The organism is Sulfurovum sp. TSL6 (genome assembly GCF_019972115.1).
GTDB lineage: Bacteria > Campylobacterota > Campylobacteria > Campylobacterales > Sulfurovaceae > Sulfurovum.
In genome coordinates, this window is sequence record NZ_BPFJ01000001.1 from 1 (window position 1) to 230,686 (window position 230,686).

At 38.6% G+C, this 230,686-nt stretch carries 217 protein-coding genes, 4 tRNA genes, 1 other RNA gene and 2 riboswitches (1 of these 224 cut by a window edge); of the genes, 136 read left to right on the forward strand and 86 right to left on the reverse strand.

The genetic code is table 11. The annotated features are described in order from the left end of the window. Window positions 1-491 precede the first annotated feature (491 nt). A complete protein-coding gene (gene argH, locus LDM93_RS00005; protein WP_223889800.1) occupies window positions 492-1,880 on the forward strand; it encodes an argininosuccinate lyase in 1,389 nt (462 codons plus the stop codon). A 15-nt stretch (window positions 1,881-1,895) separates the two neighbouring features. Here the strand turns inward: argH and LDM93_RS00010 are convergent, their stop codons facing one another. Next, a complete protein-coding gene (locus LDM93_RS00010; protein ID WP_223889801.1) occupies window positions 1,896-3,335 on the reverse strand; it encodes a YdiU family protein in 1,440 nt (479 codons plus the stop codon). Window positions 3,336-3,477: 142 nt separating this feature from the next. Between LDM93_RS00010 and LDM93_RS00015 the strand changes: the two genes are divergently transcribed. Then, on the forward strand, window positions 3,478-4,230 hold the full coding sequence (locus LDM93_RS00015; RefSeq protein ID WP_223889802.1) for a DUF481 domain-containing protein: 753 nt from the start codon (window positions 3,478-3,480) through the stop codon (window positions 4,228-4,230). A 163-nt stretch (window positions 4,231-4,393) separates the two neighbouring features. Beyond that, window positions 4,394-4,855, forward strand: coding sequence for an OsmC family protein (locus LDM93_RS00020; RefSeq protein WP_223889803.1), 462 nt, complete (start codon window positions 4,394-4,396; stop codon window positions 4,853-4,855). A gap of 3 nt (window positions 4,856-4,858) precedes the next feature. Here the strand turns inward: LDM93_RS00020 and LDM93_RS00025 are convergent, their stop codons facing one another. Beyond that, window positions 4,859-5,065: a DUF1450 domain-containing protein gene (locus tag LDM93_RS00025; protein ID WP_223889804.1), complete on the reverse strand. Its 207-nt coding sequence runs from the start codon at window positions 5,063-5,065 to the stop codon at window positions 4,859-4,861. A 60-nt stretch (window positions 5,066-5,125) separates the two neighbouring features. Between LDM93_RS00025 and LDM93_RS00030 the strand changes: the two genes are divergently transcribed. Beyond that, window positions 5,126-5,359, forward strand: coding sequence for a hypothetical protein (locus tag LDM93_RS00030; RefSeq protein WP_223889805.1), 234 nt, complete (start codon window positions 5,126-5,128; stop codon window positions 5,357-5,359). A gap of 63 nt (window positions 5,360-5,422) precedes the next feature. Here LDM93_RS00030 and LDM93_RS00035 read toward each other — a convergent pair whose 3' ends face one another. Beyond that, window positions 5,423-5,629, reverse strand: a complete 207-nt coding sequence (locus LDM93_RS00035) for a hypothetical protein (RefSeq protein ID WP_223889806.1) — start codon at window positions 5,627-5,629, stop codon at window positions 5,423-5,425. Window positions 5,630-5,756: 127 nt separating this feature from the next. On the opposite strand from LDM93_RS00035, the gene LDM93_RS00040 reads away from it, so the two are divergent. Beyond that, a complete protein-coding gene (locus tag LDM93_RS00040) occupies window positions 5,757-7,592 on the forward strand; it encodes an ABC-F family ATP-binding cassette domain-containing protein (RefSeq protein ID WP_223889807.1) in 1,836 nt (611 codons plus the stop codon). A 403-nt stretch (window positions 7,593-7,995) separates the two neighbouring features. Here the strand turns inward: LDM93_RS00040 and LDM93_RS00045 are convergent, their stop codons facing one another. Then, a complete protein-coding gene (locus LDM93_RS00045; protein WP_223889808.1) occupies window positions 7,996-8,349 on the reverse strand; it encodes a histidine triad nucleotide-binding protein in 354 nt (117 codons plus the stop codon). Window positions 8,350-8,552: 203 nt separating this feature from the next. Here LDM93_RS00045 and pheS point away from each other — a divergent pair, with 203 nt between their 5' ends. The 11 genes from pheS to efp all read left to right on the forward strand — a co-directional run bounded on the left by pheS (window position 8,553) and on the right by efp (window position 23,992). Continuing rightward, on the forward strand, window positions 8,553-9,545 hold the full coding sequence (pheS, locus tag LDM93_RS00050) for a phenylalanine--tRNA ligase subunit alpha (RefSeq protein ID WP_223889810.1): 993 nt from the start codon (window positions 8,553-8,555) through the stop codon (window positions 9,543-9,545). Next, a complete protein-coding gene (gene pheT, locus LDM93_RS00055; RefSeq protein WP_223889811.1) occupies window positions 9,542-11,875 on the forward strand; it encodes a phenylalanine--tRNA ligase subunit beta in 2,334 nt (777 codons plus the stop codon). Before pheS ends, pheT begins: the two co-directional genes overlap by 4 nt. Before the next feature lie 2 nt (window positions 11,876-11,877). Then, entirely contained in the window at window positions 11,878-12,729 is an 852-nt protein-coding gene (locus LDM93_RS00060) for a 4-hydroxy-3-methylbut-2-enyl diphosphate reductase (protein WP_223889812.1), read from the forward strand. Continuing rightward, window positions 12,726-14,006: a 3-phosphoshikimate 1-carboxyvinyltransferase gene (gene aroA / locus LDM93_RS00065; RefSeq protein ID WP_223889813.1), complete on the forward strand. Its 1,281-nt coding sequence runs from the start codon at window positions 12,726-12,728 to the stop codon at window positions 14,004-14,006. Before LDM93_RS00060 ends, aroA begins: the two co-directional genes overlap by 4 nt. Window positions 14,007-14,173: 167 nt before the next feature. Continuing rightward, window positions 14,174-15,826, forward strand: coding sequence for a 30S ribosomal protein S1 (locus LDM93_RS00070; RefSeq protein ID WP_223889814.1), 1,653 nt, complete (start codon window positions 14,174-14,176; stop codon window positions 15,824-15,826). Between the two features lie 167 nt (window positions 15,827-15,993). Further along, the gene (gene serA, locus LDM93_RS00075) at window positions 15,994-17,583 is read left to right on the forward strand and encodes a phosphoglycerate dehydrogenase (RefSeq protein ID WP_223889815.1); all 1,590 of its coding nucleotides are present in this window, start codon (window positions 15,994-15,996) and stop codon (window positions 17,581-17,583) included. Window positions 17,584-17,813: 230 nt separating this feature from the next. Then, a complete protein-coding gene (locus LDM93_RS00080) occupies window positions 17,814-19,175 on the forward strand; it encodes a TolC family protein (RefSeq protein WP_223889816.1) in 1,362 nt (453 codons plus the stop codon). Then, window positions 19,172-19,972, forward strand: a complete 801-nt coding sequence (locus LDM93_RS00085; RefSeq protein WP_223889817.1) for an efflux RND transporter periplasmic adaptor subunit — start codon at window positions 19,172-19,174, stop codon at window positions 19,970-19,972. Before LDM93_RS00080 ends, LDM93_RS00085 begins: the two co-directional genes overlap by 4 nt. Before the next feature lie 6 nt (window positions 19,973-19,978). Then, window positions 19,979-21,616: an efflux RND transporter permease subunit gene (locus LDM93_RS11300; RefSeq protein ID WP_255586198.1), complete on the forward strand. Its 1,638-nt coding sequence runs from the start codon at window positions 19,979-19,981 to the stop codon at window positions 21,614-21,616. Then, on the forward strand, window positions 21,616-23,340 hold the full coding sequence (locus LDM93_RS11305; RefSeq protein WP_255586199.1) for an efflux RND transporter permease subunit: 1,725 nt from the start codon (window positions 21,616-21,618) through the stop codon (window positions 23,338-23,340). Before LDM93_RS11300 ends, LDM93_RS11305 begins: the two co-directional genes overlap by 1 nt. Before the next feature lie 85 nt (window positions 23,341-23,425). Next, window positions 23,426-23,992, forward strand: a complete 567-nt coding sequence (efp, locus tag LDM93_RS00095) for an elongation factor P (protein ID WP_223889819.1) — start codon at window positions 23,426-23,428, stop codon at window positions 23,990-23,992. Between the two features lie 91 nt (window positions 23,993-24,083). Here efp and LDM93_RS00100 read toward each other — a convergent pair whose 3' ends face one another. From LDM93_RS00100 to LDM93_RS00125, 6 genes are all read right to left on the reverse strand, one after another. Then, window positions 24,084-27,227, reverse strand: coding sequence for a hypothetical protein (locus LDM93_RS00100; RefSeq protein WP_223889820.1), 3,144 nt, complete (start codon window positions 27,225-27,227; stop codon window positions 24,084-24,086). Window positions 27,228-27,399: 172 nt separating this feature from the next. Further along, entirely contained in the window at window positions 27,400-28,173 is a 774-nt protein-coding gene (locus tag LDM93_RS00105) for a hypothetical protein (RefSeq protein ID WP_223889821.1), read from the reverse strand. Window positions 28,174-28,390: 217 nt separating this feature from the next. Continuing rightward, window positions 28,391-29,236 carry a hypothetical protein gene (locus LDM93_RS00110; protein ID WP_223889822.1) on the reverse strand — a complete coding sequence of 282 codons (846 nt, stop codon included), beginning with the start codon at window positions 29,234-29,236 and terminating at the stop codon, window positions 28,391-28,393. A gap of 176 nt (window positions 29,237-29,412) precedes the next feature. Further along, window positions 29,413-30,186, reverse strand: a complete 774-nt coding sequence (locus LDM93_RS00115; protein ID WP_223889823.1) for a hypothetical protein — start codon at window positions 30,184-30,186, stop codon at window positions 29,413-29,415. Window positions 30,187-30,560: 374 nt separating this feature from the next. Continuing rightward, on the reverse strand, window positions 30,561-30,755 hold the full coding sequence (locus LDM93_RS00120; protein WP_223889824.1) for a hypothetical protein: 195 nt from the start codon (window positions 30,753-30,755) through the stop codon (window positions 30,561-30,563). A 215-nt stretch (window positions 30,756-30,970) separates the two neighbouring features. Further along, the gene (locus LDM93_RS00125) at window positions 30,971-31,741 is read right to left on the reverse strand and encodes a hypothetical protein (RefSeq protein ID WP_223889825.1); all 771 of its coding nucleotides are present in this window, start codon (window positions 31,739-31,741) and stop codon (window positions 30,971-30,973) included. A gap of 326 nt (window positions 31,742-32,067) precedes the next feature. On the opposite strand from LDM93_RS00125, the gene LDM93_RS00130 reads away from it, so the two are divergent. From LDM93_RS00130 to LDM93_RS00140, 3 genes are read left to right on the forward strand one after another with little or no spacing between them, the layout of a single operon-like run. After that, window positions 32,068-32,478 carry a cytochrome C gene (locus tag LDM93_RS00130; RefSeq protein ID WP_223889826.1) on the forward strand — a complete coding sequence of 137 codons (411 nt, stop codon included), beginning with the start codon at window positions 32,068-32,070 and terminating at the stop codon, window positions 32,476-32,478. A 3-nt stretch (window positions 32,479-32,481) separates the two neighbouring features. Further along, a complete protein-coding gene (locus tag LDM93_RS00135; protein WP_223889827.1) occupies window positions 32,482-33,291 on the forward strand; it encodes an efflux RND transporter periplasmic adaptor subunit in 810 nt (269 codons plus the stop codon). A 28-nt stretch (window positions 33,292-33,319) separates the two neighbouring features. Then, entirely contained in the window at window positions 33,320-33,880 is a 561-nt protein-coding gene (locus tag LDM93_RS00140) for a DJ-1 family glyoxalase III (RefSeq protein WP_223889828.1), read from the forward strand. 71 nt (window positions 33,881-33,951) lie between these two features. Here the strand turns inward: LDM93_RS00140 and LDM93_RS00145 are convergent, their stop codons facing one another. Next, window positions 33,952-35,097 carry a hypothetical protein gene (locus LDM93_RS00145; RefSeq protein ID WP_223889829.1) on the reverse strand — a complete coding sequence of 382 codons (1,146 nt, stop codon included), beginning with the start codon at window positions 35,095-35,097 and terminating at the stop codon, window positions 33,952-33,954. A gap of 9 nt (window positions 35,098-35,106) precedes the next feature. Beyond that, window positions 35,107-36,252, reverse strand: a complete 1,146-nt coding sequence (locus LDM93_RS00150) for a hypothetical protein (RefSeq protein ID WP_223889830.1) — start codon at window positions 36,250-36,252, stop codon at window positions 35,107-35,109. A 232-nt stretch (window positions 36,253-36,484) separates the two neighbouring features. Here LDM93_RS00150 and dnaE point away from each other — a divergent pair, with 232 nt between their 5' ends. The 13 genes from dnaE to rnpB all read left to right on the forward strand — a co-directional run bounded on the left by dnaE (window position 36,485) and on the right by rnpB (window position 51,880). Then, the gene (dnaE, locus tag LDM93_RS00155) at window positions 36,485-40,054 is read left to right on the forward strand and encodes a DNA polymerase III subunit alpha (protein WP_223889831.1); all 3,570 of its coding nucleotides are present in this window, start codon (window positions 36,485-36,487) and stop codon (window positions 40,052-40,054) included. Between the two features lie 42 nt (window positions 40,055-40,096). Beyond that, window positions 40,097-40,807 carry a rhodanese-like domain-containing protein gene (locus LDM93_RS00160; protein WP_223889834.1) on the forward strand — a complete coding sequence of 237 codons (711 nt, stop codon included), beginning with the start codon at window positions 40,097-40,099 and terminating at the stop codon, window positions 40,805-40,807. 119 nt (window positions 40,808-40,926) lie between these two features. Next, complete coding sequence (locus tag LDM93_RS00165; RefSeq protein ID WP_223889836.1) at window positions 40,927-41,535, forward strand: DUF302 domain-containing protein; 609 nt, start codon at window positions 40,927-40,929, stop codon at window positions 41,533-41,535. Window positions 41,536-41,669: 134 nt separating this feature from the next. Next, window positions 41,670-42,116 carry a hypothetical protein gene (locus LDM93_RS00170; RefSeq protein ID WP_223889838.1) on the forward strand — a complete coding sequence of 149 codons (447 nt, stop codon included), beginning with the start codon at window positions 41,670-41,672 and terminating at the stop codon, window positions 42,114-42,116. Window positions 42,117-42,284: 168 nt separating this feature from the next. Continuing rightward, a complete protein-coding gene (locus tag LDM93_RS00175) occupies window positions 42,285-44,465 on the forward strand; it encodes an NADP-dependent isocitrate dehydrogenase (RefSeq protein WP_223889839.1) in 2,181 nt (726 codons plus the stop codon). A 267-nt stretch (window positions 44,466-44,732) separates the two neighbouring features. Further along, window positions 44,733-45,686 (forward strand): malate dehydrogenase, encoded by a 954-nt coding sequence (gene mdh / locus LDM93_RS00180; protein ID WP_223889840.1) that lies wholly within the window; start codon window positions 44,733-44,735, stop codon window positions 45,684-45,686. A 9-nt stretch (window positions 45,687-45,695) separates the two neighbouring features. Beyond that, window positions 45,696-46,547 carry a fumarate hydratase gene (locus LDM93_RS00185; protein ID WP_223889841.1) on the forward strand — a complete coding sequence of 284 codons (852 nt, stop codon included), beginning with the start codon at window positions 45,696-45,698 and terminating at the stop codon, window positions 46,545-46,547. 9 nt (window positions 46,548-46,556) lie between these two features. Then, complete coding sequence (locus LDM93_RS00190; protein ID WP_223889842.1) at window positions 46,557-47,114, forward strand: Fe-S-containing hydro-lyase; 558 nt, start codon at window positions 46,557-46,559, stop codon at window positions 47,112-47,114. A 253-nt stretch (window positions 47,115-47,367) separates the two neighbouring features. Then, the gene (fumC, locus tag LDM93_RS00195) at window positions 47,368-48,765 is read left to right on the forward strand and encodes a class II fumarate hydratase (RefSeq protein WP_223889843.1); all 1,398 of its coding nucleotides are present in this window, start codon (window positions 47,368-47,370) and stop codon (window positions 48,763-48,765) included. A 187-nt stretch (window positions 48,766-48,952) separates the two neighbouring features. After that, window positions 48,953-50,125, forward strand: coding sequence for an ADP-forming succinate--CoA ligase subunit beta (gene sucC, locus LDM93_RS00200; RefSeq protein WP_223889844.1), 1,173 nt, complete (start codon window positions 48,953-48,955; stop codon window positions 50,123-50,125). Between the two features lie 3 nt (window positions 50,126-50,128). Further along, a complete protein-coding gene (gene sucD, locus LDM93_RS00205; protein WP_223889845.1) occupies window positions 50,129-50,998 on the forward strand; it encodes a succinate--CoA ligase subunit alpha in 870 nt (289 codons plus the stop codon). A 152-nt stretch (window positions 50,999-51,150) separates the two neighbouring features. Beyond that, entirely contained in the window at window positions 51,151-51,429 is a 279-nt protein-coding gene (locus tag LDM93_RS00210) for a heavy-metal-associated domain-containing protein (protein ID WP_223889846.1), read from the forward strand. 106 nt (window positions 51,430-51,535) lie between these two features. Further along, an RNA gene (gene rnpB / locus LDM93_RS00215) (RNase P RNA component class A) lies at window positions 51,536-51,880 on the forward strand. 86 nt (window positions 51,881-51,966) lie between these two features. Here rnpB and LDM93_RS00220 read toward each other — a convergent pair. Then, window positions 51,967-53,487: a DUF4403 family protein gene (locus LDM93_RS00220; protein ID WP_223889847.1), complete on the reverse strand. Its 1,521-nt coding sequence runs from the start codon at window positions 53,485-53,487 to the stop codon at window positions 51,967-51,969. Between the two features lie 147 nt (window positions 53,488-53,634). Here LDM93_RS00220 and LDM93_RS00225 point away from each other — a divergent pair, with 147 nt between their 5' ends. The 5 genes from LDM93_RS00225 (at window position 53,635) to LDM93_RS00245 (ending at window position 59,555) form a co-directional block, all read left to right on the forward strand. After that, on the forward strand, window positions 53,635-54,345 hold the full coding sequence (locus LDM93_RS00225; protein WP_223889848.1) for an HlyD family efflux transporter periplasmic adaptor subunit: 711 nt from the start codon (window positions 53,635-53,637) through the stop codon (window positions 54,343-54,345). Window positions 54,346-54,365: 20 nt separating this feature from the next. Beyond that, the gene (locus tag LDM93_RS00230; RefSeq protein WP_223889849.1) at window positions 54,366-56,108 is read left to right on the forward strand and encodes a molybdopterin-dependent oxidoreductase; all 1,743 of its coding nucleotides are present in this window, start codon (window positions 54,366-54,368) and stop codon (window positions 56,106-56,108) included. Window positions 56,109-56,220: 112 nt separating this feature from the next. Next, a complete protein-coding gene (locus LDM93_RS00235; RefSeq protein ID WP_223889850.1) occupies window positions 56,221-57,405 on the forward strand; it encodes an aspartate aminotransferase family protein in 1,185 nt (394 codons plus the stop codon). Next, window positions 57,380-58,579: a TolC family protein gene (locus LDM93_RS00240; protein ID WP_223889851.1), complete on the forward strand. Its 1,200-nt coding sequence runs from the start codon at window positions 57,380-57,382 to the stop codon at window positions 58,577-58,579. Before LDM93_RS00235 ends, LDM93_RS00240 begins: the two co-directional genes overlap by 26 nt. Then, window positions 58,569-59,555 (forward strand): SAM-dependent methyltransferase, encoded by a 987-nt coding sequence (locus tag LDM93_RS00245; protein ID WP_223889852.1) that lies wholly within the window; start codon window positions 58,569-58,571, stop codon window positions 59,553-59,555. The genes LDM93_RS00240 and LDM93_RS00245 overlap by 11 nt, the downstream gene beginning before the upstream one ends. A 7-nt stretch (window positions 59,556-59,562) precedes the next feature. Here LDM93_RS00245 and LDM93_RS00250 read toward each other — a convergent pair whose 3' ends face one another. From LDM93_RS00250 to radA, 3 genes are all read right to left on the reverse strand, one after another. Beyond that, entirely contained in the window at window positions 59,563-59,937 is a 375-nt protein-coding gene (locus tag LDM93_RS00250) for a hypothetical protein (protein ID WP_223889854.1), read from the reverse strand. A 96-nt stretch (window positions 59,938-60,033) separates the two neighbouring features. After that, complete coding sequence (acpS, locus tag LDM93_RS00255; RefSeq protein ID WP_223889855.1) at window positions 60,034-60,384, reverse strand: holo-ACP synthase; 351 nt, start codon at window positions 60,382-60,384, stop codon at window positions 60,034-60,036. Window positions 60,385-60,399: 15 nt separating this feature from the next. After that, window positions 60,400-61,752, reverse strand: coding sequence for a DNA repair protein RadA (gene radA, locus LDM93_RS00260; protein ID WP_223889856.1), 1,353 nt, complete (start codon window positions 61,750-61,752; stop codon window positions 60,400-60,402). 193 nt (window positions 61,753-61,945) lie between these two features. Between radA and LDM93_RS00265 the strand changes: the two genes are divergently transcribed. Continuing rightward, window positions 61,946-62,644 carry a lysophospholipid acyltransferase family protein gene (locus LDM93_RS00265; RefSeq protein WP_223889857.1) on the forward strand — a complete coding sequence of 233 codons (699 nt, stop codon included), beginning with the start codon at window positions 61,946-61,948 and terminating at the stop codon, window positions 62,642-62,644. Here LDM93_RS00265 and ftsY read toward each other — a convergent pair. Both ftsY and LDM93_RS00275 read right to left on the reverse strand, forming a co-directional pair. Then, a complete protein-coding gene (gene ftsY, locus LDM93_RS00270; protein WP_223889858.1) occupies window positions 62,641-63,507 on the reverse strand; it encodes a signal recognition particle-docking protein FtsY in 867 nt (288 codons plus the stop codon). The two genes, LDM93_RS00265 and ftsY, sit on opposite strands and share 4 nt — an antisense overlap. 6 nt (window positions 63,508-63,513) lie before the next feature. Beyond that, the gene (locus tag LDM93_RS00275) at window positions 63,514-64,227 is read right to left on the reverse strand and encodes a TlpA disulfide reductase family protein (RefSeq protein ID WP_223889859.1); all 714 of its coding nucleotides are present in this window, start codon (window positions 64,225-64,227) and stop codon (window positions 63,514-63,516) included. A 59-nt stretch (window positions 64,228-64,286) separates the two neighbouring features. On the opposite strand from LDM93_RS00275, the gene LDM93_RS00280 reads away from it, so the two are divergent. The 7 genes from LDM93_RS00280 (at window position 64,287) to LDM93_RS00310 (ending at window position 69,605) form a co-directional block, all read left to right on the forward strand. Next, on the forward strand, window positions 64,287-64,850 hold the full coding sequence (locus tag LDM93_RS00280) for a 5-formyltetrahydrofolate cyclo-ligase (RefSeq protein ID WP_223889860.1): 564 nt from the start codon (window positions 64,287-64,289) through the stop codon (window positions 64,848-64,850). 92 nt (window positions 64,851-64,942) lie between these two features. Next, window positions 64,943-66,469 carry a ribonuclease Y gene (gene rny, locus LDM93_RS00285; protein WP_223889862.1) on the forward strand — a complete coding sequence of 509 codons (1,527 nt, stop codon included), beginning with the start codon at window positions 64,943-64,945 and terminating at the stop codon, window positions 66,467-66,469. A gap of 48 nt (window positions 66,470-66,517) precedes the next feature. Further along, the gene (locus LDM93_RS00290) at window positions 66,518-67,048 is read left to right on the forward strand and encodes a peptidylprolyl isomerase (protein WP_223889864.1); all 531 of its coding nucleotides are present in this window, start codon (window positions 66,518-66,520) and stop codon (window positions 67,046-67,048) included. Further along, a complete protein-coding gene (cmoB, locus tag LDM93_RS00295) occupies window positions 67,049-67,954 on the forward strand; it encodes a tRNA 5-methoxyuridine(34)/uridine 5-oxyacetic acid(34) synthase CmoB (RefSeq protein WP_223889866.1) in 906 nt (301 codons plus the stop codon). A 134-nt stretch (window positions 67,955-68,088) separates the two neighbouring features. Continuing rightward, window positions 68,089-68,748 (forward strand): winged helix-turn-helix domain-containing protein, encoded by a 660-nt coding sequence (locus LDM93_RS00300; protein ID WP_223889868.1) that lies wholly within the window; start codon window positions 68,089-68,091, stop codon window positions 68,746-68,748. Between the two features lie 166 nt (window positions 68,749-68,914). After that, on the forward strand, window positions 68,915-69,298 hold the full coding sequence (locus LDM93_RS00305; RefSeq protein ID WP_223889870.1) for a hotdog domain-containing protein: 384 nt from the start codon (window positions 68,915-68,917) through the stop codon (window positions 69,296-69,298). 52 nt (window positions 69,299-69,350) lie between these two features. Further along, window positions 69,351-69,605, forward strand: coding sequence for a hypothetical protein (locus LDM93_RS00310; protein WP_223889872.1), 255 nt, complete (start codon window positions 69,351-69,353; stop codon window positions 69,603-69,605). A 14-nt stretch (window positions 69,606-69,619) separates the two neighbouring features. On the opposite strand, the gene LDM93_RS00315 is transcribed toward LDM93_RS00310, so the two are convergent. Continuing rightward, window positions 69,620-70,225 (reverse strand): MBL fold metallo-hydrolase, encoded by a 606-nt coding sequence (locus LDM93_RS00315; RefSeq protein ID WP_223889874.1) that lies wholly within the window; start codon window positions 70,223-70,225, stop codon window positions 69,620-69,622. Window positions 70,226-70,239: 14 nt separating this feature from the next. On the opposite strand from LDM93_RS00315, the gene LDM93_RS00320 reads away from it, so the two are divergent. The 6 genes from LDM93_RS00320 (at window position 70,240) to LDM93_RS00345 (ending at window position 77,026) form a co-directional block, all read left to right on the forward strand. Continuing rightward, the gene (locus LDM93_RS00320) at window positions 70,240-71,067 is read left to right on the forward strand and encodes a ferritin-like domain-containing protein (protein WP_223889876.1); all 828 of its coding nucleotides are present in this window, start codon (window positions 70,240-70,242) and stop codon (window positions 71,065-71,067) included. Continuing rightward, window positions 71,064-71,975 carry a tetraacyldisaccharide 4'-kinase gene (locus tag LDM93_RS00325; protein WP_223889877.1) on the forward strand — a complete coding sequence of 304 codons (912 nt, stop codon included), beginning with the start codon at window positions 71,064-71,066 and terminating at the stop codon, window positions 71,973-71,975. The genes LDM93_RS00320 and LDM93_RS00325 overlap by 4 nt, the downstream gene beginning before the upstream one ends. Then, window positions 71,972-72,823: an acetylglutamate kinase gene (gene argB / locus LDM93_RS00330; RefSeq protein WP_223889878.1), complete on the forward strand. Its 852-nt coding sequence runs from the start codon at window positions 71,972-71,974 to the stop codon at window positions 72,821-72,823. Before LDM93_RS00325 ends, argB begins: the two co-directional genes overlap by 4 nt. Window positions 72,824-72,833: 10 nt before the next feature. Next, complete coding sequence (locus tag LDM93_RS00335; protein WP_223889879.1) at window positions 72,834-74,030, forward strand: hypothetical protein; 1,197 nt, start codon at window positions 72,834-72,836, stop codon at window positions 74,028-74,030. Between the two features lie 86 nt (window positions 74,031-74,116). Continuing rightward, window positions 74,117-74,191, forward strand: a riboswitch (cyclic di-GMP riboswitch). A 250-nt stretch (window positions 74,192-74,441) separates the two neighbouring features. Then, window positions 74,442-75,908, forward strand: coding sequence for a threonine synthase (thrC, locus tag LDM93_RS00340; RefSeq protein ID WP_223889880.1), 1,467 nt, complete (start codon window positions 74,442-74,444; stop codon window positions 75,906-75,908). Between the two features lie 14 nt (window positions 75,909-75,922). Next, a complete protein-coding gene (locus LDM93_RS00345) occupies window positions 75,923-77,026 on the forward strand; it encodes a LysM peptidoglycan-binding domain-containing protein (RefSeq protein ID WP_223889881.1) in 1,104 nt (367 codons plus the stop codon). Here LDM93_RS00345 and abc-f read toward each other — a convergent pair. Then, complete coding sequence (gene abc-f, locus LDM93_RS00350; protein WP_223889882.1) at window positions 77,023-78,957, reverse strand: ribosomal protection-like ABC-F family protein; 1,935 nt, start codon at window positions 78,955-78,957, stop codon at window positions 77,023-77,025. The genes LDM93_RS00345 and abc-f overlap by 4 nt on opposite strands. Before the next feature lie 96 nt (window positions 78,958-79,053). On the opposite strand from abc-f, the gene LDM93_RS00355 reads away from it, so the two are divergent. The 6 genes from LDM93_RS00355 (at window position 79,054) to LDM93_RS00380 (ending at window position 83,496) form a co-directional block, all read left to right on the forward strand. Beyond that, window positions 79,054-80,325 carry a M48 family metallopeptidase gene (locus LDM93_RS00355; protein ID WP_223889883.1) on the forward strand — a complete coding sequence of 424 codons (1,272 nt, stop codon included), beginning with the start codon at window positions 79,054-79,056 and terminating at the stop codon, window positions 80,323-80,325. Further along, window positions 80,315-81,145, forward strand: a complete 831-nt coding sequence (prmC, locus tag LDM93_RS00360; RefSeq protein WP_223889884.1) for a peptide chain release factor N(5)-glutamine methyltransferase — start codon at window positions 80,315-80,317, stop codon at window positions 81,143-81,145. The genes LDM93_RS00355 and prmC overlap by 11 nt, the downstream gene beginning before the upstream one ends. Window positions 81,146-81,174: 29 nt before the next feature. Next, window positions 81,175-81,627: a DUF4149 domain-containing protein gene (locus LDM93_RS00365; protein WP_223889886.1), complete on the forward strand. Its 453-nt coding sequence runs from the start codon at window positions 81,175-81,177 to the stop codon at window positions 81,625-81,627. Window positions 81,628-81,632: 5 nt separating this feature from the next. Continuing rightward, complete coding sequence (locus LDM93_RS00370) at window positions 81,633-82,121, forward strand: DNA-deoxyinosine glycosylase (RefSeq protein WP_223889888.1); 489 nt, start codon at window positions 81,633-81,635, stop codon at window positions 82,119-82,121. After that, the gene (locus tag LDM93_RS00375) at window positions 82,121-82,993 is read left to right on the forward strand and encodes a symmetrical bis(5'-nucleosyl)-tetraphosphatase (RefSeq protein ID WP_223889890.1); all 873 of its coding nucleotides are present in this window, start codon (window positions 82,121-82,123) and stop codon (window positions 82,991-82,993) included. The genes LDM93_RS00370 and LDM93_RS00375 overlap by 1 nt, the downstream gene beginning before the upstream one ends. Window positions 82,994-83,214: 221 nt before the next feature. After that, window positions 83,215-83,496 carry a hypothetical protein gene (locus LDM93_RS00380; RefSeq protein ID WP_223889892.1) on the forward strand — a complete coding sequence of 94 codons (282 nt, stop codon included), beginning with the start codon at window positions 83,215-83,217 and terminating at the stop codon, window positions 83,494-83,496. A gap of 56 nt (window positions 83,497-83,552) precedes the next feature. Here the strand turns inward: LDM93_RS00380 and trxA are convergent, their stop codons facing one another. The 8 genes from trxA to LDM93_RS00420 all read right to left on the reverse strand — a co-directional run bounded on the left by trxA (window position 83,553) and on the right by LDM93_RS00420 (window position 92,251). After that, the gene (gene trxA / locus LDM93_RS00385) at window positions 83,553-83,918 is read right to left on the reverse strand and encodes a thioredoxin (RefSeq protein WP_223889893.1); all 366 of its coding nucleotides are present in this window, start codon (window positions 83,916-83,918) and stop codon (window positions 83,553-83,555) included. Between the two features lie 284 nt (window positions 83,919-84,202). Next, the gene (locus tag LDM93_RS00390) at window positions 84,203-85,384 is read right to left on the reverse strand and encodes a glutathionylspermidine synthase family protein (RefSeq protein WP_223889894.1); all 1,182 of its coding nucleotides are present in this window, start codon (window positions 85,382-85,384) and stop codon (window positions 84,203-84,205) included. A 3-nt stretch (window positions 85,385-85,387) separates the two neighbouring features. Continuing rightward, window positions 85,388-85,978 (reverse strand): UPF0323 family lipoprotein, encoded by a 591-nt coding sequence (locus LDM93_RS00395; RefSeq protein WP_223889895.1) that lies wholly within the window; start codon window positions 85,976-85,978, stop codon window positions 85,388-85,390. Between the two features lie 133 nt (window positions 85,979-86,111). Further along, the gene (gene ftsZ, locus LDM93_RS00400) at window positions 86,112-87,257 is read right to left on the reverse strand and encodes a cell division protein FtsZ (RefSeq protein ID WP_223889896.1); all 1,146 of its coding nucleotides are present in this window, start codon (window positions 87,255-87,257) and stop codon (window positions 86,112-86,114) included. A 36-nt stretch (window positions 87,258-87,293) separates the two neighbouring features. Beyond that, complete coding sequence (gene ftsA / locus LDM93_RS00405) at window positions 87,294-88,694, reverse strand: cell division protein FtsA (protein WP_223889897.1); 1,401 nt, start codon at window positions 88,692-88,694, stop codon at window positions 87,294-87,296. Continuing rightward, on the reverse strand, window positions 88,691-90,154 hold the full coding sequence (locus LDM93_RS00410; protein ID WP_238480469.1) for a peptidylprolyl isomerase: 1,464 nt from the start codon (window positions 90,152-90,154) through the stop codon (window positions 88,691-88,693). The genes ftsA and LDM93_RS00410 overlap by 4 nt, the downstream gene beginning before the upstream one ends. A 133-nt stretch (window positions 90,155-90,287) precedes the next feature. Further along, window positions 90,288-91,523 (reverse strand): tetratricopeptide repeat protein, encoded by a 1,236-nt coding sequence (locus LDM93_RS00415; protein WP_223889899.1) that lies wholly within the window; start codon window positions 91,521-91,523, stop codon window positions 90,288-90,290. Between the two features lie 152 nt (window positions 91,524-91,675). Continuing rightward, window positions 91,676-92,251, reverse strand: a complete 576-nt coding sequence (locus LDM93_RS00420; protein WP_223889900.1) for a class II aldolase and adducin N-terminal domain-containing protein — start codon at window positions 92,249-92,251, stop codon at window positions 91,676-91,678. Window positions 92,252-92,330: 79 nt separating this feature from the next. Here LDM93_RS00420 and rsmH point away from each other — a divergent pair, with 79 nt between their 5' ends. The 10 genes from rsmH (at window position 92,331) to LDM93_RS00470 (ending at window position 106,131) form a co-directional block, all read left to right on the forward strand. Continuing rightward, on the forward strand, window positions 92,331-93,266 hold the full coding sequence (gene rsmH / locus LDM93_RS00425; protein WP_223889902.1) for a 16S rRNA (cytosine(1402)-N(4))-methyltransferase RsmH: 936 nt from the start codon (window positions 92,331-92,333) through the stop codon (window positions 93,264-93,266). Continuing rightward, complete coding sequence (locus LDM93_RS00430; protein ID WP_223889904.1) at window positions 93,256-93,525, forward strand: hypothetical protein; 270 nt, start codon at window positions 93,256-93,258, stop codon at window positions 93,523-93,525. Before rsmH ends, LDM93_RS00430 begins: the two co-directional genes overlap by 11 nt. Window positions 93,526-93,543: 18 nt before the next feature. Beyond that, window positions 93,544-96,663, forward strand: coding sequence for an efflux RND transporter permease subunit (locus LDM93_RS00435; RefSeq protein ID WP_223889906.1), 3,120 nt, complete (start codon window positions 93,544-93,546; stop codon window positions 96,661-96,663). Window positions 96,664-96,770: 107 nt separating this feature from the next. After that, window positions 96,771-97,667, forward strand: coding sequence for a polyprenyl synthetase family protein (locus tag LDM93_RS00440; protein ID WP_223889908.1), 897 nt, complete (start codon window positions 96,771-96,773; stop codon window positions 97,665-97,667). Next, window positions 97,667-98,974: a glutamyl-tRNA reductase gene (gene hemA / locus LDM93_RS00445; protein WP_223889909.1), complete on the forward strand. Its 1,308-nt coding sequence runs from the start codon at window positions 97,667-97,669 to the stop codon at window positions 98,972-98,974. The genes LDM93_RS00440 and hemA overlap by 1 nt, the downstream gene beginning before the upstream one ends. After that, on the forward strand, window positions 98,971-100,491 hold the full coding sequence (gene proS / locus LDM93_RS00450; protein WP_223889911.1) for a proline--tRNA ligase: 1,521 nt from the start codon (window positions 98,971-98,973) through the stop codon (window positions 100,489-100,491). Before hemA ends, proS begins: the two co-directional genes overlap by 4 nt. Next, on the forward strand, window positions 100,492-100,914 hold the full coding sequence (locus LDM93_RS00455; protein ID WP_223889912.1) for an FxsA family protein: 423 nt from the start codon (window positions 100,492-100,494) through the stop codon (window positions 100,912-100,914). Beyond that, a complete protein-coding gene (locus LDM93_RS00460; protein ID WP_223889913.1) occupies window positions 100,859-101,692 on the forward strand; it encodes a thioredoxin domain-containing protein in 834 nt (277 codons plus the stop codon). The genes LDM93_RS00455 and LDM93_RS00460 overlap by 56 nt, the downstream gene beginning before the upstream one ends. Before the next feature lie 55 nt (window positions 101,693-101,747). Beyond that, a complete protein-coding gene (hemC, locus tag LDM93_RS00465; protein ID WP_223889914.1) occupies window positions 101,748-102,701 on the forward strand; it encodes a hydroxymethylbilane synthase in 954 nt (317 codons plus the stop codon). A 298-nt stretch (window positions 102,702-102,999) separates the two neighbouring features. Further along, a complete protein-coding gene (locus tag LDM93_RS00470) occupies window positions 103,000-106,131 on the forward strand; it encodes a hypothetical protein (RefSeq protein WP_223889915.1) in 3,132 nt (1,043 codons plus the stop codon). A gap of 206 nt (window positions 106,132-106,337) precedes the next feature. On the opposite strand, the gene LDM93_RS00475 is transcribed toward LDM93_RS00470, so the two are convergent. Beyond that, window positions 106,338-109,007 (reverse strand): hypothetical protein, encoded by a 2,670-nt coding sequence (locus LDM93_RS00475; RefSeq protein ID WP_223889916.1) that lies wholly within the window; start codon window positions 109,005-109,007, stop codon window positions 106,338-106,340. 98 nt (window positions 109,008-109,105) lie between these two features. Here LDM93_RS00475 and LDM93_RS00480 point away from each other — a divergent pair, with 98 nt between their 5' ends. The 3 genes from LDM93_RS00480 (at window position 109,106) to LDM93_RS00490 (ending at window position 112,106) form a co-directional block, all read left to right on the forward strand. Further along, the gene (locus LDM93_RS00480; protein ID WP_223889917.1) at window positions 109,106-110,929 is read left to right on the forward strand and encodes a menaquinone biosynthesis decarboxylase; all 1,824 of its coding nucleotides are present in this window, start codon (window positions 109,106-109,108) and stop codon (window positions 110,927-110,929) included. A 75-nt stretch (window positions 110,930-111,004) separates the two neighbouring features. Further along, entirely contained in the window at window positions 111,005-111,601 is a 597-nt protein-coding gene (locus LDM93_RS00485; RefSeq protein WP_223889919.1) for a peroxiredoxin, read from the forward strand. Window positions 111,602-111,686: 85 nt separating this feature from the next. Continuing rightward, window positions 111,687-112,106: a Fur family transcriptional regulator gene (locus LDM93_RS00490; protein WP_223889920.1), complete on the forward strand. Its 420-nt coding sequence runs from the start codon at window positions 111,687-111,689 to the stop codon at window positions 112,104-112,106. A gap of 36 nt (window positions 112,107-112,142) precedes the next feature. Here the strand turns inward: LDM93_RS00490 and LDM93_RS00495 are convergent, their stop codons facing one another. Then, a complete protein-coding gene (locus LDM93_RS00495) occupies window positions 112,143-112,826 on the reverse strand; it encodes a YggS family pyridoxal phosphate-dependent enzyme (protein WP_223889921.1) in 684 nt (227 codons plus the stop codon). An 84-nt stretch (window positions 112,827-112,910) separates the two neighbouring features. Beyond that, window positions 112,911-113,963 (reverse strand): RIP metalloprotease RseP, encoded by a 1,053-nt coding sequence (rseP, locus tag LDM93_RS00500; RefSeq protein WP_223889922.1) that lies wholly within the window; start codon window positions 113,961-113,963, stop codon window positions 112,911-112,913. 111 nt (window positions 113,964-114,074) lie between these two features. Between rseP and LDM93_RS00505 the strand changes: the two genes are divergently transcribed. Then, complete coding sequence (locus LDM93_RS00505) at window positions 114,075-115,235, forward strand: hypothetical protein (protein ID WP_223889923.1); 1,161 nt, start codon at window positions 114,075-114,077, stop codon at window positions 115,233-115,235. Window positions 115,236-115,319: 84 nt separating this feature from the next. Here LDM93_RS00505 and LDM93_RS00510 read toward each other — a convergent pair whose 3' ends face one another. From LDM93_RS00510 to cysS, 9 genes are all read right to left on the reverse strand, one after another. Continuing rightward, entirely contained in the window at window positions 115,320-116,468 is a 1,149-nt protein-coding gene (locus tag LDM93_RS00510) for an OprD family porin (protein WP_223889924.1), read from the reverse strand. An 89-nt stretch (window positions 116,469-116,557) separates the two neighbouring features. Beyond that, on the reverse strand, window positions 116,558-117,118 hold the full coding sequence (pgsA, locus tag LDM93_RS00515; protein ID WP_223889925.1) for a CDP-diacylglycerol--glycerol-3-phosphate 3-phosphatidyltransferase: 561 nt from the start codon (window positions 117,116-117,118) through the stop codon (window positions 116,558-116,560). Window positions 117,119-117,309: 191 nt separating this feature from the next. After that, a complete protein-coding gene (locus LDM93_RS00520) occupies window positions 117,310-118,089 on the reverse strand; it encodes an enoyl-ACP reductase (protein ID WP_223889927.1) in 780 nt (259 codons plus the stop codon). A 1-nt stretch (window position 118,090) separates the two neighbouring features. Next, window positions 118,091-118,984, reverse strand: a complete 894-nt coding sequence (dapA, locus tag LDM93_RS00525) for a 4-hydroxy-tetrahydrodipicolinate synthase (RefSeq protein ID WP_223889929.1) — start codon at window positions 118,982-118,984, stop codon at window positions 118,091-118,093. Window positions 118,985-118,994: 10 nt separating this feature from the next. Continuing rightward, window positions 118,995-120,251: a pitrilysin family protein gene (locus tag LDM93_RS00530; RefSeq protein WP_223889930.1), complete on the reverse strand. Its 1,257-nt coding sequence runs from the start codon at window positions 120,249-120,251 to the stop codon at window positions 118,995-118,997. A gap of 68 nt (window positions 120,252-120,319) precedes the next feature. Further along, complete coding sequence (locus LDM93_RS00535) at window positions 120,320-121,384, reverse strand: quinone-dependent dihydroorotate dehydrogenase (protein ID WP_223889931.1); 1,065 nt, start codon at window positions 121,382-121,384, stop codon at window positions 120,320-120,322. A 42-nt stretch (window positions 121,385-121,426) separates the two neighbouring features. After that, entirely contained in the window at window positions 121,427-121,930 is a 504-nt protein-coding gene (locus tag LDM93_RS00540) for a hypothetical protein (RefSeq protein WP_223889932.1), read from the reverse strand. Between the two features lies 1 nt (window position 121,931). After that, the gene (locus LDM93_RS00545; RefSeq protein ID WP_223889933.1) at window positions 121,932-123,635 is read right to left on the reverse strand and encodes an ABC transporter ATP-binding protein; all 1,704 of its coding nucleotides are present in this window, start codon (window positions 123,633-123,635) and stop codon (window positions 121,932-121,934) included. Next, complete coding sequence (cysS, locus tag LDM93_RS00550; protein ID WP_223889934.1) at window positions 123,635-125,044, reverse strand: cysteine--tRNA ligase; 1,410 nt, start codon at window positions 125,042-125,044, stop codon at window positions 123,635-123,637. The genes LDM93_RS00545 and cysS overlap by 1 nt, the downstream gene beginning before the upstream one ends. A 183-nt stretch (window positions 125,045-125,227) precedes the next feature. Here cysS and LDM93_RS00555 point away from each other — a divergent pair, with 183 nt between their 5' ends. Both LDM93_RS00555 and LDM93_RS00560 read left to right on the forward strand, forming a co-directional pair. Further along, the gene (locus LDM93_RS00555; RefSeq protein WP_223889935.1) at window positions 125,228-127,360 is read left to right on the forward strand and encodes a TonB-dependent receptor; all 2,133 of its coding nucleotides are present in this window, start codon (window positions 125,228-125,230) and stop codon (window positions 127,358-127,360) included. A 10-nt stretch (window positions 127,361-127,370) separates the two neighbouring features. After that, window positions 127,371-128,861, forward strand: a complete 1,491-nt coding sequence (locus tag LDM93_RS00560) for a 4Fe-4S binding protein (RefSeq protein ID WP_223889937.1) — start codon at window positions 127,371-127,373, stop codon at window positions 128,859-128,861. Between the two features lie 66 nt (window positions 128,862-128,927). Here LDM93_RS00560 and murJ read toward each other — a convergent pair whose 3' ends face one another. Beyond that, a complete protein-coding gene (gene murJ, locus LDM93_RS00565) occupies window positions 128,928-130,334 on the reverse strand; it encodes a murein biosynthesis integral membrane protein MurJ (RefSeq protein WP_223889939.1) in 1,407 nt (468 codons plus the stop codon). A 136-nt stretch (window positions 130,335-130,470) separates the two neighbouring features. On the opposite strand from murJ, the gene ruvA reads away from it, so the two are divergent. Continuing rightward, window positions 130,471-131,028: a Holliday junction branch migration protein RuvA gene (gene ruvA, locus LDM93_RS00570; RefSeq protein WP_223889940.1), complete on the forward strand. Its 558-nt coding sequence runs from the start codon at window positions 130,471-130,473 to the stop codon at window positions 131,026-131,028. A gap of 10 nt (window positions 131,029-131,038) precedes the next feature. Here the strand turns inward: ruvA and LDM93_RS00575 are convergent, their stop codons facing one another. The 5 genes from LDM93_RS00575 to LDM93_RS00595 all read right to left on the reverse strand — a co-directional run bounded on the left by LDM93_RS00575 (window position 131,039) and on the right by LDM93_RS00595 (window position 133,076). Next, complete coding sequence (locus LDM93_RS00575) at window positions 131,039-131,866, reverse strand: DUF89 domain-containing protein (RefSeq protein WP_223889941.1); 828 nt, start codon at window positions 131,864-131,866, stop codon at window positions 131,039-131,041. Window positions 131,867-131,899: 33 nt separating this feature from the next. After that, complete coding sequence (locus tag LDM93_RS00580) at window positions 131,900-132,070, reverse strand: hypothetical protein (protein WP_223889942.1); 171 nt, start codon at window positions 132,068-132,070, stop codon at window positions 131,900-131,902. 221 nt (window positions 132,071-132,291) lie between these two features. Then, window positions 132,292-132,504, reverse strand: coding sequence for a C40 family peptidase (locus LDM93_RS00585; RefSeq protein WP_223891013.1), 213 nt, complete (start codon window positions 132,502-132,504; stop codon window positions 132,292-132,294). Beyond that, entirely contained in the window at window positions 132,411-132,677 is a 267-nt protein-coding gene (locus LDM93_RS00590; protein ID WP_223891028.1) for a hypothetical protein, read from the reverse strand. The genes LDM93_RS00585 and LDM93_RS00590 overlap by 94 nt, the downstream gene beginning before the upstream one ends. 45 nt (window positions 132,678-132,722) lie before the next feature. Further along, a complete protein-coding gene (locus LDM93_RS00595; protein ID WP_223889943.1) occupies window positions 132,723-133,076 on the reverse strand; it encodes a hypothetical protein in 354 nt (117 codons plus the stop codon). Between the two features lie 94 nt (window positions 133,077-133,170). Between LDM93_RS00595 and LDM93_RS00600 the strand changes: the two genes are divergently transcribed. The 8 genes from LDM93_RS00600 (at window position 133,171) to LDM93_RS00630 (ending at window position 140,681) form a co-directional block, all read left to right on the forward strand. Continuing rightward, the gene (locus LDM93_RS00600) at window positions 133,171-134,316 is read left to right on the forward strand and encodes an aminoacetone oxidase family FAD-binding enzyme (protein ID WP_223889944.1); all 1,146 of its coding nucleotides are present in this window, start codon (window positions 133,171-133,173) and stop codon (window positions 134,314-134,316) included. A gap of 81 nt (window positions 134,317-134,397) precedes the next feature. Then, the gene (locus LDM93_RS00605; protein WP_223889945.1) at window positions 134,398-135,657 is read left to right on the forward strand and encodes a L,D-transpeptidase family protein; all 1,260 of its coding nucleotides are present in this window, start codon (window positions 134,398-134,400) and stop codon (window positions 135,655-135,657) included. A 9-nt stretch (window positions 135,658-135,666) separates the two neighbouring features. After that, window positions 135,667-135,798, forward strand: coding sequence for a hypothetical protein (locus LDM93_RS11310; protein WP_255586200.1), 132 nt, complete (start codon window positions 135,667-135,669; stop codon window positions 135,796-135,798). Between the two features lie 305 nt (window positions 135,799-136,103). Further along, entirely contained in the window at window positions 136,104-136,553 is a 450-nt protein-coding gene (locus LDM93_RS00610; RefSeq protein ID WP_223889946.1) for a hypothetical protein, read from the forward strand. Window positions 136,554-136,907: 354 nt separating this feature from the next. Beyond that, window positions 136,908-137,297 carry a PA2779 family protein gene (locus LDM93_RS00615; RefSeq protein WP_223889948.1) on the forward strand — a complete coding sequence of 130 codons (390 nt, stop codon included), beginning with the start codon at window positions 136,908-136,910 and terminating at the stop codon, window positions 137,295-137,297. Between the two features lie 7 nt (window positions 137,298-137,304). Beyond that, complete coding sequence (locus tag LDM93_RS00620; protein ID WP_223889950.1) at window positions 137,305-138,264, forward strand: PA2778 family cysteine peptidase; 960 nt, start codon at window positions 137,305-137,307, stop codon at window positions 138,262-138,264. Between the two features lie 234 nt (window positions 138,265-138,498). Then, window positions 138,499-139,230, forward strand: coding sequence for an alpha/beta fold hydrolase (locus LDM93_RS00625; protein ID WP_223889952.1), 732 nt, complete (start codon window positions 138,499-138,501; stop codon window positions 139,228-139,230). Then, window positions 139,227-140,681: a UDP-N-acetylmuramoyl-tripeptide--D-alanyl-D-alanine ligase gene (locus LDM93_RS00630; RefSeq protein WP_223889953.1), complete on the forward strand. Its 1,455-nt coding sequence runs from the start codon at window positions 139,227-139,229 to the stop codon at window positions 140,679-140,681. The genes LDM93_RS00625 and LDM93_RS00630 overlap by 4 nt, the downstream gene beginning before the upstream one ends. Before the next feature lie 4 nt (window positions 140,682-140,685). Here LDM93_RS00630 and LDM93_RS00635 read toward each other — a convergent pair whose 3' ends face one another. Further along, complete coding sequence (locus LDM93_RS00635) at window positions 140,686-141,117, reverse strand: META domain-containing protein (RefSeq protein WP_223889954.1); 432 nt, start codon at window positions 141,115-141,117, stop codon at window positions 140,686-140,688. Between the two features lie 64 nt (window positions 141,118-141,181). On the opposite strand from LDM93_RS00635, the gene LDM93_RS00640 reads away from it, so the two are divergent. Then, window positions 141,182-141,988, forward strand: a complete 807-nt coding sequence (locus tag LDM93_RS00640; protein WP_223889955.1) for a hypothetical protein — start codon at window positions 141,182-141,184, stop codon at window positions 141,986-141,988. Window position 141,989: 1 nt separating this feature from the next. Here LDM93_RS00640 and LDM93_RS00645 read toward each other — a convergent pair whose 3' ends face one another. Further along, the gene (locus LDM93_RS00645; RefSeq protein ID WP_223889956.1) at window positions 141,990-143,396 is read right to left on the reverse strand and encodes a CHAD domain-containing protein; all 1,407 of its coding nucleotides are present in this window, start codon (window positions 143,394-143,396) and stop codon (window positions 141,990-141,992) included. A gap of 27 nt (window positions 143,397-143,423) precedes the next feature. Beyond that, a complete protein-coding gene (locus LDM93_RS00650; protein WP_223889957.1) occupies window positions 143,424-143,687 on the reverse strand; it encodes a hypothetical protein in 264 nt (87 codons plus the stop codon). 146 nt (window positions 143,688-143,833) lie between these two features. Between LDM93_RS00650 and LDM93_RS00660 the strand changes: the two genes are divergently transcribed. Together LDM93_RS00660 and LDM93_RS00665 are read left to right on the forward strand one after the other, a co-directional pair. Continuing rightward, window positions 143,834-145,711, forward strand: coding sequence for a TRAP transporter large permease subunit (locus LDM93_RS00660; protein WP_308440687.1), 1,878 nt, complete (start codon window positions 143,834-143,836; stop codon window positions 145,709-145,711). A 68-nt stretch (window positions 145,712-145,779) separates the two neighbouring features. Next, the gene (locus tag LDM93_RS00665; RefSeq protein ID WP_223889958.1) at window positions 145,780-146,748 is read left to right on the forward strand and encodes a MoxR family ATPase; all 969 of its coding nucleotides are present in this window, start codon (window positions 145,780-145,782) and stop codon (window positions 146,746-146,748) included. Here the strand turns inward: LDM93_RS00665 and LDM93_RS00670 are convergent. Then, window positions 146,745-146,930: a hypothetical protein gene (locus LDM93_RS00670; protein ID WP_223889959.1), complete on the reverse strand. Its 186-nt coding sequence runs from the start codon at window positions 146,928-146,930 to the stop codon at window positions 146,745-146,747. The two genes, LDM93_RS00665 and LDM93_RS00670, sit on opposite strands and share 4 nt — an antisense overlap. Window positions 146,931-147,164: 234 nt before the next feature. Continuing rightward, window positions 147,165-147,734, reverse strand: a complete 570-nt coding sequence (locus tag LDM93_RS00675) for a hypothetical protein (protein ID WP_223889960.1) — start codon at window positions 147,732-147,734, stop codon at window positions 147,165-147,167. Between the two features lie 163 nt (window positions 147,735-147,897). On the opposite strand from LDM93_RS00675, the gene LDM93_RS00680 reads away from it, so the two are divergent. Then, window positions 147,898-148,422, forward strand: a complete 525-nt coding sequence (locus tag LDM93_RS00680; protein ID WP_223889962.1) for a hypothetical protein — start codon at window positions 147,898-147,900, stop codon at window positions 148,420-148,422. A gap of 155 nt (window positions 148,423-148,577) precedes the next feature. Here the strand turns inward: LDM93_RS00680 and LDM93_RS00685 are convergent, their stop codons facing one another. Beyond that, complete coding sequence (locus LDM93_RS00685; RefSeq protein WP_223889964.1) at window positions 148,578-148,724, reverse strand: hypothetical protein; 147 nt, start codon at window positions 148,722-148,724, stop codon at window positions 148,578-148,580. A gap of 303 nt (window positions 148,725-149,027) precedes the next feature. On the opposite strand from LDM93_RS00685, the gene LDM93_RS00690 reads away from it, so the two are divergent. Together LDM93_RS00690 and LDM93_RS00695 are read left to right on the forward strand one after the other, a co-directional pair. Then, entirely contained in the window at window positions 149,028-149,582 is a 555-nt protein-coding gene (locus LDM93_RS00690) for a hypothetical protein (RefSeq protein WP_223889966.1), read from the forward strand. Between the two features lie 2 nt (window positions 149,583-149,584). After that, entirely contained in the window at window positions 149,585-150,109 is a 525-nt protein-coding gene (locus tag LDM93_RS00695) for a hypothetical protein (protein WP_223889968.1), read from the forward strand. A 151-nt stretch (window positions 150,110-150,260) separates the two neighbouring features. Here the strand turns inward: LDM93_RS00695 and LDM93_RS00700 are convergent, their stop codons facing one another. Both LDM93_RS00700 and LDM93_RS00705 read right to left on the reverse strand, forming a co-directional pair. Beyond that, window positions 150,261-150,422, reverse strand: a complete 162-nt coding sequence (locus LDM93_RS00700; protein ID WP_223889970.1) for a co-chaperone YbbN — start codon at window positions 150,420-150,422, stop codon at window positions 150,261-150,263. Window positions 150,423-150,464: 42 nt separating this feature from the next. Further along, the gene (locus LDM93_RS00705) at window positions 150,465-150,854 is read right to left on the reverse strand and encodes a cytidine deaminase (RefSeq protein WP_223889971.1); all 390 of its coding nucleotides are present in this window, start codon (window positions 150,852-150,854) and stop codon (window positions 150,465-150,467) included. 101 nt (window positions 150,855-150,955) lie between these two features. On the opposite strand from LDM93_RS00705, the gene LDM93_RS00710 reads away from it, so the two are divergent. The 7 genes from LDM93_RS00710 to LDM93_RS00740 all read left to right on the forward strand — a co-directional run bounded on the left by LDM93_RS00710 (window position 150,956) and on the right by LDM93_RS00740 (window position 155,592). Further along, entirely contained in the window at window positions 150,956-151,174 is a 219-nt protein-coding gene (locus tag LDM93_RS00710; protein ID WP_223889972.1) for a hypothetical protein, read from the forward strand. Next, window positions 151,175-152,020, forward strand: a complete 846-nt coding sequence (locus tag LDM93_RS00715; protein WP_223889973.1) for a fructosamine kinase family protein — start codon at window positions 151,175-151,177, stop codon at window positions 152,018-152,020. After that, window positions 152,017-152,514: a redoxin family protein gene (locus LDM93_RS00720; RefSeq protein ID WP_223889974.1), complete on the forward strand. Its 498-nt coding sequence runs from the start codon at window positions 152,017-152,019 to the stop codon at window positions 152,512-152,514. Before LDM93_RS00715 ends, LDM93_RS00720 begins: the two co-directional genes overlap by 4 nt. A 148-nt stretch (window positions 152,515-152,662) precedes the next feature. Beyond that, the gene (locus LDM93_RS00725; protein ID WP_223889975.1) at window positions 152,663-153,442 is read left to right on the forward strand and encodes a TOBE domain-containing protein; all 780 of its coding nucleotides are present in this window, start codon (window positions 152,663-152,665) and stop codon (window positions 153,440-153,442) included. Window positions 153,443-153,460: 18 nt separating this feature from the next. Next, window positions 153,461-154,207: a molybdate ABC transporter substrate-binding protein gene (modA, locus tag LDM93_RS00730; protein ID WP_223891016.1), complete on the forward strand. Its 747-nt coding sequence runs from the start codon at window positions 153,461-153,463 to the stop codon at window positions 154,205-154,207. Next, window positions 154,208-154,906 (forward strand): molybdate ABC transporter permease subunit, encoded by a 699-nt coding sequence (modB, locus tag LDM93_RS00735; protein WP_223889976.1) that lies wholly within the window; start codon window positions 154,208-154,210, stop codon window positions 154,904-154,906. Further along, a complete protein-coding gene (locus LDM93_RS00740; protein ID WP_223889977.1) occupies window positions 154,906-155,592 on the forward strand; it encodes an ABC transporter ATP-binding protein in 687 nt (228 codons plus the stop codon). Before modB ends, LDM93_RS00740 begins: the two co-directional genes overlap by 1 nt. A 29-nt stretch (window positions 155,593-155,621) precedes the next feature. On the opposite strand, the gene LDM93_RS00745 is transcribed toward LDM93_RS00740, so the two are convergent. Next, complete coding sequence (locus tag LDM93_RS00745) at window positions 155,622-158,276, reverse strand: ATP-binding protein (RefSeq protein ID WP_223889979.1); 2,655 nt, start codon at window positions 158,274-158,276, stop codon at window positions 155,622-155,624. Window positions 158,277-158,465: 189 nt separating this feature from the next. Further along, window positions 158,466-158,545: riboswitch (cyclic di-GMP riboswitch) on the reverse strand. A 247-nt stretch (window positions 158,546-158,792) separates the two neighbouring features. Between LDM93_RS00745 and LDM93_RS00750 the strand changes: the two genes are divergently transcribed. Next, window positions 158,793-159,332, forward strand: coding sequence for an alkylphosphonate utilization protein (locus tag LDM93_RS00750; protein WP_223889981.1), 540 nt, complete (start codon window positions 158,793-158,795; stop codon window positions 159,330-159,332). Window positions 159,333-159,402: 70 nt separating this feature from the next. Next, window positions 159,403-162,498, forward strand: coding sequence for an efflux RND transporter permease subunit (locus tag LDM93_RS00755; protein ID WP_223889982.1), 3,096 nt, complete (start codon window positions 159,403-159,405; stop codon window positions 162,496-162,498). Here the strand turns inward: LDM93_RS00755 and LDM93_RS00760 are convergent. Next, window positions 162,495-164,354 (reverse strand): mechanosensitive ion channel family protein, encoded by a 1,860-nt coding sequence (locus LDM93_RS00760; RefSeq protein ID WP_223889983.1) that lies wholly within the window; start codon window positions 164,352-164,354, stop codon window positions 162,495-162,497. The genes LDM93_RS00755 and LDM93_RS00760 overlap by 4 nt on opposite strands. 114 nt (window positions 164,355-164,468) lie before the next feature. On the opposite strand from LDM93_RS00760, the gene LDM93_RS00765 reads away from it, so the two are divergent. Beyond that, window positions 164,469-165,788, forward strand: coding sequence for an NAD(P)/FAD-dependent oxidoreductase (locus LDM93_RS00765; RefSeq protein ID WP_223889984.1), 1,320 nt, complete (start codon window positions 164,469-164,471; stop codon window positions 165,786-165,788). Between the two features lie 13 nt (window positions 165,789-165,801). Here LDM93_RS00765 and recO read toward each other — a convergent pair whose 3' ends face one another. Beyond that, entirely contained in the window at window positions 165,802-166,431 is a 630-nt protein-coding gene (recO, locus tag LDM93_RS00770; protein WP_223889985.1) for a recombination protein RecO, read from the reverse strand. A 171-nt stretch (window positions 166,432-166,602) separates the two neighbouring features. Here recO and gltB point away from each other — a divergent pair, with 171 nt between their 5' ends. The 7 genes from gltB to LDM93_RS00805 all read left to right on the forward strand — a co-directional run bounded on the left by gltB (window position 166,603) and on the right by LDM93_RS00805 (window position 175,098). After that, window positions 166,603-171,018 carry a glutamate synthase large subunit gene (gltB, locus tag LDM93_RS00775; RefSeq protein ID WP_223889986.1) on the forward strand — a complete coding sequence of 1,472 codons (4,416 nt, stop codon included), beginning with the start codon at window positions 166,603-166,605 and terminating at the stop codon, window positions 171,016-171,018. Between the two features lie 9 nt (window positions 171,019-171,027). After that, window positions 171,028-171,753, forward strand: coding sequence for an inositol monophosphatase family protein (locus tag LDM93_RS00780; RefSeq protein WP_223889987.1), 726 nt, complete (start codon window positions 171,028-171,030; stop codon window positions 171,751-171,753). Window positions 171,754-171,769: 16 nt separating this feature from the next. Next, window positions 171,770-172,612: an acetyl-CoA carboxylase, carboxyltransferase subunit beta gene (gene accD / locus LDM93_RS00785; RefSeq protein ID WP_223889988.1), complete on the forward strand. Its 843-nt coding sequence runs from the start codon at window positions 171,770-171,772 to the stop codon at window positions 172,610-172,612. 9 nt (window positions 172,613-172,621) lie between these two features. Beyond that, on the forward strand, window positions 172,622-173,191 hold the full coding sequence (locus LDM93_RS00790) for a thiamine phosphate synthase (protein ID WP_223889989.1): 570 nt from the start codon (window positions 172,622-172,624) through the stop codon (window positions 173,189-173,191). Window positions 173,192-173,303: 112 nt separating this feature from the next. Beyond that, window positions 173,304-174,098, forward strand: coding sequence for a hypothetical protein (locus tag LDM93_RS00795; RefSeq protein WP_223889990.1), 795 nt, complete (start codon window positions 173,304-173,306; stop codon window positions 174,096-174,098). A gap of 83 nt (window positions 174,099-174,181) precedes the next feature. Next, on the forward strand, window positions 174,182-174,838 hold the full coding sequence (locus tag LDM93_RS00800; RefSeq protein WP_223889991.1) for a hypothetical protein: 657 nt from the start codon (window positions 174,182-174,184) through the stop codon (window positions 174,836-174,838). A 50-nt stretch (window positions 174,839-174,888) separates the two neighbouring features. After that, window positions 174,889-175,098, forward strand: a complete 210-nt coding sequence (locus tag LDM93_RS00805) for a hypothetical protein (protein WP_223889992.1) — start codon at window positions 174,889-174,891, stop codon at window positions 175,096-175,098. Between the two features lie 27 nt (window positions 175,099-175,125). Here the strand turns inward: LDM93_RS00805 and LDM93_RS00810 are convergent, their stop codons facing one another. After that, entirely contained in the window at window positions 175,126-175,428 is a 303-nt protein-coding gene (locus LDM93_RS00810) for a hypothetical protein (RefSeq protein ID WP_223889993.1), read from the reverse strand. 157 nt (window positions 175,429-175,585) lie between these two features. Then, a complete protein-coding gene (locus tag LDM93_RS00815) occupies window positions 175,586-176,305 on the reverse strand; it encodes an isoprenylcysteine carboxylmethyltransferase family protein (protein WP_223889994.1) in 720 nt (239 codons plus the stop codon). 282 nt (window positions 176,306-176,587) lie between these two features. Between LDM93_RS00815 and LDM93_RS00820 the strand changes: the two genes are divergently transcribed. From LDM93_RS00820 to LDM93_RS00845, 6 genes are all read left to right on the forward strand, one after another. After that, entirely contained in the window at window positions 176,588-177,583 is a 996-nt protein-coding gene (locus LDM93_RS00820) for an SPFH domain-containing protein (RefSeq protein ID WP_223889995.1), read from the forward strand. Continuing rightward, a complete protein-coding gene (locus LDM93_RS00825) occupies window positions 177,584-178,210 on the forward strand; it encodes a zf-TFIIB domain-containing protein (RefSeq protein ID WP_223889996.1) in 627 nt (208 codons plus the stop codon). A 193-nt stretch (window positions 178,211-178,403) separates the two neighbouring features. Next, the gene (locus LDM93_RS00830) at window positions 178,404-178,754 is read left to right on the forward strand and encodes an MmcQ/YjbR family DNA-binding protein (RefSeq protein ID WP_223889998.1); all 351 of its coding nucleotides are present in this window, start codon (window positions 178,404-178,406) and stop codon (window positions 178,752-178,754) included. Between the two features lie 2 nt (window positions 178,755-178,756). Continuing rightward, the gene (locus tag LDM93_RS00835; RefSeq protein ID WP_223890000.1) at window positions 178,757-179,272 is read left to right on the forward strand and encodes a methylated-DNA--[protein]-cysteine S-methyltransferase; all 516 of its coding nucleotides are present in this window, start codon (window positions 178,757-178,759) and stop codon (window positions 179,270-179,272) included. Window positions 179,273-179,299: 27 nt separating this feature from the next. Then, entirely contained in the window at window positions 179,300-179,905 is a 606-nt protein-coding gene (locus tag LDM93_RS00840; protein WP_223890001.1) for a bifunctional 2-polyprenyl-6-hydroxyphenol methylase/3-demethylubiquinol 3-O-methyltransferase UbiG, read from the forward strand. Between the two features lie 8 nt (window positions 179,906-179,913). Next, window positions 179,914-180,843 (forward strand): alpha/beta fold hydrolase, encoded by a 930-nt coding sequence (locus LDM93_RS00845; RefSeq protein WP_223890003.1) that lies wholly within the window; start codon window positions 179,914-179,916, stop codon window positions 180,841-180,843. 75 nt (window positions 180,844-180,918) lie between these two features. On the opposite strand, the gene hrpB is transcribed toward LDM93_RS00845, so the two are convergent. Continuing rightward, window positions 180,919-183,408 (reverse strand): ATP-dependent helicase HrpB, encoded by a 2,490-nt coding sequence (gene hrpB, locus LDM93_RS00850; protein WP_223890005.1) that lies wholly within the window; start codon window positions 183,406-183,408, stop codon window positions 180,919-180,921. A gap of 70 nt (window positions 183,409-183,478) precedes the next feature. Here hrpB and LDM93_RS00855 point away from each other — a divergent pair, with 70 nt between their 5' ends. From LDM93_RS00855 to LDM93_RS00865, 3 genes are read left to right on the forward strand one after another with little or no spacing between them, the layout of a single operon-like run. Then, the gene (locus LDM93_RS00855; RefSeq protein WP_223890006.1) at window positions 183,479-183,820 is read left to right on the forward strand and encodes an arsenate reductase family protein; all 342 of its coding nucleotides are present in this window, start codon (window positions 183,479-183,481) and stop codon (window positions 183,818-183,820) included. Between the two features lie 6 nt (window positions 183,821-183,826). Further along, window positions 183,827-185,545 (forward strand): AAA family ATPase, encoded by a 1,719-nt coding sequence (locus LDM93_RS00860; RefSeq protein ID WP_223890007.1) that lies wholly within the window; start codon window positions 183,827-183,829, stop codon window positions 185,543-185,545. A gap of 3 nt (window positions 185,546-185,548) precedes the next feature. Beyond that, window positions 185,549-186,232 (forward strand): uracil-DNA glycosylase family protein, encoded by a 684-nt coding sequence (locus LDM93_RS00865; protein ID WP_223890008.1) that lies wholly within the window; start codon window positions 185,549-185,551, stop codon window positions 186,230-186,232. A 17-nt stretch (window positions 186,233-186,249) separates the two neighbouring features. On the opposite strand, the gene LDM93_RS00870 is transcribed toward LDM93_RS00865, so the two are convergent. Further along, on the reverse strand, window positions 186,250-186,681 hold the full coding sequence (locus LDM93_RS00870; protein WP_223890009.1) for a co-chaperone YbbN: 432 nt from the start codon (window positions 186,679-186,681) through the stop codon (window positions 186,250-186,252). A gap of 304 nt (window positions 186,682-186,985) precedes the next feature. Here LDM93_RS00870 and LDM93_RS00875 point away from each other — a divergent pair, with 304 nt between their 5' ends. Further along, the gene (locus tag LDM93_RS00875) at window positions 186,986-187,321 is read left to right on the forward strand and encodes a hypothetical protein (protein ID WP_223890010.1); all 336 of its coding nucleotides are present in this window, start codon (window positions 186,986-186,988) and stop codon (window positions 187,319-187,321) included. An 87-nt stretch (window positions 187,322-187,408) separates the two neighbouring features. After that, on the forward strand, window positions 187,409-187,771 hold the full coding sequence (locus tag LDM93_RS00880; RefSeq protein WP_223890011.1) for a hypothetical protein: 363 nt from the start codon (window positions 187,409-187,411) through the stop codon (window positions 187,769-187,771). A gap of 35 nt (window positions 187,772-187,806) precedes the next feature. Here the strand turns inward: LDM93_RS00880 and LDM93_RS00885 are convergent, their stop codons facing one another. The 3 genes from LDM93_RS00885 to LDM93_RS00895 form a co-directional block, all read right to left on the reverse strand. Next, the gene (locus tag LDM93_RS00885) at window positions 187,807-188,820 is read right to left on the reverse strand and encodes an endonuclease/exonuclease/phosphatase family protein (RefSeq protein ID WP_223890013.1); all 1,014 of its coding nucleotides are present in this window, start codon (window positions 188,818-188,820) and stop codon (window positions 187,807-187,809) included. 71 nt (window positions 188,821-188,891) lie between these two features. Continuing rightward, window positions 188,892-189,365 (reverse strand): shikimate kinase, encoded by a 474-nt coding sequence (locus tag LDM93_RS00890; RefSeq protein ID WP_223890015.1) that lies wholly within the window; start codon window positions 189,363-189,365, stop codon window positions 188,892-188,894. A 195-nt stretch (window positions 189,366-189,560) separates the two neighbouring features. Further along, window positions 189,561-190,427: a DMT family transporter gene (locus LDM93_RS00895; protein WP_223890017.1), complete on the reverse strand. Its 867-nt coding sequence runs from the start codon at window positions 190,425-190,427 to the stop codon at window positions 189,561-189,563. 243 nt (window positions 190,428-190,670) lie between these two features. On the opposite strand from LDM93_RS00895, the gene LDM93_RS00900 reads away from it, so the two are divergent. After that, entirely contained in the window at window positions 190,671-191,042 is a 372-nt protein-coding gene (locus tag LDM93_RS00900; protein WP_223890019.1) for a DUF2237 family protein, read from the forward strand. A 467-nt stretch (window positions 191,043-191,509) separates the two neighbouring features. On the opposite strand, the gene LDM93_RS00905 is transcribed toward LDM93_RS00900, so the two are convergent. The 8 genes from LDM93_RS00905 to LDM93_RS00940 are packed head-to-tail and all read right to left on the reverse strand — an operon-like array spanning window position 191,510 to window position 201,067. Next, a complete protein-coding gene (locus LDM93_RS00905) occupies window positions 191,510-192,721 on the reverse strand; it encodes a DCC1-like thiol-disulfide oxidoreductase family protein (RefSeq protein WP_223890021.1) in 1,212 nt (403 codons plus the stop codon). Next, window positions 192,711-193,184: a hypothetical protein gene (locus LDM93_RS00910; RefSeq protein WP_223890023.1), complete on the reverse strand. Its 474-nt coding sequence runs from the start codon at window positions 193,182-193,184 to the stop codon at window positions 192,711-192,713. Before LDM93_RS00910 ends, LDM93_RS00905 begins: the two co-directional genes overlap by 11 nt. Before the next feature lie 25 nt (window positions 193,185-193,209). Then, the gene (locus tag LDM93_RS00915) at window positions 193,210-193,926 is read right to left on the reverse strand and encodes a sterol desaturase family protein (RefSeq protein WP_223890025.1); all 717 of its coding nucleotides are present in this window, start codon (window positions 193,924-193,926) and stop codon (window positions 193,210-193,212) included. An 11-nt stretch (window positions 193,927-193,937) separates the two neighbouring features. Next, window positions 193,938-197,393 (reverse strand): acyl-[ACP]--phospholipid O-acyltransferase, encoded by a 3,456-nt coding sequence (locus LDM93_RS00920; RefSeq protein WP_223890027.1) that lies wholly within the window; start codon window positions 197,391-197,393, stop codon window positions 193,938-193,940. A 45-nt stretch (window positions 197,394-197,438) separates the two neighbouring features. Beyond that, the gene (locus tag LDM93_RS00925; RefSeq protein WP_223890029.1) at window positions 197,439-198,143 is read right to left on the reverse strand and encodes a TIGR02453 family protein; all 705 of its coding nucleotides are present in this window, start codon (window positions 198,141-198,143) and stop codon (window positions 197,439-197,441) included. Continuing rightward, complete coding sequence (elyC, locus tag LDM93_RS00930) at window positions 198,143-198,898, reverse strand: envelope biogenesis factor ElyC (protein WP_223890031.1); 756 nt, start codon at window positions 198,896-198,898, stop codon at window positions 198,143-198,145. The genes LDM93_RS00925 and elyC overlap by 1 nt, the downstream gene beginning before the upstream one ends. Window positions 198,899-198,901: 3 nt before the next feature. Then, complete coding sequence (locus tag LDM93_RS00935; RefSeq protein ID WP_223890033.1) at window positions 198,902-200,119, reverse strand: saccharopine dehydrogenase family protein; 1,218 nt, start codon at window positions 200,117-200,119, stop codon at window positions 198,902-198,904. 33 nt (window positions 200,120-200,152) lie between these two features. Further along, complete coding sequence (locus LDM93_RS00940) at window positions 200,153-201,067, reverse strand: AEC family transporter (protein WP_223890035.1); 915 nt, start codon at window positions 201,065-201,067, stop codon at window positions 200,153-200,155. Between the two features lie 58 nt (window positions 201,068-201,125). On the opposite strand from LDM93_RS00940, the gene LDM93_RS00945 reads away from it, so the two are divergent. Then, window positions 201,126-201,683 (forward strand): DedA family protein, encoded by a 558-nt coding sequence (locus LDM93_RS00945; protein WP_223890041.1) that lies wholly within the window; start codon window positions 201,126-201,128, stop codon window positions 201,681-201,683. A gap of 54 nt (window positions 201,684-201,737) precedes the next feature. Here the strand turns inward: LDM93_RS00945 and LDM93_RS00950 are convergent, their stop codons facing one another. From LDM93_RS00950 to speA, 3 genes are all read right to left on the reverse strand, one after another. Continuing rightward, on the reverse strand, window positions 201,738-202,904 hold the full coding sequence (locus tag LDM93_RS00950; protein WP_223890043.1) for a pyridoxal phosphate-dependent aminotransferase: 1,167 nt from the start codon (window positions 202,902-202,904) through the stop codon (window positions 201,738-201,740). Between the two features lie 68 nt (window positions 202,905-202,972). Continuing rightward, on the reverse strand, window positions 202,973-203,674 hold the full coding sequence (gene cysE, locus LDM93_RS00955) for a serine O-acetyltransferase (RefSeq protein WP_223890044.1): 702 nt from the start codon (window positions 203,672-203,674) through the stop codon (window positions 202,973-202,975). A 2-nt stretch (window positions 203,675-203,676) separates the two neighbouring features. Further along, window positions 203,677-205,542 (reverse strand): biosynthetic arginine decarboxylase, encoded by a 1,866-nt coding sequence (gene speA / locus LDM93_RS00960; protein WP_223890045.1) that lies wholly within the window; start codon window positions 205,540-205,542, stop codon window positions 203,677-203,679. Between the two features lie 70 nt (window positions 205,543-205,612). Between speA and LDM93_RS00965 the strand changes: the two genes are divergently transcribed. The 5 genes from LDM93_RS00965 to LDM93_RS00985 all read left to right on the forward strand — a co-directional run bounded on the left by LDM93_RS00965 (window position 205,613) and on the right by LDM93_RS00985 (window position 209,763). Continuing rightward, complete coding sequence (locus LDM93_RS00965; RefSeq protein WP_223890046.1) at window positions 205,613-206,716, forward strand: ABC transporter permease; 1,104 nt, start codon at window positions 205,613-205,615, stop codon at window positions 206,714-206,716. Then, complete coding sequence (locus LDM93_RS00970) at window positions 206,713-207,486, forward strand: ABC transporter ATP-binding protein (RefSeq protein ID WP_223890047.1); 774 nt, start codon at window positions 206,713-206,715, stop codon at window positions 207,484-207,486. Before LDM93_RS00965 ends, LDM93_RS00970 begins: the two co-directional genes overlap by 4 nt. Beyond that, entirely contained in the window at window positions 207,479-208,390 is a 912-nt protein-coding gene (locus LDM93_RS00975; protein ID WP_223890048.1) for an MlaD family protein, read from the forward strand. Before LDM93_RS00970 ends, LDM93_RS00975 begins: the two co-directional genes overlap by 8 nt. Then, the gene (locus LDM93_RS00980; protein ID WP_223890049.1) at window positions 208,387-208,974 is read left to right on the forward strand and encodes an ABC-type transport auxiliary lipoprotein family protein; all 588 of its coding nucleotides are present in this window, start codon (window positions 208,387-208,389) and stop codon (window positions 208,972-208,974) included. The genes LDM93_RS00975 and LDM93_RS00980 overlap by 4 nt, the downstream gene beginning before the upstream one ends. A gap of 171 nt (window positions 208,975-209,145) precedes the next feature. After that, window positions 209,146-209,763 (forward strand): porin family protein, encoded by a 618-nt coding sequence (locus LDM93_RS00985; RefSeq protein ID WP_223890051.1) that lies wholly within the window; start codon window positions 209,146-209,148, stop codon window positions 209,761-209,763. Between the two features lie 44 nt (window positions 209,764-209,807). Here the strand turns inward: LDM93_RS00985 and hisS are convergent, their stop codons facing one another. The 7 genes from hisS to LDM93_RS01020 form a co-directional block, all read right to left on the reverse strand. After that, on the reverse strand, window positions 209,808-211,019 hold the full coding sequence (hisS, locus tag LDM93_RS00990) for a histidine--tRNA ligase (RefSeq protein WP_223890053.1): 1,212 nt from the start codon (window positions 211,017-211,019) through the stop codon (window positions 209,808-209,810). Then, window positions 211,016-211,597 (reverse strand): dTMP kinase, encoded by a 582-nt coding sequence (gene tmk, locus LDM93_RS00995; protein WP_223890055.1) that lies wholly within the window; start codon window positions 211,595-211,597, stop codon window positions 211,016-211,018. The genes hisS and tmk overlap by 4 nt, the downstream gene beginning before the upstream one ends. After that, entirely contained in the window at window positions 211,597-212,079 is a 483-nt protein-coding gene (gene coaD / locus LDM93_RS01000) for a pantetheine-phosphate adenylyltransferase (RefSeq protein WP_223890057.1), read from the reverse strand. Before coaD ends, tmk begins: the two co-directional genes overlap by 1 nt. After that, window positions 212,072-212,602 carry a UbiX family flavin prenyltransferase gene (locus tag LDM93_RS01005; protein WP_223890060.1) on the reverse strand — a complete coding sequence of 177 codons (531 nt, stop codon included), beginning with the start codon at window positions 212,600-212,602 and terminating at the stop codon, window positions 212,072-212,074. Before LDM93_RS01005 ends, coaD begins: the two co-directional genes overlap by 8 nt. Before the next feature lie 79 nt (window positions 212,603-212,681). Then, window positions 212,682-212,756: transfer RNA gene (locus tag LDM93_RS01010), tRNA-Gly, on the reverse strand. 34 nt (window positions 212,757-212,790) lie between these two features. Then, a tRNA-Gly gene (locus LDM93_RS01015) sits at window positions 212,791-212,866 on the reverse strand. 22 nt (window positions 212,867-212,888) lie between these two features. Continuing rightward, window positions 212,889-212,973, reverse strand: a tRNA-Leu gene (locus LDM93_RS01020). Window positions 212,974-213,138: 165 nt separating this feature from the next. Here LDM93_RS01020 and LDM93_RS01025 point away from each other — a divergent pair. The 4 genes from LDM93_RS01025 (at window position 213,139) to LDM93_RS01040 (ending at window position 220,077) form a co-directional block, all read left to right on the forward strand. Next, on the forward strand, window positions 213,139-214,356 hold the full coding sequence (locus LDM93_RS01025) for an NAD(P)/FAD-dependent oxidoreductase (RefSeq protein ID WP_223890061.1): 1,218 nt from the start codon (window positions 213,139-213,141) through the stop codon (window positions 214,354-214,356). Between the two features lie 141 nt (window positions 214,357-214,497). Beyond that, window positions 214,498-216,723, forward strand: a complete 2,226-nt coding sequence (locus tag LDM93_RS01030; RefSeq protein WP_223890063.1) for a DNA translocase FtsK — start codon at window positions 214,498-214,500, stop codon at window positions 216,721-216,723. 155 nt (window positions 216,724-216,878) lie between these two features. Further along, complete coding sequence (gene acnB / locus LDM93_RS01035; protein WP_223890064.1) at window positions 216,879-219,446, forward strand: bifunctional aconitate hydratase 2/2-methylisocitrate dehydratase; 2,568 nt, start codon at window positions 216,879-216,881, stop codon at window positions 219,444-219,446. A 205-nt stretch (window positions 219,447-219,651) separates the two neighbouring features. Next, entirely contained in the window at window positions 219,652-220,077 is a 426-nt protein-coding gene (locus LDM93_RS01040) for a hypothetical protein (RefSeq protein ID WP_223890065.1), read from the forward strand. Here the strand turns inward: LDM93_RS01040 and LDM93_RS01045 are convergent. Next, a complete protein-coding gene (locus tag LDM93_RS01045; RefSeq protein WP_223890066.1) occupies window positions 220,074-220,445 on the reverse strand; it encodes a YbgC/FadM family acyl-CoA thioesterase in 372 nt (123 codons plus the stop codon). The two genes, LDM93_RS01040 and LDM93_RS01045, sit on opposite strands and share 4 nt — an antisense overlap. A gap of 141 nt (window positions 220,446-220,586) precedes the next feature. Between LDM93_RS01045 and LDM93_RS01050 the strand changes: the two genes are divergently transcribed. After that, entirely contained in the window at window positions 220,587-221,876 is a 1,290-nt protein-coding gene (locus LDM93_RS01050) for a hypothetical protein (protein WP_223890067.1), read from the forward strand. 250 nt (window positions 221,877-222,126) lie between these two features. Here LDM93_RS01050 and LDM93_RS01055 read toward each other — a convergent pair whose 3' ends face one another. Further along, window positions 222,127-222,582 (reverse strand): hypothetical protein, encoded by a 456-nt coding sequence (locus LDM93_RS01055; RefSeq protein WP_223890068.1) that lies wholly within the window; start codon window positions 222,580-222,582, stop codon window positions 222,127-222,129. 101 nt (window positions 222,583-222,683) lie between these two features. Next, entirely contained in the window at window positions 222,684-223,487 is an 804-nt protein-coding gene (gene pgeF, locus LDM93_RS01060; RefSeq protein ID WP_223890069.1) for a peptidoglycan editing factor PgeF, read from the reverse strand. Between the two features lie 51 nt (window positions 223,488-223,538). Between pgeF and LDM93_RS01065 the strand changes: the two genes are divergently transcribed. After that, on the forward strand, window positions 223,539-224,675 hold the full coding sequence (locus LDM93_RS01065; RefSeq protein WP_223890070.1) for an FtsW/RodA/SpoVE family cell cycle protein: 1,137 nt from the start codon (window positions 223,539-223,541) through the stop codon (window positions 224,673-224,675). Window positions 224,676-224,683: 8 nt separating this feature from the next. Next, window positions 224,684-224,760 (forward strand) — tRNA-Met (locus LDM93_RS01070). 247 nt (window positions 224,761-225,007) lie between these two features. Here the strand turns inward: LDM93_RS01070 and LDM93_RS01075 are convergent. Next, complete coding sequence (locus LDM93_RS01075; protein WP_223890072.1) at window positions 225,008-225,679, reverse strand: hypothetical protein; 672 nt, start codon at window positions 225,677-225,679, stop codon at window positions 225,008-225,010. Window positions 225,680-226,182: 503 nt separating this feature from the next. Here LDM93_RS01075 and LDM93_RS01080 point away from each other — a divergent pair. From LDM93_RS01080 to LDM93_RS01105, 6 genes are all read left to right on the forward strand, one after another. After that, window positions 226,183-226,533: a stress protein, tellurium resistance protein TerZ gene (locus tag LDM93_RS01080; protein WP_223890073.1), complete on the forward strand. Its 351-nt coding sequence runs from the start codon at window positions 226,183-226,185 to the stop codon at window positions 226,531-226,533. Between the two features lie 33 nt (window positions 226,534-226,566). Next, entirely contained in the window at window positions 226,567-226,776 is a 210-nt protein-coding gene (locus LDM93_RS01085) for a hypothetical protein (protein ID WP_223890074.1), read from the forward strand. 98 nt (window positions 226,777-226,874) lie between these two features. Continuing rightward, the gene (locus LDM93_RS01090) at window positions 226,875-227,705 is read left to right on the forward strand and encodes a hypothetical protein (protein WP_223890075.1); all 831 of its coding nucleotides are present in this window, start codon (window positions 226,875-226,877) and stop codon (window positions 227,703-227,705) included. 1 nt (window position 227,706) lies between these two features. Then, window positions 227,707-229,227, forward strand: coding sequence for an Hsp70 family protein (locus LDM93_RS01095; RefSeq protein ID WP_223890076.1), 1,521 nt, complete (start codon window positions 227,707-227,709; stop codon window positions 229,225-229,227). 12 nt (window positions 229,228-229,239) lie between these two features. Continuing rightward, on the forward strand, window positions 229,240-230,409 hold the full coding sequence (locus LDM93_RS01100) for a tellurite resistance TerB family protein (protein WP_223890077.1): 1,170 nt from the start codon (window positions 229,240-229,242) through the stop codon (window positions 230,407-230,409). Window positions 230,410-230,411: 2 nt separating this feature from the next. Further along, window positions 230,412-230,686 carry the beginning of a M48 family metallopeptidase gene (locus tag LDM93_RS01105; RefSeq protein ID WP_223890078.1) on the forward strand. 835 nt of this gene lie beyond the right edge of the window, so only the first 275 of its 1,110 coding nucleotides appear in the window; its start codon is at window positions 230,412-230,414; its stop codon lies beyond the right edge, outside the window.

The following is a 230,686-nucleotide window of genomic DNA, read 5'->3' on the forward strand; positions in this document are numbered from 1 at the left end:
CTGGAAGTCAAGCCTCCCATCGCCGATAATACTGCAGGCTACGTCTGTGGAAATGTAGGTCGCTGCCACTTTGAGTTTATAACACACACTTCATTCTTAAACAATCAATCAACTCTTATCAATATAAGCAATATCCCAAAAATTATTTATTACTTTTTTTACTTTATCTATCTATATTACTTTTACAAACTTTTGAAATTTTATTTTATGCGTATTATTATTCATTCTGTATTGGAAGTTTGACATTTAAATCTTTGATTAACACTTTATTTACTCCTCATTAACTCCTATCGTTTATAATGTTATTAGAAAAGGTGACCATCTCCCTTTCCAAGAGATTAGTTTTACTCCTTGTCCAAAATTTGTAACAACTTCCTTGTTTCTCTTGGTACCGGTCATCTTTTTACTGAAGAGCCTATCCCTCCCAAACCTTCTTAAACGTACTTTACGATAAAATACTCTTAATTAACTATACATTTCAGGAAACAATCATGTCTAAAAAAATTGCATCTGCAAGAATCTCTGAAAAGAGTTCACAATTACTTCAAGATCTCAATAACTCACTTCCATTTGATAAAGTACTCTACGCTGAAGATATAGAGGGTTCACGTGCACATGCTTATATGCTTTGTGAACAGGGTATCATCTCTAAAGAGGATTATGAGAAGATAGAAGGCGGATTGTATGAGATACTGGGTGAAATAGAATCCGGTGTCTTTAAACTTGATGGTGATGATGAAGATATCCACATGGCAATAGAAGGAAGACTGACTGAAAAGGTTGGCGATGCAGGTAAACGTATGCATACTGCACGTAGCCGTAATGACCAGATAGCACTTGACTTCAGACTCTATGTACAGAACAACACAAAAGCCATTGCAGAGCTGCTTTTAAAGAACATTACTACACTTGTAAATGTAGCAGAAGAAAATGCAGAAGTGATGCTCCCTGGTATGACACACTTGCAGCATGCTCAGCCTATAAACTTTGGTTACCATATGATGGCTTATGCAAGTATGTTTAAACGTGACTATGAGCGTTTTATGAGCTCTTATGAGCGTAACAACTACTCTCCTATTGGTTGTGCTGCATTGGCCGGTACACCACACCCTATTAACAGACAGACTACTTCAGATAAATTGGGCTTCAATGCTCCGACTTTAAACTGTCTTGACACGGTTAGTGATCGTGACTTTGCCTTAGAGATCCTTTTTAATATTTCTACTATGATGATGCATATGAGCCGTTTGAGTGAAGAGCTGATCTTGTGGTCTGCAAGTGAATTTAGATGGGTAACACTTTCGGACCGTCATGCAACAGGTTCTTCCATCATGCCACAAAAGAAAAATCCTGACATCCCTGAACTTCTCAGAGGAAAAACAGGACGTGTAAACGGTAACCTGGTTGCACTTCTTACAGTCATGAAAGGTTTACCACTTGCGTACAACAAAGATATGCAAGAGGACAAAGAGGGTGTATTTGACTCTGTGAGAACAGCCACACTTTCACTACAAGTACTCGAGGAGATGATAGCAGACATGACAGTCAATGCAGAGCAGATGGAAGCCGCATGTATGATAGGCCATCTCTCTGCAACAGACCTTGCCGATTACCTCGTAAAAGAAGCAGGACTTCCTTTCCGTGATGCCTACCACATCACAGGTAATGCAGTAAACTTGGCAGAAGAGAAAGGGCTTGATATCTCTGAACTTTCTTTGGAAGATCTGCAAAGCATAGACGAACGTATAGGTGAAGGTGTAGTAGCTCTCCTTGACAACCGTGCTTCTATGAATGCCCGCCAGTCAGAAGGCGGAACTGCTACTGTGAGAACTTTAGAGCAGGTTGAGAGTTTGAAGGATTGGTTAGATAAACAAAAGTAGTTCTCCTTATCGTCATCATGACGAGCAGGAGAGACAGATGTTTTTGTGTTCTTCTGGTGTCTCCCCAGCAAAATGTTCAAACTCTGGCAGTTCGTCAAATGGATGAGCTGCGATATACAGCAGTGTCTCTACCATAGAAAAATCCCCTTTTTGCGCAAGGTCTATCGCTTCTTGGAGCATATAGTTTTTCAGGACATATTTCGGGTTGGTTTTTAACATCGCTTTTTGGCGTTCATCTTGTGTGCGGGTTTCCTTTGACAAACGTTTATCATACAGGTTAAGCCAGCCGTCGACAGGTACAGGATTCATGGCGATATCAAAGAGGGGCATTCTGTCACCGTCATAGCGGCTGAGAGTTCGGAAGAAAAGAGTATGGTCCACGTAGGAGTCTTGCAGTGTGCCTACGAGATCTTTGATGAGTTCAACATCTTCATCCAGTTTTACAGCCAGTCCCAGTTTTTCGCGCATGACATCGATATAGGCATCAGGGTAGAGGAAGTTACCAAAATCATCGAGTTTCTTTTGCATTCTCTCTTTATCAATGATCGGAGTAAGTGCTTTGGAGAGCATGGTGAGGTTCCAGTAAGAGACATTGGGTTGGTCACCGTAGCTGTAGCGGCCTGCCTTATCGGTTTTGTTACAGACAAATCCGTAGTCAAAATCATCCAGCATGGCATAAGGCCCATAGTCGATGGTGAGACCTGCGATGGACATATTGTCTGTATTCATGACACCATGGTTAAAGCCTATGCCTTGCCACTGTGCTATCAGCTTTGCCGTTCGCTCAACGACTTCACAAAAAAACTTATAATAGCGATCTTCGTCATCCTGCAAGTTCGGGTAGGATTCGGTGATGACATAGTCTGTGAGAGATCTGAGTTTATCGTACTCTTTAAAGTAGTAAAAGTATTCAAACGTACCAAAACGTACCCAACTTGGTGACATTCGCATCACAATGGCGCCGCGTTCTATTTGATTTCGTAGGATCTTCGTTTGCGATCCGATGATACCAAGAGCCCTTGTTGTAGGGATGCCAAGATGGTGCATCGCTTCGCTCATCAGGTATTCTCGTATGGAAGAGGGCAGGGCCGCGCGGCCGTCTGATGTGCGTGAGTAGAGTGTCTCTCCACTTCCTTTGGTTTGGAGGTGCCAGCCATTGATGCTTCCCAGGTTGATAGCCCTTCCATCTCCCAGACGTGGTGCGTAATTGCCAAACTGATGCCCAGCATAGCACATGGAAAAGGGACGTGCCCCTTGGGGAATGAAGGTACCGTTGAGCAGTGCTACAAAACGGGGATCATCCTTGCTGTTGTTATCAAGATCGATCAGTTCTGCCGCCATAGGATTGAAGCTGATCAGATACGGATCATCAAGTGGTGTGGGATCGGTCATATCGTAAAATTCGCTATCTAGCGAAAGATATGCAGTTTGAAATTTAAGCTCATTAAGTGTCATAAGAACGTTTTACATTTGTTATGCTTAAGTTCAGGTAAGCTTTTACTTTTTGCATGGTATTTTCTTTCTTTTATCCTACCTATTTACTTTTATAGCTAATATAGTATGATTCCACACTCAATTTATACGCTAAGGTATCTTCATGTTTAAAAAAATTGTCTCTTTTTGTATTATACTCACTACATTTTCTTATAGTTTCATCAATATAGAACCTCCTGTTATCGGAGAGAAAGAGGGTTTGTCCGGTGAGGTTTCATTGGGGGCTAAATATAGTTCAGGTAATACAGATTCACGTTCAGCCGGATTAGCGGCTAAAGGGGAGTACAGTGAAAAAGAGTGGCTTATTTATCTTATCGCTTCTTATACCTATGGAGAATCAAACGATCTAAAAGATACAAATGATGGTCAGTTTCATCTTCGTTATGTACATTCCATCATAGATACCACCTATGATTATGAATTTTTTCTTCAAACTGAATTTAATGAGTTTCAAGAGATAAAAGAAAGAAATTTGGCAGGGGCCAATATTCGAAAAAAGTTAGACCTTCCTTTTGATAAGTTTTATGTAGCATTGGGTCTTTTTTATTCTTATACGGAACCAGATACAATTAGTGCCCTCGACCCGATATACAGACGAACACGTATGAACAGTTATGTCTCTTTTTTAAAAAATATAAATAAAAACTTTTCCATAACCTATCTTGGGTTTTATCAACCCAATGTTGAAGCGTTTTCAGACTTCAGAATATCGCAAACCCTACAACTCAATACTATTATAACGGAAGATCTCACATTTACATTTGATATCAATCACAATTATAATGCAACACCCTATCATGAGATTGAAAAAAGTGATATCCGTTCTACTATTAATTTGAGATATAAGTTCAAATAGCAATCTCTTACTTTTCTCTCGCTGCCACGTTGTCGTGGTAAGGCCTATTTCACTTGAATGACTCATAGATATTGGTCGTTTGATCTTATTTTTATTACAATATTTACCAACATTATGCTATTGTTCCTCCAAATAAAAATATCAACGATCCAAAGGAATAAAGATGCAGGTATCAGTAGAGTATCTAGGTGAGAAAAAATTTAAAGCAAATACAATCAAGTCTTCATATATTTTAGACTGTAAAGAGATCACTCCGGTGGAGTATTTCGCGACGGGTGTCATAGGATGTACGGGGATAGACCTTGTAATGATGGCTGAAAAGGATGGCTTTGAAGTGACGAATTATTCTGTAAAGGCAGAGATAGAGAGAACAGAGACTGTCCCTATGAAGTTTGCATCTATGCACATCATCTATGCGTTTGACGGGGCATTTGATGCGACTAAAGCAAAACGTTATATAGGGGCATCTTTAGAGAGTTACTGTACAACGGTGAACTCTATCCGTGATTCAGTGAAGGTGAGTTATACGATCATACAAAATGGTGAGAAGATCGCTGACAAAGAAGAACTTGTCTCCATGAGCGTACCGCTTGAAGACGGTTTCGGAGGAGCTTGCTGCTCGTAGCTTTTAAAGCTCGTCAATTTTATTGATGAGCGATGGGATACGTTTGGCTTTGAGTTTGTTCCCGTCTACTTTTGCTACAGGCTGTTTCTTACACAGTTTGCACATACTGATACATGACTTCACTATGACCATGTCATCTGGAAATGCCTTTATCAGTTTCTTCTGAAGCTTATTGACCTTCGAGAATTTTTTACATATCTGTATCTTCATATTTTACTATAGCATATTTTTTCTGCTTCAGATACTTTTTACTCTTAGAGGAGTATCATAATGTTAGCTCATAAACTAAAAGGACATAGTATGAATCCTGTAGAACAAGATATTGCAAGAAGAAAAAATGAGATCATAGCAGAGGTGAATGCACTTTTTAATGCAAATATAAAGTTTACTGATTGGGATGTACCTGAAGCAGATAATGAACTTGCAGGAAAACTTATTTTAGAGATTATGCAAGAAGCACTTGATGGATTGAAAGCAAAATTGGATGCGGGTGAGTTGAAATAGCATACCTATAAAAAATGTAGCGGATCTTTTCATTCTCTCCTGCTAACCCATGAGAGAAGATTTTTAGATAAGTCCAAGTTCTGCAAGCAGTGCTTTGATCGTAGGTGAAATGTTACTTAACTCTTTCATAAATGTTCCCCAGGCCATATCTTCCCTGTACCACTCTTCGATGCGTTTCATTGAGTCGCTTTTTTCTTCTTCTGTAAGCGCGTCTGATTTGTCAATAGTGTCTTTGATCTTTTCTAAGTGTTTTAAGTTGCTGCCACTCATTGTGTATCCTTTTGGTAGATATCATATGATTATTATAGGATGATAATACTTTCAAACATATATGATACGACCTAATACACATTTCGCTATAATGCCAACCCAAATTAGCCCCATACATGGATATATAATGATACAACTTACAAACCTCTCTAAAAGCTTTGGGGGACAAACCCTTTTTAAAGATGTCAACCTCAAGCTTTCACCTGGACAGAAAATTGGACTTGTCGGACGTAACGGGTCTGGTAAATCGACGCTTTTTAAGATCATCCTTGGTGAAGAGAGTTATGATTCCGGAGATGTAAGTATTCCCAAGAACTACATGATAGGTACACTTAAACAACATCTTGTGTTTACAGAACCTACAGTACGTGAAGAGTGTGCATTGGTACTTCCTGAAGATGAACAATGGAACTTTTATAAGATAGAAAAACTGCTTTTTGGACTGGGGTTTTCAGCAGAAGATCTGGAGAAAGATCCTATGAGTTTTTCCGGAGGATACCAGATACGTATCAATCTTGTGAAACTTTTGGCAACAGAGCCCAATATGTTATTGCTAGATGAACCTACCAACTACCTTGACCTACCTTCTTTACGATGGTTGAAAGGGTTCATTAGGGAGTTTGAGGGTGAAGTGATACTCATCACACACGACCGTGACTTTATGGACGCTGTGACGACCCATACGATGGGTATACAGCGTAAAGGACTTCGTTTGGTGCAGGGTGACAGTTATAAGTACTACTCGACACTTGAGATGGAAGATGAAACGTATGAAAAAACCAAGGCAAATCAAGATAAAAAGCGTAAAGAACTTGAAGACTTTGTCGCACGTAATAAAGCCAGAGCATCTACAGCTGCACTTGCACAGTCCAAGCAAAAAGAACTGGACAAGATGGATGACATGGAAGATTTGCAGAATGATGCTACTTTGTCATTCAGTTTCAAATATAAGGAGACACCTGCAAAAGTCATTTTCCGTGCAGAAGATCTGGGCTTTGGGTACAACCCTGAAGAACCATTGTTTCAAGGCATTACTTTTGCTATGGAGAAGGGTAAACGTCTGGCTATTATCGGTAAGAATGGTAAGGGTAAGTCAACGCTGCTCAATTACATTGCAGGAGAATTACCACTCCAACAGGGGAAGCTTGACTTTCATCCTTCTACCACATTCGCGCACTTTGGACAGACGAACATCGAAAGACTGAATGTCAAATCAACGATCATTGATGAGATCGCTTCAGTCAATAAAGATATAGGTATACCAGAGTCACGCAGTATTGCTGGGCGTATGATGTTCTCAGGAGACCTTGCGGATAAAAAGATAGAAGTACTTTCCGGAGGAGAGCGCAGCCGTGTCATGCTAGGAAAGATCATCGCAACACCCGCAAATCTTCTCTTCCTTGATGAACCCACCAACCACCTTGATATGCAGTCCATTGATGCTCTGGCAGATGCCATAGAAGACTTTGAAGGTTCTCTCATTATGGTCACGCACTCAGAGATGCTGTTAAGAAGATTGGCTGACGCGCTTATTATCTTTCATAAGGGTGGTGCAGAGTATTTTGAGGGTACCTATGATGAATTTCTGGAAAAGATAGGTTGGGAAGAGGAAGAAGGGGCAGCACCTAAAAAGAAGAAACCTAAGATCAACCATAAAGAACGCAAGAAACTGCGTAAAGCTGTGATACAGGAACGTAATGAACTGCGTAAGCCTTATACGAAAGAGATAAAGCTCTGTGAAGAAAAAATTGAAGGGCTTGAAGCAGAACTTGAGGCTAAAAATGCAGAGCTTGAAAAAGCATCAAACTCTGGTGACAACGCTGTCATTATGGAACTTTCACGTGAAGTAGGTCTTGTACAGCAGGAAGTGGATGCACTGTTCGAACGTTTGGAAATAGCTACGGAAAAAGATGATGAGATCGTGGCTGAGTATGAACTCAAGCTTGAAGAGATAGACGCATAATTGATTTGTTATGCATTTAATTTTTATAATTTAGGAAATTCCCGTAAAGGTCTACTTATGGTGTTGTTTCTCCCTTCATTTTTTTAGAAAAAACGAAGCAAAAAAGCGTCGTGGCTCTCGAATCGCTTCGCTTTCAAGGGCGTTCGCCACGACAATGTTTTATTATTATCTGGACTATCGTCACGTATTCACTTTCTAAAGTATAAAAACTTTAATTAATAAATTCTATCTATTCAATGACACGCAGTGTGCTCTGTTACTGTGAACACCCTTGAAAGCGAAGCGATTTGAGAACAGTAACGACTTTTGTTACTTTTCTAGAAAAGTAAAGGGAAAAGAAAGCCTCAAGTTCAATTTTGAGGGAGTTTTTTAGATGAAGGAAATTAATTCCCCAAAAGAGTTTTTATAAACTCTTATGCGGATCTTCGTGGCTGTGATCCCAGGTAAGTTTTCCTCCGCCTAACAGGTGGAAATGGAGGTGAAATACTTCTTGTCCTCCATCTGGACCATTGTTGGTGATGAGTCTGTAACCTGATTCATCGATACCCACTTTTGTCGCGACTTCCTGTGCAAAACTGGTGAGTCCTGCTATGGTCTCCGGTGTGGCATCCTGAAAACAATCTACATGTGTTTTCGGGATGATAAGAATATGGATTGGTGCCTTAGGGTAGAGATCATGAAATGCTAAAAAATGTTCACTCTCATGGACGGTGTTATTGGGGATTTCTTTGTTTACTATTTTACAGAATATGCACATGCCGTGCTCCTTTAATCGGTTGATTTATTTTCTTTTTTTCTTATCATATCAACTTGTGTATACCCCTGTCAAGCAAGGATATTTTTAGTGTGATTCTAAGTTTCATAGAGGTAAAGTATAACACAGATAAGTAGTAATAAATCCCATTGTTAGTAATTTTTAGATAAAATCACAACAATACACAGAAGTCATATAGAGGTTAAATGGAAAATTTAGAAGAGAAAATTGTTCAGGCTGATTCGCTTGAAACATTAGAAAAAGTACGTGTTGAGCTTTTTGGGAAGAAGGGTGTTTTAGCAGCAGAGTTTGCTAAGATGAAAGATGTACCCGGACCAGAGAAAAAAGCATTTGCAGAGGGACTGAACAAAAGTAAAGCCGCATTGCAAGCAAGTTTTGATGCACGTTACGAAGTGCTTAAGTCTGAAGAGATAGAGAAAGTACTTAAAAGTGAAGCGATAGATGTTTCACTGTATGGCACACTGGCACAAAAAGGTGCACTGCATCCGGTGATGGAGACGATGGACAAGATCATTGACTATTTTGTAGCGTTGAACTTTGCTGTGGAGAGCGGTCCTATGGTGGAAGATGACTTCCATAACTTTGAAGCCCTTAACCTGCCTAAATACCACCCTGCACGTGATATGCAGGATACATTCTATTTTAAGGATGGCGGACTTTTACGTACACATACTTCTCCGGTACAGATACGTACGATGATGGAGACCAAACCTCCTATTCGTATGATCGCTCCGGGGACAGTGTTCAGACGTGATTATGACTTGACGCATACACCTATGTTCCATCAGGTTGAAGGTCTTGTGGTCGATGAGAAAGGTAAAGTGAGCTTTGCAAACCTCAAAGCTATTTTGACAGATTTCCTACAGTATATGTTTGGGGATGTTGAAGTACGTTTCAGACCGAGTTTCTTTCCGTTTACCGAACCGTCTGCTGAAGTAGATATCTCTTGTATCTTTTGTGCAGGTGAAGGATGCAGGGTCTGTTCACATACAGGTTGGCTGGAAGTGCTTGGATGCGGGATCGTTGATCCGAATGTCTTCAAGGCAGTAGGATACGAAGATGTGAGCGGATATGCCTTTGGTTTGGGTGTGGAGCGTTTTGCAATGCTTATGCATAAAATACCTGATCTGAGATCTTTATTTGAAGGTGATATTCGTTTGTTGGAGCAGTTTAGATGATAGTAACAAGAAGTTGGTTAAATGAATTTATAGACCTTAGTGATGTGTCTAACGAGAAGCTTTATGAAACGTTTAACTCCATAGGACTGGAAGTTGACAGTCTGACTCAAATAGAGATAGCGGAAAAAGTAGTGGTAGGGAAGATCCTTTCTTGTGAAAAACATCCTGATGCAGATAAACTCAATGTATGTAAGATAGATGTGGGAAGCGGAACAAGACAGATCGTCTGTGGTGCAGCTAATGTAGTGGATGCAGAATATGTGGCAGTAGCAACGATAGGTGCTGTACTCCCTGGTGACTTTAAGATCAAACATGCGAAACTCCGTGGTGTCGAGAGTGAAGGTATGGTATGTGCTTCTTCTGAACTTGGCTTACCCGATACGGGCAAAGGGATCATGATACTGGATGAAAGTATCGGTAAACTTGAAGCGGGTAAAGAGTTATGTTCTTATGAAAAGGTAGCAGACACACTCATCGAGCTTGAACTGACTGCCAACAGAGGGGATTGTCTAAGCATTTATGGTGTGGCAAGAGACTTGAGTACCGCACTTGATATTGAGTTGAAAACGTTTGAATATAAACAAGAAGAGAAGATCAAACTGGGTATCGCCAGAGAAGCAGAGCTTCACCATACAGGTGAAATGGATGCCGATCTCCATTATAAACTGGCAACGATAGAAAATATTTCCAGTAATTTCCTTGTACAGTTACGTTTAGCCATGGTAGGTGTAGAAGCCGAAGGAAAACTTGCAAGTATGCTGGCATATGCAACGCATACCACAGGCGTAGTGTTACGTGCCTATAACAGTAAAATATTCCGTAATGAGGAAAATAAGATCTCTGTACAGACGGTAGCAAAAGCAAAAGGTATTATCGAGATCATCGGAAATGAGAAAGTACTTTCTGTCGTAGGTGTGCTGCAAGAAGAAGAGTGCATAGCAAATGATAAGACGAAAGAGCTCTTGATAGAAGCCAGCTATATCAATCCTGATACGTTAGTGGAGGCTGTTGCGAACACTTCTTTGACAACGGATGAACTTTATTACAAGACATCAAGAGGTTCCAATCCTGATCTCTATTTCGGGTTATCGTTCTTGGCTTCTATGATGGACAATTATACAGATATCTCTTGTTATGAAGGTTCACTGATCGTGAGTGCTGAAAAAGAGCATGAAACTGTTATCGTAGATGCAAAAGAGATCTCTGCTATCATTGGTATGGATATTGAAATAGGAAAGATCGTAACCATTCTTCATAAACTTGGATTTGAGATCAATTCTATGGGGCATGATCTTATTGCTGCAGTGGTACCGCACTTTAGACATGACATTAAGCATTTACAGGATATCGCAGAAGAGATCGTACGTATCGTTGGGATCAATAACATAGAAGCCAAACCTTTTGTTTTTGCTGAAAAACCGCGTCTTAATGCTACAACCGATAGATATAAAGCAAAAAAAGCGTTTAAGAACCGTGCAGTAGGTGTATCATTCAATGAGAATGTATCGTATGTATTTTCTGAAAGATCTCTTTTGGAAAAATGTGGTTTTTCTACGTTAGAGGAAACACTTGAGCTCGCTAATCCTATCGCAGAAGAGCTCAATACATTGAGATCAACGATCTTGGTTAACTTGCTTAATGCAGTAAAGCGTAATGTGAGTTATAGTAAAAAATCGATTCCTCTGTTTGAGATAGGTGCAGTATTTGGAAGTAAGAGAGAAGAGCGTGAAGTGATCGCTTTTGTTTTTTCCGGACAAGTTGAGAGTGAAAATGTAAGAAATGCCGGGAAACCGAAGATGATCGACTTTGCCTCTTTTACCCAAAAAGTAGGTGCAGTTATCGGTGCATTTGAACTGGTACCTTGTACTTATGAAAATGGTCTTATCCATCCATATCAATCTGCAAATATCATTGTAGATGGAAAAGTGTGCGGATTCATTTCAAAGTTACATCTAACAGTGCAGGAAAGTTTTGGTATTCCTGAGACATTCATCGCGGAGATTGATTTTGATGCCTTATTGCCTAAGCATATCAATGCAACACCTATCTCTAAGTTCCAAGGTGTTTATAAAGACCTCTCTGTAGTGATCGATAAATCTTTGAACTACTATGAAGTAGCTAAAGTACTCAATGCACTTGAACTTCCGATGCTTAGAGATAGCTATCCCGTAGATATCTACGAGGATGAAAAGTTGGGTGATAAGAAAAGTCTTACGGTACGTTTCTTTATTCAAGCTATGGAAAAAACACTGGAAGAGAGTGATATAGAAGCAGTGATGGGACATATCATGACTGCACTTGAGACAGAATGTAAAGCAGAATTGAGATAAAGATGAAAATACAATTAGCCTCTAGTTATGGATTTTGTTTTGGCGTGGAAAGAGCGATTGAAATAGCTGAAGAACACAGAGGATCTGTCACGTATGGTCCACTGATCCATAATAAGGATGAGATTAATAGACTGAAAGAAGGGTTCAACATCGGCCTTGCTGAACGTCTTGAAGATATCAAGACGGATGCTGCTGTGGTGATCCGTACACATGGTATCCCTAAAAATGAATTGGCTGTGTTAAAAAGTCAAGATCATAAAGTGATAGATGCAACCTGTCCTTATGTCACGACCCCACAAAATATTGTACAAAAGATGAGTGTAGAGGGTTACAGTATCGTGATATTCGGTGACAAGGAACATCCAGAGATCAAAGGCGTAGTGAGTTATGCGGAAGATCTTGAGGATGCGTTTATCGTGCTTGAACCTGAAGAGTTGGAAGCACTTCCTCTTAAAGGGAAGGTTGCTGTTGTTTCCCAAACCACAAAAAAACCTGAAGATTTTGCAAAGATCGTGACAGCATTGATGGCAACACGTAAAGAGATCAGGGTATTTAATACCATTTGTAATGCAACATTTGAAAACCAGGATGCTGCAGCAGAACTGGCTAAAGAGGCTGATGTTATGATAGTCATTGGTGGGAAACACTCTTCTAACACCAAACAACTGCATAGTATCTGTGAACGCGATTGTAAAGACAGTTACCTCATAGAGAATGAAAACGAACTTGAAGCCGGTTGGTTTGAAGGTAAAGCACTTTGTGGTATCTCTGCAGGTGCTTCTACCCCTGACTGGATCGTACAAAACGTGATCAACAAGATACAAGAAATGAAGAAAGTAGATGAGGTTATATGAACACATTAACGCTCAAACCCATTTCTAAAATAGCTGGAGAGATCAATCTCCCGGGATCCAAAAGTCTTTCAAATAGAGCATTACTGCTTGCTGCATTGGCTGAAGGGACTACACATATTACCAATCTTTTAGAGAGTGATGATACCAGACATATGCTCAATGCCCTGAAACAGCTTGGTATCACCTATACCCTCTCTGAAGACAAAACAGAATGTACCGTCATCGGTAATGCAGGAGCGATACACAGTGCAAACCTGCAGGAACTCTTTTTGGGAAATGCAGGTACAGCGATGCGACCACTCTGTGCGGCATTGTGTCTGGGTACAGGTTCTTATCTGCTTACGGGGGAGCCCCGTATGAAAGAGAGACCTATAGGACACTTGGTAGATGCTTTGAGAGAAGCAGGTGCAAAGATCAGCTATCAAGAGAATGAAGGATATCCGCCTCTTTTGATAGAAGCTGATGGGCTCTCTGGTGGTGATGTGAAGATCGACGGTGCGATTTCAAGTCAGTTTTTAACGGCACTCCTGCTCGCTGCCCCTCTGGCAAAAGAGGATATGACTATCTCTATTATCGGGGAACTTGTCTCTAAACCTTATATCGATATTACCCTGCATATTATGAAAGAATTCGGTGTAGAGGTAGAGCATGACAATTATCAAACCTTTAAAGTAAAAGGTAGACAAACCTATAAAGCAGTAGAGAGGTTTATGGTAGAGGGTGATGCTTCTTCTGCGTCTTATTTTCTAGCTGCTGCTGCGATCAAAGGCGGTACGGTCAAAGTGACAGGTATCGGCAAAAAGAGTATCCAGGGTGATGTACAGTTTGTTGATGTCCTTGAAAAAATGGGTGCAATCGTAGAGTGGGGTGATGATTATGTAGCTGTAAGCAGGGGTGAACTGCATCCCATAGATATGGATTTCAACCACATTCCTGATGCTGCAATGACCATAGCGACCACAGCACTTTTTGCAGAAGGTACGACAACGCTTAGAAATATCTATAATTGGCGGGTAAAAGAGACAGATAGACTGTTTGCCATGGCAACTGAACTTCGCAAGGTTGGAGCAGAGGTCGAAGAGGGTGAAGACTACTTAAAAATCACACCACCAAAGAAACTTAAACATGCAGCGATAGACACCTATGATGATCATAGAATGGCCATGTGTTTTTCACTTTTAGCACTCGACCCAGTTTCTGTAACGATCAACGAACCTGAATGTACAGCCAAAACTTTCCCTACATATTTTGAAGTACTTGAGAGTATTTCTTCTTAAAAAAACCAAATAAAAATAGTATTACAAACATACCAAGGTATCACGTTATTTGGGCAAAGAGGCGAAATTGGCCTTGTGTCAGTATAGCTTATGATACTTTTTCTATAAGCCATATTTATGGTTAAAAAGGTATAATAACGCAAAATTAGGCACACATAAGGATAGGTATGAAGTTCGAAGATATCGAAATAGAAGATGTAGATTTTGAGGCGATGCTCGAGGAATCGTTTAAAAAGTCAGAGTCAAAAAGTGATTTAGTTACAGGTACAGTTGTTAAAATAGATGAAAAAGATAATATAGCAGTGATCGACATCGGTGGTGGTAGAGATGCAACTCTTACACTTGATGAACTAAAAGATGAAGAGGGTAACCTTGCGTTTAACGTAGGTGATACTATAGATGTTGTTACTATGGGAAGAGGTCGTATTTCTCACAAAGCTGCATTAAGCAGAGTAGCACTCAATGAGTTTATCGCTGAGTATGATGAAGACCAAGAGTATATCATCGAAGGTGTTGTAACGAAAACAAACAAAGGTGGGTATGTTGTTGACTGTGATGGTCTAGAATTCTTCATGCCACGCACACTTTCTTACCTTTCTTCAAAAGTTGACCCTACAGGTAAAAAAGTAAAAGCGGTTATCGTAAAAGTAGATAAAGAGAAAGGTTCAGTTGTTGTTTCTAGAAAAGAACTTATTGAGCGTGATAAAGCAAAAACAGATGAGATAGTTGCTGAACTTCTTGAGAAAAAAGAACCAGTAGTTGGTACAATCAAGAAAATCACTTCTTATGGTATGTTTGTAGATGTTGGCGGTATTGACGGTCTTGTTCACTACTCACAGATCTCTCATAAAGGTCCAGTGAACCCATCTAAATACTTTTCTGAAGGTGATGTAGTAAATGTTGTAGCACTAGACTATGACAAAAAGAAAAGACACCTTTCACTTTCTATTAAAGATGCAAATCCTGATCCTTGGGCTGACATTGATTCAATTATCGGTGTTGGTGATACTGTTACTGCTACAGTTTCTAACATTGAACCTTATGGTGTATTTGTTGATCTTGGTGAAGATCTTGAAGCATTCCTTCATGTATCTGAAATCTCTTGGGATAAAAATGTTAAACACCCGAAAGACTACCTCGAACTTAATTCAGACATTAATGTTGAAGTGATCGAGATCGATAAAGAGGGTAGAAGATTAAGAGTGAGCCTTAAAAATCTTCTGCCAAAACCTATGGATGCATTTACATCTGAAAACAAAGTAGGTGATGTAGTCACTGGTACAGTAACATCAATCACTGATTTTGGTGCCTTTGTAAAAGTTGGTGCAGTTGAAGGTCTTCTTCACAATCAAGAAATTTCTTGGGATAAATCAAAAAATGCAAAATCTGAACTTAAAGTCGGTGATGAAGTTGAAGTGAAGATCATCAAAATTGACAGAGATGCAGGTAAGATCTCATTGAGTAAAAAAGCGCTTGAAGATTCGCCGGTAAAAGCATTTGCTCAAACGCATAAAAATGGTTCTATCGTAACAGGAACAGTAAAAGATAAAAAAGATTTCGGTGTGTTTATTTCACTTGAAGACAACATCGACGCGCTTATCAGAACAGAAGATCTTCATCCACTCAAGTTTGACGAGATTGAAAAAGGTCAGGAAATTACAGGTGTGATCAGCTTTATCGATGCTGACTCTGATAGAATCAGAGTTTCTGTAAAAAGACTTGAGCGTCAAGAAGAGAGAGAAGCTATGGATCAGCTTAATAAAGAACAAGATGACAGCATGACTCTCGGTGATGCATTTGGCGATAAATTTAAAAGATAATTATTAGAGTAAAGCTTCAAACTATCAAAATGAGGAGATGTGTACTTAAACATATCTCCTTATTTGATTCTTAATATTGAGTTGCCTTCAGTAGGTGGTTCATACGATTAGTCGTATCCTCCCGTACTTTATGGTACTTAAATTTTCACAGAAATAAAGGTTATAAGATGTCAAAAAAGACGATTGTTGTTTGTGACCATATCCACCAAGATGGATTGGATATTCTTGCTAATGATAGTGAAATAGAATTTATAAATGCAGCAGATGAGCCTAAAGATAAGCTTCTTGCTGAGTTTATCCCTTTGGCAGATGTTGCTATCACACGTTCTTCTACAGATGTAGATGATGCATTTTTAGCACAAGCTAAAAAAGTAACAGCAGTAGTACGTGCCGGTGTTGGTGTCGATAACGTAGATATCCCTGGATCTAGTAAACAGGGTATTGTTGTTATGAACGTGCCTACGGCGAACACTATCGCAGCAGTTGAGCTTACATTGACTCATATGCTATCATGTGTAAGAACATTTCCTTATGCACATAATAATCTTAAGCTTGACCGTGTATGGAGAAGACAGGATTGGTATGGTACGGAACTTAAAGACAAAAAACTTGGTATCATCGGTTTTGGTAATATCGGATCACGTGTAGGAAAAAGAGCTAAAGCATTTGAAATGGATATTGTCGCATATGATCCATACATTGATTCAAGTAAAGCTACAGACCTGGATATCGGATACACTAAGAATTTTGAAGATATTCTAGCATGTGATATCATTACGATTCATACACCTAAAAATTCTGAAACGATCGGTATGATTGGTAAAGAAGAGATAGCGAAGATGAAAGATGGTGTGATCCTTATTAACTGTGCGAGAGGTGGTCTTTATGATGAAGATGCACTTTTAGAGGGGCTTACTTCAGGTAAGATCGCAATGGCAGGTATCGATGTATTTAACAAAGAACCAGCGACAGACCACCCACTTCTTGATCTTGAGAATGTGACTGTGACACCTCACCTTGGGGCAAATACTAAAGAATCTCAAAAAAATATTGCGATTCAGGCAGCTGAAAATGCGATCGCAGCCGCAAAAGGTATTTCATACCCGAATGCACTGAATTTACCTATTAAAGAACATGAACTGCCTGATTTTGTAAGACCATACCTGGAACTTATTCAAAAGATTGGTCATATGTCTGCACAGGTCACAAAAAGTGCTGTGAAGTCTATTAAGGTAAGTGGAGCTGGTCCTGTGGCTGAATATTTAGAATCTATGGGTACATTTGCAACGGTAGGTGTACTTACAGAGTCTCTGGGTGATCAAGTAAACTATGTCAATGCTGAATTCGTTGCAGAAGAACGCGACATAGAGATCACAAAAGAAGTAAAACCAAATAACAGTGGATTTACCAATAAAGTCGGTATCAAACTGACAACAGCTGCAGGAACAATTTCTATTGCTGGTACGGTATTTGATGACACTGAACAACGCATTATTGAGATCGATGATTATATCTTGGATGTTGAGCCAAAAGGCACAATGGTCTTCTTTAGAAATACAGACACTCCGGGCGTGATCGGTGATGTAGGTCGGATCATGGCAGAAAATGGTCTGAATATATCTGACTTTAGACTGGGACGTGACAGCAAGAAACAAGCACTGGCTGTTGTACGTGTAGATGGCCAAGTTAAAAAAGAACTTCTCGAACAACTCGCATCATTAGAAGCATGTATTAGCGTTTCTCACGCGACACTTTAAAAACTAAGTGGGTCTTCCACTTAGTTTCATCCTCTCCCACTTTTTATTCCTATTTTATTTCTTATAATTTGTAGTTAGTCCTCTATGGATCAGTACTATAAATAAATAGATTAACTATTGTATCAGGTTATAATAGATATAATTGTTTCTTATTATTATAGCCTCTATCGTATAGAGTGTGTTACTTTGGTTATAATATAATATAATTTTGGATAAATGGAGTGTCTCTTATGAAAAAGTATCTCATTTTTCTTTTCTCATGGCCGCTATTGGCTGGGTTAAATAACCTGGAACTCAATCAGGCTATTTCTATGCTAAAAAACAACAATCTTGAATTAAGAATTTCCCATTTTAATGAACAAATGAAAGCCTATGAAACCGCTGCTGCCAAAGGGAATCACTATGGTAAGTTGGATGTTTCTGCTTCAGGTATGCGATCAAACGATGCAGGGAATGTGTTTGGCTTTAAATTGCAGAGTCGTGAAGCAAACTTTGGTGATTTTGGTGCAGAAGAATTTGTGACATCTCTGAGTAGTCCATCAGGACCAGATTACATAACCCCACCTAGTGCTTTAAATTACCCAGAAACGAGAAACCACTATCAGACAAAAATTTCTTATATGCTGCCTCTGTATACCGGTGGTAAGTTATCAGAATATGGACGAATTACGGATGCTTTACATCGTATGAGCCAATGGGATACACAAAAATTGATGAATGAAAAGATATTTCAGACAAAGAAAGCATTTTATGACATTTCATTGGTAGACAACTATATTTTAAATCTTTCCAAGATCATTCAAAATATCAGTCATTTGGAATCTATTGTCAAAAGTATGGGTGAAGAAGGGTATGCACAGGAGATCGATCTCCTTGAAGTGCAAGCTCGCAGGTCCGAGGCTGAAAGTATGTATAACCAAGCCAAGCTCAACAGGGATCTTGCGTATCAATTTCTTTCATTTTTATTAAATGAAGAAGTGAGTTCTATTAAAAAGGTCAATGAAATGGCACCTATGCCTAAGATTGTTTCCGAAGAACTTGAAAGTAATAATATAGATATACAAAAAGCACTGTTAGGGTTAAAGATCACTCAAATGGCCATGAAGGTTGAAAAAGCGAATTATCTCCCTACGATCGGTGCCTTTGGGGAATATGGAAGTGCAGATGATGAAATGTGGAATGAATTTAGAGACAAAGACTCCTATACTGTAGGGATCCAGTTGAAATGGAATATATTCAATGGCGGTATCGATGCTGCAAATCTTGAAAAAGCAAAAGTGAATCATCTGAAAGTACAAAATGAAGTTTCACTGGCTAAATCGGGTATTGGATTGAAGGTCAAAAAACTTGAAACAGAAATTTTAAGTAAGAATGCAGATGTAAAGAATTATCAAAAACAATTACGTTTTGCAAGAAAAGTCTATGAAAATTACCGTTCACGCTATAAAGAGGGTATTGTTTCTATTTCAGATGTTTTAATGAAGCAATCCAAGGAGCTGGAAGTATTACTTAAGTTACTTACTTTAAAGAATGAACGTAATACCAAGATCTTTGAACTCAATAGTATTTTAAATACAGGGGGAAATGTATGAATAAATTGATTAGTATCATTGTATTGGCACTGATGGTCACCTCTGCACATGCAATAGAAATCGAATTAAGCGGTTCTGTGATCTCTGATAATCAAAAGATGATCACCAGCCGTTATATGGGTTATGTAAAACATATGGCTGTGTCTGAGGGTGACATAGTGAAGAAGGGACAACTTCTTTATGAGATAGATTCAAAAGAGATAGAGTCTGCAGAGAGACAAGTGGATCTGGCTATTTCTCAAGCCAGGCTTTCTCTGCAGATGAATAAAAATCAATATAATAATGTGCTTACCAACCTTGCAAGACATGAAAGACTTTATAAGAAGAAAATGGTTTCCAAATATGAGTTTGAAATGTTGCAACTTTCTGCTAAAAATCTTAAAGATATGGTTACCATTGCCGAACAACAGGTGAAACAAGCATTGGCTAAAAAAGATGAAGTCTTAAATCAGTACAATTATTTGAAGATCCATGCACCAAATGATGGGGTTATTGTCGATAAACGCCTGAATGAAGGAGAAATGGCAATTCCCGGTATGCCGGCAGTTACGTTAACTGATTTGAGTAGATTGACCATCGTAGCAGAAGTGAGTGAAACACAATTAAAATACATACATCTAGGTAAAAAAGCTGATATCTCGATACCTTCTATCGGTTTTAGCACGGTGGGTGAAATCACTTCTATTATCCCAAGTTCAAACCCCATGACACACAAGTTTAAGATCAAAATAAAATTTGATAGGAAGAAGAGTTCTTCTGTTTATCCTGGTATGTATACCAAAATTATGATCAAGTAGGCAATGATGGAAAATAAACAAGCCTATGAAATAGTCAATATAGCAGGAAGACTTGCAAAAAGTTTTTTACGTAATCCATTAACAATAGTTCTGGGTGCAATGTTACTATTGATTGGATATATAGCACTCACTACAATGCCCAGAGAAGAGGATCCACAAATTGCTATATCTGGCGGTGCTGTGATCGTTGCAATGCCAGGGGCAACACCCAAAGAAGTTGAAAATATCATTATAAATCCATTAGAACGTAAATTGCGTGAAATACGCGGGATAGAACATATCTATGGTATGGCTATGGACAATGTAGGTATCGTGAATGTCATGTACTACATTGGTGAAGATAGAGAAGATTCAAATTTAAAGCTCTATGACAAAGTGATGCAAAATATGGATCTTATGCCTAAGGGTGTCATGCAACCTAGTGTCAAACCCTTTGATATTGATATCGATATCCCGATCGTTACGGTGGCATTTTATCCAAAAACAAAAAGCACTATAGATGAAGTTAAACTTTTTGAAATGGTCAGAAAAGTCCAGCAAAAAATAAATGCCGTTGACAATGTGGCTAAAACAACACTGAAAGGCGAGAGAAAAGCACAGTACAATATTGAGGTTGATATGGGGAAACTTTCAGCCTATCACCTCTCTTTGGGACAGATCATGCAGGCAGTACAATCTTTGGCTGTTTCGGTACCTGATGTAAAGGGTAGAACAACAAAGAATCATTTAGTGATATTTGGTGTCAAAAATGCCATTGAAAGTATAGATGATGTAGGGAATGTGATCGTAGCACAGTATATGGGGTCACCGATCTACCTCAAAGATGTTGCGAAGGTAACCGAGGGCGTGGATACACAAAATTTTCAAACGGCAAAGATTTTATTGAAAGCAGACATGCATCATGAAAAGAGTGTAGATCATCAATCGGTACAGGTCAAATCACGTTTGAGTGAAGAGAAAAATCAAATTACACTGACCGTTGCAAAACTTGCTGGAACCAATGCAGTATTTGTTGCTGAGGATGTACTTGAGGTCCTTCAAAGCTATGAACATGAATTTGAAAAGTTAGGTATTGGATATCTTATTACGAGAAACTATGGTGTCCGGGCAAATGAAGCTGTAAATGAATTGATGCATCACTTGATCATTACGATCGTGATCATTGCTTTAATGTTGGTTTTCGCTTTAGGTTGGAGAGAATCTATCATTGTTACATTTACTGTACCAGCCATTTTGGCAGTCACACTGTTTACTGCATGGATGACGGGTCAGACGATGAACAGGATCACACTCTTTGCACTCTTGTTATCCTTGGGATTGCTGGTAGATGCTGCTATTATCGTGATTGAAAATATTCACAGACATTTACATAGCCATGGCGTTGAAGCCAAAGAGATGGATGAACTTTTAGTTGAAGCAACGGATGAGATAGGTGCACCGACGAATATAGCAACATTGGCTATTATCTTAACGATGGTTCCCATGGCATTTGTTGGAGGGATGATGGGATCCTTCATGAAACCTATCCCCTATAATGTACCAGTCGCATTGATCGCTTCATTATTTGTAGCCTATATCTTTACGCCTTATTTGAGTTTAAAGCTATTGAAAAAGCCAGATCATCATGATGAAGGATCAAAATAATGAAAAATCTTGAAAGTTTTATTTATGATATTCTTGATGACAAGTCAAAGAAAAAACTGGTGATCATTTTAACAGCTGCAGCATTTTTCTTAGCACTTTTAATGTTCCCGACCAAATTGGTCCTGGCAAAAATGTTGCCGGGAAAAAGTGATAATACATTTTCTGTTTATATTGATACACCTACGGGTTCATCGATAGAGCAGACAAAAGCTGTGAGTGACTGTGTGATCGATTTTCTAAAACAAGAAGATGAAGTGATGAATATAGAGCTTTTCTTGGGACAAGGTATTCCACTGGATTATGCAGGTCTAGTCAAAGGCGCGAGTATGAAACGTACTGAAAATGTTTCAGAAATAGCTGTGAACCTTACAGATAAGCATCATCGTGAAGAACCCTCATTTCTTATGGTGAAACGTTTAAGACCTAAGATTCAGGCTGAATGTACCTCTTTAACAAGAGGTACGAACATTAAATTTGTAGAGCAGCCATCCGGACCTCCCACATTGGCATCTGTTGTTGTTGAAGTACATGGTGATGATATGGAAAAAATAAGAGATCTCGCTGTAGATGTAGCAGATGTTCTCTCCCAAACAGAAGGGTTGGTTGATATTGATCTTATGGCAGATGAAAAATATGAAAGATATGAACTTATACCTGACAAAGAAAAAGTTGTTAGAAGCGGTCTAGGTGTCGGTCAAGTAAACAATATCATCTATCTTGCTTTTGAAGGTAAGGTCATAGCGCATAAGAATTCTCAAAATTCACCGGACCAGATACCTATATTTTTGGTATTGGATAATAGCAGTAAGAAGTTATCTGTATCCAATGAAGATGCATTGCAAAGCAAACTTTCTTCATTGAATTTAATGAATAAGAAGGGGATGATGGTCCCATTAAGTGAAGTGGTTACGATTCGCAAAGTGAAGTCAAACCCTATGATCATGCATAAAGATCTTTCTCGTATGGTGAATGTGATCGCTGAAACCGATATGGTTTCACAGGTCTATCCTCTTTTGGAGGCACGCAGTATGATGCTTGAAAAATTTGAAAAAGATTATAGGATTACAAAAGCAGGATTATCAACCTATATGTTTGATTTTACTTTAGAAGACAAACAAACCCATGAAAAATTTCTCATACGTTGGGATGGTGAAATGAAAGTGACACTTGATACTTTTAGAGACCTGGGTGCTGCATTTATCGCTGCATTGATACTGATCTTCTTGTTATTGGTCATTTATTATAAGAGTTTTGCAATCAGCGGTATTGTACTACTAGGTTCATTCCTTTCCCTTATAGGGGTTATTATAGGACACTGGGTAGCAAACTGGTTTACTTCTGAGACTTTCTTCCTGACTGCTACTTCTCTTATTGGTTTTATCGCATTGATAGGGATAAGTTCACGAAATTCATTGCTTCTTATAGATTTTGCGAAGTCTTTAATGGAGATTGAAGGTATCAAAAAACGTAGAGCTATTGCCATTGCAGCAGCAACCAGAGCAAAACCTATTGCTTTGACTGCCGTTGCCATTATTTTAGGTTCTGCATTGCTTGCAGGGGATCCGGTGTTTGGTGGGCTTGGTGTTGCGCTTATTTCGGGTACCGTTGCGGCAGTATTTGTTTCACTTCTTTTTATTCCGGTACTGATGGATAATGCAAAAGCGATGGATTTTGAACCCATTGATCATTCAAAAGCACATCGCAACATTGCTATCACTAAGTAACCTTCTTTGGGCACCTCTTCAGGGTGCCACTGCAACCTTTTACCAAGCATTTGCTATAATCACCCATAATTTTTAAGGAGCTACAATGGCTACAATTGGAATGGGTGATATCAAAAAAGGTACAAGACTCGAAATTACAGGAAACCCGTATAAAGTTACAGATTTTCAGCATGTTAAACCAGGTAAAGGTGCAGCATTTGTACGTATGAAGATCAAAAATCTTGCTACAGGTAAAACGATCGAAAAGACAGTACATGCAGGTGATAAATTTGATGTACCGGAACTTGAACAAAAAACGATGCAATATCTTTATGATGATGGTGAAATGCTTCAATTCATGGATACAACAACATTTGAACAGATCGGGCTTACGCATGAGCAGGTAGGTAAAGATACGTTTGATTTTATGATAGATGGTATGGAGGCTGAAGTTCTGTTTCACGGAGGTAAAGCTATTTCCGTTGAAATACCACAAACTGTGGTACTTAAAATCGTAGATACACCACCTAACTTCAAAGGTGACTCACAAGGTGGAAAAAAACCGGCTACACTTGAAAGTGGTGCTGTGGTACAAGTACCTTTCCATGTTCTTGAAGGTGAAATGATCAAAGTGGATACTGTTGAGGGTAAATATTTGGAGAAAGCCAAATAAAATATTTTCAAGTTGATCCTGAAAAAACTACGCTGAGACTGAACGTACTTAAGAGTTACTCTTTAGTGCGTTCAGTTAGCGATCACTTCTTTTACTTTTTAAATACTTTCTCACAATCTTTTATCATGGCATCCGGTATGGTCGCAATGGTCATAAATTCAGACATTTGTAACATCGGATACATATAGGCGATATAATATTTGGGATCAAGTATCTTTGCTTTTCCATTCTCAATGAGAACAGGGTAAGGGAGCATTGCTGCATTGTTCCTACCAATTCTTCTTGTAAAGGTCCCGGTTCTTCTAGAGAGTTGAATACCGATCAGTGTTGAACCATTTTCCAGATCTTGTTTAAAAAGTACTTTATCGTTATTTTTAATTCTTTCTAGCAGATCATTACCAGAAGCTACCTCGATCATATCTTCATAATGAGGCATACCATTCATAAATTGATATTTTGGCAATAGTTGGAATTTGAGTGCATCTTTCGAATTTTTTAATTTAGGGAACTGTGTCATAAGTTTCACTAAAATCTTTTTGGCTGCTTTTTCATCAAAATCACTTTGTAAAAATCCTTTTGTCATATAAAGAGGATTGGTAATACTGGTCGTTTTATCTTTTGTATCCACAAGTACACGTAAGGATGCTATAAAGCCTCTATTTTCCTTACTTGCCATACTGACCAGTGATTTATCTGTAAAGACTACCGAAATGAGTGTTTTCTTTTTATCGACCGGAACAGAGGTCAAGACTTCAAACCCTGCTGCTCGAAGTTTTTCTTCTACGGTTTTTACATCTATAAATGGACCTCGAAGATATGCTGCTATCCTTCCCTGCGTTACTTCTCCGATCCTTGTATGGGTACTTTGTTTCAGTTTCTTTTTCTTATCAAACCTATGAGGTATATAGTTTGGTGGTATACGTTTTGAGAATTTAATGCTCCTATCTAATGTCTTTTTATTTTCTTCAGCATTAATACATACAGGTACTTCTGGTACCTCGGGTATAGGAATTTCTACCATACCATCTGCAGTTTTGATCTTTTGTACTTTTGCTATTTTGGATTTAGGTTCTAATATTGTTTTAAATGGTTGTTCTTTAGGTACAGCTATTTTGCTTACGTTTGTATCCTCTTTTATTTCAGCTTTGCATAAATCGGCTTGCAGTAGGGTATTCGTATTGGACGTTGCCTTCATTCCGAATGCAGTGAGGACCTCAGGTATTTCTTTGTCCAGTTTATTGATAAGTCCTACTCTCTTTTCATCAATGATATTTAAAGTCGTTGACCAGTTTTCAAGTCTTAACATACCTACTACAAGTTTGTTTGAGCCTTTCTTACTATACACATACATGGTACAAGGCGCAAAAAGACCTGCCTCCGGGCGAGCCCCTTCATTATCAAACATGCTATAGGAGAACCCTAAGTGACAAAGAGAATAGGTCCAGAAAGCATCATACCCTTCTAAGATCTCTTCAGCATCGTCCCTGCCTTCCATAAAATTATGGTATCCGGCAATAAGATATCCTTTATTGATAAAGGCGAGTTCAAAACTATTTTGGAACTCTTCGAGAAATTCATCTAAGTCTTCAGGTGCTTCAAATGCATATGCAAAGTTATGCATACGATTTTCCGGAAGTGTTTTATAGGTGAGGTATGATTTTGTATATTTGAGCCCTTTAGCTCTGAATTCTGCTTCTACTTTTGCATTAAGTGGTTTTATTGAGTCTACAAATGTCTCTCTGACTTTTTTGTCTTCTATCCCTATCATATCCAAGAAGGCTTTCGGCATGATATGACCGACATGTGTCCTATTTTCATCCAATTTTTTGTAGATCAGCATATTGAATGGAGCAGTCGATGCTATACGGGGGTCGATATTAAGCAGCGGTAATATCACTTTGTCATTGACAACAGATAAAAAGCTCAGTGTATCCAATACGGTTGAACCATACTTCTCTTCATACTGATCATTGACTCTATGATGTGGATCTGTGACTTCATAATTGATTGTTTTTAGCTCCTCTAAAATGATCGTCTTGTACGGGTTTTCCACATTACCTTCTAGTGTGTACATGACGGCTAGGGCATTGTCAGGCACAGGTATCTCTTGTACAATCGTTTGTTTGACCTTTAGAGGCTCTTTGTTAGGAACTGTTTTGGTTGCTACTACAGTTTTTTTAGCCTTTGATACTGGAACTGAAAGTACTTTGGGTCTTTCTTTAAGTGGATTGACATTGGAAACAGCTGTCATGCCATAGGTCGTAAGAATTTCAGGTATTTCTCTATCAAGTTGTTCTACAAGAGCAACTCTTTCTTTATCTGTAATATTCAGGGTATCAGACCAGTTATGCAGTCTATACATTCCAACGACAAGTTTATTGGTTCCTTTTTTGATATACATATACATCGTACAAGGCGCAAACATACCTGCCTCCGGACGAGCTCCTTCATTGTCAAACATATGGTATGAGAACTTTAGGTGACAAAGAGAATAGGTCCAAAAAGCATCATAACCTGAGAGTATCTCCTCCGCATCATCCGTAGATTCCATGAAGTTATGGTATCCGGCGATGAGATATCCTTTGTCAATAAAGGCAAGTTCAAAACTATTTTGTAATTCACTGATAAAATCATCCATATCTTCAGGTACTTCAAATGCATATTCGAAATTGATCATTCTTTGTTCAGGAAGTCTTTTATACGGCATGTACGATTTTTGACCGCCTAATTCTTCTGCGATTAATCTATCCAGAGATGTAAATGTAGCCGTAAACGTCTCTCTGACCTCTTTGTCTTCTATGCCTAATATATCTAACATTATTTTAGGCATGAGGTGTCCCACGTGTGTTTTATTTTCATCAAGTTTTTTATGTATGAGCATATTGAATGGTGCAAAACCTGCAATACGCGGGTCAATGTTCAGCAGTGGCAAAATAACTTCATCATTGACTACAGGCATAAAACTGAGTACATTAAGCACCGTTGAACCATACTTGGTTTCATACTGGTCATTGACCCTTTTGTGTGGATCTGTGAGTTGAAAACCTATATTTTTTAACTTTTTCTCCATAAGGGCATTATATTTTTCCTCTATATTGCAATCAATCGTATAGAAGACTGCGAGTGCATCATCATTTGCAGCTGTTGTAGAAGTGCTTTCCTGTGTGGCAGTAGCAAAAAGAAGAGCAGGAAGAAATAGAGCACAATAGAGCATGAGATTTTTAATGTTATTCACAGGGATCCTTTGAACAAGTATATTATATAGAATAGCACAGAATTTATAAATATAATAAATCAAAGTTATATATTTTTTTTATAAGAGTGAAACGCTACCAAAAGTGACCGACATTTCAAAGAGATAAAATAAGAAGGGACAACCTTCTTATTTATGCAGAATCAAGCATTCACTAATCGTTGATTGTTTTAACAGAATCATTTAGATTTTCAGAAACAGACTTGACTGATTCTCTATTGTCATTGGAAGCAGTTTTCACTGCATCAGCTGTATTTTCATTGACTGACTGAATAGAAGCTCTTGAATCACTAGAAATTGTTTTTGTAGAGTCAGTTGCATTTGTCGCTACTCTAGATATAGAATCTTTTGTATCATTAGAGATTGTACTGGTTGAACTGTTCATATCATTTGAAACTGTTTTCACTGAATCTTTAGAGTCACTAGACACTGTTTGTACAGAATCACTTGAGTCATTTGAAACTGTTTTCACCGAATCTTTAGAGTCATTAGAAACCGTTTGTACAGAATCTTTTGCATCTTTAGATACAGTAATTGTTGAGTCTTTCATATCAGTACTAAGGTTTGTACCACTCTCTTTCATATCAGAAGTGGTAGTTCGAAGGGAGTCTTTGGTATCAGTTGAAAGATCCGTCGTTGCTTTACTGAGATCAGAAGTGGTATTGACTTCCACTGTTTTAATGTCATCAGAGACTTTCATTGAAGTATCTTTAGCATCTTCACTGACATTTGTTACAGTTCTTTCAGCACTTTGTGTTGTTTCAACTGCACCGTCTTTCATAGTAGTCACAGAATCTTTTGCATCTTTACTCATACTGATAGCCGCTTCTTTCATATCTTTGAACATATCGTTAAAGTCAAAATCTGCTTGTACACTCGTTCCTAATAATACAGCCACTGCTGCAGACGTCGTGATCATTCTTTTCATTACTTCCCCTTGTATAAGTATTTATAAATAAAAGATATCATTTATTATGTTAAATTAAACTTAATATTTTTTATATTATTAATAATAAATATTTATATATTAAACTATAGAATCATATTATTATAAATGAAACTCGAATCATTATCATGATGAAAAGCAGGGTAGGAAAGCAACCTTTTATAGTGGTTTCCTATGATGAGGTGTACTATAATAGAGCTTACTTATTGGTAGTTTTGTGTTTCTTTTTCATATGTTCTGTATATTCATCTTGAGTGATGGCTTTGGTGTCTTTACCTTGTGAGATATCTTTAAAAGAATCATTTAGATTTGATGCAACTTCATCTATAGAGTCTCTCGTATCATTAGAAATGGTTTTAGTCATATCACTTGTATGCGTTGTAGTTGACTCTAGTGCATCACTTGAATCATTTGAAACGGTTTTAGCAGACTTTTCTACATAGTGTGTCACAGAATCTACAGCATCTATAGAATCATTTGAGACATCTTCAGTGGATCTTTTTGTATCATTTGAAAGAGTTTTGAGAGACTCAACAGAATCACTGCTCATATTTTCTGCCGTATCACGTGAGTCTTCAGAAACAGTTTCCATAGAGTTCCTGGCATCACCTGAAACATCTTCAATGGAGTCTGATGCATCTGAAGAAACGGCTTCAACACTATCTTCAATGTCAGTAGAAATTGCATCTGTTGTATCTTTAAGGTCATCACTTGTATCAGTCATAGCATCTTCCGTATCTTCAGATACCGATTCCATTGCATCTCTACCATCTGTCCATGTATCAGATGTGGCAGTTTCAATATCATCTGACACTTTCTCTGAAACATCTTCAACATCGGAATTTACAGCACGAACGCTTCTTTCACTGCTTTTAGAAACTTCCTCCACACCGTCTTTCATAGCATCCATACTATCTTTTGCATCTTCGGTCATTGCGGTAGCTACGTCTTTCATATCGTCAAACATATCTCCAAAACTAAATCCAGCTTGGGCATTTGTTAAGAAAGCAGTAACTACTATCAATGGTGTAAATATTTTTTTCATGCAGTAAACCTCTTATAGGATGATAATTGATGGTATCAATCGTTATTTTAAACATCTCTTCACGTAAAAATTGAGATAGAAGATCAAGAAACAATAGAGCACGTCAAGAGAGGTAAAAGCAACTCACGTAGGAGTTGCTAAGAGAGATAGAGAGCAAAGTACTCTATCTAGAGTGATTAATCGTTAAGTGTTTTCACTGAATCGTTTAGGTTTTCTGAAACAGACTTCACAGACTCTCTCTGGTCATTCGAAGCGGTTTTCACTGCATCGCTTGTATTTGTTGCTACTGAATCTACTGAGTCTGTTGAGTCTTTAGAAATTTGTTTTGTAGCATCATTTGCATTGCTTGCAACAGTATCTACAGCATCTTGAGAGTCACTAGAGACAGTTTTCACGGAGTCAGCAGAATCATTTGAAACAGTTTTCACAGAGTCCGCAGAGTCGCTAGAAACAGTTTTTACAGAGTCAGTAGAGTCACCAGAAACAGTTTTTATAGAATCTGATGAATCGTTAGAAACAGTTTTCACTGAACTTGCTGTATCGGAAGAGACAGCAATAGTAGAATCTTTCATCTCTTTAGAAGCTACTGTTGAAGAATCTTTAAGATCTTTTGTCGTATTTGTAATAGAATCTTTTGTATCTGTAGATACTGCATTTACAGTATCTCTACTGTCCTTTGATGTAGAAACTTCAGCTGTTTTAAGATCATCAGAGACTTTTACTGAAGTATCTTTCGTATCACTACTTACGTTAGTCACAGTTCTTTCAGCACTTTGTGATGTTTCTACTGTACCATCTTTCACAGCAACCACAGAATCTTTAGCATCTTTACTCAGACTGATGGCAGCTTCTTTCATATCTTCGAACATTTCTCCAAAGTCAAAATCAGCTTGTGCACTCGTTACTAATAATGCAGCTACTGCTACAGAAGTCGTGATCATTTTTTTCATATGTTGTAACCTTTTTAATAATTATATATAGATAGTAACAGTAATTATTTTAAAAATATCTTAAAACAAAAATATAAGTATAATTTTATTAAATATTAATAAATTATAAAAAATATTGTTTAAAGTGAAAGATTAGAGTCAGCAAGAAGTAAAAATAGCACGCATGGGTATCATCTATCGAATAGGGTGAAATCAGTTATCAGGTAGAATGGAACATTGAGGATATTACAGAGTTATGTAGGTTTTACAAACAGACATCCTAGACTCTCTATTGTTATTAGAAGCAGTTTTACAGTAAGGCCTTATTTTTTAACAATATTCTTGATGGAGTCTTCAGAGTCCATAATAGCGGTGGATACAGAATAAACAGTCTCTTAACTGTTTTTAGATGCATCCTTAGTTGTTTTGGGGTCAGCAGTAACGTGAACTGTTTTATCTTGAGAATCTTTAGTGATTGTGAGTGCAGCTTCTTTCATATCTTCGAACATTTCTCCAAAGTCAAAATCAGCTTGCGCACTCGTTACAAATAATGCAGCTACTGCTACAGAAGTCGTGATCATCTTTTTCATACTATAACCTTTTTTAATAATTTATGCGCAAATAGTAGCAGTAATTATTTTAATCATATCTTAAAATAAAAATAAAAATATAATTTTATCAAATACAAATAAATTATTAAAAAATATGGTTTAAAGTAGAAGATTAGAGTGAGTATAAAGTAAAGACAACACAGTGGGTTATCTTATATGATCGATAGCAGGCTGGTACCTGCTATCGAGTAGCATTAATCGTTAAGTGTTTTCACAGAATCATTTAGATTTTCAGAAACAGTCTTCACAGACTCTCTATTGTCATTAGAAGCAGTTTTTGCCGCATCACTTGTATTTGCTGCTACTGAATCTACAGAATCTTTAGAGTCTTTAGAAATTTGTTTTGTAGCATCATTTGCATTGGTTGCAACTGTGTCTATAGAATCTTTAGAGTCACCAGAGATCGTTTTTACAGAGTCAGATGAATCACTAGAAACCGTTTTCACAGTGTCTGCTGAATCGCTAGAAACGGATTGCACTGATGAATTCATATCATTAGAGACCGTTTTTACAGAGTCAGCTGAATCGCTTGAAACAGTTTTTACGGAACTTGCTGTATCGGAAGAGACAGCGATAGTAGAGTCTTTCATCTCTTTAGAAGCTACCGTTGAAGAATCTTTAAGATCTTTTGTTGTATTGGTAATAGAATCTTTTGTATCTGTTGATACAGAAACTACAGTATCTCTACTGTCCTTAGACGTAGAAACTTCAGAAGTTTTAAGATCATCAGACACTTTGACTGAAGTATCTTTTGCATCAGCACTTACGTTAGTCACAGTTCTTTCAGCACTTTGTGTTGTTTCTACTGTACCATCTTTCACAGCAACAACAGAATCTTTAGCATCTTTACTCATACTGATGGCAGCCTCTTTCATATCTTTGAACATTTCATTTAAGTCATTAGCCTGTATATTCGTCAATAATAATGCAGCTAGTGCTACAGAAGTTGTGATCATCTTTTTCATTCTGAACCCCTTTTTATAATTTTGGATAAGTAATAGTAACATGTTATATATTCAATTTAACTTATGATCTAAATAATTAACAGTTATGATAATCACTATTATTGTTGAAGTTATGATGGTTCAGATGAGTGTATTGGAAACATCATTTCTAGATGGTTACGCTTTAGAAGTAAGCTTGTAAGCATGAATCTGTTATGAGATTTACATAATTATTTTTGATTTAATTCATCATCATAATCAATTTAATGATTATCTGATACAATACTTATAGGGTGTATAAAATATATCGTTAAGTATGTTGTATAGTAGGAAAAAAAGGAAAATAAATGAAAAAATTAGTGGCAGTTTACGTCATCATAATGACTTGTGGATTTGCGGAAGAGTACACGCAGGCAGATAGAATTTTTGACATGCAAAAGATGGCACAGGCGATGCAAGATATTCAGTCTGGTTTTTTCTATAATAACCTGGATATAGTGAAAGCCGGTGCAAAAGATTTAAAAGAAACTGTTGTTAAAATAGGACCCATAAAAAAAGAAACAGAAAATAAAGATGTCTATGAAAGATGGATGACCAATAATACGGCAATGACCAAACGAATACAAAGAAAGATTGCACAAAATACAGATGACATCGTTGCACGTTTTTCTGCTGGTGATGCAACGCAAGCATTACAGTTTTATAGCAAGATATCATCAGAATGTATGAAATGCCATGTACGTTTGAGAAAATGGTAAATGATGAAAATTAAGACATTAATCATTGTAATATTATTATTCAATGTATTTTCTCAGGCGGGGGATATCATTTTAACAGGTACCGTTGTCTCTGATGGCCAGAAAATGATAGGCAGCCGTTTTATGGGATATATCAAAAAAGTACATGTAAAACTAGGTGACAAAGTAAAAAGAGAAGATGAACTGTATGAAATGGAGTCTGCTGAATTTGACATCATGAAATCTCAAGCTGATCTCATGCTTGAACAGTCAAAGATCATTGTTGAATATTGGCGTGAAAAATTAAGAGATGTCAATACCAAAAAATTAAGATTAAAAAATACCTATCGTGACGATAATAAGATCTTCCTTACAGATATGTATGATCTAGATGCTCAAGCAGCAAATATAGAGTCGATGTTAGAAGCAATGCAAATCATGGTTAAAGAAGCCACCATAAAAGCAAAGCAAATGGCAAGTACCTATAACTACATCAAAATGAAAGCGCCTTCTGATGGTGTTGTTGTACAAAAGAATATCAAAGTGGGTGATATGATCATGCCCGGTATGTTAACCATCATGATCGTAGATACAGAAAATTTAGAGATCGATGTGTCTATTTCAGAAAGTATTATATCGAGAGTGAAGACTGGTATGAAAGTACCAGTAGAAATACCATCTCTTGATTACAAAACGATGGGCATCATACATGCTATTGTACCTGATGCCAATCCTATGACACATAAAATAAAAATGCGTATACGTTTTAACAGAGGAACTAAGAACATTTTCCCTGGAATGTATGCGAAAGTGACACTGAAGAACGGCAAATAAGTATAGAAAAATCAAATAAGGAGTTGAAATGGCAAGTGTATTATTACCTATAGCAAAAGGTTTTGAAGAATTAGAAGCGGTTGCACTTATTGATGTAATGCGCCGCGGAGGTATAGAAGTGCGAGTCGCATATTTGGAAGATGAGTTCCAGGGTAACTTGGTCCTGGGGGCTAATGGAATCACACTTCAGGCTGACACATCTATTAAAAATGTCATATCTGATGACTTTGATATGATGGTGCTTCCTGGTGGTTGGGGTGGAACACATGCCTTGGCTGAAAATGCAAGGGTGATAGAGCTCTTGCAAGAGTTCAAAGCTACAAAAGTGGTAGGTGCAATGTGTGCCGCGCCCTTTGCACTTAAAAAAGCCGGTGTTTTAGGCAATGCGTATACGTGTTACCCTGGTGCCAAAGAGGAGATAGACCATCCTGGTTATAGAGAGGATAGCAAAGTGGTTACCGACGGTAATGTGATGACTTCTCAAGGTCCGGGAACAGCCGTTTGTTTCGGGCTTGCCATTGTAGAACGTCTTGTTGGAAAAGAGAGTATGCAGGCTGTGAAAGATGGTATGCTTTTAGGATATTGCTAAAATGAGTGTTGTTGAAACATTCTGATGAAGCAGCTTGCTGCTGCTTCTATCGGAACTTCAATTGTCTTTCATTAATTGTTTGCAGCGATAATACCTATAGCCAACTGCTGGGCAGTTAGAACAGAAGCTTGTGTTGCAGCGATATTTGTATTTTGCAGTTCTTGTGTCAGAAGGATTTGATCTGCCGATACACCTATATTATCAGCCATCAGAAGTATCTGGTCAGCCATTTCCAAAATATTGTTGGCAAGCTTACCAATATCAGAAGAGAGGCTTAGCATACTGTCCATAGCGTCAAGAAGTGTACTTGTACGTGTAAAGGACTGTGAAGCTTCAATAGCAGTCCCATAGCCATCCATCACTATACCTATAGAGTTCATGATAATGGAAAGATCAACCAATTTGTTCAATGCATCTGAGTTGATATAGATTGTATTTTGAACCATATCTGTATTAAGTAAATCTTTAAACTGCTCTACCTGAACTAAATAGTTATGAACATCTGTTTGAACATTGTCCAACTCGCTAGCCATGTTCCAAGGATTTAAGCTCACTGATGCCATTTGGGCTACCAAGATATTTCCTTGAGTGATAAGTGTGTTCAAAGAAAGGTCATAACTTGCAGTTTCGATCACAGATACGAGGGCAAGTGTATTTGTCTGTGTTTGCAAGATAGTGTTTTGGGTAAGTATTAGGTTCTCACTTTGGATGACTTGCATCTCAAGGATACGATCTGCCATTAAACCGATATTGTCAGACATGATCAAGATATTGTCAGCCATTTCACCGATTCTATCAGCCATTTCACCAATGTCACTTGAAAGTTGCAACATGGCTGATATTGCATCAGCAAGTATGAAGGCATTCGTATCTGGTTGAATAAGCGTGATCTCATCTGACAAAAGGGATGATTGGTTAGAGAGTGATGCCACAGATACAAAGAGATTCTCAGTTAACAAGAGTGTCTCATTATCAAGTGTGATCGGTGAAGAAAAACTATCATTGAGAAGAACGATCGCATTGACAATCTCTTTGGCTTGTTGATTCAGTGAGATCAATGATGCACATAGAGTAGTTGAATTCAGTTCTGCATTGGAGATGCTGCTGTTCAACTCTACCATAGAGGTGTTGATATTGGCCAGGTCCGTTTTAAAGTCTGCTTGAAGCAATGAAGCCGATAATGCAAGTGCTGCAAAAAATTTAAGTATATGATTCATCTTTACTCCCTATAGTCCAAAATTTTTGATCACAGTGAGCATAATAGACTGTGATGTTAAAAGTGATGACTCTGTAAGTGCTACATTTGTCATCTGAATGTTTTGCGTAGTCACGATGTTATCTGACATCAGTCCTATATTGTCTGCCATGATGTAAATTTTATTGGTCATTTGCATGATACGGTCAGACATGACCCCTATATCTTTTGTGAGTTGCAGCATCGTAGCTGTTGCATCTGAAAGAATAACGGTATCTGTCAAAGGTGCAAGCTGTTCGATCGTATTGGCATAAGTTTCCAATGAAGCACTTAGAGCACGATGTATACCGGAGAGGTCACCAAGCATTGTAAGCGTATCGGCATTGATATAGTGATTCATCTTTGCACTGTTTGTTACCATGAGATCCAAAAGAGTTGTCATACTCTCTAGCAAGGTTACTGTTTGTGACTGAATAGATGCAAGTTCAGTTTGCATATTACTATTTGTAAGACTGGTTTGGTTCATTTCATTTGAGAGAAGTTCTGTATTATCGATGATCTGTCCTAAGGTCAAATTATAGGTAATCGTAGAAAGTGAATCACTCAAAAGCACCATATTTTGCTGAGTGAGCAAAATAGAACTTTGTGTTAAAGCAATGTTTTGATTTTGAATCATTTGTGTCGTAATGATCCTGTCAGCCATCAAGCCGATATTGTCAGACATGATCAAAATACGATCAGCCATCTCTAAAATACGGTCTGCCATTGCACCAATATCTTGAGAAAGTTGTAATATAGCATTGAGTCCGGCACTGTATTCAAAAAGTTCAGCAGTGTCAGTAATCGTATTTAACTCCATAGATAAACGAACTGACTCAACACTCATATTTTGACTTAAAGAGGATAAGTCATCTAGCACATCTAGATCAGCATCGGTGACTGAAAAAGAAGACATAGTATCTGTGATGTTCTTAATGGTTAACGTATTATCTTCAATAGACTGATTCAATGTTCTCATCTGTGCACATGAACCCTCCTGGTTGAAAGTGAAATTTGACAACTCACTATTGAGTGTATGGGTCTGGTTTAATAGACTTTGCAGATCAGTATGGATATCTGCACGTAATGGCATACTGGCTAACAGTATGACAGTAAAAAACTTTATTAAGTTTTTCATATGAATTTCCTTTTATAACTTTTTGTTTTTATATAAATAATTTGGAATTATAGTAGAGTATTCTTATTTAAATATAAAATTATTATTGGTTTAAGTTATGATTTGGAAGTCATGCAAAGTACCTATTAAGTATTGGTGTATACCAAGTAGTATGAAAAAAATAGTCATTGTTTTTCAATCCATTTTTACCAAAACTTTGTTATATTAGGCTCAATATTTCTAAAGGTCACATATGTCAGAAGAACCAAAAGCAAAACCGCAATTTACACATCTTCACTTACATACTGAATACTCGCTGCTTGATGGTGCGAATAAGATCAAAGCACTTGCGCAGAAGATCAAAGAGCAGGGCATGACCTCTGTAGCCATGACAGACCATGGTAATATGTTCGGTACCATTGATTTTTATAACACCATGCGTAAGGAAGGGATCAAACCTATCATTGGAATGGAAGCGTATGTACACAACCAGGAGGAGTTGGGTGACAAATCTGTGCGTCAGCGTTTTCACCTTTGTCTCTATGCTAAAAATGATGTCGGTTACAAAAACCTGATGTACCTGAGCTCACGTGCCTATATCGACGGATTTTACTATTACCCACGTATCAATTGGGATCTTCTTAAAGAGAACAGTGAAGGGCTTATCTGTTCTTCTGCCTGTTTGCAAGGAGAAGTCAACTGGCATATGAACCTTTCAGAGAGAAATAAGAAGTTTGGCGCTAAAGGGTATGAGGAAGCAAAAAAAGTGGCCTTAAAATACCAAGATGTCTTTGGTGATGACTTTTACCTTGAGTTGATGCGTCACGGTATCGGGGATCAGCATCGTATAGACAAGCAGATCATACAACTCTCACAAGAGACCGGTATTAAGATAGTGGCAACTAATGATACGCACTATACAGAACAAAAAGATGCAGATGCACATGAAGCATTCATGTGTATCGCAATGAACAAACTCTATGATGATCCTAACCGTTTACGTCATTCGGTCCATGAGTTTTATGTGAAATCACCAGAGCAGATGGCAGAACTTTTTGCAGATATCCCTGAAGCCATTGAAAGTACACAGGAGATCGCGGATAAATGTAATTTGGAGATCAAACTGGGTGATCCTACACCTCCTAACTTTAAATTTGCAAGAGAACGTGCAGCAGAGTCGGGCATCAGTATGCCTGAACCGGACACAGAGTATTCCTTGGAGAATGACAAAGTCCTTTTTATAGAAGAGTCTAAAAGAGGCCTTGAAGAACGTCTCAAGATTGTACCTGAAGAGAAACATGAAGAGTACAGAGACAGACTCCAAGTGGAGATAGATATCATCAACAATATGAAGTTCCCTGGATATATGCTTATCGTTTGGGATTTTGTGGATGCAGCGAAGCAGATGGGGATACCCGTAGGGCCCGGACGTGGTTCTGCAGCTGGATCCCTGGTAGCCTACTCTTTGGGTATTACAGATATAGACCCGATGCCTTATGGATTGCTCTTTGAGCGTTTCTTGAATCCTGAACGTATCTCTATGCCGGATATCGATATGGACTTCTGCCAGGCAAGACGTCAAGAGATACTTGACTATGTGGTGGAGAAGTATGGGCGTGTGAACGTTGCACAGATCATCACCTTTGGTAAATTATTGGCAAAAGGGGTGATACGTGATGTTGCACGTGTACTTGACATGCCTTACTCCAAAGCAGATGCAATGGCCAAACTTATCCCGGATGAACTGGGGATAGATCTGAAAAACTCTTACGAAAAAGAACCGAAGATTAATGAGCTGTTAGAGAGTGATCCTCAGGCAAAACGTACCTGGGAGTATGCATTGGCGCTTGAAGGACTGAACCGTAATGCAGGAACACATGCTGCGGGTGTGGTTATCTCCAATGAACCGCTTTGGCAAAAAACACCCTTATTCAAACCTACGGGACTTGATACGCTTGCAACACAGTACTCCGGTAAGTATGTTGAAGATGTGGATCTCATCAAGTTTGACTTTTTGGGGCTCAAAACACTTACCGTCATAGAAGAAGCTCTACAGCTTGTGGAAAAGAGACATGGCAAGCGTATTAATTTTGTTGAAGAGAATATTGAAGACAAAGAAGTGTATGACTACATCAGTACAGGTGAGACTCTTGGACTGTTCCAGATAGAATCAGCTGGTATGCAGGATTTGGCCAAAAAACTTAAGCCAAACGGTTTTGAAGATGTTATTGCGATGCTTGCACTTTATCGTCCGGGACCGATGGAGTCAGGGATGCTAGATGACTTTGTCGAGCGTAAGCACGGTCGGGCAGAAATCACTTATGCTTTTCCTGAACTTGAGCCTATCCTCAAACCAACTTATGGGGTTATTGTGTATCAGGAACAGGTTATGCAGATCGTGCAGACCATTGGTGGATTTAGTCTTGGGGGTGCGGACCTGGTACGTAGGGCGATGGGTAAGAAGATCAAAGAAGAGATGGATAAACTCAAAGGGCAGTTTGCCGATGGTGCTGCCCAAAAAGGCTTTGACAGAGAAAAAGCAGCAGATCTTTTTGATCTTATCGTAAAGTTTGCAGGCTATGGTTTTAACAAATCTCACTCTGCTGCGTACGCGATGATCACCTTTTATACTTCTTACTTGAAGCATTATTATCCTACAGAGTTCATGGCGGCTATCCTAACACTGGAAAAGAACAATACAGACAAAGTGGTAAAATACGTAGATGAACTCAAACGTATGGGTATTAAACTTCTTCCACCTGACATTAACCGTTCAGGGCTTGTGTTTGAAGCACGTAAGATTGATGATGATGAGGTTGTTATGTTCGGTATGGGTGCCATCAAAGGTGCAGGTGATATCGCGATTAAAACGATGCTTGAAGCAAGGAAAGAGGGAGAGTTCAAAGACTTTTCAGATTTTGTCTCACGTATAGACTCAAGCAAAGTCAATAAAAAGGTCATTGAATCACTGATCAAGGCAGGAGCCCTTGACAGCTTTGGCTACAGTCGTAAAGCGATGCTTTCACAGATAGAAGATATCATAGAGACAGCGAAAAAAGCAGGGGATGCCAAGAAACAAGCTGTAGGTTCACTGTTTGGAGAGGGTGCTGAGATGACCTCTGTCACTTTAGAACTTTCTCATATGGCGGAGTTTGAACCTATGGAAATTCTGGAGATGGAAAAAGAATCATTAGGTTTCTATGTTTCAGGTCACCCGCTGGATAAATACCGTGAAACACTGGATGAGATCAGCTACACACTCAGTTCAGAGATAGATGATCTAGCGGATGGATCACAGGCCATGTTCATAGGTAAAATTGAAGAAATTACGCAGAAGATAAGTAAAAAAGGTAACAAGTTCGGTATCGCCAATATCATGGATCTACACGGTAACATCGAACTGATGCTTTTTGAAAACCGTCTTAAAGAACTGGAAGAAGATTTCGATCTTAGCAAACCCATTGCTTTTAAAGTGAAGATCACTAAAGACGGTGACTTTACACGTATGAATATATTGAAAATTTCAAGTATGAAAGATGCGAAGAAAACGAAAGTCAAAGTGGAAAAAGAGGTCAAACATGTGGAAGAGCCTGTGCAACCCCCACTTATCCTCTCACTTAACCTCATGCCTGATGCAAAGATCGTCGAAGAATTGATGTGTCTGGTCGATAAATACCCAGGAAAACGACCATTAGAACTTCATATCAAGTCGAAACTTGCAGATGTAGTGATAGAATCTAAAATGAAAGTGAGTGAACTTATTATGGAAGAGGCGAAAGAACTCGGGGTTTATTTGGAAGAATCTTTAGCTGTCGAAGGATAAACGCTTTTAAATAAACATGTTTATAATGCAAAGGGAAACAGTATGCTCAGAAATATATTAGTGGTTTTATTTTTATTCACTTTTGCGTTTGCAGAAAAAAATGCAGTTATGATACACGCACATAGTATTGACATTAGCTACACTTCAGAAGATGGGAAAGTCAAAAAAACGACAATAGCCAGAGACTCAGACTTAAGATGTCGCAAGATACCTTTTAATGCAAGAGAGTATTGGGATGGTTCGTATGCCAGTAGAGATGTGGCAGAATATTGTAAAAAAACATTTATTACTGCTGCAGGAAAACTTTCTCCGATGAAGATCCATAAAGACATTGAAACTTTTGGAGAGCTTGAAGTATTGGAGTTTCTTGAAGAGATGCAGGATGACAAGGAGATGTTATTCGTTGACAGCAGAAAAACACAATGGTTTGAAAGTTTGACCATACCTTCGGCGATCAATATCCCTTTTATCTACTTTACTGAACGAAATAAGTGGATCGAAGAGAAGAAAGAAACACTTAAACGTTTTGGGGTTAAAGGTGACAAAACACCTTATGATTTTTCAAAAGCCAAGACTATCCTCTTTTTTTGTAATGGTGTGTGGTGCAGACAGTCACCACAGATGATAGAGGCTCTTTTAGAGTTAGGATACCCACCTAAAAAGATGAAGTGGTATCGTGGAGGTATGCAAAGCTGGTTGAGTGTCGGTATGACCTCTACACGGACAGCAGAGTCACGAGTTAACGATAATTAATGTTAGGTAATCATGATGAAAGAGTATTGTAAGTTGTTAGTTAAGGTTATATAAAACCTTTAATCTTATTTTTATTTATATGCATTATAATTGGTGCTTATTCATACTAAAGGACAACAATGAAATTTATTAAGGGTTTGTTTACATTTGTAGGCGCAGTAGTTGTGATCGGTTTTATTTTCGCATTCGTGAAGTTTGATCTGGGTACAAGGATCGGACAGGTAAGCAAGCTTGATCCTCAGGCATTACCCGAGTATATGAAAATGTTTGACAAAGTTCTCATAACAGGAGATCCTGCTAAAGGGATGATCCGTAAAGTAAAGATGGTCATCCCCGAAGGTATGAGCAAACAAGAAGCATTTGAGAATGCTTTAGAGATCATGGATGAAACAGCAGGTGAGTTTGGTATGGCATTGGTAGACAGTAAAACGATGCCTAGAAATGGCAAGTTGTTCAAAAACGGTGGGCTTCTTACCCACATTCGTTCCTATTGTTCTCCTTATATCGCAGATATATTTTTAGCACATTCAGCTGAGTTCATTGGTTTTATGCCATGTAGAATTGGTTTCGTTGAAGAGCCAAATGGAGACATCTATATCTATACGATGAGTATGGAACTAATGATCAATGGTGGTTATGTGTTAGAACCTAAACTTCTTAAGCTTGCAAATGAAGTAAGAACAGGTATGTATACGATGATGGAAAATGCTGCTGCTGGAGAGTGGTGACCTCCTCTTTTAAGGAATGCTTACACTTTTAGGGTGTAAGTATATTCCTTTTGATCCACAACACCTTATATCGATAGGCTGTTTATTGTATATTGTGATATAATCATCCGCTAGAAAACGCAATGAGGAATTTTATGTCTACTTTAGAAGATGAAAAAGCATTTAGTCTCTTAGAACAAGCAGTCTATCGGGCTCAGGATTTACTTCAAAAAACAAAAAACTTTCAACCCTTTTTGCTGTTACTAAATGATGCGGCTGAAGTCGAACTTTTCGAAAATGAAGTGAAAGATACCAATGAGAGTTATGCCTTATTGGAAGATACATTAAAGAAACGTATCAAAGAAGGTGATGTAGATGTGATGGTACTTGTGGTTGACACACTCATACCTGAAAAGTTTGTTCAAGATGTTCCAAGTGGTATACGATTGCATTTAGAAGAAAAAAGTCAAATAAACAAGAAGATCGCTGCAAGATTTCTATATGTACCTTATGAACTATGTAGAGTAGGAGATGGTGAAATGTTTGTGAAGCTTCACAATCCGATACCGGTAGGATTTCCCGCGGAATATATTGTCAGCTAAATGTCTTTAGAATTCGGATAAATCGTTTATTTAACTATATAAAGAACAAAATTTGTGTAGTATAGAAACAAATAAATAATATAACTTTTTGATAACACCCCATTTCAATCCTATAATACTAAAGTAGTGCTACAATCTTTCCATTAATAATCAAACTAAGGAACAGATATGTCAAACTTACCAAAAATAATATGGTCAAAAATCGATGAGGCGCCGGCACTTGCTACGTATTCATTGTTACCAATCGTAAACGCGTTTACTCAAGCAGCAGGCGTAGAAGTTGTAGAGAGTGACATCTCATTAGCAGGAAGAGTACTTGCAGCTATGGGTTTAGCAGAAGATGAACTCTCTAAACTAGGTGAAGTGGTTCTACAACCAGATGGAAACATCATTAAACTTCCAAACATTTCAGCTTCTGCAGGTCAACTTAAAGATTGTATCGCTGAGCTTCAAGGTCAAGGTTACGATATTCCTAACTACCCTGAAAATCCAACAACGGATGAAGAGAAAGCTATTCAAGCTAAATATGCTACTTGTTTAGGTTCTGCTGTTAACCCAGTACTTAGAGAAGGAAATTCAGACAGACGTGCTGCAAAAGCTGTAAAAAGATTTGCACAGAATAACCCACACAGACTTAAGGCTTTTGCTGAAAACTCAAAAGCATATGTTGCACATATGGAAGGTAAGGGAGATTTCTACGGAAACGAGAAATCTGTGACTGTGGATAAAGCTCAAAAAGTGACTATCGCTCTTAACGGTAAAGAGTTAACAACTATCGATGCACTTGCTGGTGAAGTACTTGATGGTACATTTATGTCAGTTGCTGCACTTAGAGAATTCTATGGTAAAACAATTGAAGATGCAAAAGCAAAAGATCTTATATGGTCACTTCACTTGAAAGCGACTATGATGAAGATCTCTGACCCAATTATGTTCGGTCACGGATTTGAAATCTTCTTTGCAGATGTATTTGCTAAATATGCAGACACATTTAAAGAAGTTGGTGTTAATCCTAACATGGGTATGTCTGACCTTGAGAAAAAGATCGCTGGTCACGCTCAAGAAGCTGAGATCAAAGCTGCTTTCCAAGCAGCAGTTGATGCTGATGCCCCAAAGATCGCAATGGTTGATTCAGATAAAGGTCAAACAAACTTTAACGCATCTAACGATGTAATTATCGATGCTTCTATGCCTGTAGTAGTTAGAGAAGGTGGTAAACAATGGGACAGAACAGGTGCTGCTCTTGAAACTGTTGCAGTTGTTCCTGATTCTACCTACGCAATGTTCCACGCTGAAATGGTAGCTGACTGTGTGAAAAACGGTCAATTCGATGTATCTACAATGGGTACAATGCAGAATATCGGTCTTATGGCTCAAAAAGCTGAAGAGTACGGTTCTCACCCGACTACATTTGAACTAGCTGAAGCTGGTACTGTAACTGTAACAGGTGAAGATGGTGTTCTAATGAGCTTTGAGTGTGAAGCTGGAGATATTTGGAGAATGGCTAGAACAAAAGATATACCGATCAAAGACTGGGTAAGACTGACTGTTGAGAGAACAAGACTTGAAGGTATCCCTGCAGTATTCTGGTTAGATGAAAACAGAGCACACGATGCAGAGCTTATCAAAAAAGTAAATACTTACTTAGCTGATCATGACACGGATGGTTTAGACATTCAATTCATGAATGTGACTGATGCGACTAGATTTACAAACACAAGAATAAGAAGAGGTGAAAACACGATCGCTGTAACTGGTAACGTACTTAGAGACCACTTGACTGATATGTACCCGATCCTAGAGCTTGGTACTTCAGCTAAAATGCTTTCTATCGTTCCATTGCTTGCTGGTGGAGGATTGTATGAAACTGGTGCTGGTGGATCTGCTCCTAAGCACGTTGACCAATTCCTTGCAGAGGGTCACTTAAGATGGGATTCATTGGGTGAGTTCTTGGCATTGGCTGAGTCATTAAGATTCATCGGTCAAAAACATGACGATGCAAAACTTAAAGCACTTACAGAAGCTTTAGATGAAGCAAACAACGGTTACCTTGATAACAGTAAAGAGCCAGGTAGAAAAGTAGGTCAACCAGATAACAAAGCATCTCACTTCTTCTTGGCACAATACTGGGCAGAAGCACTTGCAAATGGTTCAGATGCTGAACTCGCTGCGAAGTTCGCTCCAGTGGCTAAAGCACTGAAAGAGAATGAAGAGAAGATCATGGAGGAGCTTCTTGCTGTTGAAGGTCAACCACAAGATGTTGGTGGATACTTCCATCCAAATGATGAGTTAGCTGCTAAAGCTATGAGACCATCTGCTACACTTAATGCGATCATTGACGCTATATAAGTAATGTTCTTCTGAGTATTGCATCTTATTTCAGCAATACTCGTCACTAAAATGTAACAACATTTTAGTATGCTATACACTTCTGCAGAGGGTACACCTCTGCATCACTTCTTAGTATCTAGTGTAAAAAGATACTCTTGACACTGATGTGTCATATAACATAGGGTTGATGTAAACCTCTTTTGTTGCAAAGCATAATTGATAATATAGGTTATGAGTTATGTTTTGCTTTGAGGTCCCCTATAGTTCTCATTTAAAAGGATTGTAATGGTAAAAAAAGGTAAAAAAGTAACGGTTATCGGTGCAGGAAATGTTGGAGCGACCGTAGCATTCATTCTTGCAATGAATGGTATGTGTCACCATGTTGTATTAAGAGATAGAAATACTGAGATCGCTAAAGGTAAAGCATTAGATATGTCACAAGCAGCGAATGCTGCAAGATCACATACCATCGTTTCTGTAGCAGAGGATGCTTCAGGAATGGCAGGATCAGATGTGGTTGTAATCACTGCTGGTAGTCCAAGACTACCAGGAATGAGTAGAGATGACCTGCTTATGATCAATGCAGAAATAACAAAAGAAGTAGTGCAGGATGTAAAAAAATATGCACCCGATTCGATTATCATTATGGTTTCAAATCCTCTTGATGTGATGACCTATGTAGCACTTAAAGAATCAGGTTTCCCAAAAGAAAGAGTTGTTGGAATGGCAGGGATTTTGGATTCTGCAAGAATGGCACACTTTATTTTTGAAAAAGTGGGTTATGGATCAGGTCAGATTCGTGCTTCTGTGATGGGTGGACACGGAGATGATATGGTGCCTTTACCAAAGTTTTCTACTGTTGCTGGTGTACCGTTGACTGATATTTTATCTGAGAAAGAAATATGTGAAGTCGTAGAGCGAACAAAACATGGAGGGGCTGAGATTGTCGGTTACCTCAAAACAGGATCAGCGTATTATGCCCCAGCAAAATCAACAGCGATCATGGTTGAGGCTATTCTTAAAGATACAAAACAGATCCACCCTTGTGCAGTATATTTAGATGGGCATTATGGACATTCTGATGTCGTTTCCGGTGTACCTGTTGCACTTGGTGCAAATGGCGTTGAAAAACTTTTTGAAATGACATTAAATGATGATCAAAAAGAAAGATTTGAAAAAAGTGTTGGTTCTGTTAGAAGTATGATCGATGTACTTAAAGATAAGAATTTTTTTGGCTAAAGGGTGTAGATGAGAGAAATTGAATTTGATGTTGTTGTAAAAGCGGTAAAAGATATGATCATGCATTGTGGTACAGATCTACCACAAGATACGTATGATGCACTAGAAGCTGCTATGGAGGCTGAAAAGTCACCAGTAAGTAAAGAGGTGATCCGCCAAATACTTGAAAATGCAAACATCGCGAAAGACGAGAAGAGACCACTTTGCCAAGATACCGGTTTAGCAGTATTTTTTGTCAATGTTGGGGAAGATGTACGTATTAAGGGTGGCCTTTTAAGAGACGCTATTAATAAAGGAACAGAAGAAGGTTATACTGAGGGGTACTTAAGAGCCTCAACATGTGAACCATTCAGTCGTTTGAATTTAAAAGATACAGTAGGATATAACCTTCCGGCTATTGTTCATTTTGATATCGTAACTGGCGATAAGATCGACATTGAATACGCTGCAAAAGGTGGTGGTTCAGAAAATGTTAGCCGTGCGAAAGTTTTACCTCCCGCTGCTGGCAAAGACGGAATCGTAGAGTTTGTGAAAGAAGTGATCTCTGATGCAGGAGGAAACCCTTGTCCTCCTATAACAGTAGGTGTAGGAATCGGTGGTACATTCGAAAAAGCATGTATCTCTTCTAAACATGCACTCTTTAGAGACTTAGAGACCAAACATGAAGATCCTGAAATGGGTGAACTTGAAGAAAGAATATTGAATGAGATCAATAATCTTGGTATCGGTGCTATGGGGATGGGTGGAACAAAAACAGCATTGGCTGTTCATATTGAGTCTAATCCATGTCATATCGCATCGCTTCCTGTTTCTGTAAATGTTCAGTGTCATTCATCAAGACATACGCATATTACGATATAAGGGAAATAGATGGCAACTTATACTTTAACAACACCACTCACTGCTGAAGATACAAAAAAACTTGTAGCTGGAGATACTGTTTTATTAAACGGGACCATTTATACAGCCAGAGATGCTGCACATAAGAGACTTGTAGACCTTATTGAAGCAGGTGAAGAGCTTCCGTTTGATCTAGAAGGTTCTATTATCTATTTTGTTGGACCTACGCCTCCTAAGCCTGGTGACCCTATCGGGAGTGCAGGACCGACGACATCATACAGAATGGATACGTATTCTCCAACCATGTTAAAACATGGCTCAAAGGGGATGATCGGAAAAGGTAAAAGAAACCAAGCTGTTAAAGATGCTTGTGTTGAATATGATGGTATCTATTTTGGTGCTACAGGTGGAGCAGGTGCTTTACTTGGTAAACAGATCCGTTCGGCAGAAGTCATCGCTTATCCAGAACTTGGGCCAGAAGCTGTAAGAAAGATCACAGTAGAAGATTTTCCTGTCACTGTTGTCAATGACACCAAAGGTAATGATATTTATCAGATGGGTCGTGCTCAGTATGAGGTTAAGGATTAAAATCCAATGCATGTGAAGGGCTAAACCCTGAATCGTATAAGAGTTAAAACTCAATGCAGCGAGGCACTAAATTCCCAGTCGTACCACGCTTAAAAAACATACCAAAATTTAGTAACATTGTATTTGAGTCAATACAGTGTTACATACTTTCCACTGCATAACTATTCACTTTTTTCAACTTTTTTATCTTAGCAATATTTCATTAACCGAAACATAGTATTATAAGCATTAATGCTACGTAAAAGGATCACCTATGGATTACAGAATTGAAAAAGACACAATGGGAGAGATGCAGGTTCCTGCTGACAAATACTGGGGTGCACAGACACAAAGATCAGTCCATAATTTTGAGATAGGTAATGAAAAAATGCCTCTTGAAGTCGTTTATGGCTTTGCCAATTTAAAAAAAGCCTGTGCTTTGGTCAATCACTCATTAGGTCGCCTCGATGATGAAAAAACAACGGCGATATCTCAGGCATGTAATATGGTTCTCTCGGGTGAACTGGATGACAACTTTCCACTCGTAGTCTGGCAAACAGGGTCAGGTACACAGTCGAATATGAATATGAATGAGGTCGTTGCAAATAAAGCAACAGAGATCTTGGGTGGAGATTTTACACAAGAAAACCTGGTACATCCTAATGATGATGTAAATAAAGGACAGAGTTCCAATGATACCTATCCCACCGCTATGCGTATCGCTGAAGTTGTAGCGGTAACCGATACGCTTATCCCCGCAGTGACCCAATTGAAAAATACCCTGAATGAAAAAGCGCAAAAATTTTCTGATGTTGTGAAGATAGGTAGAACACACCTTCAAGATGCAACACCACTGACATTGGGCCAAGAACTTTCCGGGTATGTATCGATGCTAGAAACAAATCTAAAGCAAATCAATGATGCACTTGTCTACTGTAAAGAAGTGGCAATCGGCGGTACGGCTGTAGGTACGGGTCTTAATGCACATCCAGAGTTTTCACAAAGAGTCGTGGTGCAACTGAACCAGTTTATGGCAAAAAATTATGGATTTGTTTCTCAAGCAAACAAGTTTCATGCACTGACAGGACACGATGCTGAAGTTGTGCTCAGCGGTGCACTTAAAGCACTCGCTGCAAATCTTATGAAAATTGCCAATGATATAAGATGGTTGGCTTCAGGTCCCAGATGTGGTTTGGGAGAGATAGAGATTCCTGCAAACGAACCGGGTTCTTCTATCATGCCTGGTAAAGTAAACCCCACACAGGCAGAAGCGATGACAATGGTCGCTGTTCAAGTGATGGGTAATGATACAGCAGTAGGAATCGCTGCGTCTCAGGGGAACTTTGAACTCAATGTATTCAAACCCGTGATCGCCTATAATGTCTTACAATCTATTAGACTTCTCTCTGATGTCATAAGAAGTTTTGATGTCAATTGTGCAGCAGGAATCGAACCGATCAGAGCTAATATTGATAAATTTTTAAATGATTCACTCATGTTAGTGACGGCATTGAATCCTCATATTGGGTATGAAAATGCAGCAAAAATTGCAAAGCAGGCGCATCTAAATGGTACCACGCTTAAAGAAGAAGCAGTAGCACTCGGTCTAATGTCTGCAGAAGAGTTTGACAAAAATGTGAGACCTGAAGAGATGATTGCACCAAAAGCATAATTTTTATGTCTCTTTTGTTACCAAAAGGGACAATATTGCTTCTACAATATAAAATCTAATATTATCTTCCTAACTTAAATGTGTAAATACATAACATTTTTTTAAAATCACTATCTTTTATAGGCAAATTAATCAATTCTTATTCTCTTTCATCGTATAGTTATGCAATTTATAAAAAGGAGTACACGTGAATATTCATGAGTATCAAGCGAAACAAATATTCCAAAAGTATGGTGTCCCAACACCTAGAGGTATTATTGCAAATACACCTGATCAAGCTGTAGCAAATGCAGGAGAACTTGGTGGAAACGTTTGGGTAGTTAAGGCCCAAATCCATGCAGGTGGTAGAGGACTGGGGGGTGGTGTAAAACTCGCTAAGTCTAAAGAAGAAGTAAGAGAACTTGCGACTGAAATTTTAGGGATGACTTTGGTAACACACCAAACTGGACCAGAAGGTAAACTTGTTCAAAAAGTATACATTGAAGAGGGTGCAAACATTAAAGATGAGCTTTATCTTTCTGTAGTACTTGACCGTGCAGCTGAAATGCCAATTATCATGGCATCTACTGAAGGTGGTATGGATATTGAAACTGTAGCTGAAGAAACACCAGAAAAGATCATTAAAATTGCAGTAGATCCTGCATATGGTTTCCAAGGTTACCATGGTAGAGAACTCGTATTTGGTCTTGGTATAACAGACAAGGCAGAGCAAAAGAAAATGATTCAATTTGCTTCTAAACTCTATACACTTTATATGGAAAATGATGCTGAGATGATTGAGATCAATCCACTGATCAAAACAGCAGAAGGTGACTTTTTGGCACTTGATGGCAAGATGGGCTTTGATGACTCCGCATTGGGACGTCACCCGGATATCGAAGATATGAGAGATATTTCTGAAGAAGATCCAGATGAAAGAGAAGCATCTCAGTATGGTCTTTCTTACATATCTCTTGATGGTGAGATCGGTTGTATGGTAAATGGTGCTGGTCTTGCAATGGGTACTATGGATACTATTAATTATATGGGTGGAACACCTGCAAACTTCCTTGATGTTGGTGGTTCTGCGAATGCTGAGACAGTTGCAAAAGGGTTTGAAATTATTCTTAAAAACCCAAAAGTAAAAGCTATTTTTGTAAATATCTTCGGTGGTATTGTAAGATGTGACAGAATTGCAAACGGTATTATTGAAGCAACGAAAATCACAGATGTAAATGTACCGGTAATCGTAAGACTTGATGGTACAAATGCACCAGAAGCAGCAGAAATTTTGAAAAATGCAAACATTGCTAACCTTATCGTTGGTGATGATTTAGGTGATGGTGCAGCGAAAGCTGTAGCAGCGGCAAAGGGAGAGTAAAATATGTCAATTTTAGTAAATAAAGATACAAAAGTTATCGTTCAAGGTTTTACAGGTAAAGAGGGTTCTTTCCATGCTGAACAATGTATGGATTACGGTACAAAAATCGTTGGTGGTGTAACACCGGGTAAAGGTGGGCAAACACACCTTGGCCAACCAGTATTCAATACAGTAAAAGATGCTGTTAAGACTACTGGTGCGACTGTTTCTATGATTTTTGTTCCACCTGCATTTGTTGCTGACGCTGTAATGGAAGCTGCATCTGCTGGTATTGAACTTGCTGTTATCATTACAGAAGGTGCACCAGTTAGAGATATGCAAGCTGCTAAAGCATGTGCGGTTAAAAATGGTATGAAAACAATCGGGCCAAACTGTCCTGGTATTATTACAGCAGAAGAGTGTAAAATCGGAATCATGCCTGGTATGATCTTCAAAAAAGGTAATGTTGGACTTATCTCTAAATCTGGTACATTGACCTATGAAGGTGCAAACCAAGTATGTAATGAAGGTTATGGTATTTCTACAGCTGTTGGTATCGGTGGGGACCCGATTATTGGTCTTAGCTATAAGCAGCTTCTTCAAATGTTCCAAGAAGATCCAGAAACTGAAGCGATTGTTATGATCGGTGAAATTGGTGGAGATCTTGAGATTCAAGCAGCAGCATATATTAAAGAAAATATTACTAAACCGGTGGTTGCTTTTATCGCAGGTCAAACTGCACCAGCAGGTAAAAGAATGGGACACGCAGGTGCTATCATCTCTGGTTCTGCAGGTACAGCAAAAGAGAAAATGGATGCACTTGAAGCAGCAGGCGTGAAAGTGGTTGTTTCACCAGCTGAGATCGGTAAAGCGGTTAAAGAAGTTCTTTCTTAATTTTTAATACGCTTTTAGTGGGCATTCGTGCCCACACTACGACTTCTATCTCTCCAAACTCATTTTTTATTCTCTCTTTTTAACACTATACTTTTTCTTAATTTATCTTTTTTGACTATAATATTAGTCAGTTAAATCGTCAGGAGTTATGAATGCAGCAATCATTTGAAGTCTTTAATGTTAAATGTGGTGGATGTGCCTCTACACTTAAGAGTAAACTTGCCAAAGAGTTTGGAGAGATAGAAGTCGATTTGAACGTTCTGCCACGTAAAATTACCTTAGATATAGAAAATAAGGATGTAGATAAGTTATCTGAGGCACTAAAAGAACTTGGTTATCCTTTGGCTTCAGAAGAGATGAGTTTCATGGGTAGTACTTCAGCAAAAGCAAAAAGTTTTGTTTCGTGTGCCATAGGTAAAATAAACAGTTAATCAGGAGAAATATTTTCTGTATTTTCTCTGCTTCAACAGAGTATAACTATGCTTAATATTCATCATAACCCTTAACAATCACCTTTTTATATGCTATAATTCCATTAAGGTGCAACAGGTAGTTGCTGGTGACATGATGTCACGAGAGGAAAGTCCGGGCTGCAAGTGAGACAGGGCTCCATCTAACGGATGGCCAGAGTAATCTGAGGGCAAGTGCAACAGAAAGTAGGTAGCCACTTCGGTGGTGATAGTGAAAGGGTGGGGTAAGAGCCCACCAGTGCCTGTGGTAACATGGGCAGCTAGGTAAACCCTGTCCGCAGCAAGAAGTATATGGTATAAGTCTCACAAGCTGTTAGATCAGCACTCATACTTCGCTTGAACGTATTGGTAACAATACGTCTAGATAAATAACTACCCACGACAAAACCCGGCTTATCGTTGCACCTTCTGTCTAGCATAGATATGAAAATGGTACAAAACTGCTTTCATCCAAGAACATATTTGATCTATGTATAATCATCCCAATTTTTCATGGAACTATAATCTGGCATTTGCATCCAATACTCCTGATAGTTCTGTAGTGATCGTAATGTCTTTTTCATTAATGGTAATATCTTCTACCGTTGCCTTCTCTAAACGTCCCGTAACCTTGAGATCACCCTGTGAAACCTCATTTAATGATTTGTTCGCTTTTACAACACCTTCATCGATTTTTTTCCCATAATCAAATTTTACAAGTCCTTCAAGATAAGACTGTATAGGTGCCAGCTCTGCAGTATCGATCAAGAGATCAAAAAGATCATTGTTGGTAGTCGAGTCATAAACCAAGTCATCAAAAATGAGGGTTCTGGTCTCTTTATCGATCCTTGGTGAACCTGTAAAGGTGATCTCCCCGTCAGTATCGAACCAATCGTACATATCAAACGTTTTTAACCATTCATCTCTGTTATCGTAACTGATATGAGCAGATATACTTAGTCGTCCATCACTGCTTTTTCCTATCTTCGGGTTGGATACCTTTAACATTCCCGGCACCACACTTTTTACTAGATCGATCGTATAGACATCTGCATATTTATTGTGTGATCTGGCCAATAACTCTTCATAGGTGATCCTCACAGGAAGGTGAAAATTGAATTTTCCTTCTTTGTAACAGATGGTTTCAAGATCTGTCATCTTTGTCTTAGTGTAATCTACAGGAGGCTTGCCTAAAAGCACTTGTGTTTTACCCCTTGCACTTATTGTACTTCGTAACACATGGTCAACGATATCAATTTGAGAACAGGAAGCAACATGAGGTTGAAATAAGAGGTAGGTATCCGTGTCATCATCTATTTTTAAAGGATCTTGGATATCTTCCCACTGTTCTTCCATCATTCCTTTAATGTCAAGTTTTCTAAGAAGTTTTGGTACCCGCTTTGCAAATTTATCCAGTCTTTTTCGAAGTTTTGGTTCTATGACCTTTTTAATATCAATGCTGAACAGATCAAACAGTTTTAATTCTGGGCTATTAGACCAAGCAAAATCATGTGTGATGTTTATGGAAATGGTCCAGTCATTATTAATGTGTAGTTTAGCATTGAGATAGAGAATGGCAGAGGCTCTTGCAGTTCCATAGATATATCCATCTGCAGATGCTTCTGCCTTCACTGGAAATGCAAATGTCAGTGTTGACCCATTACCAGAGAGTAAGATGCGTCCGTTTCTTTTGACCCAACCCTTTACATCACATTTTATTTTGGGCACTGTCCGAAAGTCCCTTGTCCAATCTTTACAAGAGACTTTAAAGCCTTTTATTTTACATTTTGGAATGAAAGGTACTTTTATATCTTGTGGTTTAAGACAGACCTTGCCACGCTCATCTAAGACAGCTACATCATAGGGGACATATTCATTTAAGTATTTTTCCAAGACACTGAGATCTGCTTGTACAGGGAGTGTAATGATGGACTCTTCTTGTATCTGCTTGTTGGCAAATGCACTAGGTGGATAAAGGAAAAAAAGGAAAAGTAAAATGCAGAAAAAATGATTTGTATTGATAGGGTATTTTTTACACATAGGTCTCTTTCAACTTCTTGGTGTATCTCATTCTATCATAAAATACTAAGTTTAAGTGCTGAAATATACTTTTCATACCCCTTCTTGACCTTTACTATTTAGCACTTAACTCTATTTTGATATAATCAATGAAAAAAGAGACCGTGAATGAAAATTTTTCTATTATTATTATTGACACCATTATTACTATTTGCAAAAGTACATTATGCAAAAGTCGAACCTTATGAATCTGTGGTTTTAAAGTCTGCAGTGAGTGCTTTGGTCATGGACGTTGATCTTGATGCCGAAGGTACAATGGTTGAGAGGCAACGAATTGTCTATTTAGATGACAGTTTGGATAAGATCAACTTGAAAATATCAAAAGAAAATCTTCTCATTCTTCATGAAACATTAAAACGACAAGCGTCATATTTTCAACGCATAGATAAGTTGAAAACAGCCTCTACCACCCAAAAAGACAATGCTTTTTACGGTTATGCCTCTGCGAAAACACAGTATTTGGATATGCAGTATAAAATTGCCCAGCTTGAAGATAGTATTGAAAAAAAATCCATTGTCCTTCACCATAAGTATCTGTATGAAATTATGGTACGTGAAGGTGATTATGTTGCCCCGGGTACACCTTTGGCAAGCATCGTAGATGCAAGTAGAGCAAAACTGGTACTTTTTTTAGAACCGGATGAATTAGAACAGATAGAGCAAAAAACCGTCTATCTTAATGGTAAGAAGACAGATTACAAAGTGGATAAAGTATGGAGAGTGGCGGATGAGAAGTTTATCTCTTCTTACCGTGCAGAGATATATATCCCGGCACCTGAAGGATCCTTTTCTGAACTGATGAAAGTGGAGATAAAATAATCATCACAACAGCCTGTGGATTGGATTGTTACGATGCATGCAAGATCGTAGTGAAAGATGGAGCATTCCCTCATATATCAGGTGATGTGGAACATCCAGCAGGCAATGGTGCTTTATGTACTTTACTGAACAAAAGTATCCATGATGCATCGCGTATTAAAAATGCACGTATTGATGGTCAAGAAGTAAGCCTGGATGAGGCTATGGAAGCCGTATATGACGCTTTTAAAAAAGAATCTTCTTTACTTTGGAGAGGATCAGGGAACATGGGTGTCATGCAGGAAGTCACGAATCTTTTCATGGAGAAAATAGAAGGTACGCTTACCAAAGGAAGCCTTTGTGATGGTGCCGGTGATGCTGGGATCATTGAAGGTAGAGGCGTAAATAAAGGGTTGCCCCTTGAACAGATAAAAAAAGCCGATACCGTAGTGATATGGGGCCGTAATGTGACGGTAACCAATGCGCATATCATACCTTTTTTAAAAGGTAAAAAGATCGTTGTGATCGACCCGGTTAAAACGGCTATTGCAAAGAAAGCCAATCATCATTTACAATTACAGCCCCGTACAGATCATGATGTGGCGAACCTGTTGGCAAGGTTTATTTTTAGGAAAAAGAGTAAAGGTAGTGGATCGCTGGATGGGTTAGCAGTAGATGAAGATTTTTATGATTTTGTACGGGAACACCTTCTTGAACCTGTTTTAGAATACTGTGGTACGGATATGGTTGAAATGGGTAGGCTTCTACACTATCTTCTGCATCAAAAGGTAGTATTTTTAGTCGGTACAGGGGTGCAGAAGTACGCCAGTGGAGCTTCTGTACTTCATGCCATCGATTCACTCGCTGCAACACTTGGTCTTTTTGGTAATGAGGGGTGCGGTGTACACTATTTAAGTGATTCAAAACTAGGGTTCGTCAACCCTTTTGATGTGCAATGTAAAAGCGTATCTAAAGTCGTCACACACTTTTCAGAGTTTGATACGGTTCTGGTACAGGGAGGGAACCCTGCTGAATCCATGCCTGATTCAAGACGTGTATGTGAAGAGCTGGAGAAGGTAGACAATCTCATCTATTTTGGACTCTATGACAATGAAACGTCTAGAAGAGCAAAGATAGTCATACCTGCTAAGACATTCTTTGAAAAAGAAGATGTAAGGCTCAGTTATGGGCATCAGTATGTAGAGAAGATGAATAAGGTGATGGATTCAGGTATAGGCATCAGTGAATATGACTTTACGAAGAGACTTTTTGAGGCGTTTAAATTTGCAGGTTTGGAGAGTGAAACATACTATATTGATGCTTGGTTGACACAGTGTCAAAAGCAAGAGGGACAGTATATGTCACCAGCATATGAACCGCTGCCTTATAAAGAAGGCTTTGGCAAAGATGGGGATGAAGTATTTAATTTTGATCAAGCGTATGAAGATGATCTTAGGGATGCCAAGCGTTTTCCAAAAGTGGAGGTTGATCGATTTTGGCTGCTGTCCACTAAGGCAAACAAAGCGTTGAATACACAGTTTAAACGTAACAATACAGTACAGATACATCCTGGATCTGGTTATCTGGAGGGGGAGAAGGTGCTGCTTCGTTCTGAATTTGGTACCTTGGAACTTGAAGTCGTTTTAAACGAAGATTTAAGGACAAACTGTGTGGTAGTGACTAACAATACTTTAGGTCTGAATATCCTCACGCCGAGTATCATCAGTGAGAAGGGTGAAAATGCTTGTTATCAAGAGGTAAAAATAACGATTGAAAAAGTATAAAGCATCCTTGTATATATAGTGAATAAAAACTTGCGTAGTCAACCCTGAAATTTTATCATCATAAAACAACACTTTGCTATAATACTGTAAAGACTAAGAGAGATGGAAAAAAATGAATTTAGAACAACAAGATAAACAGTATGTATTACAGACCTATGCTCGTGACTATACGAACTTTGTCAAGGGTGTGGGTTCTACACTTTATGACGATCAAGGAAAAGATTATATCGATTTTGCTTCAGGTATCGCAGTCAACTCTGTAGGACATAATCACCCTAAACTTGTTGAAGCGATTTGTAACCAGGCAAAGAATATCATCCATATATCAAATCTACAGGTGATCGAGCCTCAGGCAAAACTCGCACAGAAAATGGTGGAGTTGAGTGGATATGATATGGGAGTATTTTTTGCAAACTCAGGAGCCGAAGCGAATGAAGGTGCCATTAAGATAGCACGTAAGTATGGTGAGACAAAGTTTGAGAACAAACGTTATAAGGTCATTACCCTGGAGCATTCATTCCATGGACGTACGATCACTACAGTGAAGGCTACAGGTCAAGAGAGTTTTCATACGCCAAACTTTTCACCCTATCCTGCTGGATTTTCGTATGAAAAATCTATAGAAGATGTCTACAAAGCCATCGATGATGAAACGGTAGCGGTACTGATAGAATTGGTACAAGGTGAGGGAGGTGTACAGCCTTTTGAGAAAGAAGAGATACAGAAGTTGGCAGCACATCTTAAATCTGAAGGTATTTTACTTATCGTAGATGAGGTGCAGACAGGTGTGTACCGAACCGGTGAGTTTTTAGCTTCTAACCTCTATGAGATAGAGCCGGATATCATCACGTTAGCCAAAGGTCTTGGCGGCGGTGTACCTATAGGTGCAGTAATGACAAAACATAAAGATGTATTGGTTGCAGGAGATCATGGGAGTACGTTTGGAGGTAATTACCTCAGTACAGCTGCCGGGCTTGCAGTTTTAGATATCTTGTATCCTTTGTATGATGATGGTAGCATAGATGAAACATTGGTCTATTTTTCTCAAAAACTGCATGAAGTGGCTGTAAAATATAAGCACTTGTTTGAAAAAGAAGTAGGATTGGGATTGATGCGGGGACTTCGTGCTAAAAGTGCAGAGGTTCAGGGCTCTGTGATAAAGAACTGTATGGCCCAAGGCGTCATTGTCCTTAAAGCAGGACGAAATACAGTCCGTTTCCTGCCAAGCATCACCATCAGTAAAAATGAAATAGATGAAGGGTTTAAACGTTTTGAAAAAGCTATTTCTTCTTTGTAGTTTAGTCGCATCATCACTGATACATGCGGATGAATTGGGTGAGATACTCTCTGATAATAAAGAATTGATCTTTGATTATCAGTTGGAAAGCAATGAACTTGAGAGTGATATACTTTCAAAAAGTTGGATGAATCCTGTAAGATTACAATATAGTAGGGACTACTCTACACAGATCGAGGATGTAACGCGAAAGACAGGACGATACTCTGTCATTATTGATCAGCCTATATTCAGGTCAGGAGGGATCTATTATGGTATCAAGTACTCACAGGCACTCCGTGACGCCACTAGAACAGATATAGAGCTTCAAAGACGTACGATGATAGGTGATGCTATCTCCATACTTTTCAATTTGAAAAAAACAAAACTTGAACAAGAAAAAATGAAATATCAGATCAAAAATGATGCGATCGATATACGCCAAAAACGTGACAGTTATGATGCAGGTCTGCTAGATAGCAGTTTTTTGGACCAGGCAATTTTGAAAAAAAGTCAGGATGAAACGGCACTGCTCGAAATGGACCTGACACTGATGGAACTCAAACAGAAGTTTGCACTCTTAAGTGATAAAGATCCGGAAAAGTTACGTCTCCCTGCATTAAAACTGATGAGTAAAACAGACTACAGTGAAGCAAATCTGGAACTTAAAAGAGACAGGCTGCGTGCTGTACAATCAGACTATAATCAAAAAGTGACATGGGCAAAGTACCTTCCTGAAGTTTCACTACAAGGGCAGTATACCAAAATAGATGGAGACCTTCCATTATTTAACCCAATCGGATTGAAGCTTGATTATTATAATTATGGATTTACTGTTTCCATGCCATTGGATATTAACTCTTTTTCTGATATTGAGGCCAGTAAAGTTGAAAAGTTAAGGGCTGCAGTAGAAGTGCTTGACCGAAAAGAGACGGTGGATGAAGAGTATGATTGGATCCATAACAGTCTAAGTATTTTAGATAAAAAAATTACTTTGGCCCAAAAAGATGAGAAGGTTTACAAAAGCCTCTTTCGTTTAACTAAAAATCTTGCGGATGCAGGAGAGAAGACCTCTTTTGATGCAGATATCATGCATAACTCGTTACAGATCAGAAAGATAGATCAAAAAATATATCAGATAGATAAACAGATACAGTTATTAAAACTTTATGTACGGGTGGAAAATGCGATTTAGTGAGTATATGAATGAGTGGCTTTATGGAGAAGAGGGCTATTATAAAAAGTTCAAAGCTATAGGTAAATCTGGAGATTTCTATACGGCTGTCAGTACCAGCAGTTTTTTTGGAGCAAGTATTGCCAATTATTTCTATGCGCTTTTAAAAGAAGGTAAGGCAGATAGAAACGGATGGCTGATAGAGATAGGCGCACACCAGGGATATCTGATCTGTGATATGATTCAGTGGCTCTATACTTGTGACCCGGCTTTGGTTAAAACACTTAAGTTTGGTATCGTAGAGCGTCAGCCTGAAGTACAAAAGGCACAATTGGCTTATATTCAAGAGCGTTTTGGTGATGATGTACAGATCACACATTTTAATGACATTGCAGAAGTAAAAGCAGCCTATGCTTTTGTAGTAGCCAATGAAATTTTCGATGCTTTCCCTTGTGAGCTTTTCAAAGATGAAAAGATAGCGCTGGTAAACGAGCATCAGATAGAGTGGACAGAAGCACCTGCAGAGATGCTGAACTGGGTTAAGAAACATCATTTAAAACAAGGTGAAATCGCCGTAGGCTATGAAGTGTTTGCAAAAGAGATGGCAGCGGGTATAGAAAAATGTGATTTTGTCTCTTTTGATTATGGTGAAAAGTATGTACGTAATGACTTCTCCATACGTGTCTATAGAGCACATGAAACCTTTCCTCTATTTGATGAAGATCTTACTTTGTCTGAATCCTATCAAAAAGATGACATTACGTATGATGTGAACTTTGGACATGTGAGCGAAGCATTTGTAGCAGCAGGTTTTGAAGAAGTCTCCTATGAGACACAAGCGCGTGCTTTAATACGTTTTGGGATTATTGATATTCTTGAACGTTTTGCCAAACAAACAACGCAGGCAAAATATATGAGTGAAGCAGATAAGATAAAAACACTGATATCTCCCACGATGATGGGAGACAGATTTAAATTGGTACATTTCAGAAAGTAGTCTGCTGCTATCTTGTTGCTTTGAGCATTTTGCATCGTTTGATGGAAGCAGCTTCACTGCCGAACATCGCAGCATATTTATCGAACTTTTCTTGAGTGATCATGGCTATGCACTCTTCTTTATTCATGGGATTAGCAGTGTCTCCAGCCATTGGTGCAGGTATTTCTGCTTTGTCTCTTTTCTTTGACTCTGTGGGATACATGTAGTCTGCATCAAAATTGGTATCATCCACTTTTTTGAGTTTTATTTTTTTTGCTGGAGGAGGCGGAAAATATGTTTGTTTGACAATATGAGGGGTATTTTTAGTTTTATTTTCTACTTTAGGTTGGTCACATCCACCTAAGAGCATCAGAATAGCAATAGTGACGATGCCATATTTCATATCTACTCCTTTATGCAATAATCATACACTTATTGTAATATAATCCATTGATAATTACAATAATACTTTTTAAAATCTAAAAAATAAAGAGAGTGATCATTGGTTAATGACTGCAACAGCGATAGCAAACCCACCATCATGGCTAATGGAGAGTGAAGATGCCTTGATCTGGTGTATTTTTTGTGCTTCTTTACTCAGTGTAAATGCAGGTGCACCACGGGAGTTTTTGGTGATGATGATGTCATGGAATGAGAGTTCACTGCCAATGCCGCAACCCAGTGCTTTTGATATAGCCTCTTTCGCTGCCCAAAATCCAGCTATAGATGCTGACTTTTGTACAAGTTCCATCTCTTGGGGATTCAAAAAACGTTGTTTGAATTTATCACCAAAGTGTGTCAATGCTTTTTCTATTCTATTGATCTGTACAATATCTGTTCCTATTTTCATGCCATATTATATCGATTACATCCACTCAACAACTTTAGAGACTTCATCGGCTACAAAACATTTAATGTTTGTTTTTTCAAGTGGTTTATTCGGTATGACGGCTTTAGTAAATCCTTGGGTCTCGATCTCTTTGAGACGTTGAGAGAGTCCTGAGACTTCACGTATCTCACCGGTCAGACTTACTTCACCTAGAAAAAGTGTTTCTGCACTTAGTTTTCTGTCTCTATAGCTGCTTAAAATGGCTGCGATGATCGCAAGATCAGCAGAAGGTTCATGTATCTTGATCCCTCCTGAGACATTGATAAAGACATCATAGGTACCAAGAGGCAGATCAAGTTTCTTTTCGAGTAGTGCCAAAAGCATGCCCAGACGATTGTTATCAAAACCGGTAGAACTTCTTTTAGGATGTCCATAGGATTCTGAAACCAGAGCTTGTACTTCTACAATGATAGGACGGCTTCCCTCCATGATGACAGTAAGTGCTGAACCTGACTGGAGATGGTCTTTGTTGAAAAATTTACCTGCCATACTTTTTGCATCGTTCAAGCCTTCTTTGTTCATTTCAAATATACCAACTTCATTTGTTGCGCCAAAACGGTTTTTAAAACCACGTAATAGACGAAGATCGGAGTTTGTATCTCCCTCGAAGTAGAGAACAGTATCTACCATATGTTCAAGGACTCTAGGCCCCGCTATGGAACCATCTTTTGTGATATGTCCGATGATAAAGATAGGTATCTGTAAAGACTTCGCAATACGCATCAGTTCAAAAGTGATTGTACGTACCTGTGTGACTGAACCGGGTGCAGAGGGTGTTTCATCAGAGTAGAGTGTTTGTATGGAGTCAATGACAATAAGTTCATAGTCTTGATTACCGATTTCTGATAGGACAGAACTAAGATTGATCTCGGGGAGTAAAAAAAGGTTTTCATGGTTTGCTTCCAATCTGTTGGCTCGCAGTTTTATCTGTCCGGCAGATTCTTCTCCTGAGACGTATAAGACCTTTTTTGTAGCTCGGGCAAGGTTTCCTGCTATCTTCAGCAAAAGGGTGGATTTACCTACACCTGGGCTGCCTCCAATGAGTGTAAGTGAGCCCGGAACAATGCCTCCACCGAGTACCAGATCCAATTCTCCACTTCCTGAAGAGAAACGGACAATATTGTCCTCTTCTATCTGTGTGATCGGTTTCGCTTTGAGTATAGATGAACCTGAAGCACTGGAACTTGACGTTTCTTTCAAAAATTTAATTTGATCAGCACTCAGTTCGATCATGGTTTCCCATTGATCACATGAAGTACATTTTCCCATCCATCTTGGAGATTGATATCCACATGCCTGACATTCAAATAATGTTTTTTTCTTTGCCATGATTACCCTTCAGTTCTATTGTGATGTTATTATAGGGTCAAATGATGTGAACACCAGGAAATATGTCATATTGACATCTTTTTAAAGTATCCCATGTAAATTATGATCAACCTGAAGGTTAGGTATGCCCTTGCATAGGTATACATTTTTTAACTCTTTTGGTTATAATTTCGGCATATATGAAGGAAACTTAGTGACACTTAATACAATTAAACAGCTTTTTTATGGTCTTTATCTGACAAACAGTTTTGGATATAGATTAAGAAAAGTCAATGACCCCATGGAAATAAAAAGATTAAGACTTGCCTATTCGGAAGCACAGCTTGATACTCTACATGTTTCAGTGAAGATTGATAATCCTGAAAAACTGCCTCAAGAGGGCCAATATCTTCTTGTGATCAATCATAGAAGCATTATCGATCCGCCTATCGTAGAAGTGGCACTTAAAAATACAAAAATATTCGGTCCATGGATCTCAAAAAAAGAGCTTTATAACTCTTTTTTCTTTGGACTTTTTGTCCGTAATGCGGGTTCGATACTCCTCGACAGAGAAAAGAGCCAAATGAGTGGTTTTTTTGCAGAGACAAAAGAAGCGGTCAAACGTGGAGAATCCATTTTCATTTTTCCTGAAGGAACACGAAATAAAACAGACAGCGCGTTGACAACATTCAAAGAGGGGTCTCGTATCATTGCTTTGAAAAACCGTTTGCCTATATTGCCTCTATATATTAAAACGGATGCGGATAAAGTATTGAAAAATGCGTTAAATGACAGTAAACTTGAACAAGAAGTGACTGTCGTTGTGGGGGATATTATAGATTATAAAGAGAAAACAAGTCTTGAAACACTCTATCGTAAAATGTTTTCTCTTGAGGAAGAGAGCTCTTCCTAAATAAAGATCTCGTCTAAGATCGTATTGACATACTCATTTGCTTTGAATCTTATAAGGTCTTCAGGCTGTTCTCCGGTCCCTATGTAAAAAATAGGCATTTTCAATTCATCTGCGATACTGAATACAGAACCACCTTTGGCTGTACCGTCAAGCTTGGTAATAATAATGCCATCAATGCCGACCATTTCATTGAATACTTTTGCCTGATTGATAGATGAACTTCCTTGTGTACCATCCAGAATAAGCATTTTACGGTGTGGAGCACCATCAAGTGCCTTTCCAGCAACACGGATCATTTTTTTCAACTCTTCACTCAGGTTTGTTTGTGTGTGGAGTCTTCCTGCAGTGTCAATGATGATGTTATCAAAACCTTTGGCTTTTGCAGACTCTATAGTATCGAAGACCACAGCAGATGGATCATGCCCCTGTTGTGTAGCAATGATAGGGACCTCTAATTTGTCTGCCCATCTTGTAAGTTGTTCTATCGCCGCAGCACGGAAAGTATCTCCTGCTCCAAGCATTACTTTTTTACCTTCTTGTTTGTAACGATACGCCAGTTTAGAGATGGTCGTTGTCTTTCCTGCACCATTGACACCGATAATCATTTCCACAAAAGGTGTGGCATCACTCTCTTTGAAGTCTGCTTTATATTGAAACACAGAGATAAGTGAGTTGAAGGCTTGAATTTTGCTGATCTTGTCAGGCAATCCCTCTAAAAGTCTTTCTACAAGTTCATAGTTCACATCTGCTTCAAGCAAGATATCTTCAAATTCATCTTTAGGGATCACTTTTCGTTTTGTCGGTGCAACATCTTTGATGGCATCACTGGTTTTACCCAATACTTTTTTTAATAAATTAAACATGCTGTATTACCTTGCTTTTAATTGTTTCTTGGCTTGTTGTATATCGTATTCTATCATTTCTACGGGGACTGCACCTTCATAATGTGTGAAGTACTTACCCTCAACATACATCACTGTAAGGGGGATGGGAAAGTTCTTAGGTAAGTGGAGTGTCGTTGCCAGTAGAGTTGCAAACGCTTCGTTGTCTGTACCGTTGGAGATAAAATAATTGATTTGATTTTTTGCCATAAATGTCTCCAGTTCATCTTGTGCAATACTGTCATGGGTAAGTATACCTGCAACAAGAAGCTCTTTTTCATACTTTTTCTGAAGATCATTCAAATAAGGGATCTCTCCGATGCAAGGCGGACACCATGTAGCAAAAAGATTTACTATGAGAATGGGTTGTGCTGTATCTTGAAACATGACTTTTTGATCGGAGACGGTCACTTTATGACTTTGTACTTTTGTGTTGATGAGTGTAAACGACCCTAGCTGTATTTCTGGTACAGATATATTTGCCTCTGCTATAGACGGCTTCACTTGAGGAAGCATATCTTCTTTCTTACCCAGTTGAAACCTTTTGTCTTCTTGGTCTATTTTAACTTTTTCCGTCAAAACTTCAGTAGTGTTCTCTGTGGGAAGAGTGGTAGGTTTAGCTTGTTTGTCTTCCCATCCTAGAAAGATGAGCAAAACAATGAGCAGTAATATTGAAAGAAGTATAGCTATTTTTTTATACACACAGACCCTTTTGGTATAATTAGTCTGGCGATTATAGCCAAAGAGCAATAAATAATAAGATGAATAGACGGATCAGTATGACAAAAGAGGCTAAAAAAAAGCAATTTAGAATGCAGAGCTTGAAACGATTGGAAAAAGTTTCTAGATCGGGTAGTTATAAAAAAGATAAGACAATAGTGCATGCACTGTATCAATATATTGTGGAAAATAAGGCCAACACTGTGATGCTTTATATACCTTTAGGAACAGAGGTGAACGTGCACCCTCTCATACAGAGATTGCGCAAGGAAAAGAAACTGCTCTATGTACCATTTATGGAAGGTGCAAGTTTTAGGTTGGTAAAATATAGACTTCCACTCAAGAAAAAGCAGTTTGGGATAAAAGAACCCAATGATTCAAAACAATACAGAATAAAAAATATAGATATCGCTATCGTACCTATCGTGGGAGTAGATACAACACATAGACGTGTTGGATTTGGTAAAGGTATGTATGATAGATTTTATGAAAAACAGAATGAATATATAAAACAAACAGTTTTTGTAGCGCGTGAATTGTGTTACAGCAAAGAGATCATAACAGACGACTATGATGTAAAAGCAGACATGATTATCACCGCTTAAATAGGTTTTGTCAAAAGCAAAGCTTGGATGGTCGAATAACGTAGGAACCTGGTTCGTATGTTATGAGACATGTAATGACCGAAGGATAAGTAATGTTAGGGATAATAGGGGTTTCCAGTATAGCTGGGATAGCTATTGGGGCAGGTGTGTGTTACCTGTGGATGAAAATAAGTACTAAGCACAAATTTTCATACATGGAATCAGAAGCAAAAGCAAAAGCTAAAGCGATAGAGAAAGAAACGGAACTTTTACTCAAATCTGCACATGTGAAAATCAAAGAAAACGAGTTGGAACAAGAGAGTGAATTTCAAAAACGTGTAGGAAAGGTAGATGAACGTAATCGTACCTTGATCTTGAAAACCAAAGAACTGACGGCTAAAGAAGAGAGTTTAAAACTCCTGGAAAAGAGAGTCTTGGAGAAAGAGACCCAGTTAGAAAAACTGGAGAAAAGAAAACAAGAAGAGATTGCCAATACGGTAGATAAAATGCAGCATATAGCTTCTTTGACAAAAGAGGAAGCAAAAGCATATATTTTAGAAAAGGTAGAAGAGCAAAGCCGTGCAGATGTTGCTAATATTGTACGTAAGTATGAACAAATAGCCAAAGAAGAAGGTGAACGAAAAGCCAATTATATTTTGGCACAAGCCACTACGCGTTATGCAGGTGACTTTGCAGGTGAACGTCTTATTAATCTTGTGAATTTGCCAAGTGATGAGCACAAAGGACGTATCATAGGCAAAGAGGGTAGAAACATCAAGACACTTGAAATGCTTTTAGGCGTAGATATTGTGATAGATGAAACACCGGGTGTGATCCTTGTAAGCAGTTTTAATCTCTATCGAAGGGCTATTGCAACCAGGGTGATAGAAATACTGGTAGAAGATGGACGTATACACCCGGGTCGTATAGAAGAAGTCCATGCAAAAGTAGAAGAAGAGTTTGAACAAAAAACCTTTGAAGAGGGTGAAAATATACTTATAGAACTGGGGCTTTTCCCGATGAATGAAGAACTAGTGAAACTTTTGGGTCGTATGAAATACAGAGCCAGCTATGGACAGAATGCTTTGGCACATACCTTGGAGGTAGCCAAACTTGCACGTGTCATGGCAGCTGAAATGGGCGGAGATGAAAAACTTGCGCTTCGTGCAGGTCTACTACATGATATCGGCAAGGCGCTGACACAGGATCTGGGTGGTTCACACGTAGATATAGGTGTGGATCTTTGTCGTAGACATGGGGAACACCCTACAGTCATCAATGCGATATATGCCCACCATGGGCATCAAGAACCAGACTCTGTAGAGAGTGCCGCGGTATGTGCTGCAGATAAACTCTCTGCAGCAAGACCCGGTGCAAGAAGAGAAGTCCTTGAAAGCTTTACAAAGCGCGTGAAAGAGGTTGAAGACATTGCCCTCAGTAAAGCCTACGTCAATCAAGCCTATGCCATTAATGCAGGTAGAGAGATACGTGTTTTTGTCAATGCCCAAAAGATGAGTGACAATGAAACCGTACTTTTAAGTAAAGAAATTGCCAAAGAGATAGAGGACAAAGTACAGTACCCTGGTGCAATAAAAGTGAATGTGATCCGAGAGACAAGGGCTGTCAATTATGCAAAGTAAAATTTTAAAATGGTTATAATTTTAAGATATTAGATAAAGGATGTATACATGAAAAAAATTTTAGTAGCGATACTATTGATAGGATTGAGTTTTCAAGCATTTGCGAAAGATACTGTGGTAGTACTGGAAACCAATGTAGGGAAGATAGAATTGAAAATGTATCCTGAAGTGGCACCGCTTGCCGTTGAAAACTTTACCACGCATGTTAAAAATGGTTACTACAATGGGCTTATTTTTCATAGAATCATTAAAGGTTTCATGATCCAGGGTGGTGATCCGACAGGTACAGGTAGAGGTGGTGAGTCTATTTGGAAAACAGATTTCAAAGATGAATTTGCACCCAATGTCGTATTTGACAGACCGATGCTGTTGGCAATGGCAAACCGTGGACCTAAAACAAATGGAAGTCAGTTTTTCATTACACTTGCACCCACACCTTGGTTAAATGGTAAGCATACTATCTTTGGTGAAGTGATCTCAGGTGAAGAAATTGTACGCAAGATGGAAAATGTTACTACGGGTAGAGGGGACAGACCCATGTTTGACCAGATAATTAAAAAAGCGTATATCAAAAAATAGATGGATTTAAATAGTTTACGAGACGAGCGTAAGAAATGGCTTACGTGGAAAAATATCATACCTTATCAGGAAGCCATTAAGTCGCTTAAAACGTATGAAGATGTTGAGGTAAAGCTTGGAAACAGAGTCGAAGTTCACATCAAGAACCTTAGTCCCCAAGATGCCCAGCAGATAAAAGAGACGGCACTTCTCATGAAGCCTTGGCGAAAAGGCCCGTTTCAGATTAATGATCTTTTTATAGACTCTGAATGGCAAAGCCAAATTAAATACAATCTGCTTGAACCACATTTTGACCTGAAAGACAAGATCGTTGGCGACATAGGGTGCAACAATGGATACTACCTGTTTCGTATGTTGTCTCAAGCACCTAAAAAACTTATAGGCTTTGACCCCTCTGCTATCTATTATTCACAATTCCAGTTTATGAACCATTTTATAAAGTCAGATATTGTGTATGAACTTTTGGGTGTAGAACATGTAGAGTTCTATGAACATAAGTTTGATACGCTGTTCTGTTTGGGTGTGCTCTATCACAGGTCTGACCCTGTTGCTATGCTGAAATCACTCTTTAAAGGATTGAATAAAGGCGGTGAACTTATTTTAGATACGTTTATGATAGATGGTGAAGGTGAAATGTGTCTGACACCTAGGGACCGTTATTCAAAGATACCAAATATCTATTTTGTACCTACTGTCAATGCCTTAAAAAATTGGTGCTTAAGGGCAGGGTTTGAAACAGTTGAAGTGTTGGAGATCATGAAAACAGAACCTACTGAACAAAGAAAAACTGAGTGGATAGACACACAAAGTCTAGAAGATTTCCTGGATCCTGATGATCATACAAAGACCGTCGAGGGATATCCTGCACCTAAAAGAGTCTACATCAAAGCAATGAAATCACTTTAAAATAGCTTAAAAATCTTCATTCTTAAAGTTACTTTTATTTTTAAATAAGGTTGATTTAGCTATAAATACGCTAATAAAAGCGAAAAGTAGACAAAATTTAAGTTTTGGACACTTGCTTATCGGATTGGAAAAGAATGAGAATATTAACGGTAGGTTTCAACGATGAATACGTTAAGGAACTTGAAAAAGAATTAGATAAATACTTTATTTGTATTGTTGACAATGCAAAAGATATGTATGATGCAACTAACTTTACAGACTTTAGACATTATGAACTGGTTGTGATCGTGGATGAAGGTGTGAAGTTTTCACTTGAGCGTTACGTGAATGAAGTCAAAAAGAAAAAGAGTGAAACGAAGATCATGATATTGACAAAAAATGTCAAAGCACAATCTGCTTTCTTCTCTTTGGGTGTAGATGATGTGATCTATCAGCATGGTGAATATCCTGATCTTATCGCTGCAAGAGTTTTGGCAAATATGAGACACCTTTTTGGTACGCAGGTGAATATTGATAAACTTGTGATCGATATCGCAAATAAAAAGATCGAATATGATGAGAAGATCGTTTCGCTCAATGGCAAGACATTTGATATCTTGGCATACCTTGCACTTCGTAAACAACGTGTTTTTTCAAAAGATGAGATCATCAATGCACTTTGGGAAGAGCCTGAGTATGTCAGTGATAATACCGTTGAAGTAGCGATCAACCAGATCAGAAAAAGACTGAAGAGTATCCTCGGATTTCAAGTGATCCATACTGTACGTAGACGCGGATATAAATTCTCTTATTAATACTTGGTGCTGACTGCACTGCATCTTTGAAGGAGTTTACTTAGTCACTTACTGACGTAAGCTTCTTCGAAACAATCTCCAAATATACAGCACATTTAACACAAATTATTCAATAAGTTTCATTAAAAATATTGCTATAATCCTTAAAACACTTTGAGGATCTACAATGCAACTTAACACCCATTTAAATATCAATACGTCACTTTGTGGAAAAGTGACAAAGCTTCAAGAAAATTATGCAGAAGTACTTCTGCATACCACACAACAGATGGCAGCGGATACACAGGGATTGGTACATGGTGGTTTTATCTTCGGTGCAGCAGATTATGCAGCAATGTCTGCAGTGAATGACCCTTATGTGGTCCTGGGAGCTTCAAGTTCCAAATTTATAGCACCTGTAAAGGTTGGTGATGCGGTACTATGTAAGGCTTCCGTTGTCAATAGTAAAGGTAAGAAAGCTGAGGTAGAAGTAGAAGCTTTTGTCAATGAAAAGCTAGTGTTTACAGGCAATTTTACAACGTTCGTATTGCCTTCGCATGTCCTAGGCTAACAGAAGCTTATGCTATACTTCATTTTTTAAATAGAAATCAAGGTAAATGACAATGAAAAAATTCTTTCTTTATGTGTTTCTGGCTCTGGCGGTATTGGCTGCAATCTTTACATATATCCTTTACAGCGAAGGTGCATTTGAAACCTATGAACCTGAACCAAAAAGTGAATTGAAACCTTTTATGAAGTGTGAAGCAGGAAAGTGTGGTTCAGGGAAACCGGAAACTGCCCAAAAAAGTGATTTAAACCCTTCTATGAAGTGTGAGACAGGAAAATGCGGTACAGGGAAATGCGGTAACGCTCAATAAAGCAGATTAGAGGATCAAAGTGTCCTCTTTACCTGTTCTATCCAAAAAGGCATGACTCTTTGTTCTGCTTTGAGGGTCGTGCTCATGCCATGGCCAGGATAGATCGTGTAATTGCCTTCTATGGTGAGCGCTTTTTCTAAACTTTTCACCATATCTTCTCCGCTTGATGAAGGAAAATCCCATCTTCCGATACTTTGTTCAAAAAGAAAGTCCCCACTGAACCATACATCATCTATCTCTATAATGGAACAGCCAGGCGTATGTCCCGGAAAGTGACGGTATTTGATCTTTACCCCTTCGATGTTCAGTGTTTCATCACCTAGGATGATATGATCAGGCTGACTAGGAGGCGTACCTTGTCCAAGAGGATCATCTGTAAGCATAAAAACATCCCCTTTGGGACAATAGATAGGCAGCCTCAGTTTCTCTTGAACCTCCGTATTTGACCATACATGGTCAAAGTGACCATGCGTGTTAAGTATAGCGACGGGATTTGTGACATTGTCAAGTACCCATTGCGTAGCACCCATGCCAGGATCTATGATAAAATCTTTTCCATCCACTGTGGCGATGTAACAGTTGGTTTGGTAAGTTCCCATAGGTTGTATTTTGATTTGCATGATATAATTCTCCTATGAATATATTTAGTCTGTTAGAACGTGCCATTATCAGTGACGATATTCTTATAAAAGAGGATTTGACCGCTCAATGTTTGGCGTATTGTACCAAAAATGAAATAAGGTGTAATGATGATTTTACCCCTCTGCGATTTTCAAAACCGTCCTATGCTTCCAAATGTCATATTGTAGATCCGAGAGAGTTGCCTGCCAGAAAAGACTTTGAGAGTAAAGAGGGGTTGGCTACCTTGGTACATGCTATTGCACACATAGAGTTTTCTGCCATCGATCTGGCACTGGATGCCGTGTATCGTTACCCACAGATGCCTCATGCCTATAAAGTAGATTGGCTTGAAGTAGCCAGTGATGAGATACGTCACTTTAAACTCTTGCGGAGCATATTGACAGAACTTGGATATGACTATGGGGATTTCCCAGTACATTGCGGACTTTTTGATGCGGCAGAGCACAGTGCAGAGAATATTCTGGACCGTATGGCGATCATCCCGCGTTACTATGAAGCATCAGGTCTTGATGTCAGCCCCCAGATCATTAAAAAACTGGACAACAAACGTAAAAATCCTCAGGTAAAAAAAGTGATAGATACACTGTATATTATCTATGATGAAGAGATAGACCATGTGTACAAGGGTGACAAATGGTTTAAATATCTTTGTAAAGAGGAAGGAAAAGCAGAAGGGACAGAAGAAGAGGTGTATTTTGAGATACTTGAACGCTATAAGTTACTCTCAAAACACCGTCCTCATGTCAATGTGGAAGCAAGAAAAGAGGCAGGGTTTTCCTGTTCTGAGATCAAAAAACTGGGTGCAAAGGAGTGTTCATGAGAGGATTTTTTGAAGCAATGCTCTTTGCACCAAAATGGTATCATTACCCTCTGATCTTGCTTCTCTTCCCGTTTTCTGTCATTTATGGGATCATGATGTCCATACGCAGGATAATGACTTCCCCAAAAGAGTTTGGGATTCCCATCATATCTGTGGGAAATCTTATCGTCGGGGGGAGTGGAAAAACACCTTTTGCCATAGCACTTGCTTCACGACTCCAAGGTGTAGTGATCATCTCTCGAGGGTATGGCCGTAAAAGCAAAGGGCTGGTCGAGGTCAGCTCTGAGGGCAAGATACTTGTCGATGTAACACAGAGTGGAGATGAATCTATGCTGATGGCACAGTCACTTCCTAAAGCAAGCGTCATAGTCAGTGAAGATAGAGCATCAGCCATAGAACTAGCCAAAGAAAAAGGTGCAAAGTGTATCATCTTGGATGATGGATTTAACCGTGTTGAGATAGAAAAATTTGAAATCGTGCTTGAACCTGAACACATCAAAAATTATCTCCCTTTCCCGGCAGGTGCATTTAGAGAATTTTGGTTCAATAAAAAATATGCAGATATTGTGGCAAAAGAAGGAGAGGCATTTCATCGACAGGTAGCGTTTGAGAACCTTAAACCCAAGATGGTACTGGTAACGGCCATTTCAAATCCGGATAGACTTAATACCTATTTGCCTGAGGGAATAGTAGATAAAGTCTATTTGGAAGATCATGCTTATTTTGAGGAAGAAAAGCTGAAAATGCTCCTCTCTGAGCATGAGGCCCAGAGTCTTCTTGTGACGCAAAAAGATGCAGTCAAAATGCAGGATTTTAAGTTACCTATCTCTGAAATGAAGTTAAAATTAGAGATCAAAGAGACTATCTTCACCCAGGTAGATGAATATATAAAGGGATATCCAGAATGAAAAATAATATTAATGTTGTAAAAACGCTGCTTGAAGCTTTACCGTTTATTAAAAAGTTTGCCAATGAAAAAATCGTTATTAAGTATGGCGGTTCTGCACAAACGAGTGATGCGCTAAAAGAACAGTTTGCACAGGATATTGTACTGTTGCATCTTGTAGGGATGAAACCTATTATCGTACATGGCGGAGGTAAAAGTATTACAGACCTTCTTGCCGATTTAGGGGTAGATACGAAGTTTATAGATGGACAGAGAGTCACGACAAAAGAGGTGATGCGTATCGTAGAGATGGTATTGAGCGGAGAGATCAACAAAGAGATCGTCTCTTTGCTTGATAATCATGGGTCCAAATCCATTGGGATCTCTGGAAAAGATGGCGGTTTTTTGAAGGGTATACCTAAAGATTTTGAAAAGTTCGGTTATACGGGTATCATCGAACATGTCAATCCTGAAATTGTAAATAACATCATTGAAGACGGTGCGATACCTGTGATCGCTCCTATCGCTGGAAGCAGTACGATGGGACATCCTGGATTTAATATCAATGCGGATCTTGCAGCAAGTAAAATAGCGGTAGCTTTACAAGCAAGAAAAGTACTTTTTCTGACAGACACTCCTGGTGTGTTAGATAAAGAGATGCAATTGATTACAAACCTAAGCATAGAAAAAACAGAATCCCTTAAAGCAGACGGAACGATACAAGGGGGTATGGTACCTAAAGTGGATGCCTGTATAGAAGCTTTACGTGGTGGCGTAAAAAAAGCACATATCATCGATGGTCGAGTGGAGCATTCATTACTTCTGGAAATTTTAACAAGTTCGGGTGTAGGAACTTGTATCGAACTCTAAAGTGGAACGCATGTTCAAAAAATCATTGACGGTTCTTCTTGTAATCGTATTGTGTTTCTCTGTACTGCAGGCAAAAGAATCATCGAAGAAAAAAGCACTTAAGAAAGAAGTATACCAAGCTGTATGGGAAAAAACGTATGGTGGAGATGACGGAGATATTGCAAATGGTATCGTAGCACTTGAAAATGGTGAATATGCCTTGGTAGGTACATGTAAATCGTTTGGTGCACAAGGTACGGATATGTGTGTAGTACGAATGAATGGCAAGGGTGAGATACTATGGCATATATTACTTGGCGGGAAGAAAAAAGACGTCGGTAAAGCCATAATCCGTGCAGCAGATGGCAGCCTTATCATACTTGGTACTTCCAAGTCTTTTGCAAAACACTATGATAGAGATATTTATGTCGCAAAAGTATCTTTGGAAGGCAAGCTGGTCTGGGAGAAAAGTCTTGGCGGTAAACGTGATGAATTTGCCGGAGATATAGCAAGAACAGATGATGAAGGTTTCCTGGTTGTAGGTGACAGTAACTCCTTTGGTAATGGATATAAAGATGTCTATATCGTCAAACTTGATCAAAATGGAAAAGAGATCACATCTTATGTCATAGGTGGCGAAAAAGAAGACAGTGCCCAAGCCCTTACACGTACATCTGACGGTGCTATGATGCTTGTGGGATACCGTGAGCTTGAACGTTCTGGAAATACAGACTTTTTTGTGATGAAACTGGACCAAAACGGAAAGAAAATTTGGGCTAAAACCTATGGAGAAGAACAGGCAGACCGTTTAAATGGTGTGACAGCTACAGCAGATGGCGGTATTGTGGCAACAGGTTCAACACGTTCTTATAAAAGTGCACAAACGGATATGTCAGTCATGAGATTAGACAATGATGGCAATATTGTATGGCATAAAATTTATGGATTTAAATATTATGAATACGGCAATGCAGTGACTGGTACAGGTGACGGATCAGTGATGGTTGCTGGAGGTACAAGTACTTTAGGAAAGGGCGATCACAGTGCCTATATGCTCGCGCTTGATCAATCGGGTAAGCTTCTCTGGTCACATGTCTATGGGGACAGAAATAAAGATAGAATGAATGCAATTGCACGCATGGATGATGGAAGTATAGTTGCAGCCGGTGGAAGTGACAGTTATAGTAGAGCAAGTAAATTTTATCTGTTAAAACTAGAAAAACAATAAAAAATTGTAAATTTTTAAAATTTTTTTAGAATTTAAGTTATTTCTCTTAGGTAAGTGTGCTATAATTCTTTCATACGGTTATACTGTATTGAAAAAGCCAAGTTCATCGCGAGGTGGGTACGGAAAGTTATGGGTCTCACGTAGATCGCCAGACTACCAATAGAGATATAAACTCATCTATCTTTTAGAAAGTTTCATTCTTCTATTACCTGAGTATTTTAGTGTTTGTTTGTCTCTATAATTTTATTAGTTGACATTCTTTTCCCTAAAAAACATTCTTCTCCTATAATTGTAGGACAAATAGATACTAGATACTTGAGTTTACTTCATACCTATATTCCCCCTAATTTCTTATAACCCTTAGCTTATTTAGCTATAATTCTTATTAATATAAACAGTAGGATAATATAGATGCAATTCATTGAGACACGGGGAAATGACGGACAGAAACCTTCATCTGTACCATTTTCAGAAGCGATACTCAGCCCAAGTGCTAGTTTTGGTGGGTTATATGTACCCAAAGAACTCCCAACTTTAGATAAAGAATTTTTAGAGGGACATCTCTCTAGCCATTATAAAACATTGGCATTAGATTTTTTAGAACAGTTTGGTATAGATATTGAAACAGAAGTACTGGTAGAAGCGTTAAAAAGATATGATGCTTTTGATGATCCTTCAAATCCGGTACCACTTTCTCAAATAGAAGATGACTGCTTTGTCTCTGAACTCTATCATGGACCAACAAGAGCCTTTAAAGATATGGCATTACAACCTTTTGGGTACGTGTTAAGTAAACTGGCACAAAAAAGAGGTGAAAACTATCTTATTATGGCGGCAACGAGCGGAGATACCGGTCCTGCTACACTAGAAACATTTAAAAACCAAGAGGGTGTTAAAGTAGCTTGTCTTTATCCTGATGGGGGCACATCGGATGTTCAAAGACTTCAAATGGTCACTGAAGATGCTTCGAACCTTAAAGTGATCGGTGTGAAAGGTAACTTTGACGATACGCAGAATACACTCAAAGATCTGCTTGCCTCTGAAGATTTTAAAGCAGAATTGGAAGAGAGAAATATCAAGCTTTCCGCAGCGAATTCTGTAAACTTTGGACGTATTATCTTTCAAGTTATTTACCATATTCACTCATACCTGGAGTTGGTACGCAAAGAGAAGATCCAAATGGGTGAAAAGATCTATTTGGTTGTCCCAAGTGGTAACTTTGGTAATGCTTTAGGTGCCTATTATGCAAAGAAGGCAGGACTTCCTATAGAAAAGATCCTTATCTCATCAAATATCAATAATATTTTGACAGATTGGATCACGAATGGTGCATATGATCTTACGACACGTTCACTCATACAGACAGAATCACCTGCAATGGATATTTTGAAAAGTTCAAATGTTGAACGTATCATGTTTGATAAATTTGGTCCAGAACGTACCAAAGAGCTTATGGAAGCATTGGCTAAAGACGGTAAGTATCAATTGACTGCAGATGAACTTGCATTGCTGCGTGAAGATTTTGATGCTTCTTTCTCAGATGATGAAGAGTGTGAAACTGTGGTAGGCGAATATGCAAAAAAAGGGTACATTATGGACCCGCATACAGCAACATGTATGAGAGCGTATAAAACGTTAAGAGAAAAAGATCTCAAAACCGTGGTTTATTCGACTGCGGAATGGACTAAATTCAGTCCGTCTGTTTCAAAATCATTGGGTCATGAAGTCAAAGATGATGTAGAAGCATTAAAATGGGTGAGTGAAAATGCAGGGGTCACTGTACCGCCTATGATACATGGTTTATTTGAAAAACCTATTGTTCATTCTGTTGTTGTTCCAAAAGAATCCATTAAAGGAGAGATGTTAAACTTTTTATAGTTTAACATAACGTAATGTCCAGAAAACATTTTGTCTATTTAATATTATCTTCTTCTTTATGTCTAGAGGCAGCCACTGCAAGATCAATGGTTGATTGCAGGGTTGTCACTGGCAGTATTACTGAGTGCAATCTTTACGGGGCAAAATTTCTTAAATCAAAAGAGATTGTGCATGAATTGGATAGACAAAAATTGATCAGAGAAAAAACGTTACCTATCCCTGAAAAAAAGCGTTTTGTCAAAGTAGTTTCCGTAGAGGATATGATAGAACGACATGTAAAAGTTCAAGAGTCTGTACGTTTTAAAGGAAGTGAAAAAGCACCTATAAAGCCTACAAAAACAAAAGAACCTGTCACGCAAGTCATACTTGATGACAAAATAGAAGAGATAGAGGTTTGTGAAGTTCCCCCGCGTATCGAAAGAGAACTTTTAGAAACAATAGTACCTGAGAGACCTCAAATTGTTTACGGTGATTACAGCGTTGTAAGCGGCGATGCGCTTATTAAGATCGCAAAGAAATTTGGGTTAAAAGCAAAAGAGATCGCCACGATCAATGGTATTACACTTCAATCTCCTTTACGTATCGGACAGAAATTAAAGCTCCCTTTTGAACAAAAGATGATTGATGCAGTCTCTTCTGGTAAATATATTATCGAGAAGGGAGATTCGCTTATTTCCATTGCCAAAAAGTTTAAACTGTATCCTAGAGAATTGGCAGAGTTCAACGGAATTAAAAATTATGCGCTCATACGTATAGGTAAAATCATAAAACTGCCACTCCCTCATATCCTGGCACAGATAAAAACCAAGAAAAAACTGCGTGTAACCGCAACTGCGTATACGTCACATAAAGGACAAACTGACAGTACACCTTTCTTGGCAGCATGGAATAACCGTCTGCGTCCAGGCATGAAGATCATTGCGGTCTCCAGAGATATGTTAAGTAGGTATGGGATGCGAAATGGGACAAAAGTACGTATTTCTGGTTTACCTGGGTATTATACTGTACGGGATAAAATGAATAAACGCTATAAAAGACGTATAGATATTTATATGGGAATAGACATAAGAAGAGCGCTGCGTTGGGGAAGACGCAGTGTGGTGGTATACTGGAATTAAAGAGACTCGAAAATCTCCAAAACTTCCAGATATCGGTCACTTTTTTCTTCATACAAGCTTTCAAGTTTTGACAATTCATCACTCAGTGCAGTGAGACCTTTTTCCTGATAGCATTCCGGATCTTGCAAACATGCATTGAGTGTATCTATCTGCTGTTCCAGGGCTTCGATCTCATCAGGTAATGTATCATAATCCCTTTGCTCTTTATAACTCAGTTTTGTCTGTTTTTTGTCACTGACCGGCGTCTCTTTTTTCACAGATGTTTTGACCTCTTGTTCCAGAGTATCAAGCGCTTTCATCTCTTTTTCTATCTCCAGGTACTCAGTATAGGTCTGATAAGACTCTTCAACGACACCATTGCCTTTAAAGATAAAGAGCTTGGAAGCTATCTTGTCTATGAAGTAACGGTCATGTGAGACAAAGAGTATGGCTCCAGGAAAGTTGATGAGTTTTTCTTCTAAGATATTAATGGTTTGGATGTCCAGGTCATTGGTAGGTTCATCCAAGATAAGACAGTCTACTTTTTTAGCCAAGAGTAATGCCAGTGCCACACGGTTCTTCTCTCCGCCTGAAAGCATACCTACTTTTTTAGCCAGGAATTCTTTAGGGAAAAGAAAAGATTTCAGGTAACCGTAGACGTGAAGATTGACCCCTTGTACTTCTATGTGGTCTCCCCCGTCAGGACAAAAAGTTTCAATAAGTGTTTTTTCGTTGTCAAGCATCTCTCTATGCTGGTCAAAATAACCGATAGAAAAGTCTCCCTGTTTGATGAGTCCGCTTTGGGGTTTGATGCGTCCAAGCATCAGTTTTAAAAGCGTAGATTTCCCCGCACCATTGATACCTACAATGGCTATTTTGTCTTTTTGAAGGATACGTGTACTAAAGTTTTCTATGAGCTTTTTCCCCGGAACCGAGTAAGAGATATTTTCAAGTTCAAAAAGCATCTTTTTACGCGACACACCTTCATCCCGGTTAAAGTGTTTTTTCTCACGTTCAAGTTCGACCATCATCTTCCGAATGAGCGTAGGGTTTTTCTTGGCTTCATCACGAAGTTCATAGACGCGTTTTTTACGTCCCTGATTACGTTTTTCTCTGGCTTTGACCCCTTTACTTAACCAGGCTTCTTCTTGTTTGAGAAGTCTCAGAAGGTTTTCATGACCTTTTTTTAGGGCATGCATACGCGCTTCTTTTTGTTCAAGGTAGCTCATGTAGCCCCCGGTATAACTTACAAGATCCTGATTATCCACTTCTACAACACGTGTGGCAATGGTGTCGATGAAATGTCTGTCGTGTGAGATAAACAGCAAGGTAAAATTTCCTTTAAGAAGCATCTCTTCTAAGAACTCAACCATATAGACATCAAGGTGGTTGGTCGGTTCATCAAGAAGCAGCACATCGGGTTTTTTAAGTATGAGAGATGCCAGGGCTACACGGCGTTGTTCCCCTCCTGAAAGAGAGACTACAGGACGGTCTTCATAGGCTTTAAGCTGAAACTCCTGCATCACACGTTCTATCTTGTCATCAAGGTTCCAGGCATTGTGATGGTCCAGAAAAGAGGAAACTTTTTCGAGTTTTGTGAGCAGCTCTTCATTTTCAAACTCTTCAGCCACTTTGAGACTCAGTGTATCATACGCCTCTTTGGCTTCTTTGAGTTCAGTCAGTTCATTGAATATCGCGTCTCTGACTGAAAGACCCGGATCAAAGTGAGGCTGTTGTGCAAGCATCTCTATCTGTACCGAACTGTTCACCACTCTTTTCCCGTCTGTAGGTTCCTCTTCTCCCATGATGATCTTCATCAGTGTAGATTTCCCGCAGCCGTTTTGACCCACAATAGTGACACGTTCACCTTCATTCAGGTGAAAATCAACCCCATTGAGAAGTAATTTGATGTCATATTGTTTTTTGATGTCAAAGAGGTCGATGAGTGCCAAAATGCTTCCTTGTAATATAATGGTGCAATTATAGCAAATAGAGTGGTCTTTAAGGCTTGATTTGGTATATTTCTCCATTATATACCAAGGAAATCTATGCTAGAAACCATTACCATCTTTTATTCTATTTATACCTTTATGAAACTCTATATCTCTATGATGCAGATAGGGTATATCAATGAAGAAAAAAGAAAAACACCTGTACTGATGTCAGCTGACAAATACCTGACAGCAGGAAACTATGCCGTGGCCAACGGAAAACTTTCACTTGTGACTACTTTTGTGGATTATTTGGTATTTATCTGGTGGGTCTTTGCAGGTTTTGCCTGGCTTTCATCACTGGTTCAGGTAGAAGGAAACATCATGCAGGCTGTTGTGTTCCTGTTTGGTTTTATTATCGTCAATTACGTGATAGGACTTCCTTTTGAACTCTATCAAAAGTTTAAGATAGATGAAGAGTTCGGATTTAACAAGATGACTGCAAAAATGTATGTGATAGATATGCTAAAAACGAGCCTGTTATTTTTCATTTTGGGTGGTGCGATCTTTGCGCTTTTATCTTGGATCATACAGAGCTATGAAGCATGGTGGATCTGGGGATTTGCAGCCATGTTCACTGTAGCGGTGATGGCAAATCTGTTGGCTCCCACCTTTATGGCGTTGTTTAACAAGTTTTCTCCACTCGAGGAGGGGGAACTTAAAGAAAAGATCACCGCAATGATGAACCAGGCCGGACTTAAAAGTGACGGTATCTTTGTGATGGATGCCAGTAAACGTGACAGTCGTTTGAATGCATTTTTCGGTGGATTGGGTAAGAGTAAACGTGTGGTTCTCTTTGATACACTTTTAGAAAAACTCAATACCAAAGAACTCCTTGCCGTACTGGGACATGAATTGGGTCATTTCTCACATGGTGATATTTGGAAAAACATAGGGTTAATGGGAGTACTTCTTTTTATCGCATTTTATCTCTTTGGACATTTACCGGATGCACTGTTCACACAGATGGGTGTGGTTCCTGAAGCAGGAGTGCAGATCGCTATGCTGATGTTGTTGTTACCGCTTGTGAGTTTTGTTTTTACACCATTTATGTCGTATGTAAGCCGTCATAACGAGTATGCAGCCGATGAATACGGTTCGCAAATGGGTGGTAAAGAAAATCTGGTATCCGCACTGATGAAACTTGTGACAGAAAACAAAGCATTTCCAAAATCACATCCATTGGTGATCTTCTTTTACTATACGCATCCGCCAGTGCTTGAAAGACTCAAAGAGTTGGGCTTTGATGCATCCAATACTATCGTAGGTGAAGAGACATCATTGCCTAAAGATGGTATTTTCGCACATATGGACAGAAATGACGATTAAAGAGGGGCTCATTTGGGCCAGAGAAGCACTCAAAGAGGCGTGTGAACGTCCTGCTTTGGAGGCAGAATTACTCTTGGCCTATCATCTTGGACAAGACCGTACCTATTTACTGATACATGAGAGAGACAGTTTTCCCGATGTGGATACATTTCAAAAACTTATTCAAAGAAGGGCTGCCCATGAACCTTACGAATATATCGTGGGATCAGCCAGTTTCTATGACATTCATCTGGAAGTGGAAGAGGGGGTACTGATACCCCGCCCTGAGACGGAGATACTTATAGATCTGGTCGCAGAGATCATAGAAAAAGAAAAGATCACCCGTATCGCTGAAATAGGGGTAGGCTCGGGTGCGATCTCCATTGTGTTAGCCCGTAAATTTCCACAGCTTCATATTATCGCAACAGATATTTGTGATACTCCGCTAAAAGTAGCAAAGAAAAACATTGAAACATTCGGTGTGGGTAAACAGATAGAACTTCGCAAGTCTCATCTTATAGATGAGGTACCTGAAGATCTGGAATTAGTGGTTTCCAATCCTCCTTACATCGCAGAAGATTTTTTACTTGAATCCAATGTCATTGATTATGAACCCAAAGAAGCACTTTTTGGCGGAAGAGTAGGAGATGAGTTGCTTAAACAGATCATTTTGGATGTGAAGGAGAAAGGGGTGAAATACCTTGCTTGTGAGATGGGATATGATCAAAAGGGACCCATACAAGAGTTTGTTAATGAAATCGGTGTAGAATACATAAAATTTTATATGGATCTGGCACAGTTTGACCGGGGATTTGTGATTAAATTTAAAGAAAGTGAGTAAGCATGAACAGATATTTTAGAATGGTAACCATGACATACCTTATATTTTTGAGTGCAGCGCTTGGAGCAGGGCTCTTTGCCGGTATCGTAGTCGCACCTGTCACTTTTCACACAGAACAATGGCTAGGCAGTGAAGTGCTCACGCAGTTTCAAGAGGGCCAGATCATGACAGAGAACTTTTTGAGGCTCTCTTATCTGCTCAATGTACTACTTGTGTCTGTGGTACTGTATGAAGGGTATAAGTTTAAAAAGTTTGAGAGAGACACTCTGACACAAGTGGCCACATTTTTTGTATTGGCAACAGGGCTGCTTTTTTCCCAGTACTATATCCCGGATATTGTTGCGATGCAGGAACAAGGGGTGGAGGCAACTAAATCAGTAGCTTTTATCAATACGCATAAAGGAAGTGAGATCAATTTCAAGATCTTTTCTTTGGCTCTGCTTGTACTGATCATACAGAATATGCGAAAGGCATGTAAGTAGCGAGTATGAGCGAAATTTTATCCCACCCTTTCCAACCTATCGTATTTAAAGATACCCAAACAATGATCCTGGGTTCTTTCCCCAGTATACAGTCTTTTGAAAAGAATTTTTACTATGCACATCCACGCAATCAATTCTGGAAGATCCTTGAAAGTGTGACATCCTATCCTGCGAACACACGCGATCAAAGACTCTGGTTGCTGAAAGAGTGTAAATTAGGGCTTTGGGATATGATCAAAGGGTGTAGTCGGGAGAACTCTCTTGACAGTTCTTTGGAAAATGAAGAGGTCAATGACCTGGCTGCATTTTTAGAAGAGCATCCGAATATTACTAAATTGGCCTTTACAGGGAAAAAGGCTGAAGCACTTTTTAAAACACATTTTTCACACCTCAGTATAGAAACAGTCTACCTTCCTTCACCCTCTGCAGCCTACGCAAAAATGAGCTTTGAGAAGAAAGTAGACGAGTATAAAAAACAGTTGGGGTACAGTTAATGGCAGTTTGGGCTATAGGTGATCTACAAGGGTGCTATCATTCGTTTAGAGCATTACTGGAAAAGATAGAGTTCGATGTCACCCAGGACAAGCTTTGGATCGCAGGAGATTTGGTCAACAGAGGAGAAGGTTCACTGGAAACACTGGAATATCTTTACAGCATGAAAGAAAATGTTGAGATCGTTCTGGGTAATCATGATATTAGCCTCATAGCGGCGTATTATGGGATCAAAAAATCAAATCCGACCATTGACCCTATACTTGAGTCGCCTGAAGCCCAAAAGCTCATAGATTGGCTTAGAGGGCAAAAGTTCTTACATGTGGACTATCAACTGGGGTATTGTATGGCCCATGCCGGTATCTCCCCAGAGTTTGATCTGGGTATGGCGATGATGTATGCAAAAAGTGTGGAAGAGAAACTGCAAAGTGATCATGCTGCTGCCTGGTTGGAGCAAATGTTAAAACAGGGAAGTAACCGTTTTAACAGGGATGCGAGTCTTATAGACATCGACCGTTACATCGTCAGTGCCTTCACACGCATGCGCTTTTGCTATGGTGACCATAGACTTGATTTTGACCAAAAAGGCCCCCCTACAGATGAGCTGAGAGAACAAGAGTTAAAACCCTGGTTCGAATGTGATTATCGTAAAGATATTCATCTGCGTATTATTATGGGACACTGGTCAGCTTTGGGATTTTATCAAGATGAGCATGTATTGGCTCTTGATACAGGATGTGTCTGGGGTGGCAAACTCACGGCTGCACGCATAGACAGTGATGAAGTGGAGATCGTCTCTGTAGAGTGCAGCAAAGAAGATGAAGATGAAGAACAAAGAGAAGAATCTACTTTACCAGATACATCACAAATGTAAATATATGGATGTTTTCATCATAAAACCTCTTATATAGCAAACTTCTTGTATCTTTGAGTGAGTATAGAGGGTTTAGCGAGGTGTTTTGAAGCTAAAATATAAGGGGTGACTACACTATCTTTTACTTTTTAGCTATAATCCGAGAATAATCGATTTAAAGAAATATTTTAAGAATAGGAAGAAAAATGTTCCCAGGATCAAAGATAAGAAAAGGCTTCTCAATGAAAGTCAGTGGAATCCATCTTAATCGTCCAGACTTGCATAATATAGCGGCAGAATTAGGTATTGGCACTAGAGATGTACTTGCAAAAGATGGAATACTGACCATTTACAACACCTCTAAAGCATGCCAAGAAATTATAGATGATAATGCTTTGGTCTCATTTATTTCAATGGCACTAGAGATCCCTGCTGAAGATATCAGTGAGTTAAACGAAGTGGTAGAAGAACCTGTAAAAATAGAGTTTGATCCAAGTGATTTTGAAGATGAGGATGATGACTAGTTACTCATATCACATTTAAAATAAAAGGAAGTCACCCCTTTATTTTAGCGATTATTTTACTCATTCTCTTCTTGAGCTATCTCTGCACGTATTTGATCCATATCAAGTCCCTTAACATGATCTATGAGTTTGTCAAAGGCTTCTTCAGGTAGAGAACCTGCTTGATTAAGCAGGATGATACCATCTCTGACTACCATAATTGTTGGGATAGATTGGACACTATATTGTGCTGATATAGCTCGTTGTTCTTCTGTGTTGACCTTAGCAAAAACGACATCAGGGTACTTTTCTGATACTTTTTCAAAAATGGGAGCAAACTGTATACAAGGGCCACACCATGATGCCCAAAAATCGATGATGACTATTTCGTTGTTATCAAGTGTTTCGTTAAAGTCTTTTGTTGTTAAATCTATACATGCCATAGTGGGTCCTTTATATTTGAATGGAGTATAACATAGCGATTGTTTTTGCCCACTTAATAGTGTCACTTAGATCATGTATGTTTATCTTCTTCTTTCTCATATGATATCTACGAGGAACAGATAAGTTTGATATTCTTGGACTTCATGGGTGTTGGTATGCATAAATATTCTAATGCATGGTGTTCATCAAAGAGAGCTAAAGCTACCGTTCGAAGTTCATTTACTATGCTAAAGTCGTGCTCCTCAGCTTCACTAAGCATCTTTTTTCTAAACGTACTGCTAAGTTAATCTTTAACAATATGTCCCACAAATTTGGACATATTATCTAAGATCTTTCCACCTTTTCTAAAGCCAAGTCCAGAAGCTTCATAAGCATAAAATACACCTGCCTGATAGGATTGACCTTCTGTATCTTTTGGCAGCTCTGTATAGGCTTGATAGACCATTTTATGACTGTCGTAGTCACCTGCCACACTTTCTATATCATTGAATACTTCATCCAAAATACTCACACTGCCACCTTCTCTACCAAAAACAGGTTTTTTTACTTGTTTTTTCCCTTCCAATGGTTCAAAAGAACTCTCAAGTAGAAGAGGGTGATTAGGATAGAGATCCCATAGTATCTTGAGTAAACCTTTACTCTGAAAAAGCAGGGTATAAGCCGGGTTGAAAATGATGGCCTTTTGATTTTTGATGATATTGGTAAGCAGCATCGCCAGGTCTGACTCTTCGAGTGCGATGTCTTCCCATGGAATGAGTTTAAACCACAGTTCATAGTTCTTGTTTTCATAAAAGATGCCCTCATCCGGGGAGAATTCTATGTCGTCTATGTAGGCAAACTCTGTATTGTATCCTGCTTCTGTTGCTATGTGCTGGAGGAGCCTTACTGTATTTTCTTCTTCAGAGTTTCCTCTGACAGAGGTAAAGAGAAAGTTCCATCCGTCATAACGTTCCTCAAATGTAGAAACATCTTCTTCCAGTGTTACCAAACGCTTGAAATTGTCTACCAGTGATTCATAGAGTGCATTAAACTGACGCTCTTCTTCAAGACCATCTTTTTTGAGCATGGCCCACTGAATAATGGCTGTTTCGAACAGTGCAGTGGGAGTATCTGCATTGAATTCTAAAAGTTTGATGGGTTTTCCATCTACGCCACCGGCTAGATCAAAACGTCCGTATAGATGCCAGTGTACATCATTTTCCCATGACTCTTTGATCACTTCTACGAGATTAAAAGGTATGCCTATCTCATGAAAGAGGTTATTTTCTATGACATGTTCTGCTGCTTCCACAACCATGTCATAAAGCGTATTGGTCGCTTCATAATACGCCTCAGCTTCCTCTTCAGAGATGACAACCAGTGTATCTGAGATATAACTTGTTTCATCACGGTCTGTATGCCATACAAAACCGAGCGATTCTAAATAGTCTGTATCTAATGGTGTGGTTTTTTGCAAATGTAACATCATTTATCCACCAAAGAAACCGCCGGTACGGCTTGAAGCGCTTTTATTTCCAAAAAAACCACTTCTTTTAGCGCTTCTTTTTTTAGCTGCATCAAAACTTTTTTGACTTCTTGTATAGGTTGAAGGAGATTTGTATCCTGCTTTTCTGTTGTTTTGGTAGTTCTGGTTACCAAAAAGCTTAGATCCTATCCAAGAACCAATGACTGCACCAGCCATACTCGATAGCAGTATTTCTCCCAGACCCATACCGCCTTGTTGCGACATTTGAGGATTTTGTTCTTTGGTAAGGGTAGAAGTCCCATTGTCAATCTTGGCTGCCTCTTGTGCCACCAGCGCATCCATCTCAGGCTTTGTCAATACGCGTTCTGTTCCATCGAGTTGTTTCAGTACGATACGTGTTTCCTCTGCAGGAAATTCATCTTTAATCTGGTATCTGCCCGGGGCAGTCTCCTCTATAATGACAAATGCATTTTGCGCTTTAGCTTCTTCCTGCTGTTGCTGGTTATTGCTAAAGCAACCTGTTACACCGGTAGCTAAAAGCGTACCAAGACCAGTTGCCGTTGCCATGGTTGAAAGTTTTTTTAAATGTTTCATAGCATTCCCGTAATAATGATTTGGAGAATCATAGCAAAATATAATTAATAGAAAGGAGGAAAAAATGTAGGGAAAGGTAAAACAGAGAAGGAAGAGTTTCTCTGCTTTAGATCATAAAAAGGAATAGGTGTATTTAGTCCATTTGCTTTCTAAGGAAAGTAGGTACATCTAAGATATCTTCATTGTCACCATTGTATCCACCTACAACCATCTTACTTCTTACAGTATTGATGTCACAAGTGTTAGAATTTAAAAGTGTTTTTTGTTTTGTGACTGTTGGTTCAGCAACAGCATTTTTATCTTCAAATCCGGTAGCAACGATAGTGATCTTCACTTCATCTACTTCCATATTCTCATTGGTTGTTGTACCAAAGATCACAGATGCATCTTCATCTGCACTCTCTTCAACAATACTCATCGCTTCACCGATCTCCATGATTGGATAATCAGGGTGGATGTCAAAGTGTACAAGTACACCCATAGCACCATCGATGGAGATATTGTCAAGCAGTGGAGACTCAATAGCCGCTTTTGCTGCATCATAAGCTGCATTGGTTCCTGTACTATATCCTGCACCCATAAGAGCAAGACCTCTATGACTCATCACCGTTTTCACATCGGCAAAGTCAAGGTTGATATCATTTTCCCCATGAGAAAGAATGACTTTGGAGATACCGCCTACGGCTTGCGCAAGAATATCGTCTACCATTCTAAAGCTCTCTTTGATACCAAGGTTTTTCTCAACGATAGAAAGAAGTTTTTCATTAGGTACAACAATGATCGAATCACTCTCTCTTTTGAGTTCTTCTAAACCTTCTTTTGCAAGCTTTGTTCTTTTTCTACCTTCAAATTTAAAAGGACTTGTTACGATGGAAACAGTCAGTGCACCTACTTCTTTTGCAGCCTGTGCAATGATCGGCGCTGCACCTGTACCTGTTCCCCCACCAAGACCCGCAGAGATAAAGACAATATCTGAACCCTCAAGCATCTTTTTGATATCTTCAAAGCTTTCAAGTGCAGCTTCTCTACCCTTGTCAGGAAGCATACCTGCACCCAATCCTCTTGTGGCATTGATACCTAATTGCATTTTGTATGGTGCTAAAGAACTGTCCAGTGCTTGTGCATCCGTATTGGCAACGATCAGATCAATAGTGTTAATTCCTTCACTGATCATGTGATTGATCATGTTACCACCGCCGCCACCGACGCCGATAGCTTTGATCTTCGCTCCATTTGTGTGACACTTTGTTTCGACGATGTCTATTTCAAACTCTTCCATGTTTTCCCCCTTTATTTGATGTGTTTAAAAATACTTTTAAAAAAGCTGCCTTGCCCAACTGGCCAGTTTTTTAAATGGATTTTTATTTTCATGACCTAGGTCCGATAGATCATCAAATGATATATCAGCCCCTTCCTGATCTTCTTGTTTGTGTTCTTTGTGTTCTTTGTTTTCTTTCTGACTTCTCGTTGCCTGTACCTCTTCGGTATTATTTGCTGTATGACCTATCCTGATGTCCTTGAGGTTATCTTCGAACATAGCTTTTGAATGTAATAACTCTTGTTGGAAATTGATCTCATATTGTGTATGACCACCTGCTTTATAGAGCAGCAGACCCACTACCGTTGAAAATGCCGGGTCTTTGAGTTCATCAAAAAGACCATTGACATTATCTGGGTAACCTACTCTTACAGGCATACCAGTGAAGATGGCTTGTGCCAATTCTCTCATACCTTTAAGTTTTGTCATACCTCCAGTCAAGATAATACCGGCACCTATTTGCTCTTTTAATGCGGATTTCTCCAATGACTTTGACAAGATCATGAGTGCTTCTTCTACACGTGAGAAAATAACAGAATGAACCACTTCTAAAGAGACACCATTACGACTCTCTTCATCACCAATGATAGGGAGTTCTATAATTTCATTTGAACTCTCAATAAGACTCCCATGACGCACTTTTACATTTTCAGCTATTTGCAAAGGTGTATGCAGTGCCATGGAGAGGTCATTGGTGATGTGGTTTGAACCTACTCCTAAGAAATCATTGTATCTGATGGAGTTACCCGTGTGGATGACAAGATTACTTGTTTGGCCACCCAGGTCAATGACTGCAACACCAAGTTCTTTTTCATCTTCATCCATCGTAGCAATAGCAGAAGCATAACCGCTTAAGACAATACCATCTATCTCAACACCTGCTGAACGTACTGCTTTTTTAAGATTAGAAAGATTTGATTTTTGTGTCATGATGATATTGACATCTACTTCCATACGACTTGCATTCATACCGAACGGATCTTCAATGAAGTCTTGATCGTCTACTCTAAAGTTGTAAGGCAATACATGGATAATATCATATTCAGTGGGTACGTTTGCATTGTAAAGTGCTGTTTGCATCACACGATTGATCTCTTTAATGGAGATGTCTTTATGTGGGATGTTGACAATACCCGTAGAGTTAAGACTCTTGGCATAGGCATTTGAAATAGAAACCGTTGCAGAAGAAATGTTACTCCCTGCTATACGTTTTGCATCGCTAATGGCTTTTTTGATAGATTTAGAAGCAAGTTCTATGTTGGTGATCGCACCTTTCTTAACCCCTTGGGATTTAGAGATGCCATGTCCTTGAATGGTGACTTCAGAGTCTTCGATTTCAGCGATGATAGCGCATATCTTAGTGGAACCGATATCAATAGCTAAAACTGTGTCACTCAATTTGTCAGCCCTCCCATATAGACTTCTGTAGGATATTGTTTATCTAACATCTTAATCAGGTTCGATTCAAATGTACTTTGCTTAAGTTTACTTGCAGTCTGTTTAACAAAATCTGTCTGATTTGCATCCATCGGAAGCAGTTTTTGTTCTAAGATATTATAAACTATAACCTTGTCGAATACGCTTATGATACCTTTTTCTTTTGATGATGTAAAGAGTTTTTGTAAAAATTGTAAACTTTCTTGGGTATTTAATGGATTTAGGTTGACATTTTCTTCTAATTTGACAAAATCTGAGATGATCGCATCGTTCTGATCAAAGTTTTTAAGTGTTGACTCTGCCAAGGTTAAAAGCGCCTCTTTTTTAGCCTGCTTTTCATAAAGTACTGTCACTTCTTCTTTGGCCTCTTCATAGGTTTTTACCCTTGGTAATACAATGTTCTCTATTTTTACCGTTACATAGGCATCTGCAACGACTTTTGGCTTAAGTATATCTCCCACGGATTTTTCTTTCAAGGCACTCCATACTTCTTCTGTAAGCTTGGTATCACCCATTGGAAGGGTGATCTTCTCACTGTTGTCCAGGGTCCCTTTTTTAAATGCGATATAGGCTTTTTGTGCTGTTTTTTTTGTTTTCTTTATTTTAAGATCTTTGGTTACCAATACTTTGGCTTCTTCGAAAGGGAGTTGTTTCCCTGTTCCATCTGTATAGTTGAAGCTGTTTGCCTCATAGTGTGCTCTTATTTCATCCTCAGTGACAGCTGTATTTTGACTTTGTGTCCATACGACAGAGAGGTCATACATTTGCGGTGTCAAAAAGTTCTCTTTTTGCATCTCCCAGTAGGCTTTGACTTTTGTTTCATCAATAACGAAGTTAAGGTCAGCGTTTGTCAATACTTTGTATGCCAACTTGTCACTTACATTCATCGCTGCAGAAATAGCTTCTTCCTCAAGTGGCAAAGTACCCACGGCAAGTAATGAAAATGTTTTTTCCAGGATAAGTTCTTCTCTGAGCGTCTCTTCGAAGGCATTGGCTCTAAGTCTTTGACTTTTAAGGTAACCGTCATAGATCTCTTTAACGAAAACACCATCTTTTTGGAAGGCTCTGATCTCTTGTAATTTCTGTGCTACTTCAGCATCTGAAACAATGATACCCAGGTCTTTTGCAAAGTTCAGGATCTTGGCCTGTGTTGCCAGTCTGGCGAATGCCTGTTTGATCAGTCCCATCTCTTGGGCTTTTTTATCATCAAGTTGACCTTGCATTGCTTGATTGTATTGGTTGTATATATTGCTGTAAACCATGTTGAGTTTTGTTTGTTTGATCTCAATGTCACCTACTTTTGCAACATTCCCGGCTTTGGAACCAAAATTGTAACTTCCCCAACCTACAAAACCTGCACCAATAAATGCGATTGTTGCTACCCAGATTGTCCATACCAGGTATTTATTGTGTTTTTGCATCCAACTAATCATACTTCATCTACCTTCAATCGAAAAATTTGTAATATTCTATCTAAAATAAGCTTATCGCTAATGAATTGAAAGTGTGAAAAGAGTATCTCTAATCAAAATAGTAAAATGATGCTAAAGAAGTTTACTTTTTAAAGAAACTACGGTTTTCTTTTTTTAAACGGTGATAGTGTTTTTCAGCTCTTTTGATGCCAAATTCCATGGCCTCTTTGTACAATTGTTCAGCCTTTTTTTTGTCTTTGCCTGTACCTATGGCATGTTCATAAAATTGTGCTAGATCACAGAGTGCTTCAGGATAGTCTTCAAGGGCTAAATTATGCATCTGTGTAAATGCTTCAGGTATGTCTTTAGTGAGTAAAACACCCTTGAAAAGTTCTCTGCCCAACATAAACTGTGCAAATTTTGATTCTGTTGCAGCGCAGACAAGCAGTAGTTGTGCTGCTTCAGTCTCTTTGTTCTCTTCACTTAACTTGTTGATATAAGTGAGCGTTTCTTCTATCTCTTCTTCGGTATACCCATCCTGAGAGATCTTTCTTAAGAGGTTTTCTACGGAATCAAACTTTTCATAGGTGCTTTCTCTAGGTGGATATTGTTTTTTCATAGTGTTAAGTTTTTGGTCAATGTAAGGAATGGCTTTGTAGTGGTATGAACGTGTTTCTTCTTCTGTCTGAATAACAGGCTTTAGCTCTTTGAGGAGTTCATCTTTAGAAGGCATCTCTTTTTCTATGAAGGTCTCAGTCTCTGTTGTAAATATTTCTCCAGTTGGAGTCTCTTTTGTTATTGGCGCTTCTTTGCTCTCTTCAGCATCAAAAAAAGTATCTCTAGCTATAGGGTGGGTATGGGTACTTGGTTGGCTTGTTTCTTTTGGAGATTCAAAGAAAGTATCTTTTGAAGTATGTGCAACATCCAATTCAATGTTGTCAGTCAGTACATGATCAACGTCAATATTGAGAAGTGCATCAAAATCACTATGATCGACTTTTTTTGTTTCGACTTTTGTTTGAACTGGAAGTTCATCAAGAAGAAAATCATTAATATCGATCTCTTGAGGTTTTTCATTGGCGTTTGATGTGACAAAAAGATCGAACTCATCTATAATGGCTTGCTCTTCTGCGGCCATTGCAGCTTGTGCTTTTTGTGATGTTCTTTGAAGGATGTTGTCTGTAGGTGTTTCAATATATTGGTTAATAAGCCCTTGTGCCTTTGCATAGTTCTCAGCCTGAATTGCTGTAACGATCTCTTGAATTTTCAGATCTGTTTTAAGCAGTGCCAACTTTAAAACCTGAAGCTGGATGGTCTCCACATCCGTGATGGAAATAGCATGGTTAATGATACTTAATCTTTTCTGCGTCTGATTCATATCAGGTGTCCTATGTTTGATTGTATTTGGAGGAGTATAACAAAAGTATGCTTTACAGAAGTGTTGACACTTGAAGAGTCGCTATGGGTATGGACTGTCTATGAAGTGTGAAGATAACTACTTTATAAACAGCAAGAAGAAGGAACCATGGTTTACAGATTGGCTGATAAAGCCAATAATCTGCAAGAGTTTTCTAAAATAGAGATCTTTTTTGCCATTTCTGTGATGTCCCTGTCATAAGAGATAAGACCAAAACCTTTGATAAGAAGAAGATGTGTGTCATGCTTTTGGAAAAACTGTGGGATCTCATAGGGTGCACGTTCCATCCAATCATCTATGTTTTTGGGATCATATACGATGATCTCACCCAGGACTTTTTGTCCAAAGTAGTCTTGCGGAGAGACTTTACCATGTTTGAGTGAGTATGCTGTTGCATAAGGAGGCATAGTATAACAGACATATTTGGCATTGGGGATGGTTTCATAGATATGTTCATGTATGTGCACATCTGCATTTGCCATACTCCAGCGATAGTCTCTCTTTTGACAATCAAGTTTTACCAGTGATTCTTCAGTAAATTCATCTAAGATCGTATCTTTAGAGTTGATGATAAATCCACTGCTGCTTACTCTTGCTGAGATGGAGCCATGATAGACACCAAAGAAGTTTTTGTTAAACAGAGAGAGTGAAACATGTTTAATGTCTTCGATGAGATGCTTATCTACCATTTTAAGTAACCTTTAGTTAGGAATATTTCGGTATTATATCATTAAAATATTTCAAACTATGATGCAATGAAGGAAACACATGGAAACACCTCACATACCTGTACTTTTAAATGAAGTGTTGGAAAGTTTTAAAGGTGTGGGTGAAGGTTATTTTGTTGATTGTACGCTTGGTTATGCGGGGCATAGTTCTGAAATACTGGCCAAATATAAAAATTTGAAACATATAGGAATTGACAGGGATGATGAGGCTTTGGCTTTTTCTAAAAAACGTCTAAAACCTTATGAGGAACGCAGTACACTTTACAAGGGTACATTTGCAACTGTGTTCCCTACATTGAAAGAAAGCCCGATCGTAGCAGTGTTGGCAGATTTTGGTGTCTCCTCTTTGCAACTGGATAAACAGGACAGGGGCTTTTCTTTTACTTCTGAAACATTGGATATGCGGATGGATGCATCTTCAGCACTCTCAGCGTATGAAGTAGTGAATGAATACCCTAAAGAAAAACTGGAATATATCTTTGATGTGTATGGTGAAGTACGTTCCTTTAAAAGATTGGCATCTGCTGTGGTTGAAGCAAGAGCACAAGCGCCTATCAACTCTGCTAAAGAGTTAAGCGAGATCGCAAAAACCGTTATCCCTGCAGGAGGAAAGATACACCCTGCAACTCTGATGTTTCAGGCTATCCGTATAGAAGTAAATAATGAACTGGGTGAAATAGAAGGATTACTGGATGCTTTGGAACAAAAGCATGTGAAGGGGGAAGTGGTTTCTCTCATCTCTTTTCATTCTCTAGAAGACCGTCTGGTCAAGAACCGTTTTAAAAAATGGGCACAAAATTGTATTTGTGATCCCCAGGCAATGCGCTGTACCTGTGGTAAAAATCATGCTTTAGGTAAAGCATTTTCTTCCAAGCCTGTGACAGCAAGCAAAGAGGAACTGAAGGTAAATCCACGAAGCAGATCTGCAAAACTGAGAAGTTTCAGGTTTAAAAAAGACAGTGTTGATGGCAAGTAAAAAGAAACAGCTGAAGCCTAACGGTATAACTTTTGGTATGGCAATGGTCATATTAATGTCTGTAGCCATTGTTTTGATCTTGACAACCATTAAGATCTACTTGAGCAATCAGATCTATTATGAGAGTAAAGTGGTGAACAAAATGAAACGTGAAGTTTCAGTACTGAAGGCGGAAAAAGTGATGCTTGAACAAAGTGTTGAGGCCTTGAAGTTTAAGAATAGAGTTACAGATACCATCTTTGTCATAAAGGAAAATTGACGATGGGAATACAACAATATGATACGTAGTTTTATTCGTTTTGCAGTAGATAAGCCTATTATCAATCATATTTTGATGGTTTTCATGTTGCTGCTCGCTGTTTTTGCCTATCAGAACATTGCCAAGGAGATATTCCCTCCTTCCACACTTGATCAGATATCGGTACAGGGTGGATACGTCGGTACCAGTGCTGATGTGTTGGACAAAATGGTTGTCACAAGTATAGAGGATGAACTTAAAAGTCTTTCTGAGATCGATACCCTTTACACCAGTATACAAAATGGAAGTTTTAGTATTAATGCAGATATTAAACCGGGCAGTGATACTCAGTTGGTCCTTTCTGATGTGAAAGATATTATCTCAAAAACAAGACGTGATCTTCCTGCTGATATGGATGAACCTGTTGCACGTATCGTGGTACATGAATATCCGCTTTTACTGGTAGCAGTTTCAGGTAATGTAGAGAAAAAAGCACTGATCGACGCGGCAGATGCGCTTAAAAGTAAACTAGCACTCATCCATGACCTTAGCAGTATAGAGATACGTGGAGACACAGATGAAGAAGTGATCATCACCTTAGACCAAAAAAAGCTGGATGCATATGGTCTGGATAAATCTGCAGTGTATCAGGCTATCTCCAGTATATCGAGTATTTTTCCTGCTGGAACACTTGATGGTCAGGGTGATCATCTTTATATCTCTACGATCAACGGTGAGAAAAGTGCAAAAGCGTTAGGGCAAACGCTATTGAGCGTAGGCGGAAAAAGTTTTCGCTTGGAGGATGTGGCTGAAGTGTATTATGGGTTGGGTGATCCTACACAGATATCGCACTATAACGGTAAACAGAATATCTCTTTAAATATCAATAAAAGTAAAGAGGGTAATGCCATTGCCTTGAGTAAAGAGATACGTAAAATACTTGCCGAATTTAATGAAAACTATGGGAATGTTAGATTTGAAGCCTATACGGATACTTCTATCTGGATCAAGAATCGTTTGAATCTTGTCTCTTCCAATATTTTGTTCGGACTGATTCTGGTCTTTATGGCCCTCTTTTTATCTGTGAATATGCGGATCGCATGGGTGGTGGGTATCGGGATACCGGCCAGTTTTTTCATTACGCTGATCGTGATGGACATGATAGGCTACAGTTTGAATATGCTGACGCTGCTTGGGGCACTCATCGCCCTTGGTATGCTTGTGGATGAAGCCATTGTTGTAGCGGAAAATATCTATAGGCATATGGAGATGGGAAAGACGCCAAGAGATGCGGCTATTGAAGGTGCTATTGAAATGTTTCCTGCAGTACTTACGGCAACACTGACCACGGTATTTGCATTTTTGCCACTCTTGATCATGAGCGGTAAAATGGGGATGTTCATGCAGGTTCTTCCTGTGATGATATCTGTACTGCTTGTCTCTTCTTTGTTTGAAGCATTTTACTTTTTGCCTTTACATGCAAAAGAGTTTTATACTATGGGAACTTTTAAAAAAGAAAAATATGATGAAAATTTTTGGAAAGGATGGATAGCATGGTATCAAAAATTTCTAGGAAAACTTTTAGATCATAAGAAACGGTCTCTTTTAATCATATTGACACTGATCATTTTGGGAACTTTAGGAATGGCAAAAATTACCAAGTTTCAGCTTTTCCCTGAGTTCGATGCACAGCAGGTCTATCTGAATGGAAAAGTAAACATCAACAATGACCTGCAAGATACTGAAGTCTATGTCACACAGATAGAGGAAGCACTGCTGGAGATACTGGATAAAAAAGAGATGGATTCAGTCACTTCGGTCATAGGGTTTAAGTTTAATAAAGACCAAAGTTTTGAGCTAGGAGAAAACCTTTTCCAGATCTTTATCAATCTACATGAAAAAGCTCCGGAAAACTTTTTTGACAAGTATATCAATCCCGTATTTTCATTGGAATATGACGGCAGTGATATGATCAGAGACAGACTCTCTCAGGAGATCGCTAAAGAGATACAAGAACGCATTGTTGAAAAATTCAAAAAAATAGAACTCAATGAGGAAAAACTCTATGAAGAGTTTAATGTCTATGTACAACAGGCAGGTATTGTCAGTAATGATATAGAGATCGGATTTGAACATCCAGATAGAGACAAAATGTTGGCTTCAATGAAAAGAGTAGAAGAGAAGCTTGACAGTATCAATGGAGTCGAAGACATAGCAGACAATGCCAATGAGGGAGAGCGTGAACTCAAGCTGCGTGTCAATGAATACGGGCAACAGTTGGGCTTTAGTGAAGGATATGTTACCTCTGTACTGAAGGGTGCTTTTCTCAAGGCTGAGTATGCAAAAATGTTCAATAAAGAAGGCTTGGTCAGAGTGAAGATAGAAGATGTCTATAAAGAGGATGCGTCAGCTATAGGAAACTTTCAACTGACTACCCCGGATGGACAGAAAGTGGTGAGACTTTCAGATATCTGCGATTTCACCTATCAAAAAAGCTTTGTCAAAATCTTTAAAGAGGACGGTGAAAAGGTACGTTCACTGTATGCAAGGGTGGAAAAGAAGGTCATTACTCCCGTTGAGGTCATGCAACAGTTAAAACCTCTTTTGGATGACATAGAAAATGAAGGGGTCAAGATCATTATTAAAGGTGAAGAGAAAGAGAATGAAAAGTTGAAAAAAGAGCTTGGTCAGGCATTGATGATAGCCATATTCCTGATCTTTATCACTTTGGTTTGGATGTTTAACTCTTTGGTCTTACCATTGATCATACTGACAACGATACCACTTTCTCTTTTTGGTGCTTTGGTCGGAACTAAACTCATGGGTGTAAATATGACGATGCCTGGTATGATGGGAGTCATTGGACTTGCCGGTGTAGTGGTCAATGACGGACTTATTATGCTTGATTTTATCAAAGGAAGTAAAAATTATGAAGGGATCCAACAAAAAGCAGGGATGAGACTCCGTCCTATTTTGCTTACGTCTGTGACCACAGTATTGGGATTGTCGTCTTTGATCTTCTTCGCTTCCGGGCAGGCACTGATACTTCAACCTATGGCTATTTCACTAGGTTTTGGTATCGCTTGGGCAACTGTGTTGAATCTCTACTACGTCCCTTTGATGTATGCAGTGATATACAGAGTCAAGAATACAGCGTAAAAAGATTAACATTATTTGGCTATAATTATTGACTTTTATAATAAATACATAGGATACAACAGAGAGTAGCATCTATTGTTAATCACTGTGAATAAGGACCGTTATACGTGTTAAGTGCTGTTGAGAGAAAAATAGAACAATTTATAGCTGACCTGAATGATAAAGAGGTAAATGGACTTTATGCTCAATTGCCTGATGGTAAAAGGCTGCGTGCAAAACTCATTTTGAAAATAGCAGGAAGTAACCTTTCTGTAGTGAAAACCGCTGCTATCGTTGAAATGATACATGCAGCAAGTCTTTTACATGATGATGTGATAGACGATGCCTATACCAGACGTTCAAAACCTTCTCTTAATGCACTTTATGGCAATAAAACTGCCATAATGCTGGGAGACATCCTCTACTCAAAAGGTTTTTTAGAGTTAAATAACATTAGTCCGGATGTGGCTAAGATGATCTCAAATGCCGTTGTCCAACTCAGCCTTGGAGAACTCAAAGATGTCTCACTTTCAAAAACATTTAATTTGGATAAAGATGTCTATATTGAAATGATCTACCAAAAAACGGCTTCTCTTATGGAAGCCAGTGCAGGTGCTGCAGCTTTATTAGCCGGCAAGTCTAAAGAAGCCTATATGACATACGGTAGAAACTTGGGTATTGCATTTCAAATGATAGATGACTTGCTTGATATTACATCCGATAGTGCTACTTTGGGTAAACCTGCATTGCATGACTTTGAAGAGGGAAAAACCACACTGCCATATATGTACCTTTATGAACTGTTGGGGAGTGATGAAAAAGAGAAATTAAGATCACTACATGGAAAAAATCTCTCTACAGAAGAACAACATTGGATCAAAATGAAAATGCAGGAACACCAAGTGATACAAAAAAGCTATCAGGAAGCCAAGGTACTGATAGAAGAAGCGATCACTCTGATGAATGACAAAGGTGAAGATGCACTCTCAAGTATAGCTATGCAGATGATAGAAAGGGATTTTTAATGTATTACCAAGTGATGAGTTTTTCGCATAAGAATTGTGATCAGGGTATGAGGGAAAAGCTGGCATTTGCCAATAATGAAGAAAAAATTGAAATGCTGAATCAGTTGGTTGAATTTGAGTTTATTCATGAAGCATTCATTGTTTCTACCTGTAACCGTGTTGAAATCGTATTGGCAACACGAGACAACTTTTCCAGTTATCACACGATCTTGGGACTCATGAGTCAAAAGAGCGAACTGAATTTTTATGAGATCAAATCGGCAGGGATACGTTATGATGATGAAGAGGCGGTACAGCATATTTTTTCTGTGGTTTCTTCACTGGATTCTTTGGTCATAGGTGAATCTCAAATTACAGGACAGGTGAAAGAGGCATTTATGCTCTCACATCAAAATGGTACGGCTGGGCGTAAACTTAATCGTATCATCTCTTATGCAGTGAAGTGTGCTGCAGAAGTACGCAATGCAACGAATATTTCTCAAAACCCTATTTCGATCGCTTCAGTTGCCGTGGCACAGGCACATAAACTTTTGGGTGATAGTATGGCTGGTACGACAGCTGTGGTAGTAGGTGCAGGCGAAATGGGTATATTGGCAACTAAACATCTACTCAGAGCAGGCTGTGATGTGGTGATGATAGGAAGAGACCAAGAGAAGGTCGCACTGCTGGCAGAGACCCTGGGGGAAAATGTAAAAGCAGCCACCATGGAAAAACTTCCAAAGTATTTGAACCGTTATCGATTGCTTTTTACAGCTACATCAGCCAGAGAACCGATCATTACCCAGGATCTTATAGAGAATGAAGCCTTGCCAAGACTCTGGTTTGATATGGCAATTCCTAGAGATATCGAAGATATGGAGTTAGAGAAATTAAAACTCTTCCGTATCGATGACCTTCGTACCATTTCTCAGGATAATCATGCATTACGCGAAGAACAAGCAGTCAGAGCAGCTGAAATAGTAGAAAAGTATAAAGAAGAGTTTTATGCATGGCTTAGAGCACTCTCTATAGAACCGGTGATCAAAGAGATGAGAGAACAGGTGAATGATGCTATAGACGCTGAAATGCAAAGAGCCCTTAAAAAAGGTTTTGTCCCTGCAGAAGCCGAAGCAAATATGCGTAAAATGGCTGAGCAAATGTTCAAACGTTTTTTACATCAACCGACACAAAACCTGAGACACTCTTCTACCGAGAAGAAAAATGCAAACTGCATAGAATCAATCAAAAAAATGTTCAATATAGATACAGAAAATATTGATCTGAAACAGTACAAGAATGACCATCATACAAAAGGATACAACGCGTGAGATTTTCAAGATTATTAATCCCTACAACCAAAGAGACACCCAATGACGCAACATTGGCAAGTCATATCTATCTTATAAGAGGTGGATTTATCCAGTCAGTGGGCGGAAGCGGTCTCTACAATTTTTTGCCTCTAGGCAAAAAGATACTGGATAAAGTACATGCAGTCGTGAAAGAGGAATTAGATAAAGCAGGTTGTCAAGAGGTGAGCCTTTCTTTTGTTACCCCTGCAGCACTATGGGAAGAGAGTGGCCGTTTAGAGAAGTATGGTAAAGAGTTGTTACGTTTTAAAGATCGTAAGAACAATGACTTTATTTTAGGACCGACCCATGAAGAGATGATGGTGAACCTGGTAAGACAAACAGTGAAAAGTTATAAACAGCTTCCTTTAAATGTCTATCAGATCAACCTCAAGTTCCGTGATGAGATCAGACCGAGATTCGGTTTGATGCGCGGACGAGAGTTTTTAATGAAAGATGCCTATAGTTTCCATACATCTACAGAAGATATGCAAAGAGAGTTTGCATTGATGGAAGAGACGTATAAAAAAATATTCACACGCCTTGGGCTAGAGTTCAGGGTTGTTGAGGCAGACTCCGGTGCGATCGGGGGTTCTGGCAGTAAAGAGTTTATGGTACTGGCTGACTCCGGTGAAGATACGATCGTAGTATGTGATGAGTGTGACTATGGTGCCAACATAGAGGCGGCTGTAGCAAAACCGAAAGCCTATGATGCTTCTGCAGAGATCAAAGTGATCGCGATGAAAGCCTTATATGATGAAGGTGTGAGCAAAGTGGTGCATTTTGCTTTACCTGCATCGGTGGAACTTCAGGATGTGAAAGCATGTAATGCAGTCAATGCCAATGATCTTGTAGAGTATGAAGAGTCAGTAGCGATAGAAACCCTGGTGCTAGACTCTGCATTGGAAGGTATAGATGACCTTACAGCTGAAGAGAAATCCTATGCAGATATTTCAGCAGTGCAAGAGGGTGATGCTTGTGCTTCTTGTGGCGGTTCATTGCGTTATACCAAGGGTATAGAAGCTGGGCACATTTTCCAATTGGGTACACGATACTCTGAACCGTTAGCTGCAAATTTCTTAGATGAAAATGGCAAATCTCAGCCTATGGTCATGGGAACCTATGGTATAGGTGTCAGCCGTCTGCTTGCAGCGATCATCGAACAGAACCATGATGATAAAGGGTGTATCTGGACGAAAGAGTCTGCACCGTTTGATCTGCAGATCATCGTCTCCAATATCAAAGATGACGCACAGGTCGCATTAGGTGAAGCATTGTATGAAACGATGTTGGCCAAAGGTGTGGATGTCTTGCTTGATGAGAGAAAAGACAGATTTGGGGCTAAGATGAAGGACTATGAACTTATCGGTGTTCCGCATGCTGTGGTCATAGGTAAAAAACTGGCAGACGGTGTAGTAGAATTTATGACCAGAGATGGTATGATAAAAGAAGAAGTTCCTGCTGAAGCCATCACAGAACTATTGACAGAAAGATTTTAAATGATATTTTTAATTATACCTTTTGCTCTTATAGAACTTTACCTCTCTTTGAAGACAGGAGAAACCATAGGTTTCTTTTGGTCTGTGGTATGGATCGTACTTAGTTTTGCTCTGGGTATGATGCTTTTGCAAAAGTCATCAGAAACAATGATGGGGAATATGCAGTCTATGAAACAAGGTAAACTTGACCTTAGAAGATTTCAAAATGCAAGTATGTCTTACTTTATCGGTGCGATACTTCTTATTATCCCGGGAGTATTTTCTGACTTCTTGGGGGTTATTGCATTTTTTTACTCACTTTATTTACAATTTATTGCTAAAATAACACCTGAACGAACAACTCATTTTACAAAACAAGGAGATGACAATGTCATTGATGTCGAAATTATTGATGAGCACAGTCCTAGCGACCGCGACTCTTAGTGCAAATGCACAGCCAGATAACAAACAATTAGTTAAATATGTTAAAAGATCTGTGGTGAAAAACCCACAGGTGAAAGTAAAAGGTGTAACTGTTCTTGAATCTAAAACAGATGAAAGATTACCAGGCTGGACGATCTTGTTAACCACTATGGATCTAGAGTATCAGAAAAAAGAGATACATGCACCAGAAATGATGTTTGTGAAAGATGGACTTATCACAGGACATTTAGTGAATCTCAAAACGGGAAATGATTACAGAGATGAGATCAAACCTAGTGTCTCTCAGAGTTATTATGATGATGCACATTTATTTTTTGGTAACAAGGATGCAGAGCATAAGGTACTTATATTCTCTGATCCGCAGTGTCCATTCTGTCAAGAAATAGTACCAGAGATCTTTAAAGCATCCAAAGAGAATCCTACAAAGATTGCAGTCTATTATTATCACCTGCCGTTACTTCGTATACATCCTGTATCAGATGTACTGACACGTGTGATGCATGTGGCACAACATGAAGGGAAAATGGATGTGGTTGAAAAGATCTACTCACTTAAGATCGATCCAAGAGAAACCGATATGAAGAAGATACTTGCTGCAGTAAAAAGTCATACGGGTTATAGCGTGACTGCTGCACAGATAGAGGCAAAAGAGGTGAAAGCAGCAATGCATGCAGATGAATTGGCCGCGAGTAAAATGATGGTATCAGGTACACCTACGATCTATGTAGATGGTCAGTGGGATAAAATGCGTGATGGGTATAAAAAGCTCATAAAATAATAGAGTTAGCGTATGTATAAGGCTTTGCCTTATGCAGATATAGACAAGGGTAACAGTGGAAAAATTAATTATCGCGACAAGAGCAAGTAACCTTGCGCTTTGGCAGGCATATCACATTAAAGAAAGAATCGAAACATCGTTTCCGGAGATCACGGTAGAACTGAATGAAATTACTTCTAAAGGTGACAAGATACTGGACAAACCGCTTGCACTTATAGGGGGGAAAGGTCACTTCACCAAAGAACTTGAAGATGAAATGCTTGAAGGGAATGCAGATCTTGCAGTACATTCACTCAAGGATGTACCTACGTACATTCCTGAGGGACTGGAACTCTGTGCTATTACCACACGTCAAGATCAGAGTGATGTTCTGCTCTCCCATACCTATAAAAGTCTGGATGAACTTCCTCAAGGTGCAGTGGTTGGAACAACAAGTCTAAGAAGACGTATGCAACTGCTTGAGAAACGTCCAGACCTGAAAGTAAAAGAGCTTAGAGGAAATGTGAATACAAGACTCAGAAAGCTCAAAGAAGGTCAGTATGATGCGATCATACTTGCTTATATAGGGCTGCATAGACTTGACCTGCTGAAGGATATACCTTTTGTTGAAAAGCTGGATTTTTTTATACCACCAATGGGACAGGCTGCCCTGGGTATCGAAATTGTGAGTAATAATGACAGGGTTCGTGAAATTGCGATGACTTTAAATGATGAGAATGCTTATCTCTGCACAAAGCTGGAACGTGACTTTGTCTCAAAGATAGGCGCTGGTTGTTCTGCTCCTGTGGCTGTGAATGCGATCATCACAGGAGATGATATCACGGTTAAAGCGATGCTCGGTTATCCAGACGGCACAAATATTATGCATAAAGAATTGACATCAAAGGTAAGTGCATGTGATACATTAGGCCAACAGTTAGCTGAAGCAATGATCGCTGAGGGTGCCCTGGATATACTCGAAAAAGCAGAATCCATAGCATTTAAAGATGAAATGCCAGAGAGACTATAGGCATTATAGTCCATACATACAACTTCAAAAAAGATAGCCTTTTTGGCTCTCTTTCTTCCTTAAGTGTTCACACTTTATAAATCATTTTAATCATATCATTATAGTTAACTTGTGTAGATTTGGCTAATTCTATTTTTTATAAGTGTATTAATTAAATTTACTTATGTATTTAATTCATATAAAAATATTTTTAAACTATACTCCATGAACTTAATTCAGTTTTTTCCCTATCATGACAGTAAAATATTATTTTATGTATATGCAAAGAAAAAACTGTTTTATGTATCTAGGGAAAAGAATGAAAAAAGGGAAAAGAATGGGATATATAAAGGTAATTGTTGCAACTATTGCAACAATAATGGTGTTAAGCGGCTGTAATAGTAAAACAAGACCAGTGGACTCTTGCGGAAATGAGATAGATTTTTATGCTACATATGGTATCAAGCTCAATATAGGTAGCTTAATAATTTATGATTTGGTACTTGATTCTGATGGAGACCATATAACCAATTGTGAAGATATGGATGATGACAATGACGGTATTAGTGATGAAGAGGAAGTAGTTTCTGGAACTAATCCTGCTGACCCAAATGACCCTATAGTGGGAGGAGATAATGACACAGATAGTGATGGTACACCAAATGGTGCAGATACAGACGATGACAATGACGGTATCAATGATTCAGATGAAAATTTAACAGGAACCGATCCTTTAGTGGTAACACCTTCAGATACGGATAGTGATGGTGACGGTATTACCGATGCAGATGAGTCGGATGAGAATTTGACAACAGTTACGGATACAAATCCAGCAGATGGTAATCCGGATATCACTTTTTCAGATACCGATAGTGATGGTATAGATAATAAGACAGATGAAGATGATGATAATGATGGTGTCAATGATTCTGATGAAGTTACTAACGGAACAGATCCACTTAATCCAGATACTGACGGAGATGGAAAAGATGATGCAGCAGAAGGGACGACAGACACTGATAATGACGGTGTGATCGATGCACTTGAATCTGATAGTGCAGATCAGGATAATGATACGATATCAGATGAACTTGATCCGGATAATGACAGTGATGGTGATGGTATTTCTAATGAGAATGAAACTGCTGTAGGCACAGATCCACTTGATCCAGAGAGTACACCCGTAGATACAGATGGAGATAGTACACCTGATGCATTGGATTCTGATGACGATAATGATGGTGTTAATGATACTGATGAAGTAATCAATGGAACCAACCCGCTTGACCCAGATACAGATGACGACGGAAAAAATGATGGAACAGAGGGGACAACCAATACAGATGGCGATGGCATGATAGATGCCGTAGAGTCTTCGATTATTGATAGCGATAGTGACGGCGTAGTTGATGAATTGGATGCTGAGAACAGTAACCCTAATAATGACAGTGATGGTGATAATTATTCTAATAGTGTTGAAACAAATGCAGGAAGTGATCCATTAAATCCAGATATTACTCCTGATGATCTTGATGGTGATGGTATACCGAATGGATCTGATGATGATATAGATGGAGATGGTCTTTTAAACAGTGATGAAACTGATACATATCTTACTGATCCATATGATGCAGATACTGACGGTGATGGCATGTATGATGGTGACGAACTTATTATCGGTACAGACCCGCTTGATGCAGACAGTGATGATGATGGTAAGAGTGACGGAGCTGAAGGTACGACAGATACAGATGGTGATGGCATCATCGATGCATTGGAATCAGATGATCTGGACAACGACAGTGATGGTGTTGTAGATGAGCTGGATGCTGTAAACAACGGAGATAATGACAGTGATGGTGACGGGATTACAAACCAAGAGGAGACTATAGCAGGTATAGACCCGCTTGATGTAGACAGTGATGATGACGGTGTACATGACGGTGCAGAAGTCACCAATGGTACAGACCCGCTTGATGCAGACAGTGATGATGATGGTAAGAGTGATGGAGATGAAGGCACGATAGATACAGATGGTGATGGTATCATCGATGCACTTGACTCTGCTATTGCAGACAGTGACAGTGATGGTGTTGTAGATGAGCTGGATGCTGTAAACAACGGAGATAATGACAGTGATGGTGACGGGATTACAAACCAAGAGGAGACTATAGTAGGTATAGACCCGCTTGATGTAGACAGTGATGATGACGGTGTACATGACGGTGCAGAAGTCACCAATGGTACAGATCCACTTGATGCAGACAGTGATGATGATGGTAAGAGTGATGGAGATGAAGGCACGATAGATACAGATGGTGACGGTATCATCGATGCACTTGACTCTGCCATTGCAGACAGTGATAGTGATGGTGTTGTAGATGAGCTGGATGCTGTAAACAACGGAGATAATGACAGTGATGGCGATAATTATTCAAATGGTGATGAAACAGCGGCGGGGAGTGATCCTCTTGACGTAGACAGTATTCCTTCCGATATGGATGGTGATGGTATATCAGATGAAACAGATACTGATAGAGACGGAGATGGCGTTTTAAATAGTGATGAAAATATCAATGGAACCAACCCTAATGATCCGGATACTGATGACGACGGAAAAAATGACGGAGAGGAAGGTGTGACTGATACAGACGAAGACACTATCATCGATGCATTAGAATCAGATGATCTAGATAGTGACAATGATGGCGTAGTGGATGAGCTGGATGCCGTTGATGGGGATAATGATACGGACAGTGACGGTATCTCTAATGTAAATGAAACCATCAATGGTACAGACCCTCTGAAAGCTGACAGTGATGATGACGGTAAGGTTGATGGAGTGGAGGGGACAACAGATACAGATAGCGATGGTCTTATAGATGCGGTTGAATCATCTATTGATGACAGTGACAATGATGGTGTTGTAGATGAGCTCGATGCTCAAAACAGTAACCCAGACAATGATAGTGACGGTGATGGTCTTTCAAATTCACAGGAGGCTATAGCAGGTACAGATCCGCTTGATACAGACAGTGATGATGATGGTGTGAATGATGGAGCTGAAGTCATTAATGGTACAGATCCTCTAAAAGCTGACAGTGATGATGATGGTAAAGATGATGGTGTAGAGGGAACGACAGATACAGACAGTGATGGTATCATCGATGCATTGGAATCAGATGATCTTGATAGTGACAGTGACGGTGTCGTGAATGAATTGGATGCCCAAAACAGTAACCCTGACAATGACAGTGACGGTGACGGTCTTTCAAATATTGATGAAATAACAGCAAATCCATATGTTACAGATCCTCTGAATCCAGATACAGATGGTGATGAACAAACAGATGGTGCTGAAGTCAATAATGGTACTGATCCTACAGATGAGAATTCTTATACAACTTGTTCTATATTCAATCCTATGTGTTGGATGAGTTTTTTCTTTTAGAATTGAAAGATAGTAAATAGATTGTTTCATATGTAGTATATGCTTTGATTCCTCTTTTGAGAGGATGAGAAGCTATAAAGTCCTATAAGTAAGACTAGAGTACAAAGAATAAATTTTTAAAAAAGCAGATATACTCAGGAAGGACTTTATATATTTTCTTTTAGTTGATAGTATGGAGTTGATGCATAGAAGTTAAAAACGAAAAGCTAGAAAAAGATTCCCATAAATCCTCCGGCAACACCTGAAGCGGCATCTTTTGATGCTTCACCCATAGGCATTTTTTCCATCATCTTCCGGTTTCCTTTTCCTATCATTGAATCCATCTGTTTATCCATTTTGTGCCTGATAAGTTTTTTCATATTGAGGTCTACTTCCGGATCATCCAATGCACCATACACTTTTCCTGAAAATACCTGCTCCTGCATTCTAAGATCAAAGTATGCATTAATGGTATTTGTATGAGTATTCATAATGGTGTTGGTTAAAAAGAAGTGACCTCTGTCATTTGAAAGCTTTAAATCTCCCTGTAAAATATCGTTTTGGTAACTTGCTTCTAAAGTACTATCATCAAACTCTTCCAGAAGCATATTAACATCTGCTTTTTTATAGATGTTACTGACCACGTCTGAATGTAGGAATTTTGCATTTTTGAGTTTTGTATTGACTACCATACGCTTGTTTATAAAGTCATAATTGATCTTCCCCGTGGTATCTCCATCTATCATAACTTGGAATGGAAATAAACCCATAAACTGTTTAAAAGAGACAGAATCCAGGTCAATGTCCAACTGATCCTTTTCATAAACAAAATCAAGCATCCCTCCAAATGTTTTAGAAAGTCCCTGCACTTTAAAATGCTTATGATAGGTTGCTTCTCCCATAGCGTAGAACGGACCATGATATTTGTAGCCTAAAAGTTTTTCAAAGGGTGTCAGGTCTTTCACATCTATCACATAAAATGCACTAGTCGTATTTGTATCTGTATCGCGATATCCTTTTGTGATGTTGATCTTAGCATTTGCCATCGTGACATCAGCCGTAAAAGTTTGCTTGCTATTGTCAAGATCTATTTGGGTATACAAAGAGAAAGGAAGTGTATCGAGCGTACTTTTCTCAAGTGAGTAGGTCAGTGTACCTTTTTTATTTTCTTTACTCAGGTATTCAAAATCTGCATGCAGATCGGCTCTACCCTTAGGGAAGGTTTTTTGACCAAGCAGTGTAGAAAGTTTGACTGAGTGAATACCATCCATACTAAGGGTAAAGTTTTCCAAGTTATCATTGATCTTGACACCATCATAACGGATATGCCCATCAAGGGCTTCTCCTTCTCCGCTGATATGTAAACGGGAAAAAGGACCATTGATATGCCCGGTGAGATTGACATCATCTTCTATCGTATAGGTAGGACCAGGAAAACGCGCAGCACTGAGGGTATAATCCATATTGGCCCACGTATCATTGATCAAACCATTCAGTGCAAGTTTGTAATGTGTGTTAAATGTTCCGTTAAACCTAATATACGTATCTTGTAGGGCATTTTGCATAGGTGTGGCTTCATCAAGACTTGCAACATATGTTTTCCCCGAAAGTTTGTATTTTTGGGTTTGCAGGTCAATAGTCGATTCCATAGATCTTTTTGTAAGATTCACTTTTGCATCATTGAACAACAAATGATTCTCTTTGTTTGCAAAGCGTATATCACCCGTTAAGATATCGTCTTTGTACGTGAGGTTTACACTACTGTCATCAAAAACTTCCTTACGCATATCGATACCAGACTTTTCAGAGAGTGTATCAAGAAGCCCTGAAGGTAGAAATTTTGCATTTTTGAGTTTTGTATGGATCATGATACGTTTGGAAAGAAAGTCATAACCCATTTGTCCTGTTGTGTTTGCATCAAGTAGAGGTGTATAAGAGAGTTTTGTGATGAAGTTTCTGAAAGGCACACCCGTTAAATCAGCGTTTAGTGTATCTTTTTCATAGATAAAGTCGATCAACCCGTCAAAGCTTTTAGAAAAACCCTTTATGATGATATGTTCGTCATACTCAATTTCACCAGAAGCATAGAACGGACCTGCATATCTATAGCCTAGCAACTTTTCTAAATGGCTTAATTCTTGAATATCAAGCGTATAAAAAGCATGGGCAGTGTTCTTCCCTTGATCATAACGTCCCTTCGTAAGATGCAGTGTTAATTCTGGTGCAACGACATCTATGATAAATGTTTGATCATTATCCTCTATATCTATGTTTGCATGCAGATCTACCAGCAGACCAGAGAAGTCACTCTTCTTTACCTCATAGGATATTTCACCTCTTTTATGCGCTTGGTTTAGGATGTCAAAATGCATACGGGCATTGGCTTTGCCTTCTAAAAGAGCCGTTTGACCTAGAAGTGTAAAAAGCTTACTTGAATTGATGTCATTTAAAACAAGGTTAATATCTTTAAATGTATCTTCTTGCTTTAGCCACTCATAACTGATATTGCCATCTAGTGTTTTACCTTCACCTGTGATCTTCACTTTATCTAATGGACCGGTTAGATGACCTATGATGTTGATCTCATCATCTATGGTACAGACACTGCTCTGAAGGCAGTTGCTTGTGAGTATGTAGTCCATATCGAGTGTATCGTTTTCCAGGAAGCCTTTAAGCTTGAGGTTATATTTGTCTTCAACGAGCATATCTGCTTCGAGATAAGGATACTGCTGTATGTTTATAGATTCAACATCAACGTCCAACCCGGATTTCTTAGTAAGTATATAACTGACGGAGCTATAGATCTGTTGATTTCCCAAAGGGGTGTAGAGAAAGTAAAAAAGTATAAGTGATAGTAAAACGATAATAAAAATGCTATATTTTATAAGTGTTGACATAAACAATATGACCTTAGCTACTTTTTATTATCATACCATAATCATCTAGTGTAAATTACTTTATAGATATAATATTTTAGAAAAAAAGAGGATAAAAAATGCAAGACGTAGTACAATGGCTTAAAGATAATGGTAATTTAAAGATCATAGATGAACCGCTTGATGTGGAACTTGAGATCCCTCATGTAGCCTATGTAGAAGTCAAGACAGAGGACTCTCGTCCTATCCTTTTTACAAATCCTGTGAACAAGGCCAAAGGTATAGAGTATGATATGCCTGTACTGATGAATATCTTTGCCAACAAAGATCTGACTGAAAAGATCTTCGGCAAACATCCTGATGATGTTGCAGAGGGGATCGATACACTTCTTAAGCTCAAACCACCTAAAGGATTAAAAGCAAAGCTGGCAATGCTGCCTAAACTTTTTTCACTTAAAAATGTTTTTCCCAAACGTTTAAATTTTAAAGGAGAGTGCCAAGAGGTCATCATCCCTAAAGATGAGGTAGACTTAGATATCTTACCTATACTTAAGACATGGGAAGAGGATGGTGGTCCTTTTATCACGATGGGACAGGTCTATACACAAAGTCTTGACGGTGAGATGCAAAATCTCGGGATGTACCGACTGCAACAGTATGACAAAAACAGACTGGGGATGCACTGGCAGATACACAAAGATGCTTCCCATTTCTTTGACCAGTATCAAAAAGCAGGGAAAAAGATGCCTGTGACCGTGGCTATTGGTGGTGACCCTCTTTATATTTGGTGTGGACAGGCACCTATGCCTCATGGTATGTTCGAAATGTTACTCTATGGTTTTGTACGCAATAAAAATGCACAGCTGGTGAAGTCGATCACCAATGACATTTATATCCCTCGTGATGTCGATGTCGTCATAGAAGGTTTTGTGGACCCTGAACTGATGGAGATAGAAGGACCTTTTGGTGACCATACAGGCTACTATACGCTGAAAGAACCTTTCCCTGTAATGGATGTAGAGACGATCACGATGAAAAAACATCCGGTATTTCAGGCAACAGTGGTAGGAAAACCGCCGTTGGAAGACAAATATATGGGCTGGGCAACAGAACGTATCTTCCTGCCGATGCTTAAACCCATGGCTCCAGACCTCATAGACTACAATATGCCTGAAAATGGAGTGTTTCATAACCTCATACTGGCAAAGATGAAAACACTCTATAAAGGGCATGCACAGCAGTTCATGCATGCATTTTGGGGTGTGGGTCAGATGAGTTTTGTGAAACATGCCATTTTTGTAGGAGAAGATGCACCCGAACTTGAAGAGAGTCAAGCATTGGCCGTACATATACTCAATCGACTCGATCAGAGTAAGATCCTCATTACACAGGGTATCGTGGATCACCTTGATCACTCTTCATCTGAACAATTTGTCGGTGGAAAACTGGGTGTGGATGCGACAGGAGATGAGGTAGAGGAGGGTGTAGAAGTACTACTTTCAGATGAAGCATTACTGGTGAAGATGCAAGAGATAAGCAGTACGGTTGTAGGACTTAAACAATACATGACAGAGACTAAAACACCTATCTGTGTGATGAGCGTAGAGAAGAAAAAGTCTCAACTCAAGCTCATTAAAAAATTTCAAGATTTAAAACAGCATATCAAGTTGCTTGTGATTGTTGACCATGAAAATAATGACTTGGATGATGCCTATATGCTTATATGGCGTGTAGTGAACAATATTGATGCAGGAAGAGATGTCATGCTTAAACCGTTCATAGCAATCGATGCAACCAATAAAAGCGAAGTAGACGGCTATGAAAGAGAATGGCCCGGAGATACTTTCTGTACGAAAGAGGTACTTGACAGGCTTCAGGAAAAAGGACTTATTGATATAGATGAGGCTTTTATTAAAAAATTTGGATTGCTTCCTTTTTTATAGAGTTCAATTAATTTCCTTTTAAATATATTATGATAATATTTCCTTGTTAATAAAAATTATCTTTAAGGAAACAACATGTTAGTAACTAAAAAAGCTCCAGATTTTACAGCAACAGCTGTACTCGCAGACGGTCAAATCGTAGAGGATTTCAATTTGATGAACAACCTTGGTGAAAAAGGTGCAGTTCTTTTCTTCTATCCACTTGACTTTACATTTGTATGTCCATCAGAAATTATTGCATTCTCTCACAGAGCAAAAGAATTTACTGATAGAGGCATCAATGTTATAGGTGTGTCTGTAGATAGCCAATTCTCTCACTTTGCATGGAGAGAAACTCCGGTAGAAAATGGTGGTATTGGTAGAATTAATTTCCCATTGGTTGCTGACCTTTCTAAACAAATCTCAAGAGACTATGATGTTCTTCTTGACGAAGCAGTAGCACTTAGAGGTTCATTCCTTATTGATGCTGACGGTACGGTAAGACACGCAGTGATCAACGATCTTCCACTTGGTAGAAACATCGATGAGATGATCAGAATGGTAGATACTATGTTGTTTACTAACGAGCATGGTGAAGTATGTCCTGCTGGTTGGGTAAAAGGTGACGAAGGTATGAAAGCAGATACTGAAGGTGTTGCTGAATATCTTGCAAAACACGAAAAAGATCTATAGTCGTGTATATATTCCCATCCTTAGTGATGGGAATGCATACATCAGTGTATAGCGGTACATTGATATATGCATTGAAAGGAATATTATGACAGATTATGCAACTCTACTGAAAAACAGTGGATTAAAAGCTACATTTCAACGTATGAATATATTGGAAAAGATAGAAGCGTATGGACATATGTCTATAGACACTATCTATGCAGAGGTCATTAAAGCACATCCATCTCTTTCGCTTGCAACAGTGTATAAAAATATTATTTTAATGGTAGAGAAGGGTGTACTTGTAGAAGTGCCTATCACAGGTAAAAAGTCCAAATATGAGCTTTTAAAAGAGGATCATATCCATTTGGTCTGTACGGAGTGTGGAGAGGTGGAAGATAAGCCACAGCATACTGTTGCGGATGAACTGTTCACTTCCATCACCAAGCAAGAGAACTTTACGATCAGTAAACAACAGATCAATCTTTATGGTGTATGTAGTCACTGTAGAGAAGCAGTAGCTTAAGGGTTAGAGGTTTGATAAACTCAAACCCCTAACAGTTTATTTAAACAGTGCTGATCCGATCCTAACCAAATTAGACCCACACTTTATAGCCAATTCATAATCACCGCTCATACCCATAGAACAGATACTCGCACCCTCTTTTCCCAGTTTCTCATAAACACTGTATGTGGTTTCAAAACTTTGTTGTATCAGTTTCGTATCTTCGCTGTGTGCACCTATGGTCATCACACCTTTGAGATTGATCTGAGGACAGGTTTCTTTGATCGTTTGGTAAATGTCCACAGCATCTTCAGGGTTCACACCTGACTTTGTGGCTTCATTGGCTGCATTGATCTGAAGCAGGCAATGCATCTTTGTCTCTTTTGCCAAGAGTTTTTTGTTAAGTTCTGTTGCCAATTCTATACTGTCAAGAGATTGCATAAGTGTAGGACGCAAGTCTATGAGATTATTGATCTTGTTTTTTTGGAGTGAACCGATCATATGCCACTCAAGTGGAAGGTCCTCGAGAGCATGCATACGTTCTTTAAGCTGTTGCACCTGATTCTCACCAAAGGCTCTTTGTCCCAGCTCATAGAGGGTAGCAATATTCTCCAGTTCCGTATATTTTGCTACAGTGACAAGTTTTACAATGTGGTGCTCACTCACTGTTATACGTGCCTGTTCTATGTTCCAGATCACTTCATCCAGATTTGCTCTTAAGTGTTCTTTGTCCAATATCATACTTATTATCCTTTTCTAATGAATTGCCTGCTCGGCGACGCTGCCATTTCGACCATTTCAGGCTGAAGAGCCCATTGAAGGTTTTCATCCCCAAAGTCTATTGATATCATTATACAATCCTAACATCATCAGAGAGATGAGTATAGCCCAACCTACCAATGTGATGTAGGTCATAACCTGCTCACTCGCAGTTTTACCCGTAATCATCTCATAGAGGTTAAACATAATATGTCCACCATCCAGAGCAGGTATAGGAAGAAGGTTCAGTACTCCCAAGTTCACTGAAATGAGCGCTGTAAAAAAGAAAAGAGCCAGTATACCAGCAGAACTTGCTTCAGCAGTGACATCTACAATGGTGATAATACCTCCCAGTTTGTCTGTACCTACTACACCAGTAATGAGTTTTTGTACACTCTCTACGATGAGCAAAGAAGCTTTTTTTGTCTCATCCCATGCATAACCTAATCCATCTATCAACCCAAAGTAGACCGTCGTTTGTTTTCCCAATGGACTGATCCCAATAATACGTCTGCTGATCTTTTCTCCAAAGATATTTTGGTCCTCTATGACCTTTGGTGTAAGTTGCAGCGTGATCAGTCGTTTTTCATGCTCTACGATAAGTGTGACATCACCTTTATCACCGTTAATGTTTTCACCGATATCTTCCCAGAAACGGATATTGTTGCCATTGACTTGAATGATCTTGTCTTCTTTGGTTAAACCTGCACTAAATGCAGGTGTATCTTTTCCTACTTCCCCGACATAAGGTAAGAGCTTCGGAACACCAATGTTCGCAATAGCAAAATAAAGGAGAAAAGCCAGTAAAAAGTTGGCAAAAGGTCCAGCCAATAAAATGATGATACGCTGCCATGGTTTTTTCACATTATATGAATCTTCATCATAAGAGACCGCCGTAGGGTCAGTGTCATCCTGCCCTTTCATTTTGACATACCCGCCAAGAGGTATAGCAGAGAGACTCCATTGCGTTTTTCCTATCATTTTGGAGTACAGTTTTTTTCCAAAACCTATGCTAAAGACATCTACCTGTACGCCAAAAAAACGTGCTGCGGTAAAATGCCCAAGTTCATGAAAAAAGATCAGTACCGACAAGACTAAAAGTGCGACTATAATGCCCATAAAATTCCTCTGTGCTAATATATTGAATTATATCCAAGTGTTGTAAAAAATCGTTATAGATTAAAAAGATAATGAAAAATTTTGCTAAAATAGAATCGAAGGATGGCAAAAATGAATAATAACGCGAATGTGTCGGAGGAGATAATCAGAAATGCTGAAGATAAAAGCTCTGAAACAATAGATGAAATGATTGAAGAGATTGAAAATGAAGCTTCAGAGGATCTAGAAAAAATAGATGATGCAACTTTAAAAATGAGAGAAGAAACTATAGAACCATTTGAAGATGAAACTTTAGAAATGACTGAAGGACCTGTTCCAGATCCTATATTACCGGGGAAAGCTAAAAAAAATGTCAAGACCATGCATCTTGTTGAGAAAACAAAAAAGATGCTTAAAGAAGTAAATGATCGGGAAGAGGCTTGCAAGCACTTACTTGAAAAAGATATAAAAGAGTATGAGGATGCCAGATCATCACTTAAAGAAAATGGACTTGACGCATGTACATCGTTAGTGAAAAAATTAGGGTATCAGACAAGAAATGATGAGCTCGAAGAGAAGGACACAGTTGTATGTACTCCTAAGAAAGAGTTAAAACCTTTAGTGCTAAAAGATATTTCAAGAGGTAGATTCTCAGGATTGGTCTTTGCTTTACTAGGAGGGATTGCAACAGCTATAGGATTGGTGTACCTGGCAACAGAAAAATTAAATATGACGCTCAATGTGACAAGAGTACCTTCAGAAGATGAGACACAAAGTATATTGGCATGGTTCAGTACTTTACTGGGACTACATGAAGATGTGACTATCGGTGCAGGTGTATTAGGTTTTTTAGTCATTTTGGTCATGATCCTTATCTATGTTGCTCGTGTAAGTTTGAAAACAAGCAGCAATCTTCACATTGCAGTCAAACAATTTGTAGAAACTGAGTTTTACATAGCGCAAAAAGCCAACTGTCATGCAGAAACAGACAAAATAGATATGCATATCAAAGATACGATAGGCATAATGAGAACTTATGAGGTACTCTTTACCGAACAAAAAGGAAAACTAGAACGGATCTTATATGTAGAAGGGGAGAGAGAAAAGAGTACAGATTATCATGACAAATCATATACAGAGATACGTGAAACAAAAGAACTGATACGTGCGATAAGGGAGTATATGAATATTCCTATGGTAGAAGAAGGAAAACTATCTTCAAAAAGTGTACTTCTTTTACAGCATGCAAAAGATCAGGCCGATAAAATGATTAAACGGTTTTATTATAAGTAATTGATAGTTATTTAAGAGAGTAGCCCGAACACTCTCCGAAGAGAGTGGTGTATTCAAACGGGTTTTGGAGATTACAATGTTTGATTAAAATTTGTAAGTTGCGATAAGCTCCATAACTTGCTCATCATCACCTGTACCATAATCAGTAATAGTATAGGCAGCATCTAGAGAGATACAATCAGTCACACCATATCCTAAGACAAGGTCAAATTCTGATCCACCTTCTGTACCAATATTTTCATATTCATAGTCTGCATAAGCAACAGATGCAGAAATTCCGCTGAACTCAGTTGCTGCAGAAACCATCCAGTTATCACCAACTGTGTTAGAAGTAGCAGTCATCCACATACTTGTGTAAAGACCATCCCAATCAAGATATCCTGCAGTTGCATCCTCAACCTTTACATATGCCGCTGCAAGGTCAAATCCTGCTAATGTTGTTTCTGCTTTAATACCATATGCTGTAGAGTCATCACCTGCATCATAATCAGTCTCTACATATTGCGCAGCAAGTTTAATACCAGATACCTCTACACCTGTATCAGCATATAGTTGAGTATAGTCAGAATGATCTATATTATAGTACCAAACACTTGCATCAAATGCATCACTATATGCAGCACCTACTGTCCAGTTATCACCATCAGCTTCAGCAAAGTCAGTACCTAAACCGTTCGCTCTATATGCTTCAATATATGAACCAACTAAAGTAAGGTTTGAGATAGATTTATTTACTACTGAATAAGCTTCGAATGAACCTGGAGCCAATAACCAATCAAAACTTTGAACCATTGGCGTGTCAAGAAGCTGACGACCAAGAACGAAAGTTGTATCACCGTAAGCTGCAGTGATGTTAGCAATGTTTAGGTAAGCAGCTGTCTCTTCACCTTCGAACATATTCCAAACATCTGGATTGTCAAAAGAACTTGTAAGGTTAGTAAAACCTACTGCAGTAACGTTAGCAGTTACGTTATCTGTTATTTTATGAGCTACATCTAAAGTCACAGCTGCACCTAATGCACTGCTATCTCCCTTATACCAATCTAAATCACCATAACCATCTGTTGTAAAAGAGTAAAGTACCGCTTTACTATTGATCGTTGTTTTGCTGTTACAAGCTGCTGCTTCAACTACCGGTGCTTCAACTACCGGTTCTACTGGAGCAATGTCTCCACCTGCAACTGCCGAGCTAACAGCTAAGGCTGCTACTAAACTTAATTTTGTCCATTTCATGTTTTTTCCTTGTTTTTTAATTTGGATAAGTAAGTGTAACATGAACGTTAACGGAAAATAAACGGGAATGTGATTAATTTTTAATCAATTTAATGTGTAGAAGTATGTTTAAAGAAATCTCTGACATATTCATAGCCAGAGTAGAGAGTTAATGCTACAGCAGTCCATAAAAGAAGTTCAGCACCCGGCCACTGCATCAGTAAAAAACCTATAGCGACCATCTGTGCTACTGTTTTTACTTTACCCATCCATGATGCGGATATGTCAAGACCCTGACTGACAGCAGAAACTCTTAGTCCAGTGATGAACAGTTCTCGGGTAAGTATAAGAAAGATAGCCCAAGGTGAGGCAGATCCAAGCATCATCAATCCTAAAAAACCTGCTAAAGTAAGCATTTTGTCTGCTAGTGGGTCGAGGATCTTTCCTAAGGTTGTGATCTGGTTAAAGGTACGTGCGACATAGCCATCAAAAAAGTCTGTAGCTGAAGCAACTACAAAGATAAAGGCGGCAAAGTAGTTGAGCCATGAGGGATGTATATTTTGAAAAATAGATGCATCCTGGTTGACTAGGAAAAGAAACATCACAGGAGCAAGAAGAAGACGGATAAATGCTAAGATATTTGGGATGTTAAATATTTGTGAGTCTGACATCTTATTACTCCTAAGTTTCTATTTGGATTTTGGATTCTCTTTGTCACTTTTTTCTTTTTTATACTGCGACAAAAGAGAAAAGAGTAACCAAAAAAGAAAAAAACGCAAGCGAATCTAACTGTTTGTAGTTATTTAGTGGTTCAATAGATTGAATATTCTTATATTACTCATAGAATAATGAATATATTATTCTAACGGAATGTAGTTCCACCATCAACAACCAAGGTTTGACCTGTGATCCATGATGCTTCATCTGTACAGAGGAAATAGACAGAACCGGCAAGGTCTTCAGGACTTCCCATTCTGTTCACTGCTGAACGTTTAATGGTTTCCGCTTTGACCTCTTCATAGTTTGTAAATGCTTTAAGGGCATCTGTATCGATAGGTCCACCAGATACAGCATTGACTCTGATACCCATTTCTCCCAGTTCAACAGCAGCATAACGACTCATAGCTTCAACCGCTGCTTTATTTGTACCATGACCTGCATAGTTTTCAATGTAAATAAGATTACCGGTTGAACTCAGTGTTACGATGGCACCACCACCTACTTTTTCCATACGTACAGCGGCTTCTTGTGAACCACGTACAAATGCTCCTACCGTTGCAGTATAAATGTTCGTTAAACCTTTTGCAGGTCTGAGTTTCATAAATTTACCATAACCACCTACGACTGGACGGCCGTAGATCATAGCATTAGAGACAAAGAAATCTACTCTGTCAAAGTCCTTATCGATCGATTCAAAGAGAGGCTTGAACTCATCAAGCTCTAATATGTTCAGAGGGTATGCTCTTGCCTTAACACCGTATTTACTCTCTAGATCTTTAGCGATCTCATCGGCAACTTCTTTATTAGAGTTGTAAGTAAATGCGATATTTACACCGTTTTGAGCAAATTTTTCGGCTACGGCTTTACCGATACCTTTGGTTGCACCTGTGATGACAAGTGTTTTACCTTTCATTTCTGACATATTACGCTCCTACTATATTGTATTTTTTCATAACTTCTTCGATTTTTTTCATATTCTTACTACTTGGCGGTACAAGTGGCAATCTGTATTCCAGTGTATCGATCAGTCCTGCAATATACATCGCAGCTTTGATAGGAATAGGGTTGCTTTCACAGAAAAGCACTTTGTTGATCTCAAAAAGTTTATCATTGATGGCTTTAGATTTTACAAAGTCACCTTTAAGCGCTGCATGAGCAAGCTCCGCTTTCATATCTGGCAAAAGGTTTGAAGTCACAGAAGTAATTCCTTTTCCTCCACTTGCCAAAATAGGAAAATCGATAGCATCATCACCTGAGAATACATAGAGATCAGGTACTTTTGCCAAAAGTTCAACCGTTCTTTCTATAGAACCTGTCGCTTCTTTAATACCCATAATGTTCTCTACATCATCATAGAGTCTTTTTACTGTGTCCGGCAAGATATCTACACCTGTACGTCCCGGTACATTATAAAGCATGAAAGGTACTTTTACAGCAGAAGCGATGGCTTTGTAGTGTTGATAAAGTCCTTCCTGACTTGGTTTGTTATAGTAAGGACTCACAGAAAATATAGCATCAGCACCACACTCTTCTGCATGTTTAGCGATATCTATGGCTTCATGTGTAGCATTGCTACCTGCACCTGCGAGGACTTTGGTCTCCGTACCTTTACATACTTCAACGGCTATCTCAATACATCTTTTGTGCTCATCATGACTTAGAGTCGCACTCTCACCTGTAGTTCCTACAGGACATACCGCATCTATACCATGTGCAATTTGTCTTTTGATAAGTGTCGCAAAGGTTGCTTCATCCAATGTACCATTTTTAAATGGAGTAATCAGTGCAGTGGTTGCACCAGTAATATATTTACTCATGTCTACTATCCTAGTTTTTTTTCAAGATCACAGTTGTTGAAAAGTTGTGATCAAAATACTTTTTAGCGGCATCGCTAATATCTTTGAGCGTAATTTTATCTAATTTCTCTTCATATTCAAGTAAAGGCTGGATATTTCCTTTGACATAATAGTCTCCATAGAGTCCTGCCACTGAATTTGAACTCTCTAAAGAGTAGATAAATTCTGCTTTTGTGTTGATCTTGACCTTGTCCAGTTCTGCCTGTGTGACATCACCATTTTTGATCTTTTCAAGTTCAGCAAGTATCTCTTTTTCCAAAGTATCCAGAGATGCATGAGGTGAACACATCGCCATAATAAGGAAAACACCAGGGTCTGCAAGTTCCATATTGTATCCATAGACCTGGTTTGCCAGTTGCTTCTCATTCACCAGGGTTTTTTCAAAACGCGAACTTTTCCCGGAACTGAGTATATGGCTGATAGCAGAAAGTACTACCTGGTCATCATGCTCATAGTTAGGAATAGAATAGGTAATAGCCAGCGTATCCACCTGGTTACTCTCTTTATGCAGTACGGCTCTTTTGGCACCATCCACTTTAGGTTCAACAGCAGTGACCTTTGGAATCGTATGTTTATTTTGTATGTGTCCAAAATATTTTTCAGATTCTTTAAACACTTCTTCCGGGGTGATATCGCCGGCCACGACCAAAATGGCATTATTTGGTTGATAATAACGTTGATAAAAGTCTCTGATATCTTCTATCTTCCATGAGAGAATATCTTGCATAAAACCGATTGGGAGCCAATGGTAAGGATGGTAGGTAAAGTGTGTGTTAAAGACCCTGAAGTAGAGGTAACCCATAGGATTGTTGTCCGTTCTTAAACGTCTCTCTTCTGCAACAACATCACGCTCTTTTTGAAATTCTTCATCTGTGAGTTTGAGGTTATGCATCAGCTCAGAAAATAAGTCAAGACTGAGTCCCAGGTTCTTGCTGGCTGTTTTAATATAATAGTGTGTTTTGTCAAAACCGGTGGCTGCGTTATTGACACCACCACGGCTTTTCACGATCGTGTCAAATTCACCCTCTTCGAGTTTATCGGTAGATTTGAAAGAGAGATGCTCAAGCATATGGGCCATACCGCTTTTCCCCATGACTTCGTTTCTGCTTCCTACTTTGTAGTAGATATCTGTAGTGATAACACCTGAATTGTTATCCATAGGGATGACAACGATCTGCATCCCGTTGTCTAGTGTTTTTGTAAAATGTTCTGGCAATGAATTGGCCATTGATACTCCTGTTGTGATCATAAGTCCGATGATAAATGTATATGAAAATAGTTTGAGGCTTTTTAGGCTCATTTGTAATCTGCTCCGATGGCTTCGCTGATATGTTTATAACCATCTTTTTGTAAGAGTTTAATTAAACCTTCATTGATCTCTTTGATCAATGCCGGACCTCTGTAGACAAGCATACTGTAAACCTGTACCAAAGAGGCACCGGCTTTGATACGTTTGTAAGCCTCTTCTGCAGAGTCTATACCCCCTACAGAGATGAGCAGGGTTTTGCCATAGAGTTCTTTTCCTATGGCCTTGAAGAGCTGGTACGACTTTTCTGTAAGCAATGCACCTGAAATACCGCCGAAGTCTTTGGCATGCGGTGTTAAAGAGTAATCTATGGTTGTATTGGTAGCGATGATCCCTGCAGCACCTGCTTCTACCGCTGTTTTACAAAGAACAATAGCATCTTCGGGTTCCATGTCCGGAGCAATTTTAAGCAGTACAGGCTGAGTAGTGATCTCTTTGGCCATTTTAAAGATAGCATTGATAAATGCTTCATTTTGCAGATCTCTCAGACCCGGCGTATTTGGAGAAGAGATATTGATCACAATGTAGTCACCATAATCTTTAAATGCTTTAAATAGTGTTTCATAGTCATCTAAGGCATCATCTTCAGATGTGAGTTTATTCTTCCCGATGTTTATGCCTATAGGATAGTCAAAAAAGTAGAGTTTTTTAAGACGCTGCAGCATGTAGTGGCTGCCTTTGTTGTTAAAGCCCATGGCATTTTGTATGGAGTTGTCTTCAATAAGTCTAAAGAGTCTTGGTTTTGCATTACCATCTTGAGGACGTGGTGTGACTGTACCTATCTCAGTAAATCCAAATCCCATCGTGGGCATGGCTGTGATGTATTGGCCGTTTTTGTCAAAACCTGCCCCCAAACCTACAGGATTCTGAAATGTACGTCCAAAGAACTCCTGTTGGAGCATAGGATGGGTAATAAAGTTTTGGTTTTTCACAAAACGTAGAAGTGAAGGAGAATGGGCAATAGCTCTGAGTCCAAGACCAGCAACAGTATGTGCGGTTTCCGGATCAAGTTTAAAAAGTATTTTTTTGAGGTTTTGGTAAGAAAAAAGTGACAAAGGATACTCCATAATTATAGTGCGTTTATTATAGCAAAATAATCAAAAAAAGTAATGTAAAGAGAGGCTTGCACCTTGCATGGTATCGAGTGGATCTAGACCTGATACCTTATAGTAGTGATAGGAAAGATCTACATCCACAGTGGCTGTGGCATAGATCAGGAATCCAAAATTCCCTCCATAGTAAAACCCATCACTCTCTAAAGAAGCGTCCTCATCATAGTGAAGATATCCGATAGTAGCACCAAGATAAGGTCTGAGTTTCGGTGTTCCGAAGAGTTCATCAAGGAGTATTTTATCTATTTCCACTCCAAAAGTTTGAAGATCATTATTACCGGAGAGTGTAAAGACCGTACGCCAATCCAGGGTTTGTTTACCATAGCGAAATCCCAGAACAGTTTCATTTTGGCTGGATGTTTGGTCTATAGATTTCAAATCTATGACATGAGTGGAGAGGGTTGCTCCTATGAAAGGAAATTGTTCACTCTCCTGTTGTGCAAAAAGTATTGTAAATAAAAAAGTAAAGAGGAGGGTGGATCTTAACATATTATAAACTCCCTGATAATTTTTGATAGGTAGGACACTCTTGCAACAAGGTTTGATGTGATCCTCTGCAGATGATCTCTCCCTCTTGGAATACCAGGATGGTATCGGCATCTTCTATGGTACTCAATCTATGTGCCACAGTAAAGGTGACCATTTCTGGTTTGAGTTCATGCAAGGCTTTTTGTATAAGCGCTTCACTTTTGTTATCCAGCGCAGAGGTGGCTTCATCCAGTATGAGAATATCCGGGTTTTTATAGAGTGCACGTGCTAATGCGATACGCTGTCTTTGTCCTCCAGAGAGATTGTCACCACTTTCTGAGAGAAGTGTATGGATACCATCATCCAATTTGTTTATAAACTCCATAGCGTATGCTTTCTCTAGTGCCTCTGCCACGCGTGCTTCATCTATACCTTCACCATAGGCAACATTGGCTGCAATGGTATCGTTGAAGATATAGATACGTTGTGTTACATAAGAGATCTTTTTGTGTAAAGAAATGAGGCTAAACTCTTTGTGATCGGTATCGTTGATAAGAATTTTCCCCGAACTTGGATCATAAAATCGTACAAGTAGATTGACCAATGAACTTTTACCTGCACCACTGTCACCAACCAATGCGATGGATTGTCCTTTTTTTGCTTGGAGTGTGATATGCTTTAGGGCAGGTATATGATCATAATTTAGCGAAACATTTTCCAAAGTGATGGTTTCTATAGGGTCTGTAAGTTCTTTTAACCCTGAGGTGATAGTAGGTTTTGTATCAAGTAGTTCATGCATACGTGTATTGGCAGTGATGGCATCCTGTGCTTTGTTGTAAAGAGATGAAAGACGTTTTACTGGATCATAAAGCATAAAGAGGGCAGTAGCAAAAGCAAAAAATGAACCTACTGTCATATGTCCGTCTATGACCTCTTTCCCTCCAATGTAGATGACAATACCTATAGCCACCGCACCGAGTGTTTCCATTATCGGTGATGTCAAAGCATTTGTCTTCACCTGTTTCATAAGAAATCTAAAGACACTTTGATTGTCTTTTTGAAAACGTTTCTCTTCATAGACTTGACTTGAATTGGACTTAATTACTTCAATGTTAGAAAGTATTTCATTCAGTCTTGTTGTCATATCAGCCGTACTTTCCTGTGAAAGTTTAGAGTATTTACGCATTTTTTTAGCAAGCTTGGTAAGAGGAAATATCGCCAATGGCATGATAAATAAAAAATAAAATGCAAGTTTAGGATTTTGATAAATAACATACCCGGTCAATGCAATAATGATCATGGTTTCTCGAATAAGATCGGGAATGATGTTGGCAACAACCGTTTGAATACGTGCTATATCATTTGTTGTACGAGAGAGTATCTCTCCGGAATGTGTCTTTCTGAAAAATTCCATATCCAGGTATGTGAGATGAGAAACAAGTTGGTCTCGTAGTCTTCGCACGACATCTTGGCCGATGTAAGAGGTATAGTAGGTTTGTATATATCTTCCTAACCCTTTGAGTGCAAAGACACCCACAAGGGCAAAAGGCATAAGTAGAAGCATCTCTCTGTCTTTATTGATGAAGACATCATCCAGTACGGGCTTAATAAGTTGGGCTGTTCCCGCAGTACCGATCGCAACAGCGATCATCCCCAGTATGGCAAAGAAAAACTCTCTTTTATACCCTGCAAGATAGGGTAGATACTGTTTGAGAAGGTCTTTCATTAGGCTTTTTCCCAAAGTGTACCATCAGGCGTATCCATGATCGATATACCTAGTGCTATGAGTTCATCACGGATGGCATCTGAACGTTCAAAGTTCTTTTCTTTTTTGGCTTCACTGCGCTCAGAGAGTAGTGTTTCTATCTGTATTTTAAGTGCTTCATCGACACCTATTTGAAAATAAGAGAAAGGCTCTTTCCCTCCAAAACCAAGCAGTGTATCGATAAAATCGATGTTTGCTAAAGTCTCTTTTTTTAGGGCTTTGTCTTTTGGATTGTTATCTAAGACATCATTCGTTGCAGCTACCATTTCATCTATTACGGCAAGGGCTATAGAGATATTGAGGTCATCACTCATCGCATCCAAGAGTGCTTTTTTGAATGTTTTGTTGACTGTAGAAGCTTTACCCGGGCTGACACGTTTTTTAAGTCTGTAGATCTTGTCCAGTCTTTTTTTGGAAGTGAGCAGATCTTCTTCATTGAAATTAAAATCATTTCTATAATGGACAGAGTTGAGGTAGTAGCGCAGGACTTCTCCGTCATAAACTTTGAGTGCATCTTTGAGAAAGAAACTGTTTCCTAAAGATTTACTCATTTTTTCACCATCTATTTGTACAAAACCATTATGCATCCAGTATTTTGCGAGTTCATGTCCTGTAGCACAGCGGCTTTGGGCTGCTTCATTTTCATGGTGAGGGAAAAGCAGGTCAGCACCGCCTGCGTGGATGTCTATACTGTACTCCTGCGTACCATGCTCATGCGCAAAGTGTTTTTCTATCATCGCAGAACATTCGATGTGCCAACCTGGACGACCTGAAGAGAAGGGTGTTTCAAAACAGATATCCTCATTTCCTTTACACGCTTTCCAGAGTGCAAAGTCTTTAGGATTTCTTTTTTCTGAAGTGTGTGCTACACGGCTTTGGTTGTCCTCATCTTCACCCACCTGGTGTGATATCTCTCCATAATGGGTATCTTTACTGGTATCAAAGTAGACATCACCTGTGGAAATGACATACGCTATGTCCTTGTCGATGAGTGTCTGTATCATGTTTTCTATCGCCTGTAGGGACTCTGTGGCTTTGGGTTCGATGTCAGGACGATGTATGCCAAGTTCTGCCATCTCTTCAAGGTAGCGGTCAATGTAAAAAGAGGTGAGCTCTTCCATGCTTTTGCCTGTCTCTTCTACTTTTTTGATGATCTTGTCATCAATGTCGGTAAAGTTCTTGCCCAGTGTGACTTTGTAGTTAAGGGCTTTGAGCGTACGCGAAAGAAGGTCAAAAGAGAGGCTGCTGCGTGCATGGCCTAAATGCGCATCATCATACACTGTAGGCCCGCAGACATAGATGCTTGCTTCTCCTTTACGGATGGGTTCAAAAGGAAGTTTTGTTTTTTGTACGCTGTCATAGATGTGCATAATAATCGATAGCCCTTAAAATATGTAGTGTTGTGATTATAGCTAAAAGTTAATTAGAAGAGATACGCACAATATTTATAGATTAAACTGTCTATTTTATATTTTTTGGTTTTAGAGTAAAGGTTAACACATAATTAACACAAGGCCTATAAACTTTCATCACTAAATATAACAAGGGAAGATATGAAAATCAAATATTCATTAATAACGCTACTGGCTTTATCATCAATGAACGCAGAAGAGGTTAGTCTTGAGGCTGTGAGTGTTACAGCAACAAAGATCGCAACACCAACAAAGGATGTGTCGCAGTCAATTGTTGTGGTAGATGAGCAAACGATAGAAGATAAAAATATCTTGAATATCCAGGAAGCTATCGAAAATATACCAGGGGTAAATGCAGAGTCATCAACCAATTCACCAAGTCCTAGACTAATTATCAGGGGAGCAGGACTCAAAGCTAGATATGGTGTAAGAGAGATCATGGTGATGAAAGATGGGGTTCCTATGACGGATCCGGATTCATTTACAAGATTTGATTTTATAGATATGCAAGATGTGTCTAGTATAGAGGTTCAAAAAGGTCCAGGTTCTATCAATGCTGCAAATGCAACTGGTGGTGTAATCCAGCTTGTAACAAAATCTGTCTTTCAAGAGGGAGATGACAGAATCAAAATTGGTGTGGGTGATGATGGACAAAAAAATGTCAATCTAAAAGTTCGTGGTCAACTTGGAGAGAATGATTTTGCTTCTTTGACTTTTTCTCAACGTGAACTTGACAATGACTGGAGAGATAACAATGATTTTGATTCGACGCAAGTGAGTTTAAAACATGGTCATATCTTTGAAGATGAGGCTACATTGGAGACAGAAGTTTCTTATACAGAATCAAATATGAACATTCCAACATCCATGACAGAAGAGGAATTTGAAATCTTTAAAGAAACGGGAGAACAACATGATACAGATGCCCAATGGCAGCATAGTGCAAGAGATTCTAAAATCCTTTCTTTCAATACCAAATATGAAAAAGAGATCGGTGATCTACTCTTGAAACCAAGATTTTACTTTAACACGTGGGAACATTTTCACCCTGTAACAGGTTTGATCAATGACAGTGATGACAACAGTGTGTATGGAACTGATTTGGAACTTAACTATAATCATAAAGTATTTGATAAGGAAGCAATCCTTGTGGCAGGTGTAACATATAAAACGGATATAACTAATGATGCCAAAAAGTATGAGTATGCAGATTTAAATTATGTTGATGAAACATATTATACTTCCAGTGGTCCAAGGACTAGAACTGTAATCGGAAATACTGAATCAAATAATAAAGGTGATCTGGCACAAATAGAAGATAGTACGACAACACTTTATGGTCTGTATTTGATGGAAACATTTTCTCTAACTGAAGATATCACTATAGATATGAGTACAAGAGTTGATAAATTAAAGATAGATATCAGTGGAAATGAGATAACGGCTTATGATTATGGAGCAAAAGATTATGTCACTGGTGCTGGACTTTACAGTATAGATAAAACATATAATCTCTTTTCTGCAAAACTTGGGGCGATATACAAACTAACAGACACAACCAATATGTATGCATCTGTTGCTACAGCGAACCAAGCGCCTACGGGAAGTGAGATTGAATCGGCGCAAGATCAAGGGATTTCACTTGATAAAAGTACAAATGTAAATTATGAAATTGGTCTTAAAACGAGAACAAACAATCTTTCATTAGATTTGGCAATCTATCAAAATGATGTAGATGATGAGATCATACAGATCCAAGATGCAGATGGTAATGTCATTTATGATAATGCTGGTAAAACAAGAAAAAGAGGTTTAGAACTTAATAGTGTTTATAGAGTTTCAAATGAATTGGACTTAGGTGGTTCTTATGCCTATAGTGATTTTGAATTTGTTACATTTGAGGAGCAGGTAGGCTATGGTGGTGGTGCAGAATGGGTATCAAGAGATGGTAACACCTTGCCTTATATCCCTAAAAACCAATACTCTCTGTTTGCAGCATATAGAATGGAAAACGGATTTAAAGCAAGAGTGACGACAAAAAGCTGGGGAAGTTACTATATGGATAATGCAAATACCCAAAAGTATGAAGGGTATGACTTTGTCACTGACCTGATGATAGGGTATGAATATCAAGCGCATAATATACAGTTAAATGTAAGAAACTTGACAAACGAGTATTATGCAATGCAGGCTTCAAAAGATGCGAATGGAAATGTGTCATATAAAGCAGCAGCACCTCAAAGTTTCATGGTGACTTACAGTTATGATTTTTAAAGGAGAATAGATGGTGGAGTTCAAAGAAACTAGAGATAGAAATGATATATACGGCATGCTCGTACTAGGATTTTTATTTAAAAACCAAACATTCTTGATGGCATTGAAACTCTGTGTTCTTGCTCTCTTCATTTACGGTGTATATATGGGATTTTCTGATCCTGGTGAGGAAAATATCTTTACTCAGCATCTCTTCTGGGGGCTTTTTTGGTCCCTTTTTATAGTGGTGACACTTACTACCTTTGGTAGAATTTTTTGCGGTATCTGTCCTCATGGATTTTTAGGGAAATATATCACTAAATTCGGTCTTAAAAAAGAGATGCCACACTTTTTGAAAAATAGATTTATCGGTATTTTCATTCTTTTTTTTGGATGGTGGGCCATCTACTATACGGTACCTGGATTCTGGAAAGTACCACTTGCCACAGCTTGGCTTTTTACTGGTATTACATTGGTTGCTTTTGTGATGTATTATCTTTATAAAGATATGAGCTATTGTAAATATATCTGTCCTATTGGAACTTTGACAAAAGCCTATGCAAAAGTGTCATTTACGGAGTTGGGTACGTATAAAGAAGATTGCAACAGTTGTAAAACATTGGATTGTGCAGTTGCTTGTTCTTACAACCTCAATCCATTTTCTTTTGATAATAAAAACTCCATGGATGACTGTACACTTTGTATGGATTGTAGCAGTGCCTGTGATTCTGTTGCTTTTAGGTTTACGAAACCTTCACGGTCATTGTTTGAAAAATTCAAGTTCAATAAAGTAGAAGTGTGGGCATTTATACTCATTACTGCGGCCATTTCCATTACGATGAGCTTTCACCATGGTCTTAATCGTTCAGCTATTGCAGATGAATTTATCTGGTCGAAAACTGCAGTGTTTGTACAACAGTATATAGACTTTGGTACACTCGATGCAGTCGGACTGTTTGCATTTATCTATGCTACATTATTTGCGACAGGTATTGTCTATATCGGAATGTTTGTGGCTTCAAAGGTGTTAAAAGCACCTTTTGACAAGACGTTTTATACATTAGGTTATGCCTTTGCCCCTTTGTTCCTTATTGGTGGATTGGCGCACTTGATACATAGTTTCTTTACACACAATTATGCAGATATAGCCAATGGTTTCATTTATGGATTTGGTTTAGAAGTGGCTCCGGTTGAAAACCTGGCTTCAAGAAGAGATGCCTGGTTACATATCTTTGATGTGATTCCTTATATCGCTGTACTATGGGGGTATCTGATCCTGGCAAAAAGAATGAAGTCTTTCAACGCAACAAAGCTGAAGAAGAGCATAGCTTTTGTCTTTGCTTCTTCACTTATCACACTTTATTTGTCAACAAATCTCTATAGTGCTTATGTGTTTAAAACATATGGTATGGCAAAAAGAGGTCATCATGAAAATCATAGTGCAGCTAAACCTGTAAAAAAAGAAACAGCAGTGATGAAATGTACAGCCGGTAAATGTGGTGGAGGAATGAAAAAAACGTAACACCTGTCTTACGGTAGAAGAACAAAATCAAAAAGCTAAAGTCTCTTTTCTTTAGCTTGGAAACATTTATCGTATATACCCCAATAACATTTGATTTATTGCATAGAGTAATAAAGAAAACAGTATCATTCCTATAAGTAAATAAAGAGATCTTTTTGATCTTATGATTTCCATAAATTTATCTGTACCAACCTCTTTCACGGTGAGGATAAAAAGCACCCATCCACCTATACTTCCAGCCAATGCTAGACCAGAAGCACCAAGAGGGTGCATGAGTATCAGTGAAAATGTTACAGAGGTAACCAAGGAGTAAACGGCAATTTTAGCGGCTTTGAGGTGTCTATGTGAGGCATAGAGAAAAAGAGAAAAAAGTTTTGCAAGTCCAAAAGGAAGCAAGCCTACCATATACATTTGAAGTACGCTTACCGTTTCGAGTGTTTGCACGCTTGTAAATTTTCCTCTCTCAAAGAGCAACCATACGATAGGTTCGGCCAGTAAGATACCGCCAACCATTGCAGCGCCTAGCAAAAATGAAAGTAACCAAAAAGCTTGGTTCAAGTTTTTATACGCCTCTGTTTCATTTTTGTTTTTAAGGGCTTTTGAGACAGAAGGGAAAAGTACAGTAGCTGTAGCGATAGCAATGATGGCAAGAGGAAGCTGGAAGACACGGTTGGCATAAAAGAGATAAGAGACAGAACCTGTCATGAGGAAGGTTGCCAAAAGCGTGTCTATAAACGCAGAGATCTGAGGGGTGGAATTCCCCAGAATTCCGGGCAAAAATAGAGACTGGAAATGCTTCTTCTCTTCCTCAACATCTTTGCTTTTCCTGTATTTCCATCCCCCTACAAGGATCCTATGGAGGTTCAGCTTGTTGAGTGTGAGAAGATGGGCTGCTACCTGTAGGCCTCCACCGATGAGTACTGCAAAACTGAGTGCATACGCGACGGTTTTTGGGTCCTCTTTCATATAAATGTAGAGTGCGGCTATCATGGAGATATTGAGCAGGGCTGTTGACATGGCTGTCGTAGCGAAATGGTTCTTGTACTGTAAAAGCGTGGCTAAGAAAGTGACGATAAAGATGAGGTCCAGGTACCAAAAGTTTATCGCGGTCAGTGGAGATGTTTTGGCTATCAGTTCTCTTCCCCAACCCAAAGCCAAAAGTTTCGTGATCGGTTCAGGAAAAAAGGTGATGAGCAGGGAAAAAGCCATCAAAAAGAGAAGAAATCGTAAAAAGATCGCTGTGGCAAAGACACCCTTGTGCTTGGAAGCGACAAATGAGGGCATAAATGCCTGTGTAAATGCACCCTCTGCAAAGATACGACGAAAAAGGTTAGGCAGTTTGAAGGCAACGAAAAACATATCACTCCACATGGAAGCACCGAGGGCTGAAGCCATAAGTACATCACGTCCTAGACCTGTAACACGTGAAAATAAGATACCAAAACTGTTGGTGAAGATGGATTTAAGTCGCATAGTTTTCTTTAATTTTAAATTAAATGTATTTTAGCGTAATGTTGATATGAATTAAAAACATGTCAATTTGACATATTTATCCATTTGAACTTAAACACTTGATATACTTTGAACACTTAAATAAATGAGGGTAGATATGATAGTAGGTATAGAAGGTACAGTAGAAAGAAAAGAGCCCACTTTTGTTCATCTGAATGTGAACGGATTGATCTATGAAGTGATGGTTTCTCTTCATACATCAAATGCTATAACAGACAAAAAAACCAAACTGTTTGTGACACAGGTCATACGTGAAGATGCCAATCTTCTTTTTGGATTTATGGATAGAAATGAACAAAAGATGTTTGACACTGTCTTGAAGATAAACGGGGTAGGGCCTAAAGTAGGACTGGCTATCTGTTCCACTTTTACGCCTACCACTTTTGCAAAAGTAGTTGCTTCCAAAGATGTCAGTATGCTCAAGCGTGTACCTGGCATTGGGCCTAAGGCAGCGGGCCGTATCTTGGTTGAATTGGCTGACTTTATAGTAGATGGTCACGAGGAGAATGAGAACAGTGGCGCGTTAAATGAAGCAACGATGGCTCTTGAGAGTTTAGGATTTAAAAAAGATGCCATTCAAAAAGCATTGCACGGGTGCAGTGGTGATACGAGTACATTGGTTAAAGAGGGATTGAAAAAGTTACAGAGACTATAGGCGTATCGGTTTATACTCTTGTAAATACCAGTTCTTTGACATTGTGTCCTATTTCTTCTGCTACGACAGAACACTTGACAACAAAAAGAAAATAGATGGGACGTTTGGCGACATTATAGAGACTTTCAAAGTTACCCATCCCTTTGGAAAGTACGATATCTGCACGATCAAAGATCTTTTTTGAGATACTGCTGGCTTCTTCAAGATCAAAACCTGGTGTTCTCACACCTGTATCGACAATGTGGGCACAATCTTTGAGTAGTTGTCCCTCTTTGAGAGTGACATCATTGATGATGGGTTTGCCTCTGACAAAGTAGTGGACAGTGATATCATAATGCTTTTTAATGGTCTCTATCAGCAGTTTGTCGAAAATATGTTCTCCAACATTATCAGCGAGGAGTACCATCTCTTTAGCATGCTGTAATTCTCTGATGAAGTTTTCAGTATCATCGATGGCAAATTTTTTATGTAAATGATATTGGATCATTTCGTCCAGATCTAACTGCTCTTGCGCTCCAAAATCAATGACATTCCCGATAACGGCCATTTTAAGTGCATCGGGAATGGTGTATATGCAAGAGGTATCTATGTTTAATGCTTGTTCGGTAGCATATGCTTTTGCAAGGGCTACGGGATCTTTCTCTCCAGTGACATCAGATATGGCCTGATAAATATCCCTTGCGATCTGTGGAGGAGTACTAGACATAGTATGGTCCATTAGAACCTGTGCAGTTTTATTGAACACTTTTTTACTTGTGTCATCATCAAGTTTCAAAAGTTTAGTCACCCTGAGGGCTTGATCAAATAAACAGGATAAACAGTCAGGTTTGATATTCATGTCACATATCCTTCAAATGATGCTCACAAAGATTTAGTTAGAAAGAATGTAAATGAATGCAAGGTAGCTTAGAAATCCACCTAAGATCCAAGCAACTATATGTATAATCCTAATTTTACATTTTTCTTCATCTTTCTCAGTCAATTCATTTATTATTTTATGAGCATTTTCTAGCTCTTTTTCCAGTTCTTCAATTGTTTTCATATTTAGCCTTTGTTATGTAACTAATTATAAAGTTTCAAGCTTTAAATATCTTGTTTTTATTACTTATATTCTCTATCAATATTGATACAGTAAAACAGCAGTAGTTTGACCAAATATTATATCCAAGTTTGATATTCACTGAATTCTTGACTCATCTTCTTTTTGATTACTGTATGAGTGTGTGGTAAAGGATGTCTTATTAAAATGGCAACTAAGATATGTTATGTTTTTTGTATGATCCGTCTAGCGGAGACAAATGTTTTGGCATAGCTTCTATGGGTTAGAGGTGATATAATGATGCCTTGCTTTTTAGAGGCAGCATGGATAAACTTTCCATTGCCTATGTAGATACCCACGTGAGTGATAGGAATCCCTCTTTTTTTATCAGTGAGAAAGAAGAGTAGATCTCCTTTTTGCAGTTCATCTCTCTCAATGGCTTGACCTTGTTTGGTTTGATAATATCCGGAGCATAGACAATCAGAGGAATTTTGTATCTCCAAAACGGAAGCGCATTTTTTCCTGCACTTCTTCCATTAAAGATTAAGAAAAAATAAGAGATGATTTTTTGCTTGTGCACTATATTTTGATCTATGTCTGGAAATTTCATTCATATTTTCTGATACTAGAGTACAAAAATATGAATGAATATTTGCTAGTGAACCGTACCGCAGAAGTTCGCATCACATCCATGTACCGAACCGGAAAATTTTGAATTGTCTATAAAGAATTTTAAGAGACGTTTTTTACGATCTTGGAAAAGCGAACTTTTTAGGTTTGTAAGCGCTTCAGGTTTATCTTTGTGTATTTTTTCAAGTTTACCCGAAGTTTCGAAATAGAATTCCCAGTCGTCCTCATCTACCTGTTTGGCCATATAGAATGGCGTACCGTGACAGGAGGTACACAGTTTTTGTACGGTTCGAAATGCTTTTGTATCATACTTTTCTGCGCAAAAAGAGAGAGAAGTGAGAGAAACAATGAGGAGTGGTAGAACGACGATTTTTTTCATTAAAATACCTTTTTTGCACCTATTGTAATATCTGTATGTGTACTTTATGTGTAGCCGTATTTAGTTAGGGGTCTAATAGGATATAATACGTTCCATGGATCATAATATCATCATTATAGGTGGAGGAGCAAGTGCACTGATGCTTGCATCTCTATTGCCTAAAAACACAGCTACTATCATAGAGTCCAACCCCAAGCCGGGTGCGAAGATACTTGTCTCAGGCGGAGGTAAATGTAATATTACCAACAGTCGCATGGGCACACAGTACTTTCTGGGTGATACAAACTTTGTACAAGAGCCCTTAAAAAAATTTAATGAACAGGCACTTTTACGATGGCTGGAGAGACAAAATCTGCATCCTGTACTGAGAAAAGAGACACAGTATTTTTGTAGAGACTCTGCTAAAGAGTTGTTGGATATTTTTCTAAAAGAGAGTAAAAAACAGACACTCTGTACCTCTGAAGAGGTTTTGGAAGTCACAAAGCGTGATGAGGTATTTTATGTCAAGACAAATAAAAAAACACATACGGCAAAAGCAGTAGTGGTCGCTTCGGGCGGGTTGAGTTATCCTAAGATAGGTGCAAGCAGCATAGGGTATGAGATCGCAGAGGCATTTGGACATACGGTGGTGAAGACTGCTCCAGCCCTGGTAGGTTTTACGGTACAAAAGGAGCAATTTTTTTTTAAAGAACTCTCCGGAGTTTCAACGGATGTGAAAATACACGTAGGAGATAACGTGTGTGAAGGTGCTTTACTTTTTGCACACAAGGGGATGAGTGGCCCTGCTGTACTGGATGCTTCTCTTTACTGGGAAAAAGGGAAGATAGAGATTGATTTTTTGCCAAATTTTTCTTGGAAAAGTGTACAGGGAAGCAAAAAACAGATATCTTCACTTTTGCCTATGCCAAAGCGTGTTAGCAAGGCATTTTTATTACAATTCCGGCTCGAAGACAAACCTTTTTACCAGCTTACAGCACAGGAACTGGAGAAGCTTCAAATCTTAAGTCACTACAGCTTTGCACCTGCAGGAACTTTTGGTTATGCTAAAGCGGAAGTGACAAAGGGCGGAGTGGAGACATCTGAAGTAGAAAGCAGTACAATGATGAGTAAGAAAGAGGATGGCCTTTACTTCATAGGTGAAGTTCTGGATGTAACAGGGAGACTTGGAGGTTACAATTTTCAGTGGGCATTTTCAAGTGCTTACAGTTGTGCAAAACATATATCTACTAAGGAAAAATAGTGTAAGTTAGCATTATTTTGACACGAATATGATACGATTATTATATATTATTTTTTTGAGTTTAAATGGAGGGGATTTAGAATGAAAAAAATGTTGATGTTGATACTCTGGGGAGTATCAGCTATGGTATTGACGGGATGTGGTGTGGGAACACCTGATGCAGAAGGTTGGAGATCAACTCAAAAAGAGGAATTCTTAGCGATATTGAAAACAGATAAATATGCTTCTATCTGTAATCAGCAGGCGCTTTATGAGAAGGTAAAAGAGAGTGAAAACTCCAAACTCATGTCCAAATTACTTGTATCCTATGCCAAGAACCTTGCCAATGGTTGTATAGATCTGGAAAGTTTCAATGCATCACAAGAGAAAAGGGTAGAGGAGAAGATCGCAACCTATTATGAAACATACATGCAAGAGGTTAAAGCATCCGATATCATGAGAAAGCTTAAAGCGGGACAGAGTATAGAAGAGATATTAAAACCTTATGTGCCTGAGTATACGCAATTTTTTGATCTTCAGAAAAGATATAAGCTTTTAGGAGGTGATAAAAACACTTCAAAAAAAACACTTCGTAAAATTCGTCTTAACCTAGAAAGATTGAAACTGATGAAGCCAGGTCTCGGAGACAATTATGCTTTGGTCAATATCCCTGAGTATACTGTCCGGGTGATCGATACCAATGGTACAGCTGTAGCAATGGCAGTTGTAGTAGGTCAAAGAAAAATGCAAACACCTATCTTTTCTGCAGATCTCTCTTATGTGACCCTCAACCCTCAGTGGGGTGTTCCGGACAGTATCGCCAGAAATGAAGTGATCCCAAAACTTTTAAAAGATCCAAACTATTTGGTAGACCATAATATGGTGATACGTAAATCTTATGATCTTAATACGACAGCAGTAAGTCAGGATTCTGTAGATTGGGAAGCTTATCTAGTCGAAGAACAAAATCTAACAGAGATGACGTATAAGTTCATAGAAGTACCCTCAAAGAAAAATGGTTTAGGACGCGTCAAGTTCATCTTCCCGAACAAACATTCTGTCTATATGCATGATACACAGGCAAAACATCTCTTTAAACGTAAAGTACGTACCTACAGTCATGGATGTGTGAGACTTGAAAAGCCGGTGGTGATGCTAGACCATATCTCAAAGCATTATACTGAGAATACTCCAGAAGAAGTCAAAGAGTGGTATGACTCTTTAGAGACACACCATATGGGGCTGACTAAAAAGTTACCTGTACATACTTCATACTTGACAACCTATGTAGATGAGTGTGGAGATCTGTTAGTATTTAATGATATTTATGGCTTTGACAAGTCACAAAAACTTAACTTCTAAGACAAAGAGATGATGCTAAGGGCATGGTATGATTTTTGGGTAAACCTTAAAGAAGGGTTTGTGCACTTCGAAACAGAGCATTTACCACCGTATATCAAAGTGGAGAATGGACTTTACTCGATCTATGAAGCAAATGAATAGTAATATCATTGTGAGGCTTGGTCAATGATTGAATTCTCATTTCATTATAAAATTGATCTTAACGAAATACTACACTTCCTTATTTTAGATACTTTGTGTAATAATAATACTTAAATATAATTTTAACAAATAGTATTATATTTATCATTTAAAACTTTTTATTTCAATAATTTAAGTTTTTTTGATACAATGAAGAATGAGCTGGAGGTGTGATAGAGATATGAAACTATTTAGTATCTCTATCATAGTAATATTTTATGCTGATCATTGAAATGATGAGCGATATAATTCTAGGAGAAATAATCATGGAAAAAATATATCAAGAAAAACTGGAAGAAATTGTATTACTTCTGAATGATCCAGATGAAACTGTACTGATAAAAGAAGTAAAAGAGAAATTGGAAAACCTTTTAGCACTTGTGAAGAATCCAGAAAAAATTGAAAAAGAAAAACAAGAAAATAACAAGAAACTGGAAAAAGTTGTAGAATTCGTGTATAACGCAATGGCCAACCCGGACATTGAGCTTGAATATTGTATACCTGAAGAAGCAACAACACCAGATCCTTACAGTGTCGCTAACGATCCTTATATACAAGTGAAGTATGCGTCTGGCGGGACACATATGATGAACCAAAATGTACGTATTGGACCTCAGTATCTATCAAAGACACCAGAAGATATAGCAAACCTTGTTACCTTTCATATCAAACAGTTTATTGAAGAGATTGATGCCACTGAGTACGGTGTACAGTAAGACTATATTATAGAGTACAGACTATAGATATCTATAGTCTATCTCTTTAATACAGTATTCGTTTCAATTAGAAGACTCCTCAAGACAAATTCTTTCATTTAAATTCTTTGTTGAAACACCATAGTCTATTTATTTTGAAGTTTATTACATGTCAGGGAACGAAGCGAATGGATAGTGCCTCATATATTAAAATACTTTCATACAAAATAAATGGTGAAATATGGTATCTAAAGAGATACGCTACAAAGAACAGACTCTCATACGGTACGCTTCAGAATGGAAGATATTAAGGTACATTTAACCTTAATATAATTAGAATCTTAAAGATTAAAAATTAATATAACGGGGGTTATCATGCGCATTTCAAAACTTTTTTTATCTGTCATCTTAAGTATCTCAATGCTCACTCAAACTTCATGGGCACAGATGGCTTCTACTGAGGCACTTTTTGAACACTCGGTAACAGTATCTCCAAAAGAGAAAGTCATTCAATTTGCTGCTCGTGAAGATGTAGCCAAAATATTGGAACAGATGGATGTTGATCCGCAAATGATCGAAGAGAGAGTTGCCTCAATGACGGATGAAGAGGCATCACAAATCGCTCATAAGATCGACACAATGCCAGCTGGAAGCAGTGCAGTGGGTTCATTGATAGGTGCGGTTGTTTTTGTTTTTGTACTTTTGGTGATCACTGATATTCTAGGAGTTACAAAAGTATTTGGCTTTACCCGTTCACTTCGTTAATGTGCGATTGAACAACTACCTTTCCTTACTATTGGTACTCTCCGCTTGGCTACTGCTGAGCGGTTGTACGCCCAAAGAGCTTTCGCCTTTAGGTAAGTACCATGCTTCTTCAACTATAAAAGTCCCTTTTGTACCTCCGCGTTCTGATCTATGCGGTTCGACATCTATTGAGATGGTCTCCTCATATTGGCAGTCAACAACATCTTATGTCCCCCGTTTATCACGGAATGAATTGGATAAACGGACATTGATTCCTGCAAAAGGCGGTACGCTGCAGGTAGAACTCGTCTCCACTGCACGGGCTAATGGTCAACTTGTCTATCCTTTGGAACCAACGTTTGATGCACTTCTTGCAGAATTGGGAGAACAACATCCTGTCATTGTACTTGTTAATCGTGGTTACTCATGGTATCCGCTCTGGCATTATGCACCTGTAACAGGGTATGATAGAGATAAGCAAACTGTTTTGATGCATTTTTCAGATCGGCCAAATGAGGCAATGTCGATCTCTACATTTATGGCACTTTGGAAACGGAGCGGTAACTGGGGAGTTGTACTTCTTCCGCCTGACCAGCTGCCTGCATCAGCTTCACCGAAACTGTTTTTACGTGCTGCATATGATCTTGAAAAAACAGGAATGAGGGATGATGCCATCATCGCTTATAAATCTGCGCTGCTGCGTTGGCCGAAAGATATTGATACACATTTTGCATTAGCCAATGCCTATTATCATTCTCATCGGTTCACTGAAGCGGAACAAAGCTACCATAAACTCTTGTCTCTTGAACCGGCACATACCATGGCACTCAATAATTTAGCTGATCTTCTATGCCGGACGGGTAGAAAAAAAGATGCGATGAGAGTCATTAGAAAGGCTGTGACTGAAGATTCCGGGATGCAAGCCATGCTAAAATCTACACGAAAAGAGATCATTCAAGGGTGCACTCCTCTTCCAAAAAAGGAGTAGTACTGATATATGATTAGATCATTTAGTAAACTTTTCCTCCTTATTTGACTAAAAACAACTTTTTAATCTGATAACCAATTTTTATGTGCAGGGTCTAGCTATACTCTAGTCGTAATGAAAGTATTTACAACAATTTTACACTACTCTAAAATTAAAATATCTACATGATATATCTGAAGCCAATGAATAGTAGCTTTATGTTAGAATAATTCAATTTTTTATGAACGGTGAAACATGGCATCTAAAGAGATACGCTACAAAGAACAGACTTTTAAACTCGCTTATGAATTGGTCAACCCAACAAAAGATAAGCTACTGCTCATACTTCACGGATGGGGAAGCAGTAAAGAGATCATGAAACAGGCATTTGGAAATGCATTGCCGGATTTCAAACACGTTTACTTAGATATGCCCGGGTTTGGTAAGAGCAGTAATGAGATGATCCTGACTACAAAAGATTATGCCAATATCGTACAACTTTTTTTGGATGCATTGGATGTCAAGGCCACTATCGCTATGGGGCACTCTTTTGGCGGTAAAGTTGCTACACTATTGAACACTCCTTGCCTGGTCCTTCTTTCTTCTGCAGGTATTGTGACGGTGAAACCTTGGTCTGTAAAAGTGAAGATCGCTACCTTTAAACTCCTTAAGCCTCTGGGTATGAAGAAGATACGTGAACTTTTTGTAGCACCTGATGCACAGGGCATGAGTCATGAGATGTACGAAACATTTAAAAATGTAGTGGATGAAGACTTTGAAGCAGAGTTTGCCAAAAGTAAAAGCAAAGCACTCTGTTTTTGGGGGAAAGAAGATACGGCTACACCACTTTATACAGGTGAGAAGATAGCAGGGCTCATTGAAAATAGTGTTTTCTATCCGTTGGATGGAGACCATTATTTCTTTTTGACACATAAAGACTTTATCGCTAAAGCGATCACTGAACACTGTAAGGAAATGACAAAATGATACTATTAAATTCTATTTTTTACACACTTTTTATTTTAGCTATAGGCTATTATTTTATCACCAACTTGCAGTGGTACAGCTATAAGCTGAACCGTGTACTTTTTCATCATACCAAGACATGGTGGCACTTTGTATACTTCTTGGTACCGTTTGCACTCTATGCCTTTGTAGATGGTATGAGTGAGTATGGTTTTGTTGTGGTTGTCGCTTATTTAGCTTTATTGTTCCAGTGGTATAGAGGCCTTGACAAACCTTTGGTGTTTACAGGAAGAGTGAAACGTTTTTATGCGGCTCTTATCCTTTTTGCACTTTTCATCGCTGTGGTATTTAAGCATTTTGCTGTAGTTTTACCACTCTTTTTAGCCTACTTTGTTTCTATGTTCATTGAAAAGATGCTTTTTAACGGCTTTAAAGTAAAAGCGCAACAAAAGATAGAAGCGATGGAAGACCTTATAGTAGTGGGTATCACAGCCAGTTACGGAAAGACAAGCATCAAAAACTACATAGAGCATTTGCTTAAAGCCAAATATAAAACTTATGCTACACCACGTTCTGTCAATACACTTGGGGGCGTAATGAAAGATGTCAATGATGATCTTCCTGAGGACACAGAAGTGTATGTCGTTGAGATGGGGGCAAGAGGTGAGGGTGACATCGCCGAGATCAGTACCTTTGTGAACCCTCATTATGTAGTAGTGGGTAAGATAGGTCCTGCACATATAGAGTACTTTAAAACGATTGAAAACATCCGTAACACAAAGATGGAGATACTCAAAACAGAGAGACTTAAAGAAGCGTGGATACATGAAAGTGCCAGAGTCAAACCAGAGTCTAATGTACATACTTTCGGTACTAAAGAGAACTTGGATATACGTACCAAAGAGGCTGCTCCGGAGTATGTCATAGAAAATGTCCAGGCAACACTGGAAAGTACAAGCTTTACACTTGATGGTGTACAGTACTCGGCAAGTATTCTGGGGGCATTTAATGCGATGAACTTAGCAGCGGCAGTACTTGTAGCTAAAGAGCTTGGACTCAGTGATAAGCAGATACAAGAAGGCCTTTCTACACTCAAAGCAGTGGATCATAGATTGCAACGTATCGATGCTGGTGGGAAAGTGATTCTCGATGACAGTTTCAACGGAAATATCGATGGTATGATGGCTTCCTTTGACCTAGCAAGTACATATGAAGGACGTAAGGTCGTGATCACTCCAGGCCTTGTTGAAGTGGATGATGCACTGAATGTTCAAGTTGCACAAAGAGCCAATGAAGTGTTTGATATCGTAGTAGTGACAGGAGACTTGAACTATGCGATCTTTAAAGAGTATGTAGAGGCTGATAAATTAGTGAAACTTGCCACCAAAGGCGAGATGGAAGCGATGCTTGTGGAACAAACACGTCCAGGAGACCTGATACTCTTTGCGAATGATGCTCCGAGTTTCGTCTAAGTGACTAGGAACTCATCCATTTAAAAAAGAGTTCATGCTTGGCACTTTTGATAAGAATGCCATCTACACCATTCTGTTTAGCCTTAATGACAGTAAATCCTTCTTTTACTGTTTTGTGCAGTCTTGTTCTTACGTACCTGTGTATAGATTGTCTACAACCATTTTTTTTGGTTGAAAGTTTTGTAGATTTAATGATCGTATTGTCTGCTTTTAATTCACTTGACATAGGATTGCATCCATCAAATCCGTTTAATTTCATATGTTTTGCATCAAAGTCTAAAATGGCTCTGGCTTTTCGTACATCTTTCCCATCCACGCTACGCAAATGCCAGTTTCCATCAAGATCATCAAGGTCGATGCTTTTTGGTTGAGCTGACAGATAACTGGTACATAAAGATGCCAATAGCGTAAGCAAAAGTGTTTTTTTGTAAAGCATTGAAAACTCCCCAGTTTTATATTGTATAATGAAATTCTACATTGAAATGATTAACGGAGTATGTATGAGAACGATTTTCTACTTGATTTTATTACTATCACTATCGCAGTCGATACTTTTTGCTACAGATATCAGGCTCACAGATAAGCAAGCCAAATTCATCGCCCAAAAAGTATGGCAGAATGAAGGTGCAGGGCTTGACAAGTATCTGGTACATTGGAATGAAGGTGAAGACTTTGCCTCTGTAGGTATAGGACACTTTATCTGGTTCTCTAAAGGGCATACAGAACGTTTCAGAGAGGTTTTTCCTATGGTACTGACCTTTATGGAAGAAAGGGGTGTAGCGATGCCAGATTGGCTGAATTCCAAAACACCTCTCCCATGGGATACCAAAGAAGCATTTTTCGAGGCAAAGAGGTCACAGAGTAAAAAGTATGTAGAGTTGTTCACGTTTCTGAAAACGACAATGCCGGAACAGGCAGCTTTTATGGCACAGCGTTTAAGTACTGCCCTGCCTCAAATGCTGGAGACTATAGAAGAAACTGAAAAACAGGAACGCATCAAGAAACGTTTTTATGAAGTCATGCATAACAAAAATGGCTCAGTCAACGAAAAAGGACTTTATGTCCTTTTGGACTATACCAACTTTAAAGGTGAAGGCACACTCAAAAGTGAACGTTACAAAGGTCAGGGATGGGGACTTCTGCAGGTACTCGAGCATATGGATCCACAGGAACCAAACAGATTGAAAGCTTTTGCCGAGTCTGCCAAAGCGATGTTAAGCAGGCGTATCAAGAACTCTCCTCCTGCACGTGGCGAAGAACGTTGGCGAAAAGGGTGGAATGTTCGGCTAGATACCTATTGGAAGTAGCTTAGAATGCGATGGTATGCTTTTTAAACTTGTGCAGCTTTTTTTGGGCTTTACGCAGTAACTTCTTTTGCTTCTTTGATGTTTTTCCCAGTAGTCTCTCTTCAAGTTCCTGACAGTGTGATATACTTTTTTTCTTAGATTTAAAATAGTCATGTAGAAGTTTGTTCTGATTCACCGTATCATTGAAATCTCCAAGTAAGGTTTGCAATTTTTTACCTTTTTCAATCATCTTTTTGATCTTTTTTTCGCCAAAGATATGTTGGAACTCTTCAAGGAGATAACGAAGTTTTTTCAGTGAAATCCTGATCTTATGGAGCTTTTTATCACTAAACTCTTTTTCTAAGGTATTTATCTTTTTTACGATCTTAAGTTGGAGTGCTTTGATGACCTTTTGGGCTGTATGTTCTATGGTATCTTGATTGTTATCAGAAGTAAGAAGTGTATCTTGTTTTAATGCATTTTGATAAGCTAGAAAGAAATCTTCAAATATTTTTCCTTTTAACATCTCTTCTATTACGTGCTGTTCGCGCACTTGTTGTTCTTTAATGTCTTCTTGAATGGTATCATGATATGTATCTACTTCTTTTAAACGTTCTTTGATGACATCAAGATCTCTTTTTTGGTTCGTTTGCGTTGCAAAACTGTCTAAGTTTTCATTGAAGTAGTTATAATGCTCTTTTGGAAAAAGAAACTTAAACTCTTTTAAAAAAGCTCTGGATTTTCTGATGTTGACTCTGAACTGATGCAGGTCTTCTGTATCATCATTCATAAGGATACGTTCTTTATGCGCGAGTATAGACCGTGAAAACTTGTATAAGATGACCCGCAGGGCATCCATAGATGAGAGATTAGGTATGAAATAGGCATCAAGCTCATCGATATCTTTTTTGTCCAGTTCTGTGAATATGGCATCCACATCATAGGCCGTTTGGGGTTTGCCGTGTAAAACCATATTTTTATTCTTAAAAGACTCATCAAAGCTTACATCCTTGATGACATGCATTTCAAGTACAGGAGGCAATTCGAACCGTTCAAAATCCTCCATACTTTGAAACTCAATTTCAAGTATATTGAGACCTTTGAAGGCTTCCTTAAACACATCTATGGAGTACTCTTCCCCTTCGAAGTGGAATATATATCGATTTTTTCGTATAGGTTCTTTGATGCGGTCTTGAAATTTTTTTTGAAATTTTTTTTCAGATATCTCTACTTCTTCTTCATCTCTTGAAGCTCCTATTCCATATTTGACAGTTTTAAAGTAGCTATCATCCATCTGCCTATACCGTACGCCTTTATCTGCTGTGATAGTTGTATAAAACTGAGTGATCTTGTGTTTTTTTAGTCCATATTCATCTATCAGGGAGCGTATGGAATCTTTAAGCAGATACTTTCTTTCTATTTCTTTCATTTATTACCCTGAATAAGACATTAGATATTAATTTTTTAGTTTAAAAACAGAAGGATCTTCTACCCCTATAAATATATTATAACAAGGTCCATGCTCTCCAGAGATTTCATATTCATGTTTACAATCCAAGTCCAGGTTTTTTGCATATGATTCTATAAGATCTACTACCTCTTTTTTTTTAGTAATGAATTCAATAACTTTATCACCTTCATATCCTAAGAAACTCTCAATATAGTCGATGTCGAGTTCGATCGCGTACTTAATCATACTTTTTATACTCTCTTGTAACATAGAAATCCTTTTTAATAAATTGTATCATAATTTATGAGAAATCCTTTTTACTTTAGAGAGTGAAGAAGAGGTCTATACTAAGGCAAGCAACTCCTCATCACAAAAAAGATAAAATTTAAAAAAATTTTAAAAAGAGACACATTATTATGTACGTAAAATCTTCCTACTATCTGGATAGTATCTCTAAATATGCAGGAACTATAGCAGCATTTCTAGTGCTTTTGCTTTCTTTGTTGGTAGCTTATGATGCAATAATGCGTTATCTTTTTTCAGCAGGTTCGATAGCGCTTCAGGAAGTAGAATGGCACCTCTTTGATGTGATATTTTTACTGGGATTAACCTATGCCCTTAAACATGACAAACATGTAAGAGTAGATATCTTTTTTGAGCTTTACAGCAAAGAGAACAAGGGTATTGTACAGATACTCTCAATGCTATTTCTGGTGATTCCTTTTTCTCTGGTTTTTTTATCTGATTCTATAGACATGCTGATACAGAGTTATCTACAGCATGAGATATCAAGTGATCCTGGTGGATTAACACATCGTTATATCATTAAGGGTGTCTTGGTACTCTCTTTTATACTGCTTATCATACAGGCGCTGAGTGAAGTACTCAAAGCATTTGGAAGATTGGAAAGTAAAAAAACATTTCTTTGTATTTTAGGTATCGTAACCATACTTGGCGTGCTTATCTATACGGCAGATCATTATGATATGGCTTATTGGCTCGATCCTATACTGCTCATGTTTGCTTTGACACTGTTCTTGCTGATGGCCGGTTTTCAAGTTGCCTTTGTATTTGCAGGAGTGGCACTGCTTTTTGCTACTATTTCAAATGAAGTAGGGTTGAGCGTACTTGAGATGCTGCCTTACAGAACCTATGGTATCATGGGTAATGCTACATTGATGGCTGTTCCACTCTTCATCTTTATGGGATTGATACTGGAAAAATCCAAGATGGCAGAAGGTTTGTTACTCTCTATGGGTAAACTTTTTGGTTCGATCAGAGGTGGTTTGGCTATCTCTGTGGTGTTAGTGGGAGCTATACTCGCAGCAAGTACAGGTATCGTCGGTGCATCTGTGGTGATGATGAGTCTCATCGCGCTTCCGTTGATGCTTAAACATCACTATTCACCAGCATTGGCTTCTGGGTCTATCGCTGCGAGCGGTACACTTGGGCAGCTTATTCCTCCTTCTATCATTCTCATTATTTTGGGCGATCAAATGCATTTGTCTGTGGGTGACTTGTTCCGTGCAGCTGTAGTACCGGGACTTTTACTCATTGGTCTGTATATCATTTACATCCTACTCATTTCATACTTGAACAAAGAGATTGCACCTGCTATTGTATCAGAAGAAGCATATGCAAAGGTGTTGAAAGAAGCGTTCAAAGAGATCATACCTCCTTTACTGCTTATAGGAGTAGTGCTGGGTTCCATCTTTGCGGGTATTGCATCGCCTTCAGAATCAGCGGCTATAGGTGTTTTGGGTGCTATGCTATTGGCATGGGGTAAAAGAAACTTCTCTTATGACATGGTACGCTATGCAGCTATAGAAACAGTTAAACTCACTGCAATGATCTTTATGATACTCATCGGTGCGACAGCCTTTTCACTGGTCTTTAACGAGCTGGGTGGCGGAGATATGGCGATGGAATTCTTTGCAGGAGATATGGGTGACAAATGGATGTTTATTCTCATTGCAATGCTGGCCATTTTCCTACTGGGCTTTTTTATCGATTTCATTGAGATAGCTTTTGTGGTCGTACCTATTTTGGTGCCTATCGTGGCATCTTTTGGTATAGACCCTGTATGGTTTGCCATACTCATAGCCATGAACCTGCAGGCATCATTTCTGACACCTCCCTTTGGTTTTGCACTTTTTTACCTCAAGGGTGCTGCAGGTGACAAAGTGAGTACGGGAGCCATATACAAGGGTGTCATACCGTTTATAGGATTACAGCTCTTAGCACTGCTGATCATACTTTTTTATCCCGATCTGATCTATCTGTTTGGGAAATAGTATCATAGATTGATGATATAATAGATGTATGGGTATGATAGGATGAATACTGAGAGATAAGGATCAAAATGACGGCCAGAGAAGCCATTAAAATACTGGAAGATAGAATGAATGCAGCTGTTTTAGGACAGGAGCATATTGTTTCAAGATTGATTATGGGATTGCTTGCCGATGGTAATATACTGGTGGAAGGATTGCCGGGACTGGCAAAGACCAGAGCTGTACGTGCCATGGCAGATGCGATCGAAGGTAAATTTTCACGTATACAGTTTACGCCTGATCTGCTTCCCTTGGATGTGATAGGAACGCAGCTGTTGCACGATGAGAAGGGGAAACAAACCTTCCATTTTCATCCGGGCCCTATCTTTGGAAATATTATCTTGGCTGATGAGATCAATCGTGCCCCAGCCAAAATACAATCAGCCATGCTTGAAGCGATGGAAGAACGACAGGTGACGGTAGCAGGGAAAACACATAAACTTCCTCAACTCTTCATCGTGATGGCCACACAAAACCCTTTGGAACAAGAGGGAACTTTCCCTTTGTCAGAAGCACAAAAAGACCGTTTTTTCATGCATGTGAAGATTGATTATGCGAAGATGGATGCAGAATTTCAAATGATCAAAATGATACAAGAAGAGAGATTTAATGCGCCTGCACCTCAGGCAAAGATCTCGCAGGAGATGATCTTTGCCGCACGCCGTGAGGTTGCGCAAGTGAAATTCAGTGATGCACTGGGGCATTATATGGTAGAGCTTGTATTTGCCACACGTTATCCGCTTAGATACAGCAAACAACTTGAAGTGATGATAGACGTTGGGGTAAGTCCACGTGCAACCCTGGCACTTACCCAATGTGCTCAAGCCAATGCATGGATGCATGGCAGAGATGAAATGACAGTGCAAGATGTACAGGCCGTGATACACGATGTCTTTCATCATCGGTTGGTTATCAGTGAACATGCCCTTCAAAATAAAAGAACTGCAGAAGGGATCATAGATATTATTTTAGAACAGGTACCATTTCCAAAGGCTTAGGTAAAGAGTCGACTGAAGAATGATCCTTTGCCTGCCAGTTTGTCTATGAGCTCGAAGTAGTATGATTCGTGTTTGAGTCCTATTTCAGGATAGTTGAGCTTGAGTACGGCGATGGTAAATGGTACAGAACGTACTTTGAATGTAGATGCGAGTTTAGGGTTACTCGAGACGTCACATTTCATCACTTTTACCCCATTCTTGTCAGTTCCAACAAAAAACTCTAAAATCCAATGAAAAATACTACAAGCTTTTAGAAGCAAAAACCTTATAAAATATACCATAGTATCATGTTTTATAAGGTTTTCTATTGGAAGGGGAGATTTTATGGACTGCAAACGTCGCTACAGCGATAAACCTTATAAAATATGTTAGATTATAAGGTTTTGGTTTTATTCAGTATTTGATATTCTATAAAACTATTCTGATAAGACAAAATGATTTACTATTGGTGTAGTATGTTCCCAATGTAAAAGTTTTATTTTATACTTGCTAAACAAGTCCTTAGCACTAATTACTTCATAAATAACCCTACTATCTTCTTGAGTGAGAATACCTGCATCTGGAAACATATGATTGTATGTTTCTTGAGAGTAGAGATCTCCCATATAATATCGAGCATAGCCAGGTGAATAATAAATTTCCAATGAGTCGTTGATTTTCAAAAGAGTTATTCTGTCATTCTTGCTTGCTAGATGACTTTTCCATTTTCTGTGTTTACCAACTGCTTCATTTATACCTATTCCATCATATTCACAAATTAAAGTATCACTTACTGTAAACTTCTTTCCATCTATTGAATATTCTAATTTGAAAGGAAATTCACCATAAGTTACTTTCGGTAGAGGAGGATCTGGGCTTAATTGATAGGAAATATATATAGCGAGTAAAGGTAATATAAATATCAAAAAGAAAACTGTAATGACTGACAATAACAAACTTTTTATCATAGCAGGAAAATTTTCTACTATCATATTTTTAATATTCATCGTGATTGTTTTCCTCTTCCTTTGATTGTGCAATTTCAGTATTAAGAGTATATCAGAAATGTCTTCTTTTCAAAACCTTATAAAATATATAACTTTATGAGGTTTTCACTTTCAGAGAATTAAGATAGCATATAGTTAATAGTATTGAAAACAAAGGCTATATATGAAAAAATTTGGATTTACTCTATTGTTACTCTTAACTTCAAACATTTATTCCGAAACCATAAATGGACACACTCTACCACCTGAACCAGATCCTAAAATAAACAACTCGACACTTCTTGGAATAGACTCAAACAATAATGGTGTAAGGGATGATGTGGAACGGTGGATATACAAGACGTATAAAGATAAACATCCTATACATATAGATATTGCGATGCAGGCGGGAAGAGCTTATAAGAAAGTATTGGAGACTCCTAAGAGGGCTAAAGAGATTCATAATATAGTCAGTGCTCCAGTTTATTGTGAAGGATATTTTCGTGTATTTGCTGACATGTTTGGAGACACTAAATATATTCAGCAAAAAATTTTAGGTACATCGTTTGATAATATTTATTTTAATATTTCTGAACGAAATAATGCTTACTTGCAATATCAACAACATTTATCAGGAGATATTTATCTTGTGCCTAGACCAAGCAAGGGTAAAAACTTTTGTGACTTTAACACAAGTAAATATGAGTAGTAAAAAACCTTATAAAATATATAAATTTATTAGGTTTTATTAGCTGCTAATTGTTAAAGATAAGTATGAAGTTGAGTATGAATGTTTTCTAAGAGAAAAGAAAAAAGGCGTACCCTAGCTTTAGGATACGCCTTGCTTTTTTTATTCACAATATATTAAAATGAACCACCAAGATATGCATCCCAGTGTCCAGAATTATCTGGTATTCCTGAGCCAGCTTGATCTACTGGTGCAGGATGATGTGCCATAGCGCTTGAAGCTAAACCGATTGTTAGAAGTAAGATTGCTGTAAATTTTTTCATATTAAATCCTTTTTATTTAAATATCCATCTGATACTCAAGATCAGAACCGTGTTATTGAATTACAGAATGAAGTATAAACAAGAAGTGTGAAACTAGTGTGAAGAGAAAACCTTATAAAATATATAACTTTATAAGGTTTCCATCTTGTTTTCCCTTTTAAATTAGTATACGTATTTGACAGACTTTGCTATAAATCTTCTATCAGTATTCCTGTATTGGATATTATGAGATTATTTTTATATGACATAAATATTACATTTAATAAGTAGAATATAATCTATAATTAATATAAAAGGGAAACAATGAAAAAATTAACCATATTAGCGAGTGCTCTATTGCTTACAACTATCTTTAGTGGATGTGCAAGTTCATCATCACCAACTACTCCTCAAGAGGTTCGTGAATCAGTTGGTAGTGGTATGTTTAGCACTAAAAAAGACAGCTTTGTTGTAAATCGTCCATACTACAAGGTAGCGAGTTTACTTCAGAGGAATTCGAAGAAATGCCTAAATAAATCATTTAAACATACAAGTACAACACATAACGGATACTACATGCAAACAAGTACGGATCAAATGTACTATAAGACAAAGTTTAAAAGAGGCCGCACATTATCAACTTTAGAGGTAAAAGGCGATTCAGATAGTCTACAATCAGGCATGACCTCTGCTATTTACGGTGAGGCTTTCAAAGATGGTTATTTTATTGCAATTGTAGATTTACATAAAAAAGGTAATAAAACACAAGTTGATATTTATCGTGGTTCAATGTTAATGGGTGTTCAAGAGGATATTGTTAACGCTATAAAGAATTGGGCAAAAACTGGATCTAGATCATGCCCAAATATTGCACCATAAATATGATACGTAAATTATTATTTTATACCCTCACTGGTATATTGCTCCTGTTGAATGGTTGTTCTTCTTCACCAGGAGCTTATCAGCAGCAGGGTACAAAAAATCTTGTAGTAAATGTCAAGGCTGATAGCAGTACATATTTAGAAGTGTATGAACTCGATGATAGAAGATGCGCTCCGAAGATGAAAGGAGAAGTGAAACTCCATAATGGAATAAACAAGTTTGCACTTACGAATAATAAACACTATTATCTTCGTATTAATTTCAAGACATTGTCATTACTTTCTGGATCACAAAATATAACATTAGGCGGGTATATTACACCAAAGAGTAACTACATGTATTTAATGAATGCTAGTTATGAAAATGATATGTATGATGTTGAGATTAGTAAAAAAAATTTACGGGATCATAAAGTCACAAATATGACTTTAAAACCTTTAGAAACATGTAAAGAAAACGATTCTCCACCTTTTATTGAAGTAAATTGGTTTCCTGCATTAAATAAAAGTGTTGAAGTTCTATAAATCGTTTTACTTTTCATGTAAAAATGCTATTAAAAGATAATTAATATTGTCTTTTCCAAAACCTTATAAAATATATAAATTTATAAGGTTTTCTATCTTGTTTTTTTAGCCCTTAAAATTTGTAGCGTATTTCAATGAATTTTAGTATTTTTTATTGGAACTGACAATTCTCTTCTCCATACTTTTCAAGTCTCTCATCTATGAGTTTAGTGAGCATTTGACAAGGCCCGCAGGTAGGTGAGTAAAAGTCTATAAAGACCGGTTCATCATTGTTTTTTAGTATGTTTTCATAATTTTTATCTGTGAGTTTCATATGGTATTGTACCTATGCTTTCTTTGTTTAGAAACAAATAACTTATCCTAACCTTGGTTCCCAACGGTTAGGTAACAGTTCATTTAAAGTCATATATTTCTCTTCAGACAGATAGACTTTGGTACTGATGTTCTTCGTATCGACTTGAAATAACAATTCTCTGCATCGTCCACATGGCGGTCTGATGGAGTCTGAACTTACAGCAACAATCATTTCGATCTCTGTCTCTCTGTGCTTTAGCATTTCTGCAATGGCCGAGTGTTCTGCACAAAACCCAATACCACAGGCTATATCAATGTTAATACCTGTGTAGATATTGCCCTGGCTTGTCAAAAGTGCAGCAGCAACGGATCCTGCAGAATAATGATCGCTACTTAGCGTATATTCTCCGAGTATTCTGTGTGCTTCTTCAATCAATTTTCTTGCGTTCACACCATCCCTTTGTATTTGTAGTTCTACTCTTGGCAGTATATCAAAATATTCGTATACTTTGAAAAAAGAAGAAAACAGACTTGTTACAGTAAAATATCAGTATGGAACAACATATAAAATTAGAACTTAAAGAAACGACGGTAGAAAATCTTAAAAGTTTTTCAGAGATTCTCAACAAAGACATCAACACCATGCTTGAAGAAGCATTGGAAGAGTACTTCGAGTCTCAGCAGCAGAAGCTTATGGAGAAAAATCTCTTCGACGAGAATGCTATGACGAACCTGGACTTCGATGAATTTTGGGATGATCTGGACATTTAAGTGCAAGAGGAACTCAGTGAAGCTTTAGGCCAGCATGTAAAGCGTTTAGAGTTGCTACAGCAAGGTCAGATAGGCGATATCTACCTAGCCAGTGTAGAAGATCAAAGGTATGTAGTAAAGACTTCTGAACAGACAGAAAAATTGGCCATAGAAGCTCATATGTTGGAGGATCTGTATGAGGCTAAGATACGTGTGCCTCATGTGATTCTGTCAAAAGGGTCTTTTTTAGTACTTGAATATATTGAAACTATGAGTCAAGCTAAAACCACACAAGAGATAGAAGCTGCAAAGCTTTTATGCAGATTGCACTCTGTAACCAATGAGAGTCGTATGTATGGCTATTATTACGACACGACCATCGGTCCGTTCCCCCAAAAAAATGAGCAAACTCAATACAATTGGACACTTTTCCTGGGTCAGATGCGTATCATGCCCATGGCAAGACACTGCTATGATTCAGGAAAGATACCAAAACAGATGGTAGAACGCTTAGAAGGATTATGCAGAGACTTGTATAAACGGATAGATATGCGTACCATTTATCCTTCCTTGCTTCATGGTGATGTGTGGAGCGGGAATGTGCTTTTTGAGAGAGAGGGGGCTTGTCTCATAGATCCTGCCATCTACTATGGGGACAAAGAGATGGAATTGGCTTTCATACTGCTCTTTGGCACTTTTGGAGAGACGTTTTTTAATGTTTATCAGGAAAACCATCCTCTAAGTGATGATTTTTATGAAAACAAAGTACCGCTCTATCAGATATACCCACTTTTGGTGCATGTTGCGCTTTATGGCGGTAGTTATGTAGGCGACCTTGAACGTATACTTAAAAGGTTAAAAGTATGAAACAATGGAAGATAAAATCTATCATCAAAGAGATCACTATTATTTTGGTACTTCTGTTTATAGTGAGCAATATCATCAGTTATATTCGTGCACCTGATCTTGGATCAAGCCAGCTGCCTCAGATAGAAGCAAGGCTTGTAGATGGAAGTACCTTTAGTATTGAGAAGGGAAAACCATTAGTTATCCACTTTTGGGCTATTTCCTGTCCGGCATGCAAACTTGAAGCACCCAATATAGAAACAGTGTCAAAAGCGTATGATGTGTTAACTGTTGCAGTTAATTCGGGAAGTGATGAAGAAGTAAAAACCTATATACAAGAGAATGGACTGAGTTTTAAAGTCTTAAATGATGTCAATGGAGCCTGGACAACAGAATTTAACATAAAGGTTTATCCTACTACATTCATTTATGATGCCAAAGGCAAGTTGAGGTTTACTGAAGTAGGTTATACGACAACTGCAGGATTGCTAGCAAGATTGGAATGGATAGACTAACAGATGTCATTGCATAAAGAAATATATCTCCACTCATTCTCAAAGTACCAAAAATAAATTCCTCATTTATAGGTAGTTGCTACTCTTTATATATTTAAGTATATAACGATATAATTTTCGTTATATAGTTTGGTATATAAGGAAAGAGATGGAACTTTCATCAAAGCTTACTTTGGAAATGTTAGGTAAACCTTTTTTGCTTGAAAAGCGTATAGAACTGCTTCATGCCATTGAAGCACATGGATCCATCTCTAAAGCAGCAAAAGCGGTACCTATGAGTTACAAAAGTGCCTGGGAAGCGGTAGATACTATGAATGCACTTTCTCCTGAACCGATCGTATGTAGAGAGACAGGGGGTAAAGACGGTGGCGGTACGACGATTACAGCGTATGGTCAAAAACTCTTAAAAAACTATGCAGTGCTCAAAGAGGAGCATAACCGTTTTTTGGAAAAGTTGTCAGAGCTGACCGATATCGAGAGTGGTGCATTTAAGACCATTGGAAGATTGGCCATGCAAATTTCTGCAAGAAATCAGATACAAGCAGAAGTCGTTTCCGTAGACTCTCAAAATGTCAATGCAAACATACTTTTAAGGCTGAAAAGTGGGAAAGAACTTCTTTCTACGATCACCAAAGAGGCGGTAGAAAATTTGCATATTGAGGAAGATCAAACTGTGATTGCGATATTTAAATCCAGTACAGTACTGTTGTCTATGAAAGTAGACGAAAAAAATCAGGATAATAGACTCGAAGGCATTGTGAGCAAGGTAGACAAAGATGTGGAGAATACTAAAGTAGTGGTGGATATAGGAGAGCATGACACCATTGTATCTGTCATGCCTACAGCTGTTTTAGAGAAGATGGAACTTAGTGAAGGAAGTTCTGTGACCGCTATGATCAAAGCCAATGACATTATGATAGGGAAGTAAAGAGTGAGACAGGTAAATATGAAGAAGATCGTATTAGGTTTGGTACTAAGCTTCGCTCTATTAAGTGCAGGCGAGATAAAGATCGCTGTCGCGGCAAATGTAAGTTACGCCATAGAACCACTCAAAACAGCGTTTTATACATTGTCCCCGAAGACAAACATAGAAGTGATCCTGGGGAGTTCTGGAAAACTTACAGCACAGATAAAGAACGGCGCACCGTATGACCTCTTTATGTCAGCAAACATGAAATACCCGGAAGTACTTTATAAAGAGGGGATAGCTGTAACAAAACCTATCGTATATGCACAGGGTGCATTGGCTTATTTGTCTGTAAAGCCACAGGATTTTAGGCAAGGGTTGAGGCTTTTAACAGAGGATAAGATTCAAAAAATAGCCTTAGCAAACCCTAAAACGGCACCTTATGGTGTAGCAGCGGTAGAGGCTTTGAAAAATGCTAAGGTGTATGATGCCGTCAAAGAGAAGTTTGTCTATGGAGAATCAATTTCACAGACCGTTACCTATGCAATGACGGCAGCAGATATAGGATTTATAGCGAAATCTTCACTTTTTAGTCCACAAATGGCATATCTTAAAGAAGGGATACACTGGAGTGATGTAGATGAAACCTTTTATACCCCTATAGAACAGGGAATGGTGATTCTGAAAAAAGCAGAAGGTAACCCTGCAGTGAAAGATTTTTATGACTTTATGTTAAGTGAAAAAGCCCAGGAGATATTGAAAAATTTCGGATATAAGGTAGAGTAAATGCAGGAAATTTTTAATGTAACATCCTTAGATCTAGCACCTTTTATCCTTTCATTTAAACTCGCTAGTGTGACAACAGTGATATTGTTTTTGTTTTCTCTTCCTTTAGCGTGGTATCTCTCTCAAAGCAGATCAAAGACAAAACCTTTTTTAGAAGCCGTTACGGCATTACCGATCGTACTTCCCCCTTCTGTGTTAGGGTTTTATATTTTAGTCGTACTCTCCCCGAACTCTGCAGTGGGAGCTTTTTTTGAAGATCTTTTGGGTGTGAAGTTGGTCTTCTCTTTTAGCGGTTTGGTCGTGGCAAGTTGTTTTTACTCACTTCCTTTTATGGTACAGCCTTTACAAAGTGGATTTGAGTCTTTGAACAAACATATGTTGGAGGCATCCTACCTTGCAGGGAAGAGTAAGTTACAGACTGTGTTTAAGGTTGCATTGCCAAATATCAAACCTTCACTTATCACGGCACTGATCATTACTTTTGCACATACTATCGGTGAGTTTGGTGTAGTGCTCATGGTAGGGGGGAGTATCCCAGGTGAAACGAAAGTAGCTTCGGTGGCTATTTATGAGATGGTTGAGGTGATGGAGTATGGTACAGCACATATCTACAGTGCGTTCATGGTTTTGATGAGTTTTATAGTGCTTTTATCCGTGTATATCTTTAACCACAGTCAGCGTAAAATAGGTGTCGTTTAATGATAGAGATAGACATACATAAAAGACTGCATGGTGCGCATGGTGATATGGATCTTGATGTCAGTTTAGAGATACAAAAGGGTGAGTTTATTGCACTGATGGGTGAAAGCGGTTCTGGTAAAACAACGCTGCTTAGAGTCTTAGCAGGCTTAGAAAATGCAGAAGGTAATATTAATGTGGAAGATGTACTTTGGTTAGCTGATCAAAAAATGCTTCCACCGCAACAAAGAGAGATAGGGTTTATCTTTCAGGATTATGCACTGTTTGAAAATATGAACGTAGAAGAGAATTTACTCTTTGTCAATAATGACAAGGTTCTGGCGCAAAGACTTCTTGAGATGACAGAACTTAGCAGATTGTCACACCGTAATGTAAAAGGCCTCAGCGGTGGCCAAAAACAAAGAGTGAGTCTTTGTCGTGCCATGATGAAAGAGCCAAAGCTTTTACTGATGGATGAACCTCTATCGGCTCTTGATCCTGCAATGCGCACAAAATTACAAGATGAGATACTCAAATTGCACGAAACTTTTGGTACCACAACCATTATGGTAAGTCATGATGCCGATGCTTCTTATCATCTCGCTGATCGTATATGGGTTCTTGATCAAGGAAAGATCATAGCAGATGGGCATCCTGAAGAGATACTTCTCAAAACTTCTACCGTGACTTATACACTTTCAGTATAAGTTGTTCATCGGGGATGAACAACTATACTCTATGTGGTTTCATGGATGATCCTATCTTCAAAATAGGTTTCAAAGAGATGATTCAATGCCTCTAAATCTATAGGTTTTGAAAGGTAGCTATCCATACCTGCACTCATATATTTTTCTCTATCTCCTGCAAGTGCATTTGCAGTGAGTGCGACGATCGGTATATGTGGTTTATGGTTTTTCCTTTCATAACTTATAATCTGTCCCGTCGCTTCCATACCACCCATCACAGGCATTTCAATATCCATGAATATCATGTCATACTCATTTCTCATACGGTGTTCAAGCGCTTCTTGTCCATTATTTGCGATAGTGACACTGATCCCGAGTCGATTGAGTACATTGAGGATCAACTTTTGGTTAATTTTATTATCCTCTGCGACCAGCACATGTACATTTGTAAAGGTAAGATTCTCTTTCGTCTCTAAAGTATCCTCTTTGTCATTCATCATTCTAAGTGTTTTAGAAAAATTCACAGGCTTATAGAGTACCTTATCTATCTGTGATTTGTATCGCTTTAGATTTTTTTTCTGGTCTCCTGTTGAGATTACAACGATCTTGGTATCAAGGTCTAGGAACGGTTTTAGTTCATCATCTCTCTGACGGAATTTATGGTCAATAAAAAGAATATCAGGGAGCTGTGAAGTGCCTTTTAACGCTAAGAGTGATTCATCTGTATAACGCTTGATATTTGCGCCTGTGTAAGCGATATAGGTTTCAAGATTTTTGTTAATGTAATAGTCTGTATCTATATGTGAATTAAGAATACCGACAGTGTAAGAACTCATATCATTGACTTCTCTTTGTGTAGCGCTCTTAGGTTTCTTAAGTGCCAAGGTAAAATAGAAGGTCGAACCTTCATCTTTGACACTTCTAATGCTCAGTTTCCCTCCCATATGGTCTATGAACTTACCTGATATGGATAGTCCCAGACCGGTACCACCATACTTTCTACTTGTACTGACATCTGCTTGAGAAAAAGCTTCAAATATTTTTCCTTGTTGCTCCTTGGTGAGGCCGATACCTGTATCTGAAACTTCAAAGTTGACGTTTACTTTATCCTCATTCTCAAAGAGTTTCTTGATCGATACACTCACTTCACCGTTGGTGGAAGTAAATTTAATGGCATTACTCACAAGGTTCACGATTACTTGAGAGATCTTCGTCGGGTCACCTATCAGTAAGGTAGGCAGCGTTGGGTCCAAAAAGATGTTAAAGTCAATATGGTTTTCTGCCGCTTTAGCTGCATAAGATTCAACAGCGGATTCAAAGACATCTACAGGATCAAACTCTATAGCTTCAAGTTCTATCTTCTGTGCTTTGATCTTAGAGAGGTCAAGAATATCATTGACGATGGTCAAAAGATTTTCTCCACTCTTCTCTATGACTGCAATAAATTCAGCCCGTTCCTCTGGATCATCAGTCTCTTTGAGTAATTGTGTAAATCCAAGAATACCATTCAGAGGTGTACGTATTTCATGGGACATACTGGCAAGAAAGAGGTCTTTGGTCTGATTGCCGTCTTGAATGGTTTTGAGCAAAAATTTATAGATATAGTCAAATTTACCATTGCGGATCAACTTTTGAAGCTCTCTTTGTTGGTTTTCATTCAATACCAGTTTTATATCCTTTAATGTCTCTTCGGAAATTTCTGTATTATTTTGTATCTTGGATTGTATTTTGGAATATAAGCTAAAAAGTTTAAGCAATACAAGTAATAGTATGAATGTTGATCCTCCATACCATGCAAGGATCTTTTCATGTTGTGTGACCGTTTCCTTGTTTATTTTTTGGATCTGGGTACGTAGTAGTGATTGTACTTTGTTAAAGTAGTCCATTTTTATATCTATCTGGTTTGACCACCCAAGGTGAGAAACAGAGTATTTTCCTGATCTTGCTTCATAGGAGATCATGTCGCGTTCTTCAGCAATGATAGTGTTGAACTTCTCTACTGAAAGTAGTTCACCCAGTTTTAACGCTATGGTACTGTCTGCTACTGTATGAAACTGGGGTAAGGTATCTTTGCTTATAAACCGATCCCAAAGTTCTCTCTCTACATAACTCATTTTTCTTGATTCCAGTAAGATGGAAGAGATCAGTAGATTCTCCTGTACGGTGTTCTCTTTCAGGGCAGTATACTTTTGATACATCATCAGATAACTTTGCTTCACCTCAGACTTTTCATCAGCAGCAACCTTTTGTAGTACCTCTGACAATGGGCCAAAAATTTGCTCATGATAGGCATGCAAAAAAATGTCATTATAATTATCATTTAAACTATCCACATCTCTTCTAACAAGTTCCAGTGCTTTAGTAGCGTGTCGAATAAATTTACTATAGTGTGTAAAATGATCGTTCTGTTTGATAAATGTATCTAATTTCAATAGATTTTGATCTGTGTTATTCCTTAGTTCTTTCAGTTTCCTAAAATCATTTTTTTTATGTGTGACGAAGTACGTAGCGCTCTGTATTCTTTCATTGATGATATTGTCTAAAACAGATTCGAAATACTCTACAAAAAAAGAAACCTTCGTATTGTTTTGTGCACTCATATATTTTTGATAAGAGAGATAGGTATGATAAGAGGTCATACCTGTGATACCTATAATCATAATTATGAGTAGGCTAAGTATAAATTTATTTTTCAATATCTTCACGTCGATCCTTTTAATAGCTTTTACTAGTGTAAAGTGTTAGGAGTATATCTCTATCAATAAAGAGAATTTAAGTATATGCTTGATTGTGTTTTTTATAATTTCAACCATATTGAATTCCTTTATTTTTAAAATAATTGAAGCCATGTAAATGAAGATAGAATATGTAGGACAGTCCAAGGGTGTATTCCATTGTGCAGTCTGGCGATCTTTTTTTGGAAAGACCCATGACTTTCTGTCCTTGTTTCACAACAAGTTTAGCTTTTCAACATTTTTACCTTCAAAAATTATACTAAGATAAGATTTAAAAAGCGTTATATAGAAGTATTTAAGTTTATAATTTAAGTCATGATAATACAAATGGTGGCAAGTAAGCTTTTATAACTGATATGAAGATATCCAATATTCGTGATGAAAATGTTTTAGATGTTACAATATATATCATCCGTCGAGCCTTTTTGGGCTATATTAAAACTAATAGAGTAAAATATCGATCATTATAGAGAGCAAAGGAAAAAAATGAGTATAGATAAAGCATTAATGGATAGAAGCGGTGGGAAATGTGAGTTGTGCAGTTCTGAAGAGGGACTGAGTGCTTACACGGTTGCACCCAAAGATGAGGCTATTGTGATTTGTAGTACTTGTGCAGACTCTATAGATGATCCGACAAAGAATGAAAAACATTGGAACTGTCTTCATGACAGTATGTGGAGTACGGAGCCTGCAGTACAAGTCATGGCTTTTAGACTTCTTACGCAACTTGGTGCACAAGACCAACTAGACATGATGTATCTTGAAGATGAAGTAAAAACATGGGCAGAGGAAGGGTTGATCACTGAAGAACAAGAGCCTACACGTGATGCGAATGGTACTATCTTGCAAGAGGGTGATTCTGTGAGCATCATCAAAGACTTACCGGTAAAGGGTGCAGGTTTTACAGCCAAGCAGGGAACTACCGTGAAAAATATCCGTATGGTGCCAGGTGACCCTACCCATATACAAGGCCGTGTAAACGGGACAATGATTTTTATTATTTCGGCATTTTTAAAGAAGCTGTAGTATTTAGATAACAGGGGTTATGATTTAAATCATACGTAGATAATTCAAAAATTTTTAACAAGGATACATCATGATGAGGATCATTAACTATTTTATAGAGAATAGAAGTCTTAATTATGTGCTCCTTGTCTTTATCCTATTTCTAGGTATCAACTCCTATTATAATATTCCCAAAGAACTTTTCCCCGAAATCGCTTTAGACAAGATTTCTATCAGGGGTAGTTATGCAGGTGCCAGTGCGGACAATCTTGATAAAATGGCAGTGCGTGACATCGAAGATGAACTGGGCAATATACAAGGTATAGATAAGATTGAAACAGTGATCAAGTCAGGCACTTTTTCTATCGTTCTCGATCTTAACGACGGCGCAGACAAAATAGATGCTCTCAATAAAGCCAAAGATGCTATCGCACGCAGTAGACAATATCTTCCTGCAGATATGATAGAACCTACTGCAGAGCTACTGTTGCACAATCGACCGCTTATCAGACTTTCGCTCTCTTCTGAACATCTGAGCAAAGGCCAGTTGATAGAAACGGCCAAAGAAGTGAAGTCTAAAATTGCCAGAAACCCTTATGTCAGTGAAGTAAAGATCTATGGTGATGCAGATCAGGAAGTATCTGTGCAGATCAATGAAGAGGCTGTAAGAGCGTATGGATTGGATCCTTTTACGCTTATCGATGCCATCTCAAAAACCTCTTATATCTATCCCATAGGGGATATCAAGCAAAGTGGAAATTATATTTTTCTCTCTACCGTCAATGGTAAAGAAAATAAAGAAGAATGGGAATCAGCACTCATAAAAATAGGAGATCAGCAAGTGAGGCTTGGTGATGTTGCGAAAGTCGATATCACTTACCCTCAAGATACAACACTTTCGACTTTTAATGGACGGAATAATATTACATTGGTGATCTCAAAAGGACCTGAGGGAAATTCTATGCATATTTCCAGAGATCTGCAAACATATGCAAAAGAAAAACTCTCTAAAGAGTTTCCTGAAGTTTATTTTGATTTTTACCAGGACAGTTCCAAACCGGTTAAGGACAGGCTCAATACCGTCATTTCAAACCTGATGTTTGGACTGCTGCTGGTATTCCTCTCTATGACGTTACTGATAAATATACGTATCGCATCTATTGTAGCGATGGGTATCCCTATCTCTTTTGCCATAGGGATCATGTTCCTTTACTTTACGGGGTATTCTATCAATATCGTCTCATTACTGGGAGGACTGATCGTCATAGGTATCGTTGTGGATGATGCGATTGTTGTTTCTGAGAATATCCAGCGACATATTAATGAAGGTTTAGCGAAAAATGAGGCAGTGTATCAAGGGTTAAAAGAGATGGTTTTACCTGTCACTTTGGCAACACTTACAACCATTGCGGCATTTCTTCCTCTGTTCATGCTCACCGGAGAGATCAAAAACTTTATTATCCTTATTCCTATTACTGTGATCATGATCCTTTTGGGATCTCTTCTTGAAAGTTTTTTCTTTCTACCCTTGCATGCGGATGAGGTGCTCAAAAAGCAGAAGAATTTTATCAATTGGGAACCACTGCAGAACAAATATGAAGCGTTGCTGCATCTTGTGATCCGGTTTAAATATATCTTTTTATTCACGTTTGTCATAGTGATACCACTTTTAACCATCCTCACGATCAAAATGCTCAATTTTCAGTTTTTCCCTGGTTTTGATGGCAACTATCTGTATATTACAGGGAAAAGTAATATGGATACGACCATTGAAGAGACAGACAAAATAGCCAAAGAGTTGGAAAAGTATGTGCTTTCAAAAAAAGAGACCTATGCACTTAAATCCACATCTACCGTTGTAGGGTACCGAAGATCACTCGCCGGCGCAGATGAAAATGGGGACAATATGCTCTACATTACCATGGAATTGTATGATATGGAACCCCAGAGTTTTATCGATGCCTATATCAATCCTATATTGAATTTTTCTTTTATGTTCAATGATCCTGAAAAGATCAGAAAGAAACATACCTATGACCTTGCACAAGATCTGAGAAAAGAGATCGCACCCATGAAGAAGAAGTATCAGCTTGAAGAGCTTGGTGTGCGTGAAGACAAGCCCGGTTTGATCAAAAATGATATACAGATCAATCTTTCGGGAAAAGATGGTCAAAAGATAGCAGATGCAATGAACAGAATTGAAGAAAATCTGTCTGTCATTCCGTATGTGAAAGATGTAGGTAACAATGCACAGCTTGGAAAGATGGAGTACAAGATACGTATCAATGCGTATGGTGAACAACTCGGGTTGAGTGAAGTAGGCATAGCACAGACCCTTTCGGGTTATTTCCTTGACAGTCGTAAAGCAATGACCTTTAGTCCAAACGGTGTGATGGAGATCAGAACAAAATCCATAGGTAAAGACTCTGAAACGACTTTAATGAATTTTATGATCCCTACGCCTTCGGGAAGCGTGGTGAAATTGACCGATGTTGTGGATATAGAAAAACTAAGAGCATATGAAAAGATTGAAAAAAGAGATGGCAATACAGTCAAATCGGTCTTTGCAAATATAGATAAGAAAAAAACGACTGCTGTGGCTGTGCTGAAGAAGATCAAGCCTTTGCTGGATGCGATCGAGGATGAGGGCATCGACGTCAGTCTTTTAGGAGAACAGGAAAAAAACCAGCAATTTAAAAATGACATGATACGTTCTTTGATCATCGCAGTCTTTTTAATTTTGATCACACTCCTTTTTATCTTCCCGAAAATCCGTTATGCATTGATGGTCATGTCTGTCATTCCTTTTAGTTTATTAGGTGCATTGCTGGGGCACATGCTGATAGGGATCAACCTCTCCATGCCTTCGGTTATAGGTATGTTGGGGCTCGCGGGGGTTGTGATCAATGATGGTATCATCATGCTGGATTTTCTTCATGGTACGCATAACGCAGAAACATTCTATGAAAGGGCGAAGTTAAGACTCCGTCCTATTTTAATCACTTCGATCACTACATTCCTCGGACTTTTTACCCTGATCTTTTATGCCACAGGACAGGCAGTGATCCTTCAGCCTATTGCTATCTCGATAGGATTTGGCCTTATTTGGGGTACGGTACTGAACCTTGTTTACCTACCGTCATTGTATGCGGTGGTAAATAAGATACAACCGGGTAGAGAGACTTAGTCTGTTCCTGGCTCCGTCTCTTCTTTTTTGGATTCGTTTTGTTTGACATGCAGATCCAATTGAGGGAAAGGTATCTCAATATGGTGTTTGTAGAGCGTAGCATAAATGAATTTTAAAAAATCTGATTTGGTCCCCGAAGGTCTCAGGGTTGATAGTCCTCTAATCCAGACAACGAGTTCATAATCTACCGAACTTGATCCCATAGCAGTCATCCAGATTACCGTAGGATATTTGGCATTTTTTTTCACATAATTGATATCACTGTTTCTCAGCTCTTCCAGGATCACTTTTTCCACTTTATCATTGCTTGTTCCATACGCAACAGAGAAAGGGATATGTATGCGTCTGATATCATTCTCCAATGTCCAGTTGATGACATTGTTTTGGATAAAAGAAGAGTTTGGAATAACTACATCAATGTTGTCATTGGTTGTAACGGTGGTTGAACGCATTCTCATATCACTGACCGTACCTCGGATGGTATCTGATATCTCTATATAATCTCCCAAACGGATAGTGCGTTCAAACATTAAGATGATACCTGCTGCAAAATTGGAAACAAGTGTTTGGAGACCAAAACCGATACCTATAGAAAGTGCACCTGCAACGAGTCCCAGATTGGAAAGATCCAATCCGATACTTTTAAGTGCAAAAAGCAAAGTGATAAATACAAGAATATAGTAGCCGGCATTGGAGATAGCCTTGGCTGCAGAGAGTGAAATTTTTTCCCGTTGAGTAGCGAGATTAATGATCTTTCGTTTGTAAAATGCAGCAATGATAAATCCAAGAATAATGATCAAAATGACTTTGAGGATATCAAGGGTTGAAATACCCCTTTCATTAAAGACAAAAAGGGCTTCTGTGAGCTTGCCATAGGTGAAATCATAAATACTTTCAGCACTCTCTTCTACATTTGAGAGTGCCAGTGCCACATTACCTGCCACCTCTTTGAACACAGTCTTGAGAATAGTCCGCTTGTAGGTATAGTGATCAATGAGATCTGGGATGAGCCTCTGCAAGGCTTCTGAATCGGCATTAAAAAGATCAAGGGCTTTCTGGGTCTCATTTTTTTGTAGATAAGCCAGAGAAAGCATAAGGGTTAGATCGATCTTTGTGGTGAGGAGACTCATCATATTCATATCGTTGGAAAGAAATTTTTTACTTAAAGTATCTGAAATAGTTTCATGCACTATCAGTTCACGTTCTTTAGCTAGCTTGAGGGCAACGGCTTCTTGTTCTATAGGAGAAAATTTTGTATTTATCTCAGCAAGTTTTTTTTCGAGAGCCGGAATATTAAAGGTGACTTGTTTCAGTTTTTGTTTGAAGCGCTCTTCTCCTTTGTTTAGTAAAGTCTCATAGGCTTTGATAGTTTGTGCTTGATTGTCTCCTTTGAGTTTATAAAATGCGTATTGCAATTGGTAGAGCAGCAGGTTTTTTTTATCTTCAACGGTAATGTCATTGATACTTTGTTTCAAATAATGCCGTTTAGATTGCATAGCAGATTGTTCTTTTTTTAAGGTATCGATCTTTGCGTAAGTATCTGTAAGTGCATTGAGATACGAAAAATAGTTTTCAGTGCTTATATTTTTGTCATCAGGCAAGAGTGAATCAGGCATAGGATCCACCTGCAATGTAAAGGAGAGCATCTTTTCAAGTTTTCCTAAGATCATACGCTCTGTTGCGATACGTTCTGTATCTTCTTGTGTTTGGTTCTGATCTGATTTTTGTTCGGTCTTAATACGCTTTGCGATTTCTTCATGATAGCTTATGGTATTGTTGCCATCATAGAGTTTTGTATCTATTTCAGCAGACCACAAAGAGAGTGATAGAAACAATAGGAGTAAAAATGCTTTCATGAAGGTATACCCTTTTTGTAAATTATAGCATAGATGTTAACTCCAAAAGGCAGAGACGTCTATAATAACTTTGAGAGTATAATCATAAAAGAATATCATTTTTGAGGAGTTTGAATGTACGACATCATCTATATCGGAGGTGGTCTTAATTATGCCGGTGCGGTCGTTGCTGCAAAATATGGCCTTAAGGTAGCACTGATTGAAACATCACTGGATCAATTAGGAGGTGTGTGTCTCCATAAAGGTTGTATCCCTTCTAAAATGTTTTTATATTATGCCGACACCCTACGTCAAAGTAAAGCGGATGTCTTTGATGGAAATATCATGCTGGATATGCAGGTACTCTCGGAAAAGAAATCAAAACTTATCGAAAATGCAGGTAGAAGTATAAGGGCACAATGTAAAGATGTTGAGCTGATCGAAGGCAAGGGACGGATCATTGCACCGCATGAAGTTGAGGTAGAGGGAAAGATATATAAGGCTGAGCATATCGTCATAGGAACAGGTTCTTCTGCTTTTATCCCCGATGGTATAGTGTATGACGCAAAGGCGATCATCACAAGCAGCGAGGTACTTGAACTTAAAAAACTGCCTAAAGAGATAGCCATTTATGGTAATGGTGCCATAGCTTTAGAAATGGCAAGTTTTTTTGCTTCTTCTGGTGTAAAGGTCACACTTATTTCCCGTGGTGAAACACTTTTAAACAAGTCACATCCTTTTATCCAAAGTGCAATGCTGAAAGAGATGGAGAAACTAGGTGTCATATATCTTAAAAAACACGTTATTGTCTCTGCTAAAAATACGAAAAAAGGGGTCTATATCACTTTTGAAGATGGTACTTCTGCTTATTACGAACAGATGCTTGTAGCGACGGGACGGAAGCCCACTACCGATGTGATCGCTATAGATGAGATTGTTGTAAACAGGGGCATAGAGACGGATGCATTTTTTGAAACGACACTAGCCAAACATTATGCCATAGGTGATTGTAACGGTAAGGTGCAATTGGCACATGCAGCAAGAGCTCAGGTACTGAATGTCACGATGCAGATAGTGGGCAAAGATCCTAAAAAACTTGATCTTGATCATGTGGTAAAGTTTATCCATACTTTGCCGATGAGTTATGCTACAGTAGGACAAAGCAAAGATATGCTTGAAAAAAACTCGACTGTTTTCAAAGAGAGTGTTGTTACGCTTGATAACTTTGCCAGCTATGGCTTCCGTCACTCTATAAATGGTGCAATGATGGTTTATGCAGATGAAGAAGGGTTGATCTTGGGTGCTGAGATATTGGCATCTGATGCAGAAGAACACATTGCACCTATCGCAATGGCTCTTGCAGGTGAAATGAACGCTCTTTCAGCCAGTCAGACCATTATGGCACATCCTACTTTTTCTGAAGCATTGGAAAGGGCTTATTCCCGATTGGGATGAAAAGGGTAAGACATTACAAGCCTTTCATTACAATTTCAAAGAGATAATCCACTTCATGGTCTTCTAAAAATACCGTCTTTTTAGTTTGAAAAAAGTCTAGTACTTTTTTGGTAGGGAGAGCAGAAGTGTAGAGGCATGCCGGGTGTGCCGGAATGAACGATTGCATGAGGGCGATCTCTTCTTCTATACGATTTTCACAGATATAGCAGTGTTCATCATGATGCAGTCTGCCTTCATATTCGAGTAGAGTGATGTAAGACTCACAGACAATGCGCTTAGGGTTTTGTTTATCCCATTTTTTGGCTGCAGAGAGAAGCAGATCGAAGTAAAAAGAGTCTATCTCTTCTGCATCTTTGAGATGAGGTTCAAAGCGTTTGATGAAATTGTGCCATAGCAGGAGTTTATTTTTGTCAAAGAGCCATGGAAAACCCATGTGAGAGAGTGAACGCAGCCTGGGAAGAAAGCTGCTCCCTTCACCTTCTACTTCAAAATCTATAAGATTTCCGAGCTGTAAAATGGAGTGTCTTGCACCAAAAAAACGGTAATAAGTTCTGACTTCTGTTGGACTGAGTACCAGTGCGATAGAGTCTTCATTTTTGGCTTTTCTGACAGAAAGTATAAAACCTTTGATAATACACCCCAATTATTTTTTTTAATTATAGTCAAAATGATGTTAAAAATAGAGCAGACTACATGTACGAGAATATGGGCTTAACGGAGCCTTAAAGAGCTTTTAACGTACATTTAAGTATAATCCACACCATTCTAGGGACACTATATGATGTTCTGGTTATATTATTTTTAAGGTTGGGATATGAGAGATTTATTTACTTCGTTTAAGGATAACTGTGGATTTGGGCTTTTAGCGTCTATCGACAATACTCCGTCACACAAAAACTTGGAAGATGCGATTACTTCATTGTCACGTATGATGCATAGAGGGGCTATCGCAGCAGATGGTAAGACAGGAGACGGTTCAGGTCTTTTGCTCTCTCTTCCTAAATCATTTTTCAACAAAGAAGCAGCAGCTGATGGTGTAGTATTACCTGAGACGTATGCAGTAGCGATGGTTTTTTCAAACAATAAGACAGATTTTGATGTGATAAACAGAGTATGTGAGAACAATGACCTTAAAGTGCTTTACACACGTACAGTACCTGTCGACACCAATGCTCTGGGTGAACAGGCATTGGCATCACTGCCTATGATGAAACAAGTATTTGTAGCACCTGAATCTGCCGTGGCTGCAAACAGATTTGAAGCATTGGTCTACCTTTCTCGTAAAGAGATAGAGGCTGAGCTCATGGAAGACCCAACCTTCTACATTCCCTCATTTTCAACATCGGTGATCTCTTACAAGGGATTGGTGATGCCTACGCACATTAAAGAGTTTTATAAAGATCTTGACAATAAAGATTTTGAAATTTCATTTTGTCTTTTCCACCAACGTTTCTCGACCAATACACTTCCTGAGTGGAAGCTCGCACAGCCTTTCAGAATGATAGCCCACAACGGTGAGATCAACTCTGTCACTGCAAACAGATTTAACGTGGCAGCAAAAATGGCTGCAGTCAAATCAGAAGTATTTACAGATGAAGAGATGACAAGACTTACCAATGTCATACAAAATGATATGTCTGACTCGGCAAGTTTAGATAACTTTATGGAGTTTTTACGTGTCAATGGTGTAGACTTCTTTAAAGCAGCACGTTCTTTGATCCCTGCACCTTGGCATAATGCACCACATATGGATTCTGATCTTAGAGCATTTTATGAGTATGCAAGTACCTGTTTTGAACCGTGGGACGGACCTGCGGCTGTCAGTATGACAGATGGCCGTTATATTGGTTGTGTGTTAGACAGAAACGGATTGAGACCTTCAAAATATATCAGAACCAAAGACAACAGACTGCTTATCTCTTCTGAGTATGGAGTACTGCAGATCCCTGAAGAGGATATTGTCGAAAGAGGAAGACTGCAGTCAGGTGAAATGATGGGGATCGATCTTAAGCACGGGAAAGTCCTTAAAACCGGTGACATAGATGACTATATCAAAGCGACTTATCCGTATGACAAATGGCTGAATCAAAATATGAGTTATCTTCAGGAGCATGTACCCAATACTGAAGTACCGAAATCTTCGATCGAGTATGGAAACATGGAAGAGAGACAGCGTTACTTCAATTATACGCTTGAAGTACTCAGAGAAGTGATCAAACCTATGATCGCTGAAGGTAAAGAGACAACAGGTGCTATGGGTGATGACACTCCTATCGCAGCCTTCTCAACAGAACAGAGAAACTTTACGGATTTTTTCAAACAAAAATTTGCACAGGTTACCAATCCTCCTATTGACCCGATTCGTGAAAAAACGGTCATGAGCCTCAATACAGGTTTTGGTGAAGTCAGAAACGTGCTTGCAGATGATGCAGAACATGCAAAGAGATTGAAAACAGTACTTCCAATGATGTCTGCGGAAAAATTTCATATTCTTCAGGAGTTTGGAGATGAGGACAATGAGAAGTACGATCCTGCTTACAAAGTAGGTAAATATGATACAACCTATACGACAGACCTTAAAGCAAGTCTGGATGCTCTTGTTCAAAAGGTGATCACAGATGTAAGAGACAATGGTGTAAGAACGGTTATCCTGGATGACAGAAATCTGAATGAAAACACCAAAGTCATTCCTATGCTTATGGTGATAGGACGTTTGAGTCAAGCACTGTTAAATGCAAAACTCAGACACTTGACCAGTATGGTGGCTGCCACAGGTGAAGTATTTGACCCACACTCTGCAGCAACCATGATCGCCTATGGTGCAGCGGCTATCTTCCCTTATCTGCTTTACTATACAGTTGCGGAGCTTCATGAAGGTGATGAAGATCTTCAAGTCGTACTTAAAAGATTCAGAAGAGCGATGGGTGCAGGACTGATGAAGATCATGTCAAAGATGGGGATATCAACACTCTCTTCTTACCGAAACTCAAGACTCTTTGATGTGATCGGGTTGAGTCAAGAAATTGTACAAGATTGTTTTAGCGGTACAAGAGGACTACTGCCTGGTCTTGGCTATGAAGATATCGATGCACGTCTTACGGCTAATCATCAACGTGCTTTTACTTCTGATTTTGAGGGTCAGAAAAATGTACTCTACAAAGGTGGATATTATAAATATAAAAAAGGTGAAGAGTTCCATGATTTCTCTCGTCCTACGATTTCAGCTATTCAAAAATGTGCAGAGAGTGGGAGTAAAGAGGATTATGCCGAAGTACAAAGACTTGTAAACCATAGAGATAAAAAATTTATTCGTGACTTCTATACGCTTAAAAGTGATAGAGACTCTATCAGTATTGATGAAGTAGAACCACTCAGTGAGATCTTCAAGCGTTTCTCAACCGCGGCAATGTCTATGGGGTCTATTTCCCAAGAGGCACATGAGACACTTGCCGTTGCTATGAATACGATCGGTGGTAAATCCAACTCAGGTGAGGGAGGAGAGTCTCCTTCCCGTTATGGTACAGAGAAGAACTCGGCCATTAAACAGGTAGCATCAGGACGTTTTGGTGTAACACCAGAGTATCTACGTTCAGCAACAGAGTTACAGATCAAAGTGGCTCAAGGGGCAAAACCAGGTGAAGGCGGACAGCTTCCGGGTAGCAAAGTATCTCCACTTATCGCGGAGCTTAGATTTACAAAACCGGGTGTGACACTTATTTCACCTCCGCCACACCATGATATCTATTCTATTGAAGATCTGGCACAGCTTATTTTTGACTTGAAACAGGTCAATCCTCATGCTAAAGTGGCAGTAAAACTTGTTTCTACTGCTGGTGTAGGGACTATTGCAGCAGGTGTTGCAAAAGCATATGCTGATAAGATTATTATTTCTGGTAGTGATGGCGGTACGGGTGCTGCACCTATTGGGTCTATCAGGTTTGCAGGTAACCCTTGGGAGCTTGGACTGATAGAAGCGCATAATGCACTCAAAGCTAACAACCTGAGAGGTCAGGTCACTGTTGAGACAGACGGTGGGCTCAAAACCGGACTGGATGTTGTAAAGGCAGCGATACTCGGTGCAGAGCAGTATGCATTTGGTACAGGCGCCCTGGTTCTTGTCGGGTGTATTATGCTAAGAGTATGTCACCTCAATACCTGTGGTGTAGGGGTAGCGACGCAGGATGAACACTTACGTAAACGATTTACCGGTAATGTGCAAAAGGTGATTAATTACTTTACGCTTATGGCAGAAGAAGTGAGAGAGATCCTTGCAGAACTTGGATATCGTTCTCTTGAAGAGATTATTGGACAAAATCACTTACTTGATGTGATAGACGATGCGTTTGCCAAGAAGTTTAACTTTGAAGAGTTACTTTATAAACTTGATGGGGTCAATACATGTCAAGTACCGTTTAACGAACCATATGATCAAAATGAATTTGAAAAAGAGATCATTGAAGAACTTAGAGCGACGATTGAAGATCCATCTACGCCTATCGTGATCAATAGAAAGATAACAAACCTGAACAGAAGTTTTGCTACAAGAATTTCTGGTGAGATCGCTGCAATTCATGGAAATGCAGGATTGCCTGATGGTACGATCACGCTGAATATGAAAGGAACAACAGGACAATCTCTTGGTGCATTCATGAGTAAGGGTATCAACATTAATGTTGAAGGTGCCGGTAACGATTATATTGGTAAAGGTATGAACGGCGGTCAAATTGTGATCACTTCTGATAACGCGGGTAGCGAATTTGCACTTGGTGGTAACACTTGTCTGTACGGTGCGACGGGTGGAACACTGTATGTGCATGGTAAAGTAGGTGAGCGTTTCGGTGTTCGTAACTCTGGAGCTACAACGGTGGTAGAAGGTACAGGAGATCATCCTTGTGAATATATGACAGGTGGTACAGCGGTCATCCTTGGAACAACAGGTGTGAACTTTGGTGCAGGTATGACAGGCGGTAAAGCATTTGTCTATGATACCGAAGGTGGATTTTATGAAAAAGTGAATCTGGAGCTTGTTGAACCACTTCGTATCGATACAGATGAATGGGATACTGAAATGTTTGAGCTTAAAGCGCTTCTTAAAGATTATGCAGAAAAAACAGGATCCAAAAGAGCAGCCTATATTTTAGAACATTTCAGAACTGAGATCAGAAAGTTCTGGATGGTTGCACCAAGAGGGGTAAAACCAACGATAGCAGCTGAAAAAAGAGGCGAGTAAACTAAAAGTATGACAGATTTCATCAAAGCCTGTATACAAGCCAATGAAGAAATAGCAGAGGCAATGAAAGACGGCTTTGATACTTCCTGGTTTGAAAAGACCGAAGTCGGTGCTGGTGGTGACGTCAGTTCCAAACTTGATCTTTTTGCCGAAAAGATATTTGTAAAATACTTAGGTGACTTTGGACAGATAGAGTCTGAAGAGAGCGGTATTATAGGTGAGGGTGAAGAAAAGATCATCATTGATCCCATAGACGGTTCAGCCAATGCCCTTTCACTTTTCCCTTTTTACGGTACATCTGTTGCAAAAGTGAATGCTGAAGGTATTTTAGATGCTGCAGTGGTATGTAATCTTGCCAATAGAGATATTTTTTTTAAATCTTCTACCAGTGAAGTACAACAGGGCAAACTTTTTTCAAAAACATTTCATGACCCACACAGCAGTGAAAAGGCTGAAATCGGACTTTTTGAAAAAGCCTATGCAAACCCTGAACTGGTTGCAGCATTGGACAAAGAAAAGCTGAAGTTTAGATCACCTGGTGCTATAGCACTTTCATTGGCTTATGCCCATACAGTAAATTATGTACTTTTTATGGGAGAGTTTCGCATTTACGACTTTGCTGCAGGTTTGGCACTTTGTGAGGGTTTAGAAGTAATTGTTGAGGCGGATTATGTTATAGTATCGAAAGAAAAAAGCATAGCAAAGAAAATAGAAATATTAATAGATAAATTATAGGTATGCAGGAGTAAGAATGTTTGGAAATATTTTTAAAAAAGCCACAACAGCATCAACAACACAAGAGACACCTAATCAGTGGATAAAATGTCCAAAATGTACCTCTTTGATGTATTATAAAGAAGTAGAGGCCAAGCAAAATGTATGTCCTAAATGTAACCATCATTTTAGAATTTCTGCTGAAAAGCGTATAGCATCTATTGTAGATGAAGGATCTTTTGTAGAATGTGACAGTACTTTGGCACCTGTAGATCCATTGAAGTTTTCAGATAAAAAGACGTATAAAAAGCGTATAGAAGAAGCCAAAGATAAAACAGGTAAAAGTTCTTCTGTTATGAGCGGTTCTTGCACTATCGGTGGTCAACCCGTTGAAATAGCAGTATTTGATTTCTCATTCATGGGTGGTAGTTTGGGTTCAGTTGAAGGTGAAAAAATCGTTCGTGGTATCAACAGGGCTATAGAAAATGAGTGTGGATTTATCATCGTTTCTGCTTCTGGTGGTGCACGTATGCAAGAGAGTACTTACTCATTGCTACAAATGAGTAAAACATCTGCTGCACTCAATAGACTGCACCAAAAAGGTTTACCTTTTATCTCTATTTTGACAGATCCTACTATGGGAGGTGTCTCTGCATCATTTGCTATGTTGGGTGATATCATCATGGCTGAACCGGGAGCACTGATTGGATTTGCAGGTCAAAGGGTTATCAAGCAGACCGTGGGTGTTGATCTTCCAGAAGGTTTCCAACGTTCAGAATTCTTACTGGAGCATGGACTTATAGACATGATCGTAGATCGTCCTGATATGCATCAAACACTTTCTGACTTGTTTAAACTTTTTAACAAGAAGGCAAGTTAAAATATACGTATGATCTATGCACTTGTTGACAAAGAGACACTGAAGCAAAAAGGTGTCTCATTAAAAATACTTCTTCAACATATTTCCACTTTCCCCAATATACCTATACTCCAATACCGGAATAAACTGGCTTCACTGGAAGAAAAAAAAGAAGATTTAGAGATCATCCGGGCACATTATGATGGAAAACTCATCATCAATGACAATGTTGAACTTATTGCCTATGCGGACGGCCTGCATCTCGGCCAAGAAGACCTTCGTGAATACAGTCATGACCTGAAAGAAGCAGTGAAACTGGTACGTGAAAAGATAGGAACCAAGCTTCTTGGGCTCTCAACACATGATAAAGAAGAGATACTTGAGGCAAATATCTTAGACCTTGACTATATAGGTTTAGGGGCTTACAGAGCCACTGACACAAAAAGTGAAGCCAATGTCGGAGGTGAAACACTCCTTGATGCTGCCAAATACTCTAAACACCCGGTGGGTATTATAGGTGGTGTTCGTATGGATGATAGCTTTGAAGCGCCTATTGTGTATAAAGTGATAGGCAGTGGACTCTACAACGGGTTAAAGTAAGCTCTGAGGATTTTTTCAAATAGATACTTTTGAATTCTCTTAAAGAAAAGAAGAGAGCCTCCTAATCTAGTTAGTGATATAATGCAGCAAAAAAATAAGTGAGAAGTACAGTATGGCAGATAAAGATGAGAATTATGCATTTCCATGGGGATTTCATATAGGAGATTTACACAAAGGTGATGACAGTATCCCTTTATATACGGTCACTGATGATGGTGGATTTTGCCTCTTGTATGATAATGCCTCTGAAGCAAAGGCTGACAAGTTACTGGAGAGTCTTTGTTTGGAATTGCTCTCTACCATGCCCCATGAGAGTTTAAAAGTTGATCTTTTTGATTTTGGTAGAAAGAAATTCTATAATCTTTCGCCTTTACAGTATATTCAGCTCTATAAAACGGCTTTCAATCCTAAGATGATGTCAGCACTTTTTGAGGAGCTTGAAGAGACGATTATCTCCCGTCATAAAGAGTTGCTGTGTTGCAACAGGCCTACGATAAATGAACATAATCAAAAATCCAAACTTAAAAAGATGTATCATCTGGTACTGATGAATTTAGAAAACTTTCCCACAGAAGAATTTGATTTAAGAAGAATCAAAAATTTTGTAGAATCAGCTGCCCAGGCGGGTGTCTATGTTATTGCATTTGGCAATCAGGAAATAGAAAAAAGTGAAAATCAAACAACACAAACCATTTTAGAGCATTTTAAGAAGATAAGAGTAACCGAAGGTGAGTTTGCCATTACAAAAGAGATTTTTGAATTTGTTGAACTTTTAGAAGATCACACTTTTAAGTCACTGGATCTTGACAAAGGTTCTTTAATGCAGAAAACACTGACCAATGCGGATATTGAAAGTCTCATCAACCCTGAAAATATAAAACTGGAAGAGAATACAAAAGTCAAATAATACGTATCTCCGTGTCGGTGAATCCATGGTGATACAAAGAAATGCGATTGATAAATGCGCTTTAAAACAGGAGTAGAGTAACGATGGGTAATGAAGACCTTTTAACTATTGAAGATGACAATAAGCGAAAACTATTTTATCGTTTTACCCCTGCAGCTTTAGTTTCGAATTTTGTGCCCTTGATCGTTATCTTAGATGAGAAAGCAACACACTTCGAACACAAAATGTGGAATGTACTCACACCCCTGGATTATTTTAAAGATGAGAATAAAGCGTACTGTTGGTTAGGTGAACAAGGAGACTTTTTTGTCAAAGATCTTCTACAGAAACTGATAGAGCAGATCGCCGAAGAGTATGAATGTGAAGATCATATCTATCTTTACGGAAGCGGTATGGGTGGTTATGGGGCTATTTTGCACGGTATTTTATGTAGGGCCAATGCAGTCTATGCAGATACACCCTGTATAAGATTACAAAAAACAAGTGATGGCGATACATCTATTAAGGAAAATGATCTGACGCATTTTTTAAATGCAACCGATACTTTTCCTGTTTTTTACCTGTGTGAGAATGAAAATGTGGATGAAGTTCCTCAGAAAAATGAAACGGCATATTTTGCAGAGGCCTGTAAACAACATGATATCAAAGTGCATCTGGACTTTTGTCCAAAGTCAGAAGATGAAATCCAGGTTATCAAAGAGGTTTTAGGTTTCTTTGAACGAATGGCTTCTGAAGGATAAAGAGGACTCTTAATGAATAATGATGTAGACTTCTACAAAAAAGGATATGTATGGATATGAGTATGCACATGGAACCGATCAATCTCGTCAAGTCATTGAGAGGTACGTACAAAAAAGAAGATAGAGAAATGGTCCTGGAAGTTGTTAATGCATATAAGGAAAAGTATAACTGTAGCTATAAACACGCATATGACATGATGGTTGATGGAAATCCATCATACTCAACATATACCGCATGGAGACGTAAATCAAAACTATAAATAAGAATTCACCTTCTGGCACAACCCCTATAAACAGGTCTTAACTATCTCATCACCCAGTTTATTAGCCGCTTGGTGCATCTCCCACCAGTAAGCAAGCTCACGTGCCTCGTGTGACTCTTTGTTATTTACTATCTTATCGAAAGTATCACTGTCTAAGTTTTCAATCTCCGCTGACAACTGTGCCACGCAGTCAACAAGAAAGTCATAATCATACGAGTTTGCACACTCCTGTATCTCTTCTGGAATTCCTTTACCTTGTGATACCAGTAGATACACATATAGCTGACAGTTCCTACGTAGTCGTAGCTCTTTGTTAGAGGGATTCATGATCTGCTATCCTTTTTAAAAGTTCATAATGATCTATTTGTTGTTACTTTACCCTAGTAATGTTAAATTTGCTTGAAGATATTTTAAAACAGGTATTTTTTAATTAAAGATTGAGTTAACGTTTAATATATCCCTCTCAATTTTGGATTAGATACTCTCAGTAGATTCCAGGAAATAAGCGATAGCGTACACGCCTTGCATAATCTCGATACCCCGGCAGCTCCTCATGAAGGGTTTTGTCTTCCAGTGCGGTTCTCATCACTGCTATAAACAACGCCGCTACTGCAGGGATAAGGGTCCACATGGAGTTTAAGGCCAACACCATGCCCGGAAGCGCCAGAAGGTTCCCGGCATAGCCTGGGTGCCGTACGATCCGGTAAGGGCCACTATCGCAGACCGAATGTCCCCGATCCGTTTGAATACGCACCGTACTGGAGAAAAAGCGGTTCTCTACTAAAGCCCATGCGGCAAATGCATACCCAAGTGCGATAATAACGAGACCGAGAATGTTAAGCCATGTCGAAAACAGAGGTGTCCACCCATAGCGGTGATCAAGTCCTGCGACAATAACAAGGGGGAATGTGAGACTTATAGCCATCAGTGGGGAAAGCACTTTATCCCATGGTTTCGCATTCAGTGTCTTTTCCGAGGTAGCCCGTTCTACCAGAATTCCCGGATGCCGCTTTTCTGCCAAGATTCGTCCGCCTATACCGGCTAGAAATATCAGTACTAAAAAGACCCAGGCCTGCCACCAGCTAACATCTCCTCCGCAGACCAGGAGGATCAGTGGGATGAACAGATACGTAAAGATCAAAGCAAACCACAAGCGAGGGCTTGGAGCTTGATTTATGTTTGGATCAACGGTTTTCGATGTCATTTTTTTACTCCGAAACAAGCCGAAATTTCAATGAGTGGCTTATCATAAACATGTGCTGCCCATCGATTGTATATATCAATATTAAGAGTATATCAAAAGTGTCTTGATATAAAAAAATATATCTTCGATTGAAAACCTCATAAAGTTATATAATTTTATAAGGTTTTCAAACTATATGTGATCTTCAGCCTATTTCTTATACACATTGATATAATTATTTGATTAGAACACACAAATTAAACTTTTTAGCAAAAATAAAAAAATAGAGAAACAGGAGTAAGAATGCCATTTTTTGATCCACTAGAAAGACAGCTACGCTCAGTGATACAATGGGATACTGACAATGAAGATGCATTGTTTTACAGATGGAGCAGTAACGGAGATGAGATAAAGAATGCATCGAAACTTATCATAGGCCCTACACAAGGTTGTATTCTTGTCTATGAAGGGAAGATCAGAGCAGTGTTTGACAAAGAAGGGCTCTTCAATATCAAAACAGACAACATACCTTTCATTACAACCCTAAAAAAGGTAATGCAGTTCTTCGAGAGTGAGCATAAAGCGGAATTTTACTTCTATAAAAAAACGATCATCACTGATCAGAAATGGGGAACTGTAGCACCCATTAAATACATGGATCCTGTTTATGACTTCCCCGTAGAGCTTATTGCTTTTGGTAATTACAGTATGCAGATAAAAGATCCTAAAAGTTTCTTTGTCTCTATAGTAGGAGAGCGTGAATACTTCAGTATAGAGGAACTCAGAAAGATCATTAATGCCAGAATTGTTCACCCAATGAGTGATACATTTGCAGAATCAAAAGTATCATATAACCACATAGATGAACAGAGAGAAGAACTGGGTGATGCATTGACAGAAAAACTGGATCAGGTTTTCGATGTTTTAGGTTTTCATCTCTCCGACTTCAGGATTGAAGGAACTGAATTCGATGCAAACACTAGAGATAGAATCGGAAAGATAGCAGATACACAAGCAACTCATTTTGCAGCAAAATCAGTGGGCGTAAGTTATCAGGATATGAGAAAACTGGATGCGCTTGAAGCGGCTTCAAATAATGAAGGCGGGGCCGCAGGTGTATTTCTCGGAGCTGGCGCAGGCGAGGCATTGTCATCAGAACTCAGAAAACCTTTTCAGGAATCTGAAGCAAAACAGTCAGTAACCCAAAGACTCCAGCAGTTAAAAGAGCTTTTTACTAATGAGCTTATTACAGAAGAGGAGTTTACACAGAAGAAACAGTCTATTTTGGATGAAGTATAGATGAAATGTAAGTTTTGTTCAGCCCCATTACCTAAAAAAGGTCCTATCTGTGATTATTGCGGTCAAAGAAACCCTCTGAACCTAAGAGTACTTTCAAAAGTTGATATTGAAGAGATGAGTGAAGACCACAACTGTCCAGTGTGTGACATTGCCTTTGATAATATCAATATAGGGAAAAGAGAGAGGATAGTTGTCAAAAGATGTAATGACTGTGATGGGGTATTCATAACCGAGGATATTTTAGAACACCTTATCAAAAGAGAGGCAAGTCTAAGAGTTGAAGTAGATTACAGGGTGCTTCGTTTTGTCCAGGATAATCCCAGACAGAAACAGGAATCGGTCATTAGCTATAGAAGATGCCCAGTCTGTGAAAACATGATGCAACGAATCAACTATAGATCTGTAAGCGGCGTGATAGTTGACAGATGCCTTAGGCATGGAGTTTGGCTTGATGGAGGAGAACTTAAGCAGCTCTTTGAATGGAAAAAAGCTGGAGGATCCGCAAAAAAAAGTGAAGTTTCAAGAAATAATCAGTCATCCAATAAGGGATATATGTATGAAGAGTCAAGACTATCTTCATACTTTGACCCAATAGGTGATTTTTTCACCTGGATACAAGGTGGTTGAAGTTCTAAAGCTCTATATTATAATGATAATTATTTGAAAAGTCAAAACCTTATAAAATGTGCTATATGAAGGTTTTATAATGAAAACTGTTCAAATAACTACACTCACTCTATAGTGTTGATAAATCAATAATGTATTTCAAGCTATGGTATGATTCAGAAAGATAATACGTTGACATTGAGGTATAGTGACGATGAACTTTGAACAATTAGATACTTATTTACGATCAAAACAGGGTGTGACCTTTGATTATCCTTTTGATGAGAAGGTTCGTGTGTATCGCATCGGTGAAAAAATGTTTGCTTTGACCTCAGAAGATAGACCTGTATCGGTCAACCTCAAATGTGACCCGATCTATGCTTTGGAACTGCGCTCGCTCTATAAGGGTATCATAGGAGGGTACCATATGAATAAAAAGCATTGGAACACAGTGACGGTAGAAGATTCCGATGTGGATGAAGAAACAGTGAAAGAACTGATAGACCACTCCTATGATCTGGTGTATGAGAAATTGACCAAGAAACAAAAAGCTTTACTGGGGTAAAGATGAACAAGATCAGCATACAATACTTCCAAACACCTGTCGGAGAAATGATCTTAGGGGCCTATGACAATAAACTCTGCATAGCTGACTGGCGATACAGAAAGGGCAGAGAAAGTATAGATAGAAGAGTGCAAAAGGGCCTTCATGCCGTTTTTGTCGAAGAAGAGAATGAGGTGTTGAATTTGGCAAAAGAAGAACTGGAAGCGTACTTTAAAGGCTTACGTAAAACATTTGATATGCCTCTGCTTTTGGTTGGCACAGCATTTCAAAAGTCTGTTTGGCAGGGATTGCTTCAAATTCCTTTTGGTACCACTGTTTCTTATAAGGATCTGACTCAAAAAATTGATAACAAAACAGCCGTAAGGGCTGTAGCCTCAGCTGTAGGTGCCAATGCTATGTCTATTTTCATCCCTTGTCATCGTGTTATCGGATCTGATGGCTCTTTGAGAGGTTATGCAGGTGGTTTGGAAGCGAAGAAAAAGCTATTGGCGCTTGAACAAAATATCTTTACGATATAATTATTTTATATTTTAAAGTAGGTGAAAATGGAAAAGAAAAACTTTTTTGAGTTAGTCTATGAGAATGCAGAGCATAATGATCTCTCATCTATCCCATGGGCGACACTTGCGCCTAATGTCTATTTGGAAAAACACTTAAGTCAGCAAGGCCCAGTTACAGGTAAAAAAGCATTGGTTATCGGATGCGGTTTAGGCGATGATGCACTGATCTTGGAAAAGTATGGCTATGAGGTAGACGCTTTAGATATCTCTCCTTCCGCGATAGCCCTGGCCAAGAAGAGACACCCTGATAGCAGGGTCGACTTTTATGTAGGAGATATCTATGATATGCCTGAATCCTCTGTGGGTCAATATGATTTTGTCTATGAAGGGTTGACTATTCAGTCTTTACCCCCTGCAGACAGAGAAAAACTGGTGGGTATCATCGCTTCTCTTGTGGCTAAAGAGGGAGAGCTGTTAGTCTATGCGCATACACAGGATGATACAGATAATTATGGTGGACCACCATGGCCATTGTACGCAGATGAATTTACACTTTTTGAGAAAGAAGGGCTGGAACAAGTCTATGTCGATAAAGAAAAAGAGAGTAAACCCGTAGCACCCTATAGATGTTGTGCGCTTTATAGAAAATAGGATAGCTCATGTCAATCCAAAAGATTATCCTCATTATCTTAATTGCAGTTTTGAGTTTGACGACGGACAGTGCAACAAAACTCTATAGTATGGTAATGCAGTATGAACGTTACACGGCAGGGTTAGAGAAAAAATGTATCACTTTGGATTTTGGAAAGATAGTTTACCTTGAAAACAGTGTCAAAAGTGATGAAACACTGGTGTTTGTTCACGGATTTGGTGGGAATAAGGATACGTGGAACAGACTCATCGAAGCATTGGATGACAAATATCATGTTATTGTACTTGATCTGCCAGGACATGGAGAGAGTGTCTCGGAAAAGACATTGAGTTATACGATTTCGGACCAGGCAAAAAGATTACACGCCTTTGTTGAAGCCAAAAAACTGACAGGCATTTATCTCTTTGGCCACTCTATGGGAGGAGCTATTGCTTTACGCTATACAGGAAGTCATGAAGAGACGCTAAAAGCGCTCATTCTTATAGATGCAATGGGCTTGGATAAAACCAAAAGTGACGGCGTCAAACTCGTAGAAAGATCCGATAAAAATCCACTCTATGATGTCTGTACCGAAGCGAGACTGGAAACACTTTTACGCTACTCTTTGAACAAGCCTCCCTATATTCCAGATATCATTAAAGAGGCACTTCTTCAAGAAAAGTGTGAAAGACGTGAGTTGGAAAAAATACTTTATGAGGATATGTATAAAGATGTCTGTTGTTTAAATGATCTTGCAAAAAAGATCCATATTCCTACACTTATACTATGGGGAGAGAAAGACAGGATGACACACATAGACAATGCATCTTTATTTCATGATACCATTAAGAACAGTCAATTAGTAATATTTAAAGAGATAGGACATGTACCGATACTTGAAAACCCTGAACAAACAGCTGATGCAGTTGAGAGCTTCATTCGAGAAATGAAGAAATAGTCAAGGTTAAAAGGTGGGATAATTTTATCAAAAAGATAACGTATGAAATACATCTCCCTCCTAAGAGGTAACTCTCTACATATGTTTCTTAGTCTTAGAAGTAGCTATAGCAGTAAGTGGATCGTCAGGCCAGTAGTGCTTTTTGTATTTGCCTCTTAACTCTTTTTTTACTTCTTCGTAAGTGTTGTTCCAAAAGTTCTCTAAGTCTTGTGTGACTTGCATGGGGCGTGAGGCTGGGGAAAGCAGGTGGATCATCAGTTTTACTTTTCCATCCAGTATAGTAGGTGTATTTTTTGTTCCAAACATCTCTTGGAGTCGTACCGCTAAGACGGGTTGTTCTATATTAGTATAATCTATGGCAATGTTTGAGCCACTGGCTACTTTTAACTTAGTAGGTGCCAGGGTGTCTAAAAGTTGCGTCTGTTCAAAACTCATTTGTCCTAAAAGGATGTTGTAAAAGTCTAAATTTTGACATGCTCTGAGTGTAGTGATACCTGAGAGGTAAGGGCTTAGCCACTTATCCATATTTTCTAAAAGATGGTCGTCTGAAAAGTCTGGAAATTCCATTTGGTGTGCATTGAAAAAGTTTACTCTTTGTCTAAGTAAGAGGGCCTCTTTACTCCAGTTTAGAGCATTTAATCCCAACTCTTCCAATGCTTCAAGAAGTACATCCAGTACTTCTTCATTTTCTGTGTTCATTAGTTGTGTTTCTCGTAATTGTATAGCACCTAAACGTTGAACTCTACGAACTTCAACTCTTTGCTGCTCTTCGTTCCAATCGACCTCGTCATTTTGTTGTATATGTTCTTGAAGGTGTTCTTCTATTTGTGTTTGTGTGAGTTCTATGGCTTTGTAGATGATAGCATCTTTACTGCGGGCATCCAAATCAGATATCACTAAAAAACGTGCATGAAAAAGTTCATCACTTTTATGTAAGGATGCACCTTTTGCATTAGAGAGTAGGTAGCTGTGGTTTTTTTCATAACGTTGTTTTGCTATGCGATCAGGGTAGGCAAAGGCCATGAGTATGCCAAGCATCTCTAGATTTATGGTTTCTTTTGGTACTTTTTCTATGCGTTTGGCATTGGCAAGTAGGTACTGGCATTGTTTGAGGTTGATAAACTGTGTATCTACAGCTACTTTCCTGGCAACATCATGCAGTACAGAAACACGTTCACGCATATCTGATGAACCAAAAGCATTACGGTAGATGTCTTTTTCTGAAACCAAAACTGCTAACAGGGAAGCCTCATACGCAAGGCCCAGTGTTTGAGCCTTGAGCATCATGTGTGCCAGTCTTGGATGGAGTCCATAACGACTCATAGCTATACCATGCGTTGTAATGTCTCCTTTTTCATCCAGTGCACCTAGCTGTTGCAGAAGCTTTTTGGCATGGTTTATAGCAGAGCTGGGAGGTCTGTCCATCCATGAAAGCGTATCTATCTCATCATTTCCCCAACGTGCCAGCTCTAAAACCATTTGGCTAAGGTCAGCTAAGAGTATCTCAGGGACATCGTGTTTTAAAAGTATCTTGGACTTGTGCCAAAGATGGTAGGCTTTTCCTTCAGACAAACGCCCTGCGCGCCCCGCTCTTTGGGTGGCAGAATCTTGAGAGATAAAGTTACTTTCAAGTTTGTTCATCCCCGAAAACGGGTTGAAGATAGAGACATTTTGAAGCCCAGAATCCACCACTACGGTAATGCCTTCTATGGTCAAAGAGGTTTGAGCAATGTTGGTACTAAGTACCACTTTTCTAAAGCCTTTAGGTGGTGCATTTATGGCTCTGTCTTGTGCTTCTTTGCTAAGGTTACCATAGAGTGTTGAGACAAAAACATCTTTGGGTTTAGTTGTGTTTAGAAGCTTTTCCACAGCTTTTATCTCTCTTACACCTGCTAAAAAAACAAGTATATTCCCTTCTTCTTTTTGTAATATACTGTGTAGAAGCGTATGTACGAAAGAGGGTAGTTCTTTTTTGTTTGGTTGAGGTGTATGGGTCGGTAGATAGATGCTCTCCACAGGGAAAGAACGTCCCTCACTTTGTACAATGGGGGCGTGATCCAGTAGCTTTGAAATAGTAGAAGTATTCAGTGTCGCAGACATGATGAGTATCTTCAGATCTTCTCGTAGTATGGACTGAGACTCAAGTGCTAAAGCAAGAGACAAGTCCGCATGTAAAGAACGTTCATGAAACTCATCGAAGATGATGAGAGCCACATCTTCCAAGCTGGGATCATGTTGTAGTTTACGGGTTAATATACCCTCAGTAATGATGAGTATCTGTGTCTCTTGACTCTGTACAGATTCCATCTTTATCTGATAACCGATGCGTTTACCTACTTTTTCACCTAGAAGTTCAGCCATATGGGCAGCAGAAGATCGCACAGCCAAACGACGAGGCTCCAACATAATGATCTTCTTACCCTCTAACCAAGGTGCATCTAACAGTGCTAAAGGAAGTGCCGTTGTTTTCCCTGCACCTGGTGGTGCTTGGAGTACTAAACGGTTGTTGTTTAGAAGTTTCTCTTTAACTTCAGGTATGACTTGGGTAATGGGTAGGGTTTGCATGGTCGTATTATAAGAATTTTATATTAATAGACTTCTTGTATAATTCAAAAAATTTAATCTAGGTGATGGTATGACTATATACGGTATAAAAACCTGTTCAACAGTAGGTAAAGCAAGAAAATTTATGAAAGATAACGATATAGCGTTTGATTTTGTAGATTATAAGGTAGAGTCTGTAGATGAAACAAAGATACGTGAGTGGCTAAAACAGATAGATATGTCTGTACTTTTTAACACACGTGGTACAAAATACAGAGACTTAAAACTCAAAGAACTTGACCTTGATGATGAGGGTAAAATAGCATGGATGGCAAAAGAAAACTATTTGCTTAAGCGTCCGGTAATAGAGTATGGTGATGGTAAAGTCCATGTGGCTTATGATGAAGAAGTCTACAAGAAGACATTTTTATAAAATAAAATGAAGCAAAATACAGCACTAGACATACTAAAATCAGGTAAAAATGTATTTATCACCGGTTCAGCGGGGACAGGGAAGACCTATCTTCTTAATCTCTATACACAGTACTTAAAAGAACGCAGGGTTTACCCCACCATTGTTGCACCTACCGGTATAGCAGCTTCGCATTTGGGTGGGCAGACGATACATTCATTTTTTGCTTTGGGTATACGTGACAGTATAGATGAGGGGTATGTAGATTTTTTGTTGGAAAAAAAGTACCTCAAAACACGTTTTTCTAAACTCAAACTTCTTATCATTGATGAAGTTTCTATGATCTCACCAGAGATATTTTCTTCTATGGATCTGATACTGCGTGGTTTCAAGGGTACAGATGCTCCTTTTGGTGGGGTACAAGTAGTGATCTCTGGAGACTTTTTTCAGTTACCCCCTGTCTCAAAAGTACCTAAAGAGAAGCGTTTTGCATGGCAGTCTCCTGCATGGAAAGCACTAGACTTACATACCTGTTACTTGGAAGAAAAGTTTAGACAAGATGATGACAGACTCATTGGCATACTCGATGACATACGTTCTGGTGAAATATCAGCCTCATCGGAAGAACTACTGGCAGGCAGACATGAAAAAGAACTGAGCACTGCTACACCTACCAAACTCTACACCCATAATGTAGATGTAGACCGCATCAATAAAGATGAACTAGATAAGCTGGAGGGTGAGCCTAAACTGTTTGTTTATGAGTCAAAAGGGAGTGAAAAGAATATAGAGAAGATCTTTAAATCTTCTTTGGTTTTAGAAGAGTTGGCGCTTAAAAAGGGTGCGGTTGTCATCTTCATAAAAAACAATGCAGAAGAAGGCTATGTCAATGGTACCACCGGAACAGTGCAAAGTTTCAGCCCCATAGATAACATGCCCATTGTACGAACCACAGAGGGGAAGAAAATTAAGTTAGAGCCGGAAGACTGGTCACTTGAGAACGATAGTGGCAAAGTTACAGCGACTGTTTCACAAGTACCTTTGCGTTTGGCATGGGCTATCACGATACATAAGTCACAAGGCATGACACTGGATGCTGCGGAGATAGACTTGAGTAAAACATTTGAGACAGGACAGGGGTATGTGGCACTTTCACGTATTAAGAACATCGAAGGTTTACGGCTGATGGGTTTAAACCCTATGGCCTTGCGTGTAGACCCTCTCATCCTGCATATAGATGAGCGCATTAAAATGGCATCGAAGAAGGCCAGTGACAGCATAGAAGCATTGACAAAAGAGAGCTTGGAAAATCTGTTTGAAAGTCATATCTCAAAGCTTGGCGGCATAGTAAGTAAAGAGAAGATAGACGAAGAGATACAAAACATTAAAGAGGGTAAACCCTCACACTCAGCCTATGTCACACCTACATATATGAAGACAAAACACCTCATAGAAAAGTCAGATACGCTTGTGAAGCTAGCTATGAACAGAGGCTTAGGAAAAAGTACCATTGTGCAGCATCTTGCACGTATAAAAGAAGAAACTCCTGAGATAGATTTAGACAAGTACAAACCTAAAGATGGGATCTTTGAACGTGTAGATAATGCAGTGTTAAAGCTAAGAACCAAGAACTTAAAAGAGAACTTTTCAGAAGATGGCAAGCTGCGTTTAAAGCCACTATTTGAAGCTCTGGATGGCGATGTGAGTTATGATGACCTACGGGTTTGTATGTTGTTCTTGGCATAAATGATGACTTTTTCCAAACAGATACAGGACTTTTATTTCAATTTACCAAAAGAGTTACCTCTACCTCATGGCGTAGAGATCATCTACCCTTTTAATAATGTAGAAACAAAAAGAGTGATGGAAACATTTTTTAACAAATACTATGCCGACAATAGACCCCGCACCTATCTTGTCGGCATAAACCCCGGCAGACTTGGTGCCGGAATTACAGGCATTGGATTTGCAGATGCGTACCATTTGGATAACTACTGTGACATACCGAACAGCTTTGACAAGCGTGTAGAGATATCGGCAGCATTTATGTTTGAAGTGATCGAAGCATATGGCGGGGTAGAAAAATTTTATAAAGATTTTTTCTTTACAACGGTCATGCCGTTGGGACTTTTGAAAAATGACAAAAATTATAACTACTATGATGACCCACAAACACAAAAAGCGCTAGAATCTTTTATAGAAGAGACTTTACTGAAGCAGATGTCATTTCCTCAGGCAAAACCAAATATCATCTGTGTAGGACAAGGGAAAAATCTCAAATACCTCAAAGCCTTTAACGACAAGCATCACTGTTTTAACAGCATAGAAGTTGTGCCTCATCCTCGTTGGGTGATGCAGTATAGACGTAAGGAGAAGCAGAAGTATATAGATACTTATTTAGAGGCTTTCGAGAGCATGATGAAAATGAGTTAATAGTGCCTAATGACCATTTAGATGAGGCTCTCAGCCCATAAACTGAGCTCAACTCTGGAAAGTTGGCTGCTTATACGGTTGACTTCCTGGCCTTTTTTAAAGGCGATGATGGTAGGAAGCGCACTCACTCCATACTCTTTGGCGACCTTCTGGTATGTATCGGCATTTATTTTGAGAAATCTCACTTTTAATCCAAAACCCAGAGCCGCATCTTCATAATCATCATACATTGCCATACAAGGGCCACAAGTGGATGAATAAAAATCAACTAGCACTGCTATGTCATTTTCACTGATATGGGTCGCACAACTCTCATCAGTTACTTCAACCGGAAAGGGGTCATCTAGATCTGCTTGACATTGTGAACAGGGAATTGGCTCATTCCTAACATCACTTTTGATGGTGTTGACACTGTTGCACTCAGGGCATACGATTTTGAGAGTTTCCATGATTGACCTTTGGATAAAATATGTAGGAAGTATACACTTTTCTTAGAAAAATCAGGGGTCAGGTAACGAAAACCTACATTTAAATGTGATTATACACCTTGATTAAACCCTGTTGCAGCTTCTTTTTGCTGTTCTTGCCTAGTATTGATGATAATAAGAAAATGATGTTATCATTCCGTAAGTTAAGGTGCTGCAAAATAGGGAGTCTTCTATATTTAGTTTTTCCTCTATTTCATGCATACCTTATAACCCTAAAGTATGATTATTTTGTTTAGATAATTTAATGATCAAAAGGAAACACTTTATGTATACCGTACAAATGGAAAAAGAATGTGAATGTTTTAAAAAAAGTGAATACTCGAATATTAATACGTTTAAAACACAGCAGGATGCATATAATTATGCAAATATCGTCGCTGAACTTATGAATGAAGAGTTTTGTGGTAAACATACGTTCTCTTCACAAAGAGCTGAAGGTAATAACTTTGTCATTAGAGTGGCAATAAATGCCACTTATGTCTCTGGCTGCAGTACTGGAGTAAGTTGTGATGTGGGTTGTGGTTCTACTGATGATTGGACTCTTGAGTCTACAGAAAACGCCAATAATGATAGCTGTGGTACTGGTTGTGGCTGCGCTTAAAAGAAAGTCAGGTACTCAACCTTCAAGCTAATGTAGTGTTATGACTAAATTGGTTTATAATCAGAGTTAAAATGTATAGGAGTAAATATGGCACTCAGTAAAGAAGAAAAAAACAGAGAAGCGATCAATTCTTTTTTAAAGAATAATGACATCGACCACAACACTGCTATGGGTTATGATAATAAGCTTGAAACAAGATATTATGTTGGCGATAGTAGAAAGTTTGCAGAAGAAACCAGAATAGGTTTTAACATTATTGGTACAAGCGATATTAATGTAATTTTTCATGAGATCAATGATATTGAGTTTGAAACAGCATTTAAGATCACAGAACAGATGTTTAGTTATGACGAAGACAATGAGACCTTAATCATTACTGGTGATACTTCTAAAAAGCATAATGATGCGTATAAAATTATTATTAGTAGTATCTATCTGGATCTCTCTTAAAAAATAAAAAGAAGATAGGCCGGATTATTCTACTATCAAAGAAAAGTTAATTCACAAACTACTTGTGCATGATCACTTTTAAGTAAAGAACCATCTTTATTTTCTTGTAGATGCTCATCTAGGACATTATAGTCAGTCACCTCGGCAATTCTATTTTCATTCTTTTTATGAAAATCATTTGAGATAAAAATGTAGTCTAATACATTTCCTTTTCCTAGAAAATAACTCGTAGCCTTTCTTTTTACTTCTTTTGCTTCTGGGTGTGGGTTATATACCTCTGGTGTGTACTCATAACTTGCATCATGTAAGACAAGATTTTCCTTGCTTTTGTCATCATAGTATTTGTGATTTGATAATGCATCAATGGTCAGTGAAAACTCTTTATCATTTAGGTCACACATCAAAACGGTGGGTTGATTTTTATATTTTTGTATATCAAAGAAAAGTGAAGATGCCTCACATAACCTTTGTTTTAAAGATTTAGAATATTTACCTTCCAACGCTTTTGATACCAGTTCCTTTTTATGCTCTAATGTATGGCTCTCATTAAATACGTATTCAAATTCATTAAGTCTATTTGATTTTAAATGACATACATACACTAAAAGTTCTTTTTTGTTAGGAAGTGTTATCGTTGCCTTTATGGGTACTCTGGAAAATTTGAAAAGGTCTTTATCGTCCTTCCCAAAATTGTACTTATCAATGCTAGGTTGATGTACTTCTACTGCTTGTATGTTTGATATTGGGTATTTTGAGGCAATGGCAACGGTAGTCGTAACATATTTATATCTGTTATTGGTACTTAATTTTGCCACATCAACAATTTTAAAATATTTAAAACCTAAGTCTTTAACAAGATGTCTTAAAGCCTTTCTTGAAAATACTTCTTGAAACCCGATGATATCACAATCCATTTTTAGAATTTGATGCTTTATCCATGTCGTTTTTTCAAGCCATTGCCGCTCATTGAATTTATCTTTTTTGGTATACCAAGAGTAAGGAGGCTCTACAAATTGAAAAAGATTAAATGTACCTAGTCTTATTTTCATATGCTGAGTATACCTAAATACTAGTGTGAGGTAACTCTGTAACAGTGACAGATAAGAGATAGCAGTTCAAGTTATAAAACTCTCTTATCTAAAATAAAATCTACTATAACATGTATAAAAGTCTGTATAGTTTGATTGGCATCAACACGGAAGGTTGCCAGCTCTTTATAGGTATTTATACGCTCGGCAAATAACGCCTTAGCCCTAGATTCATCTTGAAGTAAAGGTCGTTTATCGCGTTCCTTTACTGATAAGCGGTTTAGTATAACATCAAAGTCAGCATCTATATAAACAATAAGTGACTTCTCTGGTATAGAACTATGTATAGGCAGTCCACCACCTGTAGCAATCACCTGACCCTTCTGTTGTGTGAGTTCATCAATACATTTTTGTTCAAGACCACGAAAATACGCTTCACCTTTGTTTTCAAAAATCTCAGAAACACTACTCTTTTGCTCCGCTTCAATCATACCATCGACATCTACAAATTTTTTATGTAGTTGCCTTGCAAGAATTTTACCTACAGCAGTTTTACCACTTCCCATAAAGCCTATTAAAACTATGTTATCGTAGACCAATTTGTACCTCTTTTACTATTTTTATAAGTGTGACTATACTGTAATACTCTTTAGCTATAAAGTAAATAGAATTATAGATGTGAAAATAAACTGATATATACACGCCTATCAAGATGATGGGAGCGAGAAGATTAATTCATTATTTCACTATGTGATGACCCCTTAACCCTCCACAGGCTTCGTAATCAAGTATCCACCTACAAGTACAGGGATAATGCCTAATACTTGACGAAGTTCTGGAACTTCATGGAGGTAGAAGTAGGCAAAAGCAAGTGTCATCATAGGGACCAGTCCCAGCATGGCAGAAAGTTTGGTGATGGTTGTACGGTGTAAAGCTTCTATCCACATGATCTTTGAAACGACATAGATCAAAATGCCGATAAACAGTAAAGAAGGCAGAGCCGATACAAAGGCATCGTAACGTACAGCAGGTTCAAATGCCCATGCCATGAGGGCTATAAAAGGTAGACCCACTAAGGTTCTAAAACCTAAAATGGTCTCTGAAGAACAAAATTCACGCGCTCTCTTTTGATAGAGATTGGCAAAAGGTGCAATGGCAGCTGCAATAAGGATAAGTAGATCCCCTTTGTTTAATGTAAGTTCATCAGGAATGAGGATTATGAGCGCTCCCATACCCATAATAAAAGCACCCCAGACATGCAGGGTATGCATTTTCTCATTCCCAAAGACATTGAAGTACAGGTAGGAAAAAAGCAGCTGCAGGAAGATGATCACTGCCATGTTACCTGCTGTCGTGTAGCGCATCCCTATGAAAACAAGAGCAAAGAGCGAAGTGATCCAAAAGCTTGTAAGCAATAGATCTTTGTAAGCTTCTTTGTTCTTAAGCTCTTTAAATCTATCTCGTTTATACATGATAATGATAAAAAAGGCTAAAGCTATGAGAAGAGAGTACATATAGGTATGCAGTGCCCCGATGTAAGACATGGCGACGATAGAGAATATGGGAAACCAAGACTCAAGTATGGCAAGACCGACCATGAGTATTTCACCTTCTCTTTCTTTTGTCATTTTTAGCCTTTGCTTTTTAGTGTATTGTATCTAAAGTCTATTATACGTAATAAAATCATATGTTTTATGGATACCAGGAACCTGAAGAATTTTATGATACATTAGATTTGATAGCAGAGTAAAAAGGTCTTAAAGGCGTCAAACTTACACCTATCTTTCCAAATATTTCGGAAATATAAGTGCCTTTACCAAGTGACTGTACATTTTAGTTATAATTTTTCAGATAAGAATAAAGGATATATCATGATGGATGAATCATTAAATGTTTTGGGTGAACCCCTGGAGCCTTGCAGTTTGAAACCTCTAACCGGCTTTCATAGAGATGGACATTGTAATACAGGCGATCATAATCCTGCGGTACATGCTGTGTGTATCTATGCGACAGAGGAATTTTTGGAATACTCTAAAAAAGTAGGAAATGATCTTTCTACACCTATACCAGAGTACAATTTTGCAGGGGTAAAACCCGGACAAAGCTGGTGTCTTGGCGGTCATAGTTTTGTCAAAGCACATTTGGATGGCAAGGCACCGCATATCTTTATTCATGCGACACATAAAAAAATGCTTGAATTGATCGATCTGGAAACTTTGAAACAATATGCTATAGATCTATAGTCTCCTGTCACATACTCATTTTATGATAATAGATTTGGGAAAAAATATACATATCTCGTACGCTTTGTCTCTCAATGAGAAGAATGACTTTCTGTTTAAAACAAGAGAAGTAAGCGTACGATCTTTAAAGTGACATTTACATAGTTCGCACACAGAGTAGGAAGACTAAATAATAGCCTCTTAGAGGAAGTGTTGCCAGAAATGAATTCGTAGCCCTCTGCGTGCAAAACGTGATAAGTACGTTGGTCTATGCGTGTCACCTGGATTTCCAGATTTTCACTTAGTCGTCGCATTTCTGCGATGCCTCCGTAACTCTTACCAAGTTTGAGACATGAAGACCCATTACTTATCTCCTAAACTCTAGGAGTATTGCCACTGACTAATAGTAACAAAATTGTGTGTACTGTATGTGTAGTTTGGTAGAATTCTTTTTTTGTGCTCTCTATCACACAAATAAGCGAAGATATTTAATCTATAAACAACGCTTGTTCACCTTCTTTTGGCATCCGGCAACTCTCCATCTTTCCAAAGATATTATAACGGTATGTAGCTATAAAGTCATAGATGTAGTCTCTTAGTACTCTTGGAATGAGATAAAACAGATTTGTAACTATCCATATGCCCCCTAATGACCTGAGTATTTTAAGGATGGCAGTAGATTTGTAGTAGAGTGTGCCATCTTCATAGAAAACGATACTGTCTATATTTGGCTTCAAAGTCAATGTCTTTACAAATTCACCTTGCAGGGAGGTATAGTGAAATCGCTTTTGAGTATCTATGCGTATCAGTGTATCTACGGATTTGTTACAGAAACCACAGACACCATCAAAGATGATGACTCTTTGTTTATCTTCAATTTTAAACCAACGTGCATCAAAAGTAAAGAGGTGTATCATAATGACCCCAAGCGTTAAGTCTGGGAAATCAACGATGATCAAGATACCCAGATGCATTGCCATGATCATAAACCATGCTATGATCCGTGTCTTTGAAAAAATGACTAAAAGAGCAAAACCTATCTCAAGAACGAGTGCTGACCAAGTGAGTATTTGTCTAAATAGTTCAGGTGTTGAAAGTAACAGATCACGTATAAAGTAATCTCTAGCTAAAGGGTTATTGAGCAGGTGAGTGATCGCAGAACCGTCTATCCAGCTAGGTGCCATCGCTTTATCAATGCCACTGATGCTGTAGGAAACTCCGATGATGATCCATGCACCCCAGTAAAGTATGGGTGGCATAGTCCATGATTCATCTTCTTTCTCAATACCCCATCCTTCACCTTTTGGGATAAGTGCAAGTGCTAAGAGCAACCAACCAACCATAGGTAGTCCGGGGTTCAGTATGAGGTTATTTTGATGAAAAAGACAAGCCCATCCATACCATAAAAGTAGGGCTGAAGTACGTCTAAAAAAGCCTATGATGATAAAGAAAGAGAGCAGTGCCACAATAGAGACAAAGATAGTCACAGACGTTGTACCATCAAAGAGATAGAGAATGTTTGGAAATGCTCCATAGGTAAGGTTGAAGCTGACATCAGATATCAACCCTGAATTGCTCCATATTTCTGCGGAAACAGGTATGAGGTATAGAAAATGAATCAGCAGGTACAGTCCAAAAATGATTCTAAACATAGCAAACTGATAGGCAGGATAGTAAAGGGTTGAAGAGTTACCTGTCATCTTTTTCTCCTATGGGTAAAACGTAGTTTTTGTTTTCATTTTTTGTTTTACTGTGAAGTTCCAAAGAGGCATTTTTAATATCACCCAAATGAAAGGCTCTGGAGAGTACTCCCGGAGTTATAAACGCATAGTTCAACACTGAACCTACAAGTTCTTTAGGGAGTATTGGCCCATAAGAGATGGCTGCTCCCAGTACATTTCTATAGTTATATGGTTTGTCTAGCTGTGCATAGAGTTCTGGGGTTATTTTGATACGTTCTTCTTTGTGGTCTTTTTCATAAACCAAAGTAAAATCCAATGCAAAAGTTTCCAAAAAACCTTTTTGCTGGGTAAAGACGATGGGCAGTGGTGAAGCGACTGTAATGAGTCCCAAGTTCTTGATGCTTTTGTTACCCGTGATATGTCCCAAAGCCTGCAGTAACCCTATACCTACAAGTAGGATAGAAAGTATCTTTAGTTTCATTTTTTACCTTTTTTGTAAGCGTTATTTACATTTTTAAATCCCAGGATCTTGATAAACTCTCTCTCTCTTTCGTATCACAAAATCCACAGGCATCTTCTACTCTTTCTTTAGGATTCTCATAGGTACCAAATAACATATCCCACAAAGGCAGGTCTGAAAAATTATTGTAGTGTACCCCTTCTTTATGGTGTATCTTATGCATTTCAGGACGCTGAAAAATGTATCCCACCCAGTGAGGTGTTCTAATGTTCATATGGTAGACGTATTCTCCTATGGAGCTGTATAGTATCGTCCATGCCACTGCTTCCACATTAAGCCCTAGAAGCAAATAAGAGATGCTCCCCATCAGTAAAGAGTTCGGCATGATCTCAAGGGGGTGTTTATAAAAAGATGTGATCGTCTCCAACCTCGATGCACTGTGGTGAAGCTGATGAAACAGTACCCACAGCACATAAGAGTCATGACGCACCCTGTGCCACCAGTAAAACACAAAAGTAATGACCAGATACGCCATAAATCCCAAGACAAAATCAGGATAGCCGTCTATGACATAGGCTTGATGTGTCTTGAACCACACATCCCAAGTAACCATCCCCAAAATGACGATCCCAAACTGCATAAGATTGATCACAACCACTCTGGACCACCAACCTTTCACTAAAGGCAAGACTCTATCAGGAAAGATACGTTCTAAAATAATTAAGCTAAGACCTATTGCTATGATAACTGTAAGCATTTGCATTTTGTCATCCTTTATTGTGCTTCACTAAGCTCTTTTGCCAATCTTTTAGCCCCTTTAAAATCAGCCTTTCCGGTTCCAAGTTTAGGCAATTCATCCACTTTGAAGTACTCTGATGGCACAAAAAGAGGGTTCATTTCAATGTTTTTGATCTTCTCTTTTAACTCGTCTAATTCTATCTCTCCCTCAAGTAAAAGCACAAGCTTCTCGCCTTTTTTAGCATCAGGCAGGGCAGCAATGGCTATTTGGTCGTTTTCTCTCAGTACCTTGGCTATTTCACCCTCGACAAGCCCCAGACTTACCATCTCTCCGGCTACTTTGGCAAAACGGCTGTAGCGGTCGACGATGGTGAGGAAACCATCTTCATCTAAACGACCTTTGTCTCCTGTGACATACCAGCGTATACCGTCTATCTCTTTGATGACGGAGTCTGTTTTTTCAGGGTCACCGATATAGCCTTTCATGATCTGTGTTCCACCGATGAGTATCATGCCTTCTTCACCCGTTTTGAGTGTTTCAAAACTCTCAGGATCTACGATACGAAATGTGGAACCAGGCAGTGGCAGACCAACAGTACCTATTTTTTGACCGACCTGTGGTTTCCATGAGTCCAGCATGAGTACATCAGGCATATTGACTGAAGCTACCGGTGTGGTCTCTGTCGCACCATACCCTTCATAGATGTCAAGTCCAAACTTCTTTTTAAACTCATCACGTATCTCATTAGGCAGTTTCTCTGCACCGGCAACTACCATACGTATATTTTTGAACATGAGTGGTGTAAGTTTCCGGTTTCTCGTGTAGAGTCTAAGGAATGTGGCCGTTGCCAACAGGATGGTCGCTTCATATTTTGCTGCCATTTTCCCTATGCCAAAACCATCCGTAGGGTCAGGATGTGATGCGACCGGTATACCTTCAATCAGTGGTAACAGTGTAGTGACCGTCAAACCAAAAGAGTGGAAGATAGGCAGTGTTCCAAGCATCACATCGCTATCTGTAGGATTCAGCAGGGTCGCTGTCTGCTTGATGTTCCCCATGATGTTTCTGTGGCTTAACGCTATACCTTTTGGTGTACCTTCAGACCCTGATGAAAAGAGAATAGCTGCTGTATCATCAAGCTCTGCATTTTTTATAAACAGTGGACTGAGTAGCCATGCCGGTAAAGTTTTAACCACTATCCACATAAGAAGACTTTGTGTTTTGTTTATATGCTCTTTGATATCTTCAAGATAGATGACTTCTATATTTTTAAGTACTTCTGTCATATCAAAGCCTTTGGCTTTAAGTTTGGTGATAAACTGTTTTGAAGCTACTATTTTTGTAATATCGGCGATTTTAAGTGCATGAAGCAGACTCTCTTGACCTGCCGAGTAATTGAGGTTTACGATTGTTTTGCCCAGTGAAAGCAGTGCCATATTTCCCATGGAACCACCTGCAGAAGTTGGTAGAAGTACACCTATATTTTGTGAGCCTTTTAGTTTTGATCTTAGTGAAGATGCCATCATAAGCGTAGCTGTAATGAATCTCTCTCCACTTAACTCTATACCTGTAGAATCTGCCATACAGAGTTTTGAACCGACATTTTTAGCTGAGCGTATCCATGCTTTTTGCAATACCGGTAAAGACTCTGCATAGTGCTTCCAGCTTTGTACAGAGAGATCAAATACGGATTTTTTTACTTCTGAAGCAGTAGAGTGAATATCTATAGCCTCTGCAAAACTCACAGAGATGTCTTTACTCTTGTTACGTTTCATCTTGTTTGATGCGTAAGAGAAGTTGTCTTCCCAAAGTCCCCTAAGATAAAAAGGTATGATCACTGCATCTTCTACCTCTTTGGTTGCCATTTCAAACCCTCTTTGAAATGTACTTAAGTGTCCGTTACGCGAGAGGTGGCCTTCCGGAAAAAGTGCTACTGTTTCACCACGGTTTAGTGCTTCCGTTACTTTAACAAGAGCACTCTTACTTCCTCTGCTGGAGATAGGTATCACCCCAAAAAATTTCAAAAAAGGTTTGAGGTACCACTTTTCATAGTAAGATCTTTCCATGACAAAACGTATCTGTTTTGGGTATGCCATCTGTAAGACAGCCCAGTCTAAAAATGATATGTGGTTACCTAAAAGAAGTATGCCTTTATCTACTTTTATATGGTTAAGACCATCAACATGTAAAGTGTACTTAAATCCTATGATCATACGGACCATATAGCGTATGAGTGACTGTGGCAGTTTGATAAAAGTGTATACCATACCTATGAAAGCGATAGTAGATATGATGTAAAACAGTCCTATGGCAGAGAACTGAAAGTATCCAAAAATAGCAGTCAAAATGAGAAACAGGAACATACTCACATTTTGCATAAAGTTATTACCTGCGAGGACCTTACCCAGTATTTTGTGAGGTGATGAGAACTGGATCATGGCATTGAGAGGAACGATAAAAAGTCCTGAAAAGAAACCAAAAGACAAAAGTGCTGTACCTAACGCCCATAAAGAAGTAAGAGATGGAATCATATAGAGTGCAAGGGCTACACCCAGACTACCAAGAGGTATGATGCCTGTTTCTATGTAATTTTTACTCACTCGTCCTGCAAAGATAGAACCTAGTATCATACCTATACCGGCTAGTGCCAATAAACTTTGTGCAGTGACCGTATTGGTGATGCCTAGTGTGCTTTTCAGATATTCTCCAAATATGGCTAAAACCACTTGTGATACTCCCCAAAGTATAGAAAGACCGATAATACTTAACCAGATCGTTCTATGTTGTTTGATGAGAGAAAGGTTCTGTTTCAAATAAGAGAGGTTCTTATACTCTTTGGGCTCAAATGTCATACTTTCATCTATATCAACAGCTTTGAACTTACGTACCAGTCGTCTAGCCAAAAGATACTCTACTGTACTTGCACCTATAAGTAAGTACCCTACAGGTGCAATGTATCTGAGTATCTCCGAAGGTATAATGCTGGCATCCTGAAGTAAACGTTCAAAGAAAATAGAATAGATGACTGCTCCGGCAAGGATAGAAGAGATTGTAACAGCTTGTACTACTGCATTTGCCTCAGACAGATGTTCATTGCCTGTCATCTCTTTGATAAGTCCATATTTTGCCGGGGAATAGATGGCACTTTGTGCTGCTAAAATAAAAGTTAAAATAAAGGCTATCCAAAACCAACCCATATAATAAGAGAGAAGTATCAGTGTAGTAATACCGATCGCTGCCATTGATGCATACTCTATCACTTTTGTTTTCGGATATTTGTCAGCTATAAATCCTGCCGGGGAGAAGAGAAAGATAAAAGGCAGAAGGATCAAAGCATTGACTATGGCAGTGAGTATGATGAGTTCCGGACCTTCATACGCTTTAAAAATGGTGTTTTGCAAGATGATCTTGTGTCCCAAGTCTGTCATTGCATTGAGTAGTACGATCAGAATATAGGGTGTAAATCCGGCTATTTTAAAAAGTGATAGCATTTGTTTCCCTTGTTACATTTTGTCGGCGAGCTTGAATACTATATTTTAGTAGAATTCTTCTGTACATTCCGTTACACATGTAAGTTCATAGACCCATTGGTGCAAGTCAAGCATATCTTTATAGATCTTAAAGTTTTTGTCTATGATAGCTTCAGAGTGAAATGTTTCATCGGGTGGGAATGTCGTATAGACATACATCGCACCATAGAGGTAGAGGTAGGCATAGGTGTCATTTTTATCCAGGCCTACAGGATAACGTTTGAATTGGGGCTCAGGTACCGTATAGCCTTTTCTTTTGAGTGCTTCCAAGATGTGATGCAAACTTTCTCTCTTTGCATCATTTTTGATGTATTCTCTGTAGGTAGCTAGTAGTGGCGGCTTGAAATTACGTATACCCGCAGCGACAAAGACTTCAAAAGGATCATAGTGCATATAAAAAGAACTGCTTTGCATACGGTGCGTTGCACCCTGCCAAAATATGATACCGATACGTTCTTTGATCGGGTCAAGTCTGTGAAATCTGGCATCACGATAGATACGAAAGAGGGATTTGTTTATTTTGGGTATGGCGTGAATAGTCGGTACAAGTATCTGTAAATGTTCACCCATCTCTTCCACATAGGCTTTATTGGGTGATACGATATACTTTTCATACGCTTCTTTATGATCATCAAGCCACTCTTTGGAATTGTTGATGATGATGTTATCGAGGAAGGCAAGTCCCTCTTTGGGAAATCCGGTAAAAGACATCATATCCCTTTCACTTTTTGCCAGATCAAGCCTAAGATCTCATGAAATACGATACGAGACTTTACCAGTGCTTCAGAAGAAAAGAATTTGCTATAGTTTAAGTGCTGTATGCTTGCCAAATGGTTCGTTGGTGCAGGGATCGGGTGCAATCCCTCATTTTTGAAAAAGTACATTGCTCTTGTCATATGAGATGCTGAGGTGACTAAGATAAATGGTTTATTACCCAGTAATGCTTTTGCAGCTATGGCCTCTTCTTCTGTATCTCTTGGTGCTGGACGAAGTATGATCTGTTCTTTTTTTACACCTAAAGCCAAAGCTAATTTCTCTTGCATCACCGCATGGGTTGTAGGATCGAATAATCCGCTGTACCCTGAAACAATGATACTGGCTTCTTCGTGCAGTTGATGGTAAAGGCGTATGCCTTCAGTTAACCGAACAACAGAGGCTTCAAAGATCTGAGAGGTAATGGGAAAACTTTCATCCGTATGATGCCCCCCACCTAGAACATAGATATATTTGACATTCTCAGGTGCATGGTGAAGTGTCGCATTTTTCGACTCAATACTATGTAAGAGTGTATTGGCAACAGGTGGATAAGAAAAGAAAAATAACCATAAAACACTCAATATAAGCATGAACTTTGCTGGTTTAGTTTTGTTTCTGTAGAGTAATACTAATGCTAAAACGATGAAAAACACCCCAAGTGGAAGGGGCATTAAAAACATAGAGATAAATTTTTTGAGTAAAAAATCCATTATTTACTCTACGATCCTTGTTTCATCTGCTCCAAGTTCCATGACTTTCCAAGGCAACCCTTGCTTGTTCATCTCCTCCATAAATGGATCAGGGTCAAGCTCTTCCATGTTGAAGACGCCTTTACCATGCCATTTACCTTCGAGCATCAGTTTCGCTCCAATCATGGCAGGTACACCCGTCGTATAACTGACACCTTGGCTCATCACTTCTGCATAACATTTTTCATGATCACTGACTTGATAAATGTAGATGGTTCTCTCTTTACCGTCTTTGATACCTTTTGCAAAGATTCCGATGTTCGTTTTACCTTTTGTACGTGGTCCCAGACTAGCAGGATCTGGAAGCAGGGTAGCAAGGAATTCCATAGGGACGATCTTCATCCCTTTATGTTCTACTTCCTCGATGCCAAGCATGCCCACATTTTCAAGACATTTCATATGTGTCAGATAACTCTCTCCAAATGTCATAAAAAATCTGATACGTTTTAGCCCTTTGATATGTTTCACCAAAGACTCCATCTCTTCATGGTAAAGCAGGTAGCTGTCTTTTGGCCCCACTTCAGGATAGTCCCATACCTGTTTTATCTCCATCGGTTCTGTCTCTATCCACTCTCCATTTTCCCAGTATCGACCTTTCGCAGAGACTTCACGAAGATTGATCTCCGGGTTGAAATTGGTAGCAAAAGGATACCCATGGTCCCCTGCATTACAGTCGAGGATGTCAATAGTATGTATTTCATCAAAGTAGTGTTTCTGTGCATAGGCACAAAATACATTCGTCGCTCCAGGGTCAAAACCGGACCCAAGTAAGCCCATGATGTTCGCTTTTCTAAACTCTTCATATCTGGCCCATTGTTCTTTGTACTCAAATTTCGCTGTGTCAGGGTGTTCGTAGTTGGCTGTATCGAGGTAATCTACCTGCATCTCTTCACAGGCATCCATGATGGTAAGATCCTGATAAGGAAGTGCCACATTGATGACAATACTTGCACCGATAGCAGCAATGAGTTCTTTAAGTTCAGGTATGGAATCTGCATCTACTGTTCGTGTCTGTATCTGAACACCTGTTTTTTCTTTTACATTTGCGGCGATTGCATCACACTTACTGAGCGTACGACTTGCCAGCGTGATATCTCCAAATGTATCAGCATTCATTGCACACTTAAAAGCAACAACATTTCCGACACCACCGGCACCGATGATAAGGGTTTGTTTAGACATGGGAACTCCTAGTAAAGTTATAGGGTTATTTTATCACAAATAGTAGTGATTTATAACATAGCTTAGCCCGAATAACAAAGGCATAAATAAAAGTGTACTAAGCAAGATAAGCGAAGTGACATCTTTAGGTCTGCAATTATATAACGAAGCCAGATTGATGTTGGCAACTGCCAGAGGTACCATCATTTCCATAAAGATCACACCTTGTACAAAAAGAGAAAGGTTTGTAAAAGAGAGTATGAGGGCAGTAGCCAACGGCACAATGACAAACTTTTGGCTTATGGTCCCTATAAAAAGCTTGGGATGCAGCTCTTTTATACATATACCCTGCAGGAACGTTCCCAGTAAAAAAAGTTGCAAGACGATACCGGCATAGGCACCCATTTTGAAAAATTCAATGATCTCTGTACTTAGAGGTACCTCATAAATATTGATGAGTATCGCTACAATCGAAGCTGGGATAATAGGAATTCTGATGATGTTCAAGAGTGACTCTTTGATACTGAACGAACCTCGAGAATAGATGTAGACACCGATGATATAAACGACAAATACATTGGCTATATTGATAAGGGTCGTGTAGATGACAGAGGCTTCTCCAAAGAGGGCGATACCCAAGGGGATACCTATGTTTCCTGTGTTCCCTACAAATCCGGCAATGGAAAATATGGCCCTCTCTTTGGGATCATTGAAAAGTGCCTTTCCCAGTAGGATGGTTGGAAAGAGCAGGAGAAGGATAATGGCAAGATAGATGAGTGGGACATAAAGGTGCTCACTATTCAGTCTGGCTGTACTAAAACCCCAGATGGTCACAAAGGGTTGCAAAAAGTAGACAGACATCAGGGTCAGTGTTTTTGGATTCATCTCTTCTTTAAAGATCCGTTTGGCCATATAGCCTAAAAGTATAAAGACATAGACAAAGAGAATGCTCAATAGTGTTTCAATCATGAGAAGGATTATAACTTATTTTGGGTATGATTCATTAATAAACTATTTAGGATTTTTTATGGATTTTTCTTCTTTAGAGACTTGGGGTTACTTTGCCATAGCCTTTTTTGCATTTGGCGGTTCACTCTTTATTGTTGCGGCAGCTGGTGTGTTTTCATTTATGGGTAACATGGATCTGACTACTGCCTTGGCAGTTGCAACCGTATCAAACTTTTTAGGAGATATCTTTCTTTTTTATCTGGGGAAATACCAGAAAAAAGAGATACAGCCTTACTTCGCAAAACATAAACGTAAAATAGCCCTTGCCACGCTCATCATGCGTAAGTACGGGGTATTGGCCATCTTTATACAGAAGTTTCTCTATGGTATCAAAACCCTTGTACCACTCTCTATGGCACTTGCCAAATATGACTTTAAAAAGTTTGCTTTTTATAATGTATTTGCCTCTATTGTATTCGTCTTGACGATAGGACTGAGTGCGTATTATTCAAGTGAGTTTATCATTGCAGTGTTTACGTATATCAAGATACATCCATGGATAGCACCGGTGATCTTGTTTAGTATTATAGGTGCAGTATGGTTTGTTATGGAAAATATGACTAAAAAGAAAAAGTAGTTTAAAGTGAATTTAGACCAAGATATTTTCTTGGTCTAAAGTGTAAAAAGAGTCTTACTTTTTACTCTGTACAAACTTTTCAATACGTCTGATACCCTCACGGATCGTTGTGATATCTGTAGCAAATGAGAATCTAAAGTAACCTTCTGATCCGAAACCTATACCAGGAACAACAGCAACACCCGTAGACTGAAGCAGTTCTTTACAGAATTCTATAGAATCATTCGAGACATCTTTGATATTGACGAAGAGATAAAATGCACCTTGCGGTTTAAGTACAGAAAGACCGTCAATGTCGTTAAAGAGGTTTACTGCCTCTTCCGCTCTTCCTTCAAACGCTCTTCTCATCTGTTCTATTTCACTGTCGACTTCACCAAGCAGTGCAGGTATAGCCGCTTTCTGGGTAATGGAATTGATGTTTGATGTACTTTGGCTTTGTAGCTTGTTCATCGCAGCAATGAGTTCTTTGTTCGGTGTTGCCAAGTATCCAAAACGCCATCCTGTCATCGCTACAGATTTGCTGAGACCATTCACAGTGACAGTCCTTTGGAACATATCTTCACTGATACTTGCCGCGGCTACAAAGTCAATGTCATAAACAAGCTTCTCATACATTTCATCACTGACCACCATGATATCTGTACCTTTAAGTACGGCTGCCAGTGCTTCAAGTTCCTCTTTAGAATAGACTGAACCAGTCGGATTTGACGGTGATGTCAAGATAACCATTTTTGTTTTAGGCGTAATGGCAGCTTTGAGCTGTTCAGCAGTCATTTTGAATCCACTGATCTCATCTGTCTCTATGATGACGGGTATAGCACTTGCATATTTAACCAATTCAGGATACGTGACCCAATATGGAGAAGGAATGATAACCTCGTCACCTTCATTCAGTACCGCTTGAAAAAGATTAAAAAGAGACTGTTTTGCACCATTACTGACGATGATGTCTGAAGGTGCGTAGTCAAGGTTATTGTCTCTTTTTAGTTTTGCCGATACAGCTTCTAGAAGCGCTGGTATACCTGGTACTGCCGTGTATTGCGTAAACCCTTCGTTGATCGCTTTGATAGCCTCATCTTTGATACGTTGCGGTGTACCAAAATCCGGTTCACCAGCAGAGAAAGAAAGAATATCTTTTCCTTGTGCTTTTAAATCACGAGCAAGTGAAGAGATGGCTATAGTAAGAGATGGAGAGAGTGTTTGGATACGATCTGAAAGCATGTAAAAACCTTTGATTATAAATTGGCTAATTGTATCGAAAAATGCGTTAAAAACCGCAACATATATGTCTAATCCATAGAGTGGATAAAGTTATCATAAAGCTTCTCAAGTTCATGGTCTTTTTCTTTAATATGCGCATTGTCCCCGGTTTCAATGGCAGTTTCAAGTACAGCAAGACGTTTGAGAAGATACTCAAATATCTCTTTGTTGACATCAGGGATTTTATTGTGACTGAGCGGGGTGTTATCATATCCACGTTTAAGGACACGTGCAGGGATGCCTACAGCCGTTGAATCGGCAGGTACATTTTTCACCACCACCGAGTTGGCACCGACTTTGGAGTTACTCCCTACGGTAATGTTCCCCAGTACTTTAGCCCCTGCACCGATCACGGCACCATTTTCTACGGTCGGGTGTCTTTTCCCTTTTGTAAGACTGACTCCACCAAGAGTGACCTGCTGATAGATAATAACATCATCACCGATGATCGCCGTTTCACCGATAACCACTCCCACACCATGGTCAATGAAAACCCTGCGGCCAATGGTTGCAGCGGGATGTATATCTATCACCGTTAAAAACTGTCCGACTGCAGAAATGAGTCGTGGAAGAAATCTTAGTCCTTTTTGGTAAAGCGAGTGTGCCAAACGATGAAACAGTAGTGCCCATAATCCAGGGTAGTTAAAAAAGAGTTCAAAAGTAGAGTGCAGGGCAGGATCATTTCTTTTTACATTAAGAAAATCTTCTTTGATAAGACTAAATGGGTTCAATACTAACGCTCCTCGTCAATGGCTTGTATGGTCTTAAGATAGCTGTTTTCACTTAAATAAAGGTAAAGCTTCCCTAAAAGTTCACGTTTTTCTTCATGGCCGAGATGTTCAGATTCTTCTATATGATATTTGAGTGTTTTATCCATAAGATACGTATCATAATCCAAATCATCTAAAATATCCATAATGTTTTGTGCTTCGATCAGATTATCTATAGTATGTTTTCCTTCTTCATCAAAATGGATCACTACTTCAGTAGGGTGTGTAAAGAGGTTATGTTTCATGCCCAAGACCTCTTGATATGCTCCTGTAAGGAAAAAGGCTAAAAAGTACTCTTCTGTATCCACATCGATATCATGCAGGTAGAGTGGGAATTCACGATTAAAACCTATTTCTCCATCACTGTCGCAGGTGATATCCCAAATGCTTGCAGGGTTGGTAGGTTTGGTATCCAGGCGATCTAAAGGCATAATTGGAAAGTGTTGTGCCAGACCCCAAAAGTCAGGCAGTGACTGGAACGCTGAGAAATTGACAAGGTATTTTTCCTGTATACGGTCTTGCAGTTTTTTGAGTTCATCACTGTCTTCATCTTTGAGTAAGGCGATAGATTTTTTGATGATAAGGTTGACAAGTATCTCTGTATTTGAACGGTCTTCAAGGTCAATGTATCCTAGATCAAAGAGCGTGAGAAGGCTTTCCATATGATCAAGTGCATCATGCAGGTATTCTCTGGCCCGTTCACGGCTTAAAGAGTTAAAAAGATCATAAAGTTCTTCTACCAGCGGAGGGTTAACCTCTTTAAGACGCAGTCCTTTCTCTGTATACTCTTGGGAGAAGAGTTCAAGTACCGGTGCAATAAGCACAGAGTGGGAAGCGGCGACATATCGTCCCGATTCGGTAAAGATATCCGGCTCCTCTACACCTTTTCTTTTGGAAATATCCTGCATAAGAAAAACCACATCATTAGCAAACTCACGTAGAGAATAGTTTCTTTCTTGTTTATCTTCATGTTGGCTGTATTCAACAGCAAGGCCTCCACCAATGTTGATCGCTCCAAGTGCATCAGCCCCACGGTTTTTGAGATCTGCATAAATGTTTCCGGCTTCTCTCAACGCTTTTTTAAGTGGAGCGATGTCTCCCATCTGTGAACCTATATGAAAGTGGATCATCCAGAGGTAGTGTAGTAGATCATGTTTCTTTAGCATTTCATAGGCTTCAAGAAGCTCGGTGGAAGTAAGCCCGAATTTAGAACCGTAGCCTCCACTTTTTGCCCAGATACCTATACCTGAACTGTGTAGGCGTATACGTACCCCTATCTTAGGTGCAATAGGTGTCTCCGCTCCGGTATTAAATTCATCATTCACCTGGATGATCGTCTCTAACTCTGTCAAACCTTCTATGGTGACTGTGATGTTGTGTCCCATCTTTGCTGCGATGAAACAGAGTGATATCATCTCTTTGTCTTTAAAACCATTGACTGTAATAGGTGCGCCCAGAGGCGTTTTCGTCATCGCAATGATCAGTTCGGCTTTACTTCCTGCTTCAAGGCCATAGTTGTAATTTTTAGAAACATCCATAAGAGCATGCACAAAATTCGGAAATTGATTGACCTTTAGGGGAAAAACAGCTTGAAAATTCCCTTTGTATTTAAATTCCTCTTTGGCTTTTTCAAAAGTGTTAAAGAGTGTAGAGATCTGTTTTTCTAAGAGATGAGGGAAACGAAGAAGCAAAGGCCCTTTATAGCCTTTTTCACGTATCTCCTGTGTGATCGAGAGCAATGATGGTTTAGACGCATGATTGATATTGATAGTCTCACCCTGAATGATAAAGTTTTCATCACCCCAAATGTCTAAACCAAAATTTTTCATAATAGTACCTTGCTGTTTAATTATGATAATTATAGCCAAACTTAATCTAATCTTACCTATAATATTTCTTATGATGAAACAGTTCTTAACCTATGAAGCAGATCAACATCACCTTAAGCTTATCTCTACAGGAGAATGGATGCTTGGCACTGTGCTTCAAATAGAAAAGGAACTGCTCCAAATTCCTATTGATAAAAAGATCGTGTGGGATGTTTCAGGTATCAGTGATTTTGACAGTGCAGGGGTACTGCTTTTTATAGAATACTATAAACGATTTCAAAATGAAACTGATGTGGAGATCGTAGGTTATACAGAGAATCAAAAAGATATGTATACGCTTCTGAATAGAAATATCCCGGAGAATGAACTTCCTAGAAAAAAAGGTATGTTTGAAAACCTGGGTAAAAGAACTTATGAGATATTGGATGATATCAAGAGTTTCATTACCTTTTTAGGACATCTCTTTTATGCGATGTTTCATACCTTTGTAAAACCTAAAGATATACGTTTTAAAGAAACCATCTATCATATTCATCAATCAGGGTTTAATGCCATTATTATCATAGCCTTAACGTCATTTTTAGTCGGGATGGTTATTTCCTATCAGGGCTCAGTTCAGTTAGCCAAATTCGGTGCAGATATTTTCATCGTAGATACGGTCGCGATATCCATTACCAGGGAGTTGGGACCTATGATCACTGCTATTGTGATTGCAGGACGTAGTGGTTCTGCCTATACTGCTGAAATAGGGGCCATGAAAATTACAGAAGAGATAGCCGCCATGCGTACTATGGGTTTTGACCCTTATACTTTTTTGGTACTTCCGCGTATCTTTGCTTTAATGGTTGCCCTCCCATTGTTGATCTTCTTTGCTGATCTGATAGGTATTTTGGGTGGTATGGTCGCTGCGAGTATGCAATTGGATATTTCTATGGGATTGTTTACCCAAAGACTTTATGAAGTGTTGGAAGTGAAACATTATTTACTGGGTATGATGAAGGGACCGGTTTTTGCATTTCTCATTGCTGCTGTAGGGTGTTTTAGAGGATTCCAAGTCTCTTACAGTACAGAGAGTGTAGGGCTTCATACGACAGCGTCAGTGGTGAATTCCATCTTTTTGGTGATTGCTTTTGATGCACTATTCTCAGTGATATTTACGGAGCTTGGATTATGAATACGGTCATTCAAGTGAAAGATGTCATAACACGATTTGGTGAAAGAACGATTCATGATGGGGTGAGTCTTCATATTGATGAAAATGAGATCTATGCTATTCTGGGTGAAAGCGGTTCAGGAAAATCAGTACTCATGAAAGAGATGATCATGCTCCTTGAACCGAGTGCAGGGGAAATAACTGTTTTGGATAAATCCTTAAGCAGTATAAGTTTTAAATATGCACAGGCCTTACGCAGTGACTGGGGTGTACTTTTCCAGTTTGGCGCACTGTACTCTTCTTTGACGATCGCAGAAAATATAGAAGTGCAGCTGAAGGAGTATACCGACCTTTCGAAAGTGATGAGAGATGGATTGGTACAATCCAAGTTGGCACTGGTAGGATTAGAACCCCATGTGGGTAGTTTGTATCCTTCCGAGCTCAGTGGAGGGATGGTAAAACGTGCAGCGCTTGCAAGAGCATTGGCAATGGAGCCCAAGCTCCTTTTTTTAGATGAACCTACATCGGGATTAGATCCCATAGGCGCACGAAATTTTGATGCACTTATTGTGGAATTACGTGATCTGTTAGGTATCACTGTCGTCATGATCACGCATGATCTTGAGAGTATTTTCAGTATTGTAGACAGGATGGCCGTTTTGGCAGATAAACATGTGGTTGCACAGGGGTCATTGGAAAATGTGTTACAATCACAACATCCCTTTGTAGAAAAATTCTTTAAGAATGAGTACACAAAAGAGAGATTTAAGGACAAGGTAAAAGATGTATAGCAGAGTCAATTATACCATTGTGGGAATCTTCGTAGTGCTTTTTGGTGCAGGTATGGTATGGTTTGCTTTTTGGCTTGCTAAATATGATCTGCAAGAAGAATTTGATACCTATAAACTTGAGATGCATGAGTCTGTTTCAGGCCTTTCCATAGACTCTAATGTAAAATTACGTGGTGTAGATATCGGCAGTGTCAGTGCTATACGCATTAATCCTCAAGATATAGAAAAAGTTGAAATATTCGTCAAAATAAAAAAAGGCATACCTATTAAAGAAGATATGGTAGCATATACAGCCATGTTTGGTGTTACGGGACTTTTGTCTATAGAGATCGATGGCGGTACAAATGCAGCTAAAACCTTAGAGCCTACAGAAGACTATATCCCGCTTATTAAGACAAAACCTTCCTTCCTTACAAAGTTAACAGGTGACATTGGTGGAGCGAGCGGAAGAATTGAAGCGCTTTTACTGCAGAGTCAAAAACTGCTTTCAGATCATAATATTGAAACGTTGGGAGATATTCTTGGTAATATAGAACAAATGACAGCCAGAGGTGAAGAGGTGGAAGAAAAAGTGATACTCTCTCTTGATGAATTCAGAGTATCTTTGGCAAATATGAATAGAGATTTCAAACAGATACAACAAGATTTTGCAGAGATCAAAGAAGTGACTGTGCCTACCATCGATAAATTGATGGAAACAAGTAAGAATTTCAATCGTGTGACACTCAAAGTTGAGAATACTATAAACAGAGGAGATTATAATCTAAAACAGATTTTTGAACCTATGCTCATAGAGATACGCATACTGACCAATCAGCTTACTGCCATGTCAAGACAACTCGAACAAAATCCTAGTGAGTTGCTTTTTAAATCCAGAAAATCAAGAAAAGGACCGGGGGAATGAGAAATAGTACACTTCCGTTTATAGTAACTATGATGATAGCAGCAGGATTGATAGGATGCAGTAAAGCACCTGTGATCAACGTATATAGTCTCAATATTCCTCAGGTCCAAACAGAGACTGCCCGTGCGTATAAAGATAAAAGTATCAAAGTGACTTTCCCTCAAAGTATCAAAGAACCGTTGTCTGAAAAAATGCTGTTTTCCTATACAACAAATGATAGAGGAACATACCAAAATTCTCAATGGTCCAATCATATGAGTAGAATTCTGCAAGGTACCTTCATTGAGGTTTTAGATAACAGCAGGCTCTTTAAAGTCGTACTCTCAGATATGTCAACTCTTGAAGAAAACTATAGATTGGAAAGTAATATTTTTGATTTTGAACATCAAGTGCGAGGCAGAGTCTCTTATGCTGTGGTCTCCATACAATTTACTCTCATCAATGCAGATACGGGAAGACTGGTGAAAAGTAAAAGATTTTCTTACCAAGAGCCTACACCAACGACAGATGCGAAAGGCTATGCGCTTGCAACCAATAAAGCGATCATTCAACTCAGTCAAGATCTGTTGGAATGGCTTAAATAAAATTGATACACCTCATGTATTAAATTGAGCGCAGAAGTAAAAAATTTCAATAATATCAAGATATTTGATTAAAAAACACTTTTTATGCAGTAAAATTTGTTTATTTAAGTTAATACGTATTAATATTTATAATATTAATTATTTGATTGTATTCAAACAAAGGAAAAATAGATGAAAAAAGCATTAGTGGCAGCTGCACTTTCAGCACACATGACAACACAACTTTTTGCCGGAGGAGATTTCGCTCCTGTTAAGGTACATGAACCAGTTTTAGAAGAAGTCGAGCAAGCACATGGACATCATGAAGAGTCAAAGTTTTATGTTGTAGTTGCCGGTATGATGCTACTGGGTGATGAGATCCAACATGGTGAGGCACTCCTAGATGGCAATGATGAGTATGGCTACGGTTTTGGTATCGATGTAGGATACAGACTTGGGAATGGATTTGCACTTGAGTATGACTATACCTATGGAAAGAATACGGTGTATGAGATTACAGCGCATGAAGAAGTAGAAGCTACATCAACATACCATACATCAGCATTAGACATTGTATACACGTATGAAGCGACACATAATCTGGGTATTTTTGGGAAAGTAGGATATGAGTTCGAGTGGGAAGAGATCTCAGAACTTGACATCAGTGAGAGAGAAAATGATTTTGTATTTGGAGCAGGTATTGAATATGCACTCAATGAAAAGTATAAATTACTAGCTGAGTATGAACATTCATTGATAGAAGGACCACATGGTGACGCTATCCTTGCAGGTATAATGTATAACTTCTAAGTTGTAAAAATTAATACGAAACCTATTAGGTTTCGTATCATCATTTAGAGTTCATTGATAGCAATGACTCGCTCTTCTTTAGTTTCAAGATCTTTTATCCATACAGTTCCATTTTTCAGTTCATCTTCTCCGATGAGAACAGCATATTTTGCATTGGATCGGTCTACACCTTTCATATGGCTTTTAAAACCTTTGGAGCTGTACTCAACTGTTACTTTATCCGTAAGACGTTTTTTTGTTGCAAGTTTGAGCAGTGATGGGATAGCATCTGGAGTCATCGCACCCATATAGTAACCCTCAGCCTCTTTTTCAGGCATTTTCACAAGTTCCATAATACGCTCGATACCTAGAGCAAATCCTACTGCAGGAGTCGGTTTTCCATCTAGGAACTCAACAAGCCTGTCATAACGTCCGCCACCTGCGATAGCACTTTGTGCACCGATCTCACTGCTTACAAATTCAAATGCTGTTTTTGAGTAGTAGTCCAAACCTCTTACAAGGTTGTCATTAACTGTGTATTTAATACCTTCTTGATCCAGCAGCTCTTTAAGCTTTTTAAAGTCCGGGTCACACTCTTCACAAAGGTAGTCTTTAAGTTTAGGAGACTCTACAAGCAATGTTTGACATGTATCATTTTTACAGTCAAGTACACGGATAGGGTTGGTTCCTATTCTTCTGTTACAATCTTCACAAAGTTCCTCTTTGATTTCAGTGAAAGAGCTAACCAGTGTCTCTTTATACTTTGGCATACATATTTTACAACCGAGTGAGTTGATCTGTAGTTCATAGCCGATCCCGAGTGTATCAAAGATCTGTGCGATCATCGAAATGATCATAAAATCTTCATAGACAGATGCTTCGCCAAAACTTTCACATCCAAACTGGTGAAACTCTCTGAGTCTTCCTTTTTGCGGTTTTTCATAACGGAACATCGGTCCATAGTAGTAGAACTTTTGTTTGACCGGTTGGCGGTCAAGTTTTGCAGAGATAAAGGCACGCACCACACCTGCTGTGCCTTCAGGACGCATACAGACATCATTTTCACCTTTATCGATGAACTGGTACATCTCCTTCCCTACAATATCAGAGCTTTCTCCTACCGAACGTTTAAAGAGTGCGGTCTCTTCAAGAATAGGCGTTTCGATATATCCATAACCGTAACGCTTTGCAATACTTGTAGCAGTGTTGATGATATGTTCAAAACGTTCACTCTCTTCAAAAGTAAGGTCTTTCATGCCTCTAAGCGGATTGATCATAGTGTGTTCCTTAAATAATCTGTTATTTGTGTATGTATCGTTGCTATATCTTCTGTCGCATCTACAAAAAGATGAGGGATACCAAGTTTGAGTATACTTTGTTTCATATGCTCTTGAACCTTTAAAAGATACTCCAAGCCTCTAAGTTCAATGCCATCCAGAGATTTAACAGAAGTCCGTGCTTCCAGCGTTTTCATATCAGTCAAAAACAAGATGACCTTGTCTGGGAAATGGCCTTCAAGAGCAAAGCGGTTGAGACTCACAAGTTCATCAAAATCAAAATCACCATTGGCGAGAGCGTACCCTATGCCAGAAAGAAAACCTCTATCAGAAATGATGACCTTATGTTGATTTGGAGAGATCACTTCTTGGTAATGTTCCGCTCTGTCAGCTAAAAAAAGCAGAAGTTCTGCACGTTTGGACGCTAATGAATCAGAAAGGAGTATCTCTCTGGCTTTTTTACCAAATGCAGTGCCACCAGGTTCATGTGTGATGATGATCTCAGGGTGTTTTTGTGAGATAAGTTCGATCTGTGTACTCTTCCCACATGTGTCTATACCTTCAAAAAGTACATACATTAGCGTGTACACTTTATAAGATCTAGTGCTGCCTCTGGGACAAGATGTTCAACTTTTCCATCAAAGTTTAAGATGGAACGAACCACAGAGGAGCTCACAAAAGCATGTTCCAATGTTGGCATGAGATAAACGGTCTCTAACTCTTTTTTGAGTGAAGCATTGGCATAACCCATTTGAAGTTCATACTCGAAGTCACTTACCGCTCTAAGACCTCTTACGAGGATATTTGCATCTAACTCATCTGAAAGATCTACAAGAAGACCTTGGAACCCTATGACTTTTATTTTAGAGAAGTCCTTTGTTGCAGCTTTTACCATATTTATACGTTGGTTAAGAGTAAACATTGGTTTTTTAGCCTCTGAGTCTGCCACTGCAACGATAATTTCATCAAACATATGACAGGCACGTGTGATGATGTCTAAATGCCCATTAGTAATAGGATCAAAAGTTCCAGGGTATATTGCACGTCTTTTCTCATTCATGTTCACTCCATCTTTCATATAGATTATTGTCAATACCTAACACATCATACCACTTTCCAATGATAAACTTTTCCATATCTTCCAGAGAAGATGACTCAGAGTAGTACCCCATCACAGGCGGTGCGATGATGACTCCTAGTGCGGCTAATTTTTGCATATTCTCCAATGCTATGGCAGAAAATGGTAACTCTCTGGGCGCAAGAAGCAACTTCTTCTGCTCCTTGATTGCTACAGCAGCGACACGTGTGGCGAGGTTATCACTTATCCCACAGGCCACCTTCGCCAAGGTATTCATACTGCAAGGAATGATCGCTGTTACATCCACTCTAAACGAACCCGACGAGATAGATGCTGCGATATTCTCACTGGAGTGTAACGTCACATTTTTGTTTTCAAAAGACTCTACAGTGAGGGCGTTATCAGAAACGATCACATGTGCATCGATGTGCTCAGGTAAAAAGTCAACAAACTTCTTACCCAATTGAACACCACTTGCACCGGTAATTGCCACAACGAGTTTCATGATATGCCTTATTTTTTATTAAAAGGGATTATAGCAAAAGAAATTAAGAGTTTGTATTGGGGTAAAGATTGCATCGTTATGGAGCGGGCGAACGGGTTCGAACCGTCGACCCCAACCTTGGCAAGGTTATGCTCTACCACTGAGCTACGCCCGCATATTGATCATGTGTGTAAAATAATTTGTGAAAGTGGAGCGGGCGAAGGGATTCGAACCCTCGACAGCCTGCTTGGAAGGCAGGAACTCTAGCCACTGAGCTACGCCCGCATGTATATTATGTATATTTTGGTGGTACCGCAGGTCGGATTCGAACCGACACGCCCGAAGGCAGAAGATTTTGAGTCTACCAAGTCTACCAGTTCCATCACTGCGGCATGCATAATAAAATGCAGAAGGGATTTTACTCCTAGGGAGCTTAAAGAAGGGTTAGTAGATGACAAATATAATCGTATAAAATATCTATAAATTATCCAATCACAAGCCATTAAATTTATATTAAGAGTGTAAAATGGACTATAAAGCAACGCTTAGGGAGAGATATGATGAAAAAAGTATTGGTGATCGGCGGAGGTTATGGTGGACTGAGAGCTATTGAAACACTGGCTAAATATGAAGACATAGATATCACTCTGATCGATAAAAATCCTTACCATTATTTACAAACGGAGGCGTATGGCTATATCGCAGGTCAATTTGACATGCATGACGTTGCGATCGATCTGAAGAATTGGTGTGAAGGATTTAAAGAAAGAGTAAAGTTCATCCATAAAGAGGCTACGTCTATCAATTTTGAGCAGAAGAGCATACATTTAAACGGGACAGACCTTTTTTATGATTATCTCATCCTTGCTACAGGTGCAAAAACAAACTTTTTTTCATTTATTGAGGGATTAAGAGAGAACAGCTATGGTGTGAAAAATCTGGAAAGAGCACACAATTTCAGAATAAAGTTTGAAAACCTTATCTATCAAAAATTGCAGCATAAAGAGGGCTCTATCGAAGGGGAACTTAACATTGCTGTGGGTGGAGCAGGGCTTAGCGGAGTAGAAGTGGCTGCTGAGATGGCATATGTGCTGGATAATTACAGTAAAACGATCGGTGATACAGCAAAAGAGATACATATCTATCTTATCGATGCAAGTGAGACCATACTTCCAGGTATGGGACAATACAGCATCGACAATACAAAGAAGAGATTAGAAGCATTGGGTGTCAAGATACTCACAGGTACTTTTATCAACACGGTTGACGCTACACACGTACATTTTAAAAATGGTGAAAAACTACCCTATAGTTTTATGATCTTTACGGGTGGGATCAAAGCATCATCACTCAATGATAAGATCGAGAATGAGAAAAACCGTATCAATCAACTCATTGCCGACCCGGAGCTCAATATTAAAGGTCAGAAAAATGTCTTTGCCATAGGTGATTGTGTGGAGATCAAAGACACAGAAGGTAACATTTTGCCTCCCACAGCACAAATTGCCGAAAAAAGTGCAGAGTATGTAGCAAAAACCATTAGACAAAGAATAGACGGTGTGCAATCTCAGGCATTTGATGCTGATGTCTCGGGTGTCTTTATCGCACTGGGTGGAAAATATGCAATAGGTGAAATGTTCAACTATATCAAGGTTAAAGGGTACACTGCCTATCTACTTAAAAAAGCGATCACACACGCCTATTATCTAGGACTTCGATTACGTATCAATACAGGGTTTAAAAATCGTATAAAAAAGCGTCGGTTTCGAGCATAAAACTAGAGAAGAGATGGCAGGGTTTAAAATATATGGTTCTTTTATGATGAGTGAAAATATGACATTTTGACCCTTTTTCATAGGGATTTATTTTAATTTGTTATAATATCTTCATTATTTAATATTAATTTAGGAATAGCATTGAAAATTACAATTATTATTACGGCCATACTTTTTATTTATGCTGCATTTTCTACAATCTTCCATGAGACAGCACTGGTGGGTGATATAGGGAAAAAAATAGGAGATACCAACCTCTATTTATTTGGGTACCTTGCATATATCAATATTTTTATTTTATTTTATCCGCTTTATAAACTTTATACCGATGCACGTGTGAGAAAAGATATTGATTTTTATTTGGGATGGATACTCTTCTTTATTGCACTTATACTCTTTAGCTCTTTGGTATTGGAAGTACAATATAGAGGTTTTATAGGTACACAGATCGTTGAATTCTTGTACCCGTTTATCGGTAAAGCGGGGCTCTGGTTATTTTGGTTGATGATTATCTCACTCTCTTTGGTATTTATTATCGATGATGATTTCGATTTCTCCCGATTTAAAATGAAAAGACCTGAGGTTTCATTCTCTTTTGCATGGGTAGGAAGTATGTTCTCTATATTGGGAAGAGTCTTGAAGAAGATATTTACAAACCCTTTTGCTTCACCTTCTCTTGAAGATGAGATGATGCCTGTACTTGAAGAAGCAAAGCCAAAGAAAAAACGTGTCAAAAGAAAGCCGGATCCAAAAAAGGTTTTAACGAAAACAGAACCAGAAACAGTACAGGCATTGGATGAAGTGGATGATCCTGTACTCAATGAAATACTCGAACTTGAACATGAGATGGAAATGCATACTTCTTTAGACCAAGGCGCTACAAGCAAGTCCCATGTTCAGATCATCAATGAGCTTGAAGAAAACTCTAAACTCATGGAGCAGATAGAAAAAGGAAAAGTAGATAAGCCTAAAAATTTCAAACTGCCTAAACTGGATTTTTTACAAAAAGCACCGAAAACAACAAAAAAGGTCAATGAAGCAGAGATAGATAGAAAGATAGAAGAGCTACTCTCAAAACTTGAACAATTTAAAGTAGAAGGTGATGTGGTACGCACCTATAGTGGCCCTTTGGTTACGACATTTGAGTTCAAGCCTGCACCCAATGTCAAAGTTTCTAAGATCTTAAACCTCCAGGATGACCTTGCTATGGCACTTTCTGCTGAAACGATCCGTATACAGGCACCAATTCCCGGGCGTGACGTTGTGGGTATAGAGATACCAAATGAAACGGTAGATACCATTTACCTTCGTGAGATACTTGAGAGTGATCTATTTAAAAACTCCAGTTCTCCTTTAACCGTAGCTTTAGGTAAAGATATCGTAGGCAAACCGTTTATCACAGACATTAAAAAACTTCCGCATCTGCTTATAGCAGGAACCACGGGATCGGGTAAATCTGTAGGTATCAATGCGATGATCCTTTCCTTGCTCTATAGAAATGATCCTGATCAGTTGAAGCTGATGCTGATTGATCCCAAGATGCTTGAATTTTCTATCTATAATGATATACCGCATTTGATCACACCCGTCATCACTGAACCTAAAAAAGCCATTGCGGCACTTGCCAACATGGTAGGGGAGATGGAACGTCGTTATAAATTGATGGCAGAGAACCGTACAAAAAACATTGATAATTACAATGAAAAAGTGAAAGCTGACGGTTCTGCAGAGCCTTTCCCTTTCATTGTTGTCGTGATAGATGAGCTCGCTGACTTGATGATGAATGGAGGAAAAGAGGTAGAGTACTCCATAGCTAGATTGGCGCAAATGGCAAGAGCGAGTGGCATACACCTTATTGTTGCAACGCAGAGACCAAGTGTGGATGTTGTGACAGGGCTCATCAAAGCCAACCTTCCATCAAGACTAAGCTACCGTGTAGGTCAACGTATAGACTCTAAAGTGATCTTGGATGCAATGGGGGCAGAAAGTCTGCTTGGGCGTGGTGATGGTCTCTTTACTCCTCCTGGTGCGACAGGACTGGTACGTTTACATGCACCATGGAATAAAGAAGAAGAGATCGAAGAGATCGTTGAGTTCCTGAAAGCACAACGCGTCCCTGAGTATGATGAAAGTTACCTTGTTGCGGGTGGAGTAACTGCAAGTGAAGGAGAGGGAGGAGACATAGATCTTGATCCTCTTTATGAAGAGGCAAAGTCAGTGGTGTTGACAGATAAGAAAACGTCTATCTCCTACTTGCAGCGTAAACTACAGATAGGTTATAACCGTTCTGCAAACATTATAGAACAGCTTGAAGCGATGGGTGTATTAAGCGCACCTAATGCAAAAGGTAACAGAGAAATCGTCTAAACCTCCATTTTAACCTGAAAAGAGACTTAAATGGTCTCTTTTCATGTAACCATACGATACAAATAAATTATCTGATTCATATCTTCATCTTATAGAACACAAAATCAACTATTTTTTTGTTAATATACAGCACAAAAATTACACAGGAGACCATAATGGCCTTATTAGAAGAGTATAAAGCACATACGGCTGAGCGTGCTGAGTTAGGTGTTCCACCACTCGCACTTACTGCTGATCAAACAGCACAGCTTGTTGAGCTATTAAAAACAAGTCCAATTGCTGATGTCGATTACGCAATGGATATGTTCCAAAATAAAGTACCTGCGGGTGTAGATGATGCAGCTTATGTAAAAGCAGCATTCTTAAACGATATCGTACAAGGTAATGTAACTTGTGATGCTATCGATGCAGTAAAAGCATGTGAGATCCTTGGATCTATGCTAGGTGGATTTAACGTTACTCCACTTGTTGAAGCACTTAAAATAGGTGGTGAAGTTACAGATACAGCTGCTGATCAACTTAAAAACACTATCCTTGTATATGATGCATTTAACGATGTAAAAGCACTTATGGATCAAGGTAATGCAAAAGCAAAAGAGATCGTAGAGTCTTGGGCAAATGCAGAGTGGTTCTACAACAAGCCAGAGATGGAAAAAGAGATCACACTTACTGTATATAAAATCCCTGGTGAAACAAATACTGATGACCTTTCTCCAGCGTCTGAAGCATTTACAAGAGCAGATATTCCATTGCATGCCAACTCCTTCCTAGTGAATAGAATGGATAACCCACTTGAGACTATGGATGAGCTTAGAAAAAAAGGTAACCCGTTAGCATACGTTGGTGATGTTGTAGGTACAGGTTCATCAAGAAAATCAGGTATCAACTCAGTACAGTGGCACATGGGTACAGATATTCCAGGTATTCCAGGAAAAAGAACCGGTGGTGTAGTTATCGGTGGTATCATTGCTCCAATTTTCTTCAACACTGCAGAAGATTCAGGATGTATACCAATTCAAGCACCGGTAGGTGAATTAGAGACTGGTGATGTGATCACACTTAAGCCTTTTGACGGTGTGATCGAGAAAAACGGTACAGTAGTATCTGAATTTAAACTTGAGCCAAACACAATCCCAGATGAGATGAGAGCTGGTGGACGTGTACCACTTATTATCGGTAAAGGTCTTACGGCTAAAGCTAGAGAAGCACTTGGTCTTGGTGCATCAGATGCATTCATGGCACCTGAGCAACCAGCTGACAACGGTAAAGGATTTACTCTTGCTCAAAAGATGGTTGGTAAAGCATGTGGACTTGAGGGTGTAAAACCAGGTGTTTACTGTGAGCCGGTTTGTACAACTGTTGGTTCTCAAGATACAACTGGAGCAATGACAAGAGATGAAGTAAAAGACCTTGCAGCACTTAGTTTTGGTGCAGACTTTGTTCTTCAGTCATTCTGTCATACATCTGCATACCCAAAACCAGCAGATATCAAACTTCACCATACACTTCCACAGTTTATGACGGAGAGAAAAGGTTTCACACTTAGACCAGGTGATGGTGTTATCCACTCATGGCTAAACAGAATGTGTCTTCCTGATACAGTAGGTACTGGTGCGGATTCACACACAAGATTCCCAATCGGTATTTCATTCCCGGCTGGTTCTGGTCTTGTTGCGTTTGCAGCGGTAACAGGTATGATGCCTCTTACAATGCCTGAGTCTGTACTTGTAAGATTTACAGGTGAAATGCAACCAGGTATTACACTGAGAGATATGGTAAATGCTATTCCTTACCAAGCGATCAAAGATGGTCTTTTGACTGTTGAAAAAGCTGGTAAGAAGAACATCTTCTCAGGACGTGTACTTGAGATCGAAGGTCTTGAGCAACTTAAGTGTGAGCAAGCATTTGAACTTTCTGATGCATCTGCTGAGCGTTCAGCTGCTGCATGTACAGTTAAGCTTGACAAAGAGCCTATCATTGAGTACTTAGAGTCTAACATCGCATTGATCGAAGAGTTGATTGCTCAAGGTTACGAAGATAAAGCAACACTTGAAAGACGTGCACAGAAAATGAGAGACTGGATTGCTAATCCAGTGTTATTGGATGCAGATGCAGATGCTGATTATGCAGCGGTGATCGAAATTAACATGTCTGAGATCAAAGAGCCGATCGTAGCATGTCCAAACGATCCAGATGACGTTAAAACACTTTCTGAAGTGCATGCAGCAGGGCTAAAAACAGATATCGATGAAGTATTTGTTGGTTCTTGTATGACAAACATCGGTCTTTTCAGAGCAAATGCAGAAGTACTTAGAGGTGAAGGTCAAGTAGATACTAAACTTTGGATCTGTCCTCCAACGAAAATGGATGAGAAGACACTTACAGAAGAGGGGTACTATTCAGTATTCGGAATGGCTGGTGCACGTATTGAGCCTCCAGGATGTTCTCTATGTATGGGTAACCAAGCAGCTGTTAAGCAAAATGCATGGGTATTCTCTACATCAACAAGAAACTTCGACAACAGACTTGGTAAAGGTTCTCAAGTATACCTTGGTTCTGCTGAGCTTGCTGCGGTGGTTGCACTTAAAGGTAAGATCCCAACAGCTGAAGAGTATTTAGCAATTGTATCAGATAAGATCAAGCCAGAAATGACTGATGATATCTACAAATACCTAAACTTTAACAAGGTTTCTAAAGAAGATCTTGAAGCGATGGTTGAGTAGTCAACGTCAATTTTCTTCACTTTCCTACCTTTTTCAGGTAGGAAACTTCAATCTCTATTTTAAATTTTTCCTTCTTTATTTCTATCTATATCCTCTCTTTTTAAACTATAAAATAATTTCTTAACTCATTATATAATTAAAATTTATGTTATAATATTTTTGTTACAATAAATTGAGTCATAAATCATAAATTAAAGGAGTGAAAATGGGTATGTTAATGATTGCGATTGCTATAGGTTATTTTGGAAGTATTGCTGCTTTTCTTATTATGGAAGAGATGTCGTTAAAAGATTCTGATTTTTCTGATATTAAGGATGCTTTTACAAAAGAGCTTAGTCTGGATGAGAGTTTATCAAAATATGGTACGGTTAAATATATGGCCATGTATGTTGCAATTGTAGCTATTATTGGATTAGTAGTTTCAACACAAATTCTTATACCAAATAGTTTTGGCTTAGGATTTGACATGGCCTATGTATTTTTACCGGCTCTGATCGGATCGCTTATTATTTTATTGGTCAAATGGAGATTTCAACCTCTGCTAAAACTCATTTCTTCATTTATGTTCGGAGCAGGATATATAGGCGCATCTGCATTTGCAGTTGCTGCTTCATATCTTTTCCTAGCTTAAAATGCTTTGAAGATATCCTCGAATTCTTCGGGGATACGGCAAGGTTTTCCTTCATCGATATAGACTAAAAGAACTTCCATACTAAAGACTTTCACCTCTTCTTTCCATACTTCTTGTAAAAGTACCACGGATGAGCGTTTCATCGTCAATATCTTTGTTGTCACATTAAGCATATCACCCAGTGCAGAAGTGGCTAAAAAACTGGCTTTGATGTCACGTACTACAAACCCGTTGTGATCACCTAATGTAGGTTTCACTCCTCTTTGAAAAAAGATCTCTGAGCGTGCACGTTCACAATATTTGATGTAATTGGTATGGTAGACAATGCCACCTGCATCTGTATCTTCGTAGTAGACCCTTATTTTCATACTAAACTCCCTTATTTACAGTATTTCCTAGCTCTTAAGTTTCATTTACTCAAAGGATACCTGAACCGACTTTAAGAATGAATTTATTTCAAAAGGACTACAATATAAGTGTAACATATAAAAAACTATAAGGAGTTCTAGATGAAAATGATTCAATTGGAAAGTAAGAAAATTGTGTCAATTATGGCCGTGTTTTTTGCGATTTTATTTGGTATTATGGCTAATGGCTGCGGCGGTGGCGGTGGCGGAGGTGTCGTTGACGATGGCGGAGTGCTACCTCCACCGGTACCTACTGTTGAGGCTCCTGGTGAGCCGGTAAATTTTCGTGTTTCCGGATCAGCTGTTGGTGGGAGCCTGTCAGCCACACTGGCGTGGGAGGCTCCGATAACAGGCGGTGAGGTGGCCTCCTACGAACTCTACAGATACAGTTCGGAAGTACCTACAGTGAACCACCTCATCTCCCTTTCAGCCACAACCTTTGAGTTCATCGACAATGCCGGGCTGGAGAGGGGTGTAACTACCTACTGGAAGCTTTCTGCTAAGAATGCGGGTGGGGAGACTTTTACGTATACAGTAGAGTATACCCCGCAGGGCGGTGGTGCAGGTGAAGTCGATAAATACGGTAACAACTTTGCTGCAGCGATGATTTTTGCCGATGGTATAGGTATCTTCAATGATGATATTAGCGGCGGGGTGTGGACGGAAAACAACATTAGCCTTGTAAACCCTTTGACCGGGCTGCGCCCGTCTCAAATTGAAATAGACGCGCCTCTGACAGAATTCCCATACTACGACCCTACCACGACATATCTGAAAGACGGTGTGACTTACTACAAGCAGAAGACCGTAAGTACATGGCAGGGTGAGTGGGTAGACGGGTCGACCTCGTCGGTTGAACACAATGTTACGGCAGCATGGGGCGACAACCTGATCAGCCAGACTCTGAACACCGAATCCATCGTCAGGATCGAGATGGTGCTTACCAAAGCCCTTGATACAAATATGACGGCTTATAATATGGTTTCCCTCTACGGTGAAAAAGATGTTGAGATATACGGGACAGATCGAACGACGAAATCAGTTGATACCGCCTTTGTCTTTACCTCCAAGGCTCGCCTTATGATCGAGGAATTGGATGAAAACAACAATACAACAACTGTTGTGGAAAACCAGCCGCTCTTCTCAGCCGTCCCAGATGGCCCGGGTAAATTCGCAGCTGAGATCAATGTGGCCGGTAACCTTGTGTACGGATACGTATGGGACCTTAAGCAAAATCCTGTCCCAGCGGGAAGATATCGTATCACGTTCATGCTAGATGCCCAGAGCAACGTCATTATAGGTGATGTCGCATTGCCAAGCGAAGGAGACCCAAGCTCATTCCCTGTGCTCGATACCTCTACTGAGGTCCACATCGATATTACCATCCACTAAGAGCGTCCCTTTCGGGGGAACAATTAGCGGGAGCGCAGAGGAGTCGCGCTTCTGCCTGCACAGTAGGTTGGAAAAAGAAACGTCACTCCTCCTCTTTTTCATCTACGACAATTAGCTCTCTAAAACTGTCAAATCATTTCGCTTAATTTCCTAATATATGAAAATCATTAATCAAACAAACCTTTATTTCCTTTAGTTTCCAGAAATTATAGAAAAAGAAGCGTATTCGTAGTAGATCCTTATTTTCCCTCTAAAACTCTATGTCTATTTCTTTTGATCTTTGAATATAGAGTAAGACATTTGCAAAACTATATTGATCTACCTCGTCTATACCATCATGTTTATATTCTAATAAATAGTCATATCCGTCTAATTCAATGTTTTTAATTTTTTTTAGGTGCACAACGTAGACTAGTAGATCAGCTAAATCACTCACCGGGATTATTTCTCTAAAATCTTTATCGAATGCATCTATATACTCTTCACATATGTCTTCATTTGACATAAAAAGTATCCAAAGTATGATATTGTCTATCTTTTGTGGAGCCTTGACTTTGTTTAAAAAGCTATGATATATCTCTTCGTTTTGAGATATTTCATCAAGCTGTTCATTCGCCTGTGCTATTAAAAAGTTGATTCTCTCTTCAGTGAGTTTATTATTTCTGTAGCCATCTAGTACTGACTCTGCGATTTGAAGTGTATGCATTATTTCTCTTTTTATTTGATATGTAATTATTGCAGGATATTCTGAAAATTCCTAAAAGAGAAGAAAAAAAAGTGGTTTAAACCCCTTTATTTTCTGCTATATTAAGATCTGACATCCTCTTTCTTTGTCTTATTTTCGTTACTGTTTCTCATGCCTATCATGCTCATAAACCTTCCGGAGCATCCTTGCTCTTTTCTGTAAGAGAAAAACCGGTCTACATGACATGCAGTACAGGTATGGCTCATCTCAATGTTTTCTTCTTGTATACCTGCAGCTAAGAGTTGTTGTTTGTTGATAAAAGGCAAGTCTAACATGTATTTTTTACCTACAGGAGTGAATCCTCCAGGAATGTGTGAAAAATGTACTGCAACATCTTCTCCTACTTCATAACAACAACGTCCTATAGAAGGTGCGACACCAGCGATGATATCTCTTGGATCACAGCCATATATTTCAGTCATCTTTTGCACGGTTTTGGACACGATCTGTGCTTTTGTCCCTTTCCATCCCGCATGCACAGCAGCAACAACTTCTTTTTGCTGGTCATAGAGAAGTATAGGAACACAGTCTGCAGTCAGAACATTGAGCACTATACCTTTTACATCTGTGATGAGTGCATCACAATCTTCTATGGCATCTGAAAGACTCTCCCATCCCTTGGTCTCTTTTTGGGTAATAACTTTGATGTTGTCACTATGGGTTTGATCTGCGACAATGTAGTGGAGTGTCTTCTCGCTATTGAGCAGGTCGGAAAGCTTTTTCCTGTTGGCTCTGATCTTTTTCGTATCTTCACCGGTATGTAAAGCAAGACTGAAAGCATAAGGAAGATCATTTGATTTGGTGGTCACAGCATGCAGCAGGGAAGGGGATTTCTTAAAGTGTGTAAAGGTGAAAAAATTCAGCATGATACTCCTTAAATCCTTTTTGATATAATACCCTAAAAAAGAGGATCTTGTATGGAATCTTGGTTTGACTTTGACAAACGTATCTTTAAACATTTTTCCTATCTTCTTATGTTACAGCTTATACCGCTTCTTGTGATCTCATCGTATCTGGTAAATGAGATCAACCCGTATTTGTTCACAAAACAGATGGTCTACTACTTCATCGCAGGCATTGCTTTTCTTGTTTCTGTTTTTATACCATGGAGACAGATTATTTGGTGGTTCGTACCTATTTTTTATCTGGGTAATCTAGGGTTGCTTATTGCAGTTGAATTTGTAGGAAAGACGATCCTAGGGGCACAAAGATGGATAGAGATCCCTGGTATAGGTATTACCATCCAGCCTTCAGAGTTCATTAAAGTCAGTGTTATCATGATGCTTGGATACCTTATAGGCAGAAATCCTCCGGGAGAGAAAGGGTATGGTATTTTAAATTTTATCAAACTTTCTATTGTTATCATCATTCCTTTTTTACTCATTGCTAAAGAACCGGACCTGGGTACGGCACTTGTATTGCTTATCACAGGGTATGGTATTTTATTTGTAGTAGGGATCAATTGGAAGATATGGGTTTCGATAGTCATCATTCTCGGGCTTAGCGCACCGCTGCTTTACAGTCAGTTAAAACCCTATCAAAAAAAGCGTGTGACCGACTTTATCGGAAAACCAAGTTACCATGTCAGACAAGCACTGATCGCTATAGGTTCAGGCGGTGTTGAAGGTAAAAGCAAGGAAGAGGCAACGCAAACACAACTGAAGTTCCTTCCTGTCTCTTCTACGGATTTCATCTTTGCTTACCTGGGAGAAAGATTCGGTTTTAAAGGGATGATCACTGTCATTGTACTCTATATGTTTCTCATCTTTAATTTACTCTATATTTCAGCCAAGCATACCACCGATTATCTGATCAAAGCTTTTGCCTCCGGGTTGGCATTTTTATTTTTTGTTTATATGGGTGTTAACATTTATATGGTTATCGGTCTGGCACCTGTAGTAGGCCTTCCTCTGCCTATGTTCAGTCATGGAGGGACCTCATTTATTATATTTGCTGTAATTTTTGGAATTTTACAAAATTTAATTGCATTTAAAGACTACAGTAGATATAATTCTGACTCGAAAATCAGCATGATTTCGAAAGACCAGCCATAGCACCTTACGGGTCGGTAGCTCAGTTGGTTAGAGCACTCGGCTCATAACCGAGTGGTCGGGAGTTCGAGTCTCCCCCGACCCACCACCATATAATCCCCTATACATCGAGTATTGTAAGTATTTTTAACTATTTTTTCCACAAATTTTTTCCACAAATTGATTTTAACATATCGTTAGAGTATAAAGCTTTTGATTTTTACTAAACATCTTTGGTTATTATAGTGTATGATTTTTGATGAAGGTCTATAAGAGATATGGTTAGTTCGAATCCCTCCCTGTCCCACACATGTCAATATCTATTTATCATCTAATATAAAGATTTTTAGACTCTTTCATGGTCTTATATTATGTATATTCATGGCTAGTGATATAACCTTAACAATTGATTCTTTAGCTTTTTGTGTAGAAGCTCTTATATTACCGTGCATAAAACTATTTCTATCCTCTTTAAGTTCATAAAGTGTTTTTATTAAATTAGGATCATATTTATGCTTTTCTAGTTTCTTAATTGCATCAGTAATATCTATTGCAGGTTCTCCTTTTAGATCATGTTTAATATGTACTTTGAGTACATTTTCAAATATTCTATATGCCATTAATGAAGTAGCTGTCCATAGTCTAAAACCATAGGATCTAAATAACTCATTTATATCTTTTTTGATACTTTCATTGATTGTATCCCAAATTTTTGGTAAAAATAGTGAAGAGATATCTTCGGGAATATTACTAGGGGTTATTTGTTCCAAATTATATTTTATATGTTCTATCAATTTAGCTTTTTTATACTGTAATGCCATGTGAGGTTTTCTCATATTCGTTGCATTTATTCTACTTTTACTCTGCCTATTCTTTGTATTAGAATTGTTTCGTTTAGATTTATTGCTATCTTTTTTAGTATTTATCTGGGATGGAATATGTTTTTCTTTTAATTCCATTTCCTCTAATTGATTGTTGATTTCATTCCAATCTATCCATTCTCCATCATCCCAAATACCATCTGTCATATATGTTTTTCTCCTCGATTAAGAAATAAATTATTTCATTGATTAAAGTATATCAAAAGTCTTAATTATTGTGCCCAAAAATAACTATTTTTGGAGAATTGTAGATTTTGATAGAATCGCGAAAGCCCCAGTACGTGGTTATTTGTAGTTTTTTGTTATTTTATTTTTGATTTCCCTCACTGCCCGCCACTATAAAATTCCTAATATATCGCCTACAAATCACTTTTTTAAATTTTGTTACAACAAATGTATGTAATTAAATACTTATTCTAAAATGAAATACAATTTTTCATCTAATACTGACTACAAATGTAATCTTATTTTCGCACTCTTTTCATTGTAAAATCTCTTATATAGATTAAAATAAAACAGAATATTAAGTTCATGTTACATAAATATGACATTAATTGGATATACTTGATTATAATTTTTACTAATCATAAAATTTAACACTAAATTAACATAATCTTTATACAATTCAAATATCAAAAAAGGGAAGTTTGATGAGACAAATAAAAATTATTTATGTAACTCTACTGTCTATATTTATTTTATGTGCTCAAAATGCTATTGCTAAAGAATATGAAGTTCCTCCTACATCTAGTACACGTGGACATGTACCTTACATTTCGGATCAAGCTATGGAAGTATGTATCAAGCTTTATAATGAGGCTAAATGGCTCGATAAAGAAATTAGCAATACTCAGGTCAATCAGTATAGTCAAGCTTCTGTCGATGCCTATAACAATAAAGTAAGCCATCATAGTCAAATGATTAATGACTTTAATAGAAATTGTGCGGGAAAACAATCTGAATCTGCCTATAAAGCTGCACAAAAGTTGAATAATAAATAATAAAATTAAACTATAGAATGAGAAAGGGTAGTGATGTTAATGTATTTTATTATTTTTACTGTTATTGGCTTTATTATTGGCAGTTTAGTAAAAGATATCAATAAAACTATAGCGATTATCATAGTTGTATCAATACTTTGGGGATTAGTCAATGAACCTATTTGGGGCCTAGTTACACTAGGAGAGATATCTTTAGGCTTCTTTGTATATCTGATAATAAATAAAAAATTAACTAGTTATTGAACCACCTAATCAAATGTCATGCTTGAGTACTGCAAGTACAATGGATGATGTACACAATTGTTTGTTGTATTAAGACACAAAAATTAAAAGGGAGTAATATGGAAATGAATACAATACTAATAGTCTTGTTAATAATAATGTTGATTTTACAGTCAGGAGCAATATATCTTTTATTAATCAGAAAAAGATTTAAAATCACAAGTGAATCAGCTACACAAGATATTGAAAGGTTTTTAAATAGTCTTGATGAAGAAATATCTGAAAGATCTTTATCAACAGATAAATATTTACTAAAGCTAGCTGAATCACTTGAAAAACATGATACTAGCAGAATAAACATGATGTATGAAATTAAAACAGGCAATCAAGAAGTTATTAATAATATAACCCAAGATGTGAATACTAGTCAGAATGAAGTAAAAAAGATAGTTTCACTTTTAAATGAAATGTTGAAAACACATTTAGATGATGTAGCCAATAAAATTGGAACGATGCAAGAAGAAGTTAGAGCCGTAAAAGAACTTGCACTAGAAAAAGAAGAAAAAATTCGTAGATATGAAGAAGGATATGATCAAAGAAATATCAAGCAGTTTTACAAAGAACTTTTTAAAATCTTAGAGTCTATTAAAAAAGAACGACAGACAAATGACAATGAGGTTATAGAGGATATTCAAGATGATCTTTTATTGTTACTTGAGAATAATGGTATTGAAAAAATTGAGATTGTAGAAGGCACTTCATATGAAGGACTCTCAAAAGTTGCAAAAGTTATTGATACAGAAGAAACTGATGATCCAGATAAAGACCTTTTAATTAAGGAGGTAAAAAAAGATGGTTATTTTGTTCAAGTCGATGAGGAAGTGCAGCGAGTTATTCGTCCTGCAGAAGTTATTTTATATAAGTTTAATCAAGTAAAAGAAGGAGAGTAAAATGGCGAATATAGTAGGAATAGATCTTGGTACAACGATGTCAGCAATAGCTGTATTAAATAGTGTAGGAAAACCTGAAACCATTCCAAATAAAGATGGAGAGAGAATTACACCATCTGTAATCTTTTTTGAAAATGATCACAAGTCACTAATTGGTTTAGAAGCAAAGAATTCAGCAGGATCAGATGTTCATTCAGTTGCAAAAGAATTTAAAAGAGAAATGCATAATGATGATGATAGATTTAGTGTACACGGTAGCCAATATAGTCCTAGTGAGCTTTCATCTTTCGTTCTAAAAAAATTAGTAAAGGATGCATCTACACAAGTAGGACCTATTACTGATGTAGTAATTTCTGTTCCAGCATATTTTAAAGAGAATCAAAGAAATGCTACTATTGAAGCAGGTAAACTAGCTGGTTTAAATGTGATTGGTATTATCAATGAACCTACTGCTGCAGCTCTTTATTATGCCACAGTAGCTGATATTAAGGGTAGAGGATTGGTTTATGACCTTGGTGGAGGTACATTTGATGTAACAGTTACAGATACAGATGGAAAAGATATTAAAATTATAGCTTCCTCGGGTGATCATCATCTAGGTGGTGTAGACTTCGATCAGGCAATGCTTGAACTTATGGAAGAAAAGTATAAAAATGAAAAAGGTAGTAGTCTTTATAGTGATGAAGAAACTAAGTATGAAATGTTACTTGAAGCCGAAGATTTAAAGAAGTCTCTTTCATCAAGAGGATCTAAAAAAATTAAACTAAATGGAGACAGTGGTAAAGCAGTACTAGAATTTACTCAGAAAGAGTTTGAAGAGAAGATTTCAACTTATATTTCAAGAACTGAACTGCTTGTTGAACAAGCATTGCATGAAGCAAATAGTGAACCTGAAGATATAGATTATATTTTGCTTGTAGGCGGAAGTACACGTATCCCAGCATTTCAGAAGTCAATTAAGAAATTGATGAAGAAAGAGCCTATATCTGCAGTGAATGTTGATGAAGCAGTTGCCTTGGGCGCAGCAATTAGAGCAGGTATAATCACAGTAAAAGAAAATCCTACTAGTGTATCTAGTACTGTTGCAAATGAAGTTAATAGCATTAGTATCGTGGATGTTGCAAATCATAGTTATGGAACGATTAGTAGAACTTTTGATGAAACACTTCAGCAATATACTCTAAAAAACTCTATATTAATTAAGAGAAATACACCTTTACCATGTAGTGAAACACAAACTTTTTATACTATATATGAAGGTCAGGATGGCATTGACATTAGCATTACACAAGGTGAAGATACTGATCCAGACTTTGTTGATAAGATTCATGAAGAAGCTATGGATTTACCTGCGAATCGACCTGAGGGTCAACCCATTGAATTCACATATATATATGATGAAAACCAAATGATGAAATGTATATTTAAGGATATTAACTCCGGAACAGTAAAAGAAGTTTCAATGCATTTTGGTGCGAGTGAAGAGAAAAAGAATGCATTAGATGCATTCTTGGTAGACTAAAGGAAAATAATAATGGAAATTTTTGTTTTACTGTTTGTAGGTTGGATTGTATACAATATATATAGTGGCTATAAACAAAGAGAAGCAGAAGAGCAGATTAAGATACTACTCGATGCAATGGAAGAGGAAAGACGTCTAAATGCCTTTAAGTGTAAAATAACTGATGATACTTTTAAAGGAGAAGACTTTGAATGGGATGTATTTCATGTTCAAATGAAAGGCCTTATTGAAGGAAGTCAAGATGATTTTCCTGTTAAATATATTGTTCAAATGGCGGATGTTACAGACGGAAGATCTCCCATACTAAGTGCCATTGATCAATTTCAAAGTAACGATTCTACAGTTTTTTGGTTTGAATCAGGTATTGATAGATTACCCTATTCAAGTACCATTTTTAAAGAATGGGCTACCACAGTCAAGATACCAAAAGCAATTTTAGAATTTCCTCGATCCGGTTTAAGAAAAGTCGAATTTAAAGTCTTTGCAGTAGATGCAAATACCGATAAGATTCTTTCTCAAGATAGCACTACTGTCAGTTACCATAATACGGATAAAGGTTATGAAGAGCAATCTGAACATAGAGAATATTTTGAAGAGATGGTTGTCAAGACGGCTATGTTGGTTAGTGCAAGTGATGGAGACATGGATACAAGTGAAGCTAATGTAGTTAAATCATGGATTCAAAGAAATATTGAAAGATATAAGGTTGAGTATAGAGACGAAGAGAAAGAACGTTTAAATGGCTATATTAAAGAAGCATATCATGATATTCAAGATGATAATATTGATATATATGATACTCTAGAAGGTATTGAAAATATTGCTAGTGAAGGTGAAAAGTTTGAACTTTTTCAGGTTTGTTTAGATGTTGCACAGGCTGATGGTGCAGCAGATGAAGCTGAACTTGAAATTATTCATGATATTGCAGACTATATACACTTAGATGAAAAACAATTTAAATCTATGATAGAAAAAACCCTGCCAATTACAATGCACACCTCTCCAGCAAATGAAGAAAGTTTACTGGGTATTACTCCAAATATGGAAGTAAAAGAAATAAAAAGAATACTACGAGAGCAGTATCAAAAGTGGAATGCTCGTGTTGCATCAAGTGACCCAAAGATTAGAACACAAGCAGAAGAAATGATTCAACTAATTGCAAAAGCAAGAGAAAGATATTAATAATGTTAAATCTAGATAAACTCAGATGGATAGATGATAATATAGATGAATATCAAGGTATTCTTGTTCGTGCAGAAAATAATGCATATGCACATAGGATGCATCTATTATCAAATTCTTTAAAAGTTACAGAAGAAATTACCCCAAGAATTTCTTCTGTTATTAAAAAAGTTCTCCAACATCTCAGCCTTTTAGATATAGAACTTGAGTGCTATGTTAATAATGATTCAGATATGAATGCAAGTTGCTTTTCTCTTGGCAATGATGTTAATCTCAT

Coding starts and splice junctions, on each gene's coding strand:
- LDM93_RS01095 (WP_223890076.1), top strand. CDS start 227,707: ATGGCGAATATAGTAGGAATAGATCTTGGTACAACGATGTCAGCAATA.
- cmoB (WP_223889866.1), top strand. CDS start 67,049: ATGGATTTAAATAGTTTACGAGACGAGCGTAAGAAATGGCTTACGTGG.
- rsmH (WP_223889902.1), top strand. CDS start 92,331: ATGGAAACACCTCACATACCTGTACTTTTAAATGAAGTGTTGGAAAGT.
- prmC (WP_223889884.1), top strand. CDS start 80,315: ATGACGATTAAAGAGGGGCTCATTTGGGCCAGAGAAGCACTCAAAGAG.
- modB (WP_223889976.1), top strand. CDS start 154,208: ATGCAGGAAATTTTTAATGTAACATCCTTAGATCTAGCACCTTTTATC.
- LDM93_RS01040 (WP_223890065.1), top strand. CDS start 219,652: ATGGGTATGTTAATGATTGCGATTGCTATAGGTTATTTTGGAAGTATT.
- LDM93_RS00840 (WP_223890001.1), top strand. CDS start 179,300: ATGGAAAAGAAAAACTTTTTTGAGTTAGTCTATGAGAATGCAGAGCAT.
- murJ (WP_223889939.1), bottom strand. CDS start 130,334: ATGCGACTTAAATCCATCTTCACCAACAGTTTTGGTATCTTATTTTCA.
- LDM93_RS00690 (WP_223889966.1), top strand. CDS start 149,028: ATGAAAAAATTAACCATATTAGCGAGTGCTCTATTGCTTACAACTATC.
- LDM93_RS01055 (WP_223890068.1), bottom strand. CDS start 222,582: ATGCATACACTTCAAATCGCAGAGTCAGTACTAGATGGCTACAGAAAT.
- LDM93_RS00975 (WP_223890048.1), top strand. CDS start 207,479: ATGTATAGCAGAGTCAATTATACCATTGTGGGAATCTTCGTAGTGCTT.
- trxA (WP_223889893.1), bottom strand. CDS start 83,918: ATGGCATGTATAGATTTAACAACAAAAGACTTTAACGAAACACTTGAT.
- LDM93_RS00520 (WP_223889927.1), bottom strand. CDS start 118,089: ATGTCAGAAATGAAAGGTAAAACACTTGTCATCACAGGTGCAACCAAA.
- LDM93_RS00875 (WP_223890010.1), top strand. CDS start 186,986: ATGTATACCGTACAAATGGAAAAAGAATGTGAATGTTTTAAAAAAAGT.
- pgeF (WP_223890069.1), bottom strand. CDS start 223,487: ATGCTGAATTTTTTCACCTTTACACACTTTAAGAAATCCCCTTCCCTG.
- LDM93_RS00980 (WP_223890049.1), top strand. CDS start 208,387: ATGAGAAATAGTACACTTCCGTTTATAGTAACTATGATGATAGCAGCA.
- LDM93_RS00795 (WP_223889990.1), top strand. CDS start 173,304: ATGGCAGATAAAGATGAGAATTATGCATTTCCATGGGGATTTCATATA.
- LDM93_RS00110 (WP_223889822.1), bottom strand. CDS start 29,236: ATGAAAAAAATATTTACACCATTGATAGTAGTTACTGCTTTCTTAACA.
- LDM93_RS00130 (WP_223889826.1), top strand. CDS start 32,068: ATGAAAAAATTAGTGGCAGTTTACGTCATCATAATGACTTGTGGATTT.
- LDM93_RS00645 (WP_223889956.1), bottom strand. CDS start 143,396: ATGAAAGAAATAGAAAGAAAGTATCTGCTTAAAGATTCCATACGCTCC.
- LDM93_RS00150 (WP_223889830.1), bottom strand. CDS start 36,252: ATGAAAAACTTAATAAAGTTTTTTACTGTCATACTGTTAGCCAGTATG.
- rseP (WP_223889922.1), bottom strand. CDS start 113,963: ATGGGCATTATAGTCGCACTTTTAGTCTTGTCGGTACTGATCTTTTTT.
- acnB (WP_223890064.1), top strand. CDS start 216,879: ATGGCCTTATTAGAAGAGTATAAAGCACATACGGCTGAGCGTGCTGAG.
- LDM93_RS00435 (WP_223889906.1), top strand. CDS start 93,544: ATGATACGTAGTTTTATTCGTTTTGCAGTAGATAAGCCTATTATCAAT.
- LDM93_RS11300 (WP_255586198.1), top strand. CDS start 19,979: ATGGAAAATAAACAAGCCTATGAAATAGTCAATATAGCAGGAAGACTT.
- LDM93_RS00815 (WP_223889994.1), bottom strand. CDS start 176,305: ATGACATCGAAAACCGTTGATCCAAACATAAATCAAGCTCCAAGCCCT.
- LDM93_RS00905 (WP_223890021.1), bottom strand. CDS start 192,721: ATGACAGGTAACTCTTCAACCCTTTACTATCCTGCCTATCAGTTTGCT.
- LDM93_RS00120 (WP_223889824.1), bottom strand. CDS start 30,755: ATGAAAAAGATGATCACGACTTCTGTAGCAGTAGCTGCATTATTTGTA.
- LDM93_RS01075 (WP_223890072.1), bottom strand. CDS start 225,679: ATGACAGATGGTATTTGGGATGATGGAGAATGGATAGATTGGAATGAA.
- LDM93_RS00545 (WP_223889933.1), bottom strand. CDS start 123,635: ATGAAAGACCTTCTCAAACAGTATCTACCCTATCTTGCAGGGTATAAA.
- LDM93_RS00140 (WP_223889828.1), top strand. CDS start 33,320: ATGGCAAGTGTATTATTACCTATAGCAAAAGGTTTTGAAGAATTAGAA.
- LDM93_RS00810 (WP_223889993.1), bottom strand. CDS start 175,428: ATGAATCCCTCTAACAAAGAGCTACGACTACGTAGGAACTGTCAGCTA.
- LDM93_RS00910 (WP_223890023.1), bottom strand. CDS start 193,184: ATGAAACTAAAGATACTTTCTATCCTACTTGTAGGTATAGGGTTACTG.
- LDM93_RS00635 (WP_223889954.1), bottom strand. CDS start 141,117: ATGCTTTACAAAAAAACACTTTTGCTTACGCTATTGGCATCTTTATGT.
- LDM93_RS00175 (WP_223889839.1), top strand. CDS start 42,285: ATGTCAAACTTACCAAAAATAATATGGTCAAAAATCGATGAGGCGCCG.
- LDM93_RS00375 (WP_223889890.1), top strand. CDS start 82,121: ATGGCAGTTTGGGCTATAGGTGATCTACAAGGGTGCTATCATTCGTTT.
- LDM93_RS00685 (WP_223889964.1), bottom strand. CDS start 148,724: ATGAAAAAATTTACAGCAATCTTACTTCTAACAATCGGTTTAGCTTCA.
- LDM93_RS00610 (WP_223889946.1), top strand. CDS start 136,104: ATGGAAAAAATATATCAAGAAAAACTGGAAGAAATTGTATTACTTCTG.
- LDM93_RS00890 (WP_223890015.1), bottom strand. CDS start 189,365: ATGGGAAGTGGTAAAACTGCTGTAGGTAAAATTCTTGCAAGGCAACTA.
- LDM93_RS00485 (WP_223889919.1), top strand. CDS start 111,005: ATGTTAGTAACTAAAAAAGCTCCAGATTTTACAGCAACAGCTGTACTC.
- LDM93_RS00865 (WP_223890008.1), top strand. CDS start 185,549: ATGACTTTTTCCAAACAGATACAGGACTTTTATTTCAATTTACCAAAA.
- LDM93_RS00300 (WP_223889868.1), top strand. CDS start 68,089: ATGAGAATATTAACGGTAGGTTTCAACGATGAATACGTTAAGGAACTT.
- rny (WP_223889862.1), top strand. CDS start 64,943: ATGTTAGGGATAATAGGGGTTTCCAGTATAGCTGGGATAGCTATTGGG.
- LDM93_RS00650 (WP_223889957.1), bottom strand. CDS start 143,687: ATGTTACAAGAGAGTATAAAAAGTATGATTAAGTACGCGATCGAACTC.
- dnaE (WP_223889831.1), top strand. CDS start 36,485: ATGTCAGAAGAACCAAAAGCAAAACCGCAATTTACACATCTTCACTTA.
- LDM93_RS01025 (WP_223890061.1), top strand. CDS start 213,139: ATGATGAAAAAAGTATTGGTGATCGGCGGAGGTTATGGTGGACTGAGA.
- LDM93_RS00675 (WP_223889960.1), bottom strand. CDS start 147,734: ATGAATATTAAAAATATGATAGTAGAAAATTTTCCTGCTATGATAAAA.
- LDM93_RS00145 (WP_223889829.1), bottom strand. CDS start 35,097: ATGAATCATATACTTAAATTTTTTGCAGCACTTGCATTATCGGCTTCA.
- LDM93_RS01085 (WP_223890074.1), top strand. CDS start 226,567: ATGTTAATGTATTTTATTATTTTTACTGTTATTGGCTTTATTATTGGC.
- LDM93_RS00555 (WP_223889935.1), top strand. CDS start 125,228: ATGAAAATCAAATATTCATTAATAACGCTACTGGCTTTATCATCAATG.
- LDM93_RS00915 (WP_223890025.1), bottom strand. CDS start 193,926: ATGCAAATGCTTACAGTTATCATAGCAATAGGTCTTAGCTTAATTATT.
- dapA (WP_223889929.1), bottom strand. CDS start 118,984: ATGAGTAAATATATTACTGGTGCAACCACTGCACTGATTACTCCATTT.
- LDM93_RS00985 (WP_223890051.1), top strand. CDS start 209,146: ATGAAAAAAGCATTAGTGGCAGCTGCACTTTCAGCACACATGACAACA.
- LDM93_RS00020 (WP_223889803.1), top strand. CDS start 4,394: ATGCAGGTATCAGTAGAGTATCTAGGTGAGAAAAAATTTAAAGCAAAT.
- LDM93_RS00700 (WP_223889970.1), bottom strand. CDS start 150,422: ATGAAACTCACAGATAAAAATTATGAAAACATACTAAAAAACAATGAT.
- LDM93_RS00470 (WP_223889915.1), top strand. CDS start 103,000: ATGAAAAAAGGGAAAAGAATGGGATATATAAAGGTAATTGTTGCAACT.
- LDM93_RS00790 (WP_223889989.1), top strand. CDS start 172,622: ATGATCTATGCACTTGTTGACAAAGAGACACTGAAGCAAAAAGGTGTC.
- LDM93_RS00430 (WP_223889904.1), top strand. CDS start 93,256: ATGGCAAGTAAAAAGAAACAGCTGAAGCCTAACGGTATAACTTTTGGT.
- LDM93_RS00335 (WP_223889879.1), top strand. CDS start 72,834: ATGTTCAAAAAATCATTGACGGTTCTTCTTGTAATCGTATTGTGTTTC.
- gltB (WP_223889986.1), top strand. CDS start 166,603: ATGAGAGATTTATTTACTTCGTTTAAGGATAACTGTGGATTTGGGCTT.
- LDM93_RS00920 (WP_223890027.1), bottom strand. CDS start 197,393: ATGCTATCACTTTTTAAAATAGCCGGATTTACACCCTATATTCTGATC.
- argB (WP_223889878.1), top strand. CDS start 71,972: ATGAAAAATAATATTAATGTTGTAAAAACGCTGCTTGAAGCTTTACCG.
- LDM93_RS00885 (WP_223890013.1), bottom strand. CDS start 188,820: ATGAAAATAAGACTAGGTACATTTAATCTTTTTCAATTTGTAGAGCCT.
- LDM93_RS00040 (WP_223889807.1), top strand. CDS start 5,757: ATGATACAACTTACAAACCTCTCTAAAAGCTTTGGGGGACAAACCCTT.
- LDM93_RS00950 (WP_223890043.1), bottom strand. CDS start 202,904: ATGCTTTCAGATCGTATCCAAACACTCTCTCCATCTCTTACTATAGCC.
- LDM93_RS00670 (WP_223889959.1), bottom strand. CDS start 146,930: ATGAAATGTGACGTCTCGAGTAACCCTAAACTCGCATCTACATTCAAA.
- LDM93_RS00720 (WP_223889974.1), top strand. CDS start 152,017: ATGAAACAATGGAAGATAAAATCTATCATCAAAGAGATCACTATTATT.
- LDM93_RS00750 (WP_223889981.1), top strand. CDS start 158,793: ATGAGTATAGATAAAGCATTAATGGATAGAAGCGGTGGGAAATGTGAG.
- LDM93_RS00965 (WP_223890046.1), top strand. CDS start 205,613: ATGATGAAACAGTTCTTAACCTATGAAGCAGATCAACATCACCTTAAG.
- LDM93_RS00460 (WP_223889913.1), top strand. CDS start 100,859: ATGTCATTGATGTCGAAATTATTGATGAGCACAGTCCTAGCGACCGCG.
- LDM93_RS00135 (WP_223889827.1), top strand. CDS start 32,482: ATGAAAATTAAGACATTAATCATTGTAATATTATTATTCAATGTATTT.
- serA (WP_223889815.1), top strand. CDS start 15,994: ATGTCAAAAAAGACGATTGTTGTTTGTGACCATATCCACCAAGATGGA.
- LDM93_RS00760 (WP_223889983.1), bottom strand. CDS start 164,354: ATGAAAGCATTTTTACTCCTATTGTTTCTATCACTCTCTTTGTGGTCT.
- LDM93_RS00235 (WP_223889850.1), top strand. CDS start 56,221: ATGAATTTAGAACAACAAGATAAACAGTATGTATTACAGACCTATGCT.
- LDM93_RS00220 (WP_223889847.1), bottom strand. CDS start 53,487: ATGTGTAAAAAATACCCTATCAATACAAATCATTTTTTCTGCATTTTA.
- LDM93_RS00290 (WP_223889864.1), top strand. CDS start 66,518: ATGAAAAAAATTTTAGTAGCGATACTATTGATAGGATTGAGTTTTCAA.
- LDM93_RS00560 (WP_223889937.1), top strand. CDS start 127,371: ATGGTGGAGTTCAAAGAAACTAGAGATAGAAATGATATATACGGCATG.
- acpS (WP_223889855.1), bottom strand. CDS start 60,384: ATGAAAATAGGAACAGATATTGTACAGATCAATAGAATAGAAAAAGCA.
- ftsY (WP_223889858.1), bottom strand. CDS start 63,507: ATGTTTAATTTATTAAAAAAAGTATTGGGTAAAACCAGTGATGCCATC.
- LDM93_RS00280 (WP_223889860.1), top strand. CDS start 64,287: ATGAATAGACGGATCAGTATGACAAAAGAGGCTAAAAAAAAGCAATTT.
- LDM93_RS00630 (WP_223889953.1), top strand. CDS start 139,227: ATGATACTATTAAATTCTATTTTTTACACACTTTTTATTTTAGCTATA.
- LDM93_RS00595 (WP_223889943.1), bottom strand. CDS start 133,076: ATGAAAAAAATCGTCGTTCTACCACTCCTCATTGTTTCTCTCACTTCT.
- LDM93_RS00725 (WP_223889975.1), top strand. CDS start 152,663: ATGGAACTTTCATCAAAGCTTACTTTGGAAATGTTAGGTAAACCTTTT.
- LDM93_RS00310 (WP_223889872.1), top strand. CDS start 69,351: ATGAAAAAATTCTTTCTTTATGTGTTTCTGGCTCTGGCGGTATTGGCT.
- LDM93_RS00365 (WP_223889886.1), top strand. CDS start 81,175: ATGACATACCTTATATTTTTGAGTGCAGCGCTTGGAGCAGGGCTCTTT.
- LDM93_RS01080 (WP_223890073.1), top strand. CDS start 226,183: ATGAGACAAATAAAAATTATTTATGTAACTCTACTGTCTATATTTATT.
- LDM93_RS00370 (WP_223889888.1), top strand. CDS start 81,633: ATGAGCGAAATTTTATCCCACCCTTTCCAACCTATCGTATTTAAAGAT.
- cysS (WP_223889934.1), bottom strand. CDS start 125,044: ATGCACATCTATGACAGCGTACAAAAAACAAAACTTCCTTTTGAACCC.
- LDM93_RS00170 (WP_223889838.1), top strand. CDS start 41,670: ATGTCTACTTTAGAAGATGAAAAAGCATTTAGTCTCTTAGAACAAGCA.
- LDM93_RS00755 (WP_223889982.1), top strand. CDS start 159,403: ATGATGAGGATCATTAACTATTTTATAGAGAATAGAAGTCTTAATTAT.
- LDM93_RS01100 (WP_223890077.1), top strand. CDS start 229,240: ATGGAAATTTTTGTTTTACTGTTTGTAGGTTGGATTGTATACAATATA.
- LDM93_RS00780 (WP_223889987.1), top strand. CDS start 171,028: ATGACAGATTTCATCAAAGCCTGTATACAAGCCAATGAAGAAATAGCA.
- LDM93_RS00475 (WP_223889916.1), bottom strand. CDS start 109,007: ATGTCAACACTTATAAAATATAGCATTTTTATTATCGTTTTACTATCA.
- LDM93_RS00835 (WP_223890000.1), top strand. CDS start 178,757: ATGAACAAGATCAGCATACAATACTTCCAAACACCTGTCGGAGAAATG.
- LDM93_RS00410 (WP_238480469.1), bottom strand. CDS start 90,154: ATGCAAAAACACAATAAATACCTGGTATGGACAATCTGGGTAGCAACA.
- LDM93_RS00390 (WP_223889894.1), bottom strand. CDS start 85,384: ATGTTACATTTGCAAAAAACCACACCATTAGATACAGACTATTTAGAA.
- LDM93_RS01065 (WP_223890070.1), top strand. CDS start 223,539: ATGGAATCTTGGTTTGACTTTGACAAACGTATCTTTAAACATTTTTCC.
- LDM93_RS00480 (WP_223889917.1), top strand. CDS start 109,106: ATGCAAGACGTAGTACAATGGCTTAAAGATAATGGTAATTTAAAGATC.
- LDM93_RS00945 (WP_223890041.1), top strand. CDS start 201,126: ATGGATTTTTCTTCTTTAGAGACTTGGGGTTACTTTGCCATAGCCTTT.
- LDM93_RS00970 (WP_223890047.1), top strand. CDS start 206,713: ATGAATACGGTCATTCAAGTGAAAGATGTCATAACACGATTTGGTGAA.
- hemA (WP_223889909.1), top strand. CDS start 97,667: ATGTATTACCAAGTGATGAGTTTTTCGCATAAGAATTGTGATCAGGGT.
- LDM93_RS00495 (WP_223889921.1), bottom strand. CDS start 112,826: ATGATATTGGACAAAGAACACTTAAGAGCAAATCTGGATGAAGTGATC.
- sucD (WP_223889845.1), top strand. CDS start 50,129: ATGTCAATTTTAGTAAATAAAGATACAAAAGTTATCGTTCAAGGTTTT.
- LDM93_RS00880 (WP_223890011.1), top strand. CDS start 187,409: ATGGCACTCAGTAAAGAAGAAAAAAACAGAGAAGCGATCAATTCTTTT.
- LDM93_RS00870 (WP_223890009.1), bottom strand. CDS start 186,681: ATGGAAACTCTCAAAATCGTATGCCCTGAGTGCAACAGTGTCAACACC.
- modA (WP_223891016.1), top strand. CDS start 153,461: ATGAAGAAGATCGTATTAGGTTTGGTACTAAGCTTCGCTCTATTAAGT.
- LDM93_RS01090 (WP_223890075.1), top strand. CDS start 226,875: ATGGAAATGAATACAATACTAATAGTCTTGTTAATAATAATGTTGATT.
- LDM93_RS00855 (WP_223890006.1), top strand. CDS start 183,479: ATGACTATATACGGTATAAAAACCTGTTCAACAGTAGGTAAAGCAAGA.
- LDM93_RS00530 (WP_223889930.1), bottom strand. CDS start 120,251: ATGGCCAATTCATTGCCAGAACATTTTACAAAAACACTAGACAACGGG.
- elyC (WP_223890031.1), bottom strand. CDS start 198,898: ATGGATTTTTTACTCAAAAAATTTATCTCTATGTTTTTAATGCCCCTT.
- aroA (WP_223889813.1), top strand. CDS start 12,726: ATGAACACATTAACGCTCAAACCCATTTCTAAAATAGCTGGAGAGATC.
- LDM93_RS00080 (WP_223889816.1), top strand. CDS start 17,814: ATGAAAAAGTATCTCATTTTTCTTTTCTCATGGCCGCTATTGGCTGGG.
- LDM93_RS00245 (WP_223889852.1), top strand. CDS start 58,569: ATGCGATTTAGTGAGTATATGAATGAGTGGCTTTATGGAGAAGAGGGC.
- LDM93_RS00800 (WP_223889991.1), top strand. CDS start 174,182: ATGGGTAATGAAGACCTTTTAACTATTGAAGATGACAATAAGCGAAAA.
- hisS (WP_223890053.1), bottom strand. CDS start 211,019: ATGATCAATCCGCTTAGAGGCATGAAAGACCTTACTTTTGAAGAGAGT.
- pheT (WP_223889811.1), top strand. CDS start 9,542: ATGATAGTAACAAGAAGTTGGTTAAATGAATTTATAGACCTTAGTGAT.
- LDM93_RS11305 (WP_255586199.1), top strand. CDS start 21,616: ATGAAAAATCTTGAAAGTTTTATTTATGATATTCTTGATGACAAGTCA.
- LDM93_RS00345 (WP_223889881.1), top strand. CDS start 75,923: ATGTCCAGAAAACATTTTGTCTATTTAATATTATCTTCTTCTTTATGT.
- LDM93_RS11310 (WP_255586200.1), top strand. CDS start 135,667: ATGATGCTAAGGGCATGGTATGATTTTTGGGTAAACCTTAAAGAAGGG.
- LDM93_RS00625 (WP_223889952.1), top strand. CDS start 138,499: ATGGCATCTAAAGAGATACGCTACAAAGAACAGACTTTTAAACTCGCT.
- LDM93_RS00070 (WP_223889814.1), top strand. CDS start 14,174: ATGAAGTTCGAAGATATCGAAATAGAAGATGTAGATTTTGAGGCGATG.
- LDM93_RS00590 (WP_223891028.1), bottom strand. CDS start 132,677: ATGAAATTTCCAGACATAGATCAAAATATAGTGCACAAGCAAAAAATC.
- LDM93_RS00395 (WP_223889895.1), bottom strand. CDS start 85,978: ATGAAACATTTAAAAAAACTTTCAACCATGGCAACGGCAACTGGTCTT.
- LDM93_RS00315 (WP_223889874.1), bottom strand. CDS start 70,225: ATGCAAATCAAAATACAACCTATGGGAACTTACCAAACCAACTGTTAC.
- fumC (WP_223889843.1), top strand. CDS start 47,368: ATGGATTACAGAATTGAAAAAGACACAATGGGAGAGATGCAGGTTCCT.
- LDM93_RS00845 (WP_223890003.1), top strand. CDS start 179,914: ATGTCAATCCAAAAGATTATCCTCATTATCTTAATTGCAGTTTTGAGT.
- LDM93_RS00190 (WP_223889842.1), top strand. CDS start 46,557: ATGGCAACTTATACTTTAACAACACCACTCACTGCTGAAGATACAAAA.
- LDM93_RS00380 (WP_223889892.1), top strand. CDS start 83,215: ATGAAAGTCAGTGGAATCCATCTTAATCGTCCAGACTTGCATAATATA.
- radA (WP_223889856.1), bottom strand. CDS start 61,752: ATGGCAAAGAAAAAAACATTATTTGAATGTCAGGCATGTGGATATCAA.
- LDM93_RS00940 (WP_223890035.1), bottom strand. CDS start 201,067: ATGATTGAAACACTATTGAGCATTCTCTTTGTCTATGTCTTTATACTT.
- tmk (WP_223890055.1), bottom strand. CDS start 211,597: ATGTATGTACTTTTTGAAGGTATAGACACATGTGGGAAGAGTACACAG.
- accD (WP_223889988.1), top strand. CDS start 171,770: ATGTTTGGAAATATTTTTAAAAAAGCCACAACAGCATCAACAACACAA.
- LDM93_RS00925 (WP_223890029.1), bottom strand. CDS start 198,143: ATGTCTTTTACCGGATTTCCCAAAGAGGGACTTGCCTTCCTCGATAAC.
- LDM93_RS00415 (WP_223889899.1), bottom strand. CDS start 91,523: ATGAATCAGACGCAGAAAAGATTAAGTATCATTAACCATGCTATTTCC.
- LDM93_RS00250 (WP_223889854.1), bottom strand. CDS start 59,937: ATGAAATATGGCATCGTCACTATTGCTATTCTGATGCTCTTAGGTGGA.
- LDM93_RS00510 (WP_223889924.1), bottom strand. CDS start 116,468: ATGAAATGGACAAAATTAAGTTTAGTAGCAGCCTTAGCTGTTAGCTCG.
- LDM93_RS00490 (WP_223889920.1), top strand. CDS start 111,687: ATGACAGATTATGCAACTCTACTGAAAAACAGTGGATTAAAAGCTACA.
- coaD (WP_223890057.1), bottom strand. CDS start 212,079: ATGAATGAGAAAAGACGTGCAATATACCCTGGAACTTTTGATCCTATT.
- LDM93_RS00320 (WP_223889876.1), top strand. CDS start 70,240: ATGAATATATTTAGTCTGTTAGAACGTGCCATTATCAGTGACGATATT.
- LDM93_RS00355 (WP_223889883.1), top strand. CDS start 79,054: ATGCTAGAAACCATTACCATCTTTTATTCTATTTATACCTTTATGAAA.
- mdh (WP_223889840.1), top strand. CDS start 44,733: ATGGTAAAAAAAGGTAAAAAAGTAACGGTTATCGGTGCAGGAAATGTT.
- LDM93_RS00600 (WP_223889944.1), top strand. CDS start 133,171: ATGGATCATAATATCATCATTATAGGTGGAGGAGCAAGTGCACTGATG.
- LDM93_RS01045 (WP_223890066.1), bottom strand. CDS start 220,445: ATGAAAATAAGGGTCTACTACGAAGATACAGATGCAGGTGGCATTGTC.
- LDM93_RS00045 (WP_223889808.1), bottom strand. CDS start 8,349: ATGTGCATATTCTGTAAAATAGTAAACAAAGAAATCCCCAATAACACC.
- LDM93_RS00455 (WP_223889912.1), top strand. CDS start 100,492: ATGATATTTTTAATTATACCTTTTGCTCTTATAGAACTTTACCTCTCT.
- LDM93_RS00185 (WP_223889841.1), top strand. CDS start 45,696: ATGAGAGAAATTGAATTTGATGTTGTTGTAAAAGCGGTAAAAGATATG.
- LDM93_RS00015 (WP_223889802.1), top strand. CDS start 3,478: ATGTTTAAAAAAATTGTCTCTTTTTGTATTATACTCACTACATTTTCT.
- hrpB (WP_223890005.1), bottom strand. CDS start 183,408: ATGCAAACCCTACCCATTACCCAAGTCATACCTGAAGTTAAAGAGAAA.
- thrC (WP_223889880.1), top strand. CDS start 74,442: ATGCAATTCATTGAGACACGGGGAAATGACGGACAGAAACCTTCATCT.
- ftsZ (WP_223889896.1), bottom strand. CDS start 87,257: ATGGAAGAGTTTGAAATAGACATCGTCGAAACAAAGTGTCACACAAAT.
- LDM93_RS00210 (WP_223889846.1), top strand. CDS start 51,151: ATGCAGCAATCATTTGAAGTCTTTAATGTTAAATGTGGTGGATGTGCC.
- LDM93_RS00540 (WP_223889932.1), bottom strand. CDS start 121,930: ATGTTAAGATCCACCCTCCTCTTTACTTTTTTATTTACAATACTTTTT.
- LDM93_RS00575 (WP_223889941.1), bottom strand. CDS start 131,866: ATGAATATCAAACCTGACTGTTTATCCTGTTTATTTGATCAAGCCCTC.
- efp (WP_223889819.1), top strand. CDS start 23,426: ATGGCTACAATTGGAATGGGTGATATCAAAAAAGGTACAAGACTCGAA.
- LDM93_RS00695 (WP_223889968.1), top strand. CDS start 149,585: ATGATACGTAAATTATTATTTTATACCCTCACTGGTATATTGCTCCTG.
- LDM93_RS00895 (WP_223890017.1), bottom strand. CDS start 190,427: ATGACAAAAGAAAGAGAAGGTGAAATACTCATGGTCGGTCTTGCCATA.
- LDM93_RS00160 (WP_223889834.1), top strand. CDS start 40,097: ATGCTCAGAAATATATTAGTGGTTTTATTTTTATTCACTTTTGCGTTT.
- LDM93_RS00305 (WP_223889870.1), top strand. CDS start 68,915: ATGCAACTTAACACCCATTTAAATATCAATACGTCACTTTGTGGAAAA.
- LDM93_RS00225 (WP_223889848.1), top strand. CDS start 53,635: ATGAAAATTTTTCTATTATTATTATTGACACCATTATTACTATTTGCA.
- LDM93_RS00830 (WP_223889998.1), top strand. CDS start 178,404: ATGAACTTTGAACAATTAGATACTTATTTACGATCAAAACAGGGTGTG.
- LDM93_RS00860 (WP_223890007.1), top strand. CDS start 183,827: ATGAAGCAAAATACAGCACTAGACATACTAAAATCAGGTAAAAATGTA.
- LDM93_RS00165 (WP_223889836.1), top strand. CDS start 40,927: ATGAAATTTATTAAGGGTTTGTTTACATTTGTAGGCGCAGTAGTTGTG.
- LDM93_RS00660 (WP_308440687.1), top strand. CDS start 143,834: ATGTACGTAAAATCTTCCTACTATCTGGATAGTATCTCTAAATATGCA.
- LDM93_RS00710 (WP_223889972.1), top strand. CDS start 150,956: ATGGAACAACATATAAAATTAGAACTTAAAGAAACGACGGTAGAAAAT.
- LDM93_RS00505 (WP_223889923.1), top strand. CDS start 114,075: ATGAATAATAACGCGAATGTGTCGGAGGAGATAATCAGAAATGCTGAA.
- LDM93_RS01050 (WP_223890067.1), top strand. CDS start 220,587: ATGAAAATGATTCAATTGGAAAGTAAGAAAATTGTGTCAATTATGGCC.
- LDM93_RS00105 (WP_223889821.1), bottom strand. CDS start 28,173: ATGAAAAGAATGATCACGACGTCTGCAGCAGTGGCTGTATTATTAGGA.
- LDM93_RS00035 (WP_223889806.1), bottom strand. CDS start 5,629: ATGAGTGGCAGCAACTTAAAACACTTAGAAAAGATCAAAGACACTATT.
- LDM93_RS00665 (WP_223889958.1), top strand. CDS start 145,780: ATGACGGCCAGAGAAGCCATTAAAATACTGGAAGATAGAATGAATGCA.
- LDM93_RS00820 (WP_223889995.1), top strand. CDS start 176,588: ATGCCATTTTTTGATCCACTAGAAAGACAGCTACGCTCAGTGATACAA.
- argH (WP_223889800.1), top strand. CDS start 492: ATGTCTAAAAAAATTGCATCTGCAAGAATCTCTGAAAAGAGTTCACAA.
- LDM93_RS00935 (WP_223890033.1), bottom strand. CDS start 200,119: ATGTCTAAACAAACCCTTATCATCGGTGCCGGTGGTGTCGGAAATGTT.
- LDM93_RS01005 (WP_223890060.1), bottom strand. CDS start 212,602: ATGAAACTCGTTGTGGCAATTACCGGTGCAAGTGGTGTTCAATTGGGT.
- LDM93_RS00825 (WP_223889996.1), top strand. CDS start 177,584: ATGAAATGTAAGTTTTGTTCAGCCCCATTACCTAAAAAAGGTCCTATC.
- LDM93_RS00125 (WP_223889825.1), bottom strand. CDS start 31,741: ATGAAAAAGATGATCACAACTTCTGTAGCACTAGCTGCATTATTATTG.
- LDM93_RS00615 (WP_223889948.1), top strand. CDS start 136,908: ATGCGCATTTCAAAACTTTTTTTATCTGTCATCTTAAGTATCTCAATG.
- LDM93_RS00640 (WP_223889955.1), top strand. CDS start 141,182: ATGAGAACGATTTTCTACTTGATTTTATTACTATCACTATCGCAGTCG.
- ruvA (WP_223889940.1), top strand. CDS start 130,471: ATGATAGTAGGTATAGAAGGTACAGTAGAAAGAAAAGAGCCCACTTTT.
- pheS (WP_223889810.1), top strand. CDS start 8,553: ATGGAAAATTTAGAAGAGAAAATTGTTCAGGCTGATTCGCTTGAAACA.
- LDM93_RS00680 (WP_223889962.1), top strand. CDS start 147,898: ATGAAAAAATTTGGATTTACTCTATTGTTACTCTTAACTTCAAACATT.
- LDM93_RS00025 (WP_223889804.1), bottom strand. CDS start 5,065: ATGAAGATACAGATATGTAAAAAATTCTCGAAGGTCAATAAGCTTCAG.
- LDM93_RS00030 (WP_223889805.1), top strand. CDS start 5,126: ATGTTAGCTCATAAACTAAAAGGACATAGTATGAATCCTGTAGAACAA.
- LDM93_RS00420 (WP_223889900.1), bottom strand. CDS start 92,251: ATGGTAGATAAGCATCTCATCGAAGACATTAAACATGTTTCACTCTCT.
- LDM93_RS00325 (WP_223889877.1), top strand. CDS start 71,064: ATGAGAGGATTTTTTGAAGCAATGCTCTTTGCACCAAAATGGTATCAT.
- LDM93_RS00085 (WP_223889817.1), top strand. CDS start 19,172: ATGAATAAATTGATTAGTATCATTGTATTGGCACTGATGGTCACCTCT.
- LDM93_RS00765 (WP_223889984.1), top strand. CDS start 164,469: ATGTACGACATCATCTATATCGGAGGTGGTCTTAATTATGCCGGTGCG.
- LDM93_RS00805 (WP_223889992.1), top strand. CDS start 174,889: ATGGATATGAGTATGCACATGGAACCGATCAATCTCGTCAAGTCATTG.
- LDM93_RS00605 (WP_223889945.1), top strand. CDS start 134,398: ATGAAAAAAATGTTGATGTTGATACTCTGGGGAGTATCAGCTATGGTA.
- LDM93_RS00740 (WP_223889977.1), top strand. CDS start 154,906: ATGATAGAGATAGACATACATAAAAGACTGCATGGTGCGCATGGTGAT.
- LDM93_RS00115 (WP_223889823.1), bottom strand. CDS start 30,186: ATGAAAAAAATGATCACGACTTCTGTAGCAGTAGCTGCATTATTAGTA.
- speA (WP_223890045.1), bottom strand. CDS start 205,542: ATGAAAAATTTTGGTTTAGACATTTGGGGTGATGAAAACTTTATCATT.
- LDM93_RS00010 (WP_223889801.1), bottom strand. CDS start 3,335: ATGACACTTAATGAGCTTAAATTTCAAACTGCATATCTTTCGCTAGAT.
- pgsA (WP_223889925.1), bottom strand. CDS start 117,118: ATGTCAGACTCACAAATATTTAACATCCCAAATATCTTAGCATTTATC.
- LDM93_RS00060 (WP_223889812.1), top strand. CDS start 11,878: ATGAAAATACAATTAGCCTCTAGTTATGGATTTTGTTTTGGCGTGGAA.
- LDM93_RS00900 (WP_223890019.1), top strand. CDS start 190,671: ATGATGGATGAATCATTAAATGTTTTGGGTGAACCCCTGGAGCCTTGC.
- LDM93_RS00580 (WP_223889942.1), bottom strand. CDS start 132,070: ATGAAAACAATTGAAGAACTGGAAAAAGAGCTAGAAAATGCTCATAAA.